The following is a 227,451-nucleotide window of genomic DNA, read 5'->3' as shown; positions in this document are numbered from 1 at the left end:
TCCGCGGCCTGTCCCGGGCAGGCGCCGACGGTTGATCCGCGCACGCCGGGCGATTGCGGTCGGCGCGCCGTGGAGGGCGCTCAGGGCTCGGCGGGGGTCGGTTGATCGGGCTTCGGCCAGGGTCAGTCGAGGGTGGGCGAGGTGGGCGAGGTGGGCGAGGTGATCGAGGCTGCCGGCTGCGTTGTGCGGCTGAGGAGCCGGTCGGTCAGGTCCGCGAGGTCTGACGGGCGCAGGACCTCGCCGTTCGAGCCCGGCAGCGGGACGTGGAGTCGGTCGGTCCAGCGGGTGGGGATGGCGGCCCGGCCGTATCGGGCGCCGGCCAGGGCGCCGGTCACCGCCGCGACGGTGTCGGTGTCGCCACCGAGGTCGATCGCGGCGCGGATAGCGTTCTCGAACGAGGACGTGGTGCGCAGCGCCCAGACCGCCGAGCCGAGGCAGGGCCAGACGGCCCCGTTGAACTCGGTCGCGTGGGTGGGGTGCCAGGCCGCGTCCAGGACGGTGGCATAGCGGTCGTGGTGGTCGGGGTGAACCTCGGCGAGCGTCTCCGCAATCGCGGCCAAGGGGTCGTCGCCGATCAGGGTCGCCCGGAGCAACTCGTGGAAGATCGCGGTGCCTTCCCACGCGGCCCGGTCGCCGTGGGTGAGCGCGGCGATCCGGCGGGCGGCGGCCATGGTGGCCGTGCGGCCGTCGGGCGCGAAGTGCACGGCGGGAGTGGTGGCCCGCATCAGCGAGCCGTTCCCCGCCGCGCGCCCGGTGGTCTGGAAGTGCACGCCGGCCGCGAGGTCCCAGGGCATGCCGTTGGTGAGTACGTCCTCGGTCTGCAGGCCGATGTCCTTGGGCTCGGACCGGGCCCAGCGCTGGAAGCGGGCGAACATGTCGGGCAGGTCCAACCCACCGCGCTCCAGCAGCGAATACGCCACGTGCACGGCCATCTGGGTATCGTCCGTCGCCTCGCCGGCGTCCCACCCGCCACCGCCGCACATCTCGTTCGCGTAGCGTCCCTCGGCGCGCGAACTCCCGGCCGGAGCCTCGGGAAACCGGGTACCGAAGGCCCCGGCCGACCCGAACTCGAAAGGTGCGCCCAACGCATCCCCGACGGCCGACCCGACGACGGCACCGACGGCACGCTCCCTGATGTCCATGGGGGCAGCGTAGGGGCGCGATGTGACCATGCCGCAGGCACCGCCCTGTACGGCGCGGCCTGTGTACGGCACGGCATCGCACGGCAGGGTGCGCGGCACGGCAAGGTGCGGCACCGCGCCGCACGGCACCCGGGGCGCTGCCTCGGCGTGCGACTCGTGCCGGTGCCGTAGTCGACCACTCGGGCACGACGGCAGGCGGTCGGCTACCGGGTCGGCTACCGGGAGCGCAGGACCTGGTAGTTCGGGCCCAGGCAGGTGTGGATTCGGGTGAGGTGGGGCGGGGTCGGGTCGATCAGGTAGCGGTGGGTGGCCTCGGCGAGGAGGGGGAGGTCGACGGAACTGTCGGTGTAGGCGTGGGTGATGGGATCGGTGATGCCGGCTGCGCGGATGCGGGCGACCTTGCGGGGGCCTCGGCAGGCGGGGAGCGGTCGCAGGCCGGCGCGGCTCGGGGTGAGGCGGGAGGCGATCACTTCTACCGAAGTGAGGCCGAGTTCACGGCAGATGGCGGCGGCCAGGGGATCGGCGCACGAGGTCGCGACCACGACGCGGTCGCCGGCGGCGAGATGGGCGCGGGCTCGGGCCAGGGTGATCGCGACCCGATTGCTCTCGATCGTGCGTTCGGCCGCGAAGTCGGCGGCCAAGGCCTCGAATCGTGCTGCGGGCAGGCCGATGGTGGCGAGCCGGAGAACGAGGGCGAAGGCGTGCCGGCGGGTCGCGTGGAGGGTGTACAGCGGGCCGATGATCGGCAGGCACAGCGCCACGGCGACCATGCGCCACCGGGCGCGACGCAGTAGTACGCGGGTGAAGTGGCCGAACGAATCGCCCCTGACGAGGGTGCCGTCGAGATCGAAGACGGCGAGTGGGCGGGGGCCGGGTGGGGTGCGGGTCAAGGGGCGCCTCCTTGCGTGTGGCAGCGGCAACGGCAGCGGCAACGGCAGCGGCAGCGGGAACGGTTGCGGTTGCGGTTGCGGCAATGTGCCAGTGCCAGTGGCAGTGGCAGTGGCAGTGGCAGTGGCAGTGGCAGCGGTTGCGGTTGCGGTTGCGATCGCGAATCTGATTCGAGATCGGGAACGGTGCCGATGCCCGAGCCCTTCGATTACCCGATCCGCCCCTTCCCCGCCACCAGTTGCTTGGCGATGACCGTGCGCAGGATGTCGTTCGTACCTTCGCCGATGCCCATCAGGACGGCGTCGCGGTACAGGCGTTCGACCACGAACTCCTCGGAGTAGCCGTAGCCGCCGTGGATGCGCATGGCTTCGAGGGAGTTCTTGATCGCGACCTCGGAGGCGAACATCTTGGCCATCCCGGTCTCCAGATCGACCCGTTCGCCGCTGTCGGCCCGTACCGCCGCCCAGTACACGAGGAGGCGCGCCGCCTGGAGGTCGGTGGCCATGTCGGCGAGTTTGAGCTGGATCGCCTGGAAGTCGGCGATCGGCTGCCCGAAGGCGTGCCGTTGGCGGCTGTACGCCAGGGCGGCGTCGTATGCGGCCTGCGCGATGCCGACCGAGCGCGCGGCGATGTTGATCCGGCCGGTTTCCAGTGCGCCGAGCGCCTGTTGCAGGCCGCGGCCCTCGACGCCGCCGAGGAGCCGGTCGGCGGGTACGCGGACCGCGTCCAGGCGCAGTTCGCAGCTCTCGGTGCCCTTGTAGCCGAGCTTGGGCAGATCCCGGACCACTTCGAAGCCGGGGTGATCGGTGTCCACGAGCAGGATGCTCATGCCCCGGTGGCGCGGCTCGGCGATGGGGTCGGTCTTGACCAGGACGGGCAGCATTGCGGCGTGCCGAGCGTTGGTGATCCAGGTCTTGGCGCCGGTGACCACGTACGCGTCGCCGTCGCGCCGGGCCGTGGTCCGGATGCCCTGGAGGTCGCTGCCGGCGTCCGGTTCGGTGAGCGCGATGCCGCTGCGGCACTCGCCGGTGGCCATCCCGGGGAGGTAGCGGGCGCGCTGCGCGGGGGTACCGTCGCGGGCGATCAGTGCGCACGCGAGCGAGTGGGTGCCCAGGGTGCCGGCCACGCCCATCCAGCCGCGTGAGATCTCCTCGAAGACCAGTGCGTAGGAGACCTTGTCCAGGGCGAGGCCGCCGTATTCCTCGGGGACGCTGATCCCGAACAGCCCGAGTCCGCGCAGGCCGGCGATGATCTCGGTCGGATGGCGATCGGCGTGCTCCCACTCGATCGCGACGGGGATGATCTCGCGGTCGACGAAGTCGCGCAGCGTCCTGCGGAAGAGTTCCTGGTCGTCGTTGAACGCGAAGTCCATGGCTGCGCTCCCGGTCTGTGGGATGGCGTATGCACGCGCCGAGCGGGGGCGACGGCGCCACCGACCACCGACGCGGCCGCCGGTGGCGGCTGACGGGGTCCTACCCAGCGGGGGACGTGCGCCTTCTCGCCCCGACACCTGAATCCGTCGGGTGGCCCCCGTAATGGTGGACCGGGAGCCGGCGCGGCCCGCCGGACTTGATCCGGCGCGCCTGACCGGGCTTGCCACACCTGCGGGACTCCCGCCTCCCGCCTCCCGCGCCACGAGCCCGCCCGCGCGACCAGGTCTCCCACGTCCCCGGCTCTCCCGCCCCGGCGCTCCGGCCCTCCTGCTCCGGCCCTCTTGCTCCCGGCCCTTCCGCTCCCGCCCTCCTGCCCCCGGCCCTCCCGCGTCCCCATGCGTTCCGCGCCGCTGTCCGCTCGCGTGACCAGGTCCCCGGTGCCGCCGGGTCTACCGCGTCCTCTCGCGTTCCGCACCGCCGGCCGCCTGCGCGACCAGGTCTCCGGTGTTCACGCCTCCCGCGCCGCCGGCCCCCGCGTCCCCATGCCTCGCCGCTCCGCCGGCCCCCGCGTCCCCATGCTTCCCCGCCCCGCCGCCCCCGCGCCCTCATACCTCGCGCCCGTCGGGCATCCCGGCAGGCGGCTGTCGAAGCTGTGGGTCAGGAGGTCGGGGCCTCCTGGGCGGTGAGGAACTCGCCTGCCGGTGTCGCCAGTAGCCGTACGTTCGGGTTGTGGCTGAGCTTGGCGATCTCGGTGTGTCGGGCGTCGGGCAGTGCCGCGGTCGCGGCGCCGGCGGCGGTGCGCAGCAGCGCGTCGCTGCGGCCACCGGACAGGACCAGCACCGGCATCCGGGCGCCGGCCCAGTCGGCCGGGTCGAGCGGCTCCCCGCGCATGTGCTCGGCCATCACCGCCCAGTCGTGCGCGGTGGAGTCGGCCACCGCGGTGAGCTTGGACCACATCGGGGTGATCCGCATCAGGCCCACGAACGGGGCGGGGATACCCATCGCCTTGGTCATGAAGTACCGCACGGTCTTGGTGGGTTGGTCGGTGGCGATCAACCCGTGCAGGGTCGCGGTCAGGTCCGCCGGCGGTACGTGGCGCGTGCGGTCGACGACGAAGGGTGGCTCGAAGGCCACCACGCGGCTGATGCCGGGGATGTGTCCGGAGGCGGCGGCCCGCAGCGCCAACACCGCGCCGGACGACCAGCCGAACAGCGCCGCCGTCCCGCCCTCGGCGGCGACCAGCGCGGCCAGGTCGTCGATCTCGCGCGCCGCGTCGTAGCGCCCGGGGGTGTCATCGCTGTCCCCGCGGCCACGGCGGTCGTAGTTCACCGTGGTCAGCCCGTATTCCTCGGTCAGCAACTCGGCCAACTGCACCATCTTCGGGAACTTCCGGTAGCTGAAGGCACCGCCGACGAGGATCACCGTCCCCCGGCTGTCGCCCGCCGGCTCGTGCCGGTCGTAGACGATCGTGGTGCCGTCGGCGGATGCCACGGTGTGCGTTGTGCTCATGAATGCTGCTCCCATGACTGCTGCTCCCATGTCCTGCGCCGGTGGTGCTCGCTGTTGTCGTGTCCCCTGCGAGCGGCTGTGCTGGGTATGACCGGGCCCGACCCGCAAAGTCATCGCTCCGTCGGGATCGGTTTTCGGGCGCGTGGTGCCGCGCGGGCAAAGGCGGGGGCCCGGGAGGGGACGCGGCGCGCCGGGATGCCGGAAGTCCGGAAGGCCGGAAGGCCGGAAGGCCGGACCTATATTCGACGTATCGGGTACCAAGTGCCCTGAGGCACAAGGGGCTTGGCCGGCCTGCGCGCTGCGTGGATTCGATCCTGCCGTCGGACGGCAGGACCGGCGTGTCTTCGGCAGCCCGCAATTCGCACCGGCCCGGACGCGATCGGGGTGCCTCGGCACGGTGTGGGCCGGCCAAGGTGCCGACCACTGCGGGTGCGTTCAGGCCCGAGCGGGCCGTTCAGGCCCGCGATCGCAGACGCCGCGGCCGTAACGGTGACCGTCCGAAGGGCATGGATCTCCCGGCATGGAAGCCGGGCGGAGCGCCTGGAGTTGCACCTTCCGTAGCGGCATGTGGTCCGGTGGACTCACGTCCCGTCCCACTGAGGAAGGCCCTGTTCATGTATTCGTCCTTCATCCCGCCGCGCCGGGTCAAGATCGGTGACGCGGCGGCCTTCGTCGGCACCACACCGCGGGCGATCCGTCACTACCACGAGATCGGCCTGCTCCCCGAGCCCGAGCGGGGCAGTGACGACCGCCGCCGCTACGGCTACGAAGACATGATCCGGCTACTGTGGATCCGCAAGATGGCCGACGCCGGGATCGCCCTGGACGACATCCGTGACGCCTTCGCCGCCGACACCCATACGGCTTCCGCCGGTGCCGACGGCGACCACGGCATCGCGAGCATCCTGGAACGGCTGGAGGAATCCCTCGTCGCCCGGGAAGCGGAACTGCGGCGGCAACGGACTGCCGTGCAGCGCATGCGCACCGAAGGCAGCAGGATGGGCCTGCTTTCCGACTTCGTCACCAGCCGCCTCGAGAGCCTGCCCGAGGGCTCCCTGCGCCGGGCGGACCTGGACAGCCTGCTGGTCACCGAGCGGATCTTCGGCCCACTCGGTGCGGCCGTCCAGGCCACCCGTTTCATCGCCCTGGCCACCCACCCGGATCTGCGGGCGGACTCCGACCGTATTGATGCCGCCGAGGATGCACTCGATGACACGATCGCTGTCGATGACCCCCGTGTGGCCCAGGTGGCTGCCGAACGGCACGCCTTCGAAAAGGTGCTGCAAGCCGTCATCGAGGACTCCGGCCTGGCGCAGAGCGAGGATGCGCTCTTCGACTCCTGGGACGCTTTGCACCCCGCTACCGCTACCGCTACCGCTGGCGAGGGTGAGGACGAGGACGAGGGTGAGGACGAGGCCGGCCAAAGCTCCGGCAGGGGGCAAGACTCCATGAGCGCATTCGAAGCCATCGGCAAGATGCCCTACGACTTCTCCCCGGCCCGCCTGCGCTGCATGGAATTGGCCGAAGAACTCGCCGCCCAGGAGTCACCCGTGAGCACCGGCGTGGGCGCGGGCCGGAGGCACGGGGCCTGATCGGGCGGGACTCCACCGGGTTCGGCCGGCGTGCGACGGTCAGTATGCGACGGTGAAGCGGGTGCGGCGGTGGCGCGGTTGCTCCGCCTCGTCGATGAGGGCGACAGCGAGGTCCTCGACGGAGATGGCCGAGACGCCGTCGTTGTCGACGAGGAGTTCGTCGGTGCCCAGGCGGAAGGTACCGGTGCGGATGCCGGGCTCCAGGTTGGCCGGCGGGCTCAGGTAGGTCCAGTCGACGTCGGTGTCGGTTCGGAAGACGTCGAGCTGGGCATTGCAGGCCAGGGCGATGCCGCGCCACGCGGTGGGCACGAATCGCGGGTCGTCGACCACCAGGGTGTCGCCGGCGCCCGGCACGGTCAGGCTGCCCGCGCCGCCGACGGTCAGCAGGCGTACCCCCGTGCCGGCCAGTCCGGACAGCAGCGCCTGGGCGGTGTCGGCCAGCGCCCGTTCGTTGCCGTGCGCCGGGCGGGTGGCGCTGATCACCACGTCTCTGCCGGCACCGAGCGCGGCGACGTCCTCGATCCGGGCGGCGTCGCCGACCCGGGCCTCGGCTTCGGGATGCAACTCGGGGAAGCGGGCGGCGTCGCGGACCACGGCGGTGACCTCGTGGCCTCGGGACAGGGCCTCGGAGACGACTCGGCTGCCCACGCTTCCGGCTGCTCCGAACACGGTGATGCGCATGATGGTGTGCTCCTTCGGGATGGTCGATCGGTGGGTCGATCGATGGCTCGATCGATGGGTTGGGCGGCGGGTCGGCCGGCGGTTCGGGCGTGGTTCGGCCGGCGGCTCAACCGTGTGGTTGATTCCTTAGTGCTAAGGGAAAGATACCTCAACGCTAAGATAATTGGAAAGGGGCAGTCGACCCGGATCCGCGGATCGGCTCGGTTAACCTGACGCCGTGGCAGATCACGTCGACCTTGTGCTGGAGCAATGGGGTACGCAGCGCCCCGACCTGGACGCGTCGCCCATGGCGGTACTCGCCCGGCTGTCCCGCGCCGCGCGTCTGGCCGGCGCCGAACTTGCCCGGACGTTCGGCGAACACGGGCTCGACGCCTCGTCGTTCGACGTACTCGCCACGCTGCGCCGGCACCCGCCACCGCATCGGCTGAGCCCCACCGAACTGATGCGGGCCTCCATGGTCACCTCGGGCGCCATCACCCAGCGCCTGGATCGACTGGAGGCGCGCGGCCTGGTGTCCCGCACCACCAGCGCGTCGGACGGCCGCGGTGTCCTGGTTGCCCTCACCGACGAGGGCCGCGACCTGATCGACCGGGTGTTGCCGGCGCACCTGGCCACCGAACGCCGCGTGCTCGCCGCGCTCGGCGTCAAGCAGCGGGCCGCCCTCGCCGACGGGCTCCGCACGCTCCTGGAATCCCTGGGCGACGGCACGGACTGACGACCCGGTACGCCGAGCCCCGCGTGCGACCCCGCGCGGCCGTCCCGGGCGAGGCGTATACGGATCGCGAATGGAACGGTCCTCGAACGGATAGCAGTACGCGCATGGTTCTTCACACGCGTTCCGTGCAGGTCGCAGCGTCCACCGACCGGGTGTACATGCTCTTGTCCGACATGGACAAGCTTCCCGAATACTTCCCTCCGGTGACCGCCGTACGGGCCACCGCGGGCCGCGCGGTGGTGGTGACCGCCGGCGAGGCGGCGCATTCCGTCGCGGCCGAGGTCGACCTGGATCGGGACGGTCCCGGCACCCGGATCGAATGGATCGTGCGCGGTACGCCGTACACCGGCGTCGTGATCGTCCAGGACGGCCCGAGCGACGTGGACAGCATCGTGACCGTCATGGTCGACGACGGCCAGGACCCGCTCGACCTCGGCGCGGTCGAACGCGAGCGCCTCCACGACGCGCGCCAGTTCGGCGGCAAGAAGGGCCGCGAGGCACTGCCCGTGGACGCGCTCACCCGCCACCGCCAGGCCGGCACGGACGCCGACCTGGCCATCGGCGACATCCTCGAACGTGGCCTCGACCACCTCCGCGCCTACGTCGAGACCGGTCGACGACAGGTCTGAAGCCGACCCACGCGCACCCCGACCGACCCGGCTCGCTCCGGTCGTCGCTCGGGGCGCGTTCGTGTTCGGCCCGGCCGGCGGTCGGACCGGCCGGCCGGCGGACCGGATCTGCCGGGCGGGGGCCCGGGTGCGGTGCCGAACTCCTTTGGTGCGCGGGGTGGTTGGCCGCCGGCGCGCGGGGCGGCTCGTGCATCCGAAGTTCTTTCGGTCAATCGGGCAAATCCGCTCATCCCGCTCCGTCGATGCGAGTAGGTTCCGACCAGGAACTCCCGCACGGCGATGCGAGGAAGGACCGGCGATGCCGCTCAACGCCTCCAGCACCTGTACGACCTGCGATCGTGCCCTGGTCGAGGACTTCGGTGTGGACTCCCGCTCGGTGTTCGAATGCCGGATCTGCACGGACGTGTTCTTCCACGAGACATGCACCTCGACCTGTCCCCGATGCGGGACCGACGAGGTGCGAAGGATCTCCGACCGCGTTCTCGTGTTGCGCGAAAGGCAATCCAAGGAGCAGAAGAAGGAGTCGACCACAACCGGCACCAAGACCAAGACCAAGACCGGCCCCGGAAGCGGAACCGCAACCGGACCCGGAAGCGGACCCCCAACCGGGGCGCGAGGGCTCACGACCGCGGAGAAGGAACTCCTGCTCGCACAGGCGGATCCATTGCCTCTCCCGCCCGACGAAGGCGACCTCGGATTCGAGCTCGGGACCGTGGACATCGTGGACACCGCAGACGAGTTCGGTGCTTTCGATCGCAGTTTCCGCTGGGTGCCGCCCGCGCAGGCGACCGGGTACATCGTCCAGCGGATCGACCGCTCCGAGCGGGTCAACCTGGACGACGGCCGGGCCGACACCTCGTTGAGTTCAACGGCGCGGTATTGGGAGGCGTGGCCCGTGGTCGACGGCCTGGTCCGGGCGGCGAACGGGACGACCGTCCTGGCCGGCGGCGCGCACGACTCGTGGGTGGCCCGCGATCTCCCGGAGTGCCGCGGCCGGCACGGGCGCTGGGAAATCACCGGGACCGTGTACTGGCTTCCGGAGGGAACTCCGCTGCCTGCCTCCTTCCGAGTCGGCGGAGTCCGCGCCGCGTCGGATTTCCTTCTCGCGACCGACGAGGATCCGCAACTGACCGACGAATCCCTGATGGTGCACTCGCGCTCGAAGTCCTGGGACGCGCGCACGGTGGCCGCCGCGTGCGAACTACTGGCCAGGTGGGAGGCCGACACCGTCCTCACCGACGGCGTCGCGGAGACCGAGCGCACCCTGATTCGGGACTACCGATTCGCCCCCGCGATCGCCCGCGCGGCGATTCGGTGGGGCCAATCGCAGGGGTACACCTTCGAACCCGAGGTCTCCACGGACGACGAGGACGAGCCCCACCCCGGCCCCGAAGGCGACCCCGAGTCGAGCCGGCCGACAACAAACACGTCCGGGACGAAGACCGACAGCGACCCGAACGGCTGACCGACCACCCAACCGAACAACTCCGCCCCAGCCGCACCCGCCCCATCGTGCTCACCACGCTTGCGCTCGCCATGCCGAGCTCGCCGAGCCGCGGTCGTACTGCCCGCGATCGTCGTACTCACCGCGCTGGTTGGCTGTATTGATGGGCGGGACGGCAGCGCTGTCCTCACGTTCGGGAGGCGTTGAGGTGGCCTTGCAGTCGGAGTGGTCACGGGTTTTGGAGGCGCCGAGTTGCGCTCGAGGATGCCGTCGCCGGTGTCGGTGCCGTGATGGATGATCACCGTCATGGTTGCGACGAGTGCCGAGTACGTGTGGTTCGAAAAGCTGTTCCCCGAGCTTGCCGAGGCATGCTGCATCACGCTCGTCGAAGGGATCGGCCCCGACGAGCTGATCGAACGGCTCGACGGTGCCAGGTTGCCCGCGCTGACCGGGGCCGCGGCGATCACCGACGCCGCGTTCGCGCTGTTGGAGCATTCGAACGACCGGCAGCAACTGCTTGCCATGGCCCGTTTGGGAGCGTGGACGCTGTTGATCGAACCGAACGGCTATTTGGGTGTTACCGAGGACAGGGTTCTGCCGGCCTCGGCGGGGACACGCTGGGTTTCCCACTTCGTGAACATCAACGGCGTCGACTCGTTCCTGTGGGCTGACAACGGTGACCTTCGGTTGGCCTTCGAGCCGACGTTCCCCGAGTCGCGGTGGGGCAGTGAGCCGGACCGGCATCTCGATGCGATGCGCGCGGCAGGCTTCGACTTCGAGCCCGACCCTCCGGATGACCATGTCCCCGCCCGGGCATGTTTCGCTTTCGCCGAGCATCTCACCGGCGTGGTTCCGACGGCCGATGTCTTCCAGGGCACCCTGTTCCAGTGCGGCAGGGCGCCGATTCGTCAGGACCGCGCGTTGCGGTGGTCGTAGGCGCCACCGACGGCAGTGGCCGCGTCCGGCGGCAGGTGGTTCGGCCGCCGCTCGGTCGGGAGCGCCACCGTCCCCGGCAGCGCCACCGTCCCCGGCTCCGTCCGGGCGGGCGGGCAGTCCGGGTTCGTGGTCGGCCTGCACGGCCTCGCGGGCATCCACCGCGACCGCGACCGCGTCCACCACCGCGCCCCGCCGGCCGCCCCGGCCCGGTCCGCACCCGGCCCTGTTTGGGGCCCGCCCTGTTCCGCCGGCTGCCCGGTCGCGCCGCGTCGGCAGCCCAGCCGGCCCCTCCGCCCCGCCGCCCCGAACCCCGGCGCCGGGGCCCGCACTGTTTCGCCGGCCTGCCGCCCCGCCGGCTCGCGGGTCCCGGCCCCCCGCCAGCCGTTTCGCCGGCCCCCGGCCCGCCCCGGGTTGCACGCGCCGTCCCCATAGCGGTTCTCCGCTCAGGGGGTTTTGACGGAGTCTTGACACCACTTCTCGGGGGGCTTAATTTTCTCTCACTCTGAAATATTTTCACTCTGAGAGGTGAACATGGCGGAGACGGCCGATGCCCGGTGGGCCAACCGCTCCAGCCTGCTTGCGGTGTTGTTGGCCGGTGGGCAGCACAGTAGGGCGGGGCTCACCCAGCAGACCGGGCTCAGTGCGGCCACCGTTTCGCGGGTGGTGGAGGGGCTGCTCGACGAGGGCCTGGTTCGAGAGGGCGCCGCGCTCCAGACCGGGCGGCGGGGGCGGCAGGGCGTGGTGATCGAGGTGGCCGCCGAGCGCGGAGTCGCGGTCGGCGTCGATCTGGGCGGTACCACCTGCCGGTTCCTGGCCACCGACCTGCTGGGCCACGCGCCGCGCTACCGCGAGGAGCCCACGCCCCGACACCTGGCGGCCGACGACCTCGCGGACTGGCTCGCCGAACGGGTCCGCGCGCTGTACGCCGACTCGGCCGCGCCCGATGTGCTGCGTGCGGGCGTGATAGGTCTGCCCGGCGCGGTGGCGGCCGACGGGTTGGGCGTGCGTGGCGCGACCAACCTCCCGCAGATCGAGGGCGACCTGTTCACCCGCCGGGTGCGCCGCGCGCTGGAGGGCACCGTCGCCTTCGGCAACGACGCCGATCTGGCCCTGGAGGGCGAGTTGCGGCACGGCGCCGCCCGTACCGCCGACACCGCCGTGATGTTCACCGTCGGCGCGGGCTTCGGCGCCGGGGTGGCCGTGGACCGGCACATGCGGGGCGGACCGAGCGGTCTGGTCGGCGAGTTCGGCTTCCTGCCGGTGGACTCCGACGACCGGACCGTGGAGGAACTGGTGGGCGCCGAGGGCCTGATGCGGGCCGCCCGTGAGGCCGGCCTGGACGTGGCCACCGCCGCCGACCTGTTCGTCGACTCCTCGCCCGGGGCCCGTGCCGTGATCGATCGGTTCGAGCGTGCGCTCGGCGTGGCGTTGATCGCGGTGACGATCGCGTACGAACCCGAACTCGTCGTCCTCGGCGGCCGGGTCTCGGCCTCGATCGACGCGGCGATGACCACTCGCCTGCGTGAACGGGTACGCCGACGATTGCCCGCGTGCCCCGAGCTCGTGCACTCCGAACTGGCCGATCTCGCGGGCGCGCTGGGCGCGGTCTCGCGCGGACTGACCGCACTGCGGGTCCGCTTCGATGTCGCGGCGGACGCGGCGGCAGCGGTCCGGGCCGACCTGGAACTGTCCGCGCTGCTCACCCCGAGCGCCCGCTGACCACTCATCCCCGCCGACCATCCATCCGAGCTGACGGCTCATCCCCGCTGACAGCTCACCCCTGCTGACAGCTCACCCCCGCTGACGGCCACCCGCCACCTCCGGGCAGCGGAACGAACCGCGGCGACCGACCCCATGAGACGAACCGCGAGGACCGCGAAGCGCACCGTGACGAACCACGGGAAGCGCACAGTGACCACTCCGCGAAGCGCACCGTGACGACCCACGGGAAGCACACCGCGACGACGCACCGCGACGACGCACCGCGACGACCCCGCGAAGCGCACCGCAGCCGTCCACCACCCCCGACCCGGCCGGCCACGCGTACCGACGCAGCCGACCGGCCCCGACGCAGATCGCGCCGCCCTGCCGCGCGGCGGCCCGCGCACCTCAGGGGTCCGTCCCACCCCACCGAACCGCCTGGAGTACCACCGATGTCCACCCCACTGCCGTCGAAGGGCGGGTCCCTCCGCCGGAACACGTTGTCCGTGTTCGGTGCCGTCGCCATGTGCATGGCCTTCATGGGCCCCGCCACCAGCGTCGCGTTCAACACGCCGCCCGCCGCGGCGGGAGCCGGGTACGCGCTGCCCCTGGCCATCGTGCTCGCCATGGTGGCCAGCCTCCTGGTCGCCAACACGATCGCCGCGTTCGCCCGCAAGCTGCCGGCCGCCGGCTTCGCCTACACCTACAACAGCCACGGCTTCGGCAAGTCCGGCGGCTTTCTCTCCGGGTGGCTGCTGCTGCTCACCTACGGCATGGTCGGCCCGATGTTGTTCGCCGCGCTCGGCGGTTACAGCCACGACTTCCTGGACAGCCAGTTCGACGTCCGGGTGCCGTGGCAGGTGATGTCGTTGGCGTTCGCTGCCGTGGTGTGGGGCGTCAACTCGCTCGGCGTGTCCAGTTCGGCCAAGACCGCGTTGATCTTCCTGGTCCTGGAGGTCGGCGTACTGCTCGGCCTGGCCGGGGTGATCCTCGGCGACGGGGGCGACTCCGGCCTGTCGGTGGCGCCGTTCGACCCGACCCATTCGATCGACGGCTTCAGCGGCCTGGGCACCGGCATGTTGTGGGGCATCCTGATGTTCATCGGCTTCGAGTCGGTGGCCACCCTGGGTGAGGAGGCGCGCGGCGCCAAGCGCAGCATCCCGCTCGCGCTGTTCACCGCCGTCGCGGTGATCGGCACGTTCTATGTGTTGATGGCCTACTCGACCTCGATCGGCTTCGGCTCCGCGCACGGCTCCCAACTCGCCGAGGACGCCGCGCCGTTGACCACCCTGGTGGACCGCTACTGGGGCGTCACCTGGATCCTCGCGCTGACCGTGATCGTCAGTCAGTTCGCCAACGTCGTCTCCGGCTCGAACGCCGCCGTGCGGGTGCTGTTCTCGATGGGCCGCGAGGGAGTGCTTCCGCGCTTCCTGGGCCGGACCAACGAACGGCACGTGCCGCAGTCGGCGATCACCGCCTACCTGGGCTTCTCGCTCGTCTTCGCGCTGGTGCTGGGCAGCGGCTTCGGCGGCGACCTGGGTCCGCTGGGCGTGTACGGGTTCGCGGGCACCATCCTCGGGCTGGGCATGGTGATCATCTACATCCTGATGAGCATCGCGGTGATCCGCTTCTACCTGCGCGAGCACCGCGGCGAGTTCTCCATGCTGCGGCACGGGATCCTGCCCGGCGCGACCGTGCTGCTGATGTTGCTGCCGATATACGGCCAGCTGTGGCCGGTGCCCGATCACCCGAACAACCTCGTGCCGTACGTGATCGTCGGCTGGATGCTGCTCGGCACCGCGTACCTGGTCTGGGCGCACCGCTCGCGTCCGCAGGTGCTGGCCGCGATGGGTCGCGTGTTCGAGGACGAACCGGGCGCGGACGAACCGGGCGCGGACGACGCGGGCGCGGACGACGCGGGCGCGGACGACGCGGGCGCGGACGACGCGGGCGCGGCGGCTGCGGAATCGGGGGAGGGGGCGATACCCATGCCGCTCGGCCGGACCTGACCCACGCCGGCAACGCCGGCCGAGGTCCCGGCCCCGCCGCCGGCCTCCCGGGATTCGCGCGCCGGCCGACGCCTCCGTCCGCTCGCTCGGCCCGGCCGCATCACCCGCCCTGTCCGCCCCGTCCCCCGCCCCGTCCGCTCGTCTCAAGGAGAGCCTCGCGATGTTCCTCGACCGACTCCTCGCCCACAATCGCCCGTTGATCGAGGCCGTCGTGACGGCACATCAGGAGGGCCGCCTGCTTGCGAATACGTACGTGGCGGACCTGGACACGGTCGCCCGCAACGCCGCCACGATCGCAGAGGCCGCGCGCTCGCGGGGGTTGTCCACGTACGTCATGGCCAAGCAGTACGGGCGCAATCCCGACGTCACCCGCACCGCGATCGACGCCGGGCTCGGTCCGGTGGTCGCGGTGGACACCGCCTGCGTGTCGGCCGCGGTCCGGCACGGCCTGCCGGTCGGGCACGTCGGGCACCTGGTGCAGCCGCATCGGGGCAGCGAGGACTTCGTGGTCGGCGCCGACCCCGAGGTGGTCACCGTCTTCTCGGTGGACGCGGCGCGGCGAATCGGCGCGACGGCGGTACGGCGCGGCGGCGCGCCCGTGTCGGTGCTGCTGCGCGTGCACGATGCCGGGGACCGGTTCTACTTCGGCCACGGCGGCGGCTTCCCGGCCGCCGACGTGGTGGCTGCGGCGCGCGAGGTCGATGCGCTGGAGGGCGTCGCGGTGCACGGCGTGACCACGTTTCCGTGCCTGCTCGCGGATCCGGAGCAGCGACGGATCGTGGCGACGCCCAACCTGGCCACGGTCGTTGCGGCGACGGAGCGGCTGCGGGCGGCCGGATTCGACATCCGTCAGGTGAACGCGCCCGGGACCACGTCCGCGCGTTCGCTGAGGATCGCCGCGGACGCGGGTGCCACGCATGTCGAGCCGGGCAACGCGATCCACGGGACGACTCCGCTGCACGTGTTCTCCGAGGAAGCGCCGGAGCAGCCCGCGATCGTGTACGTGACCGAGGTGTCGCACGTGGACGGGGACGACGCGTACGCGTTCGCCGCCGGGCACTACGTGGACAAGGTTCTGGGCGACTTCCGACTCACCGCGCTGGTGGGCCGGGACGCGGCGACCGCGGTCGAGCGGCAGGTGCAGGTCGATACCGCTCCGGACGGGGCGATCCACTACTACACGGTGCTTCGGGACGCGCGCCGGCTGGGGATTCGGCCGGGTGACACGGTGGTGATGTGCTTCCGGCCGCAGGCGTTCGTGACGCGCGGGCGCACGCAATCGGTGGCCGGGCTGCATGGGACCGATACGGGTGCGGTGGTGTGGGGCGAACGGTACGACGCGGAGGCGCGGGTGGTGGGTGATCCGTCCTGACCGGGCCGATCCGACGGCCGCCGTCTCCCTTGCCCGTGCCCTTCGTGCTTGCCCGACTCGAGGATTGTGACGATCGTGTTCGACTCCGCCGACCTGGTCGACCCGCCGCTGCCGCGCGACTCCCTCGGGATAGTCGCGCTCGACATCGGCGGGACCAAGACGGCCATGGCCGCCATCGATGCGACCGGCACGGTGCTCGCGCAACGACGGGTCGCCACCCGCGAGCCGGGCGAGGACATGGCGCATGCGCTGGATCGACTGCTGCGGTTGGCCCGGGAGCAGGTTGCGGCGGTGACCGGGGACGGGCGGCGCGAGATCGTGGCGGTGGGCCTGGTCTGTCCCGGCACGGTGACCTCGGCCGGGGTGGAGTTGTCGCCGAACCTGCCCGGGATCGAGAACGTGGACGTCCTCGGCCTGGCGCGGCAGGCGTTCGGGGCGGTTCCGGTGGTGGTGGCCAACGACGTCAAGGCGGCGGGGCTGGCCGAGTTGCGCTCGGGCGCGCTGGTGACGGCCGATCCGGGGTTGTTCGTCAATCTGGGTACGGGAGTTGCCGCCGCGCTCACGGTCGGCGGCCGGGTCGTGGGCGGCGGGCGGGGCGTGGCCGGCGAGATCGGGTATTCGCTGGTGCCGGGTCGGCCGGACGAACCGGACCTGGAATCGTTGATCGGCGGCGGCCCGCTCGTGGCCCGTACGCAGTCCCTGTACGCACTTGCCGGCAACGGCCTGCCGCCGGATGCGGCGGCGATTTTGACCTCCGCCGACCCGCGCCTGCGGGCGGTCGCCGAGCATGCCCTCGACGTGCTGGCGGGCCATGTCCTCAACCTGTATCTGGCGCTGGATCCGATGCGGATCGCCTTGGGCGGTGGGCTGATGGCCGTGTCCGAGCGGGTGCTCGACGTGCTGCGGGGTTTCCTGGCGAAGCACGCTCCGGGCCCGGTCGATCCGGGGGAGGTGATCGTGGCGGCCCGCTACATCCACGACGGGGCGCTGCGGGGTGCTGCCGCGCTTGCGTGGGACGTGGCGGGGGGTGAGCGGCCGGGGTGGGCTTTGGTGACGTGATGGTGGGAGGCCGTTTGGGGGTGGGGGTGGGGGTGGGGTGGGGTGGGGTGAGCGTTGGGGTGGGGGTGGGAGTGGGTTCCGGTTTGGGTTCGGGGTCTGGTTCGGGTGCGGTCCGGGTTTGGTGCTCGTCCGCTCCGCGGCCGGGGTTTCGGGGCGCTTCGCGCTTGGTGCTCGGCGCGCTACGCGGCCGGGGTTTGGTGCGCTCGGTGCTTGGTGTTCGCCCGCTGCGCGAATCGGGGGCTTCCGGGGTGGTGGGCGGGGGTCGTCCGCTCCGCGGTCGGGTGTGGCGGGGGCGGGTTTCGCGGTTTGGTTTTCGGTCCTGGTTCGACATCGATCGATGGGATGAATATGACGAACATGGCTTCTTCTGCCCTTCCCGCTCCCGGTGCCGTGATGGCCGCCGAGATGGCCGAACAGCCGGATGTGCTGCGGCGGTTGGTGGGTCGACTGCCCGAACTGGCCTCGGCGATTCGGGGGGCGCTGCCGGTGCCGTTGCACGGGTCGGTGTTGATTGCGCGTGGGTCCTCGGACAATGCGGCGATGTTCGGGCGCTACCTGTACGAGTTGGCTTCCGGGCGGCCGGCCGGTCTGGCCGCGCCCAGCCTGGTGACCAGGTACGACGCGCACACCGACTACACCGGTTACCTGGTCACCGCGTTGAGCCAGTCGGGGCGTACGCCCGAGATCGTCACGGCGGTGCGGGCCGCGCGGGAGCGGGGTGCTCGGGTGGTGGCGGTCACCAATGAGGCGGACAGCGTGCTTGCGGCGGAGGCGCATGTGCTTGCCGCGACCGACGCGGGTACGGAGATCGCGGTGCCGGCCACGAAGACGGTTACGGCGCAGCTTGTGGCCATGGTCGGTATCGCGCTTGCGCTCGGCCCGTTGCCGCCGGCGGTTGCGGATTTGACGGATCTGGCCGGGCTTCCGGATGCGGTGGGCCGGGTGTTGGCCGGTGCCGATGCGTGTGAGGCGTTGGCTGCGGACTGGGCGCACCATGATCGCCTGGTGGTGGCCGGGCGAGGGCTCGGAGGTGCGGTGGCGTTGGAGGGTGCGCTCAAGATCCGGGAGACGTCGGGGGTGTTCGCCGAGGGCATCTCGGTCGCCGATCTGCTGCACGGGCCGATCGCCGCGCTGGGCGATCGGGTGCCGGTGCTGCTGATCGACCTGGGCGGCCCGACCGCACCGGACATCGCCGCCCTGCGCGAGCGGCTGGTCGCCGACGGCATACCGCACGCGATGGTGGCGCCCGAACTGGGCGACCTGCGTACGGAATCCGCCCGCGCGATCGCCACCACCGTGCATCTGCAGGCCCTCGCCCGCGCCTTCGCCCTGCACCGCGGCGCCAATCCGGACGCCCCGATCGGCCTGGCCAAGGTCACCCCGACCACCTGATCGTTCGAGCGCCCCGCCCGGGTCGTGGCCGGCGTTTCGACGCCGGCCACGACAGGGGTCCGCCGGCCGGCACCGGGTGTTCCGGTGGGCGGAGCCGAGCGCGGCGCGACCGCCGAGCGTGCGACTCCGGCCGGGTGGTCCTGCCTGCCCGCAGCCGTCAAGCGGCGTCGAGGGCCGTGGTGATCTTGCGGATCATGTCGGCGACGGCGGGGGCGGGTTCGCCCTTGTGGGTCCGGGCGGCCGCCTCGACGGCGACGACGACGGTGCTGCGGAAGTTGTCGGCCTCGGCCGGGTCCTGCTTCTTCAGCAGGCCCATGGCCGCCGTCAGGGCGGGCAGCACCCGGTCGGCGAGCGCGGCCGTGGACTTGGTGTCCAGGTTCATGCCCTTCGGCTTCTCCGCGAGTACGTGACCGACCGCGCCGGTCGCGGAGAACAGGGCCTTGGAGCCGTCGACGGCGGCGCGGTGGGCCGGTCCGACGGTGGCCATCAGCCAGACGGCGCCGTGCGCGGCGGTCTGGAGGGTGAGCTTGTCCTGGTCGGTGAGGGAGATGGCCATGGTCGTGTGCTCCTTCGAGTCGGTTGCGGGTGCCCGATCGTCGTGGTGACGGTCGATCGGCCCCGCCGTTTCCGTGTGACTTCATCTTGGCACATCTATGGCGCCATGGCGACCCTCAAATGGCGCCACATGTGTCGCCGGGGGTGCCGAAGTTTGGTCAAGGTTCATAACATTGCAGGTCAGAGGGCATTCTTGCCCGGCGCCAACGCGGCCAAGTTTTTGTGAACTCCTGAGCGGCCCGTGCTTCTTCCTGCAAGGTGCGGTTCCCGAGCCGTCTGCACCCGTTCCGCGCGGGCGGGGTGGTCGTCCGGCATCTGCCCCGCGGGGTGGTTCGGCTCGTACGGTGGGGAGATGCGCATTCTGCTGACGTCCGACACGCATCTGCCCCGGCGGGCCAAGGTGCTTCCCGAGCGGTTGCTCGCCGAGTTGTCGGCGGTGGACGTGGTGATCCATGCGGGCGATTGGGTCGACGCCGCCGCGCTGGACCTGTTCGAGGACCGGTCGCGGCGGTTGGTCGGCGTGTACGGCAACAACGACGGGCCCGATCTACGGAGTCGGTTGCCGGAGGTGGCCCGCGTCGAATTGGGCGGGGTGCGGTTCGCCGTCGTGCACGAGACGGGTCCGGCGCAAGGGCGCGAACGGCGGTGCGCCGCGCGGTATCCCGATGCGGACGTGCTGGTGTTCGGGCACAGCCACATCCCGTGGGACACCGTCGCCGACTCCGGCCTGCGCCTGCTCAACCCCGGCTCCCCCACCGATCGACGCAGCCAACCGCACCACACGTACATGACCCTGACCGCCGACGCGGGCGAGATCACCGACGTGGTCCTGCACGACCTGGATTGATGCGCCGCGCGGGGTGCACCGGCGCGCTAGCTTGGAAAAGACATGTGTGCACGCCACTTCCGAGCCTGAGAGGTACTCGCGGTGAGCGGACTCGGGGACAACGTCCGGCGGTATCGACGCGTGGCCGGACTCAGCCAGGAGCAACTGGCCGAGCTGGCCGGCCTTGGCGTGTCGACGGTTGCCAAGGTCGAACAGGGCGGCGACATTCGGATTGCCACTCTGCGCATGCTTGCCCGAGCCCTGGACATACCGACATCGGCGCTCTTCGTGACCTCGGTGCCGCGACCTGTACGCGACGAAGCGGGCACCCGGGTCCAGTTGATCGAGCTGCGGCAGGCGCTCACGCCGCCCATCGGTCTGACCGACACCACGGGGTCGGCCGAACTCACCCCGCAGCGCTTGGCCGCCACCCAGGCTCGGATCGATCGCGTCCACGAGCTTTACCAGGTCGATCGCTACGAATCGATGGCGGACGAACTGCCCGCGATCCTGCGGGCCGTGCCCTCCACCGAAGGACCCGAGGGCGTGAGCGAGGTGCGGGTGGCCGCGCTTCATGCGGCTGGGAAGTACCTCACGCAGGTCCGCCAATACGACCTTGCCTATCACGCGTTCTCGGAGAGCATTCGGGACGCCCGCGCGATGGGGCGGGAGCACCTCGCGGCCACCGGCGTGGCGGGACTGTGCTGGTTGCTTCTACGGCAGGGTCGCTTCGACGAATGCGAACAGTTGGCGTCGGTGACGGCTGACACCATCGAACCCCGTCTGTCGAGGGCCACCGCCGGCGAAGTCGCCGTGTGGGGCGAACTGCTCCAGCGCGTCGCCTCGGCGGCTGTGCGCAACAACAACCCCGACGTGGCCCGAGAAGCGCGCCGAATGGCCGGCACCGCGGCAAGTGCCGTGGGCGTCGAGCACACCGATCGCGGTACCCACTGGGCCACGTTCGGCCCGGTCACGGCTTCCCTCAAGGCACTTGAAGACTTCGCGATCGTAGGTGACCACCGCGCACTGCTCCGGGGAGTCGAACATACGCCGAAGGTTGCCGCCGGGCCGCCTCCGAGTCCGAACACGCAAAATCGACACCGCTTGGACATCGCCTTCGCACATGCGCACGTGGGGGACTACGGCGAGGCGATGACCGAGATGCGGCGCGTCCTGCGGGTAGCCCCGGAATGGGTCCGTCACCAGGGCTTGGCCCGGGATGTGGTCAGATTGATTCTGAAAAAGAGGAAGCGCACCTTGACTACGGACATGCGTGAATTGGCCGATCATCTCGACATTGCGGGCTGACTACCGCGCTTCGAGGTAGATCGTCATGGATCTTGCCGAAACTGGGTCGTAGCCCATCTGGTTCCCGGCATGTCCGCTTTCTACCGTCACGAGCACTGTTTCGTCACAGAGCTCGGGAGCCACCATGACGCCTCTTTCGCCCGCCCGCCTGCTCACCGCCCAATCGCGCCGCGCCTATTCCGCCGCCGAACGCAACGTGGGCGTGGCCCGTCGCGCTGTCGGGCGGATGTTGGAGCACGCCGGAGTGTCGGAGGTCGTCTGCGACGACATCCGTCTGATCGTCACCGAACTCGCGACCAATGCCGTGCGGCATTCGGGCTCGGCCGAGTTCGCCGTCGAGGCGTTCGTGGTCGAGAGCGTGCCCGACCTGGTGCGGCCGAGTGTGATTCTGGTGCGGGTGTCGGATCTCGGCGACATCGGGCGGGAGTACGACTACATCAACCATCCGGCCGGTGAGCGGACCGCGTTGTGTCCTCGCTCGCCGGGAGCCGAGGCCGATTCGGAGCGCGGCCTGTTGCTGGTGGACCGGATCGGGTCGGCCTGGGAAGTGGCCTTCTGCTCAAGGGAGAAGCGGGCGCGATTCCGGTGTGAGGGTTGGATGAACCGGGCGTGCTCCGAGCACGGCTTCTCGGTGGACCACACGACGGTGACCGCCCTGGTGTACGTCGAACGCGCGGCATCCGGTGACTGGGTGCGTCGATCCGGTGGATCGGCGCGACGGTCGGAGGAGTTCGCTGTCGAGGCAACGCAAACGGCCCAAGCGGTTCACCGGTTGGCGCGAAGGTGACTCGGCTCGGTGGTGGGTGGGTTCAGTCCCGCTCCAGTTCCTTCGCCCATGTGGTCGACCAGGTCAGGAGTGGGTCCAGGGCCTCGACGAGGTGGGTGCCGAGGGGCGTGAGTTCGTAGTCGCCGCTCTGGTCCCGGGTGGCGATTCGGGCGTCGACCAGGTCGCGCAGGCGGGTGTTGAGGACGCTGGAGGACATGTCGTCGCAGCGGCGTTGCAGGGCGCGGAAGCCGGCCGGCTCGCGGCTGAGTTCCCAGATCAGGCGCAGGATCCAGCGTCGGCCGAGCAGGTCGAGTGCGGCCATCGACGCGCGTCCGGTGGTCGAACCCCGGACCGGGGCGCCCGGCAGGGGAGTGCCGTGCTCGTCGCCGGTGTCGTCGTCGCCCATGGGTGCGCCACCTTCCTCGTGCGCTTCGCTGCCGCGCCCCGCCCTTGTGCTTCGGATTCGGAAGCAGCATAGTGCTTCTGAAAGAGAAGCATTTGAGGGGCCCAGTCGGCCAGTGCAGGAGTGCGTCCATGTCGCGGATCACGCCGTTGTCGCCGCCCTATGCCGCCGAGACCGAGGCGGCGTTGGCCCGTTGGATGGGGCCGGCCCGCGAACGCGAGCCGCTCGCGTTGTTTCGGGTGCTGGAGCATCACCCCGAACTCGCGTCGCGCATGCGCGTGGTGGGCTCCGGGCTGCTGGTGCACGGCATGCTGCCGGCCGTCGAACGGGAGACGGTGGTGCAGCGGGTGTGTGCCCGGGCCGGTTGCTCGTACGAATGGGGCGTGCATGCCGAGGTGTTCGGCGAGCGGGTCGGCCTGACCCCGCGTCAGCTCCGGGCCACCGTGCACGACGACGCGGGCGCGTGGAGCGAGCGGCAGGCGATCCTGGTGCGGGTGGTCGACGAGCTGCACGACTGTGCCGACCTCGCCGACGCGACGTGGGCCGATCTGCGGGCAGGGTTCGCCGACGCCGAGATCGTGGAGATCCTGGTCCTGGCGGGGTGGTACCGCACGATCGCCTACGTGGCCAATGCGTTGCGCCTGCCGGCGGAGGAGTGGGCGGCGCCGTATCCGGACGCATGAGCGCCCGCGGCGGTCGGCGATGTGCTGCCGTGTGCCGTGGGTCTGCGCGGTGACGCCTTGGGTGCCGGTCGCGGGACGGCCGCCCGCTCGTCGGCCGTTCACGGCGACCCGCGGTGCCCGGACTCGACCTCGGCCAGGAAGCCGGTGATCGCGGCCTCCCATTCCGCCGGGCGTTCGGCGAACGGCAGGTGGCCCGCGTCCAGTTCGAGCACACGCGCGGTGCGCAGGCCGGCTGCGAGGGCGTGGTGGTGGTTCGGCTCGACCAGGCGGTCGCCCGTGGTGGACACGACCAGGACCGGGACGTCGATGGCAGCCAGGTCGGCGCGGACGTCCACGCGCTCGATCAGTTCGGTGTGCTCGGGCGTGCCGGGCGGCGGCGGGGTGTCCGCGCTCGTCCGGAGCGCGTCGGCCAGGTCGTCGGCGGAGAGGGCGGCCAGGGTGGCCGGGCTCAGCGCGAGCGGGGTGACGAATGCGGCGAACGTCGCGCGGTCGCCGGACTCGTACAGCCCGCGCCAGACCCGGGCGACCAGCCGCAGGCGGTGGTCGGCGTGGGCGAACGGCGCGGTGAGGACCAGCGCGGTCACCCGCTCGGGGTGCCGGGTCGCGGCGCGGACGGCGACCGCGCCGCCCAGCGAATAGCCGGAGACCGCGAACGTCTCCAGGCCCTCGGCGACGCCGGCCGCGACCAATTGGTCTGCGAGTTCGTCCAGTTCCAGTGCCGCGGCGGCGCGCGGGGTGTCGCCGGCGCCGGGGAAGTCGACGCCGACCACGGTGTGGCCGGCTGCCAGGCCGGTGAGGATCGGGCCGTAGTTGGCGGCTGTGCCGCCGCCGGCGCCGTGGGCGAGAAGCAGCCCGGGACCCGAGCCCAGGACGGTGCGGGCGTAGGTCGGCGTGGGCAGGGTGGTGGTGGACATGCGGGCTCCCGGGGGCGCTCGATGATTGTATAGCGTTCGCTACAGATCTCACCGTAACAGAGACCGGCGGGTTTCATAGCGAGCGCTATACAATGGCTCCATGTCCGGTACCCCAGGCCGCCCGCGCGGCTTCGACCGCGAGGCCGCGTTGGACCGCGCGGTCCTCGAGTTCTGGCGACACGGCTACGAGGCGACCTCGGTGGCCTCGCTGACCGCCGCGATGGGGATCAAGCCGCCCAGCCTGTACGCGGCCTTCGGCGACAAGCGCAAACTCTTCAGCGAGGCCGTCCGGCGCTACGGGGTCACCTACGGCGCGGTCGCCGGCGACGTGATCGCCGCGGCGCCGGACGCGCGACAGGCGATGGAGCGCGTGCTGCACGCGCTGGCCGAGGCGTACACCGAGCCCGGTCACCCGCCGGGCTGCATGGTGATCACCGCGGCGGTCAACTGCACGTCGGCGGCCGAGGGGGTCAAGGCCGAACTGCGGGCGATTCGCGAGGCATCCAAGGCGGTGATGCGTGCGCGGATCGTCGCCGACACGGCCGCCGGCCGGTTGCCCGCGGACACCGACGCCGACGGCCTCGCCACCTACTACGCGGCGGTGGTCCAGGGCATGTCCACCCAGGCCGTCGACGGCGTCGATCGCGCAACCTTGGAACGTGTCGCCGCGCTCGCGATGCGCTGCTGGCCGGACGGCGCGGCGGCGGTGTAGACGGCCCCCGGCTGCCCGTCCGCGGCGATCGTGGTGGGCGAGCGGGTCGGCCGAGGCGCGGACGGCGTCGAGCGTGGACGCCGTCGCACCGGGCGGCGCGGTGCTCAGGAGACTGTGTCGCCGTCCCTCTCGGTCGCGTCCCGGCGCTCCTGGTCGGCCGGATGCTCCTGGGCGTCCGGCCTAGGCCGAATGTGCTGCCGTCAGGAGGGTTTCCGCGGCGCGGGTGCGGGCGTACAGCACCTCGCGGCCGATGCGGTGGGCGGCGACCAGGCCCGCCGAGCGGAGTGCGGACAGGTGTTGGGAGACGCCGCCGGGGGTGAGGCCGGTGCGGCGGGCCAGGTCCGTGGTCGAGGCGGGTGTGGTGAGTTCGGCCAGGAGGGTCGCTCGGGAGCGGCCCAGGACTCCGGCGAGCGCGTCGGGTGCGGCGGTTCGGGCCGGCGCCCACAGGGTGCCGATGCCGCGTGGGGGATAGCGCAGGGTGGGCTGCCAGCGCCCGTCCAACACCGAGAACACCCGTGGCCACACGAACGCGGACGGCACCAGCAGCAGTCCGCGGCCGTCCAGGGTGCGTCGACCGCGGGCGAAACGGTTTCGTAGCTGGAGCGTGCCCGCGTCCCACGCCACCTGCGGATCCAGGTCGTTGAACAGGCTGCGGGCGCCACCCTCGACCAACCGCCGGGCGCGGAAGAGGATGTCGCCCTCCAGGAAGGTCAGGATCCGCGGCCAGTACGGCGCGAGCGCCAATTCCCAGTACGCCTCGATCGTTTCGGCCAGCCGGCCCAACTCGCGCTCGGGGTCGGCGCGCAGCGCGGCGATCCGCTCCGGCGCGACCTCCGAGCTGGTGCGCAGCAGTTCGAGTGGCGTGGCGCGCAGCGTGGCCAACTCGACGTCCAGCGAGGTCAGTGGGGTGGTCGGCGGTGGGCACAGGAAGCCCGCGAGGGCCCGGGTCGGCACCGGGATCAGCTCGGTGAGCGGCGTCAGGTCCACCTTCGCGGCGGCCAGGCGCGAGCGGACCTGATCCGTCCAGGTGTGGTGGATGCCCTGTTCGTCGGCGCCCTTGAGGATCCGCACACTCGCGATCACCTCCCACAGCGGGGAGATCACGAAGCGGGTGCGGGCCACGTCCTCCGGGGTGAATTCGATCTCGATCATTCACACCTGCGCCGATCCGACCTTCGAGTTCGATACGACCGATGGGCCGGGGATGGCCACGAGTCCGGAACGATCTTCGAGTTCCGGGTGAACTCGAGCATTCAGTCCAGGCTAAATCATTGGGTGCCGCTCGAGGCGACCGGCAGGCTGCCGGGATGAGCCAAGCGCACTCACCCTGGCGTATCGCCGACTTCCGCACGTTGTTCACCGCGGCGGCGCTCAGCGAACTGGGCACCAACATCGGCTATGTCGCCGTCCCGCTGATCGCCGTCGCGGCCCTGGACGCGAGCCCCGGCCAGGTCGGCGCACTCGCCGCGCTCGGCACCGTCGCGTTCCTGCTGATCGGCCTGCCCGTCGGCGCGTGGGTGGACCGGATGCGCCGCCGCCGGGTGATGATGGTCGCCGACCTGGTCCGCGCCGCGCTGATCGGCTCGATCCCGGTGGCCTGGTGGCTGGACGCGCTGACCCTGTCCCAGCTGTACGCCGTGGTCCTGCTCAACGGCTGCGCCACCGTGTTCTTCGACGTCGGTTCGCAAAGCTTCCTGCCGCACCTGGTCGGTCGCGAGGCGCTGGTCTCGGCCAACGCCGCGATGGTCAGCCTGATGGCAGCCGCCAACATCGCCGGCCGCAGTGCGGGCGGCTTCCTGATCCAACTGGTCGCGGCCCCGATCGCGCTGGTGTGTACCGTGGTCGGCTACCTCGCCTCCGGCCTCGGACTGGCCCGGATCCGCGCGGACGGCGCACCGGCCGCGAACGACGGCGCCGGGCGCCGGCTGCGGGCCGAGATCGCCGAGGGACTGCGCCACGTGGGAAGGCGCCGCGAGTTGCGCGCGCTCGCCGGCACGGCGGCGCTGACCAACTTCGGTTCGCAGTTGGTCAACGTGCTGCTGCCGGTGGTGTTCGTTCGGGAACTGGACCTGCCCGCAGGTGCGTTGGGGCTGTACCTGGCGCTCGGCGGGTTCGGCGTCCTGGTCGGCGCACGCTGCGCCGGGCCGATCGCCGGCCGGCTCGGTTTCGGCCGCACGCTGGGTCTGGCCGGACTGTGCCTGGCGCCCGCCGGACTGGTGATCCCGCTGATCGACCGTGGTCCGTGGCTGGTGGTTGCCGGCCTCGGTTGGTTCCTGGCCACCGCCAAGATGGGCATGGACAACGTGCTCGGGGTCAGCCTGCGGCAACGCCTGACGCCCGACGCGCTGCTCGGCCGGATGAACGCGACCTTCCGCTGCCTGCTCACCGGCGCCTCCGCGATCGGCGCGGTGGCCGCGGCGCTGATCGGGCAGTTCGCCGGCGTGCACACCGCGATGTGGGTGGGCGGTGTGTGCCTGTCGCTGGGCTTCGTCCCGGTCTTCTGCTCGCCGGTGCGCAGGCTGCGCGTGCTCCCCGAGGGGCCGACCCCGGCGGTGGCCGCGGCACCACGACCGGAGACGCCGGCCGCGAAGGCGTAGTCGCCGTCCGAGGCACACGCAGCCGGGTGCGCGGGTCGGTTGCGTGATCGATTCGTCTTCTTGTGGGTGTCATGTCCCGGCCATACCGGCGCAACACGCGGTGGCAAGACTGGGGGCATGCCAAAGCTCAGCACACCGGAGATGCCTGTGACCCAAACGAACGACCTGCTCGACCCGAACCACCGGCACGACCGCGAGCGGGGCATCGCGCTCGTGGCGCACGACCGATGCAAGCCGGAGATGCTCGCCTGGGCCCGGACCCACCGCGAGACCCTGGCCCGGCACCGCCTGTACGCGACCGGGACCACCGGCGGCATCCTCGCCGACGAACTCGACCTGGAGATCATCCGATTCCGCAGCGGCCCGCTCGGCGGCGACCAGCAGATCGGATCGCGGATCGCCGAGGGCGCCGTGGACCTGCTGGTGTTCTTCTGGGACCCGCTGAGTCCGCAGCCGCACGAGCCCGACGTACGCGCGTTGTTGCGCCTCGCGGTGCTGGCGGACATCCCGGTGGCCTGCAACCGGGCCACCGCCGACTTCGTGATCACCTCGCCGCTGCTGGCGATGGCGGACGACCCGGATCGCACCGGCTCGCCGATGTTCGCCCCGCTGGCGGCGTAGCGCACTCGCACCCGCCGGCGCGCTCGGCAGGGGAGCCGGCCCGCGGACGGAGGCCGGGCGGATCCGGAGGTCGGGCGGATCCGGAACCGCGAACACCCGGCGCCGGGACGGCCGATTTCGCTCAGGGCCGGGACAGACCCATGCGATAGGCGTAGCGCACCGCGTCGGACCGGTTGCGGGCGTTGATCTTGGCGAAGGCGTTGTTGATGTGCGTCTTCACCGTCGCCTCGCCGATGGACAGCGCGGCGGCGATGTCGGCGTTCTTCAGCCCGTCCGCGATCAGCGTCAGCACCTCCACCTCACGATCGGTGAGCCGATCGGGATGCGCGGTACCGGTCGTGGCCGCCTTCGGGAGCACTGTCGATTCGGGCCGGTCCGTCACGTCGGTCAACCTTTCGATCCTCACCGCACCCATCGCGGTGATTCCGGCCGTGTTTCGGTGAGTTCTGCGCTTTCGGGACGGTTGGTACCGCTCGCGACGTACAACCTACCGGGAGCGGAACGGCCGCGATCCCGATTCGACGACGCCGGGATGTGCGGGCCTCCGTCGGCGCGTCCGTCGACGGAGGCGTGCGCGTGGGGGGTGTGGTCAGTCGGCCGCGGGCGGGGTCGGCTCCCGGCGGGACCAGTGGGTGAGCACCTCGGTGTACGGGTTGACGGGAAGCCAGGAGATCGCGTCCCGGGCACTGCGTTCGTAACCGTCGGCCAGGGCCCGGGCCTCGGCGCCCGCGCCGGTGGTTTCGACCAGCGTGCGCATCCGGGCGAGTGCGGTCTCCGGGTTGCCCTCGTGCAGCAGGGCGTGCCGGATCGCGGCGCGCTGTTCGATGGTGCCGCGTTCGTGGGCGAGCAGCACCGGCAGGGTCGGGCGGTGGTTGCTCACGTCGCTGTCGGCGGGCTTGCCCATCGTGGCGGCGGAAACGTCGTCGTACGGGAGCAGGTCGTCGCGGATCTGGAAGGCCAGGCCGACGTGCCGCCCGAACGTGCCGAGGGCCTCGACCGTCGCGTCGGTCCCGCCGCCGAGGATCGCGCCGACCCGGCAGGACGTGGACAGCAGTGCGCCGGTCTTGTGGCCGGCCATCGAGAGGTAGTCCTCGACCGGGCAGTCCAGGTCGCCGGCGAAGCCGAGTTCGTCGAACACGCCCTGGCACATCGCGGATCCGCCCTCGGCCTGGGCCGCCATCGCGCGGGCGATGCGCTCGCCGGGCACGCCGTGGCGCGCACACTCGGCGAGTGCGCCGAACCAGGCGAAGTACAGGCTGCTGCCCGCGATGATGGCCCGTTCGGGGCCGTAGGCGACGTGTACCGCGGGCCGGCCGCGCCGCTCCTCGTCGGCGTCGACGATGTCGTCGTGCACCAGGCTGCCGGTGTGCACGCACTCCATGCCCACGGCGGCGGGCAGCGCGTGCTCGACCTCGCCGCCGACCGCGAGTGCCGCGTACATCACCAGCGCAGGCCGCAGCAGTTTGCCGGTCGGCAGCAGCGCGTACCGGTGCACCGCGTCCATGCCGTCGGCGTTCTGCGGCCAGCGGCGGGCGAACTCGGCGGCCAGGACGGTCGGTACGTCCACGATCGGCCGATCGCACAACTCGTACGGGGTGGGCGCGACGCTCGTGTGCGCTCGTCCGGTCGATCGACGTTTGTGTGCCGTCGAGGAAACCTGCGGTGTTTCGGTCACAGCTTGCGAACCCCCTGTATTGCCCCCGGAGCGCGGCCCCCGGTGCGCCGAAGCGGTGGGGGGCGACGCATGATGCGGACGCTCGCCGGCGCCCGGATCAACCCAACAGACCCGGGCGGGTCGCCGACAGCCGGGTACGGAAGCATCGCTCCGGCGTGCGCTCACCCGAACGGGAATCCGTGCCTCCACACCCCACCATCGCGTGGTTTCGCGCCGGGGGCGCACGGCTCGCGGGCTGTGCGGACAGGCCGTGTGCACGCGGTGCCGGCGGTAGCCGTTCAGGCTGTCGGCCGACTTCTCGCGGTCGCCGTCCCGGAGCGTGGCCCGCGCCCGTTGCGGCGCGAACAGGCCGCGGAGCGCGACGACACGAGCCCGTTGATCAGCCGATTCGCGCTTCTGCTTCCGCGTATTCGGTCCTATCGGTCGGGTGGGCCGGTTCCTAGACTCCGCATGGGTTCCGTTGTTCGGTTCGCCGTGACCGTAAGACGCCGATGCCGACCCCACCCGCCGCCCGCGCGTCGCGGCCGTCCGCGACCCGAGGCGATCGGGCCATCCGGCGCCCGGACACCGACGACCGCGACGATGCGCCGCCGCGGTCGAGGCGCATCCCGCCGGCGGGCGGCCTGTGGTCGCTCACGTGGCGGACCGGATCCGGTGGTGGTGGGCATCGCGTGAGGCAGCATCGATGGGGGACGAGGTCGAAGGCGATGAGCGCAGGTCGCATGCGGTGGGACGACGCGGGGGACGCGGGCGGCGGCGACACCGGCCCGCGACCGGCGTTGGCCCGACCACGCTGGTGGCCGGCCGACGCCGAACTCGACGCGTCGGGTCCGGCCGCGCCGACGTACGCACCGGCCGAGGCGCGATTCGCGGGCCCATCGGCCATGACCGCAGGGGCGTTTGCCCAGCCGGAGGGACCATCGCCGATTCCGCTCGCGCCGGGTTTCCAGGCGGCCGGACCGCCGCCGACGGAGCTTCCGGCGGGTGGGTCGGGCGAGGCCGGCGGACGACCCCCGTGGTTCTGGTCGACATCGGGACTGCCCGAGACGGGGGCGGAACCCGATCCGGCGTTCGCTGGGGACTGGGCGGGCACACCGGGTGCACCGATCGCCTACGACTGGAAGTCCGAGCAGCCGGAGCCGCAGTCCCGGGTGCGCCTCGTGGTCGCCGGGGTGCTCCTGGTCACCGGCATCACCGTCGCTGCGGTCCTGCTCACCGGCGGGGGCGAGGAGGACACCGCTGCCGACGCGCCACCGTCCTCGGCGCCCCCGGCGACCGCGAGCGTGATCGCTCCCGATCAATTGGCCGCGTATCAACCCCGACAGGTGACCAGACATTCCGCCGACGGACGCATCCAGGTGTCGTGGCAGGCGCCGACACGGACCGACGGGATCGCCGGATACATGGCGATCGCGCAGAGCCCGGCAGGGGCCTACCAGAAGACCGAGTTGCCCGGCGCAGGTGAGACGAGCGTCGTGTTCACCGGCCCGCCGGTGAGCGCCGATTCGTGTGTGGTCGTGGTGACCCTGATCACCGGAGAACCCTCGATGAAACTGGCTCCCGGTGCACCCGTGTGCGCACCGCCGGTGACCGGAACGCCCGTCCCGGGGGCGCCCGGAGCCGGCACTCGGCCGTCCGCTTCGGGCCGTTAGCGCGCAGGCCCGACACGGCGCAGGCCCGACACCGCGCAGCCCGGCCCCGACCCGATCCATCCCGAACAGGCAGCTCGACCGAAGGAGCGTACGTGCCCGACGATTTCGTGGTGCCGGCGTGGCCCGTCGTCTCGATCGAGTTGTCGATCGACGACACGGTTCACGTCGACGGGGAGCGAATCCCGGTTCCGCCCGGTGCGTACCCGCGTGCGGTCGCGCTGGAGAAGGCGGCGGCGACGGCGCGTTCGCTGGGCCGTCCGGTGCGCGCCGAGGCGAGGGAGTCGGACGGTGTGATCTTCCCGCTCGTCGTCGCGCCGGACGGCACGGTCAGTGCGTCGGACAGCCCGCTTCCGCCGCCCTCGAAGCGACGCTCGTTCCTGGGCCGACGCAAGCGCACGCCGCGCCCGGTTCTCGCGCCGAGCCCGGACGCCCGGGAACGGCCATCGGCCGCCCACGGGTCGCCGGGCGCGCGGAGCGGATTGCCCACCGGCGCGGTGGATCCGAGGACGCGAGCGACGCCTGACGGGCCGCACGTCGAGGCGCCCTCCGGGCCGGCGGGCGAGTCGTGGGAACGGCAACCGTCGAATCCGCCGAGCGAAGGCGCCTTCGTCGAGCCGCCGTTCGACCCCGAGGAGCAGGTCGGGCGGGCATCGACGCGGCAGGCACCGGCGGGTCAGGATGCCGAACCGGCCGGGCAGGCACCCTCGTTCGAACCGACGCCGCCCACCCTCGACCGTGCCGAACCGGCCCCCATCCGCCATTCGTGGCAACCGCCGGTTGCCCGGGTGCCCGTCGATGAGGAACCCCCGGCTTTTCCCGAACTGCCCGCGCGCACGGTGCCGGAGCCGCCGGCTGCCACCCACCGGCAAACTCCGACCCCGGCCAGGCCGACTGCCCCGCGGGAGCCCACGCCGTTCCCGGCCCCGGCTCCGGTCGAGCCGACTGCCCCACCCGAGCCCACGCCGGCCCCGGCCGAGCCGACCGCTCTGCCCGAGCCCGCTCCGCCCCCGGCCCCGGCCGAGCCGACTGCCCCACCCGAGCCCACCCCGCCCCCGCCCCCGGCCAAGCCGACCACTCCGCCCGAGCCCACGCCGTTCCCGGCCCCGGCCCCGGTCGAGCCGACTGCCCCGCCCGAGCCCACGCCGCCTCCGCCGGCCTCGGCCCCGGTCGAGCCCACCGCCCCACCCGAGCCCACCCCGCCCCCGCCCCCGGCCAAGCCGACCACTCCGCCCGAGCCCACGCCGTTCCCGGCCCCGGCCCCGGTCGAGCCGACTGCCCCGCCCGAGCCCACGCCGCCTCCGCCGGCCCCGGCCCCGGTCGAGCCCACCCCGCCCCCGCCCCCGGCCAAGCCGATCGCCCCGCCCGAGCCCACTCCGCCCCCGGCCCCGGTCGAGCCCACCGAGGAACAGAAGCGGATCATCGTGGAGATCGCCCGGGCGGTCCGTTCGGGTGCGGGTGACCAGGCCCTGGCCATGGCCGCGTCCCTGGACGCGTCGGTCGACCACGGCGGAGACGAGTACGCGCTGCCGCCCGCGCGCGAGGTGCATGCCTATGTGGCTCTGCTGACCGGTCGGCCGGCCCTCGCGGTGGAGTTGTACGCCGACGCGGCCCTGGCCCGGGGCGCCCACCCCCACGACGCGGCCCGGATGATCGAGAACGCGCACCACTGCTGGTTGCGCGTCGAGGAGGTGGAGGCCGCGTACGACCTGGGCCCGGTCGTTCTGCGGGCCTACTCGACGATCCCCACCGACCCGGGACGCGAAGCCGCGCGGGACCGCATGCGATCCCTGCGCGCCCGATTGGCCGAGTCGTAGCGGAGCAGCAAAGGCACCGGGCAGCGGTGGCCCGCGGGACGCGCGGGCCACCGGCGTGCGCGGGCATCCGGTCCGAACCGGATGTCGGAGCAGGCGGGCCGGGGTTCAGTCGCAGGGGGTTTCCGGACCACGCCGACGAATCACCCAGGTCGCCAGTCCGGCGCCGAGCAGCAGGGCGAGCGGAAGCCCCAGCCAGACCGCGGGACCACCGAAGGCCGCACTCGTACCGGCCGAGTCCCGCTTGCCGCCGGTCGGTTGCGCCGCGGAGCCCGGCGCCGGGCTCCCGCCCGTCGCGACCCCGCCCGGCGCGGCGGTCGACCGGGAGGTCGTCACCGACATCGACGGGTCGGGTACGTACGCGGGCCCGGGTTCCTTGCTGCCGCCGACGGACACGTCGACCGCGAGCGAGCGCTGTTCGCCCTCGCCCTGTACCGCGACCGCGAGGTAGTACCACCCCGGCAGCATGTCGGCGACCTCCTGCTGCCGGTCGCTGCGGTTGAGGTAGCGCACGGGCCGCGTGGCGAACGGGTCCGGACGGCCGGTGAAGATGTGCTCGGTGTCGGACACGGATCCGAACTCGCGGGCCAGTTCCTCGCGTACGGGGTTGTACAGCCGGACCTCCGTCGCGGCGTAACCCCGCCCGCCGCCCACCCGGGCCTGGACGGCCAGGCTCTGACCCCAGTCCAGGCGAACGCGGTAGAAGACCCATTCCCCGAACGCGATGTCGTCGGTGAAGTGGCCGGAGCCGGGCAGCGTGCCGGCGTCGGTGAACGAGCCGCCGCCGAGCACCGGTACGGGAGAACCGCCCGGCTCGGTGTAGCGCGCGATCACGGATTCGGCCGGGCCCGGGTCCGAGACGGCCGGTTCCAGGAAGATGCGCAGTTCCAGCGGGACCGGCGGTCCGGTGCCCCGGCGGGTCACCGAGAACACCTGTCTACCCGGCTTGGCGCAACTGTTGTTGCGGCCGGTCGCGGTCGCTCCCCAATTCAGCGACGCCGTGACGACCTTGATCACCGACTGGGACAACCCGGTGTTCGTCCGGCACGAGGTGCTGCGCTCGTCGATCTGTTTCAGGTCGAGCGCCTCCAGGCCCTTCACCGTGCTGACCGTCGTGCCGGACACGTACACCGTGTACCCCAAGGGCACGTCCACGGCGTAGTACTTGACCTCCTTGTCGGTCATCCGGTCCACGTAGTCGCCCGGAGCGAGTGACACCGCACGGGCGCCGTCGGGCGCGCCGGAGACGGGAGTTCCGGTCGGGTTGTACGTGCGAGGCGCGCGCTGGGCCGGCCACCGGGGTGCCGATTCCGCCGTCGGCCGGTCCCCGGCGAGGCCGTTCGCATCGGCGGCGTATGCGTGCGGGGCCATGCCGAGCAGCGAGACCGCGCCCAGGATGAGTGCCGCCGCACAGGCCGGGAAGGCTCGCTGTTCCATGCCCGGGAATGTAGATCAGGATTGCACTTGCAAACAATGGATTACCGGTGAGTAATAGCCCCTGCGGAGCGTCCGAACCCCTGCGCTAGGGTGACGACGTGCCCACACCGCTAGCGGGTCGTTTCACCCTCGTCGATCCCGTCGGAACCGGAATGTCCGGCACCGTATGGCGGGCTTTCGACCATCGGTTGGGTGGTTACTGCGCCGCCAAACTGGTGCGTCCGGCCGACGCGGGGCTGCTGCTGCGGGTGGTGCGCGAGCAGGGGTTCAGGCTGGAGCACCCGCACGTTTCGTCGCCCTACACGTGGGTCGCCGACGGCGACGTGCTGATCGCGATGGAGTTGTTCGAGGGCGGGTCGCTGGCCTCGCTGATCCGTGATCACGGCGCCCTGCCGCAGGCGTATGCCGGGGCGATTCTCGGCCAACTCCTGGACGCCCTGGAGCATGTGCACGCGGTCGGCCTCGTGCACCGCGACGTCAAGCCGGCGAACGTCCTGCTGGAGGTGACCGGACAGGATCGACCCCGTTGTCTGCTCGGCGACTTCGGCCTGGCCCTGCCGCGCGAGGGCCCCAGGCTCACCGAAGCCGGTCACGTGGTGGGTACTTGGGGCTACCTGCCGCCGGAGGCGTCGACCGGCGCACCGCCGGACGTGCGTCGGGATCTGTACGCGTCGGGCATCCTGGCGTGGCAACTGCTCACCGGCAGCGAGGATCCGCCCGACGGGCCGCCGGACTTCCCCGTCGACGGCGGCCCGTTGTGGGACCTGGTGCGCACGCTGACCGAGCCCGAGCCCGGCGCGCGACCGGCGGACGCCGCGACGGCGGCGGCCCGGCTCCGGGAGATCGCTCCGGGCCTGGGGCCGGTGGCGCCGGCGTCGACCGAGGACGGCGAGCCGATCGAGGTCTTCGACGTGCTGGGTCCGCTGCCGGAGGGTGCCCCGGACGGCCCGGTGCTGCGCGACGTGGAGCGCAGGTCGGACACGTGGCAGGAGAGTCGCCGGCCGAGCCCGCGCGGAGCCTCGTCCGTGGTCCGGGTCGGCGCGCCCGCGCCGGAGTCGGCCGCCCAGCCCCCGCCCGTACCGCCGAACCCACCGGAGTCGGCCGCCGAGCCCCCGCCCCTACCGCCGAACCCACCGGAGCCGGCCGTCGCGCCGTCGACTCCGGTCGCTGCGCCCGAAGCCGAGGCGCCGTCGATCTCGCTGTGGTTGCGCGCGGCGGAGCGAAACGCGGCCGACCCGATTCCCGTATCGGCCACCCCCTTCGAGGCGGCCGAAAATCGCGGCGCGTCCCGGCGGGTGGGACGCCGGGGCACGTGGGTGATCATCGGCGCCGTGCTGGCCGTCGCCGCGGCCACGGCCGCCGTGCTCACCTCCGGCGGTGGTGGTGCGGAGGATCCGGTCGGCCCCGGCCCGACCTCCCCGCCGAGCGCACCGGTTCCCTCGGCGGCCCATGGTGGCGGGTCGAGCGGCAAGGGGACGGTCGATCCGTCCGCGTCCCGGGTGTCCACGGCGGTACCGGAGGAGGTCGTGCCCGGCGGCGCGTGCAATTGGTACGAGGTGTCGGCGGAAGCGCCCGTACCGGGCGGCGGACGCGTGCGTTGCACCTATCGGGAGGACGGGGCGTATCGATGGATACCCATCCCGGCGTCGTGAGTCCGCCGGTGGGTCGGTGTCGGGCCGCACCCGCCCGGCGACCTTCGATTCACCGGGGGATTGCAATTGCAAACGCGCGACTCGCAGTGCATGATTCCACGGTGGCCAAGTCGCAGGAGGACCAGGAAGCCATCGCGCGCAATCAGGCGCGGCAGATGGAGTGGTACGGCGAGCCGCTGCACGACCGTTTCCGGCGGTTGCTGAAACGGCTGGGCGCCTCGCAGATGGAACTGTCGGCGATGCTGGGCCTGTCCGCGCCGATGCTCTCGCAGCTGATGTCCGGTCAGCGGGCCAAGATCGGCAATCCGGCGGTGCTGGCCCGACTCCAGGAGGTGGAGGCGCTCGTCGCCTCGACCGACTTCGACCGCCTGACGGTCGCCGACCGCGAGGCCGCGCTGGAGCGCATCCGCGCACACCAGCCCAGCACCCGCACGGCCCTGCGTCTGAACGGACCCGAGGTGCTGTCCGGGCCGCGCGCGGACCCGGCCGCAGCGGTGCACGCGGTGCTGCGCGCGGTGGCCTCGGCCGCCGAGATCGAGTCCGCGGCCGAACTGCTCGCGAACCGCTACCCGGGCCTGGCCGAGGTGTTGCGGGTGTACGGCAACGGACGTACGTCGGACGCCCGGGAGCACTTCCAGGCCACGGTGGGCCCGCCCACGCTGTAGCCGAGCCGGCCCCCACGCGCGTGCCGGGTACGCCGGTCAGACCGCGGCGCGGGATACCGCCGGCGCCGCCGCGCCGTGGCGCAGGGTGTGCGAGGGCAACTGCCCGTACGTCTCGCGGTACATCGACCCGAAACGGCCCAGGTGACCGAAGCCCCACCGGAGCGCGATGTCGGTGACGGTGTCCCGGGATCGCCCCTCGGCCACGTTCAGCAGATCGGCGTGCGCGCCCGCCAGTCGCACTCGACGCAGATGCCCCACGGGCGTCACACCCAGGTGGATGCGGAACTTCTCCTGGAGCGTGCGCACACTCATCCCGGCTGCCGCTGCGATGGCACCGACCGAGATCGGTTCGCCGGCGTGCTCGGCGCAGTACGTCAGCGCCCGGCGCAGACCGTTCGGTTCGCTCGACCCGGTCTCGGGTCGCGGGCCGGCGCCGTGGGCCGGGGCGCAGGAGAGCAAACCGTGCACGAGGACCTGCTCGAAGTGCCGTGCGGCCGACCGCGAGCCGGCCAGGTGTCCGGTGGCGTCGACCATCGCGCTGAAGTCGCGGGCCAACGAGAGCCATTGCCGGACACCGAGGTCGGTGTTGTCCAGGTACGGACCGAGCGTCGGGGCCTTTCGGTGACCCCCGACGGCTTCCCGGCCGATCGCCCGGTCCAATACCTCGCCGGGGATGCGGACGATCACCACGGAGGTGTCGGGTTCCCAACTCAGTCGGGCCGGCCGGCCGGGGCTCAACACACAGGGGGAGAGCGCACTTTCCACGTCGTCGATGACGACCCGACCCCAGCCGCGGTGCCGGATGGGGATCAGGTGGTCCGCGGAGTTGCCGTCGAAGTACATGTCGGCGCGGACGCCGTAGGCGAGTTCGAGAATGGAAATCTCGCCCTCGTGCAGTATCCGGAAGTTCGCGTCGATCCGCCCACCGGGCACGTGCAGCCGATGCGGACCCAGTCGCGAGGCCACCGCCGCATGCCCGGCGGCCGGGTCGGTCCCCCGGTAGAGCACGCGTCGATGCGCGGTGGCCTCGACCGAGGGAGCGCGCTCGACCGCGGGGCCGGCGGGCCGGCGCGCGACCAGGACGGGGCGGAAGGGGATGGCTGCGGACATGATCTCCCGACTCTTCGCATCGATGGAAGGATTCACGAGGCTGCGGGCGGATTGTGAGGTCGGCCGATATGCACCCGACCATCCCTTTTGCCCACACCGTATAAACGCCTGCTCGATCGCCTCGACATCGGATGTCACGGACCGCGTTCGAATGAACGCTCTTTTGTAGAGTGTCGGTGGATAGGAGGTGCGGCATAAGGTCGAGGACGTTACCCGTCGCTGATAAATTCACGGGTAACTACGCGGGCCGCGCCGGGTCGGCCCCGTGACGGGGAGCTCGATATGCCGAAGATCGATGACCGCAAGCCCTTTCCCACCGAATTGTTGGCCACGCCGGCCATGATTCGAGCCTGCGCCGACCGCGACCTGGGGGCCATATTCCGGCTTGCCCAGGACGACCTCGGATTTACACTGAGTAAATTGGCTCGGCTGTGCGAGATGACGCCCAGCAGGGTGGGCGATTACGTCAAGGGAAGGGCTCAGGTGCGTCAGCAGCACGTCATCGAGCGTGTTTCCGAGGGGTTGCGGATTCCCGGCGAAATGTTGGGCCTGGCCCCCCAGCCGTGGGAGGAGGACCGCGCCGCGGAGGCCGGCGGTCCGGCGGCGGAGCCGGTCCGCGCCGTCGCGGACGATCACCCCGAGTCGATGCCGTGGGACGAGCCGGGAGACACCGCACATCCGTTCGGGGACGCGGTCGAACTCTCCCTGAAGGTGGACATCGAGGTCGGTCGCGAGGGAGACGTGCGGTTGACCTACCGCCAGGTGGTGCTCAACCTCACCGGCCGCCCGCTCACCCGCATGGTCCGGGAGATGTGGTTCGAGCACACCCGGGGTCGATTGACCATCACGCCCACCGACGCCTGCGATCGGCAGATCGCCATCCAGCGGCTGTACGACACCACCGGCCTGAGCAAGTTCGCCTGCCAGATCTCGCCACCGGTGCCGCCGGGGGAGACTACGGTCATCGAATACGTGTGTGAGGGAGGGATGTTCGTGGATTCGACGTACTGGCGTCAGGCCATCGCGCGGCCTACGCGAGACTTCTCCCTGAGCGTGACCCAGCACGGGGTCACCGAGTTCCGCGGGTGCGGTGCGATCGAGCAACATCCGGACGGCTCGGAGAATTCGGTGACCCAGCACACCCGGTGGAGTCTCGACGAGGATCGACTGCACGTGACGTTGTCCAGGCAAGACCTGCACGCCAATCAGTACGTGACCCTGCGTTGGGATGTGGTCCATGACAGTGCGTAACGAGATCGAGGCGGCGATACGCGCCTGGCACCATCTGGAGATCGATCGAGGCGGCGCCCCGATCATCGACTTCGACTTCTTTCCCGAGGCCGAGCCGGTGGCCGCCGCCTGCGATCGGCTGGCGGTGCACGCTCGGCTGAGCGACCTCGCGGCGACGCCCGCGGTGGCCGACGCACCGCGTCTGGCCACCCGGGTGAACGCCGATCTGGCTTATCTGGGCGCCCAGTTGGGGGAGCGGCGGGATCTCGACGAGTACGTCCGCGCGACCCAGGGTTGCGCCGCGGTGGGCTGGTCGGTGGACTACGTCGGCGAGCGCGCGGCCATCGCCCGGGAGCTGCTCGGGGAGCTGGGGATCGGTTGGCACGACGCCACCGATCGGGAGCTGCGGATCGCCGAGGAGCCGTTGTCCGCCGACTCGGTGCCGGCCGAGATACGCGCGGCGACCGCCGACTTCGAACCGGCCGTCCGCAAGGTGACCGAGTCCGAGGCGTCCTACGAGCTGACCATCGAATGCGTCGACGTCGACGCCTACTGGGCCTATTGGCTCGACGGCGCGGGACGCCACGTCCGGCTGCGGCTCAACCCGCGCAACGCGCGCTTCACCCGGGTCGGCGCCCGACAGTTCGCGCTGCACGAGGTGCTGGGTCACGGGCTCCAGGCGGCGAGTTTCGCCCATCGATGCACCAGCGAGGACGTGCCCTGGGTGCGCGTCCTGTCCGTACACGGACCCACGCAGGTGGTCCTGGAGGGGCTTGCCCAGGCACTCCCGTTGTTCGTGGCCCCCGACGACGCGGTGTTGATCGCGCGGGTGCGGCTGGACCACTACCTGCAACTGGTGCGCAGCGAACTGCATCTGGCGATCAACCGGGGCGTGGGGGTGGCCGCGTGCGCGGCCCATGCCCGGGCCCGGGTGCCGTTCTGGACCGACGAGCAGATCGCCGATCTGATCTGCGACCGGGGAGCCAACCCGCTGCTGCGCTCGTACCTGTGGGCGTATCCGGCCGGCTTCGACTGGTTCGTTCGGTTGGCCGAGGAGGCGGGACCGGTGGCCGCCGACGTGCTGCGTGCGGCATACCGGGCGCCGCTGCTCCCCGACGACCTGTACGACCTGTGGGGGGACGGGCCACAGGTGGGCGGGAGCGGGACTCCGCTCGCGCCGCCCGCGCTCACGCAGCGCTGACCGCCCGGCGCGGCCCCGCCGGGGCGGGGCCGCGAAATCCGGGTCGAGTCACCGCGCGATCAGGCGCAGGCCCGCACTTGCGCCATCCGCCTGCGGGCCGCCCGCGCACCGGGAGAATCCGCGATCCCACCGGCCGCGTAGGCGTCCACCACCAATGCGCCCACCGCGTCCGCCACGGCCGAGTCGGGGACCCGCAACCAGGAGAAGTGCGCGTTCGCGGCCATCCGCGCCGGCCAGTCGCCGGGCTCGGCCAATGCGTCACCGAACGCGACCGCCTCGGCGTACAACCGCACCGCCAACTCGGGCCGTCCCATGACCAGCGCGACATATCCGTGAACCTCGCGCATGGCCAGACGCTCCGCCGGATCGGTTGTCGTGGCCGCGCCCGCGTCCAGATCGGCGGCCATCGCCAACGCCCGGGCGCCGTCCCCCGCCTGCACCGCGCCGCGAATCAGGTCCAGCACCAGCCGCTGCTCCCGCCGGGGCGCGGGCAGCCCGTCCGGCAACCGGTCGGGCTCGGTGGCCCGGTCACGGGCCGAGGGCGCAGCGGGCTCGCCGGCGGCACCCGGCGGGGCCCAGGTCGGCCGAGGTGCCATCGACGCGGATTCGGCCGTCGAGGGCGGTTCGACCGGGACGGGCGGCGACGGCGGCCGAAGGGGTACGGGTGCGGGCACCGGCGCCGCGGCCTCCGGCGTGTGGTGACGTCGCCCGAACAGACCGCGCCGTGGCGCCGCCGCCGGTATCGGCGCACCCGCCTCGGCGATGGAGCGGTCCGCGTACACGTTCAACGGAAAGATCGTGCCGTCCGCCTCCACCGCGTGCACCCGCACCGGATGCCCGAGCAGGCGCGCCTGCTCCGCGACGACCGCGAGTGCGGTTCCGCGCGGATCGCCCCCCGGCGGAACCGGAACGGTTTCACCGGCCACGCGTACGGATTGGTCCGCCGAGATCTCGACGGTGATGACGGGCCGGTCGGGTACGAGGCCAGTTGTCATGGGGGGCTCCTCAATATCAGGAATCGGCGCACAAGCGACACGGCGGTGACACGCAGTTGGAAAGCGCTTACGGAATCGACCGGGCTCACGACCGAATGCCAGCGCACCATCGCTCGATCCGGGCGCCTACCGGAAAGGGGGATGCGGAACGGATTTGCAGCATACATTCGGGGGCGTGACACGAACAGCGGCAGTTGTCGACGGGCGCAACATTTCGAGGATAAAATAATCGTTGCGGTGACTTTCGATTCGATGCGGTCGGTGGCATCCCGGTTACTTTCGGGTTTACCGAGTTCGGGTAACCGCAACGACCTTTGCGCGCGCGCCCGAGGCCCGCATGCTGGCGGCAGGTAAGGCACGATCTCGCATCGGCGGAGAGAAAACGCATGAAACTCCCGAACAAGGTCGACGCCCTCGACGAGCTCACGGACGCGATCGAGTTCCTGTCCCCGGCGCGGACGGCGGCGGCCGTCCGACGGCTGGCGGCGGTGTATCCGCACACCGCCCTCCCGGATCTCTACGAGAAACTGGTTGCCGTACGCCGGTGTGCCACGGCCGGGCCTCGGGGCGCGGACCCGGACGATTCGCCGGTCGACCCGTTGACGAAGGCACTCGCGCTCGGCATCCACGGGTGGTCCCGGCACGACCTGGGCGATACCCGCGAGGCGTTGGCGACGACCCAGGCGGGAGTGGTGAGCGCGGTCGTGGACGCGCGCGACCCCAGTGCCGAAGTGTGGCTGCGCGGAGTCCAGTCACTGATCGCCTATCGCGCCGGATGGGTGCACGAGGCGCTGCGCTACGCCCGACTGGGCGCCTCCGTGCACGACCCCGCGGTGGGCACGGCGTCGGTGTGGGTGCATTCCCTCGTCGCGCTGACCCAGGCCACGCTGGGCGACGCGCTCGCCGCGTCGGCCGCGCTGCGCGCCGCCGCCGATGCCCGCGAGTTGTCCCGCCGGGACGAACTGGACGAGATCGGCGGCCTGTTGCACTTCGATCCGGCCAGGCAGAGCACCTATGAGGCGCTGACCCGGGCCTTCATCCCCGGCGCGGAACGTCGGGCGATCGAAGCCGCGGAGAGCGCCCTGAGCGGGTACGAGGCGGCCGCCCCCACCGGTTACTCGCGTTCGGACGAGATGCTCGCCCGGGTCGCCATCGCCCTGGCCTACGCGAGCCTGGACGAGATCGAGGCGACCACCGAGGCGCTGCGTCCGGTGCTGGGACTGGACTCGGCCTGGCGTGTGCACGGACTTCTCTCCCTGCTGATGGTGGTGCACGTACGGCTGCGCCGTCCGATGCGGGCACGCGAGACGCGGGTGCGCGAACTCCAGGAGGAGATCGAGACCTTCTGCCAGATGCCGCTGTCCCTGGACCTGTACACCTGAGCCCGATCGAGCGTCCGAGTCCACCGCGGTGCAGCCATGCGAAGGGGGTCGCGGGTCGATGATCGCGTGCGATCACGACGTCCGCGCGGGGACACCGCGGTCAGCGCGGTACCCGTCCCTTGAGTCGCATTGCCGCGTGCACCCGATCCTGGGCCAACGAAAGCGCGGCCTCGTGCGAGGTGATCCCTCGACGCGCGGCCGCCTCGTGCACGAGCACGGCGTTCTCCCGCAGCTTGGTCGACACCGTCGCGCGGATCGACTCCGGATCGGGGCGAAACGCCGAGTAGCGCGCGTCCATGGCGAACCCGGCGGCCACCACGCCGCCCGCGTTCGCGATGAAGTCGGGCACCACCACGATGCCCCGATCGGCGAGCACCCGCTGGGCGGCCGCGGAGGTGGGCAGATTGGCGCCCTCCACGATCAGTCGGGGGGCGATCGTGCCGGCCGTCGCCTCGTCGATCACGTCCTGGATCGCCGCCGGCACCAACACCTCGGTCGGTACCGACAGTTCGAACCCCAGGGGGTGCACGGTCCCACCCGAGTACTCCTTGATCGCGAGATCGCCGCTGTCCGCGTGCAGGCTCAGCAGCCGGGTCACGTCCAGGCCGTGCGGGTCGTACAACGCGCCGTGCACGGAGGAGACCGCGACCACCGTCGCACCGAGTTCGGCGAAGCGGCGGATCGCGGCCGAGCCGACCGCGCCCAGCCCCTGGACCGCCACCCGCGCGCCCCGGAGCGGCAAGCCGACATGGGTGAGCAACGCGTCGGCGACCTCGGCCACCCCGAACCCGGTGATCCCGAGCCGGTCGTAGGGGACTCCGCCCAGGACCGCATCGGTGCCGACGGCCGTTCCCCGATCGCCCAGTTCGTCCTGGACGATGGCGGCGTCGTCCTCGGTCAACCCCATGTCCAGGCCGAACACGTACTCGCTGGGCACCTCGTTCGAAAGTGCTCGGGCGAACGCCCGCAGCACCGCCTCCTTGTCCGGGCCGGCCGGGTCGTAGACGATCCCGGCCTTGGCCCCGCCATAGAAGAGGTCGACCGCCGCCCATTTCCACGTCATCACCCGGGCCAGTCGGGCCACTTCGGTGGTACTCACGGTCGGGGACATCCGGGTACCGCCTTTACCCATGCCCCGGGCGGTGTTGTCGATCACCAGCACGCCCTTCATCCCGGTTCGGGTGTGTGACACGGAGACGACCTTCTCCGGCCCCCACTGATCCATCAGCGACAGGACATCCGACATGTCGAAGCGCTCCTTCAATCCCGACGATCGATACGGCCACCGTGCTCCAACAGCGTCGTGGCACGCACCGCCGGTTCCTAGAGGCGACAGCCCGAGACCTCGTTCGAGCGAGGCCAAGGAATCCTGATGCTCAACCCCTTGCACTTGCGCACGCTCGTCGAAGTGGTGCGCACCGGATCGTTCGCGCGCGCCGCGCGCCGCACCGGATACACCGCCTCGGCGGTCTCCCAGCAAATCGCCGCATTGGAACGCGCCGTGGGCACCCCGCTGTTCGAACGGGAGGCGCACGGCATCCGGCCGACCGGGACCGCCTTCACGATCGCCGATCGAGCACGCGACGCGATCGCGGTGCTGGACAGCCTGGAGCGCGACATCCGCGACGTGGTGCAAGGCCGCAGCGGCCGACTGAGTCTGGGTACGTTCCCCACCGCGGGTGAACGCATGGTGCCGTACGCCGTGGCCGAGCTGACCCGGCTGCATCCCACCGCCGAGATCCTGTTGGACGAGGCCGAACCGGACGACCTGTTGCCGCAGGTGCAAAGCGGCGACCTGGACCTGGCCCTGGTCTTCGCCTACGACCTGGTGCCGCGGGTGTGGCCGAAGGAGCTGACGGTTCTTCCGCTCGTGGAGGAGACCCTGGCCCTCCTGCTGCCGAAGGGACACCCCGCGCTTCGCGAGGACGGGGTCGACGTCGGCGAACTGGCCGAGGAGCGCTGGGTGGCCACTCGGGCGGGGACGGCCGGCGCCACGAGCCTGTTCCGGGTGTGTGCCGCACATCGGTTCGCGCCCAGGGTCGCCTTCCGCAGCAACGACTACGACGTCGTCCAGGGTCTGGTCGCCGCCGGAGCCGGCGTCGCCATCGTCCCGGGCCTGGCCTATCAGGCCCGGGAAGGCGTGGTCGGCGTGCCGTTGGCGCACACGCCCTCGCATCGCCGGGTGTCCGCGCTGTATCGCACCGCCAATCGCAATCCGCTGCTGACCGCGGCCATGGACGCGTTCGTGTCCGCCGGCCGGGGACTCCAGGACCGCTTCGTGCGGGCGGACGAATCGATTCGCCATGCCCCGGACTCGAACCCCGAACCATCCCGGCGCCACGAGGAGGCGAGCTGACCTCGGGCGGTCACGGTCAAGCGCCAGATCGGCTTGGCCTTCACGTCAGATTCCCGCAGCCTGTGCGGACTTGGCCGAGGCCCGCGCATGGCGCACGCTTGTCGCACCGAGGGGCCCGGTCGTCGCCGGCGGCACCCGGCCACTCGGATCGCGACACGGATTCCTCCTGGAACGATTCTCGCCGTCATTCAGGAATGGAAGGGAACTGAGATGACTTGCTCCACTTCGTCGCCCGGCCGAGGCCGCGGCGGCGGTACCAGAGACGGTTATCGCCACGCCGGGACGCGAACCAGGCCGGGCGCGCACTGCCTGCCCCGACCGGTGGTCCAGCCGTCCGACCACCCGACGTCCGCCCCCGCGGGCCGAGGGAACTGAGCGCCGCGGATCGTTCGGCGGCCGGGCCTTCCCCCTCAATGGCGCGGGGGATGCGCACCCTCCCGGCCATCGCCGACCGATCCGCCGCGCCGGTACCGGTACGGAACCGGGGTTCCATCCCCGCCCGGATCCGTACCCACCATGGCGGCCCGGGTGGATGAGTCGCGCCGTGTCCACCCGGGCCGCCTTGACGGAGCCGAGCCATTCCCGACCGCACCGCACACCGCACGTCCGAACCCGTCACGACGACCGAGCGCCGACCCGTAGCCGGGTCGGCGCTCGGTCGTCGTTTCCGTCGTGTTTTGCCCGACCTCGCCGTTCTCGCCGTCCGCACACCCCCGAGACCGACGCGGCGGGGCCGGGTCCGACCCGAATCCGGCCCCGCCGGTGGCACCCGACGCTGCCGCGGCGGGACGAACAGGATTGCTATCAGCGAGAGTTGTTCGGTCGGCGGCGCACCAGCAGCAGGGCGCCAACGCCGGCGACCAGGACGGCCGCGGAGGCGCCGGCGATGCGGCCGAGGCCGCTGCTCGCGCCGGTCCGGGCCAGGCCGGGTACGTTCGCGGCGGGGGCGGGCGGCCGTTGCTCGTCCGACGGCGTGGCCTCGGGCGTGGTCGTCGGCGGCGCGGTGGTCGGCGCTGCGGTGGTCGGCGGTGCGGTGGTGGGAGCGGCGGTCGTGGGCGGCGCCGTCGTGGGAGCGGCGGTCGTCGGAGGTGCGCTGGTGGGTGGCGTCGTGGTGGGCGGTGCGGTCGTGGGCGGCTTGGTCGTCGGTGGGGCGCACGCCTTGCCGCCGTTCCAACCGGCGATCAGGTCGAGCGGATACTTGGCGTCGGGATAGTGCGGCAGCGGGTTGGCCTTGCCGTCGAAGACCTTGTCGTTGCCGTACAGGTCGATCTGGCCGAAGCAGGGCGGCGCGTGCTTGGAGATGTCGAGTACGGCGCTCTTGTGGTCACGACCGAGGGTCACGGTCTTGGAGCCGAGATAGCGCTGGGTGCCCGAGGTCTTCCAGGTGGGCCCGTCCGCGCTGTAGGCGGCGAGCGAGACCTTGTACGAGCACGACTTGGGTACCTCGCCCACGATGCGCACGCTCACCTTGGTGGCGAGCGCGCCCAGCAGACCCGCCGAGGACCACTTCTTTCCGCCGTCGATCGACCATTCGACGCGGGTCGACCCGCAGGTGTTCTTGGCGTCGTCGGCCGCGTGCGCGGATCCGGCGACCAGGATCGGCCCGACGAGCGCCAGGGCGCCCACCCCCAGGCCGGCGGCGAGCGAACCGATAGGGCTTCGTTGCACTGAAAGGCTCCCCGAACTGGGTGGGATGCGGCGACCCGTCCGATGACGGAGTCCGGCGGGTAGATTCTCGCCGCGTATCGGTGTGCGGCAAGGTCGAGTCGCTGAACCGTCTCGGGTATACGCACCGGTAGCCCCCGTTCTCGGCGACGGCGCCCGCACGGAATCATCGATATCGACCGTATCGGGCCGACCATTTCCGCGGCGCATTCGCGACGGCACGGTGTGTGAGTGGAATTGCATATCCGAGAGCGTGCCGAGAGCGTGCGCGCGTGACGTGATATGCGCGGTCCGTGACCGGCGGAGAACGGCACCCGCCGCATCGCGGCCGGGGAGCTGGGCGCGGGCGGGCGATCGGCCGTCCTGCCCGTCCTTCCCCGGGCGACACCCGGGATGCCGCCGGGCGAGGAGCCTCGTCCGGGCCGAGCGGGGCGGCACGCCGCCGCAGCCCTTCGGCGCCCGGGAGACATTACGAAACAGTCTCGACCGAATTTGCTCACGGTGAATTCCACGCGATCGTGCAGGTAAAAATAGCGAAGCCTATGTTACCCGCAGGTATACCCGAGCTGGATAACGCACTCGACCTTATCCGAGTTCCGCGGGCGGTTGAAAATCCGAGCAATGTGCCTTATCCGGCGCGGGTCATGCTTCGGGCGACACATCGGTCCCGGACGGTCCACCCGACGCATGCCCGCTCCGTGATCGGCCGGACGAACGGGGGCGGTAATGAGCGCGACGTATGTGGAGAAGGGCCAGGTCCTCCACCGGAGCCGGACGAGTTGTCCCGGCCTCGCCGAGGGGCGTCCCGAGCGGGCCACCCCGCTCGCCGACGCCCGCCAGGATCTGTACGGCGACCCGTTTCATCCGGACGCCGACGGCGAGCACGCGGCGGAGCGGCGCGTTCGCGACCTGCTCACCGCACAACGGCTGGCGGCCGGCCCGAACGGGACCCGCGATCTGCTGCGCTGGCTCGCCCATCGCACCGGCGCGCACATGCGCATCGTGGACCGCGAAGGGGCCGTGCAGCACGAGGCGTTCGGGCCCACCGGCCGGCCTGCGACGCGCGACGTGGGCGAACGCGGCGAGACCGGCCACACCTTCGCCCTGGGACCGATGGGCGAGCGGGACGCACCCGAGGGGACACTGCACGTCGTCGGCCGCGCCGCCGCCCTCGACCGCACCGAAGGCCTGCTCGCCGATGCGGTACCCGTGCTCGGTTGGGCCTGGAGCGCAGAGCGAACGGCCGCGGAGCGCGCCCGGATCGCCGAGGCGGGCGCGCGCAGTCGGCAGGCGGTGCTGCGACTGCTGAGCGCCGGTCATACCGCGACGGCCAGGGACGTCGCGCTGGCCATGGGCTCCCCGCTTCCCGACGTGGTGAGCGTGCTCGTGGTCCGGTTCCCCGAAGAGCGACGCCGGGGCATCGAGCGCGCGGTGCAAGGGCTGGCCGGCGCCGGCATCCGATGGGCGCCGGACCTGACCTGGTCCGATTGCCTGGTGTTGCTCATCCCCGTGGAGGGGAGGGCGCCCACGACGTCGGAGTGTCGCGACGCCCGGGAGCAGCGACCCGAGGCGGCTCATCGGGTGGCCGATCGACTGGCCCGGGAGTTCGTCGACGTCCTCGTCGGAGTCGGCGACGCGTTCGCACTCGAATGCACCTCGGTGGCGTACGAGCAGGCCGCCCAGGCGCTGTCGCGAGCTCCGGTCGGTACGGATCGGGTGGTCGCCTTCGGCGAACACGCGACACCGGAGGAGTTGATCGGCCGCGCCGGCGCGGCCTGGGCACGGCGGCGGCTCGCGCCGTTGCGCACGTATCGGCCGACCCGGCGCGCCGATCCGGGGGCCGACGAGTTGACCACCACCCTGGAGACCTGGCTGCGCCTGGGGGGACGGGCCTCCCGCAGGCTGCACGTGCACCGCAACACCTTGATCGCGCGTTTGAAGACCGTGGCCGCGCTCCTGGAGGTGGATCTGGATGCGCTGGCCGTGCGCGCCGAACTGTCCCTGGCGTTGCGGATCCTGGCGCTGCACCCCGGATCGGGGCAGGACGCCGCCGGCCGGCCAGGCGCGGCGGAGGCCGGTTCGGCCGACGAGGCCGAGGAGGCCGTGACCGTCGACGATCTGCTGGCCATGCCCCGGGTTCGGGCCTGGGCCCAGGAACGGGTCGGCCCGCTCGGGTCGCGGTCCCACGACGTGGAGACCCTGCGCACCTGGCTGGACTGCGACGCACGCATCGAGCCGACCGCCGCGGCCCTGGCGATCTCCGCGCCGGGAGTGCGCAAGCGCCTGGTCCGGATCGAGGAACGCCTGGGCACGGGGCTGATCGGTTGTCCCGCCACCCAGGTCGACCTGTGGCTCGCCCTGAAGACGGGCGCACTCGGCGCGATCGACGCACCGACCGAGCGGCACACCGCTGCGCGATCCTGAGCCGGCGCGGGGCGCGGGCCGGTCAAGCCCGTGCCCCGCGGTCGAGATCCACGTGCGCCCGACACCGATCGGCGTTCTCGGCCAACCGGTCCCGCCAGCCGTCTCGATCCACCGGGTGCGAGTCGCACAGGGCGAGTGCGTCGGCGTAGAGCCGGGCCGCCAGTTCCAGTCGGTCGGCCAACACGGCGACGTAGGCGTAGATCTCCTGCGTGGCCACGACGGTGCCGATGTCACCCGACTGTGAGGCTGCCCTCGCCATGGTCTTGGCGACGATCAGCGCCCGGTCCGGCTCGCCCCGGTCCAGCGCGCGCGCCATCACCGCCAGAGCGTGTGCCTGCGCGGCCGTCGGCGAAGGCCCGGCCGGCGGCCCGTCGTCGGTCGGCGGATCGGGCAGCGTCTGCGGTTCGTACACCGGTTGTTCGGACGTCGGCGAAGGTGCGGGTTGTTCGGACGTCGGTGAAGGTGTCGGTGGTTCGTAGGCGGGCGAGCGTCCCGGCTGTTCGTACGCCGGCGAGTGCGCGGGCTGTTCGTACGTCGGCGAGTGTGCCGGTTGCTCGTAGATCGGCGAGTGCGCGGGCTGTTCGTACGTCGGCGAGTGTCCCGGTTGGTCGTAGGTCGGCGAGTGCGCCGGGCCGCCCCGGACCTCGCCGGGCCGCTGCGTGCCCGAGTGCGGACGATCCGGCCTCGGCGATGCCTCGGATCGTCCGCGGCGCAAGCCCCGGCCGCGCCGAGCGGGCTTGGCGGGCACCGGATCCCCGGCCTGGGCGACGTTGCCCTGCGGGTCGACGATCAGCGGGAAGGTCGTGCCGTCCGGCTCGACGGCCTGTACACGTACCGGGCGGCCGAGACTGCGCGCGGTTTCCGCGGCGACCGCCAGGGCCACGTCCCTGGGGTCGCGGCCGGGATCGACCGGGACGGACAGCCCATCGATCTCCAGGGTTCGGTCCGCGCTCAACGTGATCAGGACGACGGGCCACGCGGGGACGGCGGCGTTGTCACTCACCGGAGGCTCCCGGTTCGCTCGGGTCGGCGGAATCGGCGGTCGTCGGCGGCTCGGATCGGGTCGCCGAGGCTCGCGGGCACACCGGGTCCGAGCGGGACATCATCATGCTCGGCGTACCGCTGACGAGTGTCGTGACCACGACGCACGAGTTCGGGCCGACCGGCGCGCCGGCCAACACCGCGGTCAATTCGCCGGCCCGCGGCACCTCGGTCTTCTGCACGGCACCGTCCCGGCTCTGCGCGACGACGAGATACCCGACGATCAGGTCGGTGCGTTGCGGCGGCTTCCAGAAGACCAGCAGCCGCCCCTCGAACGACTTCACCGAGACCCCCTGGGGGCGGTACGGCGCGGCCGCGTCCGGTGCCATCACGGTCGCCGGCACCGGGGCCGCGGTGGTGGGTTGCGCCACGGGTTGCTCCTTGCGGCCGGCGAGGACCAGGATGCAGGCCGAGGCGATCACCATCACGACCAGGCCGGCGATCACGAACACGACCCAGCGCGGACGGCGTTTGGGCGCGGGGAACCAGTCCTCCGCCGACTCGGTCGAGACCTGGCGGAAGTCCCAGCCGAACTTCTCGGCCGGTTCCGGCATCGCCGGCGCCTCGACAGTGGCGCGGGATTCCGGCTCGGTGCCGCCGTCCGATTCGGTGCCGCCGTTCGGTTCGGTCGCAGCGGCCGGTTCCGTGGCGGCGGCCGGCGACGCTTCGGCGGCGGGCATCGGGTGGTGCTGCTCGGCCTTGGGGTCCATCGCCCGCGCCAGCGGCGCGTACGTCATCTCATCCCCGCGCGTGGAGGGTTCTTCCGCCGGCGACGAGGGCTTCTCGCGCTCGGGCTCCGGCTCGCGCGCCGGAGGCGGATTGCGAGGTGGCAAGGGAGGGCCCGAGGGAGGGGCCGGGATCGACGCGGCGTTGTCCGCGTCGGGCACCGACTGCCGCGGCTCGCCGCCGATCGCCTCGACCGCGGGCAGGAACTGCGTGTGGCCTGCGTCCACTTCCGCCGCCGTGACGCCACCCGCGGTTGCGAGCCCCGCCGACCCCGACCCCGCGTCCGCCTCCGCCGGCGGTGTCGGCGCGATGTCGCGGACGTACGGCCACCACCTCGGTTCGTGCAACGCGGGTCCGCTGCCGGACGGGTCGTCCCGGTTCGGGTCCGCCGAGTTCGAGGTGCCGCGTCGGTCGATGGTCACGTCTGAGCTCACTCTCGTCCCCTGTCGGGCGATCGGAATACCAGCGCCACCGAACTCGGGCGCATCCTGTGACCGGCCCGGACGTGCGCGCGGGGCCGCCCGTCGAGTCGCCGGACGGCGCCCGCCACGATCGCCCGATCCCGCCACGCGGCATCCGCGTCCGCCTGGTCGATCGTGCGATCGCCATAGGCGATGTCGTTGACCAGGGCGGCGAGTTCGGGCAGCCGATCGGCCGCCTCGCTCGGCAGTCGGGTCGCCCCGTACTCGGCGACATCGCCGACCGTCAGCGATGCACTCGTGCGCATCCCGGCGCCCACCAGGTCATCGCCGATCTGTCGCCAGGCGCCGATGACCTGCTCCCGCGGTCCTCCCCGGCGACGGCGCCGCCGCCGGGCCAGGACCGGGCCGAGCCAGGCCGACACCAGGTATCCCACGACGCCCACGCCCACGCCCACCGCGGCGTACAACTCCCAGCGGGTGCGCGCCCGGTGCGCGGATCGCGGAGTCTCGGGGTCGGGCGCGGGCCCGGACCGGGACTGACCGGCGATCTCGCGATCCTTCTCCGCTCGGGTGATCGGCTTGGCCGGCGTGCTGTTCGCGGGCGCCTTCTGTTCCGGGGCCTGCTTGCGCGCACCCGTGTCCGTGGCCTGCCCCGGGGTGGGGAAGAAGGGCACCCAGCCGACGCCCTCGAACTCGACCTCCGGCCATGCGAGTACGTCACCGCTGCGCACCTCGCGCACCCCGTTCGCACCCTCGCGTCCGGCCGAGAAGCCGACGACCACTCGGGCGGGCAGGTTGAGCGTGCGCGCCATCACCGCGAAGGCGGTGGCGAATTGCTCCGACGTGCCCTCCTTGGAGGTCTCCAGGAAGAACTGGAGGTTGCGGTACGAGTGTCCGGGGACCGCCGAGATGTCGTAGCGGTGGTTGGCGCGCAACCACTGGGCCAGGCGCAGCGCCTGCTGATAGGGAAACGTGCTGCCCGAGGTGGCCAGGGCGGCCTTCGCCCGGAGCGCCTCCAGGGCCGGGATCGGTCGTCCCGCCGCATCACTTTCGGGCAGGACCGTGTTCGCCGGATCGTGTGCCGCCGGCAGGTACTGCAGGCGGTCCGGATCCAGCGCGGGAAGGCGCGCGTCGATCCGATACCGCGTACCTGAGCGCAGGCCCGAACCACTCGCGATCACGCCGCTGTCCGGATCGACCCGCAACCGCAGATTCGGTGCGTCCACCCCGGTGGGACGATCGCTCGTGGGCAGCCAGATGTCGCCCAGGTCGCGCAGGGTCACGTGATCGACCACCGAGGCCAGGACGGCCGGCCGGCCGTCGGGCGAGTCCGGCACCCGGCCGGCGGTGGCGCGCAGGTCCCGCACCGGATACCAGCTCGACCCGTCGTAGCGATCGAGCACCGTCAGACGCCAGTAGCGGTCGGGCGCACTGGGACCGTCCACGCTGAACATCGGCTGGTCGGGGGACATCAGCCACGCGGAGATGCGATCCAGCGGACTGATGCCGGTCAACCGTTGCGGAGGCGGCGGTTCGACCAGGTCGCGCAGATCGGGAGGACGCCGGTCGCGCGTACCGGGCAGATCGGGACCGAGCAGGCCGGCCACGCACGCCAACGCGACCACGATCGGCGCACCGACCAGCGCCGTACCCATCGCGGGTCGCCGTTGGGGCGCCCGGATCAGCAGCAACAATCCGATGGCACCGATCAGGGCGACCATCACCGCGACATTGGAACCGGGCCCGCCGACGCCCAGCACGACTGGGACCACGACGGCGAGCAGCGCGGGCAGGGCGGGCAGGGACACGGTGGCGGTGCGCAGCGCGAGCTCGGCCGACGCGAAGGCCGCGACCCACACGCACACCGACACCAGGACGAGCAGTTCGCCGTCGGGGGGAGCGGGCAGCACGGTGGTCAGGATCGACTTGGGCGCGTTGACGACGGCGGCGCCGATGTCGCGCACCCCGCCGGGGGTGGGCACCACATATCCCACCGCACGATCGCGGAAGAGCGTCCCGGACACGACGAGCAGCCAGGCCAGCGCGGACAGGACCACCGAGGGCCACAACGGCCTGGTCGCGCGGGCCCGTTCCGCATCGGTCACGAAACGCTTCGGGCCACCGGAGCAGGCGGCCACCACGAGGGTGGGTACGATCGCGGACAGACCCGTGACGAGCAACACCTCGCGGGCTTCGAAGACCCGCCGGAACGCCAGGCCCACGCACAGTGCGGCCAGGGTGGTGGCGACCAACGACCACCCGCGACGGTGAATGCCGGGGCCGCTCATCGCATCGCCTCGCGGTGCCACGCGCGGGCCAGTTCCTCCAGGTCGGTGACCAGCAGCCTGGTCACCTGCGTGGGCAGGGGCAGGGCGGGCGGCGGCGGCCCACCGGGTGCGGCGACCCGGACCAGGATCACCCGATCGAAGCGGCGGGTTACCCGTCCCAGCGCCTCCAGCGCGGAGGCCGACTCGACGCCGGTGACCACCACGAGCGTGTCACTGTCGCGACCTCGCTCCAGGATGTCGAACGTGTCCCGCAACGAGTGCGACGCGTCGGCCTCGACCACCGCGAACAGATCGAGCAGTCGGCCCGAACCGGGTTCGCGATCACGCTCGTTGGTCAGTGGCCCGGCGCCGGTGAATACCCGCAGCGGGAAGTTCTTCCCGGCCACGGCGGCGGCCACCGACGCGGCCACCTCGACCGCCGTCTCGAACGTCTCGGTCGCTGTCGACCACGGCGGCCTGCCGGTGTACGAGCCGGGCGCGGTGTCCAGCACGGTCGTGGTCGCGGGCAGGCTCACGTCGATCATCCGCCGGACCATCATCACCCCGGTACGCGCGGTGGAACGCCAATGCACGCGCCGCAGATCGTCGCCGAGGGTGTACTCGCGCAGCGAGTGGAAGGTCAGCGTCCCGTCCTCGGCCGTGTCCGAAGTGGGCCCTTCCAGATGGTGGGTGCGGCCGGCGGGCAGCACCGGCAACGGGACGGTGCGCGGGCGGACCAACAGGGTCTCGACCGAGCCGTGTTCGCGCGTTCGCCGACTCAGGCCGAACGGGTCGCTGCGCACCAACGACATGGGACCGACCGCGACCGGCCCGCGCACGTGGGTGGGCAACGGGTAGCGGGCACTGACCTCCGCCCCCGGGGGCACCACCGGCAGCGTGGCCGGATAGACCGCCTCGCCGGCGACGTGGTCCTGGGCACGCAGGCCGCGCAGTGGCCGGGTCCCGGTGTTGACGAGCACCACGACCGCGTGCGCGGCATCGCCGCGCGCGACCTTGACGGGTACGACCGTACGTCGGGCCCGGACCGAGGGCCGGGGCGCCGTCCAGGCCAGGGCGAGCGCCACGGCGGCCAGCGCGGCGATCCCGAGCACCCGGGCCTCGCCGTATCCCAGTCCCCAGCCCACTCCACACAGGGCCGCACCCACCGCGAGCATTCCGCGACCGCCGGTGGAGAGCATCAAGCGTGGCCCTTCGTGGCGGTCGGCTGCGGAGCCGGCACCCGATCCAGGATCTCGTCGAGCACGTCGGCGGCCGTGACACCGCCGAGTTCGGCGTCCGGGGCGAGGAGCAGACGGTGCGTCAGGATCGGGCGGGCCAGCACCTTGACGTCCTCGGGCAGGATGTGGCCGCGCTCCTGCGAGGCCGCGCGGACGCGCGCCGCCCGCACCAGGGCGACGCTGCCGCGCGGGCCGGCGCCCAGCCTGGTGTGCGCGCTCTCGCGGGTGGCGCGGGCAAGGCGCACGGCGTAGTCGACGACCGGCCCGGCCGCGCTCACATGGTGGCGGGCGACCTGGACGAACTCCTCGATGTGCCGAGCCGTGGCGATCACCGGAAGACCCTCGACCGTCGCCCCGCCGCCCGCGCCCGAGGCGACCGCGACCTCGGAGGCGAGGTCGGGATAGCCGAGGGTGACGCGCATCAGGAAGCGGTCCAACTGTGCCTCGGGCAACGGGTAGGTCCCGGACATGTCCACCGGGTTCTGCGTCGCGATGACGATGAACGGACGCGGGACCTCGTGGGTGATCCCGTCGACGGTGATCCGGCCCTCCTCCATCACTTCGAGCATCGCCGACTGGGTCTTGGGCGAGGCACGGTTGATCTCGTCGCCGATCACCACGTGGGCGAAGACCGGACCGGGCAGGAATTCGAAGGTGTTCGTCGTCTGGCGGAACATCGACACACCGGTGATGTCGGACGGCAACAGGTCCGGGGTGAACTGGATGCGATGCCACGACGCGTCGATGGAGGCGGAAATGGCCCGGGCCAGGGTGGTCTTCCCGGTGCCGGGCACGTCCTCGACGAGCAGGTGGCCCTCGGCGAACAGGGCGGTCAGTGCGAGGTCCACGACATCGCGCTTGCCGACGACGACCCGTTCGATGTTGTCCCCGAGCGCGCGGAAGCACTCGCGGAACAACCGCAGGGCGTCGCCGGTGTGGAAGCGGGTGGCCTCGGCCGGCGGGTTGCCGTTCACCGAGGTGGCGAGCTGCTGGGTCACGGTGCTCCAGACGGGTGGAACGGCGGGTGGCGGGAGGATGAGGCCCGCCACCCGCGAGTGAACACACGAGGGGTGAAGCCGCGGGACTACTCGCACTCCCAGAGCGAAGGCGAGAACGTGCCCTGGTCGGCCCGGGGGGTTCGGATGTACAGGTCGCTGACGTAACCCGTGGCGTCCTTGCCCGGGCCGGTGTAGACGACCCGGTCCCAGATGGCGCTGCGCACATTGGTGGCGGTGCGAGTCACGTTCTCGCCCTTCACCTGGCACTGCACGGTGATGTTGCCGGTGTAGTTGGCGCCGATCTCACCCCTGCGGGTGGCGGCGTCGATCCGCGGACCGGCGTGGATGCCGATGCCGATCGAGTTGCTGCGGTTGGGGCCGACCTTGTACGTGCGCGGCGGCGGGGTCAGGTCGATCGTCGTGGTGGCGGAGCCACTGCCGGCGGCGTTCTTCGCGGTGATGGTGACCGGATACTTGTTGCTGTTCTTGAGGTCCTTGACGACATACGTGGTCGTGGAGACCGTCACGGGAGCGCGGTTGCCGACCTTGACCTGATAGGTCGTCTTGGCGTCGGTGCCCTTGGGCACGGTCCACTTCAACGTCGCCCCGTGGCCCCCGGTTGCCGGGGCGACCGTGACGCCGGCCGGCTGCGGCGGCTTGACGCACGGTTGGATGGGCTGGGACCAACCCGAGTTCATCGTCTTGCGGCCGGCGTATTCGGCGCTGACGTAGAACTTGTACTCCTTGCCGCACTCACCGCCGGAGACGGTGAACTTCATGGTGCCACCGGGACCGATCGAATCGGGGGTGACGGAGAGTCCGGCCGTCACATTGCCCAGCGTGTAGCGGGTGGGCTTGGCGCCGTCCGAGGGCGTGAAGGTCAGCGTGATCTTGCCCTGGCTCGACGTGGCCTTGGGCGTGCCTGGGGCCTTCATCTCGGGCGGGGTGGTGGACGGCGGTGTGGACGTCGGTGTGGACGGCGTCGTGCTGACGGGGGGTTTGCCGGTGTCGGTCGGGCTCGCGGTACCGGTCGGCCCGCTCGTGGCCGGCGCGCTCCCGGTCGCCGACGCGGTGGGCGTACCGGCCCCGGGCGTGGTCGGCCGCGAGGACGGCGGCTTGGGCACCTCGATCGGATCGTTCGGCGCGGTGTCCGTGGGCAGCGGCACGGGTGCCTGCGGGTCGCCGGTCGCCGACGGTCGAGGGACGGGCTTCGGCGCGTCGTCACCCGGGAACGGCGGGACCGGATCGTCGTCCGGCACGTCCTGCGGGGGCGCCTCGCCGCCGCCCGGCAACTGCTGGTCCTCGGACGGCGGTTGCGTGGGCGGAGCGGTGGTCGGTGGGGCAGTGGTCGCACCGGTTCCCGGTGCCTTGCTCGGGGTCGGGGTCGACTGGTCGCCCGGCACCCCGTCCGCACCCGGTTCGCCGTCCTTGCCGATCCGGTGGATGCGACCCTGCACGTCGACGACGGCCGCCTCCGCGTTGTTCTGGTCGTTGACCCAGAGGAGGCCGTTGTTGACGTACGTCTCCAGCTTCCCCTTGACGCCGGTGACCTTGATCGGCTCCTCGAATTTGGCCTGGACCGTGTTGTAGACGAGCAGCGCGCCCGTGTCGTGGTCCGGCACGTAGACCTTCGCGCCCAGCACCGACGGGCTTCCGTAGGTGTGCTTCCCGGTCTGGATCGGCGTCGCCTGGACGGAGCCGCTGTTGATGTCCACGAGGATCAACGAACCGGTGTCCGAGGCCAGGAAGGGCACGATCGCCCCCTCGTTGACGCCCGGCACCAGGAATTTGTCCGGTGCGCCCTTGGTCGCGTCCGTCGGCAGCTTGAAGGTGCTCGCGACGGCGGTCTGGGACAGGGTCATGGCCTTGCCGGCGCTCACGTCGGTGACCAACACCCGGTCCGCGCCCGATTTCTGCCCGCCCTCGTTCGACGGAGGCGCGGCCTTGACCAGAGTCAACAAGAGCTGGTGCCCGGGCTCGGCGACCTTGATCGGCGCCCCCCGGTCGGAGCCGCGCACCGGTACCACCTCGCCGGTGGCCGACAGCGGCACCCACAGGGTGCCGTCGGCGTCCGCCTGGGTCCTGCCCAGCGGGATCGGCGCCCCCTGGGCGTCCTGGAACACGATCGGCGGGCCGATCGTGGCGAACGAGCCGAGCGCGTTGGCCGCGTCGGTGGTGGGTCGCGGGTCGATGCGCTGCACCTCCCCCTTGCCGGGGGTGATGCGCCACGCGTTCCCGCCGCCGGTGGCGATGTCCTGGTTGGGAGTTCCGTCGGGTGAGCTCTGGGCAACGGTGAGTTGGCGGGGGTCGATCTGGTTGAGCTGCCCGGTCCGCTGATTGAGGACCAGGACGGTCTTGCCGTCCGTACTCACCTGCAAGGTGGTGGGGTCCTGGCCGCCCGGCAGGGTGATCCGGGCATCCACACGCCCGGTCAGACCGTTGACGTGGACGACCAGATTCTTTCCGCCGCTGGGCAGCCACGCGCCGACGTCCGAGAGGTCGGAGTCGGCCCCCGCCGCGCCGATGCCGACGACCACCGAGGCGGCGACGACGGAGACGGCCGCGCCGATCGCGACGATCGCGGTCGGACGGTTGCGGTTCAGGCGCAGGCGGGACAGGCCGGGTATGCGGGACAGCCGGCTTCCGTGCGGCGCGCCGGAGCGCCGCTCGGGATCGGGTTCCTCGGCCGACGACGAGGCCGGCGAGTCGGGCGCGGAGCGCTGGGACATGGGGCTTCTCCCTGGAACACGGACCGGTCCACGATCCTTGGGTGGCGAGTACGCGGCCGAAGCCGGCCGGCGTGAACGTCGACGCGTTCTTCGGATGTTGCGAAAGACGTGCCGACCGGTTCCCGGTGGGACAACCGGCCACGGGTGCGGTGGATGGGGAAGGGGTTCACCTCGATGGCGCGGCGCTCGCGGGCGAACCCGGTGCGGCCGGATACATCGCGATCTCCGCCGCCGCGGTGGTGTCCTCCTCGCTTGGGACGGACAGCGTGAACAACCCCGCGCCCGAGGCGGTGAGCCGGTCCGGGATCGCGGTTCCTGCGGGAAGCGGATCGATCCTGCGCGTGGCCACACGCACGAGCGCGGGCTCCCTGGCGGCCGTCTCCTCCTCACCTTCCCGAGGGACCCGGCCGTCGGCGAGCAACGAGCCGAAGGCGACGCCGTCGTCACCCACCGCGCCGAGTTCGACGCCACGATGGTCGTGGTCGCCGGCCAGGCAGGCCAGGGTGCGTGCGGACAGGTCGAGCGCCAACGAACCCGCCACGACGTAGCGCCCGCCGGGAGAGGCGTCGAAGAGCGAACGCAGCCCCTGCGGGTCGAAGTCCCCACCGCCGGGGGCGGGACATCGTCCGGAGAACTGGACCGCGCCCGAGGCGGGATCGTGCACGGCGTACAGCGTGGGTTGGCCGTCCGGACCGGCCCAGGCGACGAGCATCGCCCCCGGCAGGGTGCCCAACAGCGTGCCGCGGGTGCGCCCGTCGGGACCGATCCGGGAACTGCTCCAACCGCCGACGAGAGCGAATCGGCCCCAGGGGCGGGCCGGTGTCTCGGCGGTCAGCACCCCGGCCGCGATGGTGGAGACGGGCACGTCCCGCACGGTGCAACCGTCGACGGCGTCCTGTTCGCACACCTCCGACCGCCGGGACTCTCCCGCCGGCACGGTGCTGCTCGCACCGGTCGTCGGATTCCACAACGTCGCCGGTCCGACCTCGATGTAGTCCTCCGCGGTGTCTTCCACCCGATCACCCAGGAACAGCACCCCGCCGTCGTCGATCGAGATGCCCGAGCCGCCGAATTCGCCGGGGGTCTCGCGCTCCAGATGTTGCGTCGGCGGCACGGTGTTGCCCGAGGATGCGACCGGGAAGGTGTCCACCACGGTGAGCCGCCGAGAGCGGACGAGGCCGCTTCCAGGGACCACGCCGAAGCGCACCAGGACCGCGAACTCGCCCTGGGCGGTGTTGATCACCCGCAACTGCGGAGCCCGTTCGATCGACAACTTCCGCAGCGGGGCGGACGACCAGACCACGGCGCCCTTGTCCGCGCTGCGGGCGATCAGGACGGTTCCGTTCGGCTTCTGCTTCGCGGCCGTGGGGTCCGCCGTGGACACCGGGGCCGACGCGTTCTCGGCGTCGCCGGGTACGTCGCTCGCCGAGGATTCCGGTTCTGCCCCGAACTCGTCGCTTCCGGCGTACACATCGAGCAGGAAACCCGCGCGCGGCGCGAGCGCGTAGGCGCGGTCGGTCACCTCGTTGCGCCAACCCCGCTTGCCGTCGAAGGTCGGCGGCACCGACAGCGCGGAGGCGGCGACCGGCGGCGCCGCCAGGGGATTGCGCTCCCCGGCCGGGGATTGCCCACCGCCCATCGCCGTGCAGCCGGTTGCCGCGCCGAGGGTCACAAGCATCGAGGCGAGCGTCGACAGCGCCCGGCGGCGTCTCAGGAAACGCCGAGAGGCCAAGGTGTACTCCTGCGCTGTGCTTGATGTCCGAGATCGGCGCCGGAGCGCCGTCGAATTCCCTGCCGACGCTAGGCGGTCGATTTCGGGCCGACAACCTTCGCGGGCCTCGACTGGGCAAGCCGATACCGACGGCGCGCGACCGCTGTGCACGGGCGCACCGCAGGCGGGCATTCCACCCGGTTTCAGTCGATGGCCCGGACCGAGGACACCCGCCACGGCTGAGCAGCCGATGCGCGCTCCAAGGAGACGAACACGGTGGTGGTCACGGCCGGTCCGCGCCAGCCGTCCCGACCCGTGGGCGTGACGGTCAGGCTGAACGCGTGGAAGGCCGAGGTCTCCGTGTCCTCCGGCTTGCCCAGGTCGTCGGCGGGTGCGGCGACCACGGCGGTGACGGATTTGTGCTCGGCCCAGGTCGACCAGGTTTCTCCCGGCGCGGCGACCTGCGGACTCAACCGCAGATTCTCCGCGTACCGCGGCGTCAGGAACGGCGCGGCGCGCTGGGCGGCGTCCCACCGGGTCGCGTCGATGGCGGTGTCCACCGTCCACATCGTCGTCACCACGGCTCGGGCGACGGCGGTCGCGTTGCGCCCGTCGACCTGGTCGGGCGCCGGCAGCGAGGCGGCCGGGGTGCCCGTCCGCCCGACCAGTGCCGGCAACGGCGAGCTGGGAGTCGAGGGTTGCGGGTAGGTCGGGCTCGCCTCGGCCGTCGTGACGGGTCCTCGGGTGGGGGCAGGCTGTCCCGTGGGTCGAGCGTTCTCCCGGCCCCCGCCGTCGCCCAGGCCGCATCCGGCGAGGGTGGCGGCGATCGTCAGCGACGCGAGCACCGCGAGGGGTCCGCGCATCTCAGGCCTGAGCGGTCGTGACGACGGCATAGCGCTGGACCGTCCACACGTCCCGCCGGGAAAATTGGGAGAAGGGGTCCTCCCTGATGACGGTGCCGGTCTTGAGCGCATTGATGGTCATCCCGTTTCCGACGTACAGAGCGGTGTGGTGGGTGGCTCCGGTGCCGATGGAGCCGCCCGGGCTGGTGAAGAAGATGACATCGCCCGGCAGCATCTTGGCCTCCTCGGCCTTGCTCGGCGGGCCGGCCGAGGAGAGGATCCGTTGGCCCACGCGGGCCTGTTCGCCCGCGGTGCGCGGCAGCTTCAACGCCCCGCCGGAGGCTTGGTGGAAGAGATAGCGCACGAAGCCGGAGCAGTCGAAGCCCACGATTCCGGCCCCCTGGGCGAAGCCCTCGCTCGGTCCGGTGAAGGTCCCGCCGCCCCAGGAGTACGGATACTTGCCGATCGACCCTCTGGCGAGGTTGACGGCACGTCCACCGAGAGTCTTGTCGTTGCCCATGTAGACGGCACTCACGGCCTGTGGCGCCGAATACTTGCTCATGATCTTCTTGATCCCGGGGACGTATCCCTCGGTCTCGTCCCACGGCGGAATACCCCGGTAATAGCAGACGGCACCGGGACCCGCGTTGTACGACGCGAGCATCAGGTCGAAGACCTCGCCGCGCATCTCACCGGCCTTCGGCCCGGGCTTGGTGTAGACCTTCCCGTGCATCACCATCACGCACGTGCCGTACTTGCCCGCCTGCATCTTCCGGACCTCACCGGCGAGATGGCAGTCGTAGCGCTCCTGAGCCATGATGTTGGCTCTCGGATCGGTCTGCGGGGCTCCTCCGCCCCACGTCTTCCACGTCCCGGGCATGAATTGGCTCAGACCGACCGCGCCCGCCGGACTCACGATGGACGGCCGCCAGCCGCTCTCCTGGTCGATCTGCGCGGCGACGACCGTGGGGGTCACCTCGGGGCACACCTTTCCGGTCTCCGCCACGAACGACCTGAATTGGGCGGGAACGGCGTTCACGTTGAAGGCGATGTTGGACAGTGGATTCTTCAGCAGGTTGAGCGGATTGGTGGCGGCGATGAGAGCCGTCATCACGACGATGAAGACCAGGAACCCGCCGAAAGGCAGGAGCAGCAGCAGCCCGAGCCTCGATTTCTTTTTCTGCATCGCCTTTCCCCGCCCCCGTGCCTCGACGCCGACCGACCCACCGACTACCGACCGGTCGCCACTCCCTTGGCCACCTTCGCGGCAATGTCCAGGCCCGGCAGGAAATCGCCGAGCTGCACCTGGGCACCGACCACGTCGAGCGTCTGCTCCGCCCTTTGCATCGTCTCCCCGATGAGCTTGTAGAACGCTCCCGCGATGTCGTCGACACCGGTTTCGTCGGCCATGGCCGCCGCCTCTCCTCCTGGATCAGAAACCCATGTTCTTGTTCAGAACCTTGTCCTTGGGATAACCGGTCGGCCGTTCCCGCTCGCCGGCGTCGGCCGCGGTATCCCGCATGTACTCGAAGATCGATGCCTCGACCCGGAATCCGGGGTGGTCCAGCAGCCCCGGAGGAACGGGCGTCAGCGGCAGTGGTGGCAACGGGCTGCTCGAGTGACCGTCCCTGGGGTCGCATACCGCGAACGGGCCGACGTCGGGATCCATCAGGACGCGCAGGTGCGGATCGGCATGATGGGTCCACCAGATCGAAACGCCCAGAGCCGGGTTCCGGCGCAGGTATTCGAAGGCCCGCCACAGGCTGGTCAACCGGGCGACGGCCTCCGGATGAGCCCACCAACTCGGGCACCACACGGCCAACGACCGGTTGAGCCGACGCCGCAACAACGGTGCCAGGTACTCGGCGACGAACACGTCCACCGACGGAAAGAACAGCTTCTCCGGCTCCGGCTCGGGCGCCGGATCGGTCCGCGGCGCCGGCTCGGCCTCGGGCGCGGAGTCGTCCACGTCGCCCCGATAGACGAGCGGTTCGTGTTCGCGAGGATCGCTCATGAGACCTTCTTGAGTGTCATCGGCGCCTGGGCGCTCGGGTCGAACGTGGCGATCGATTGCCGAATCTCCTCGGCGTACTCGGTTTCCCACCAGGGAATCGTGCGGATCAGCGCCGGTTTCGTCCCGCTGAATTGCACGAAGGCACGACCGCGCGGCATCGACGTCAGGTCCGCCACGTCGAGCACGGCCTCGGAGCGCGACGCCTTGTTCACGTTGCTCTCGAAGAAGTCGGTCGACTTGCGGGTGTAACTGGTGGTGCCCGGCTCGAAGATGCCGGAGGCGGCCGAGAGGTCGCCGAGGAATTTGGTGTCCAGGACGCCGCCTCCGTAGACGCGCACGTTGGCCGCGCCCCACAGTTTCGCCATCCCTCCGTCACCCCAAGCCGCGGCCCCCTGGGCCCAGGACTGGAGCATGGTCATCATCACGATGCCGCGTGAACCGAAGTGCGAGTACTTGTCCGGCAGTGCCTTCCACGGGCAGACGTTCGCCGCCTCGTCCAGCACGAAGAGCATCGGGATCGGCAACCGGCCGCCCGGACAGTCCCGTCCGGTGTTCTCGGCCTCCTCGGCGATCGCCGCGGTGAAGGCCGTCACCAGGGGCGCGGCCATCTTGTTCGTCTCTTCGGACAGCATGTAGAGCGTGTCGCCACCGCGGACGAACGCCTTGTAGTCGAAGGCCGGACGGTTCGGCTCGTTCCCCGGTTCGATCCACGCGGTCACCGTCGGCGCGACGAGGAAGGAGACGATCTGGGCGGCCGTGCCGTAGACACCGGCCCGTTGCCGATCCGGCGCGGTGATCACCGAGTCCACCGCGTCCGCCGAGGGGATGTGGCCGTGCTCGCGCAGAATACGCTCGGGGGTGTCGTCGGTGGGGCGGGTGAGCCAGGTGAAGATCTGCGAGATGGGCTTCCCACTGATGGACGCGGCCAGCAACAGATGCGCGATCAGGTCTTCCGCCGCCGGCTCGAAGTATGCGTCGCTGCGCGAGTGGGCGGGTCGGTTGATGGACGAGAACCGGCCCGCCATCTTGACCGCCAGCGTGATGCTGCTGCCCACGTAGGACAGCGGATCCCAGTACCACGTGGGTTTGGCGCCCGCCTGGTTCTGCGGGTCGAACACCCACACCTTGCCGCGCCGGGCCCGCGAGCCGCGTGTCGCGTCGACGATGTCGCGCTTGTTGGAGGTGACGACCACCGCACCGGGCGCCGCGACGATGTTGGGAATTGCCCTCGAGGTCGTCTTCCCGGTACGCGGCCCCCAGATGTCGACGTGCATGTCCTCCCACGAGCCCCACACGTCGACGCCGTGGCGCACGGTCTTGCCGATGTACAGTCCGGGCACTTCGGTCGGATCCAGACCGAACTCGTCCGCCTTCGCCCGCACGCCCTTGGTGGTGGAGGCCCGGAGATCACGGGGCTTGGCCAGGTAGGGAATCGCCCGATCGATGTCGAGCAGGCCGCGTTGGTAGACGATCACGAGGTAGGTCGCGCCGCCGGCCGCCGCGGCCATGACCACGCACAGCGCGACGGCGATGACGGTGGCGCCGGTTCCCGGCCAGGTGTACTTGTCCAGCACCAGTCCGAGCAGGATGACGGGTGGTGGCGGTGGCTTGAGGTCGGTCTCGGCGCGGGTGGCCATGGCGCCGACCCACATCGCCCCGGTGACGGCCATGAGCACGCCCACGACGGCGAGGATCATGTACATGTCGCCGTACGGATTGGGGCCGCGCTTTTTGTTGGTGGAACTCACGTGGAGAACCTCCTTTCTGGCATTCGTGGGGCCTGCCGGCGCCGGAACATCCCTAGATGAGGACGAACTGAGTGATGCTGGATGCGCTGCCGACGATCAGGGTGCCGATGAACACATAGACCACCCCGTGCGCCATCTCCCCGCCGCTGCGGCGCGCGCCGACGAATTGGAAAAGACACCAGAACGCGCTGAAGAAGCAGCCCACCAGGCAGGCCCAGGCCACCCAGCCGGCGCCCTCCATGAGCGGGTCCATCACCTCGGACGGACCCGAGTAGTCCTGGGTGTTGTACGAATTCTTGTCGCCACGGGGTGGTGATTTGATTCCGTTCTGGAACCACGAGTTGTCGCCCAGACACTTGCTCTGCTGTTCGGGCTCCAGGTAGTCGGCCCCCGATGCGTTCTTCAGCATGCAGGGATGGGTGGACAGGTCCTGGAACTTGGACTTGCGGATGTCCGGGCAGCCGGTTTTGTATTTCTCGGGGAGGGCATCGCACGGGTTGTCCCGAATGTTGCTCGGATCCACGTGTCCGGCGGTCTTGTGCTTGTCGTTGAGCAGCCAGTCCTTCAGTTCTTTGCGAACATTGTATTTGCAGAAGTTCGTCAGGTCCGGAACGCCGTCCCGATTGACATACGAAGGACTGCTGGGGCCTCCGTCGCAGCCGCTCACGTCGTTGGAATATTCGCGCGCTGCCTTGCCCGGACAATAGACCTTGAAGACGACGCCCTGGAGATCGCGAGGTATCTGGAGGCAGTTGGCCGGTGGATAATCCGATTCGTCCGCTCCTGCGGGAGTTCCGCCGGTCAGGAAAAAAAGAATCACGGCCGCGACGACCAGCAGAATCCGACCCGGGACCGCGCCCGCCCGCGTTCGACCGAAGCCCGTATCTCGCCTCGTCATGTCACGTCGTCCATTTGCGGTTCGTGTCGTTGATGCGCAGCTCGGACGGCGTGAGCTCGACCTGCACGGGTATACCGGGGCGCCCGCCCACCTTGACCATGAACTTCCCACGCCCGGGAGGAGCCGAGTCGGTGCCCGTCTCGCTGTCCCAGGAGGGGGGAGTGGACCAGTCGGTGATGATCTGCTGCTCGGACTCGGTCATGCTCACGACCTCGGTCAACTGCGGCATCTCCGCGGCCGGCAGACCGCCGCAGATGACCATGCCGGCCCGCTCGACGAAGCCCTTGGCCTTCATCCGGTCCTCTTCGGCGGGTAGCGCCAGCAGGTCCGACATGGTGTGCGTGATCATCGCCATGCCGACGCCGCGTTGGCGGTTGAGTCGGGTCAACGCGTCGACCCGGTCGACCAGCCCGCGTCCGGCGCGCAGGACACGCCACAACTCGTCCAGGATCACGAAGTAGTGCCGCTGCGGCTCCAGTCCGGCGTCGGCCAGGGCCTGGGCGACCGAGATGGCGCCGAACCCGTAGCTCCAGCAGGCCAGCAGGGCCGCGGCCTGAAGTTGGCCCTCGGAGTCGTCGATGCTGCTGACGTCGAAGCACACCGGGCGGTCGTGGTGCATGGCCTCGGTGGTGGGGTGCGCGAAGAGTTCGCCCAGCCGCCCGCCGCCGAGCAGACCGACCAGGGACGCCTCCAGGCCCTCGGTGATGTCCCGGTAGCGGGCGAGATCACCGCGATCCAGTGCCACCGCACGGACCGGGTCGGGCGCGTCCCGCAACAACCGCACCAGATCCGCCATGACCGGGACGCCGTCGTGTCGGTCGTGCAGGACCGTCAGCGCGGCGTTGAGGATGCTCTCCTCGCGGTCCGTCGGCGGGTGCCCGCGCAGGACGGTGACCAGCGAGGCCACCGCGTTCAACCGCCTGCCGTGCGCCTCCGCCAGCAGGGCCTGCCGTGCTTTGAGCGGGAGCCGTGCGGCTGCCTCGGTCACCTCTCCGGGGTCGAGCACGTTGAGATAGCCGCGCCCGCGTCCCAGCGTGATGACCTGACCGTCGAGGGCTTCGATCAGATCCACGTAGTCGGGCTTGAGGTCACCGAAGACGACCGGATTGACGCCGTACCCGGCGAGCCCCAGAGCCTGCCTGCGCACGATCGTGGACTTGCCCAGTCCCGGCTTGCCGAGCACGAATTCACTGGGGTTCAGCAACAGGTTGGCACGCGTGAACCAACTGATCGGGTCGCAGCACACCGTGGCGCCACCGGCCAGGGACCGGCCCAGCGGTACGCCGACGCCGGGCGTGCCCGAGCCCGCGCCGAACGGCCAGAGGCCGCAGACCTGCACCGTCGTGCCCCGCCACTCCGGCGGGGTCTCGACGTACGCGGGTGCGCCCTGACCCCAACCGCGAAAACCCCTGGGCCCCGGCCGTCGAATCTGCGGCCGAGGCTGCTTGCCGGCGGCGTCGGCGGACTGCTTCGCCTTGCGTCCCCAACGTTTGCGCGGCTTGTCGGGCGCGGGCGGTGCCGCGAAGGGCGCCGACGCGCCGAAGGTGGTGTTGTGATCGACCGAAGTGTTGTTCGTCAACGGGCTCGACTCCCTTGTCCGAAGCGCGTGTTCCGGGGATCCGACGGGTTACGCCGCTTCACGCAGAACCTGCGGGAGCTTGAGGTGGTTGGGCAGGACCAGCCCCAACGGGAGCGCCGCCGCGAACGCGGAGGCCTGTGAGCCGTAGACGCGGCGCACGAGAATCCGGGACGAGGCAGTGAGGTTGTCCACCGCGGATGCCGCGAGCTTGATGTCGGCGGCGTCGTTGACGGTGGCGGTGATCAGCATGGCGAACCGCACGAGTCCCGCGCCGGTGGCCTCTTCGCGGGCGGCCTGCTCGGCGGCCTGGACCGCGATCGAGTCGCGGGCATTGGCGACCTTGGACTGCTTCGCCTTGAACATGGCGTCCTTGCGGTCGCGTTCCACCAGTCGAGCCGACGTCGCGGGATCGTGCGGTCGATACAGCAGGGTCACCCGCTTGCGCATGATGTCCGGGTGCGGGGACACCAGTCGGGTCAGCACACTCGAGTACACCTCGCCGCGCGGCGCCTCCGACATCGCCCACGTGACCGAGAAGGCGCTGTCGTGCCGGTAGTGGCCCCACGATTCCTCGGTGGCCGTCGGGCCGGCGTCGTCCCAGCGCAGATCGCTCGTACGCTCGGAACGGGCCTGATCGATGAAGGTGGCCACGCTCGGGTCGTAGGCGACCCGGACCAGTTCGGTCAGCTCCCGACCCGTCATCGGCCGGGCCGGTCCGGCCCCGGTCATCTGCAGGCTGCTGCACAGTCCGGGGAGCCGCATGCCCAGATCGACCGCCATTTCCTCGGCGTTGCGACGTGCCCGTGCTCCTCGCGCGGCCCCCGAGTAGGTGAGTGCCACCCGCGTCGACATCTGGGCCGATCCCTGTCCGTACGCCTCGCTCACTTCCTCCAGCACCTGCTTGGCGAGCGAAGGCGCCTCGGCCACCACGTTGCCGTCGATTTCGCCGCGCAGTCGCTCACCCGTGTCGGGTGCGGCCTCGATCGTGACCGAGGCAGCCACCAGACCCGGCTCGTGGCCGATCTGGGACAACCACAGGCCCCAGTAGGCGACCCACGTGTCCACCTGGTCGGGATCGACGAGGGAGGCGCCGTCGGCGCTGCAGGTGAGGACGACGGTGTGGTGATTGGTCGCGGGGATGGTGACGAGGGCGAACGGTCGGCCGTACGCGTCGTGCGCCTCGAAGAGCTTGGAGGCGGCGGCGAGGCCGGGCAACTTGCAGGTGCCGAGCAGGAGCCGACCTAGCGGGCCCGATCGGTACAGGTGGGCTCCCTGGGCCTTGCCCGCGCTCCACGAGACCCGGGCGGCGGCCCATTGGAAACCGTTGCGACCGTGCTTGTCGCGCATGACCATCGGCAGCAGGGCGAGGGCGATGAGCACGCCCACGACGAGGGCGGCGACGAACGAGATCATCATCACCAGGATGACCAGCAGCAGACCACCGATGCCGGCCACGGTGCCGATGAAGCCGAGGCGACCCAGCCCGGGCGAGATCGGCTTCTGCCAGTTTCCATACGTGCGAACGTCGTGGCTGGTGACGTTACTCATCAGTTGTTGCCCCCTTGGTTCCGGTGTCGCACCAGGTTCGATGCGGCTCCGACGCTCCTCGCGCCGACTGTCAGGACGGCGCCCGCCGCACCGATGTTCGCCGCGTTGGATCCGGCCGCCGGACCGGTCATGGCGAAGACGACCCGGACGGTCGCGGGACCGACCAAGGTGACCAGTGCGAGCACGAACAAGCCGCGGAACTGATCGCTGTAGTCCAGACCCTGGTATCCCGGCGGTGCCCAGAGTCGGGCGCCCGCGACGAAGATGATCATCGATGCGGGCTTCACGAAGATGAACGCGATCAGATACGAGATGTGCCGCTGGAACAGATTTCTGCCGGCCGCGGTCGAGGTGGCCGCGGCGGTCAGTGGGAGTGTCCCGGTCAGCACGATCACGAAGAACAGGCGGGCCGTCATGTAGAAGTACTGGACCATGTTGGACGAGATGATGATCAACGCGGCCAGCAGGAAGAGCACGATGGAATCGAACCCCTCCAGACTCTGCGCGAATCTGTCCGCGGCCTCCTGGAGTGCGCGGTCCGTGTTGGCCGCGCCGTTGGTCTCCGGACTGAGTCCTCGGACGACGATCCAATCGGTGAATCCCTGACAGGCCCGGACGGCGACATTGACCAGGAAGATCGCACTGCCGGTGACCAGGACGAGAGTGATCGTGCCCTTGATGACGTCCTTCACCGAGCTTGCGTCGCGCGTGTAGGCGAGTTTGAAGCCGGCGAATATGACGCAGGCCAGCGCGAGGAAGTAGGTGAACGGGTTCGTGTGCCGGGTCAGGAAGTCGGTGGTGTTCCTGCTGCACGGATACGGTTTCGTGCGGTCCGTGTACTTGCCGGTGCCGTCGTCGCAGTCCGTCTTGTCGGTTTCGCTGATCAAGGGATCCGGTGCCTTGATCCACCACAACAACGTCGTGCGCACCGCGTTCTTGCTCTGATCCCGAATGAACGTGATGGGTTCGTTCAGGAACTTGCTGTCCTCACCTTTCGCGTTCTGCGCGACCACGTTGTTGTCGGGGCAGACCGAGGTCTTCGAGGTGGTGTCGCACGACGGCAGGTCACCGGCGGCCGGCTTCGCGTAGTCGGACCAGGACAGGTGTTGCTGGATGCACAGCGGGCGGGATTGGGGCGGTGCCATTGTGCACGGGTGCTGCTTCTTCTCCAGCATTTGCCGTACCTCGACGCACTTGACCTCGCGCTTCTCGTTGGCCCCGCCGTGCTTTCCGTCCATCAGGACGCACGGGCTCTGCGCTTTCTCGGCACCGTCCAGCATGAAGGATCGGTTCTGGGGCTCCTCCAGTGTTTTGGGCTCGTTGCCGAGACCGCCGGCCGCCTCCAAAGCCTTACCGGTGAGGTTGAGTTCGTTCTTGCGCCATTTATCCAGGTCTTCCTTCGCCTTGGCCGAGTCGCCGCCGATGAGCTGGAAACCGTTCCACGAGCCGGTTTCGTCCTTGGCGGAGGAATCTTCGCCCGGGCAGTAGAAGGTCCACTTCGATCCTGCGGCATTGTCCGGAAACCAGACGCAAGATTTGTCATATTTGTCCACGGCCATGCTGGGGTGGCCGCTTTGCAGGACGAGGAAGGACAGCACGAAGCCGAGGAGCACGGCTGCCCGCGCCGCGATCAAGAATGCCCTGCGTCCGGTCGGGCGGTGGGCGGCCCGAGGCCGCGTGATCCGCCATGTTTTCCGCTCCACGTTTTAAGAGCCCCCCCAGGGAACGAACCCCTCCAGCGAGATCAGGTTTCTTCCTATCGGCGCGTCGGCGCCGTCCGGCTGGAGCTCCAACTTCCAGTCGCCGTGCGTCCAGACGACCGTGTGCACGAACGCCTGCAACTTGCCGTCCGGCGTGCGGCGCGCGATTTCCAGGGAAGCGGATTGGAAGCTGTAGGTGACGAACTTGAAACCGGCGATCTGCGACATGCTCCCGGGCTCCGGTGGTCGCGGGGCGCCACGGGTCAACTCCCGTTCGATGCGCGGAAGCGAATAGGCGTCCGCACTCGGCCCGGGCAGAACCTGCTCGGCGACCACTCGGAGCCAGTTTTCCGCCAAGGCGTACCGGGTGGTGATCTGCGCGACCGCCAACAGGGCGCCGGTGGGGGTCTGTTGGTAGCAGCGGGCCACGTCGCCCTGGGTGACCATGGGCCCGGCCGTCGAAGAGGCCGGCAGCAATACCGTGCGGAACGACTGCCAGGCGACGTCCCGAGGGGGTTGCGTCGGGCGGGTCACATCCGTCACCGGCGTGAAGGGACACTCGTTCGTTTCGGCGGACACGGAGTCCGGGACGGGAGCCAGGGTCACCGGGGCGAGGTTGGGCGCCGTGGAAGGCGGGGCGGATCGGGTCTTTCCGTCGTTGCCCGCCACGGCGAGATAGACGGCACTGAGGACGACGAACAGGATGACAAGTGCGGATGCGATGAAGCCGGGCTGTGTGAAACGGCTGCCTTCATCGTCGTATCCGCTCGATGCCGACTGTTCCTTTCTCAACCAGGCCATGCGCTCTACTCCGGATGGGGCCGCGAATCACGGTGAAAGGAGGACGGATTCGCGGCTCAGGTCACCCAGTTGAAGATGGTGGCCAGACTGCCGGAAACGATCACCGTGAGCATGGCCATGCCGAGTCCGACGAAGGACGCCTGCCCGCCGTCCTTGTGCGCCTTCCAGATCATGCCCGTGCATACCAGGGCGACCAGGAACGAGAAGGCGAGGATTCCGTAGGACACCACACCGGCGACCTTTGCGATGCCGTCGGTCAAACCGTTGTCCGGAGTGAAAGTCTTCGGGTTCGGCACGGACCGGCCGGGCGGCGGCGTCGGCGTCGGCTTGTCTTTTCCATCGGTTGCCCAACCCTGTATTCCGTGAATCGCTGTGAACACAGTAGTTATCACCAGGGGCCTCGGTTTCTCGCAACAACGTGGCTTAGATCTCCGGCCAGTCGGGCCAGCGGCTTCGGGAGTTCGGCGACCGGAGGGGTCTCCCCGAATCTCCACGGTTCGATCCAGGGGACGGCCCAGGTGCGGGGAAAGGCCCCGGCCACCAGCTTCACCAGATCGCGCAATGGTTTGGGCAGGGTGCCGGGCGCGTCGGCGACCGCCACCAGGCCCAGCAACCGGACCTGCGGCACGCCTCCCGAGGCCCACTGCCGGGCGGCCGTCTGTGCCGCCCGCAGACCCGGGACATTGGTGCGGGCGACGAGCAGGACGCTCGCCGAGGTGCCGTCACCGGGGACCGGCCAGTGCCGATCCGCGTCCCGACCGTCGGGGAACGTGGCGCTCAACATGCCGACTCCGGCACCGCCGTGACAGCCCAGCCACCACCACGGCGCCTGTTCGTTCGGGTGAAGGTGCCGAATCGGCAGACCCCCGTCGTGCGGAGGCAGTACCGCCCCGGGCCGAGGCCGAGTCGGCAACATCGTGGGCGGCGGGGCCGGTTGCGGGGCCAAGACCTCGGGCGATTCGGTGACGGTGGCGGTAATCCACGGATTGGTAACCGTCGGCTTGCTCATCGCACCTCCAGCCTCAACTCTTGGATCGGCTTTTTATCGCATGTGGATTTCACGCGACTCCAACGTGCCCGCCGTCCGGGCGGCCGCACGCAGGTGGACGCCACTGCACCTTGGGTGGGTGATATCTCGAACGCGCCGATTATTCGCCCTTGTTCCGGCTCCGGAGACCGGTCCGGTCGCATCGGATTCCTGCGGCAAGAGTACAAGAGCGCAAGCGGCCACCGATTCGGTTTTCCGGTTACACATTGCACTGGCAAAGGGCCGGACAGGCGAATACGAGTTTCGATGTGCACAGTGAATGTGCGCGATGCCATGACCGGAACGCGCCGGCGCGGTCACCGACCGGATGTTTGCAACTGCAACGGCGGTGCGATCGCCCGGCGGTGGACCTGCATGGGGCGGGCGGGGGTTGTAGGGGCACAAGTGGGCCGGTCATACGTACTGTAAGTGAACAATCGGAGCAAACAGGGCATCGGCAGGCGCTCCAAGATTTCTACTAGCGAATCTCTTGTTTGCTACTGCAATTCGATCTACATTCCCGGACATGAGATCCCGAGCACTTCCGGCTTGCGCGGCCGCGGCCCTCACGGTCGCGCTCGGTGCCGCGTCGGCACTGTCCGCCGGGCCGGCCGCCTACGCGACCGAACTCGAAGGACTGGCACCGGTGATGCTGGTGCTGGACGCCTCCGGTTCGATGAACGAGCGGGCCGCGACGGAGACCAGAATCGATGTCGCCAGGAAGGCGATCACGACACTGGTCGACACCGCGCCGGAGGGCTCCCGACTGGGACTGACGGTGTACGGCACCGGGCAGAGCGGATCCACCACCGACCGGGCCGACGGCTGCCGTGACGTCACGGTGGTACAACCCGTCGGCAGTGCCCGCGGACCGGACCTCAAGGCCGCGGTACAGGAGATCCGACCGATGGGCTGGACGCCGATGGGGCCGGCCCTGCGCAAGGCCGCCGCGGCGCTGCCGAACGAAGGCCCGCGCTCGATCGTGCTGGTCTCCGACGGCGAGGACACGTGCGCGCCGCCCGAACCCTGCCAGGTGGCGCGGGAACTCGCCGCTCAAGGCGTGGACATGCGCGTGCACACCGTCGGCTTCGCGGCCGACCCCAAGACCCGCGCCCAGCTCACCTGTATCGCTCGCGCCTCCGGCGGCACCTACGCCGACGCCCCGGACGCGGCCTCGCTGGAGCGCGAACTCACCCGGGTGACACAGCGCGCGCTGCGCAGCTACGAACCGACCGGGATCGCGGTCGACGGCGGCCCGGATCCGGCCCGCGCCGCGGCGCTGGCTCCCGGGAGCTACCTGGACGAGTTGGCCGACAAGGAGGTGAAGTACTACGCCGTGGACGTGCCCGCGGGCTACACCGCCTACGTCTCGGGCACCACCGTCAGCAGGATCAAGGGCCTCGAAGCGCTCGACGTCAAGCAGATCGGGGAGCGCGGTTCCGGCTTCTGCACCTCGGACACCGGCCTCGACCAAAACCTGTCCAAGGTCGTCACGGCTTCCGTGCGCTGGACGGCCTCCGGTACCGGGGCCAACGGATGTGGTCGACCGGGAAAGCAGGTGTTCTCGGTGACCCGCCGCGGTACAGGGCCGCCGGCGCCGCTCGAACTCCAGGTGCTGCTCGAACCGCAGGCCCTGGACCCAGGTCCCGCCGAAGCCGACATCGCGCGATACACCGAGCCGGGCGGCGCGGTGCGACCGGTGGTCGGTGGTGGCTCGTTCGCCTCGGCCACCACCCTGCCCGGTTCCGGCCACTACACCGACACCCTCGCCCCGGGGGAGTGGGCCTTCTACCGGGTCCGCCTCGACTGGGGCCAGAGCCTCGCCTTCCAGACCCGGGTCGGCGGTGGGAAGGAGATCATCGGAGTACAGACCCACTTCTACAATCCCATCCGCGAGCAACTGGCCCAGGACTCTTGGGGCGTGCACGACACCGAGCACATCTTCGCCAAGGGACTGGATCCCTTCGCCACCAGGCCGGTGCGCTTCCGCAATCGCAGCGACCGGCAACAAGAGGTCGCCGACATGCTGCCCGGCTGGTACTACATCGCCGTATCGGCCCAGGGCGAAGGGGAGTTGCGCTCGCTGGCCGTCGACGTGTCGGTGACCGGCAGCAAGGAACCCGGCCCGGTGTACGCGCACGCTTCCGGACCCGCCGGGTCCTCGACCCCGCCGGCGAACGAGTCACCGGCCACGCGCAACCCGATCCGGACCGAACCCAGGCTCACCGACTCGTCCGCGCGGGACGAGAAATCCGCAGCCTACGGCGGCCCGCTGGTCTGGGCCGGACTGCCCGCGGCGATCGTGCTCGGCGCCGGTCTCGCGGCGCTGTTGCTGCGGCGACGATCCTCCCGGAACGCGGGAAACCTGTGAACGCGCGCACCCGAACCGAACCACGAACGCAAAGGACGAGGAGATGACTTCCTCTCTCGACACCGGTCCTGCGGCGACGATCGACCCGAACCCCGCGAACCCGAACCCCACGAACCCGAATCCCATCACGAACGCAAAGGACGAGCAGATGACTTCCTCCCCCATGCCGCACAGCCGAGGCCGAGGCGGCGGTACCCGACGAGGCGGCTTCCGAGCCGTCGGCCCCCGGGCGCCGCGTGGCTCGTACGGTCCGCACCCCGGCTTTGCTCCGGCTCGCGACGACGCGACGTGCTTCGCACGGACGGCCCGGGGCAACTGAGACGCGAAACCGGACGCCGACCCCGACGGGGGTCGGCGTCTTTTCGTCGCCCCCGGCTCAGGCCGACCGCGAGACCATCTCCTCCGGCAGCATCCGGATCAACCAGTCGCGCACCGCCTCGGCCAGCTGCGTCTCCTCGATCCCGCGCCGGTCGAAGATCCGGAACCGCTCCGGGTCGTCCGCCGCGAGCAACCGGAACAGAGCCACCTTCTCCATGAGTTGGCCCGGTTCGGGGTTCTGCTCTCGGTCCTGGTGGCGCAACCGCTCGACGACCGCCTCCGGTTCGTCCATGGTGAGCAGCACCACGTCGGGCAGCGGACGCCACTCGGCGACGGTGGACAGGAAGCGTCGGGCGGCCCAGTGCGCCCGGTCCGAGTCGCCGGGATGACGGGTGACGGCGTCCTCGATCGCCGCGCTGTACACGCCGCGCTGCTCGACGACGGTGCGGCCGGCGGCCAGGAACAGCCGGGTCGATTCGTAGCGATGAGTCTGCATCGCGACCAGCGTCAGGGTCTCGGAAGCGGACCGTCCCCCGCGGATGTACGGCTCGCCCCCGACCGCATCGGCCAGCGCCATCAAGGTGGCGAAGTCCGGTCGGGCGTTCGGCTCGCGAGCCGACCCGACGAAGATCCGCGGAGGAGAGGAGATCGAGCGCAACAGCGCGGAACCGATGTCGTGCGCTTCCAATCCCTCCACTCCCAAAAGCAGGCCGGGGCGACGGGTTCGAGGACCCGCCGGTGTCGTGGATTCGCGTTTGCGTGTTGCCTCTTGAGCATTCTGCGGCATGCCCATATCCTCGCGAACCGCGACGGTGCGACAAAGGCCGCGACGGGCACCGGGGACCGGTAAACACCCGAGTAATAAAGGGAGTTCGCGCCCTCGGCGACGCCTGGGCGGCACGCTCCCACCGGCATCACGCCGAAGACCACCGTGACCGCGGGGCGAGTCACCGCGGCCACGGGGTCGATCGGATCGCGGCCGCCGGCCACTTCGCACCTCACGCCGGGTGGTCCGGCCCACGGCAGGAGGTCCCCGAGGCATCCGGGGCTTGCTTGGACAGCGTCTCCTGAACCGGGCCGGCGGGACCCCGACTGGGCCGGGTACCCGCGGGCTCCCGCCGCACCACCTTGTCGCTCCGGACCATCCGACGGCGTCCGGGCAACGGCGTTCATCGTCGCGAACCGCCGGCCATGTGGGAAAGGACGGCGTGGGTACCACGGTCCGGTAAATGCACTGGTAGCATCCGCGCTCCGGCGATGCTCCGTCGACGCTGCGCCGATCTCTGCCGACGCCTCCGCCGACGCTCTACCGCGTCCGTTCCGAACACCGGCCGTACACCGGCCGCGACCCGGCCCGAGTCCCCTCTACAGACACGAACGCCGGGAGGCGGGCATGCCGCGCCCCCCGCTCGAACACTGCCACCTACCCGCCGGTGGCGGCTTGACGGCGACGCCCGCATACATCCACTGCCGGTCGGCGTGGACTCGCGGCAGTCGGTCCGTGCGCCAGGACGCGACCGGAACCACGCCGGGTTCGATCAGGGTCAGCCCGGCGAACAGCGCGCCCACCTCTCGAGCGGTGCGCGGGAACAGCGGGGTCGCCGACTGCCGGTACGTCGCTGCGGTCGCGCGGGCCGCCTCCGGGCGCAGATCGGCGGCGGCGTGCGAGAGCAGCAGCACACTGCCCGGCTTGGTCGCGGCCATCACCTCGGCCACCGCGGACCAGGGATCGTCGGCGTCCGACAGGTAGTGCAGGACCGCGGTCAGGACCACCGCCACCGGCCGGTCGAAGTCCAACCCGTCTCGCCCGGCGGCCTGTTCCAACAGGGCACCGGGATCGCGAAGGTCCCCGTCGACCACGGACACCCGACCGGGGCGGGCGGACAGCGCCCGGGCATGCGCGAGGACCATCGGATCCCTGTCGACGTACACCGCCCGCGCGTGCTTCGTCCCGAGCAGCGCGCACTCGTAGGTGTCACCGGCCGCCGGGAGACCCACCCCGATGTCCAGGAACTGCCGGATCCCGACCCCGGTCGCGAACGACACCGCATGGCGCAGGAAGGCGCGATTGGCGAGGGCCATCGCGCGGACTTCCGGCGCCAGGGCGAGTACGGTCTCGGCGGTGCCGCGATCGACCGCGAGGTTGTTCTTGCCGCCGAGGTAGTAGTCGTACATGCGGGCGGCATGCGGGAAATCGGTGCGTATTCGCGGCGGTCGTGCCGACGGCACCTGTACCGACAAGTGCTCCTCGGGCAGGCACCCGACGGAGGAGCGGCAGTCCGTGGTCCGCTGGGACATCACCATCATCGACCTTCCCGATTCTCGGGTCGCGGTCCGGCCCGACCATCGGCGCGGACGGCGCGGCACAACTCCTCGCCGCCGAACCGCCGTACGCAGGGCAGGGCACGTGTCTCCTTCGGCATCGGCCATGGGGTTGCCGACCTGCGTTCCGGCAGTGTGCGCGAGCGGACGCCCTTCCGCCAGTCGCCGGAGGGGGGTTGCAGCAACGTTGCAACCACGGCCGCCCACCGGCTCCTTGCCCGTCCCGTGGAAGGGCCGGCACGGAATGCGTGATGCCCCGGTGGATTGGCCACCGGGGCATCACGTGGGCGTGAGGGCCCGAAATGTGTTGTCGTTGTGGGCGTAGGTCGTAGTAGGTAGCCGAAGCCGGTGGTTCGTAGCGGGTGGTTCGTAGCCGGAGGTTCGTCGTTCGCAGCTCCCGGCCCCGTGGTTCGCAGTTGCCGGCTCGTGGTTCGCAGCTCGTGGTTCAGTGCGAGCGCGGCGGGGTGCCGGGCGGGTGCTCCGGGCGGCGGGGGGTTTCGAACGCCTGGGTCACCTCGTGCGATTCGGGTGCCGTGCCCGGGGCGTACGTGGCTTGGTCGGGTCGCCACGTCGTCGAGAGAGGCGGCGTGTCGGGGGGTTCGGGCCGAGGCTGCGCCACCGGGCGGGCGGGTGGCCCCGTGTCGGGGGGTTCGGGGCGCGGTTGCGCGACCGGGCGGGTGTGTGGCGGCGCGGGATCGGACACCGTGGGTCCGGTGGACGGCGACGGGGATGCCGCGGTGGGTGGGTGCGTCGGAGCGGTCGGCGACATGTGCGCGGTCCATGGCGAGGCCGATGGTGCGGGCGCGGTGCCGGCGAACCGGCGGCGCAGCAGGTAACCGAGGCCCGCCGCGAGCAGGAGGGCGAACACCGCGCCGCCCGCCGGCGTACTCCAATCGGAGGCCACCGAGGACGAGTTGCCGCCCGTACCCGCCACCGGCGGCGCGGTACCGCTCGCGAGTGGTTGCGTCGTCCCCGAGGGAGGTGCCTCGGGGACCGTGCCGCCCGTCGGGCGAGGGTCCTCCTCGGGCCCCGCCGGCTGATCCGGACGTTGGACCACGGTGCCCTCGACCGACACCTCCAGCTTCACCGGCACCACGATGCCGCGCTGGGGCCCCTGGGCGCCCGAGATGGACATCTGGATGTAATAGGAGCCGCGCAGCGCGTACTTGTCGTCCTTGAACTCCTTGAACGAGCCTTTGGTGCCGTCGAAGTTCTCGTACTTCTTGCCGTCCCCCACCGTCCATGCACCCGAGGTGGCCTCGAAGTGGGTGGTTCCGGGCAGGATTTGGTTCGTCGGGTTGTCCAGGAGCGGAATGGCCTCGCGCAGCGGGTTGTAGAGATTGAGGACGAACCGGGGACCCTGCTTGTGTGGGAAGTCGGCCGGAATGTCGACGGACCCCTTGATGGAGAGCTTCTGCCCGGGCTGCACGAACACCCGCCAGAAGAGAAAGTCGCCCACGACCATGCTCTCGCGGTGGACCCCCGGTCCGATTTCGCCGGCGCTGTTGAAGGAGAAACCGCTCGGGCCGTCGGCAGCCGCCGCGGGAGCGGCGGCCACCACGCCGACGGCCGGTACGGCCAGGACCGCGGCGACCGCAGCCAGTGCCCTGCCTACGCGCATGACGTCGTTCACGCCTGCCCCCTCTGCCCACGCCGGGAGCCGGCCAGGAACGACCCGAGCGCGCCGCCCAGCAACACGGCGCCGGCAATCAGGCCGACGGTCACCGCGGTGCCGGGTCCGCCGTCGTCGTCCGAGGACGCGGTGACCCGGGCGCGGGTGTCGGTGCCGGGTGCCCCGGAGGGCGGGCCGCTCGCCACGGGTGCCGAGCGCTCGGGTGTGGGGTTGTTCGCGGCGTTCACCGCACCGGGACGCTTGGGATGGCTGATCAGGAGTTCGAGCAGGATCCGGCGCTGCGGATCGACCTCGGCGTTGTGCGAGATGCGCAGGCAGCCGATTCCGTCCGGGGCCCGGGCGGTGCTGTTCGACCCGCCGTTCGCGCCGGTGGTGACGATGTTGTTCGCCTCCAAGGCGACGCCCTCCTTCAGGATCCAGCTCTGGGGTTGGTCCGCGGGACCCGAACGGATGAACAGGTGGGTCAGAAAGGCCGAGTTCTCCCGGTCGTCGCCCGCGCGCATGCGTTCGGAGAAGATCGCGGTGGCGCCGATGGCAAGGTCCTCGTCCGGGTTCTTGCGAATGCGGTACCACAAGTCCCGACTGGTGACGAAGGCGTCGAGGTACTGACCGTCCTCGACCATCGGCGCGTTCGCACAGCCGGTCGTCGCCCCCCGGATGGGTCGGCCGGACGCGTCGTAGGGAGTCCAGGCCCGTCGAAAGAGGCTGGACATGTTGGAGACCAGCGAGTCGGTGTCGTTCGCGTCGGCGTAGACCCCACCGCCGGCGGTGGAGATGCACTTGAGTTGCTCCCGGGCTGCCCCGGAGACGTTGAAGCCGACCGTGTCGACCGTCAACTTCGTACCGCGCGCATTCAACTCCCGGGCCACCTCGCAGGGTTGCGGAGGTGCGCAGGTGTCCTCGCCGTCGGAGACCAGGATGACGTGTCGCTCGCCCTGGGTGCCGAGGTCGTCGGAGGCGGCGCGCAGGGCGTTGCCGATCGGAGTGAAGCCCACGGCGTTCAGGGCGGCGACCCGCTGCCTGGCCGCGGTTTTGGCGCCCTCGCCCATCACCGCGACCGGCACCAGGAGTTGGGTGTCGGCGCAGCCGGCGGCCTTGTCCGCGCCGGGATACGTGGCGCCGTAGACGCGGATGCCCACCTGGGCGTTGGCCGGAGCCGCGTCGATGATGCGGTTCACCGCCTGCTTGGCGGCCTCCAGGCGGGTCTGTCCGCCGGCGTCGTTCTGCTTCATCGAACCGGACAGGTCGAGTACCAACTCCACCTTGGCCGGCACCGCCTCGGCCGGTGGAGCGGGGTCGGCCGCCGCGGCGGACACCGGCCCGTACAGCGCCAGGGTCACCGCGCCCAAGGCGACGGCCGAGCGGGTGCGTAGGTATCGGATCACGAAGTCGATCATGGGATCCAATGCCTCGGATGCCAAGGGGGAGGGCCCATCACGGTTCCCTCACAGCACCATGAGGGACCGGATGGTGCCGAGCCCTGGACGGCGGTCGCCGTTCCGTGCTTCGCTGTCGGCGGTCGACCACCGCCACCCGGCGGCGACTTGCGGGAAGAGGAGCGCCGGGCGGTCTCGTAGGACACGTAAGAGGAACGCCGCCGGGCGGAGGCGTAGGACGCGTAGGACACGCGAGGGGAGCGCCGCCGGGCGGACGCGTAGCGCTCCTGAGAAGAGCGCCGAGCCGGCCGAGTGGAAGGAGCGCCGGGGCGGTCACGTGCCCTTCCGCTCGCGCCTCCCGCGTGCCCGGCGGGGTCCTTGCGACGCCCGTGCCGCCTGCGGACCCGCGCCGGACGACGGGGGACACGACGAGCAGGCTCGCACGGTCGGTCTCGGTCACGGCAGCGTGAACCAAGCCCGAGCCTGTCCGCGGGTCGGCCTCATCCTCGACGTCGCCGTCCGCGATCGATAGCCATATCGCGCACGATCGGCCCCACGGCGTGTACGGGCCCGTGCGCGGGGCGACGAACGGGATGCGTCGTCCCTTTTCGTGACCGTGCGTGATCGAGGCCCAGAACCCGGCGCGCTGAGCGCAAGACTTCCTGGACCCAATGGGACTTGGCAGCGCGGTCACGGGGTCGCAGTCTTGTCCAACGGCCTTGTAGGCCAATGGTTTTCGGGCACCTCGGACCGTCGGCTACAGACTTGCGCGAGCCGTCGGCGCCGGTTGCCGCACCGAACTCGAGCAGTCCCGTTCCACGGGTATGGATCCGGCGCCGCCATCGGACGCGCCGCGCACGACAACCGACGCGATACACATCTCAGGGGGACATATGTCGATTCGGACTGTGGGTGTCGAAGAAGAGTTTCACATCGTCGACCGACGGACGGGGCGGTTGACCCCGGCCGGTACGGAACTGCTCGCCGAGCTTCCGGCGGTTGGTTTCACCGGCGAAGCCAAGGAAGCCTCCATCGAGACCAACAGCGAACCCCATCTCGAACTGGCGGACCTGCGCGCCGACTTGATTCGCTCCCGCACGCTCTTGGCCCAGGCCGCGGAGAAGATCGGCGTCGCGGTGATCGCCTCGGGGACCGCGCCGTCGATGGAACTGACGGACTCGCCACAGGCCGCGGGGGATCGCTATGCCGCGATCAAGCGCGACTACGCGTTGGTGGCGGACGAACAGGTGGTGTGCGGTCTGCATGTGCACGTCGGCGTCGAGGATCGGGACGTGGCCGCCCGGGCGATGTCCTGGATCTCCCCGCACCTGCCCACCCTCCTGGCGCTGTCGGCGAGTTCCCCCTACTGGCTCGGTGTCGACACCGGCTACGCGAGTTGGCGCAACATGCTCTGGCAGCGGTGGCCCTCGGCGGGCCCGGCGGACGACTTCGCCTCGGCCCGAGAGTACGACGACATGTTGGAGGGCATGGTCCGCTCGGGGGTGATCCTCGACCTCGGCATGCACTACCAGGACCTGCGCCTGTCCTCGCACGTACCGACGATCGAGATGCGCATCTGCGACGCCTGTCCCGACGTGGACACCTCCGTCCTGATCGCCCTCCTCTTCCGTGCCCTCGTGCAACGCGGCGTTCGGGCGGCCGAGAACGGAGAACAACCCCGACGGCATTCCCAGGCGTGGTTGCGCGCCGCGACCTGGCGGGCCGCCCGCTCGGGACTGGAAGGGCTTTTGATCGACCCGACGACGATGGCCACCGATTCGGCGCGCGTGGTCGTGTGGCAACTGATCGAGGAACTGATGCCGGACCTGGTCGCCTCCGGCGACCTCGCCTTCGTCCGGACCGTCGCGCGACGGCTGTTGGAAGAGGGCAGCAGCGCCGCCCGGCAACTGCGCCTCAAGGACCCGTCGCCGCGCGCCGCCGTGGAGCTGCTGCGCGCCCAGACCCTTACCTTCGCCGACTTCCCGGGTGCCTTTGCGAAACCCCAAGGCGGCGCAACGCCGAACCCCACGACTGCGGTCCCGACCCGGACCGCCGACTCGTCGACGCTGGTCGCCTAGGCTCGACCCTTTTGTCTTCGACGCGGTCGGCGAAACGGCGCGAGCGCGTGACCCCTCGGCGATCGTCACGACCCGCGTGATCCTTCGGTGACCACCACCGACCCGGTGACCACCACGACCCCACGAAGCAGCGCGCTGGAACCGGTGCCTACCGCCCCCCGCACCGTTTCCAGCGGCTTTTATTTGCTCGGGCCTGCCGTCGGGCGGCCTGCCGACCGGCCGGGCACGACCGTCGGCCTACGACCCCGCCGCGACCGAGCGGCGGTCCAGGGAGTCACCCACGAGATGGTAGATGGCGTTCTGCGCCGCGACATGCTTGTCGACCTCAGCCGGCGTGCGGTCCGTGCCGTCCATACGACCGGTCATCTCGTAGATGAAGTAGCGGTACAGCGATTCGCTGACCCAGCCGTACTTGTCCTCGAACGGCTTGGTGATCGGGTCGGCCGGTTGTATGACCTGGTTGTACACGCCCGCGTCGCTGTCGGCGAGCGTTGCCGCAGCGATCGCGGTGGGCATCTCCAGCACGCCGACGGTGGTCTGGACGTTGTTGGCCTTGTCCACGTACAGCGCCGCGACCGCGCGGGTGCACCCCAACTTCTTGATCAGTTCGGCGGCTTCTCCGGAGGCGATCGGGGCGCAGGTGTCGAGGATCTTCACGCAGGTTCGGGTCAGCGTGCCGCCCGGGTACTTGTACGGGAGCTCGGGGAGGCCGAAGACCTCGTCACCGGTCAGCGGCACGGAGTTGGTCGAGGCCGAGCGCAGGTCGTCCTTGGTGAGCGTGCCCCGGGTCGGCTTCGCGGTCGCGGTGATGGTCGCGCACGGCCTCGGCGTCGGGCCGGTGGAGCCCGTCGGAGCGGCGCCGGGTGAGGTGAGGGTGGAGGCAGACGCAGCGGGTGCGCCGGGCGCGGCCGGAGGTGTCGACGGCCCGGGCGGCCGTGTGCCCGCAGCCGGGGAAAGGGCCCGGGCCCTTTCGTCGTTGCCGCCGCCACACGCGCTGGACGTGGCCAGGACGGCCAATGCGCAGGCGATCACCGCGATACCCCTGACCTGCCCCCGTCGGGCGGCGGCCGGGGACGTGCGGCGGGCGTCGTGCGCATGTTGCGTACCGTGCTCGGACATCGGGACTCGTTTCGCATCACGGCCGCCGTCCGGCGGGCCCGCTGGGGCGGCCGGATCCGGTCGCACCGGCTGACAATCGCGGGAAACCTACCATCGGGTCGCGCAGCAAGATCCACTTCACGGACCGATATCCCGAACTCCGCGCGAATTGGCTGATGCGGAACGCCTGCGGCCGGCCGGCCGGATGCGGGTGGTCGGCGCCGGAGCGTGCGCACTCGCGGGCGGGCGGACGGGCGGATCGGGACGGCGTCGTGGAGGCGGAGGACGCCCGTGTCGTGATGGAACCCCTCGACTCGCCCCAACGCGCGACAGCCGACGCACGCCCCACCCACCGCTCCTCGACTCGCCCCACGCGCGGCAGCCCCTGCTCTGCCGCCCGACGCACGCACGCCGCCTCCGGCACCCTTCGACCGGCCCCAACGCGCGGCAACCCCCGCCCTGCCGCTCCGCGTGCTCAGACCGTCAGTGCCCGTTCCGCGCGTAGTGCCGCCGCGATCTCGACGCAGCGGCGGGTCTGGGTCCGGGCGAGGTCGAAGGAGAGCATCGTCGGGTCTTCCGTGCCGCCGGCAGGTGCGGGTGTGGGCGTGGGCGTGGCGACCGAGCGTTTCGCTTCGCTCGTCGAATCGCCGGGTAGGGGCCGGTAGACGATGCCGAAGCTGCGCATCAGTCCGCCGTGCAACGTACCGGGGGCGGGCGCGGTGACGAACACGCCGAACACCTGATGCTCGGTGCGGCGTTCCCATTCGTCCCGCATCTCGCGCGCGGCCGACGCGGTCGCCGGCGCGGTGGCGGAGTCGGCGAGCCGGCGCAACAGCGCGACGACGTCGCCGTTCCGGGCCGGGGCGCCGAGCACCACGACGTCGGCCCAGGTCAGATCCCGCGTCGTCGCCGGTGGATCGGCCTTCGCGTCGGTCGGTGGCCGGTCCGGCGTCGCCTCGGGCAGCCTGCGCAACCGCACCTCGGCGCCGGTGTTCCAGGCGACCGCCGCCACCGCGTCGGCCAGCGCCCGAACACACTCGGCGGTGTCGTGGTAGATCACTGCGACCTTGATACTCATCCTTCTCGTCTCCTCTGCCGGTACTCCGACGCCCGGCCCGCGTTCGCGGGTCCGGCCCGGGCTCACCTCACGCTATGCGCGGGCGGACCGTGCGGAGCTGCCCGTACACGCCACGAAGAGGACCCCTCGCGCCAGACGGTTCGTCGCCACACGCCACCACCCGTTCCGGTTCGATCGAGCCGGGCCGATCGACCCGGCCGTCCGCCGTCACCCCACCGCCACCTGAATCGCCGTCAGCCGACCCTGCCGACGCAACTCACCCCGCCCGCACGCAACTCGCCCCGCCCGCATGCAGCACCCCCGCCCGGTTGCAGCCCCCGCCCGGCCGCCACCGCCTGACCCACCGGCGCCCGCGGCAGCTTCGAACGATCAGTTCGCCGCCCACCAGATTCTGCGGGGACACCCACAATCCGCGCCTGCCCTTTTTCGCCTCGACCCGCCGGCCGGGCAAGCCCGCACACACCCCGCCCGCGTCGCCGCCGACGACCTCGCCCGGATCCGGCCGCGCAACGACCACGGCCGCACAACGACCACCGCACCGCCGACCGCAGCCCGGAGCCCGCGTCGCAGCCCCCAGCGGCCCCCCAGCGGCCCCCGCGGCTCCCGACAACCCGAGCCGGCCCCGCAGCAGCCCAGCACCAGCCCGGCAGCAGCCCCCAACAGCCCCGCACCCCAGCCCCGGTGGGCTACCGTCACTGTGCCCCGTCCGCCCGCCCCCGCCGCCCCGAACCCCGCCCGACCCGCCCGACCCGTACCCGCACCCAGGAGACCCGATCGATGGCGCTGGACCCGCTGGACAGCCGAATCATCACCGCGCTCATCGACGACGCGCGCTCGACCTACGCCGAGATCGGCACGCGGGTCGGCCTGTCCGCGTCCGCGGTCAAGCGGCGGGTGGATCGGCTGCTCGCCGCCGGCGTGATCACCGGCTTCTCCGCGTCGGTCGAGCCCGCCGCGCTCGGCTGGACCACCGAGGCGTTCGTCGAGCTGTACTGCGTCGGGCGCACCTCGCCGAGCGAGATCGGCAAGGCGCTGGCGAAGTTCCCCGAGGTGGTCTCGGCCAGCACCGTCACCGGCGACGCGGACGCGGTGGTCCACCTGCTCGCGGCCGACGTGCAGCACTTCGAGCGGGTCCTGGAGCGGATCGCCGCCGAGCCGTTCGTGGTGCGCTCGAAGAGCTGTGTCGTGCTTTCCAGGCTGGTCAGGCGCAACGGAACAGCCTGGCAGGGAGTGGAGACGCAATAGATCGGCGTCGGCGCGCAAGATCGACCTCTTGGCCCGATCGCACGCCTGTACGTAGGGTTTGAACTGCCGGTGCAGACCGACCCGGCACCCTCATCCGGCTTTCGTGAGAACGCCACCCGCGTGGGAAACGCCCTCCCCGCGGGCACCCAACCCTGCGCGGGTGCCTCGCCCGAACGCGCCGAGAGATTGCCGAGCCCACATGCGCATGCACCGGTACGATCCCGCTCTCGCCGACCTGGTCTTCGACTACATGCGGGAGCGGCTCGCCCTGGACCCGGTGCCGCTGGACCACCCCGGGCGCAAGGACAAGCTCGACCGCGCGCTGGACGGCCTGATCGGCGCGCACGGCAACGACCCGGGCGAGGTGATGTCGATCTACGCCGACCAACTCGCGCCCGCGGTCATCTCCTGCGACAGCCCGCGCTTCCTGTCCTTCATCCCGGCCGCGCCGACCAAGGCCGCGCTGCTGTTCGACATGGTCGTCTCGTGCGCGTCCCTCCAGGGCATCTCCTGGCTGGAGGCGGCCGGCGCGGTGGCCGCGGAGAACCAGGTGCTGCGCCTGATCGCGGACCTGGCCGGACTGCCCGCGGGCGCCGGCGGCTGCTTCGTCAGCGGCGGCTCGGCGGGCAACCTGTCCGCGCTCGTGGTCGCCCGGGACATGGGCCGGCGACGTACCGGTGCCACCGCCCGGGACCGCCTGCGGATCGCGGTCAGCGACCAGGCGCACTCCTCGATCGGCAACACGCTGCACATCATCGGCATGGAACCGCTCGTGGTGAAGACCACCGACCACCGCCTCACCGGCGAAGCGCTGCGCGCCGCACTGGCCGCCGATCCCGACGCGGACGACGTGGTGGGCGTGGTCGCCACCGCCGGCACCACCAACGCGGGCATCATCGACGACCTGGCCGGGATCGGCGCGGTCGCCCGCGAGCGCGACCTGTGGTTCCACGTGGACGGTGCCTACGGCGGCGCGGGCCTGCTCGCGCCCAGCGTGCGCGCCCGCTACGACGGGATCGAACTGGCCGACTCCTTCGTGGTCGACCCGCACAAGTGGCTGTTCGCGCCGTTCGACTGCGCGGCGCTGGTGTACCGCAACCCGGCCCCGGCCCGCGGCGTGCACACCCAGGACGCGTCCTACCTCGACGTCCTGCACACCGACGCGCCCGAGGAGTGGAACCCGACCGACTACGCCTACCACCTCACCCGGCGGGCCCGCGGTCTGCCGCTGTGGTTCTCGCTCGCGGTGCACGGCACCGACGCGTACACCGAGGCGATCGAGGTCGCGCTCACCCTGGCCCGGGACACCGCGGAGCTGATCCGCGCCACCCCGCACCTGGAACTGATCCGCGACCCGGAGCTGTCCGCCGTGCTGTTCCGCCGCACCGGGTGGAGCGCCGACGACTACCTGAAGTGGTCGCACCGGCTGCTCGCCGGCCAGGTCGGCTTCGTCACGCCAACCGGTTGGGAGGGCGAGACGGTGGCCCGCTTTGCCTTCCTGCATCCGGGTACGACCATGGCTATGGTCGAGGAGATCCTGGCCACGATGGTGTAACGCACTGCGGCCTGCCGCTCGCGCGTTCGGGTTGCCGTGGCCCAGACTGGAACCCGAAGGTCGGCTTCCGGGGGCCGGGCGCCTCACGGGACCCGGGGCTGGAGAGGACAGGCGTGGCGCTGGACGAGTATGCGGACCCGCCGATGACGGTGCCGGAGGTCGACGCCGTGACCGGTGCGGTGGCACGCCTGGTCGGGGCGAACGGCCGCGACCCGCGCGAGGCCGGCGCGTACGCGGTGCTGCAGGGCCTCCTGGACGGCACCCGCGCCGCGGTCGCGGTGATGAGCCCGGGCCTTCGCTACCTCTACGTCAACCCGGCCCTGGCCCGGATGAACGGCATCTCCGCCGAGGAGCACCTGGGCCGGACCATCGGCCAGGTGCTCCCGGACGTGGACGCCCAGGAGGAGATCCTGCGCGCGGTGCTCCGCGACGGCGTGGCCCGCGAGGCCACCTCCACCGGGATCACCCACGCGGGCCCGCCCGACCGCCGCTGGTGGCACGGCGCCTACCACCGCCTGGAGCACGAGGGCGAGGTGGTCGGCCTGGCCGGCGTCATCCTCGAAGTCTCCGAGTCCCGCCGCACCCAGATGGAACTGGACGCGGCCCGCCGCCGGCTGGCCTTCCTGGACGCGGCCGCGACCCGGGTCGGCACCACCCTCGACCTGGTGGAGACCTGCGAGGAACTGGCCGAACTCTTCGTCGCCGAGCTCGGCGACGTGGCCGCGGTGGACGTGTTCGCGGTCGAGGGCGCCAACGGCACCCCGCACGCGCCGCAGGACATGGTGCGGATGTGGCGTGCCGCGCTGTCGCACCGGCCGGGGATGGCCGAGCAGGCCGCGATCCTGCGTCGGCCCGGCGAGAACGTGGACTACCAGCAGGGCTCGATGGTGCCGCGTGCGCTGAGCGAGCGCAGCCCGGTGGTGGTCAACCGGGTCAGCGACGAGGAACTGGCCCGCGAGGTGTCCAGCCCCGACCGGGTCGACGTCTTCCGCTCGGTCGGCCTGCACTCCATCGTGGCGCTGCCGCTGGTGGCCCGGGGCAGCGCGATCGGCATGGTCACCCTGGCCCGGCACGGCGTGGCGCCGGCGTTCTCCACCGAGGACGTGGTGCTGGCCCGCGACCTGGCCCGGCGCGGGGCGATCAGCGTGGACAACGCCCGCCGCTACGCGCACGAGCACGACATCGCACTCGCCCTCCAGCACGCGCTGCTCGCCGCCCCGGACGCACCGCACCCGGACATCGAACTGGCCTCGCGCTACCGGCCCGCGGGCAGCAGCGTCGAGGTCGGTGGCGACTGGTACGACGCGGTCGCGCTCAGCGGCGGTCGCACGCTGCTCGCGGTCGGCGACGTGATGGGACACGGCGTGCAGGCCGCGGTGGAGATGAGCCAGTTCCGGGCGCTGCTGCGGGTGCAGGCGCGCTCCGACCTGGAGCCGCACGAGATCCTGGCCGCGGTGGACCGCACCAGTACCAAGGCGGGCATCGAACGGGTGGCCAGCTGCCTGCTGGTCCTGGTCGACCCGGCGGCGGGCACGGTCACCTTCGCCAGCGCCGGCCACCTGCCGCCGATGCTGGTCGGCCCGGGCGACGCGGCCGAACTCGTCGACGTCCCCGTGGGACCGCCGTTGGGCACCGGGTTCGGCGGCTACACCTCGGTGCGCCGGCGCAGCGAACCCGAGCGGGTCCTGGTGATGTACACCGACGGCCTGATCGAGCGCCGGGGCGAGGACATCGGCGAATCGCTCCAGCGGCTGACCCGGGTCGGGTTGACCGCCGAGACCCCGCTGGTGCGTCTGGTGGACACGCTGATCGCGCGCATGGTCACCGACAAGCCGGAGGACGACATCGCGGTCCTGGCCGCACGCCAACGACCGGCGGGCGGGCCCGGGGCCGCGGGGGCGACGCCGGGTCGGTGATCCGCGCGGTCGTTCGGCTACCGGGCGTCGACGTCGGCCGGGTCTGCACCCCGGCGGTCGGCCGTGCGTCGGCGTGCGGGCGGGAGAGCGGAGATTCCGGACGGCGTGCGAGGTGTGCGCCCGCGCGTGCCCGGCGTGTGTCGTACCCGCTCATCCGGAGCCCACCCGCACGCGGCGCCAGGTGTGTCGGGCGCCTTCGACCTCGCGTCGTCCCCGGGGCTCGGGGTTCGGCGCCACGGGCATGGGTGCGGGCGCGGCCACCAGCCGGCCGGCGATGGTGTCCTCGAAGCGGCGGCGGATCGGCTTCCAACGGGCATCGCGGCGGGCCGCCCGGGCGGTGGCGCGACGCAGCCTGCGGGGTTTGTCGCGGTAGTACCGCCGGGCCCACGGCGAGCCGGGTCGGGCCAGCCGGATCCCCGCGACGATGTTGACGATCGGGATGAACACGCCGATCACGCCGGTGCCGACCTTGCCCTTGGCGAAGGTGATCGCGGCCATCACCACATCGAGCAGCAGCACGATCGACCAGGCCACCAGATCGTCGACGGTGTGGCCGTCCGGCGTCGCGTCGAAGGGCACGAAGCCGCTCGCGGCCAGGCCGACCGCGGCGGTGGCCAACACGGTGGCCTCGATCGAGATCCGGCCCTGCTCGGTCCAGTACACGTCGGACAGGTGCACGATCATCCCGAACTCGTCCAGCACCAGTCCCGCGCCGATCCCGAGCAGCACGCCCGCGATCGACCGGGCGACCAGGTATTCGCCGCTGCCGACCGCGAGGAAGCCGCCGATCAGGGCGAGCACGATGCCGGGCACCACGTGATGGATGTGCACACCGCCGCTGCCGATGTTGTGAAAGGGACCGCGGCCGGCCCGGATCAGGCGGGTGATCGTGCGTGTCACCAGGAAGGTGAGCAGCAGCGACGCGAACGCCAGGCTCATCGGCAGCCGACCTGCGTGGATCATCGGGCCACGCTGCCGGGCGGCCGGTTCCGGTGCTCCGCCATCGGCACCCCTCCTCCGGGTCGGTGCTCCTGTTCCCGGTGCCGCGGCGGACTACGAACGCCGAACAGGTGAACCGGGACGTCTCGGCGGGCGCCGCGGTGACCAAGCGCACGCGGTCTCGTTGGGTGGGACATGATCAAGCGCATCGTCACCGCCACTCTGGCCGGCACCGCCCTCGCCGTGTCCTGCGGCGCCTCCGTCGCCCATGCGCAGGAACCGACGCCGAACACCGGCCGGGTCGCCGGCGTCCCGAGTGCCGTCTACCCGGACGGCCTGAACACCCTGAACACCGTCAACCCGCTCGCGGGCACGCTGCCGCTGTAGGGCCGGTCTTCGATTCCACGCCGAGCACCGCGACACCCGGCATCCGCCCTCTCCCGCAGCAGGCCCCAGGGTCGCGGTCACTCGTCGTCGAGCGCGCGGCGCAGTTCCTCGGCCTCCCGGTTGGCGGCGGCGAGATCCTCCGTCATCCGGCGGGTGCCCTCGGCCACGCCCGCGTCCCAGATGCGTTGCACCAGGGCATTCGCACGATCCTGCGGCAGGTCCGTCTCGCGCATCAGCAACTCGGTCAGCTCGATGATCGGGTGTTTGGGGTGCATGGCCCCAGCAGACCCGGCCCGGGAGCCGGCCGCACCCGGACACGGCCGGTCGGGGGAGTCGCCGAGCCGGGCCGGGACGGGTACCGGCGGCACCGGGGCGGACCCTACGCCCGGAGGTGCTCCCAAGCCTGCGGGTGGGTGGTCAGGTAGCCGGCCAGGTTCTGCGCGGGCCGGCCGGTCAGCATCGGGACCGCGGTGGAGACCTTGGCCATCTCGCCGGTGGCGATCGCCTCGTACGAGGTCACCCAGCCCGCCATCTCCCACGCCGGCGCGTTGTACTGCGCGCGGGAGGCGTAGGCCTGGTCCCGGGACTCCGCGACGTACTCGATCAGCCGCCCGGTGAAGCGGGTCAGCTCGGCCGCCGCCTCCGCGAGGGTGATCGCCTCGGGGCCGGTGAGGTCGTAGGTGAGGTGGTCGTGCGCGTCGCCGCCGAGCAGTACGGCCGCCGCCGCGTCCGCGACGTCGTCGTGCGCCACCGCCGCGACCCGCCCCTGCCCGCCCGGGCCGCGAATGGTCCCGTCGGTGCCGACCATGGCGGGCAGTACGGCCAGGTACAGACTGTCGCGCAGAAACGTGTGCCGCAGCCCGGTGTCCCGGATGTGCTGCTCGGTGTGCCAGTGGTCGCGCGCGAACGTGAACGTCGCATCCGGCGCCGCGCTCTGGAACGACACGTAGACGATCCGCCGGATGCCGACCGCGACCGCGGCGTCCACGGCGCAGATGTGCTCACGGACCCGATCGGCGCTCTCGCGGGCCGAGACCAGGAACAGCGTGTCCGCCCCCTCCAGAGCCCGCCGCATCGCCGCCGCGTCGCCGTACGACGCGGGCGGGGCGTGCACCGCACCGTCGAACTCGGGCAGCCGCGACGGATCCCGGCCCACCAGACGCTGCGCCGTGCCGGCCTCGGCGAGCCGGCGGGCGACCCGGCCGCCGATCTGCCCGCTCGCTCCGGTGACCGCGATGACTGGTCCCATGACGACGTCCTCTCCCGGCCCGAAGGCCCGACGGTCCGGCTGCGCGTTCGACGGCCGCACGGCACCCGCGGCTCGGGCACCGACCCTACTGCCCGGTTGTCCGGCTTTCCTCGAACCGGGCCGGTACGGCGCGCCCTTGCCCGCCTCGGCCGATCCGGGACCCCGGCTTCGCCTCGGCGTTGTGGTCGGGTCAGCGCAGGTCGTCGAGCGGGCCGAGGACCAGGTCCAGCACCGGCCTGGCCCGGTCGACCAAGTCGTTTGCCTGGTCGGGGTATTTCGCGGCGAGGATCACCGCGCAGATCACCACCGGCAACAGGAGCACCCCGCCGACGCCCGAACGCCCGCTGCGCCGGCGCCGCCGATCGGCGGCGGACATCTGCTCCCGGAAGACCGGCCGATCGACGTCGTTCCGGAACGCCCGAGCCTGCTGTGCCGCCTGCATACCCGGATCGATGAGCATCTCGGTTACCCTCCGCCTCGCCCGCGCGATCGCGAGTCGATTCCTGGGACGGGCCGGGCAGTTGCCGTGGTTCGTGGTCTGCGCGGTTGTCACCGCGTCGGTACGATTCCGTGACCCCGCGACCGACGACCGGACGGCATCGTGACCGCAGGCACTACTCGTCCCACCAGCGGTCGCCGCGCTCGCGACGGTTGGCCACGATCACCGCGAAGGGCGGGATCGCCATCGCGACGATGGTCATGCCCGCGGCCGCCGGGAACGACCAGCGGTAGACCACGGTGCCGGCGAGCAGGAACAGCAGCAGGCAGATGCCCATCATCACGAAGTAGCGCTTGCGTCGACGGCGCTGGGACGGAACCGGCCCGGACGGGGTGGCACCTCCTCCACCGGGGCCGCCCGGATCGTTGGTGCTCATCTGTTCACGGTACGTCTTCGGGCCGCCGGGCGGGCCGGTGCGCAGGGCGCGGGCGGCCGGTCCCCGGGAGTTACCCCGAGATGACAATATTGGTATAGACCTTTCGGGCCGGACGGTGTTGACTGGCGCCGAGGCGGGACCGCGGGTCCGTGCCGATCGCCGGAAAGGAATCAGTCGCCATGACGACCGTCTCCCCTCCGTTCGTCGGCGCGCCCGCCGCCTACCTGCGGTGCTATCCCCGTGATCCCTGGGAGATGGCCGCCCATCGCAACGCGCTGACCGCGTATGCGCAGGGCCTGGGGCTGAGCCGGCCGGTGGTGTGTCTGGACAACGGCGTCTCCTCGCGCGAGGAGCAGCCGGAGTTGGAGAACCTGCTGGCCAACGTGATCGCCGGGGTGGTGCGGACGGTGCTGATACCGGGTCCGTGGGTGTTCGCCCTCGATCCGGAACGGGCCCGGGCCACGGCCGAACGCCTGCGCGCCGCCGGCGCCGAGATCATCGACCTCCCGGGCCGCTGGCACGAACGAGACGGCCGCCGCATCGCCCGCTGGTGACCTCCCGACGCCCGGCCCAACCACGACCCCAACGCCGACCACGCCCCGAACCGCAACCGGGGCCGGGATCGGAACGCCAAGTGCGACCCGAACCGCAACCGGGACCGGCATCGCAACGAGAACCGCAGCCGTGTCACCTGAGCACATCCGGCGTGGATCGATGACCTTTCGGCGTGACGACCGATCCGGCGCAACCGCAACCGCAACCGCAACCGCAGTCGCAGCCGAAAGCCCATCGTGAACCGCGACCGTGTCGTTCGAACGCACCCGGTGTCGAGCCCCGAACCGGCTGCCTCGTGCCGTCTCGTGCGTAACGGCCGAGCCGAGTGTCGATCAGCCCGTCCGGCGTTTGAGGACACCGGCCGTAGGCCGGGCCCGACCGGCGGTCACCATCCTGTGGCCGCACGGCCCAGGGCGCCCACGGCTCAGGGCGATGCCGCCGCGCGCACCGTGTGGCTCAGCAGCAGCGCCGTCGTCACCGGTCCCACGCCGCCCGGCACGGGGGTGAGCGCGCCGGCCACCGCCGCCACGGACGTCGCGTCCACGTCACCGACCAGGCCGCCGTCGGCGGTGGGGTTGGTGCCCACGTCGACCACGACCGCGCCGGGCGCGACGTGCTCGGCGGTGATCAGCCCGGGTCGGCCGACCGCGGCGACCAGCACGTCCGCCGTCGAGGTCAGACCGGCCAGGTCCTTGGTTCGCGAGTGGCAGATGGTGACCGTGGCGTTGCGGTCCAGGAGCAGGTGCGCGGCGGGCTTGCCGACCACCGTCGAACGGCCGACCACCGCGACGTGCCGGCCGGCGAGTTCGATGCCGTGGTGATCCAGGATCGCCACCACCGCCTCGGCCGTGGCCGGTGCGAAGGCGGGCAGTCCGGCGGCCAGTCGGCCGAGCGAGAGCGGGTTGGCGCCGTCCACGTCCTTGCCGAAGGCGATCGCGCCGGCCAGGTCCTCCAGGGACGCGCCGGCCGGCAGCGGGGTCTGCAGGATGATCCCGTGCACACCGTCGTCCGCGCCGAGCGCCTCCAACGTGCCGCGGATCGCCTCCACGGTCGCCTCCGCGCCCAGGTCGACCACATCGCACGTGATGCCGACCTTCGCGCAGGCACCGGCGATCGAACGCACGTACCACGCACTGGACTCGTCGGCCGTGGCCACCACGACCGCGAGGGTGACCGGGGAGCCCGCCTCGGCGAGCAGCGCGGCCCGGGTGGCCGTCTCGGCGCGGATCGCGGCGGCGAGGTCCTTGCCGGAGAGCACGGTCGCGGTCATCGGACGATCTCCTTGCGCACGGCCGCGGTGATCTGATCGGCGCGCGTGGCGAGGCCGTCCACCCGTGTGGCCTGCGCGGTGAGTTCGATGCGAGCCTGCTCGTCCCGGATCCCGCCGAGGTTGATCTCGATGTTCACCCGCGCGGTGGTCGCCGCCGCCCGCGCCGCCTCGGCCGCCGCGGCCACGTCGGTGATCACGTTGGGATTGCCGATCGGCAGCAGCTTTTCGGCCAGTTCGATGCACGCGGCGGCCACCACGAGCACCTCGGCCGGCGGCTTGGCCGCGCCGACCAGTGCGGCGGCGATCGTGGCCGAGCGCACGGCCTTGGCCTCCCCGGTGTCCCGGGGCAGCTTGTACGCCTCGGTCACCGCGGTGAACGCGGCCGCGTCCTCTTCGGCCAACCGCAGTGCCACCGCCCGCAGTTCGTCGGTGAGCGCGATCACCTCGGCGATCGAGGAGGCGTGCTCGGCGTACTTGTCGCCGGTGGTGTACCGGGCGACCATCCCCAACAGCGCGGCCGCCTGTGCCGCGTGCAGCGCGGCGGCGGCCCCGCCCCCCGGCGCCGGTACCCGGTCGGCGAGGCGGTCCAGGTATTCGCTGATCTTCTCGTCGCGCATCGCGCTCGTCCTTCGCTCGGTGGGGGCTACCGCACGTTCGGAAATCCTCGCACGGAGCACCGCGAAGCCTGGAATCCGCCGGGAGGGAGTCGCGTGCCGGCCGAGAACCGGTCGTCCGGGTCGGGCAGGCCACTACAGTCGGCGGCATGACGCTTGCGCATGACAAGGACGGTGCCGGGCCGGTCGTGGTGTTGTTGCACGCGTCGGTCTGCGACCGGCGGATGTGGGATCCCCAATGGTCCGTGCTGGTCGATGCCGGGTACCGGGTCGTGCGGCCGGACCTGTCCGGCTTCGGACGCACGCCGCCCACCACCGACCCGCGGCGCGACGCGGACGACGTGCTCGACCTGCTCGACGCGCTCGGGATCGCCCGCGCGACCCTGGTCGGCGCGTCCCACGGCGGCACCGTGGCGCTGGAACTCGCCGCCCGCCGACCCGATCGGGTCGACTCGCTCGTGCTGCTGTGCGCCGGCCGCCCGGGCCACAACCCGTCCCCGGCACTGCGCGCGATCGAGGCCCGCGAGCGGGCACTCCTGGCGGCCGGCGACGTGGCCGGGGCGGTGGAGTTCGTGTTGGACACCCGATTGGGGCCCGCGGCGGACGCGCTGACCCGCTATCAGGTGGGCGTGATGCAGCGCGACGTCTTCGACCAACGGCTCGCCGCCGACTCCCGGTCGGCCCCGCCGGTGCCCGACGTCGACGTCGACCCGGCCGCGATCACCGCGCCGTGCCTGGTCGTCTCCGGCGCGCACGACCTGGCGGACTTCCGCCGGATCGCCGCCGAGTTGTCCGGGGCGCTGCCGAACGCGCGGCACGTCGAACTGCCCTGGGCCGGCCACCTGCCCTCGGTCGAGCAACCGCGCGAAACGACCGCACTCCTGGTCGCCCACCTTGCGGAGCACCGGGCGCGTGGCGATGAACGGGCCGAGCCCGGTGCGGACGTGCGGGCGACGACGAGCGTTCAGGCCGGGGAGTTCGCCGCGGGGTGATCCGCGCGGCGATAGACGCACCACACGATCGCGGTCGCGTTGTCCCGGCCGCCCGCCTCCAGGGTCGCGGCGAGCAGCCGGGGGACGATCTCGGTGGGCGCCTCGGGAGCGGCCAACAGGGCGCCGAGCGGGCGGTAGTCGATCTGTTCGGCGACGCCGTCGGTGCACAGCAGGTACACATCACCCGGCCGCAGGCTCACGTTCAGCACGTCGGGCTCGGGGCGACCGGGATGTCCGACGTAGCGGCTGAGCCGATAGCGCGCGGCGGCGGCCTGTGCCGAGTCGGCCGGGTACCAGCCGTACAGCGCGCCCAGCCACGCCTCGGTGTGATCGACCGTCAGCAGGTCCAACTGCCCGGCCCGCAGCCGATATGCGCGCGAGTCGCCGATCTGGACCAGCCACGCGGCGGCCTCGTCGGACCCGGGCGGGACGTCGGGTTCGGCGAGCAGCGCGGTGAGTGTGCATCCGGTGAAGCCGGTCAGGCCCGCGGCCTCGGCCAGCACCAGATCCTGGATGCCGGCCACGCTCGCGCGCAGCGCCGCCGGACCGGCCCCGGGTCCCTCGGTCGAGGCCCGGCGGATCGCGGTGGTGAATTCGCTCATCGTGATCCGCCCGGCCGCCGTGCTGCCGGGTCCGTCGCCCATGCCGTCGGCGACCGCGGCCAGCCGCAGGTCCGGCTCCAGGGCGAGCACGTCGAAGTTGGCCCGATACCTGTTGCCCACCACGGTGCCCGCCGCCGCGCGTACCCGCACCGGCCCCACCGCGAAGTCCGCCGCGACCGTGCTCCCCGTGTCCTGCCGGTGTCGTCCGAACATCGGCGCCCCCTTCGCTCCGTTGGCGTACCCGCGGCACGCTATCGGGCGATCAGAGCACTGTGCGGAAGTGTGTGGTCAGTCGACCCCGGTCGTCGAGCACGTGGAACGCCAGCGCGGGCGGCAGCTTCGCGTCGACGAACGGAGAGTCGTCGTCGGCCCGTTCCCACGGCAGGTTGATCGTGGACACCACGCCGGGTGCCACGATCAGCGGCTTGCCGGCGAACGTGGTGGCCGCCGGGGTGTGCGCGTGCCCGCACAGCAGACCCGCCACGTTGGGGCGCCCGGCGACCACGTCGGCCAGCCGCTCGGCGCCGAACTGGCGGATCCGGTCGATCTCCGGGCTGCCCAACTCCACCGGCGGGTGGTGGAAGGCCACGAACACCGGTGTGGTGGACGGGGTTTCGTCCAGCACGTCGGTCAACCAGGACAGCGTCTCGTCGGCCAGCAGGCCGTCCGCGCGGCCCGGGACGGACGAGTCGCACAGCGCGAACACCGCGCCGCCGGCCGTGTGGTGCACCCGGTTGATCGGCTCGTCCGCCGCGGGTTCGTCGAACAGTCCCACCCGGAACGGCCCGCGGACGTCGTGGTTGCCGGGCAGGATCAGCACCGGGTGCCGCGACACCAACAGGGCCCGCGCCTCGTCGTATTCGGCGGCCAGGCCGTTGTCCACGATGTCGCCGGTGACGAGCACCGCGTCCAGGTCGTGGGGGAGCGCGTTCAGGTGGGCCATGGCCGCCCGGGTGCGCTCGGCCGCGTGCGGGCCGCCGTCGAGGTGGGTGTCACTGAGGTGCGCGAACACGATCATGCGGGAGTCCTTGCGGGAGGCGGATGCGGTGGTTCCGGTGTAGCGGGCCGCGATGAAGGCGACGCTACGCGGGTCACCGGACCATCGTTAAGATCCAGTGAAATGTTCGAGGACCGGTCCGGTTTCCCGGTCGACGCGATCGACCTGCACGTCGAGGTGGACACCGCGAAGGGTCGCCGCGTCGGCTTGGAGCGCGCGCTGCGGGCGGCGGTACGGGCCGGGCGGCCGGCGCCGGGTACGCCGCTGCCGTCCACGCGCGGGCCGGCCGGCGTCGAGGAGTTGGCGGCGGTGCCGCGCTGAGTCACGGGCGCGCGCTCAGGTCGGGTGGATCACCCGGAAGTACAGGTGCGTGACCCGCCGGCCCTCGATCACCCGGGTCGCCGCCAACTCGACCGGGGTGTCGGTGAGATGGTCGAAGAAGCGGATGCCCGCGCCCAACAACACCGGAACCAGGTCGACCACGATCTCGTCGACCAGGCCCGCGTTCAGGCACTGGCGCACGATGTCCGCGCCGCCCACTCCCACCGACAGGTCGCCCGCCACCGTCCGGGCCTGCGCGACGGCGTCCCGCACGCCGGTGGTGACGAACGTGAACGGCGCGTGCGGATGCGCGGCGACCCAGCCGTGGGGTATGTGGTGGGTCACCACGAACACCGGCACGCCGATCGGATGGCTGCCGCCCCACCCGTCGGTGTGATTGAACAGCCGGCGTCCGGTCACGACCGCCCCCGTGTCGACGAACAGCTCGCGCAGGTGCCGGGCACTGGCCTCCGAGGTGCGGAACGTCATCCCGCCGCCCGGCGCGGGCGTCTCCACGTTCCCGTTCGAGTACCACCCGAACAGGTGCGCCACGTCGTCCGACGGGTCGGCGATGAACCCGTCCAGCGACATCGTCTTCTCGGCCCTCACGGTTGCCATCCGGCTGCCCTCCTCGACGGTGGCCCGGCCGGCGCCGGCGGTACGGGCCGGGGCCCGCCCTTCCAGTCTCGGTGAGGTGGACCGGGACCGCGTCCGAAACCCGTCGGCGCGGCCCACCCGCGGCCGGAGTCCGGCGGTTTTCTGGAACGGCCACGGCGAATGGTGACCGATTGTATCGTCACGACTACCATCCGATCGGTGAAAGAGGCCCCATGTCGGACATCCCCCGAATGCCGGACGACGCCGAACGTTTCCCCGGGGCCGGATCCCTCTCCTGGCACTATCTGGGCCAATGGCGCCTGCTGACCACCATCGGTCGGGCGATCGTGCTGGAGACCGCGCATCCGGTGGTCGGCGCCGGTGTGGTGGAGTTCTCCACCTACCGGCGGCATCCGTGGCGCCGGGTCGAGCAGACCCTGCTCAGCGTCCAACGACTGCTCTACCAGGACCGGGCGGACCGCGAGCGCGAGGCGGCCCGGCTGCGCCGGCTGCACGGGCACATCAACGGCGTGGATTCGGACGGCCGGACGTACTCGGCGCTCGACCCCGAGGCGCAGGCGTGGGTGCACCTGACCGTGTTCGACGCGATGGTGCTGATGTGCGAACTCGGCGGTGATCCACTCGACGACGAGCGGCAGGCCGAGCTGTACGCGGAATGGCTGCTGGTGGGGCTCCAGTTGGGGGTGCCGGCGAGCGAGATGCCGGGCACGGTGCCGGAATTCCGGGTCTGGTTCGACGAGATCGTGCGCGAGAGGCTGGTGGCCGGACACGGCGTCGAACAACTCCTGGACGCGCTCGGTCGGCTGCCCGCGCCGGCGCGGTTGTCCTTCGTCCCGGAGGCGGTGTGGTCGGCCGGGTGCGCGGTGCTGGGCACCGCGATCCGCACCGCGGTGGCGACCACCCTGCCGCCCGACTACCGGGAGCGGCTCGGCGAGCGCGGCCGGGTGCCGTTCGGCGCCCGCACCGTGGTCTCGCTCGCGTGTCGGACCGCCGCCGTGGCAAGCGACCTGCTGCCGACGAGGTGGGTGTACATGCCGCTCGCGGCGACCTATATCGCGGCCAAGCGGGAGGCCGGGCGCGGGCTGCGCCGATTCGGCCCGCGCGATCGCTCGGCCGACCCGGCCACGCAACTCGCCGACCTGTTCGTGCGGATCCTGGACCAGACCGGCGACGGGGTGTTGTCCTGGCCCGATCTGGCCGCCCTCGCCCGGGTGTTCAGCGATCGACTGGACCTGGCCGCGGTGGACGAGGAGGTCATGTACGCGGCCTTTCACGCGTGGTGGGACGAGTTGCGCGCGACGGTGGACGCGAACGGGGACGGCGTGGTCGACGCCGACGAGTACCGGGTGCTCGCCGAGGCCGCGCCGGGCGCCGCGATGGCCGCGTTGATGGTCCGGGTGGCCGCCGCGGTGGACCGGGACGGGGACGGTCGCATCGATCAGGCCGACTACGCGCGGCTGCTCGGTCCGGACAGTGCGGACACGCATCGGATCGGGTGGCTGCATGCGATGGACGCGGACGGCGACGGGGTGGTCACCGTCGAGGAGTTCGCCGAGGCACTGCGGGAAAGCGTGCTGGGCCGGGCCCGTTCGGACACGCTCGAATATGTGCTCGGCCGGGCCTGAGCGGCCCGGCCGAGGTGTGCCGGCGACCGGCGCGGCCCGGTGGGGATGCGGAGGTGCGGTGGCGGGTGCGCCGTTTTGCCGGATGGGTCGGATGGGTCGGATGGGGCCCGACCCGGGCGATGCGGTCCGGGTCGGGTGGATCGGGGTGGGTCGGGCGCGTTGCGTGCGTTGGGTAGGTCGGGTCGCGGTCAGGCCGGGCGGGAACGGATCCGTGCGCCGGCGGCGCGGTCCGACAGCGCCCGGGCGGCCGCGTTCGACCGGTATCCAGGCCTCGATGTGGGAGCTGCACAACATCAACGAGGGCCGGGTGGCCAACCGGTCGAGTACATCGAGATGCGTCGCAAGGTCGGCGGCGCGCCGTGGTCGGCGGACCTGGTCGAGTACGCCGTGGGGCTGGAGGTGCCGGAGGAGGTGGCGGGTACCCGCCCGCTGCGGGTGCTCAAGGACGCCTTCTCGGACGGCGTGCATCTGCGCAACGACCTGTTCTCCTACCAGCGCGAGACCACCGACGAGGGCGAACTCAACAACGGTGTGCTGGTGATGGAGCGGTTCTTCGGCCAGGGTCCGCAGGAGGCCGCGAACATCGTCGACAACGTGCTCACCTCCCGGCTCCAGCAGTTCGAGCACACCGCGGTCACCGAACTGCCGCGCCTGTTCGAGGAATACGGCCTGGATCCGCTCGCCCGGGCCCGGGTCCCGGGCTACGCGCAGGGGTTGACCGACTGGCAGAGCGGCGGCCACGAGTGGCACCTGCGCTCCAGCCGGTACATGAACGACGCGACCGCCGGCGGCGCGACGCCGACGGGCGCCGGCGGGTGGTTCGCGCCCGGGCCGACCGGCCCGGGCACCTCGGCGGCCGACCTCGTACGCGCCCTGTCCCGGGGGGCGGGCAGCCCGGTCCGGGCACGATCGTTCTCGTTCCGGCCCGGGGAGCCGGTCGGCCCGATTCCGCTGCCCGCCTTCCACCTGCCGTATCCGGTGCGCACCAACCCGCACCTGGACCACTCCCGCCGCGAGGTCCTGGCGTGGTCCGAGCGCATGGGTTGCCTGGATCCGATCCCGGGTCGGCCCGGACCCGCACTGTGGCAGCGGGACGAACTCGACGGCTTCGACTTCGCGCTGTGCGCGGCGGGCATGCACCCGGACGCCGAAGCCGAGGAACTCGACATCACCGCACAGTGGTTGACCTGGGGCACCTACGCCGACGACTTCACGCCCAGGTTCTTCAACCTGACCGGCGACGCGGCCGGGCTGCGGCGCTGCACCAGGGGGTGACGGGCCCGGGGGCGGCCTTCCGGTTGTGTCCGGTTCGTATTCGAATGCGGTCCGGCTCGCGACGTGCCTGGAGGACGACGTCCGGGCCGAGGCGATCGACGCCTCGGGTGTGGACCTGTCCCGCCTGGACCCGATCGACCCGGGCCTGCTCGCCGGGGTGATCTGGTCCCGAACGACGGTGTGGCCGGGCTGTCTCGTGTCGGTCCCGCGGGCCCGGTCCAATCGGGTCGCGGCGGGGTGTACCGGGTGCGGCGGGTGTACGACACGCGGGACGGGTGAGCCACCCGAACCGCCCGCGAAGCTGCGGCGGTTCAGTCGGCTCTCACGAACCCTTCGGGAACGCCCGGCAGGGTCACGGCGGCGGGGCGCGGCGGGGCCGGCCCTGGTCGGCCGCACGAACTCCTCGGGCTCCTCGAACGGGCCCTCGGGGCCGGGTGTCACGTGGTCCAGTGGGTGGGGCGGGTGAGGGTCGGCGGGAGGATGGTGTGGGAGTCGCCCTTGGCGGCGTCGAGTTGGGACTGGATGAGGTAGAGGGCGTCGGTGAGGTCCGCACCGCGCAGGTCCGCGTCGCGGAAGTCGGCGCCGATCACGTCGGCGAGCCGCAGGTTTGCACCGCGCAGGTCGGCGCCGATCAGGTACGCCCCGCGCAGGTTCGCGCCGCGCAGGTCGGCCCCTTTGAGCCGGGCGCCGATCAGGTCCGCACCTCGGTAATCCTTCTTCTTGCCCCCGACACCCGCCCGGACCAGTTCGCCGGCCCGCAGCAGCAGCGGGTTGAGTTGTTGCCGCAACGCTGCGATGTCGATCCGGAGCAACTCGGCGGGCTCGCCGAGGGTGAGCCGCTCGGTGTCCGCGTAGGCGGCCCGCAGCTCGGCCCGGATCGGGCGCGCCGCTGCCGGTATCTGTGCCTCGTGCAGATACCGGAGCAGTTCGTGCAGGTCCCGCATGACCGGGAAGACCCGGAACATCTGCTTCGCGGTGTGCGGTGCCCGACGCCAGTCCTGCCCCGCGTAGGTGACCTGGGCGACCTTTTGCCCCGCCCCGAAGCAGTCGTAGACCGTGCAGCCGGAGAAGCCGATGTCCCGCAGGCGGGTGTGCACGCCGCAGCCGAAGTCGTCCGAGCGCAGATTGGGGCAGGCGCGGCCGGCGGGCTTGTCGATGGCGAAGTCCGCCGAGGCGGCGAAGGCGGGCGCGACACAGCACAGCGCGAAGCAGTTCGCGCAGTCGGCGCGCAGGCTGTCGGCTCGTTCGTCGACGAGGCCCGGGTCCCGGCCGGGTGCGGAGGATTCGCGCTGGTCGGACACGGTATGGGGACTCCTGCCGGATCGGGGATGCCGCGAGCCGCCGCTCGGACGCGCACTCGGGTGATCTCCCATTGTCGCCGATCGCATCCCGGCCCCGCGCCGGGGCGGGCCGCCGGCGCCGGCCGCCCTGCCTGGCGACCACCGGGCGGGCGATGCCGACCGGCGACGCCGACTTCGCCCGTTCGTGCCTGCGCGGGCCCGGGGTCGGTGGCGGTCGGCGGCCCGGCTCAGTGGGACGCGGCGTCGCGCAGGCCGGTGAGGAAGGTGCGCGGGGCGGGTTGCGGCGGGGCCGAGGTGCGGACCGCCGCAGAGACCCTGCGGGTGGGCTCGGGGTTGCGGATCCGACGGACGACGATCGTGGATCGACGCCCGTCCAGGGCCGATTCGGGGATCAGCGCGATGCCCGACCGAAGGTCCGGCCGGCGGCGCCGGTTGGCGGAGGGGATTCCGGCGTGCGCGGTACGGCGGGTCGGGGCGGGTCAGGTCGCCTTGGCCGGGGTCCAGGTGCCGGGGCGGACGACGACGGCCGTGGTGTGGATCGGCGGGCTGTGCCGGAAGCGCAGGGTGAACGGGACGATCTGACCGGGGGTGAGCCTGGGAGGGGTCCCCAGCATGATGTTGGCGCCGCTCGCGGTCATGCCCAGGAGGCCGTCGGCCGGAATCGGCAGGGACTCGGTCATCCACATCCGGCCTGCGTAGCCGGTGTAGGTGTGGAAGCTGAATCCCACGTCGGTGCTGATCGGGGTGCTGACCGAGACGAGTTCGTCGTCGGCGGCACCGGAGTTGCGGATGGTGAAGTAGGCGGAGGTCGCGTCGGCGTTGGTGGCCAGGTGCACGCGGCCGTCGCTGATCGCAAGCTTCGGGGCGCTGCCGGCTTGTCCGCCGGCCGTCCAGGCGGTGAGCAGGGTCAGTGCGAGGGCGGCTGCCACGAGGGGGCCCGTGACCGTCTCCAGCAGGGCGAGGGGCTTCACGTCTGATCCTGGTTCGTGTCGTCGGAGTGGCGGTCGGAGCGGGAATCGGCGCCGCGGTCGGCGCGGGGGGCGGCGCTGTGACCCGGTCGGGGGGCGGTGTCGCGGTCGGTGTGCTGCTCGGGACGCCGGTCGGTGCGGAACCGGGTCAGTCGCAGGCTGTTGCCCACCACCGCCAGCGAACTGACCGACATCGCCGCCGCGGCCGACATCGGGTTGAGCAGGCCGGTCATCGCGATCGGGATCAGCACCACGTTGTAGCCGAATGCCCAGCCGAGGTTGGCCCGGATGGTGCCGGTCGTGCGCCGGGAGAGCCGGATCGCGTCGGCGAGCGCGGTCAGGTCGTCGCCGACCAGCGTGACGTCCGCTGCGCCGATCGCCGCGGCCGTACCACCACCCATCCCGATGCCCAGGTCCGCCTCGCCCAGCGCGATGGTGTCGTTGATGCCGTCGCCGACCACCGCGATCGCCCGGCCGGGCTGGTCCTGGCGCAGGCCCCGGACCAGTTCGGCCTTGTCGTGCGGATCCAACTCGCTCAGTACCTCGTCGATGCCCACCGCGTCGGCGATCGCGCGGGCCGGGCCCGGACGGTCGCCGGTGGCCAGGACCACCGTGATGCCGAGCCGGCCCAGCGCCCGGATCGCGCCGGCCGCCTCCGGCCGCACCGCGTCGCCCAGCACCAACACCCCCGCGGGCGTGCCGTTCACCGTGGCGAGTACGGCGGTGTCCCCGGCCGCATCCGCCTCGGACAGCGCCGCCCGCAGGTTGGCCGGCAACGACGTCACGTCCTCGGCGCCCGGTCGCAGCACCGCCACCCGCGCGCCCTCCACCAGGCCGCGTACCCCGGTGCCCGGTTCGGCCGTGAAGTCGGCCACCGGCGGCAACGCGCCGAACCGCTCGGTCGCGGCCCGGGCCACGGCCCGACCGATGGGATGCGCGGACGCGGCCTCGACCGCGCCGACCAGGGACAACAGTTCACCCGGAGCCACGCCGGGGGCCGGCTCGTGGCGCAGCAGGCTCATGCCGCCCGTGGTCAGCGTGCCCGTCTTGTCCACCACGATGGTGCCCACTCGGCGCAGCCGTTCCAGGGCGGCGGGTTCGCGGATCAGTACGCCCATTCGGGCTCCGCGGCCGGTCGCGGCCAGGATCGCGGTGGGCGTGGCCAGGCCCAGTGCGCAGGGGCAGGCGACCACCAACACGGCCATCGTCGCCCCGGCCGCGGCCTGCGGATCACCGCCCGCGCCGAGCCAGAACCCCAGCACGGTCACCGCCGTCGCCAGCACGGACGGCACGAACACGCCCGCGATGCGATCGGCCAGGCGCTGTGCGCCGGTCTTGCCGGCCTGGGCCTCCTCGACCGCGGCGGTGATCCGGGCGAGCCGGGTGTCCGCGCCGACCGCGGTGGCGCGTGCGGTGAACCGGCCGCCCTCGTTGACGCTTCCGCCGGGAACCGGGTCCGCCGGGCCGACCTCCATCGGCCGGCTCTCCCCGGTCAGGTGGGACACGTCCAACGCGGAGCGGCCCTCGACCACGACCCCGTCCGCCGGGACCCGGTCGCCCGGACGCACCACGAACACCTGACCGACCGTCAAGGACGCGGTCGGCACGGTCACCTCGACATCCCGGCCGCCCCGGCCCGGGTGCAGTACCGCCGCCTCGTCCGGGACCAGCGCGGCCAACTCGCGCACCGCCGATCCGGTGCGACGCCGCGCCCGCTCCTCCAGCCGACGGCCGAACAGGACGAACAGGGGTACGGCCACCGCGACTTCGAGATACGAGTGGGCCTCGGCGTCGGTCCCGGAGGAGACCAGGCTGAACGCCATCCGCATCCCGGGTTCGCCCGCGCCGCCCACGAACAGCGCCCACAGGGACCATCCGAACGCGGCGAGCACACCCAGGCTGACCAGGGTGTCCATGGTCGCGCCCGCGTAGCGCAGCCCGTGCAGGGCCCGCCGGTGGAAGGGCCACGCACCCCAGGTCGCCACCGGCGCCGCCAGCATCAGGCACAACCACTGCCAGTTGGTGAACTGCCAGGCGGGCACCATGGACAACACCAGGACCGGGATCGCGAGCGCGGCGGTCAGCAGCAGGTCCCGTCGGCCGTGGTCCGCCTCCTCGGCGCCGGCCGGTCGGGCCGCGGCGGGCGTCGCCGTCGCCAGGGTCGCCGAGAAGCCGGCCTCGGTGACCGCCGCCAGCAGGGCCACCACGGGCACCGACGCGGGGTGCACCACCCGCGCCCGGCCGGTGGCCAAGTTGACCGTCGCGCTGACCCCGTCCAGTCGGGCCAACCGCCGTTCGATGCGATTCACGCAGGCGCCGCAGGTCATCCCGGACACGGTGACGTCGGTGGTGAGCAGTGCCGCCGAGGTGGTCACAGCGCACCTCCGCCGCGCGGGAGGGCGGGCGCCACGCGGGTGGGTGCGCCGAGGGCGAGAGCGGGCGCCACGCCTGCCGGTTCGCCGAGTCCCATCCGGCCGTGTCCGCCGCCGCCCTCCTCGCCCATCGGTACCGGTGCTCGGGGCGGACCCGGCTTGCGCAGATCGGGCGCCACGGGTCCGGCCTGGCGGCCGACCGCGAACGCGACCACGAACAACAGCAGGAGCAGGCCGAAGAAGGCGAGCACGGTACGGGCAGCCGAGGTCGAGCGGGTCGGTCCCGAGGTCCCGTCGGCGGCGGCACGCGCGGCGGCGGCACGCAACGACAGGGGCCAGGGGCGGTTCCGGGCGTCGGGTCCGCCGGCGAACACGGGCATGAATCGGGCTCCAGGGGTCGAACGGCGGGACGAGGATTGCACGGGGGTCGGGCGCGGGGGTCGGGCGCGGGGTCGGGCGCGCGGGCATCCCGGTAGTCGGGCGGCGGTGATCTCCGGTTCCCTGCCGGCCGGGATTCCCGCAGGGGGGCGGGAATTGGGGGAATTGGCTGAATTACCCGTGGTGGGCGGCTATGTCATGGATTGCCGGGGAACGAACCGGGAACGGACCGGGATTGCTTGGGAATGAACCCGGAACGGGCCTGGATCGCCGGGGAACGGACCCGGAACGGGCCTGACCCGAAAACGCGTTCGGGCGTGGTTCGGGTTTGATCGGGTCCGGCGTGGCGTGGTCTGTCTCGGGCGCTCGTGGGCTTTGTTCGGAGCCGTCCGGGTCCATTCGCGCGCGGTCCGGGTGCGATCGGGTGCGACCGGGCGCGGTGGGGGCGCGGTTGGGGCGTGGGTGACGACGTGCCTCGGGCGTGGTTGCGCGTGGTTGCGCGTGGTTCGGGAGGGATTTCGGAGAAATTCGGGAAGTGGCCGGGCACCCGAAGGTTCCGGTGGGGTCGGCGGATGGGAACATGACGTCACCATGCCTGCCCGGTCCGTGCTTCGAGCCGTTCGCGCCGCGATGTTCGCGTTGATCTGCGTGCTGCTCGCGTTGTTCGGGCACACGTTGATGTCCGATGCGCCGGTGCACTGGGCCGCGCCCGTCGGCGCCGGCGTCGGGATCGGCATCTTGGCCTGGGCCGTGGCCGATCGAGAGCGCGGCCTCGGCGTGATCACCGGCGCGGTACTGGCCGCCCAGGCCGGTCTGCACACGTTGTTCACGCTGGCCCGCCAACCGGTTCCCGAACCGACCGGCGCGGCCCGCTTCCGCGACCAGTGGCTTCAGGTCCTGCTGTGCAACGACGACCGACCCGGCGATGCGCCGAGCCGGTCGGTCGCCGAACTCCTGATCCGGATGCGGCTGGACCCGAACCTGGCCGGACAATCGCCGGAGGCGGCCGGCTTCGGACGCGCGCCGTCCGGTACGCACCACATGGCCGCTGCCGGCGGGATGAACCACGACGGCGCATTGATGGGGATCCTGGGCCACGGCGCCGGCGGCATGTTCGCCGCACACGTGCTGGCCGCGATCGGCTGCGGTGTGTGGCTGCGGCATGGTGAGAAGGCCGTCTTCCGGCTGCTGCGCGTGCTCGCCACGATGGCGGGCACCATGGTCCTCGCCCTGGTGGGCGCCTGGACGGCGCCGGTCGCCACCCGACTGCCGGGGATGCCCCGCGCGCGCGATCGCGGCGAACGGGCCATCTCCAAGTGGGTCTGCCGCCCGCTGCCGGGCCGCGGGCCGCCCGTCGCGCTCTTCGCCTGAGCCGTCCACCCGACCCGCGTGCGTCCGCACGACCCGGTCGCGTTCGCCCCGCCCTCGGCGCGGTGACCGGGTCCGGGGCCGTGTCGCGAGTGCGTGTTCGCGACTGCCTGCCCGTGCGTACTCGTTCGTGACCGTCGCACGACGCAGGGCCGCGCCCGCGAGGGGCGTTCGGTCCGTGTCGGCGCCGCGCCCGCGAGTGCGAGTGCCGCGCCCGTGATCGTGGTCGTGTGCCCGTACATCGGGCCACGTTCGCGCCGAGCAGCCGCGACCGAGCACAGCGCAGGTCGCGACGCCGACCCGGAACGCATCCGCGGCGCCGTCGGTGGACCCCGGCGTACCCGCCACCCGAGGAGCGCCCACCGCGCCGACTCGCCCGTCGCCGGGTCCCGACCCGACATCGCGCCGAGCGCGTCGGTCGTGTGCCCAGGCGCAGTCGGGTGATCCGCGCACCGCCGTCGAGATCGAGCCTGCGGCTTTCGTGCCGCACTCGGCTCCGGCGGGCGTCCCGCCCACCAGCTCGGCATCGATCCGCCTCGGGCCGATCGATCGCCGCCCGCATGACGAGGACGTAAGACGTGACTTCACTGCACCCCCCTTCCGACCACCCGGTACACCGGGCCGACCATCCGCCGGTCTGCGACCGACACCGCGCGCATCGTGCGCACCGCGCCCACCCGACCCGGGTCGGGCCGGCGACGCGGGACGACCGCACGCCGCCCACGGATCGGGCCGCGAGAACCCTCGCGCCGATCGACCACGGACCCGCGACGACGCACCCGGCCGGGCGACCTTCGACCTCGGACCGGTTCGCGTCCTCGAACGGGTCCGCGTCCTCGGACGGGTTCGCGTCCTCGGACCGGTTCGCGTCCTCGAACGGGTCCGCGTCCTCGGACCGGTTCGCGTCCTCGGACGGGTTCGCGTCCTCGGACGGGTTCGCGTCCTCGGACCGGTTCGCGTCCTCGGACGGGTCCGCGTCCTCGAACGGGTCCGCGTCCTCGAACCGTTCCGCATGCTCGAAGCGCTCTACGCGCTGCGTTCAGGGTGTGGGGGTATCCAATGCATGACCTCGATCTGACCGCGCGGGCCCTGGCGGGCGCGGCCGGCGACCCGGACGCCGTGGACGACTTCGTCCGGGGCACGCATCGCGACGTGTGGCGCTTCGTCGCCTATCTGACCGACGTACAGAGCGCGGACGACCTCACCCAGGAGACGTATCTGCGCGCCTGGACGGCCCTTCCCCGTTTCACCGGGGCGTCCTCGGTCCGCACCTGGCTGTTGTCGATTGCCCGTCGCACGGTCGTCGACCGCTATCGCGCGGCGGCGGCCCGGCCGCGCACCGCCGCGGTCGAGGACTGGATCGAAGTCGCCGAGCGCCGCCAGGACATCTCCCGTCCGGGCTTCGAGGAGGGGCTCGCCCTGGACGACCTGTTCGGCGCGTTGCACCCGGCCCGACGGGAGGCGTTCGTGCTGACCCAGGTGCTGGACTTCGGCTACGCCGAGGCCGCCACCATCGCGGGCTGCCCGATCGGTACGGTCCGGTCCCGCGTGGCCAGGGCCCGAAGCGACCTGATCACCCTGCTGCGCGATGCCGAGGCCGGCGCCCGGGAGGTGTCGGACCACCGACCGGTCGCCGCCACCCGTCGAGCCGGCTGAACCCACCCGCCTCGGGCGAGGGCCCCGTCTCGCGCCCTCGCCCTCGCCCGAGGCGGCTACGCGCTTGCGCCACCGGCTCGGGCAACCGGGTGGGTCACGCCTTGTGATCGGCGAGGGAGTACGACGCGGCGGCGACGGTGCCGGCCACTGCGAGTACCGAGGGCCAGGCGCCGATCTTCTTCGCGAGGGGGTGGGAGGCCCCGAACGCGATCGTGTACAGCCCGGTCAGTGCCGCAGCGGTGGGCGTCCCGGCCTGCTCGCGCCACTCCTTGGCGGCGAACACGCCGGCCGCGGCGAGTACCACTCCGCCCAGCGGGCGCTTCTTCGTGAAGCGGGCAACGGCGTAGCCGCCGACCAGACCGCCCGCGGCGACGGCGGCGGTGGGGATGCGGGCCATGGGAGACACTCCTCGGATCGACGTGCAAACCTCGCCTGATCGACCCGCCACGAGGTGACCCCGCCACGCGGATCGACCGGCACCCCACGAACCTAACGCCCCCGAATCCACTGCCTCCGGGCAGGGAGCCGTGTGCCTTCGCTTCCGGTCGACTCGACTCCAAGCGGTCCGACTCGACTCCAAGCAAGCCGCTCGCACCGAACCGGCTCTGAGGTCGAGCAGCCGCGAGACATGCACACGGGCCAACGAAGCCGCGCTCGCACCCACTGGACCGGAAGTGCGATGGCGAGCGCCTCGCCTCGCCAAGGATCCACAAGACGTCACCGCGACACCGACGGCGGCGATGCAACCAGGCCCACCACGTTCGCCGCGACACCCCTGCCCGGCCGCCCCGGCCCCTCCTCGCATGCCCCGTCCCGCGCCCGGCCACCTCGCGGCCACCCCCACGCCCGGCCACCCCTACGCCCGGCCACCCCTACGCCCGGCCACCCCCACGCCCGGCCACCCCGCGCCCGGCCACCCCGCGCGGGCCCGCACCGCGCGTGTTGTCGGTGTGGGCCGGTAGGGTGCGGCGGTTGGCGGGTCTGTCGGTTGTGGGTGATTCGTCCGTATCGGATGCGTCGGGAGGAGGTCGGTCGTGGATCGGGTCGGGTGCGGTGTGTCGGCCGGCGGCGTGCGGTTGCGGGCATGGTGAGGTCGGTTCCGCCTCGGGTGGCGATGGCGCCCGACGCGTACGGGCACGGAGGTCGGCTCCAGCCGTTGCGCGATGACGGCGAGCCACTGGGGCCTGCCACGCAGGTCGGCGACCTGGTCGCGGCGATCGCCGATTTCGAGGCCGCACCCGTGCCGCCGAGATGGGTCTGGGCCTCGACGGAGAGCGCGTACGCACCATTGCTGCCCACCCGGGTCGCGCGCTGCCACGACCTCGCGCTGGTCGAGTCGTTGTTGCTCGCGCACGAGGGCCGGTTCGGCGAGCCGCGTTCGCTCGGCGCGGCCTGGGCCCGGCTCAAGGGCCTGCCCGTACCGAACGACCTGCCGATCGGCGCCGCCGACGCGCAGGACAGCCTGTTCGTCCCCGACCGGCAACGGCTGCCCGCCGGCGCCGACGCGCTCGATGCCGTGGTCGCGGTACACGCCGACCAGTTGCGCCGGATCGAGGCGATCGAGGATCCGGCCCGCCGCTCGCGCTTCCGGCTGCTGGTCGCCGCGGAGTCGGCGGGTGGCCTGGTCGCGGCCGAGATGGCCGCCGACGGTCTGCCCTGGCGGGTCGAGGTGCACGATGCGCTGCTCACCGAACTGCTCGGCGCGCGACCCCGGGTGTCCGGGACGCCGCCGCAGCGACTCGCCGACCTGGCCGAGCAGTTGCGCGCCGCGCTGGGTGGACGGCCGTTCAACCCGGATTCGCACACCCAGGTGATCAAGGCGTTCGCCGACCAGGGCATCCGGCTCACCTCGACCCGCACGTGGTACCTGCGCGATCTCGGCCACCCGGCCGCCGACCTGCTGATCAAGTACAAGGAACTGGCCCGCCTGCACGCCGCGCACGGCTGGGCCTGGCAGGACACCTGGGTGCGCGGCGGTCGGTTCCGCCCCGAGTACGTGGTCGGCGGCGTGGTCACCGGCCGCTGGGCCGGACGCGGCGGCGGTGCGTTGCAGATCCCGCGGGTGCTGCGCGGCGCGGTCGTGGCCGACCCGGGCCGGCGGCTGGTGGTCGCCGACGCGGCCCAGCTCGAACCACGCATCCTGGCCGCGATGTCCCAGGACGCCGGCCTGGCCCGTTCCGCCGCCGCCGGCGACCTGTACGAGGCGTTGGCCAAGGCCGCCTTCCAGGGCGACCGGGCCAAGGCCAAGCTGGGCCTGCTCGGCGCGATGTACGGGCAGACCAGCGGCGACATCGGGCCGCTGCTGGCCACGTTGCGGCGGCAGTACCCGGACGCGATGGGCTACGTCGAGGCCGCGGCGCGCACCGGCGAGGAGGGTGGCATCGTGCGCTCGCGGCTGGGCCGGACCTGCCCGCCGCCGTCCTCGGAATGGCTGGACCTGGCCGAGGGTGGCACGAACGAACCGTCAGGTGACCGCGGCGACCGCGGCGGCGACGATGCCGGCGTCCGGTCGGCCCGTGCCCGAGGCCGCTTCACCCGCAACTTCGTCATCCAGGCCAGCGCGGCGGACTGGGCCCTGGCCCTGCTCGCCGCGCTCCGACGCCGACTCGCCGCGTACGACGCGGCGCCGTCGGGGCGTCCGCACCTGGTCTTCTTCCAGCACGACGAGATCATCGTGCACAGCCCGGCCGACCTCACAGACGCGGTGTCCGCCGCGATCGTCGAGGCCGCGGCCGAGGCCCGCACGCTGGTGTTCGGCGATACACCGGTGCTGCTGCCGCTGATCCCGACGGTGGTGAACACGTACGCGGAGGCCAAGTAGAAAGACGCCCGGGCCGACGCGGTCCGAGGGCTCGGCCTGCGGTCGCACGCGACGGCCGAAGTCGCCATGGGCGTGGCAGGCTTCGGTACCGGAGCCGCCGTCGATGCCGTTCGGGTCTGGATCGGGGCGGACCGGCACTTCCTGTGCCACCCCGTGGCCGGCGGTCGCCGGCGAGACGGTCGGCTCGGACGGCGTGGCCCGCTCGCCCGTCGACTGGGATCCGGCCATGCCGGCACTGCTTCGTACGAGCGCCGTGCTGCACCGCAGACCGCTGTTCGACCGGGACCCGCTGCCCTGTGGAGTACCGCGCACCACCTTGATCGGCGAGGCCGCATATCCGATGCTGCGGCATCAGGCGCAGGGCGCATGCCAGGCCATCGAGGATGCCGTGGTTCTCGCGACGCTGCCGGCCCACGCTGAACTCCTCGGCGTGGGCGAGGCGTTGCGTCGGTACGCCGAGCATCGGGCGGCACGCGTACAGCGCGAGTCCCGCGAGTATGGCGTTTTGATGCACCCGCCGGTGGGTGTCGAACTCCTGGCGGATCTGGGCCCCGAGGGTCTGCTCGATCTGGTGGCCGAGATCCGGACACACTCGTCGCGCTCTGACTGCTGGAGCGGCAGGCCGGACGCTACGCCAACACCCTCCACACGGGCCACTTCCTGGGCCGCGCCAAGCCCACCTACATCGGCGACGGCCTCGACATGGTCGGCGAGCGCCTGTACGGGTTCCGGGGTCGGCTCACCGAGGCGCTGCGCACCGGCGAGCCGCAGAACGAGGCCGGCTCGGAGGGTGCCGAAGCGAATCCGTTCGCGTGCATCCACCAGGACCCGTAACGGCGGCGGCAGTTCCAGCGCGCGATGTCGCAATCGTCTCGGCCGAGGATGCTTGCACTGGCCGAGCGCTTCCCGTGGGCCGACTACACCCGGATGGCGGACATCGGCCGTGGCGACGGCGAACTATTGTGCCGGCTCGCGACCCGGCACCCGCACCTGACCGGCATCGGCTTCGATCTGCCCGACAGCGCGGACGCGTTCGCGGAACGTGTCGGTGCGGCGGAGGTGCTCGGACGGATCGGCTTCCGATCGGGCGACTTCTTCACCGATCCGCTGCCGACCGCCGAGGTGCCGGTGTACAGGCACGTGCTGCACGACTGGGACGCGGCCGGGAACGCCTGCTGTTGGCCATGGCCTTCGCCGCGCTGGTCCCGTTCGAATCGTTCCTCGACGACGATCGACGGGAGAACGTATCCGGTCTGCTGCTGGGCCTGTTGGCAGAGGCGGGCTTCCAAGCTCCCGGGTCGAACCCCTGGCCGGTGCGGAGTCCATGGTGGTGGGCATGAAGTGAGGTGTCGGATCCGGGTGCTCGGTCCGCAGGGATGGTGGTCCGGCACGTCGCCGCCGGGCAGATCTCGACCTCGCCTGCTACGACGCCGCGGTGATCTCGCCCGTACCCCACCCGACCCGGCCGCCGCCTCCGTCCCGTGTGCCTCGCGCCGCTCCACCCGCGCCGTCGCGTTCCCGCCGGGCGTGTGCCGGGGCGTTCGGTTGTTCAGGTTGGTTCTGTGAGGTTGGTGACGAAGGTGCGGAAGGCGGTGCGGTAGGTGGTGGGGGTGGTGCCGGTCAGGCGTTGGAAGTGGTGGCGGAGGTTGGCGGGGGTGCCGAGGCCGGTGAGTGTGGCGATTCGTTCCACCGGGTCCTCGGTGCGTTCGAGGAGCCATTGGGCGCGTTGGATTCGGGTGCGCAGCAGGTACTGGAGTGGGGTGAGCCCGGTTTCGGCGCGGAAGCGACGGGTCAGGTTGCGTACGCCCAGGCCCGCGTGGGCGGCGATGTCGTCCAGCGTCAGCGGGTGCCGGAGGTTGGCCTCCATCCACCTGGTAGTGGGGGCGATGCTGCTGCCGGGCGGGGTGTAGGCGCTGCATGCCGCGTTTGTCGTGGAATGGCCCGCGAGGTCGGCGGTCGGGTCGTGGAGTTGCAGGAACAGTTGGCGCTCCGTCTCGATGGCCACTGCCAGGCCGTGGTCCAAGGTGATCAGATCGAGGCAGAGATCCACGCCCCCGAGGACGCCGGCGGCGCTGTGGAAGGGGCCGTCCGCGACCACCGAGCCCTCGGGGTCGACCTGGATCCGCGGGTGACGACGGGCCAGTTCCGCGGTGTTCCGGCGACTGGTCGCAGCGCGGCGGCCGTCGAGCAGACCGGTGGCCGCGAGCGTGAACGTCCCGGTGCCTACCGCACCGATCCGGCAGCCGCGCGCGGCGGCGGCACGAAGGGCGGCGACGATTTCCGGCGACGGGTCGTCCCGGAAACGGTCGTGTCCCGGCAGCAGCACCGTGTCCGAGTCGTCCAGGCTCGCCAATCCGTCCAGTCCCCAGGGGGTCTCGATGCGGAAGGATGCGAGGCCGCCCGTCGCCTCGAAGCCCGGAGCGGTGCAGATTCGCACGTCGTAGGCGACCGGCGGGTGATGCCGGGCGGCGGTGCCGAACGCGAGTCCGGGCGCGGTGAGCTGGTGCCCCGGGACCCCGTCGAGGACGAGGACGGCGATCACTGGCATGTCCGGAATCTAGCCGAGGATGACATCGGAACGGCTGTTTCCGTCCGTGGCGCGGCGCGGAGGATGGTTGGGACGAGGACGGCGGCGGACGAGGACGCACGCGGGAGGACGTCCGGCCCCGCGCCCGAAGAGCCGAGAACCGCGCCGGTGGCCCCCGTTCCGGGCCATCGGCGCGGTCCGCGGTCCGGCCCGGGACCGGCCCGGGACCGACCCGACGCGACCGACCCGACGCGATCCGGCCCGGGACCGACCCGGCCCGGCCCGACCCGATCCGGCCCGGGACCGACCCGGCCCGACCCGATCCGGCCTGGGACCGACTCGGCCCGGCCGACCCGACCCGGCCGGGCCGACTCGACCCGGCCCGGCCGTCCGGCCCCTGGCCCGGCGCGGTCGGCTCGTCCCAAGCGACCGCCGCACTCGGCCCCGCCCGAATCGACCGCCGCACTCGACCCCCGCCGCAACCAACCAACCCACCCACCCGCTGACCCGCCAACCGCCTCACCAACCAACCCACCCACCCGCGCGGCGGCGCGGCCCCGGCCTGATCCCCAACATGCCCTCCCGGCACCCCCCGGCCCGGCCTGATCCCCCGACGCGCCGCCCCCTTCACCGCCGCACCGGCGGATTCGAGGCTCGGCGGCGCTAGATTCCAGGTATGTCAGTGATCGCCGTCCTCGCCCTCGACGGGGTCCCGGGGCATCAACTCACCACCCCCGGCCTGGTGTTCGGGGCCGCCTGCCGCGACCACCCGGGCGTGGCGTACGAACTCAGGCTGTGCGGGGCGCCCGGCCTGCGGGCCACCGGTGCCCCGACCCCGCTGCGGATCGCCACGCCGTTCGGCCTCGACGGCCTCGCGGACGCGGACCTCGTACTGGTTCCCGGGCACGACGGCCATCGCGACGAGCCGCCGGCCGGCGTCCCGGCCGCGTTGCGTGCGGCGGCGGCGCGCGGGAGCCGAATCGCCGCCGTCGGCACCGGGACGTTCACCCTCGCCGCGTCCGGACTCCTCGACGGACGCCGCGCCACGACCGGATGGCGGTACCTGGAGGAACTGGCGGACCGGTATCCCCGAATCGAGGTGGACCCGCTCGGCACGGTGGTCGAGGACGGGCCGTTCCTGACGACGGCGGGCGTCTTCGGCGGCCTGGACCTCTGCCTGTACGTGCTGGGCAGCGACCACGGCCGGCGCGTGGCCGACGAGACCGGCCGCGAACTGATCACCCCGCTGCACACCTACGCCGACGACGTCCGGGACACCATCGACCGGGAAGTCACCGAAAGCGTGGGCCTCGAACCCACCCTGCGCTGGCTGGAAGCCAACCTGCACCACCCGCTGACCCTGGCCGACATCGCGGGCCACGCGCGGACCAGCGTCAGCAGCATCACCCGCCGCTTCCACGCCCACACCGGTCTCAGCCCGCTCCAGTACCTGCTTCGCGCCCGCCTCCACGAGGCCCGACGCCTGCTGACCGAAACGGACGTCCCGATCGAGCGCATCGCGGCCCGCACCGGATTCACCTCACCGGCCGCCCTGCGCCGGCACTTCCGCACCCTCACCGGCACCACCCCGCGCGCCTACCGCCGAGCGCATCGCGGCTAGTACCGCACGATCACCGACTACTGCCGACGCACCCACCACCGCCGACGCACCCACCACCACCCGACGCACCCACCACCGCCGACGCACCCACCACCTCCAAGTCACCCACCCGGCAAGGCACGGGGCAGGCGTCGGCTCATGCGCCCGGGATGTCCAGCGCGGTGCCGTACAGGCGACCGACGGCCAGTCGGATCACCACCCGGCGCTCCGCGACGGCGCCGGCGAAGAAGGTCGCCTCGTCGGCCGGGCGGAACTCGGCCGGGACCATGGCGAGCAGTTCGCGGCCCGTGGCGTCGCCGGGGACCGTGGTCGGCTCGGTGACCTCGGCGTCCCCCTCGGCGACCGCGAACGACCATACGTTGCCGCCCGACACGTGCAGCGCGGCGTTGGCGTTGCGCCGGACGTGGTGCGGCTTGGCGCGGTCGGCGGTGGTGGAGAAGCGGATCACCCGGGCGGCCGGATCCCAGGCGAACAGCATGTTGGACAGGTGCGGCCGACCGTCCCGCTTGATCGTCGCGAGCGTGCCGATGCGTTCGCGGGCCAGGATCTCCAGCACCTCGTCCTCGGTCAGCGGTCGGGGCGGGGGACCGGCCGGGGCTTCCTCGGCGGGGCCCGAGCCATCCGCGGGACCCGCGACACCCGCCTGATCCACGGGACCCACCGGACCTGCGGCACCTGCGACGCCCGCCTGATCCGCAGGATCCACGGGACCTGCAGGACCCGTCACGCCGGCTTCGTTCCGCGGGGTTTCGATGGCGTTCATGGTCTCTCGTCCTCACGCTCGGTGGTTGCTTCGTTGTTCGCTGAGCCGATTCTTTGTGACCATGGCGGTTCGCGTAAGGAGGCACCTTGACGTTCCGCAGTAACCACGATGTACCCGTCCAGGTCACAGAGGTTCCGGCCGCCGAAGATGCCGCGGAGGGCGACCGGGATCGGGAGCCCGAAGCCGACCCGAACCGGGTCACCTGGGCGAATGCGTGTCAGGTGGTCGGCACGCTCGACCACGTCGCGGGCAAATGGAGCATCGGCATCCTGGTGTCGGTCGCGGAGGGCCCGATCCGGTTCACCGAGTTGGAACGCGCCGTACCGGGGATCAGCCGACGCGTGCTCACCCTGAACCTGCGCCGACTGGAGCGCGACGGGCTGCTCACGCGCACCGTGTACCCGACCGTGCCGCCGAAGGTCGAGTACACGCTCACCGTCGTGGCGCGCGAGCTGACCGCGTCGCTCACCGGCCTGGTCCGCTGGGCCGAGCGACACGGCCCGACCATCGAGGCGGCCCGGCAGGTGTACGACCGGGAGCAGGCTGGGCAGGAGTAGCAGGGTCGAGGCGGCCGGGTGTGGCCGTCGGGTGGGCCGGCGCACCGGGTGTCGAGCGGACGAGCGGAACGAAACGAGGAGTTCGATGAACAGCGCGGAGCTACTGGTCGACGGGTTCGGCCGGGTGCGCGAGGTGGTGCACGAGGTGGTCGAGGGCCTGACCCCGGAGCAATCGGCCGAGCGGCTCGACGACGACGCGAATTCGATCGCCTGGCTGATCTGGCATCTGACCCGGGTCCAGGACGACCACGTCTCGGACGTCGCGGGCCTGGAACAGGTGTGGACGGCGCAGGACTGGCACGGCCGATTCGAACTGCCCTTCCCGGTCCGGGCGATCGGATACGGGCACGACACCAAGGCGGTGGCCGCCGTACGGGTGGCCTCGACGACACTGCTGACCGACTACTACGACGCGGTCCACGAGCAGACCATCTCCTTCGTACGCGGATTGTCGGCCGCCGACCTGGATCGGGTGGTGGACGAGGCCTGGACGCCGGCGGTGACCCTGGGCGTGCGGCTGGTCAGCGTGATCGCCGACGACCTCCAGCACGCGGGGCAGGCGGCGTTCATCCGGGGCATCCTGCTGCGCCGGTAGTGGGCGAAGCCGAGGCGAGCGAGGCCGGGAGGCATCGGCGTTCCGCCCCGGTCGGGCGTGTCCGCAGGGCGCATCCGCTCGCGATCCTGCTTCCACTTCAGCCTCCATTCCCGCGCTGACTCCCGCTCCGCCCGCACCCTCGCACCCCCGCACCCCCGTTCCGTGTTCCGCCGGCGAAAGGACGCCCCTCTCCATGAGCCCCGAATCCGCCTCGCACTCTCCGCTGGCACACGGTCCGGATTCCCCGGCCGCCGCCCTGTTCGATGCCGTCGGCGCCGGTTACGAGACCGCCTTTGCGGATTTGCCCGAGCAACAGGCCGCGTTGGACTGGCTGATCGCCGAACTCGGGCCCGGCTCGAAGGTGCTCGACATCGGGTCCGGGACCGGCCGCCCGACCGCCGAACGACTGGTGGCGGCCGGGCATCGGGTCACCGGCATCGACGTCTCGGCGACCATGGTCGAGCTGGCCCGGGAACGGGTGGCGGGTGCCACGTTCGAGCAGTTGGACGCACGTGATCTGGTCGACGACGACGGCGCGTGGGACGCGGTGTGTGCGTTCTTTTCGTTCCTTCAGCTGCCCAGGGCCGATCTGGACGCCCAACTCGACCGGCTCGGCGCGCGCCTTGCGCCCGGCGGCCTGCTCGCGTTCGCGACCGTGCCGGCCGAGGCGGACGGCGTGGAGATCGAATGGCTGGGCCACCGTGCGCGGGTGACCAGCCACGGTACCGAGGAACTGCTCGTGCGGTTGCGCGCGGCGGGCCTGGAGATCGTCCACCACGGGGTCAGCGTGTTCCAGCCGAACCACCCTACGGCCGGCCCCGAGGAGCAACTCTTCGTACACGCCCGCAAATCCGTGCTCGGCTGAGTAGGCCGCCACCCGCGCAGGCCGCGGCGGACCGGCTTCGCGACCACATGCGCAGTGGGCAGTGGGACCGGCTCCGCCCCCACCCGCGCAAGCCCGCAGGACCGGCTCCGCGCGCCCACACGCGCAGTCCGCATTGAGGCCGGCTCCGCGCCCACACGCGCAAGTCCGCCGTCGGCCGGCCGCCCGGTCCGCCGAGCGCTCCTCGACGGCCGCGAGTCGGCACCGGTCCGCATGGGCCGGCGCGGCGGTTCGCCCGGGCCGACCCGGGCCGGTCGTCGTTGCGTGGCAGGGGCTCGATAACGTGGTCCGCGAAGCGGAATGCCGTACTCGTCCGGCCCCGCGTGCCTTGTCCGTTCACCTCGCCTCGTTCGGAATCCTGTGATGACCATGACCGAACCCGAGGATCCGAGGGGCAGTGGCCGCCCCGACGGTGCGCACGATGCCGAGGCCGGCGCCGCCCGGTCGGGCCGGCTCGCGCCGCCCGAGTGGCTCACCCTGACGCTGCGAGCCAACCCCGGCCCGATGCCGAAGGCGGCTGCGGTGCGCGCCGCGATCGGTATCGCGGCGCCGCTCGCGGTCGGCGTGGCCGTCGGGGACAGCGCGTCCGGCGCGTTGGTGGCCATCGGTGCGCTCGGCGCGGTGTTCGGGGACACCGCCGATGCCTACCGGCTGCGCGTGCTCAACATCGCCGTACCGCAGATCGTCGGTGCGATCGGACTCGCACTCGGCAGTTGGCAGTTCGGACACGGTTGGTCCGCCGTCGCGATGTTGACGGCGGTCGCCCTGGTCGCCGGGATGATCAGCACGATCGGTGCGGTGGCCTCCGCGTCCGGCCTGAACCTGCTGCTGATGGCGGTGATCGGGGCGGGCCTGCCGATGCCGTCGCCGTGGTGGCGGGCGCCGATGTTGACCCTGCTGGGGACCGGGTTGGTGCTGGTGATGGCGCTGCTCGCATGGCCTGCGCGCGCACGCATTCCCGAACGGGTTGCGGTGGCCGACGCCTACGACGCCACCGCGGACATGTTGGCCGCGGCCGGCACCGCGGACTGGGAGACGGCTCGGGCCGAGGTGACGCTGTCCCTCAACCACGCGTACGACCTGCTGCTCGGCCGACGAGCGGTGGCCCCCGGGCGCAGTCGTGGCATGTCTCGCCTGGTGGCGCTGTTGAATTCGGTCGGTCTGCTGGTCGAGGCGGCCACCGCGGTACACGCCGAGGACCGGTCGGTGGGCGAGATCGAGGTGGCCACGGTGCGCGAGATCGCGGCGGGGATCCGCGCGGGTACGGTGCCCGCCGGCGCGCTGCCGCCGGCGGCGGTGACCGACCCGGCCGACCGCGCGGTCGCCGCCGCGATCGCGCACGCACGGGAGACGCTCGCCGGTGCCTACCGCGCCGCCGATCGGGTCGGCCGGCCCGGCGCGTTGCCCGAGCGGGTGGCCGCCGGCGCGCGCGACCTGCTGGTGTCGGCGGAGTCCTGGCGGTACGGGCTGCGGCTGACGTTGTGCATCGGGGTGGCCCAGGCGCTGGTGTCCACGGTGGACGTACCGCGCTCGTACTGGGTACCGCTGACCGTCACCTTCGTGCTCAAGCCCGACTTCGGCTCGGTCTTCTCCCGGGCGCTGCTGCGTGCGTTGGGCACCGCGGCGGGGCTGGTGGTCGCGGGGGTGATCCTGGAGTTCGTGCCGCGCGGCGGCTGGGAGGTGCCGGTCGTGCTCGTGCTCGCGGCGGCGCTGCCGATACTCTCCCGGCGCGGCTACGGCTATCAGACCGCGGTGATCACTCCGCTGATCCTGATCCTGTCGGACCTGCTCGGGCACCAGGGTGTCGGGCTGCTGGCGCCGCGTCTGGTGGACAGCCTGATCGGCTGCGCGATCGTGTTGGTCGCGGGCTATGTGTTGTGGCCGGAGAGCTGGCACACCCGGGTGGGGGCCCGGTTGGCCACCGCGGTCGAGGACACCGCGCGCTACATCGAGTGCGCCTTCGACGAGCAGAGCGATCAGGCCGCGCGGGCCCGGACCCGGCGGCGGATCTATCGGGATCTTTCCGACGTGCGTACCGAGTTCCAGCGTGCGCTGGGCGAGCCGCCGCCGGCCGGTGCCCGGGCCGCGGCGTGGTGGCCGCTGATCGTCGCGGTCGAGCGGGTGATCGACACCGGCACCGCGGCGGCGGTACGCACCGCGCACGGCGCGCCGCCGCCCTCGCCGGAGGCGGCCGCGCACATGGCCGCCGAACTGCGTGCGCTGGCGGCCTCGATGCGCACCGGCGAGTCGGCCGCCCGACCGGTGCGGCCGGCCGTCGCCGAGGATCCGCACGACGCACTCACCGACGTGCGCCGGGAGGTGCGCTCGGCCCGGACGATGCTGGACGGGCCGGCGGGGCCGGGGGAGGGGCAGGGCTCGACGGGGGCGACGGACGGGGCCCGGTCCTGACCGGCGCCGTGCTCGCTCGGCGTGAACCGCATGCGGAGCCGGTGCGGCGCCGGGCTCCGATTCGACCTGCGCAGATCCGTCGAACCCGGAGAAGGGGCATCGGGACATCGACACACTCGTCAACTTGTGGTTGACGAACCTAGATCGTCAACCTACGGTTGACGCATGGAGAATCCCGTGCGCATGACGAATCCGGTTCGGCTCGACGACCTGATCGAGACCATCAAGAAGACCCATTCCGACGCCCTCCACCAACTGTCCGACGCGGTGATCGTCTCGGACCACCTCGGCGAACTGGCCGACCACCTGATCGGGCACTTCGTGGACCAGGCACGCCGATCGGGGGCGTCCTGGAAGGACATCGGTACGAGCATGGGCGTGACCAAGCAGGCGGCACAGAAGCGCTTCGTCGCGAAGGGGTCCGGCGAGGCCGACCTCGATCCCAGTCAGGGCTTCGGCCGCTTCACCGACCGGGCCCGCAACGTGGTGATGGCGGCGCAGAACGAGGCCCGCGCGGCCGGCCACGCCGAGATCGGGCCGGCGCACCTGGTGCTGGGGCTGCTGGCGGAGCCCCAGGGGCTCGCCGTACGGGCCGTCGTCGCCCAGGGGGTGACCCCGGAGGCTGTGCGGGAGGCGGTGCTCGCCGTATTGCCCGCGCCGAGCGGCGACGTGCTGCCCGACCTGATCCCGTACGACTCGTCGGCGCGCAAGGTCCTGGAACTCACCTTCCGTGAGGCTCTGCGACTCGGCCACAACTACGTGGGCACCGAGCACCTCCTGCTCGCCCTGCTGGAGTTGGAGGACGGCACGGGGGTGCTCACCGGCCTGGGGATCGACAAGGCCGCCACCGACGAGTACCTCGTGGCCGAACTGGCCGCGATCATGGCGGAGCGCAAGCAACAGCCCTGACGTCGCCCGTCCCGGCGCTTCGGCCGGCAACTCCCGCCCGGCGTCGCCCGATGCGATCGGGGCGGCCGCTCAGACGCGTTCGAGTGCGCGGTGCGGCGGCGGGGGGAGTTCGACGCCGATCGGGTCGCCGGGGCGGAGGTCGCCGCCGGTTCGTACGACGGCCATGATGCCCGCCTTGCGGACGACCTTGCCTGCTTCGTCGCGGCCGACGACGGCCTTGAGCAGGCCGTTTCGGAAGGCGTTGATCTGGGGGCACGGGTTGCGCAGGCCGGTCACCTCGACCACCGCTTCGGCGCCCAGGTGCAGCAGGGTTCCGGTGGGGAGGCCGAGCAGGTCGATGCCGCGGGTGGTGACGTTCTCACCCAGTTCGCCCGCCGCGACGGTGAAGCCGGCGACGGCCAGTTCCTCGTGCAGTTCGGCGTGGATCAGGTGGACCTGGCGCAGGTTGGGTCGCGTGGGGTCGACGGCGACGCGGGAGCGGTGCTGCACGGTGACGCCGAGGTGCGCGTCACCCTCGACGCCGAGCCCGGCGAGCAGGCGGATACTGCCCTGGTTCGGCTTTGTGAACAGATGCTCCGAGCTTCGACTCACCGCCGTCACCGTACCGTTCACGACCACCCACCACTCCATGGTATCGATTCGATACTCACTACCCTATGGCATCGCCACCGTCCGGATCGGGCCCGGTGCGCGAGAAGCGGCGAGTGCCGAATGGGGTCCGACCGCAGAATGCTTTTCAGGGAATCCGGCGCGAGGGTCGGGCGCGGGGCCGCCCGCCGGCACGTCGGCGGGCAACGGGCCTGGTGGGACGCCCGATCGGCGGATGAAAGGGGCTCCGCGGACCGAGAATCCCAGTCCCGATGACGTCGAGTGACAAAGATTACAGGTGCCGTTTCGCTGACGAATACGGCGATTTGTCGCCCCGATCGTGCCGTGCATGCGGCCATCGCGTGGACCCCCTTCCGCGCCTCCACCGATTCGGCGAAACGTCGTGCCGGGCGATAGGCATGGGGCACTTCCCCCGCTGCGCCGACCGGTTCCCGGTCTCGGGCGGGGTGCCCAACGGGACCCGGTCCCGTCGATGCGTCCGTGGAGGATCCCGATGCCTGCCCGCAGCCCCCGTGAACTGGCCCAACTGCCGTACGCACACCGGCTCGTGGCCTTCGACGGCGATCTCGACCGGGACGGCGACCACGAGTTCGCGCACTTCGACGGCGATGCGTTCGCGGAGGTGGAGGCCGGCGGGTCCGCCTTCACCTCGTCGGCCTTCTCGACGGTGACGTTCACCGGAGGCCGGTATCGACGTTCCCGCTTCGACGACGTGTGGCTGCACAGCGTGCGCGTCGTGGGGGCCGACCTCGTGGAGACGTCCTGGATGGACACCGAATTCGCCGCCTGCGTGCTGGCCGGGATCGAGGCATTCGGCGCCACGATGCGGCGAGTGGTCTTCCACCACTGCAAGTTCGACTCGGTCAACCTGCGCAAGACCAAGCTTCGGGAGGTCGCCTTCGTGGACTGCCTGCTGCGCGACCTGGACCTGGCCGGCGCGACGCTGACCGACGTGTCCTTCCCGGGTTCGACCCTGGAGCGGATCCGGCTCGACAACGCGCGGCTGAGCCGGGTCGACCTGCGCGAGGCGGGCGCCCTGGACATCGCCTCCGGGCTCGACGCCCTGCGCGGCGCGACCATCGACAGCGCCCAACTCCTGGACCTGGCCCCGGCCCTCGCCCACCTCCTCGGCCTGATCGTCGAGGACCGCTGACCCCGCGCGACCGGCACCCGTTGTACGGACCACCGCGCGCTCGGCCGAGTCGACCGGCGACCGGATCGTCGTGTCGGGGACGGCGGGCGTCGACGATGATTATCGTTGGCAGCCCCGACCGCCCCGCAGGCGGTGCGACCTGTGAGGATGTGCGCTTGTGGGGGAGCCGACAGTGGGCGGGACGCAGGGCCCGGACCGGACGGATGCCGAGCAGGACCCGGCGGCCGACTCCGGCCTGCCGCTGCATCCGCGCGGCATCGTCGACCTGCGCGGGCGCGAGCGCGGGCCCGCCGTGTTGGGCTATCCGACCGGTGCCGTCGTGGTGGTCTCCGGGTTGCCCGGCAGCGGCAAGAGCACGCTGCTCGACCGCTGGTCCCGATCGGCGACGGTGATCGACCCGCGCACGGCGCACGTCGAGTATCAGGCCCGGATGCCCCGATGGTTGCCGTACGCGGTGTACCGCCCGTGGGTGCGGCTGCAACACGTGCGGCGGCTGCGCGCGCACGTGCGCGACGGGGGACCGGTACTGGTGCACGACTGCGGCAGTCGGCCGTGGATGCGCCGCTGGTTGGCCCGCTCCGCCGGCAGGCAGCGCCGCGAACTGCACCTGGTACTGCTCGCGGTGGACGCGGCCGACGCGTTGGCCGGCCAGGAGAAGCGCGGGCGCTGGGTTCCCGGACGGGTCTTCGACCGACACCGGCGCGGCCTCGCCCAATTGTTGCTGGCGCTGTCCGTACAGGGCGGTGCGGTGGTGCCGGAGGCGGCCTCCGTCGTACTGCTCGACCGCACCCTGCGCGAACACGTCGTCGCCCTGGAGTTCGGCCCGGGTCGGGCCCCGCGTTCGCTGCCGCAGCCGCTGCCGGAGCCCACCGAACCGCCGCCGATCCTGCCCACCGGCCCCACCGCGCGCCTGATCGCCCGACGCGACCCGCGCACGCCCGAACCGACGCCTTGACGGTCCCGCGCACGCCCGAACCGACGCCTTGACGGTCCCGCGCCCGCCCGGGCCGGCGCCGCGGCCCGGGCGGGCACGCTCACCTGCACGCCGGCCAGGCGCACCCGGTGGATCCGGCTCGTCGCGTACGGCATGACCACGCCGCTCACCGCGCCAACAGGTGCAGGTGCCGGTGCATGTCGCCGACCTCGATCACCGCGAGGGTGCTCACCGCCGCCGCACCCACCCGCTCGGCCCGACGCACCTTCGCCTGCGCCCGCCGCGCGCGCCACGCGGACTGCCGCACCCGGACCCGCTCGGCGTCGGCGAGGATCTCGCGCTCACGTGCCTTGAACAACTCGTACTCGACCATGACCGGCTCCCGTTCTCCCGAGCCGGTGGTCCCGGCCCGTGATCACAGCCTCACGGCCCAGTGGGCCCCCCGACATCGGGCGGATGCCGCATCCCTCCGAACAGTTCCGGCCGGCGGGTGCCTAAGTGCGCCCGGGTATCCCTAGGCATGGCCCGGCGATCCCTAGGCATCCTTGCGAACGCTCCCGGACATCGCCGGCAACGGCGGGTGAGCCGAGGTCCCGTGCAGGCGTCCGCGTACCGGCGGAGCGGGTCGGCCCACCCTTTCGGTCCGCCCCGGTTGTGCCGCCTCGTCCGCCCGTCGAGCGTGGAGGGATACGGCACATCGCAACGAAGGGTCGGTTCATGTCGCAGGAGCACGTCGTCGCGGTGAATCCGATCTTCGCCCGTCCCGGCGAGGCCGTCGCCGTCGAGCGTTACCGGATGCCGATCGGCGAGATGTTGCCGGAGACCGCCTATCGGATCGTGCACGACGAGATGATGCTCGACGGGAACGCCCGGCAGAATCTGGCCACGTTCGTCGGCACCTGGATGGACGACCACGCGGCCCGGCTGTACGCCGAGTCGGTCGACAAGAACATGATCGACAAGGACGAGTACCCGCACACCGCGACCGTCGAGGACCGCTGCTGGAAGATGCTGGCCGAACTGTGGAACGCGCCCGACCCGCAGCACACGATCGGCACCTCCACGATCGGCTCGTCCGAGGCCTGCATGCTCGCCGGGCTCGCCTTCAAGCGCCGCTGGCAGCACGCCCGCCGCGCGGCGGGCAAGCCCACCGACCGGCCGAACCTGGTGATGAGCTCGGCCGTCCAGGTGGTGTGGGAGAAGTTCTGCAACTACTGGGACGTCGAGGCCCGCCTGGTGCCGATCAGCGAGGAGCATCGCACGCTGGACGGCCACGACCTGGACGCCTACGTGGACGAGAACACGATCGGCGTGGTCGCGATCATGGGCGTCACCTACACCGGCGACTACGAGCCGGTGGGCGAGATCGCCCGGGCCCTGGACAAGATCCAGCGCGACACCGGATTGGATGTGCCGATCCACGTCGACGGCGCCTCCGGCGCGATGATCGCGCCCTTCCTGCACTCCGACCTGGAGTGGGACTTCCGGTTGGAGCGGGTGCACTCGATCAACACGTCGGGGCACAAGTACGGGTTGGTCTACCCGGGCCTGGGCTGGGTGGTGTGGCGCAGCGCGGACCTGCTTCCGGAGGACCTGATCTTCCGGGTCAGCTACCTCGGCGGCGTCACCCCGAGCCTGGCGCTGAACTTCTCCCGTCCCGGCGCACAGGTTCTGCTCCAGTACTACCAATTCCTGCGCCTGGGCCGCAGCGGCTACCACGCCGTGCAGCAGTCCTCCCAGGACGTGGCCCATCGGCTCGCCGCCGGGATCGACGCGATGGACGCGTTCGAACTGTGGAGCGACGGCTCGGACATCCCGGTGTTCGCGTGGCGGCTCAAGGCCGGTCACACCGAGAACTGGAACCTGTACGACCTGTCCGACCGGCTGCGGATGAAGGGCTGGCAGGTGCCGGCCTATCCGATGCCCGACAACCTCGCCGACGTGACCGTGCAGCGGATCGTGGTCCGCAACGGCCTCGGCATGGACCTGGCCCGCGACCTCCTCGACGACATCGACGAGGAGGTCGCCTTCCTGGACCGCCTCACCGGCCCGATGCCGACCGAGGGCCGGGCACCGGGCTTCCACCACTGAGCCCACCGGGCCTCCTCCACGAGGACCCCGGTCGGGTACGCGGCACCGACGCCGCCGGCCCCGGGCGGGTCAATCCGTCGACGGTTGCCAGGTCGGCGGCCGGCCGGCCAGGGCCACCACCCGGTCGAGCAGCGGGGCGTCGCCCGGTACCGGTACCGGGGGGTCGAACAGGCCCTGCTCGTCGGGAGAGTCCTCGGCATCCGGCAACGGGGTCAGGAACGCCAGCGACGTTTCCAGGTTCGCCGGGTTCACCGTGTAATCCCGGCCCAGGGCGCGGGCCAGATCCCAACCGTGCAGCACGAGTTCGTTGTGGGCGACCAGCCCCATCACCTCGGCCGGCAGGGTCACCCCACCGGCTCGGGTGATGCCCTGCCACGCGCTCGGCTCGTGCCAGCCGGCCACCAACTCGTCCAGCTGCCGGGGCAGGATCATCCGCCAGTCCGGATCCAGCGGGGGCATCGGGCCGCCGGGGGCGGTGTCGGTCAGCGGGCCGAACTCCTTGCGCCCCGCGGCGCGGAACGCGGCGGTCAGGCCGACCAGGTGGGAGAGCAGATCGCGGACCGTGTAGTCCGTACACGGGGTCGGATCGTCGAGCCGGGAGTCGTCGAGCCCGGCCACGAGTCCGGCGATGGCCGCGGCGGGCGGTTGCAGGTCCGGTGTCATGGGGTGACTCCTTGTGCGTCGTCGTTCGAGTCCATGAAGGGTGGACCGGAGCGGCCGGGAAAACTCATCGCGACTACCCGACCCCGACGGCGCGCATGCCGGACGCGGTCTCGGCCGGGCGCGTCGGCCGTACCCCCGTACCGGCCGGCGCGCCCGGGTCCATTCACCGCGCGACGTGCTCCGCGCGGTTCACCGGGCGACGTGCTCCGCACGGTAGGTGATCAGCCGTACGGCCGGCGCCGAGACGACCTGGACGACTCCGGTACCGGGGATGTCGAGGTGTGCGAAACCGCCCTCGATGGCGACCCGGGCGGCCGGCACCGACCCGGTGGGTGTGCCGTCCGCGCCGATCACCGAGTAGTGGTCGACGAGTTCGACGGACGCGTCGTGCCAGGTGCGAGTCATGCCTGTTGCTCCGATCGTGGTCGTGCTTCCGGCCGGGGCGGCGCCTCGGCCGTGGGTCGTACCTCCGGTCGTGCGCGCGACGGCGTTCGCGGCCGCGCCCGGGACCGTCTCCGTGGCTCCGGTCATGCGCGCACCTCCGGGAAGTCCAGCTCCGGGCGGGCGAGGTGGTTGTAGTAGTTGGACAGCGTGTTCAGGGCGATGTGCGCGACGATCTCGGCCTGCTCGGCGTCGGTGACGCCGGCCGCGCGGGCCGCCGCCCGGTCCGCGTCGGAGACCCGGCCGCGGGTGCGCACGACGGCGCGGGCCAGGCCCAGGATCGCGTCGGTGTGCGGGTCCGCGTCGTGCCCGTCGCGGGTGGCCAGGAGTTGTTCCTCGGTCAGCCCGATCAGGCCACCGCGCAGCGAGTGCGCGCTGACGCAGTAGGTGCACTCGTTCTCCTGCGCGATCAGCAAAGCGAGTTGCTCGCGCAGGCGCGGGCGCAGGACACCCCGGGTGAGGTGGTCGCGCATCGCGAGGTAGCCCTCCAGGGCGGCCGGGCCGCTCGCGAGCGCCGCGTACAGGTTCGGCACCCGGCCGAGCTGCTTGGCGACCCGGGCGAGGAGTTCCTCGGTGTCGGCCGTTTCGGGCCCCTCGGGCTTGGTGTGGTCGGCTGCCGGAGCGCCGGCCGGGGTGGGTGTGGACGACATGCGGGCCCCCGTGGGTCTGGAGCGGATCAGAAACGGTACCGATCGGTGCCGTTTTGCAGACGGTACTGATCAGTACCGTTTTTGGTCAAGGGGAGTTAGGATCCGAACGTGCCTGTCAAAGCCCGAGACCGTCTGCTCGCCACCGCCGAGGAACTCTTCTACGCGGAGGGGATCCGCGCCGTCGGCATCGAACGCATCCTGGCCGAGTCGGGCGTCGGCCGCGCGTCGTTGTATCGGCACTTCCCGAGCAAGGACGACCTCGTGGTCGCCGTCCTGGAGGCTCGCGACCGGCGCTGGCGGAGTTGGCTCGCGGAGCGGGTCGAGGCGCTGGGCGGCCACCCGCTCGCCGTCTTCGACGCACTGGCCGAGCGGTTCGCGCACAACGACTACCGGGGCTGCGCGTTCATCAACACGATGGTCGAGTCCGCCGACCCGGACAGTCCCGCGCACCGGGTCGCGGCGGCTCACAAGGAAAGCGTGGTCGCCTACCTCGAACAACTCCTGAGCACCGCCGAGGTGGCCGAACCCGCCCTACAGGCACGGCAGTTCGCCCTCCTGATGGACGGCGCCATCGTCACCGCGCTGCGCGAGCGCACCCCCGCCCCGGCCGCCCGGGCCCGCCGGCTGGCGGAAACCCTCCTCGCGGCCGGCGACCCCGGGCACTGAGCTTTCCGCGCCGTGCCCGCGCCCGTGCGTGTGTTTCCGTGGCCGTGCTTCGCGCGCGGCACCGTCTGTCGGCGCCGCGCCGCGTGCCTTGCTACCGCTCGCCCGCGTCGTCCGTGTCGCCCGCGTCGGGGGCGACCGCGGCCAGGTCGGCGACCGTGCCGGACATGATGGTGCGCAGGTGGCGGGTGATGTGCTCGATGGGCCAGTCCCACCAGGCCAGTTCGAGCAGGCGGGCGATGTCCGCCGGTTCGTACCGGGCGCGGATCGGGCGGGCCGGGTTGCCGCCGACGATGGTGTAGTCGGGGACGTCGTCCACCACCACCGCGCCGGAGGCGACGATCGCGCCGTTGCCGATCCGGACACCGGGCATCACGGTGGACCGATAGCCGAACCACACGTCGTTGCCGACCACCGTGTCCCCGCGACCCGGAAGCCCGGTGATCAGGTCGAAGTGCTCGGCCCAGGATCCGCCCATGATCGGGAACGGAAAGGTCGAGGGCCCGTCCATGCGATGGTTGGCCCCGTTCATGATGAACCGGACGCCCTCGCCCAACGCGCAGAACCGGCCGATCACCAGCCGCTCCGGGCCGTAGTGGTAGAGCACGTTGCGGGTCTCGAACGCGGTGGGATCGTCCGGGTCGTCGTAGTACGAGAATTCGCCGACGTCGATCAGCGGCGAGGTCACCAGCGGCTTGAGCAGGACCACGCGCGACTGCCCCGGCATCGGATGCAGCAGGGTGGGGTCGGCGGGCGGCAAGGCATCCACGGGGGCGTACTCCAGGGATCTCGCGGGGTTTTGCGGGACGTTGCTCGGTGAGTCGGATCGGGCGGGTCGGATCGGGTGGGTCGGCAGGTCGCCGGGTCGCCGGGTCGCCGGGTCGGCGGGTCGGCGGATCGACGGGGCTTCGGGGCGTCGGCCGGAACGGAGGTCGGATTTCCCGGTTTCGGCCGTTGCCAACCCCCGACGCCGGCCGGTCGTCCTGCCCCCGGCACTGCGGGCTATTCGTAGCGGTACTTGAGCGAGTCGGCCTCCGCCTGCCGGATGTCCTCGATGGTCAACCCGGGCATCCGCAGTTGGGCCAGGGTCACCTCGGCCGAACTCGGCTGCGCGTCGGCGGGCAGCCAACCCTCCGGCTTCCAGGCCGAACTGCGCAGCAGGGCCTTGGGGCAGTGCGGGTAGACCTCGTCCAGCTCGACCACGAGGGCGCTCACCGGCGGCTTGCCCACGGCGGTCAACCGCGTCAGCAACTCGGGTCGCGCGGACACGCATGCGCGGCCGTTGGCGCGCAGCGTCGTGGTCCGGCCCGGGATCACGAACAGCAGCCCGACCCGGCCGGTCTCCAGCACATTGCGCAGCGTGTCCAGGCGCTTGTTGCCGGTGGCGTCGGGGATGGCCAGGGTGCGGTCGTCCAGCACGGTGACGAAGCCGGCCGGCCCGCCGCGCGGGGTCACGTCGCAGCGGCCCTGCGCGTCCGCGCTGGCCACGAAGACCAGCGACGCGCAGCCGACCAGCGCCCGGGTCTTCTCGGTGAGTCGGTCCATCTCCTTGGCGGCCGCCGCCGCGCCGGGTTGTTCGTAGAGTTCGCGCAGCCCCGTGAGGTCGGTTATCGCGTCCGCCCGCAATGCGTCGAACAGACCGGTGCCGACGTGGCCGTCGGTGTCGCCGGCACTGCCCGAGGCGCCATTTTCCGTGCTCGTGGTCATGCAGCCACCCTAGGAGACACCTTGATCGCCAACGAAGACCAGGCCCGCCCGCACCCGACATCGGCGGCGGTACGGATCGCGGCCGACGGCGTCGGGATGCGGTTGCGCGGCCCGGCGGGCCCGGACGCAGTGCGCGCCGCCCGCGGGATCGCCGGCCGCGTTCGAGCCGTAGGGTCGGGCCATGCGTGACGATCTCGACCTCACCGTGCCCGTGCCGGCCGACGTGCGCCGGGTGGTCTCGCTCGTCCCCTCGCTCACCGAGGCGGTCGCGGCGAGTGCGCCCGGTCTGCTGGTCGGTGCCACCGACTGGTGCTCGCATCCCGCCGAACTGGACGTGGTCCGGGTCCGCGGCACCAAGAATCCCGACCTGGACAAGATCCGTGCGCTCGCCCCGGACCTGGTCCTGGCCAACGAGGAGGAGAACCGCGCCGTCGATCTGGCCGCGCTGCGTGCGGCCGGAATCGCCGTCTGGGTGACCCGGGTTCGCGGTCTGGACGAGGCGTTCACGGCGTTGGAGCGCATGCTCGTGCACGGTTGCCGGCTGCCCGCCCCGCCCTGGCTGGACCGGTGCCGGGCCGCACGGGCCGCGGTACCGCCGGCTCGACCGCGGCGCGCGATCATCCCGGTGTGGCGCCGACCGTGGATGGCGGCCGGCCGGGACACCTTCGCCGCCGATGTGCTCTCCCGGTTCGCCGTCGAGAACGTGCTCGCGACGCACGCGGAGCGCTGGCCCAAGCTATCCCTGGACGAACTCCTGGCCACCGAACCGGACTTGGTGGTCCTACCGGACGAGCCCTACGCATTCGGCGCCGAGGACGGCCCCGAGGCGTTCCCGGACATCCCGACCGCGCTCGTCAGCGGACGCCACCTCACCTGGTACGGCCCATCCCTCGCCGAGGCCCCCACAGTGCTGGGCGCGCAACTGGGCCTCTGACCACACCCGGATCGGCACGGGCCCGTGCGCCCATGGGTGCACGGGCGGGAGAACCTTCGAACAAGGCAAAGGGCCCCGTGCCACACATGGCACCGAGCTCTGCTCAGCGGGCCGACCACAGCTTTGCGGAGCACGGCCACCCGCCGGCCACCCCACCCCGAAAAGGGCGGGCGCTTTGACGCGCATCGGCGATGGCCGAAACACGCCCGTCCCGGTTCAACGGGCGACCCGAGCAAACGTCACGCTCAGTTGAACGAGACCCGGCAGGGCACCCCCTGCCTCATCGCCCGGGCCAATCCGTTCCCTCTCGCGCTCAGGGCCCTACACAGGTCCGGAGGACGGCGAGAGCACGCGATCCACGAGCCCGTCGAGCCGCTCGTCGAAGACCTTCCGCGCATCGGGGGTGAGCGTCGCGAGCGCCACCAGCGTCGTCACCGCGACGTCCACCAGTTCCTTCCGCACGTCATCCCACGAGTGCGACGCGCCCTTGCGGGGGTTCGCGGCGAGAGCGCCATGCAGGGCCTCGGAGACCTCCCCGTACTCCTCGCCGATCTTGAGTACGCGCAGCAGCGTGCGTTCCCGCTCGGTCTGCTCGCCGGCGTTCTCGTCCAGCCAGTCACGAAGCCGGTCGATCTGCTTCCAGGTGTTCGCGTTCATTTACTTCTCCCACGGTCGTACAGGTGTCAGAGCAGGGCGGCCACGGGCTCCTCGGCCCGCGTCGGGTCGGTCACCGACAGCGGCACCGATGCGGTGACGGCCGGCTGCACCGTCAGCGCCGAGTGGCCGGTCAGCCGGCCCGGGCCGTTGCGTGGCTCGTGGACGTACGAGCAGCCGAGCAGCGCGCCGCCCAGGCCGGCCGAGACGTGCGCATGGTCGTAGCGGTATGCGTCATTTTGTGCATCGCGAACCCGGTCATCGCTCGTGAACGACACCTCGGCGAGCTTCGTCACCGGCATGCCCTGCGCGGACAGCAGGACCATCCGGGCCCGCCGCCGGGTCACCACCGATCCGGTGCCCCTGCGGATGATCCGCAGAAGCCGCCTGCCTTCGTCATCGTCGATCTCACGGACACGTACTCGTTCTGCCGCCCGCACAGCCTCACGGCAACACGTCGCACGGAACAGGACCCGAGCGGCGCGTCACATCACGACAGGGCAAACGTTGCCTGATACGGCACCGGACCGGCGCGCGGGTGAGCGGGGCGACGCGTTCACGGAGATCGGCGCACAGGGTGATGTGCCGGTACGGCGTAGTGGCGTCGAAGAACTCGCTCAAGCGTTGCCGAACGCGACGCGAGTGCGGGCCCGTCGCGGCCTCGACGGCAGCGTGGCCCGGCACACACGCCTGCTCGACATCGCCCTGGCGCAGTCGGACCTTGGCGACGTCGGCGGGAGTGCCCTGTACGTCGGCGCGTCCCCGATTCCTCGCGGGTTGCAGTAGACCGACCCGCCCAGGGTCTCGGTCAGCGGGGCGGGGTACTTCTCCGGGCCGGGCCGCTCGGTCGCCGCGTGCGCGAAGTCGGCCGGGATGTCCACTGTCGCGAAGTGAAGGCCCGGACGCAGCCAGTCCGCCCCGCCCCGGCCTGACGCCGGCGGCTCCGACCCGGTCACCCGATCTGCAACGAGTCTGCGGGCACCCGCCGTCGTCCTCGGGTGCCCGATGCCGCCCTCAGTCGAGTTCGCGAGGCCCGTACAGGGCCGCCTCGGCCCCGGTGGCCAGGGCCCAGTAGCGGTCGCCGTAGGACCAGTGCCACCACTCGGTCGCGTAGTTGACCAGGCCGGCGGCGGTCAGCGCGGCGCCGAGCACGTCGCGGTTGGCCCGGGCGGTTGCGGTGATGTTCTCGGCGCCGGTGTAGCACGCGCCGTCGCTTTCCTCGGGACTGGCGTTCATCGGAGTGCCGAGGTCGAGTTCGCGTCCGTCCGGGCCCACCAGGGTCAGATCGACCGCCGCTCCGGCGCTGTGCGGGGCGATGTCGGGCGGCGAGACGTAGCGGCTGGCCGCGACGTGGATCCGGTCGGCGGACCAGTCCGGGTTGGCGGCCCGCAGCTCGGCCGCGTACTCCTCGAAGTAGAGCCGTTGCAGGGACGGCGGCCGATATCCCTCGACGAACAGCAGTCGCAGCCCGTGCGGCAGCGCCGCCTGGGCCTTGATCAACCGGTCGAGCACCCCCACGCGCAGGAACGCGAAAGCGGCGGCGTGCTCCTCCTGCCGCGGGTCCACCGGCAGCGAGCCGTCCAGGCGGACGTCCACGAGCGGCTCGTCGCAGTCCCGCACCGGGATGGCGGCCACGCGCGGATCGGACATCAAGATGATCTGGTGCATGCGGTGATCATCTCGCGTCGGCCACGGCGTACTTGAGCGCGGTCCGGTCGTCGCGCGTGCCCGGCGACCGTTCGGTTCACGGGCACGGCGGCGCAGAGCCGGCATGATCGGTCGATGGACCACGTGGACGCGGTGCCCGAGGCGGAGTTGCTGCGCGCGGCCGGTCGGGGTGACCAAGCGGCGTTCGAGCGGTTGGTGGCGGGATACCGGCGCGAGTTGTCCGCGTACTGCTATCGCATGCTCGGTTCGGTACAGGACACCGAGGAGGCGGTGCAGGCATCGCTGCTCGCCGCGCGGCGCGGCCCGACCGGCTTCGAGGGCCGCGCCGCGCTGCGCACGTGGTTGTACCGGATCGCGACCGATGTGTGCCTGCAATCGAGTACCCGCCGACCCCGCCGGCTGCTGTCCCCGGACCACGGCCCGGCTCGTCGGGACACCGCCCGGCTCGGTGAACCGGTGCCCGGGCCGATCTGGCTGGAGCCGTGGCCGGACGAGGAACCGGCCGGGGGCGACCTCGACGCGGATCCCGCCGCCCGGCATCTGCGGCGCGAGAGCGTGGAGTTGGCCTTCGTCGCGGCGCTCCAGTCGCTGCCCGCGGCGCAGCGCGCGGTGCTGATCCTGCGTGAGGTGCAGGAGTTCTCGGTGTGGGAGGTGGCCGACATCCTGGACAGCACGCCGGCCGTGGTCGAGGGTGCGCTCCAGCGGGGCCGGAGGACGGTCGGTCGGCGGTTGCCGGCCACATCGCAGCAGGACGAGGCGGCGCTGCTCGGCGAGACCGGCCGGCGTGCGGCGGTGGCCGCGTTCGGCTCGGCGTGGGAGCGTGCCGACGTGCCGGCCCTGCTCGAACTGCTCGCCGCGGACGCGCGCTTCACCATGGCGCCGTTGCCCGCGTGGTTCGACGGGCGTGAGGACGTCGGCCGGTTCTTCGCCGAGCGGGTGTTCGCCGCCCGGTGGCGGCTGAAGCCGTTCCCGGCGAACGGACAGCCCGGGTTCGCGTGCTACACCCGCGAGCCGGGTGCCGACTCGTTTTGGCTCGCCGCGGTCAACGTACTGACCCTCAGGGGCGGCCGGATCGCCGAGATCACCGGCTTCCTCGACCCCGACCTGCACCGGCGCCTGGGCCTGGCGACGCACTGGCCGGAAGGCGAGGACGGCTCCGACGTGTGGAACTGATCCGGCGCATCGCCGCGGCGACGCGCGGGATTTCCGGTTCGGGTTCGAGTCGACTCGAAGGCGGACGGTGATCCCGCCACGCGGCGCGCGCGAGCCGTCCGGCCGACACCCGCCCACCATCGAACCCGGGAGACGCTGCGGTGCTGCGGCGCCGTTGGCGGCGCTGTCGGGGGCCGGCGTACGGCGTGGCTGGTGTTGCCGGTGTTGTCGGTGGGTGCGCCGGGCCGGGTGCACGGCGTGGCCGGTGTTGTCGGTGTGGCGGGCGCGGTGGGTGCAGGGGGTGTGCAGGCTGCGGGGGAGGGGGCGGGCATGGCGGTATGCCGTTGCCTCGGCATGCCGCGTACGGGCGTCGATTTCTCCGGCGTGGCGCCGGCCCGGCGGCCGTGCGCCTCGGGGGTGGGGGCGGGCACAATGGTGATATGTCCAACCTTGCGCAGGATGAGATTTCTTGGCTCGCGGCGGGCGATGTCGGTGACGTCGGTGACGTCCGCGGCGACGACGGTGCAGCGACGGAGCCGATGCCGGCGGGCCACCGCGCCGGGCGCGAACTCCCCTTGCGGTGGCGGTTGGACTGGGTGACCGGACCCTGGGCGGCGGCCGACCGTTCGGCGCCGCCGGGCGGTGCCTCCCCGCCTGCCGGGGGTACGGACGCCTCCGGGCCTGCCGGTGGTGTGGAAGGCTTCTCGCGTGGCGGGGGTGCGGATGTCGGCGTTCCGGAGGCCGCGCCGGGGGTTCGCGCGCTGGTTCCCGAGCAGCCCATCGGCGAGCCGCTGATCGGGCATGACGGACGTGTGGACGCGGTGACCACGGCACTGGTCGGCGGCCGTCCGGTCGTGGTCGCGGGTACCGCCGGGTGGGGTGCGACGGTGCGGGTGTTCGATCTCGACGGTGGGCACCAGCTGTGCCGGCCCCTGGTCGGCCGGACCGCCTGGGTGGGCGCGGCACGGGCCGTCGTGGCCGGCCGTCCGGTCGCGGTGACCGGCGACGCGGCCGGCGTACGGGTATGGGATCCGGCCACCGGCCTGCCGGTGGGCGAACCGCTGAGCGCCGCGGTGTGGGCGGTGGCGACGGCGGTGCTGGACGGGCGCCCGGTCGTCGTGGCCGGTGCCGAGTCCGGTCCCGACGCCGGATGCGAGAACGCGGTACGGGTCTTCGACCTGGCCACCGGGACCGAGTTCGGCGCACCCCTGGTTGGGCACGCGTGCGTGGTCACGGGCGTGGCCACGGCCGTCGTCCGGGGCCGTCCGGTCGCCGTGACCGGCAGCTGGGATGCGGCACGGGTATGGGACCTGACCACGCGCGAGCCGATCGGCGAACCCCTGGCCGAGCGCGTGTGTGCCGTGGCCACCGGATTGCTCGACGGCCGTCCGGTCGCGGTTATCGGCGGCTCCACCGGCGCCCCCGACGAGCGCGGCACGGTACGCGTATGGGACCTGACCACCCGCACCCCACTCGGCCCCTGCCTACTCTTCCCGCTACCCGTACACGCCCTGGCCGTAGCCCCGGGCAGTCGCCTGGTGGTCGCCTTCGGCTGTGAACTGGCCACTTTGCACCACACCTGAGCCCCGCTGGTCGTGTCCCCGGGCAGCCGCCCGGTGGTCGCCTTCGGCCGCGAGCCGGCCACCTTGCCGCACACCCGAGTCCCCGCAGGCGGCCGATCGACATCCGGAGCGGTCGCTGCGTCGAGACGACCCGGCCGCCGAAAGCAGGAAGGCAGCGGGCGGGATTTCTGCCGGGATGTGGTGAAGACGGTCGTCGGGTCGTCGGGCCACCGTGGCCGTGGTGGGTCGGCGTCGGCGATCCGGCAGGTGGGTGCGCACACGCACACACCCCGCCGGCTGCTCGGGCGCCGTGACGGGGACGGGGGTGCGGACGTGCGGAATCGGCCATGGACATGGGTGTGCGGCCTTGCGGTGCTCGCGCTGGTCGGCAGCGGCGCGGCGGGGTGTTCGACGGGGCGGGGCGGCCCGGCGGTGATCGAGGTGGATGCGCCGGTGGCCCTGGCGGATCAGCCGGTGCACGTTCGGATCGACGGACTGGCACCGGGTGAACGGGTCACCGTCGGCGCGCAGGCGATCGACGCGTGGGGCGGAGAGTGGCGCGCACAGGCCCGCTTCCGGGCGGACGCACACGGCCGGGTGGACCTGGACACGGCCGTGCCGACGTCCGGTACGTACCGACACGCCGACGGCATGGGCCTGTTCTGGTCGATGGACCCACCGGCCGGCCATCCCGAACGGACGTTCTTCCTGCCGGCCGACGCGCCCCGCAGCAGCTACCGGGTCGTCCTGACGGCCACGGCGTCCGGACGAGTGCTCGCCCCCCGCACGCTTACCCGCGTCTGGTCGGGAACCGGGGTGACGAGCAGGGAGCTCACCCTCGCGGCGGACGGGGTCTCCGGCGTCCTGTTCCTCCCGCCCCCCGGCACACCGCGCCATCCGGCCGTGCTCGTGTTCGGCGGCACCGAGGGCGGAAACGTCCTGACGAGCAGCGCGGCTCTGCTCGCCTCGCACGGTTATCCGGCCCTGGCACTCGGCTACTTCGCCCTTCCCGGCCTTCCGGACGGCCTGGAGCGCATCCCCCTGGAGTACTTCCGCACGGCCGGCCGCCTGCTTGCCGCGCAGCCGGGCGTGGACGCCGATCACCTGATGGTGATGGGCCACTCACGCGGCGCCGAGGCGGCCCTGCTGTCGGCCGGAGACCACCCGGATGTCTTTCGCGGCGCGATCGTCTACGCTCCGTCGGCCCACGTCGGCCCCGGATTCCCGAACAGCACCCACCCGGCCTGGACCCGGGAGGGCAAACCCGTCGCCCAAACGACCATTCCGCTCGATCGAGTCGGCGGCCCCATCCTGGCCATCGCCGGCGCGGACGACCAACTCTGGCCCGCACCCGCCGCCGTGCGCCGACTCGCCGTCGAACTCCGCAGCGTGCACACCGTCCCTCCGCACCGCGAGCTGATCCTTCCCGACGCCGGGCACGCTGTCGGCTCCCCCTCCTACCTGGCGGCCGGTACCTGGCTGCGCCACCCGGTGACCGGCGTCGAGTTGTACCTCGGTGGCACCAGGGCCGGCAACGCCGCGGCCCAGCAGGAAGGTTGGTCGCAGGTCCTGGCCCTGCTCGCATCGCTCACCCGCTGAACGGGCCGCGCACGCGCCACCGGACCCACCCCCCGGCACCCGGTGGCTCGGACGGGGAAGTGGGCCGTCGCACGCGTCGATGCCCGGGTGGTCACCGGATCCGCAGCACCAGCTTCCCGGTGTTGGCGCCGGAGAACAACCGCAGCAGCGTCTGCGGAAATGCCGTCACGTCGCCCTCGACCACGTCCTCGCGCGAGCGCAACCGCCCGTCCGCGAGCCACCCGGCCAACTCGGCGCTCGCCTCGGCGTAACGATCGACGTAGTCGAATACCACCATGCCGGTCATCGACGCCCGATTCACCAGTAGCGACAGGTAGTTCGCCGGCCCCGGGCCCGGTTCGGTGTTGTTGTACTGCGAGATCGCGCCGCAGATCACCACGCGTGCACCTCGAGCCAGCCGAGTCAGCGCGGCGTCCAGGATCTCGCCGCCGACATTGTCGAAGTACACGTGCACGCCGTCCGGGCAGTGTTTGCGCAGCGCGGCCTTGACGTCCTCGTTCTTGTAGTCGATGGCCGCGTCGAAGCCGAACTCCTCGACCAGGAGCCGGCACTTGTCCGGGCCGCCCGCGATGCCGACGGTCCGACAACCCTTGAGCCGGGCGAGTTGCCCGACCACGCTGCCCACCGCGCCGGCCGCGCCGGACACCAGCACGGTCTGTCCCGGTTGTGGGTTGCCGATGTCGAACAGGCCGAAGTACGCGGTCAGTCCGGTGATCCCGAGGGCACCCAGGTAGGTGGACAACGGCGCCGCGGCCGGATCCACCCGGTGCACACCGGCCCCGTCCGAGTCGGCGTACTCTTGCACACCGAACGGGCCGTACACGTGCTCCCCGACCGCGAAGTCCGGGTGCCGGGAGGCGATCACCCGGCCGATCCCGCCGGCGCGCATCACCTCGCCGATCCGCACCGGTGGGATGTACGAGCGCACGTCGTTCATCCAGCCGCGCATCGCCGGATCGAGCGAGATGTGCGAGACCTCCACCAGCAGTCGGCCGTCCGCCGGTTCGTGCACGGGTTCGTCGACCAGGTCCCAGTCGGTGGGCTTGGGCAGACCGAACGGGCGTGCGGCCAGTCGGATCTGCCGGTTGGTCGGGTCGGCGGGCAGAGCCCCGTCGGCGGGCGTGGTCATACGCAACGCAACTCCTTCTTCATGATCTTGCCGGAGGGGCCCTTGGGCAGTTCGTCCAGGATCCGCACGACGCGCGGATACTTGTACGCGGCCATGCGTTCCCTGCAGTACGCGATGATCTCGTCCGGGTCGGCCGTCTCGCCGGAACGCAGCGCCACAACCGCGACGACCTCCTCGCCGAGCCGCTCGTCCGGTCTGCCGACCACGGCGGCCTCGGCGATCGCCGGGTGGGTGTACAGCACTTCCTCCACCTCGCGGGGGTAGACGTTGTAGCCGCCCCGGATCACCAGGTCCTTCTTGCGGTCCACCACGAACAGGAAGCCGTCCTCGTCCAGGTAGCCGAGGTCGCCGGTGTGGAACCAGCCGTTGCGAAACGCCTCGGCGGTGGCGTCGGGGGCGTTGCGGTAGCGGGTGATGATGTTGTGCCCGCGCAGCAGGATTTCGCCCACGTGCTCGGCGCCGGGCGGCAGCGGCACGTCGTCCGGGTCCGCGACGCGCAGTTCCACGCCCCAGATCGGCTTGCCCACGGACAACACCCGCCGGTCGTCGGCGCTGCGGTTGAACGTCGCGGTGCTCGCGCTCTCGGAGAGGCCGTAGCCCTCCAGGATCACTATGCCGAACGCCTTCTCGAACTCGCGGATCACCTCGCCGGGCATCGACGCCCCGCCCGAACTGCCCACCCGCAGCCGGGACAGGTCGCGCCCCGTGCGGTCGGCGGCCAGCAGCGCGACGTACATCGTGGGCACGCCCACGATCACGCTCACCCGGTCCCGGACCATCTGGTCGAGCACGCTCTGCGCCTCGAACCGCAGCACCAGGGACACGGTTCCGCCGTAACGCACGCTCACGTTCAACACACTGGACAGGCCGTAGACGTGGAACAGCGGCAGCGCGCCGAGCGAGACGTCGCCGGCCAGCACGTCGAACAGCTCGCCCGAGGTGGTGCAGTTCAAGTACAGCTGGAGGTGCGTGAGTTCGGCGCCCTTGGGGCGGCCGGTGGTGCCGCTGGTGTACAGCAGGACCGCGGTGTCGTCGCCCGACGTCGGCTCGATGTCGCCGCGGATCAACTCGGCCCGATCCGGCGGGCCTTCCGGCAGCAACAGGCCGAATGCGAGGGTGCCTTGCGGCACCGGGCCGTCCTCGGCCAGGGTGACCACGTACACCGTGGTGCCGGATACGGCCGCCGCCGCGCCGAGCGCCTCGGCGGCGAACACGTCGAAGGCGATCAGCGTGCGTGCGCCGGAGTCGGTGAGGTGGTACGCGATCTCGGTCGCCTTGAGCAGCGGGCTCAGCGGCATCAGCGTGACGCCCGCCTTGAGCGCGCCGAAGTAGGCCACCACGAATTCGGGCACGTTGGGCAGGCATATCGCCAGCACGTCGTGCCGGCCGAGTCCGTTCGCCCGCAGCCCGCGGGCGAACCGGCTGCTGAGGTCGTCGAGTTCGCGATAGGTGATCGGCCTGCCCTGGTAGATCAGACATGCCGTGTCGGGGGTCGCGAGGCGGGACTCGCGCAGCATGACGGCGAGGTTGAAGCTCACACGTGATCCTTACCTGTCAAGGTGCCGGAGGCGGCCGGACGTCGGGGCACGTCCGGCCGGGGTGCTTGGGCCTGTCCTGTCCGCACTCCCGCGTCGCGGTGCTCGGCGCGGATCGAGGACAGGCCCTACGGGACGAGCAGGGAACCGGGGTGCTACGGGACGAGCAGGGAGAGGGTGTCCGCGACGCACGCCGGCTTGGCGACGCCCTCGATCTCGACGGTGTGCCGCACCGTCAGCCGCACGCCCTGCGCGGTCTCGACCGCGTCGATCAGCACGGCGTGGTTGCGCACCCGGGCGCCGGCCGGGACCGGGGCGGGGAAGCGCACCTTGTCCGAGCCGTAGTTGACGCCCATCCGCACGCCGCGCACGGTGAACAGGTCGGCGGCCAGCGCCGGGATCAGCGACAGGGTCAGATAGCCGTGCGCGATGGTGCCGCCGAACGGCCCGGCCTTGGCCCGCTCGACGTCCACGTGGATCCACTGGTGGTCGCCGGTGGCTCGGGCGAACGTGTCGATCCGCTCCTGATCGACGATCAACCAAGCGCTGGTGCCGAGCGGTTCGCCCCGGGCGGCGAACACCTCGGGGATGTTCTCGAAGACGCGCATGGTGCTCCTTCGTGGTGGCGCCGGCGGGATCCGGGGGCGGGTGTACCGCCCCCGGGCCGGGTCAGGCGGGCAGGTCGACCAGCTGCGCGAGGATCGCGCGGTGCCGGTCGGGAGTGCCGAACGCGAGCGCGTCGGCCTTGGCGCGCTTGAGGTACAGGTGCGCATGGTGTTCCCAGGTGAAGCCGATACCGCCGTGCAGTTGCACGCATTCCTCCGCGGCGCGCACCGCGATCTCCGAGCAGTGCGCCTGCGCGAGGGCGACCGCGACCGCGGTGTCCGGGTCGTCGGCGGCCACGCAGGCGGCGGCGTGGCGGGCTACCGCGCGGGCCTGGGTGATCGACACCCACAGCGCGGCGAGGCGGTGCTTGGGCCCCTGGAACGAGCCCACCGGACGGCCGAATTGGTTGCGGGTCTTCATGTAGGCGACGGTGCTCTCCAGGCAGTACTCGGCGACGCCGAGCTGCTCGGACGCCAACAGCGCCGCCCCGGTGGCGAGCGCGGTCGCCACCGCCGCCTCGGCCTGCCCGCCGCGCGCCAGCACGGTGCCGATCGCGCCGGTGAGCACGAGGTCGGTCAGCGGCCGGGTCAGGTCGAGCGAGACCACCGGGCGTCGGTCGACGGCGTGTTGCGCGGCGTCGACCGCGTAGAGCACGGGTCCGTCCGCGGTGTCGGCCGGCACGACGAGCACGTCGGCGGTGCCGGCGTCCACGACCGAGGTCACCGTGCCGGTCAGCACGTCGCCGTCGGCGCGCACCGGGTACGGCACCCGCACGCCGGGAACGGAGGCGAAGGAGAGCGCCAGGGTCGCACTGCGCCGGCCGCCGGCCAGGTCGGCGAGCAGCGCGCCGGCCTGCACCACCCCCAACGCGGCGGTCGCGAGCACCGCGCTGCCCAGGAACGGGGTCGGCGCGACCGAGCGGCCCAACTCCTCCATGACCACGGCCGTTTCGCGCCAGGAGGCGCCGCTGCCGCCGTGGGCGTCGTCGATCGCGAGCCCGGCCGCGCCGATCTGCTCGGTCAGCACGCGCCACAGCTTCGGGTCGTACGGCTCGTTCGTCTCGATCCGCGCGAGCAGCCCGGCCAGGGGCACCCGTTCGGTGAGCAGGTCCCGGACGCCGGACCGCAGTTCGCTCTCGTCCTCGGTGTAGAGGAGGTGCTCGGTGACGCTCATCGGGGCAGGTCCTTCCACGCGGCGTCCTTGTCCACCCGAGGCTCCGCGGGCAGCCCCAGGACGCGCTCGGCGATCACGTTGAGCAGGATCTCCGAGGTGCCGCCCTCGATCGAGTTGCCCTTGGCGCGCAGGTAGCGGTAGCCGGGGGAGCGGGTGGTGAAATCCACCGACGCCGGGCGGCGCATGGTCCATTCGTCGTGCCGCAGGCCCTGTTCGGCCAACAGATCCAGTTCCAGGCCGGAGATCTCCTGGTTGAGCCGGGCGAACGCGAGCTTGGCCGCCGATCCCTCGGGGCCGGGTTCGCCCGCCGCCGTTTGCAGGTGCAGCCGTGCCGAGGTCAGCCGGGCCGCCTCGGCCTCCACCCACAGTCGGATCAGCCGGTCGTGCAGCCCGGCGGTGCGCAGATCCGGGCGCTTGCGCCAGGTGTCGGCGACGATGCCGATCATGCCGCCCTCGCGCGGTCCGGTGCCGCCGCCGATCGCGACGCGTTCGTTCATCAAGGTGGTGCGGGCCACGCTCCACCCGTCGCCGATCGCGCCCAGGCGGTGGGCGTCGGGGATGCGCACACCCGTGAGGAAGACCTCGTTGAACTCGGCCTCGCCGGTGGCCTGGCGCAGCGGTCGCACCTCGACGCCGGGGGCGGTCATGTCGCAGACGAAGTAGGTCATCCCACGGTGCTTGGGCAGTTCGGGGTGGGTGCGGGTGACCAGGATGGCCCAGCGTGCCTCGTGCGCCATCGACGTCCAGACCTTCTGGCCGTCCACCACCCACTCGTCTCCGTCGCGCACGGCGCGGGTGCCCAGCGCGGCGAGGTCGGAGCCCGCGCCGGGTTCGCTGAACAACTGGCACCACACCTCCTCACCGGTCCACAACGGCCGCAGCCAGCGCGCGCGTTGCTCCGCGGTGCCGTACGCGAGCACGGTCGGCGCGGCCATGCCCAGCCCGATGCCGATCCGCCCCGGGTCGTTGGACGGCGCACCGGCGGCGGCGAACCGCGCGTCCACGGCGGCCTGGAGCGCGCGCGGCGCACCGAGCCCGCCCAGGCCCACCGGGTAGTGCACCCAGGCCAGTCCGGCGTCGAAGCGCGCCCGCAGGTAGCCGAGCGCGTCGTCGGTGTCCGGATGGGCGGCGATGAACTCGCGCACCCTGTCGTCGATTTCGGCGGAGGTCAGCACAGCGGGCCGCCGGCGACGTAGATCACCTGGCCGGACACGAAGCCCGCGCCCTCGCTCGCCAGGAACGCGATGGTGTTCGCGACGTCCTCGGGCCGGCCGACCCGGCGGACCGGGATCTGCTCGGCGGCGGCCTGCTGGAAGGCCTCGAACTCCATGCCGACTCGGGCCGCGGTGGCGGCGGTCATGTCGGTGACGATGAACCCCGGTGCCACCGCGTTCGCGGTCACGCCGAACTTGCCCAGCTCGAACGCCAGCGTCTTGGTGAAGCCTTGCAGGCCGGCCTTGGCCGCCGAGTAGTTCGCCTGGCCGCGATTGCCCAGCGCGGACGAGCTGGAGAGGTTGACGATCCGGCCGTAGCCCGCCGCGGTCATGTGCGCCTGGACCGCGCGGCTCATCAGGAACGCGCCGCGCAGGTGCACGTCGATGACCGTGTCCCAGTCGCCGTCGGACATCTTGAACAGCAGGTTGTCGCGGATCACGCCCGCGTTGTTGACGAGCACGGTCGGCGCACCGAGCGTGTCGGCCACGCGCGCGACGGCGGCGTCGACCTGCTCGCCGACGGTGACGTCCGCGCCGACGGCCAGCGCGCTGCCGCCGGCCGCGACGATCGCGGCCACGGTGTCGGCGCAGACGGCCTCGTCCAGGTCGAGTACGGCCACGGCCATGCCCTCGGCGGCGAGCCGGCGCGCGGTGGCGGCACCGATGCCACGGGCGGCGCCGGTCACGATCGCCACGCGCGCTGTGGTCGCGGTCGCGGGAGTGTTCTCGGTCATGGGTGCTGGATCCTCCGGGTCGTCACTGGTCACGAGGTCGGCCTGGCGAATACCGCGGCCAGCCGTCCGAGCCCCGGCGTTCGAGGATGGGACCCGCGCGTCCGGTCGATGAGGTGCCGACCGGTCGGTATGCACATGCGTCGGAAGCGGCGGAGCGGGATTCGTGCTGCGCCTGTCACGGTACCGACCGGTCGGTATCAAGGCTAGACCGCAACGCGAACTCGTTCGGGTGGTCACCGCGACGTACGCCCTGCCGAACCGGAACGGAACGCCGCGAAACGGCTCCGCGCCGGTGTGGATCGGCTCGGCGATGTCGCGTGGCGGCGGGGATGTGGTTCGAGCGGGGTCGGTTGCGCGATGCCGCGCGGCGGCCGGGAGCGTGGTCGAGCGGATCGGTTCCGCGATGCCGCACGGTGTCGGGGGTCGTGGTCGAGCGGACGCGGGGCCGTGGTCGAGCGGATCGGTTCCGCGATGTCGCGTGGCGGCCGGGGCTCGTCCTTGCTTCCGCCCTCGGCCGAGCCGGCGCTACCCCGGCAACCCGTCGGCCGGGATCGCCGTTTCCCGACCCGGCACCATCAGCGCCGCATCGTCGGTGAGCCGGCCGCCGCCGTGCGTCAACAACGCTCGTTGCAGCCGGCCCAGCAGATCGGACGCGGACAGGCCCGGCTCGGCGTGCCGGGCGACCCACTCGCGCAGCGGAAAGAACCGACCCTGTGCGTCCCGGGCCTCGGTGGTGCCGTCCGTGTACAGCAGCAGCAACTCGTCCGGCGCCATCATGGCACTGACCTGGGCACTGCCCACCCCGGCCGCGGCGGCGGCCCGGCTGCCGGTCCCGTACAGCTTCGCCGCCGGCATCACCGCGCAACTCCTGACGCCGAACAGCTCGCCGCCCGGTGCCAACGACTTCGACTGCCGGCCGAGCAGCGCGCATCCGCGCCCGGTGGTGCTGCTGCACGGGACGCTCGGCAACATGACGGACAGTTGGCAGGCACTGTCCCCGCTGCTCAAGAACAACGGCTACTGCGTCTTCGCGTTGAACTACGGCGGCGAACCCGGCGGGTTGTTCCAGGGCTACGGCGACATTCCCACCAGTGCGGCCCAACTGGGCGCCTTCGTCGATCGAGTCCGCGCGGCCACCGGCGTGGACCGGGTCGACCTGGTCGGACACTCGCAGGGCGGTGGCGCGCCGCCGCGGTACTACCGCCAAGTGCTCGGCGGCGCGGCCAAGGTGCACGACCTGGTCGGTCTGGCCCCCGGCAGTCACGGTGCGTCCCTGGAGGGCATCCTGAACCTGCTCGGCGCCTTCCCCGGCGGCCGGGACGCCTTCGAGCACCTGTGCCCGGCCTGCGCCCAGCAGGACATCGACTCACCGTTCATGCGTGCGCTCAACGCCCTCCCGGACACCGTGCCGGGCGTGCGCTACACGATGATCGCAAGCCGCTACGACGAGGTGATCGTGCCCTACACGCTCGGCTTCCTGACCGGTCCGGACGTGCGCAACGTCACCGTCCAGGACCACTGCGGCCCGGACTTCTCCGACCACCTGGCGATCATCTACGACCGGGTCGCCCTGAACGAGGTGCTCCGCGCGCTCGACCCCGGCCGAACCGACCGAGTCTGCGCACTGTCCCTGCCGGTGCTCGGCGGCTGACTTCTCGCTTACCGCCGTGCCCCCGTGCTCTCGTCCCCCGTACCGCCGCGCTCCCGTCCCCGTCCCCCGTCCCCCGTCCGCCGTACTTCCGGTTCCACCGCCTGCCGCGCCGCCGGACACGTTCGGCGGCGCGGCGGAATGCGTTCGCCCTTGCGGGAGTTGCGGTTTCCGGCAAGCCGAACTCGAACCTGGGGGTACCCCTGATGCGCGCTCTCGTCGTCGACCACGCCGTGCCCGGTCGACTCAGGATCGACACCGTGGCCGATCCGGTTCCCGAACCCGATCAGGTCCTGGTGCGGATCGCCGCGATCTCGCTGAACTTCGGCGAGTTGCCCAGGGCCGACGGCGACACCCCGAACGGCACGATTCCCGGCTGGGACGCGGCGGGCGTGGTCGAGCGGCCGGCCGCCTCCGGACGCGGCCCGCGGGTGGGCGAACGGGTGGTCACCTTCGACTGGCGCGGCGGCTGGGCCGAACTGCGCGCCGTACACGTGAACGAACTGGCCGTCCTGCCCGACGAGGTCACCTTCGAACAGGCCGCGACGCTACCGGTCGCGGCGGTCACCGCGCTGCGGGCGCTGCGCCGGGCCGAGGTCGTGCCGGGCACCCGTGTCGGGGTCACCGGCGCGGCGGGCGGAGTGGGCACGTTCGCGGTGCAACTCGCCCACCTCGCAGGCGCGCACGTGAGCGCGTTCGTCGGCAGCCCGGAGCGCGGCGAGGGCCTGTCCGGCTACGGCGCGGACCGAGTGCTCACCGCCCCGGCCGAGTTGGACGCGCCGTTGGACGTCGTCCTGGACAACGTCGGCGGTCCACTACTGACCGACCTGCTGGGCCGGCTCGCACCGGGCGGGCGGGTGATTGCGATCGGCGCCGCGTCCGGCGAGCGGGCGGACTTCTCCTCGTACAGCCTGATCGGCCCCGAGACCTCGATCATCGGCTTCAAGCGCGGCGGCGACTCGGCGGCGGATCTGGCGTACGTGGCCCACCTGGTTGCGAGCGGACTGCTGCACGCGCCCGTCGACTGGCAGGCCGACTGGACCGGGGTCGGCGAGGCCACCACCCTCCTGCTCGGCCGCCGGATCCGGGGCAAGGCGGTCCTGACTGTGAGCTGAAGTCCTGGGCGGGCGACGGGAGTTCGATGCCGGGGCTTCAGTGGGTGATGGCTGGTTAGGTCGGACCCGGTAGCTCCGGATCCCTGGGACCGGTCCTGGCCTGCCCCGGCCCCGGACCTCGGCCGGGTGGCGCCCAGGTCGGCAGTGTCCTCGATGGCCGCCGGCCGGGCGTATCGCGAGCGCCGCGCGCGGGTGCTGCGCCCGCTGACGCAGGCGGGCGCGCGGGGGCCGCGCGGAGCCGGGCCGCGATCTCGCGGGCGGCGCCTCGTGGTTGCCCGCCTCGCGGGTGGGCGCCTCGCGGCCGGGCGCCCGGCCGCCGCCGGCATCGCAGCCGCCGGCCCGGTTGCCGGACGCCTGTCCGACCGACCGCCGGTCGGGCCGCGTCCGTGGGCCTCTCGGCCTGTGGGGCCGTTGCCCGTTGGCCCATGGGCCCGTTGCCCCGTCGGGCCAGGCTTCGCTTCGAGGCCGTCAGCCCGTCGGTTCCAATCCCGGTTCCAGCGGGTTGTCCAGCAGGCGGGCGAAGGCCAACTCGGCGGCGCCGTACAGCGGGGCGTCGTCGCCGAGTGCGGCCGTGCGCAGCTTGAGGTGTTCGCGGGTGACCGCCAGCGAGGTCCGGTTGAGCCGACTGCGCACCTGCGCCGCGGTGGCCAGGTACACCTCGCGCAGCGTCCCGCCGAACACCACCATCTGCGGGTTGAGGATGTTGACCAGATTGGCCACGCCGAGCCCGAGCCAGTCGCCGACCCGGCGCAGCCCCTCCTCCGCGTCCTGATCGCCGCGGGCGGCCGAGTCGGCCAGCCCGCCGATCGCGTGCTTGGCGGTGCCGCGGGTGAGCGCGAACTCGCCGATCTCGGTCTCCCAGCACCCGCGCGACCCGCACCGACACGGCCGGCCGTCCGGGTTGACCACCATGTGCCCGACCTCGCCCGCGAATCCGTCGCCGCCGGTCACCGGCCGCCCGGCGGACAGGATGCCGCCGCCGATGCACACGTCGCCGTGCAGGTAGATCACGTCGTCGCAGCCCACCGCCGCGCCCCGGGTGTGCTCGGCGACCACGCCCAGGTCGGCGTCGTTGCCGACCATGACCACCGTCCCGATTGCCCTCGACAGCCGCTCGCCCAGCGGCTCATCGCGCCAATCCGGGGTGTGCCCCTCGGGAATCGTGCCGTCCGAGCCGCGCACCATCGCACACACCGCGACCCCGGCACCCACACACACGCCGTCGCGCGGCGCGCTCAGCCGCATCTGCGCGACGAACCCGCCGAGCGCCTCGGCCACCTCCTTGGGCGAGAACCCGCTGCCCGGACGCTGTATTTCCCGGCGATCCAGGATCACCCCACCGAGCCCGACCCGGGCCGCGACCACCCGGTCCACGCCGATCGTGAACGCGTACACGTACACCCGCTGCGACTGCGCCCGGACCACGAGCGAGGGCCGGCCGCGCCCGCCGCCGGAGGTGTCCCGCGGGGCCTCCTCCACGACCAGGCCCGCCGCCGCCAGGTCGGCGGTGAGCGCGCCGATGGTGCTGCGGTTGAGCCCCATGCCCGCGGTCAACTGGGCGCGTGAGGTGGGGCCGAGCACGTGCACGTGGCGAAGCAGCGCCCCCAGGTTCTGCCTGCGGATGTCCTCCTGGGTGGGCGCTGCGCGCATCGGGCTGCGGACCCTGCCTTTCTCATCCGTGGCGTCGATCGAGGGGGAGGGCGGCGTCACCGCAGCCCGGCGGCTTCGGCCCGCCGCCGTGACAGGGCGTCGACCCCGGCGGCGAGGAGCAGCACGACGCCGGTCACAACGTACTTGACGCCGGCGCTGTACCCCATGAGCCCCATGCCGTTGTCGATCACCGCGACCACGGCGCCGCCCAGCACGGCGTCCAACACCCGGCCCTTGCCGCCGAACAGGCTGGTGCCGCCGATCACCGCGGCGCCCACGGCGTACAACAGCACGTTGCTGCCACCGGTGTTGGAGTCCACCGAGTTGGCCCGCGAGGCGGCGATGATGCCGCCGATGGCGGCCATCGTGGAGCAGATCACGAATGCCGAGATCCGCACCCGGTCCACGTTGATCCCGGCCCGGCGGGCGGCCTCGCGGTTGCCGCCGACCGCGTACAGGCTCAGCCCGTACGGCGTGCGGCGCAGCACGAACGTGCCGATCAGGAGCAGCACCACCAGGACCGGCACCACGATCGGCACGCCGCGCAGCGAGGAGATCACCACGTTGCGGCTGCGCTCCTGGTTGAGCACGTACACCGCGACGCCGACCAGGACCGCCAGCGCGCCCACCCGGATACCGGTGATCGCGATCGGTTCGGCGCTCAGCCCGCGGCGCATGCGGTTGCGATTGCGGCGCAGTTGCAGCGCCGCGTAGCCGCCCACCGTGGCGACGGCCAGCAGCCAGCCGACGATCGGCGCGAGGTTGCGGTTGGAGATGGCCAGGATGGTGGAGTCGCGCACCGGCACGTTGGTGCCGCCCTTGACCAGGAGCAGCGACACGCCCTGGAAGGCCAGGAACGCGCCCAGGGTGACCACGAAGGAGGGGATGCCGACCTTGGCCACCAGTACGCCCAGCACCAGGCCGATCACCGCGCCGACGACCAGGGCGGCGAGTACGCCCGCGTACCAGGGCCAGCCGTGTTCGGTCAGCAGCACGGCGAGCACGGCGGCACACACGCCGCTGGCGAAGCCCGCGGACAGGTCGATCTCGCCGAGTACCAGGACGAAGATCAATCCCATCGCGATCACGGTGACCGCGGCGCCCTGGGTGAACAGGTTGGCGAAGTTGCCCGCGCTCAGGAACCGCGGACGCATGATCGCGAAGACCGTGCACAGCACCACCAGACCGAGCACGGCGGGCATCGCGCCGGTGTCGCCGCCGCGCAGTCGGGCGACGTAGTCCTTGATGTGCGTGACCACCGGCGACTCCGGCGCATCGGAGTCGCTCTTGTCGGCGAGAGGCAGGACGCTGCTCGTCATCGGTTGACTCCGTTTCGACCCGCGCCGGGACCGAGTGCCTCGGTCTGCCCCGACGTGATGAGTTCGACGATCTGGGAATGGGTGATCTCGCTGGTGCTGACCTGCGCGGCGGTGCGGCCCAGGTAGAGCACCGCGATCCGGTCGGCGACCGCGAACACGTCGTTCATGTTGTGCGAGATGAGGACGACGGCCAGGCCGTTGTCGGCCAGGCGGCGCACCAGTTCGAGCACCTGCGCGGTCTGCGAGACGCCCAGCGCGGCGGTGGGTTCGTCCAGGACGACGACCTTGCTGTTCCACAACACCGCCTTGGCGATCGCCACGGTCTGGCGCTGGCCGCCGGAGAGGCTGGACACGCGTTGGCGGATCGAGGAGACGGTGCGTACGGACAGGCCGGCCAGGGTCTCCTCGGCGATCTGTTCCATGCTGTCCTCGTCCAGCACCCAGCCGCGCCGGCGCTCGCGGCCGAGGAACATGTTCTGCACGATGTCGAGGTTGTCGCACAGGGCGAGGTCCTGGTAGACGATCTCGACGCCCAGATCGGACGCGTCGCGGGGGCTGTTGACGGTGACCGGCGCACCGTCGAAGAAGTACTCGCCGGAGTCGGCGGTGTGGATGCCGCCGATGCACTTGACCAGGGTCGACTTGCCGGCGCCGTTGTCGCCGACGAGCGCGGTCACCTGGCCCTCGTACACGGACAGGTCCACGTCGCGCAGGACGTGTACGGCACCGAAGCTCTTGTTGATGCCGCGCAGTTCGAGCACGGGATCGGACGCGGGCGGCGGGGCGGGGGTGGGGGACAGGGCCACTGTGCGGGCTCCTCGCGTGGGGTGGCGGCAGGGTACGCGCCGGCCGGAACCGACGCTCGTGGGTGTCGAGCGTCGGTTCCGGCGCAACTGCGCGGTCCGGGTGGCTGGTTCCGGGGGAGTGGGTTGGGGGGTGGTTGCGCGGGAGTGGCTTCGGGGGGGTGCGCGGGAGTGGGTTCGGAGGGTTGGTTGCGCGGGAGTGGGTTCGGGAGGTTCGTTTCCGGGAGGTGGCTTCGGGAGGTTGGGTGCGGGAGATTGGTGTCGGGGCGGCTGGTTCCGGGTGGTTTGTTTCCGGGGGCCGGCTCCGGGTGGCCGGCTCCGGGGGACTGGTTCCGGGTGGCCGGCTCCGGAAGGTCGGTTCCGGAAGGCTGGTTTTCGGTTGGCTAGTTGATGCCGAACTCGGTGCACTTGGCGGCGTAGGCGCCGGTGCACAGGGTGTCCTTGGTGACGTAGCCGTCGGTGACCACGTCCTTGACGTTCTCCTTGTAGATGGCCACGGGCTCCAGGAGCACGGAGGGCACGTCGCGCTTGCCCTCGGGGTCGCGGACGGTGGCGGGCACGGCCGGCTTCTGGCCCTTGGCGAGCGCGACGGCCAGCCCGGAGACCGCGTCGGCCTCCTTCTTGATCGCCTTGTAGACGGTCATGCACTGGTCGCCGACCAGGATGTTCTGCAGCGCGGTGGTCTCCGCGTCCTGCCCGGTGACGGGGACCTTGCCGTTGAGCTTCTGCTTCTTCAGGATCGAGATCGCGGCGTTGCCCAAGCCGTCGTTGGCCGCCACGACGCCGGATATGTTCGGCGACTGGGTGAGCATCTGCTCGAACATGTTGGCGCCCTCGGTGTTGTTCCAGTCCGGGACGGCCTGGTCCGGGCCCTTGATGTACTCGCCCGAGTCGAACTTCGGCTTGAGCACCGCGTCATAGCCCTGCTTGAGCAGCGTCGCGTTGTTGTCGGTGGCCGAGCCGTTGAGCATCGCGACGGTGGGCTTCTGCGCCTTCGCGGCGGACAGGCACTTCTCGAGGCCCTGCCCCATCAGGGTGCCGACCTTCACGTTGTCGAAGCTGACGTAGTACTGCGCGCTGCCGCCGAGGGTCAGCCGGTCGTAGTCGATGGTCGCGACGCCCTGGGACTTGGCCTTGTCCAGAACGGCCTTTCCGGTGCCGCTGTCCAGGTTGACGATGATCAGGACGGTCGCGCCGTTGGTGATCATCTGGTCGGCCAGCGTCTGGAACTGGGACTTGTCGCCCTGCGCGTTCTGGATGTCGTAGTCGACGCCGGCGGCCTTGAACGCGTCGGTGAGGTACTTGCGGTCGTTGGTCTCCCACCGGCCCGACGTCTTGCTGTCGGGCAGGATCACGCCGATCTTCGCCTTCTTGCCACCGCCGTTGGTGGAGCCGGACGATCCGGTGCCGGAATCGTCCGAGCAGGCGGAGAGGGTGCCGGCGGCCAGTACGGCGCAGGCGGAGACGGACACGAGGAACCTCTTGCGCATGGTGGATCCCTTCGGGCACGCGCCGGTGGAGCCGGCGGGGGGACGTGGAGACGTGGAGACGTCGTCGTCGTGGGGGTGGTGCGGCGTCGGGGGGCGGCGGGGTGTGGCGTTGGGGGGTGTGGCTGGGCTGTGCGGCGTGCGGCGTGCGGTGTAGCGGTGTGCGGCCTGCGGCGCGGGGGTGCGGGGGTGCGGGGGTGCCGGGTGCGCGGACGGGGCGGGGGTACGACAGGGGGATCTGCAACAGGTGAAGGCGGTGTCGCCTTAAATGTTGTGGGCGACAACGTAATAGGCCGGCGGGGTGTCCGCCAGACCCCGGAAGCCCTGAGAAATGCCGGCTTCGGTAACGGTTGGGAAACGCAGGTGAACCAAAAACCGGTTGTTAGCCATGAAGATCTTCAAGAATCAACACCAAGCGGCCGGTTTGGCGCTGAACGGCTTCGGATCGCGAACCCGGGTGAGTGGGGCTGGGTCGCAGATTAAGTTCCGAGCCGCAACTTAGGTGGTTGGTGGGAGGGTTGGGGTGAGCCGGGCGGACGGCGTGGGCGTCGGCGGCAACCTTTTCGGGCACGGGCGGCCTGGTCGGGTGGTGGCGTTCGTGCCGCGCTGTTCGCGTTCGAGAGCACCGCTCTCGTTTCGGCCGGGCGCTCTTGCTCCGACCCTGCGCTCTGGCCGCGGCCGGCAGGTGCTCGCGTCTCGGAGCGGTGCTCTCGTCCTGGTGGAGACGCCTTGCCTCGGGCGCGCGGTCGCGGTCCCGGTTGCGGGCGGAGGCGGAGGCGGAGGCGGAGGCGGAGGCGGAGGCGGGGGCGGGGCGCGCGGGCGCGGTCGTGGCCCGTGGTTTCGGTCTCGTGCTCTGGTTTTGGCCGGGTGTTCGCGTCGTGGAGCGGTGCTCTCGTTTCGGTGGAGGGGCTGTTCCTGCGGTACCCGCGTCCGGCCAGTGTCCGCGTTTCGGAGCAGTGCTCTCGTTTCGGTCGGGAGGTCTCGGCTCGGTCTCGCGTTCTGGCCTTTGGCTAGGCGCTCGCGCCCTGGAGCGGTGCTCTCGTTTCGGCCGCGTGCTCTTGTCCCGGAGCAGTGTCCTGGGTTGGTTTGGTGCTCACGCTTCGGAGCAGTGCTCTCGTTTCGTTGAGGGGTCGTCTCGCTCCTCGCGTGGCTGGCCTTGGCGAGGTGCTCGCCTCCCGGGAGCAGTGCTCTCGTTTCCGTGGAGGGCCTTGTATTGCCCTCGTGTTCAGGCGTGGCCAGGTGTTCGCGTCGTGGAGCAGTGCTCTCGTTTCGGCCGAGTGCTCTTGTCCCGGAGTCGTGTCCTGGCCTTGGTTTGCTCGAGCAATGCTCAAGACCTGTGGATCAGTGTCGGGAGGCACACGAAGGGCGTACCTTCCCGAATGATCCTGTGATGGTCATCGAGTAGGCCGACGTTGGCGCGTCGGTCGGGAAGGCACGCCCGCGCTCACGGTAGTCAATGCTGAGGGTTCCACGCCAAGCGGCTCCCTCATCGACGAGATCGTCCGAGAGGGTGCCCGGCGGGTGCCGGCCGCCGCGGTGGAAGCAGAAGTCAACAGCTATATAGCCGAGTTGGCCGACCAGCGGGACGACAACGGTCGCCGCCTGGTGGTGCGCAACGGCTACCACCAGCCACGGAAGGTCACCACGGCCGCCGGTGCCGTGGAGGTCAGGGCCCCGCGCGTCAATGACAAGCGGGTCGATGAGACGACCAGGGAGCGCAAGCGCTTTTCCTCGGCGATCCTGCCGCCGTGGGCCAGGAAGTCACCGAAGATCAGCGAGGTTTTGCCGCTGCTCTACCTGCACGGCCTGTCGTCGGGCGACTTCGTGCCCGGGCTGGAGCAGTTCCTCGGCGCGTCGGCCGGCCTCTCACCGGCCACGATCATCCCGGCTGACCACCCAGTGGCAGGCCGACCACAAGGGGTTCAGCGAGCGTGACCTGTCAACCACGGACTATGTCTACGTGTGGGCCGACGGCATCCACTTGCGCATCCGCTTGGACGAGGCCAAGGCCGCCGTGCTGGTGCTGATGGGAGTGCGAGCGGACGGCACCAAGGAACTGATCGCGATGACGGACGGCTACCGCGAATCATCCGAGTTCTGGGCGAACCTGCTCCGGGACTGCGCCCGCCGGGGCAGGCGCGCTCCCGTCCTCGCCGTCGGCGACGGCGCGCTTGGCTTCTGGAACGCGATCAACGAGGTCTTCCCTGAAACCCGCCATCAGCGATGCCGGGTCCACAAAACGGCCAATGTCCTCGACACCTTTCCCAAGTCGGCCCAACCAGCGGCGAAGAAGGCTATCCAGGAGATCTACAACGCCGAGGACCGCGACCACGCGGCCAAGGCTCTCAAGGCGTTCGCCCGGCAGTACGGCGCGAAGTTCCCCGTCGACGACAAGGCCGTCAAGAAGATTGAGGACGAGCTGCCGGCCTTCTACGACTTTCCTGCCGAGCACTGGATCCACCTGCGGACCACGAACCCGATTGAGTCGACCTTCGCGACCGTCCGGCTGCGGACAAAGGTCACCAAGGGTACCGGCTCCCGCGCGGCCGCCCTGGCAACGGTCTTCAAGCTGGTCGAATCCGCTCAGGCCCGCCGGCGGGCCGTCAACGCCCCGCATTTGGTGTCGCTGGTGCGGGCCGGGGCCGTCTTCGTCGACGGCCGACTCGTTGAACGTGCCGCAGAACAAGTCGCATGACCGATCACATCACGAGGGACAACGACACCCATGACAACCATCGACAAAATCGCATGGCTTCGGCTCGAAGCCGGGAAGATCCTCAGTACTCGCTCCCGAGGCAAGGAGGTCTACTACCTTCCCGGCGGCAAACGCGAGCCTGGCGAGAGCGACATCCAAACCCTGGTCCGCGAGATCGGCGAAGAACTCACCGTCGCCATCGCGCCCAACACCGCCGTCCACACCGGTACTTTCGAAGCCCAGGCACACGGACACGCCACGGGGATCGTGGTCCGCATGACCTGCTACACCGCCGACTACCGGGGCACGCTCGAACCCAGCAGCGAGGTCGAAGAACTCATCTGGCTCACCTACGCCGACCGCGAGCGGGTATCCCCGGTCGACCAACTGATCTTCGACCACCTACACCAGTCCGGCCGGCTCCTCTGAACCCGCTGCTTGATCGAAGCGTCAGCCACAACTCTTGACAATTCCTCGGTTTGCTCACGCTTCGGAGCAGTGCTCTCGTTTCGTTGAGAGTTGCCTCGCTCCTCGCGCGGCTGGCCTTGGCGAGGTGCTCGCGTCCCGGAGCGGTGCTCTCGTTTCGGTTGGGTGCTCTAGGCCGTTGATTCCGTGTCTTCACCGTTGGGGCAGAGGAATGTGATTCCGACCGTTGGCGCGTCGAAGTCGATCCATCACCGCTTGCCGAATGCCTCGACCCGGTGCTGCCGAAGGTCTTGCGGCGGGTCCCCGAGGGGTGGTCAGCGCGGTGGGCGGCGGCGAAGGAGACGGGGGAAGAGGCGGGGGCGGCGCGGCCGGCGGTTGTGATTACGGCGGTCCGGGGCGCTCGGGTGGGTGGGTGCGTCGTGATGCGGTCGCCACGGGTCGTCGGGGGATCGCATCGGCACCTTGCGCTGCGCCTGGACCTGGATCTCGATGTGGGCGTCGTTCGCGGTGCCGTGCAGCGCCTCGTCGTAGGACGCCATGGCTGCGCGGATGGCCGCGCCGGCGACACCTCGACGGCGCACATGGGCGGCCATCCACGCACAACAGCCCAGCGTCGTGGCGAGGCAACCGGCGACCAGCAGGAATCCCAGGAATCCACCCATGGCGTCGAGATTACGCGCGTCGGAGCCCCGCCCGCAGTGTTGCCGCCGGTGGTGAAGTCGATCGGTAGGGATGTCGGCGGTGATGTCGAGAGGCGGGGTTCGGCTTCGACCCTCGGGCAACCGGAACCGCCCGAATGTCAGAGGAGAACGCCGATGAACACCACGATGCACTCGGCCTCGGCCGATCGTTTGGCCACCGCTCGGGAATCGGGGGCGGTGTGGATGGTGAGCGTGGCCGCGGGGGCGGCCGCCGCGATCGGCACGGAGGTGTACGGGTTGCTCGCACGGGGCCTCGGCGTGACGATGCGGGCCGGCAACGTCGGGGCGGCGACGGCGGACCCGATCACCGTCGGGATGTTCGCGATGGGCACGGCCGTGGGCCTGTCCATCGGGACGGTATTGGCCGTACTCGTTGCCCGCTTCGCGGCCCGCCCGGCGCGGACTTACCTGGTGGCCACGGTCGTGTTGACCGCGCTGTCCATGGCCGGCCCGCTGTTGGCCGGTGACACGCCGGCCTCGACCAAGGCGATGTTGTGTGGTGCGCACCTGGTGGCCGCGGCGATCGTCGTCCCGGTGGTGACGCGCAGGCTCGCGAGCGCCCCGGGTCGTGGTGCTCGCGGCTGACCGCGCCGGGGAGGGGGCGGCCATGGTGCCGGAGGCGAGGGAGGCGAGGGAGGCGAGGGAGGCGATGGAGGGGAGGGGGGCGGCCATGGTGCCGGAGGCGAGGGAGGCGATGGCGTCGGCCGGATCGGGATCCTCGGCGAGGTCGCGGATCCCGATTCGGTGGGCCGTTGTCGATGCGAAAGTGCTTCGCGGGCCCCGGGAGTCGGCGGGGCTTCCGGGTCCGCCTCGCCGCTGGCGGGCCGGTCGTGACAGCCGGATCGGTCGCGGCGTTCGTGGCCCGGCGGCGATGGGCTATGCGGGCGACGGGAGTTCGGTACCCAAGGCTGAGGTACGCCCCGCCGCGCCCCGTCGTTCCGCCCCGCGTCGCCCCGCTGCCGCGACGCTCCCCGCCACCCCGCCGTGCCCGGTTGGCTGGGCGGTGCTTGCGCGTGTGCCGTGCGTTGTGCGCGGCTTCGTGGTCGAACTTGCTTTGGTGTGTGGGGGGTTACTTGTCGAAGCCGGCGAAGTAGCCGGCTGCCATGTCCTTGTCGCCGTGGCCCTGTGCGGAGGCGCGGCGGAAGCGCTCGGCGCCGGCGGCGACGACGTCCATGTGGATGCCCGCGTGGTCGGCGGCCTGAAGCACCAGTCGGGCGTCCTTCTCCGCGTTGTCCACCGAGAAGCTGGTGGTGTAGTCGTCGGAGAGGATGGCGGCGGACTTGAGTTGGAAGTACGCGTTGTCCATCGGGCCGCCGCCGACCACTTCGAGGAACAGTTGCGGGTCCACGTCCAGTCCCTTGGCGAGGGCCAGGGCCTCGCCGACGCCGTGGGTCAGCGCCAGGACCCAGGTGTTGAGGACGAGCTTGAGGCGGGTGGCCGCGCCGGAGGTTCCGTCCTCGCCGACCCACAGGGTGCGCCGACCGATCGTGTCGAACAGCGGCTGGACGACCTCGCGGCTCGTCGGCGCGCCTGCCGCCAGTACGACCAACTGTCCCTGTTCGGCGGGCCCTCGGGTGCCCTGCACCGGGGCGTCCACGAGAAGCAGCCCGTGTTCGCGGGCGAACGCGGCCAGTTCGTCCAGGGCGTCGATGCCGACCGTGCTGATCTGTACCCATACCGCGCCGGCGCGCAGCCCCGGTACCGCGGCCCGCATCGCGTCCAGTACCCGAGGGCCGTCGTTGAGCACGGTTACCACGATGTCCGCACCGGAGACCGCATCGGCCGGTGTGTCGGCTGCGGTCACGCCGTCGGCGGTCAGGGCTGCGGCCTTGGCGGGCGTACGGTTCCAGGCCCGCACCGCGAAGTCGTTCCGGGACAGGTTGCGGGCGATCGCGGCGCCGATGATGCCGGTGCCCAGCACGGCGACGGTGGGGTGAACCGGGTTTGGCTGGGCGGTGGGCGGGGTGTTCGTCATGGGTGCGCTCTCCGTCAGGGGGTGGTTCGAAAATCTTCGTACCCCGGTACCGTAGACACCCACGGCATGCGCCGGCAACCGTGGATCGAGGCAAGGAGCGGATGCGGGATGCCCGTCCAGATGCACCACCCATCGCTCGACGAGGTGTCGCTGAGCGCGGTCTTCGCCGCGCTGTCCGACGACCACCGGCGCGGCGTGGTCGTCGCGCTGGCCGCGGACCCGACCAGCGAGCAGCCGTGTTCGGTGTTCCCGGTGCCCGGCACCAAGTCCACGCGCTCGTACCACTGGAAGGTGCTGCGCGAGGCGGGCCTGATCATCCAACGCAACACCGGCACCGGCATGATGCTGCGCCTTCGCGAACCCGAGTTCGAACAACGCTTCCCCGGCCTCCTCGCCAACCTCCTTCACCTTGAGGGCCGCCCACGATCCCGCGAAGACGGCACGAACGAGAACGAGAACGAGAACGAGGACGGCCTGCCCGACCGCTGATGCGCGAGGCGCCAGAGGGCCGAGGCTCGACGCCTCACCCGACTCTCCGCGTCCCCCGATTCGACCCTCGCCGACACGACATGCGCCGCCGCCGGCTCAGCACACCGCTCAACACGCCACGCCGGCGGCCCAGCGCCCGCCCCGGTAGGTCTCTTCGTACTCACCCCACCACGCACTGCGCTCTTCACGCTCCACGCTCGATGCCATGCGCCATGCGCCGACTCCCGCAGCGCCTGGCGCCGCCCGTTCCGAACCCCGCTCCGTCCGTCCTTTCCGCGCCTCACCCACGCTCACCCGGTCCCGGCTCCCCGTACGGCCTGTCACGCACGCCGTCGCCCCGTCGTCCGTCACCCCCCGCCCCGTCCCACCCGCCAGGTTCCGAGCCCCGCCCCGTGCCCGGCTCCGGCCTGCCGGCTTGGCTGGTGGGTGATCAGCGGATGGTGTCGCGGACGAGGACGGGTTCGGTACCCATCCGGCAGCGAGCAGCCGCCGGAGCGGGTCGGTCGGAGGCGAGTGAGGCGGTCGCGTGGTGGGTCTCGGCGTTGGCATCGTGCGGCCGGGAAATGGGTCTCGGCGTAGGCATCGTGGCGTTCGTGCCGCTCTTCACGCGTCATGGCCCGACCGGGGCGGCCGTCGTGTTCGACGAGGTCGTAAAGCGGTGGACAACCTTCCGGTACTGGGCGAGCATCTCCGCGGTGAACAACGAACTTCTCTCCACCCCCAAACGCGTCCGCTTCGTCGAGCTCGGCGCAAAAGCGCTGCGGGCGCTCGCCGACGGCGACCTCGCCGGCGGCAGCGCCGAGGCCGGGGTCGCCCTTGACGAACACTTCGTCTGCGACCGGGCCCGCTGGATCTTCGGTTATCGCGCCGACCAGCTCGCGAAGGACCCGTCTGCCGCGCCCTGGATCACGCGGGCCGCGGTGTCCGAGCCGGACGGCGTCGTCGTGGGCGATGCCGGGTTCCACGGGCCGCCGGACGAGGCCGGCGTGGTCGAGGTCGGCTACACCGTCGTGCCGGGGTACCGCCGCCAGGGCTATGCCCGCGCCATGCTGGCGGCGCTGCTCGACAGGGCCGCCGCCGAACCCGGTGTCACGACCGTGCGGGCCACGATCGGCGCCGACAACAGCGCCTCCCTGGCCACCATCGCGGGCTTCGGCTTCACGCGCGTCGGCGAGAAGGGGAACGACCGCGACGGACTCGCGTTCGTCTTCGAGGTCCCGGCAGACGCGACTCGTCGGGCGGAGTAGCCAACGAGTCAAGTAGCCGAGGAGGCCGAGCAGCCGACGAGTCGGGTAACCGGGGAGGCCGAGTGGCCGAGGAGTCGGGTAACCGAGTAACCGAGGAGCCAGGGAAGCCGAGTCGCCGAGGAGCCAAAAAGCTCCGGGCCGCGACGTGCGAAGGACCGCTCGGGTGGGGTGAGTTGTGAATGCGTTCAAGGCCGCTGCAGCCTCTTCAGCCTCTTGGATGCCCGCACGGGATGCTCGGTGACTCCGTGCAGGCGAAGGGGAGCGGGCGCGAGGACGATCACGACGATTCTGTGACTGGTCGAGATGGTTGTCACTTGGTCGAGATGGCTGTCACCGGCGCCAGTTCGCCAGCCTGCCATCTGTGCTCCGGCTACCCGGCCACACCATCATGCTGCGATGGCCCACGACATAGTGTTCTTCCTCGCTCCCGACGACGAGATTGCCGCTCCGACGCACCCGACGGGACCCGGCAGGGCCTTCGAGTCGGTGACCTGCCGATTCATTGAGACGCACAGTGCCATAGCCGAGTGGGACAGGTTCTTCTCGGAGCCCTCCGCGGACCTCCCGGCGCCCGAACTCTCCCACGGGTGGTGGCCGGAGTGGGTCACCGGCCCCTTCAACTGAACTGGTGACATCTGTCTCGACCAGGCACAGATTCGTGCCCGCTCGACACCCCAATACCGCGTGCGACGACCCGAGTTCGGCGGAATCCGTCGAGGTCGTCAGGTGGCGGAAGGCGATGCCTCGTAGGCGAGCCGCGTGCGCTCGCCTACGAGGCGGTCTCTCACCAGGGCGACGTGTGACCCGGATCGGCTTATCCGGTCGGCCCGTTCACCTTGCCGCGCCACCACCCGGCCGCCGAACCGCCACCGTGTCCGGGCGGTCAGCCCGGGTGCGGGCGGTGGCGGCGAGTCAGGGTCGGGCGGCGAGGGCCTCGACCTCGAACAGCACGTCGGGCGTGGCCAGGCTCGCGACACCGATGAGGGTTTGCGTGGGCGGTTTCGTACCCCAGCCCTCCTGTACGGCCCCGGCGATCGGCCCCAGCTTGCTGACGTCGTGGTTCACCACATACGTCCTGAGCTGGACGACGTGACCGAGGTCGAGCCCATGGGCGGCAAGAGCGGTGCCGATGTTGCGGAACGTCTGCTTCACCTGCTCGGCGAAGTCGTTCGAGACGACCGCGCCGTCCGGGCCCGATCCGTACTGACCCGCGACAAGCACCAGTTCGGTACCTGCGGGGACGGTGGCGGTGTGGCTGTAGCCGAACGGGACCGGGTCGTGCAGACCGTCCGGGTTGACGATGGCGTGTGCCATGTGGATCACCTCTCGTGTGCGATGGGGCTTTGCCGCGCTGGTAAGCCTCGCAACGAATCACGACATCCTGTGTCGTGTATTCCCGTAGAGTTTTCGGATGCGCGCCGATCGGTTGGTATCGCTGGTACTGCTGCTGCGGCAGCACGGTCGGCTGTCCGCGGCCGAGCTGGCCCGTGAGTTGGAGGTATCCACCCGCACCGTGCTGCGCGACGTAGAGGCGCTGTCCGCAGCCGGTGTTCCGGTCTACGCCGAACGCGGTCGGCACGGCGGTTTTGCTTTGCTGCCCGGTTTCCGGACCGAACTCACCGGACTGAACCACGACGAGGCACTTGCCCTGCTGGTCGCCGGATCGCGGCGCGGCGCGCAGGCATTCGGACTCGGTACGGCGCTCGCTTCGGCCATGCGCAAGGTGGTCGACGCGCTACCCGAGAGCTATCGGGCCACCGCGGCCGGTGCGGCTCAGCGATTGCTCATCGACCCGGAAATCGACCTCCTCGCGCGTCGGCCGGCGGTCGAGGAGGTGCCCGACGCGATAGTGGCCGAGGTCCGGCGCGCGGTGTTCGCCGGACACAAGCTGCGCATTCGCTACGCGGCTGTGGACCAGACCCCGAAGTGGCGCACGGTGGACCCGATCGGCCTGGTGACCGTACGCGAACAGGGGTACTTGCTGGCCACCCGATCCGGGGCGGACCGCACCTACCGGCTGTCCCGGGTCTTGGCCGCCGAGGAACTCGCCGTACCGGCACAGCGACCGGACCGGGTCGATCTGGACCGGGCCTGGCAGGAACGCAGCACGCAGTTTCGGACCGGCGGCGACCAAGTCACCGTGCTGGTACGGGTGGACCCGGCGCGGCGGCAGGACCTGGTGGGCACCGCGTTGGCCGTCCGCACCGAAGTAGCCGATGCGGACGGGCGGTTGCGGCTGGAGGTGACGTTCCAAGATCCGAGGCACGCCGAATGGGCGCTGTGGCACCTCGCCACGAGCGCGGAGGCCCTGGCCCCGGAATGGTTGCGCAACTCCCTGCGCAACCGCGCTGCCGCGATGGCCACTTGCTACGGAGAATCCTCCTGAGACGCCTTCTGCGGAACCCCGCGACCACGGCGGGCTTCGGAAACGGGACGCCGGATTCATCGACCGGTTCGGTCGGGCGGTGCTCCGCATCGCCGCCGGCCGGAAGGGCCACCCGAACCACCGGGCCGGCCGCGTCGGCGCTGCCTGCCCCGGAAGGCGATTACACCTGAGCATCCGGCGGCCCACCGGGGGCCGTGCGAGCCCCGTAGACCCCGTGCGTGGTCCCGCGGCGTCCCGCGTCTTCCCGCGTCGGGTTGCGTGTTGCGGGGCGGGCCGGCCTGCGGGGTTTGGTGAGTGGGGTCTCTGGCCTCCTGTGGGTGGCGGGGGTAGCATCGCAGAATGAATTGCTTAATCGTGTCAGCGCCGGAGTAGCTCGTCGCGCAATGCGCTGCGGTGTCGGAGCGGCTTCCCGCACGGTACGCGGTATGCCGCGGCCTCACGGAGCACCTTCCCGCGCGGTACGCCGCCGTTTCGGGGCACCCTCCCGCGCGGTACGCCCCTGCTCGATCGCCCCGAGCAGGCGCAGCGTGCCGACAGCAGGCGGAGACGTGCCACGAGCAGGCGCGGGTGCGCTCCGAGCGGGCGAGAGGCGTCCCCGAGGCAGGCGCAGCGTCGCGCTAGCACGCGTAGCGCGCGGGCTTCGGCACCGTGTCGGTCCATTCGGCCCGGAGCGAACGGCGTTCCGTCGACGTCCGCCGCACGGATATGGTCCGAATATGGGTGAATCGAGTGGTGTATCGAGCACGGTCGAGATCGACGGGGTCCGCCTGGCGTACGACGTGTGGGGTGCGCCGCAGGCCCCGCCGCTGGTGCTGTTGCACGCACTCGGCGAGGGCGCCGCGCATTGGGCGCGGATAGCCGAGTCGCTGGCCGAGGAGTGGCGGGTGTACGCGGTCGATCTGCGTGGGCACGGGCGCAGCGATTGGCCCGGCGACTACTCCGTCGAACTGATGCGGGACGACCTGGTCGGCTTCCTCGACGCACTCGGCCTCGATCGGGTCGATCTGATCGGGCACTCGCTGGGTGGCATGGTCGCGTACGTCTTCGCGCAGGAACATCCGGATCGGGTGGGCCGGTTGGTGCTGGAGGACGTCTCCGTCCCGTTGCCGCGCGACCCGAATCCGCCGACCCGGCCCGAGGGCGAACTCGACTTCGACTGGGACATGGTCGTGGCCCTGCGCAAGCAGGTCGATACCCCCGATCCCGTGTGGTGGGAGCGTCTGGCTCGGATCACCGCCCCCACCCTCGTCGTTGCCGGCGGCTCGGCGAGCCATATTCCGCAGGACCGCGTCACCGAATGGACCCGCCGCCTTCCCGACGCCCGGGTGGTCACCATCCCGGCCGGCCACCTGATCCACGCCGCCGAGCCCCAAGCCTTCACCGAGGTGACCCGGGCCTTCCTGCGCACACCCGCCGGCCCCACCCGCCACCACTCGCCACGCTGATCGGCGCACCGGGGCGCAGGCGGCGGTCGGGCGTGGCGATGCCGGCACTTGCCGCGAAGGCGCTTGCCGATCTCGGCGAGTTACGCGCCGAAGCGTAGGGTTTCGCCGGTTTCCAGCACCGTCTTGAGGTTGGACAGGATCATTGGCCAGCCCTCGCGGATGCTCTTGAGCATTTCGGAATCCGGTGCGAAGCCGTCGTGCAGGACACGCAGCGCGACCACCTCGCCCAGCGGTACCAGGTCGAAGGAGACCCGCGAGATCGGCTCACGGCGGTGTTCGGCGAGTTCTTCCGGGCTCCAGCCGAACATCTCGCCGATCTCGGGCTCGTAGTTGTGCCACGTGTAGGCCAGTCGACGCGGTGGCTCGGCCGCCAGGACCACCTGACCGGCGTCCCGTGGTGCCGTCCGCGGTGACATCGACCAGCGGACCGGCGAGCCGACCTGCCAGTCCGATTCCGGTCCCGAGCCGTCGAAGTAGCGGTTGATCTCGGCCCGTTCGGTCAGCGCGCGCCACAACTCCTCGGGCGTGGTGCGGATGTACATGACATACGTGAACTGCGTGTCGGACACAGGGTTTCTCCCAAGAGGGGCGGCATGGCACGCGGGCGCGACCGATGCCCGGGATCGCCTTCATTTCACTATCCGCCGAATCGGCCCGACAGTCCGGCACCGCGCGCACGCCACGCCGAAGGTCCCCACAGAACCACGGCGACGTGGTCCGATCGGCCGATCGCACACCCTGTGGCAGGGCGGGCACCCGTCCCGCCGGCATACCCCTACGGACAATCCGAACGATCCGTACCCGGGAGCGGGCCCGGGTCACCCTCCTCGGCTTCCTTACCCATCGGGTCGAGCATCGGTGCCGACGTCGGTGCCAATGCCGGTGCGGCCCCCGGCTCCGGCCCCGGCCCCGGCTTCGGCACTCGTTCCGGTACCAGTGCCGCCGCCGGTTCCGGCGCCGGTTCCGGCGCCAGTTCCGGCACCAGCTCCAGGGCCATCGACACCGAGTCCACGTAGCGGCCGTCGAGCAGGAACTCACCCCGGGCGATGCCCTCGACGATGTATCCGCCCTTCTCGTACAGCCGCCACGCGTGCGAGTTGGTCCCCAGTACGTGCAGCGTGATCCGTCGTGCGTTGCGGCGGACGGCCTCGGCGCGGGCGGCGGACAGCAGCAGGGTGCCGATGCCGCGGCCCTGGTGGGCGGGATCCACCGCGAAGCCGTTGATGTATTGGACATGCGCACTGGCGGCCATCCGCGATGGGCGTATCTTGACGAAGCCGCGTACCGCCGACCCCTCGTGCGCCACCAGCACGTTCGCCGGCGGGGTGTCGGGGTCGAAGAACGGGCACGCCGGCGGACGGGGCGGCGTCGGGGTGACCCGCAGACTCCAGGTGTCGTGGTCGATCCGGGCCAGTGCGGGTTCATCCGCGGGTAAGGCGGCGCGTATCCCGGTGCCAGTGCCAGTGCCAGTGCCAGTGCCGGTGCCGGTTCCAGTGCCGGGCCGGGGCCGGGATGCGTCGTCGGTGTCCCGAGTGTCTTGATGCATGCGCCCAGGGTGATCGGCGTGCGCTCGCCCCGGCAAGGCACTTTCTCGGATTCGGACCACGTGGCGCCCGCGAGTCGCCCCGCCGCCGCCCCGGCCGCCGGACCGCCCGCCGAGGAAGCCCGGCTCGTCCGCCCCGCCACCCCCCGATCCATCGGCCACGAGGGGGCAGGATGCCTCCGGAGAGGTATGCCGGGCCCGGGTCGCGGTGCGACCGATGGCCGATGTGCGGCACCGGACGCGGAACCAGGATCGGGACATGACCCGATCCTCGCCGACCTCGAAGGTCGCGCTGCCCGCGTTCGTTCTCGCCCTCGCCCTCGTGTCGGCCCTGCCGACCGCCGTTGCGCCCCCCGCCGCCGCGGCTTCCGCACCCGCAGCCTCCATCGACTTCATCCCGGCCGAGGCCGAGGCCGACGCCCCAACGCCCGCCGGCCGGACCTCGCTGCCCCATCCCACCGGCTCATTCGCCGTCGGTCGGGAGTCCCTGCATCTCGTCGACCGGGCCCGGCGGGACCCGTGGGTGCCGCAGGCCGGTGCGCGCGAGCTGATGGTCGGCATGTACTACCCCGCCCAGCCCGGCACCGGCACGGGTGCGTCCGCGCCGTATGCCACCGTCGAGGAGGCCCGCCTGCTGCTCACGGACCGGGGGCTGGGCGACCTCTTCCCCGCCGAGACGCTCGCCGCCACCGGAACCGACGTCAAGGTCGGTGCCCGACCCGCGCGTGGCCGGTTTCCGCTCGTGCTGCTGTCCCCGGGATTCGGCGTCTCCGCGTACACGCTCACCGGTCTGGCCGAGGAACTCGCAAGCCGGGGCTACGTGGTGGCCGCCGTCGACCACGCGTACGAGTCGGTGGGAACCGCCTTTCCGGGCGGCCGGATGCTCACCTGCGTCGCGTGCGAAAAGGTCCGGACCGAGGAGGACCTGGCCGCGGTCACCGCGGGTCGGGCCGAGGACGCGTCCTTCGTGCTGGATCGGCTCACCGGATCGCGGCCGACCTGGCGGCACGCCGTGGCCCTGATCGACCGGAGCCGAATCGCCATGGCCGGCCACTCGATCGGCGGCGCGAGCGCGGCGGCGGCGATGGCGGCCGACCCCCGAATCCGGGCGGGCGTCGACATCGACGGTGCGTTCCACTCGGCGGTGCCCGAAACCGGCCTGCGCGGACGTCCGTTCATGATGCTCGGCACCGACGACGACACCCACCGGCCGGGAGGCGTGGATCGCAGTTGGGACGAGGCGTGGGGTCGACTCGACGGCTGGAAAAGGTGGTTGACGGTGGTCGGCGCGAATCACTACAGCTTCACCGACGTCCCGACCTTCCTCGACCAACTCGGCCTACCGGGAGGGGAGTTGCCGGCCACCCTCGCAGGACGCCGCGGATTGCACCTGACCCGCGCCTACGTCGGAGCGTTCCTCGACCTCCACCTGAAGTGCATCCCTCAGCCCCTGCTGACCGGTGCGGCACCGGCCAACCCGGAGGTCAGGTTCAACAATCCGGTTCGGTGACCTCCGCGGCCTTACCGCGTACCGACAGTGATCACGTCGGCCGTTCCCTGGAGGCAGTGCCCACCGAACAGGTCACCCGCTGAACAGGTGAAGACATACGAAGGCAACAGCCGAAGACGAAGACATGCAAAGGCAAGCAACGGAGGCAAGCAGGGCAAACAGGGCAAGCAACGGAGGCACGCAAACGGAGACCGGCAAACGGAGGCACGCAAACGGAGACTGGCACGGCGACACACAAAAACGCGCCCGTCAGGCCCGGTAACCGAACCGACGAACGCGCGCCAAGGACCTACGAGGTGGGCTCCCTGCGCCGGCATTGTCCGGATCAGGTGCTAGGGGTCGCGTTCCGATCCAACTTCGACCTTCACGCCTCTCAGCCCGACCGCCCGACCTTGGCTTGAGCCTAAGCTCCCTTCTCCAAGGCCAACCACTGGTAGCCGAACTCCCTCGCTCGCCCCGTAGGCCACTAACCACCATACTCCGGTGCAAAAGCCCCGGCAAGGGTCGGCTCGATATGTGAAACGTGGTTGGCGTCCCGAGGCTGGTGGGCTTCGGGACGCCAATTGTGGTCGGTGGGCCGCGTGATGGCTGCGCACGAGTTCGGCCGGCCCGCGGCCGGCCCGGCCGTCCACGAGGGTGGCCCGGCGGCGTCGCGTGGCCGCCGCCGGGCTCGGGAGGCACCGGCCGAAAGGGGGTCGACCGATGCCGGCAGGTGGGTTCAGCCGGTGCTTCTCAGTGGTTCGGCGGTCGCCTCGGCCGTTGCCCCGACTCTTGGTTCAACCGTTTGTTGGTTCAACCGTTGGTTCAACCGTTGGTTCGGCCGCCGGTTCGGCCATTGCCTCGGCACTTCGCTCAACCCGTAAAGTTCTTGAAGAGATTGGTGAATTCGTACGGGGCCTGGCTGATGCTGCTGCACGTCGGTGAGACGCCGCCGCCCGGGCAGGAGCCGTTGTCCCGGCCCACCGACCAGAACGCCAGCCGGCCGATGTGGTTGGTGTTCGCCCACGTGACCAGCTTGCTCGCGTCCGATTGGACGAAGATCTTGCCGTTGTAGTTGCGGCCGATCATCGGGGTCACCGCGAGCATGCCCTTGAGTTCGGCGTCCGACTTGGCGGGCCAGATCTCCTTCATCTGACGCAGCGTCGATTCGGCGGCAGTGATCACCGCGTCACCCCACACCGGGCGCGAGGTGCCGAACTCCATCGCCATCGGATTGACGATGTCGACCCGAACGCCGTTGTCCCGGGCGTTCTTGAGCAGGTCCACGCCCAGGGACGGGGTCAGCCCGTAGTCGTCGCCCTGCACCATCAGGGTGAAGCTGACGGTGGTGGCGGGTCGGTCCCGTTGCACCTTGGCCAACGCCTTGTTCATGGTGTCGATCGGGATGGACGCCTCGATGTCGATGTCGAGGTGTTTGATGCCGAGGGTGTCGATCACCTTGGTGTACGCGGCGGCGAGTGCGTTGACGCTGCCGCAGGACGCCTCCAGGTACGGGCCTGCCGCGCCGCCGAAGGCGACCACGACATCACCACCCTGGGCGCGAAGTGCGTTGATCTGGTTGACGATGCGCGGTTCGTCGAGCGCGATCGTACCGCCCCACTTGGGATCGCAGCCGCTGTTGCTGCCCAGGACGAAGGCGAGCGTGAACAGCTTCTGGCCGGTGGCCGCGGCGACATCGGTCAGGGTCGGGGTGGGTGCGGTGATGTCGATGTACGGGACGCTGCGCACCGATCCCGGTGGGGGATTGCCGCCGCCCGTCGTGGTGGTGGCGATCAGTTCGGGAGTGAACGGGGACACGTTGCCCGCCGGGTCCTTCGCGCGCACCTTGACCGGGTATCCGGTGCCGGGGGTGAGTCCGGACAGTGTCACGCTCGGGCCGGCGCTGGTCGCGGTGGGTGCGCCGTCGACGTAGACGTCGTAACCCGCGACCCGGTCGTCGTCCGTGGACGCGGTCCAGGACAGGGTCAGCGCGGTCGGGCCGGCGTTGGCCACGCGCAGGTCGGTGGGCGCGCTGGGCGCGGTCGTGTCGGGGCCGGCCGGTCCGACACACGGGTTGCCGTTGAGCTTGCAGTTGCCGGGAGTTCCGGTGCCTGCGCCGAGGAAGCCGAAGGTGGCCGAGGCGCCGGGGGCGAGGGTGCCGTTGTACTCGCGGTTGGTGAAGACGTAGTGGCCGCCGCTCGATCCGGTCTGCAAGGCATCCCAGTACGAGCCGACGGTGGTGCCGGCGGGCAGGTCGAACTCGACCCGCCACGCGGTGAGTGTGGTGGTGCCCTGGTTGCGGATCGTGTACTGCCCGGTGAAGCCGGAACCCCAGTCGGACGCCTTGGCGAAGGTCGCCTCGGGGGTCGCGGCGTGCGCGGAGCCGGCGGGCAGGACGACCAGTGCGAGCGGTGCGGCGACGGTCGCGGCCAGGACGCGGGCGAGTGCGCGCAGCGGCCGGCGGGTGGGCCGGGGCGAGGCGCTTGGCGAGGAACGGCGGTCGTGGGAGGGCGAGTTGCGGCGAAGTGCGGGGAACGCAGAGATCATCGAGCCGGCTCCTGGACACGTCTGGGACACGAGTCGGGGGACGAGAGCGGTGCTGGACATGCCGTGCGCACGCCGCCGGTTGGCGTGCACCACCGCTCGCGGCCGGGCGGTGGGGCAGTCGGTGCGGGGGTACCCGGTGCCGGGAAGCGTCGGGTGTCGGGCGCTTGGTGGGTGGTTCTCGGTGGGGGTTGGTTCGGCGGTGCTCAGTGGTGCTCGGCGGGGGTTGGTCCGGCGGTGCTCAGTGGTGCTCGGCGGGCGTTGGTTCGGCGGTGCTCAGTGGTTCTGGCCGGCGCTGGTCCGCCAGTGCTCGGGTGGTTCTCGGTGGCGCCCATCTTCCGGTGTTCGGGTGGTTCACGTCGGCGCCGATCTTCCCGGCGCCGATGTCCGAAAAGCCGGACGATCGCCGTCCGCACCGCGCCGACGAGCGTCCTTGCACGGACAATGGTCTATACCAACCGTGTTCCCGTCCATAGTGCGCGAGCACTTTTCGGGGTCGCCCGGCAAGTATTGGCAAGGCGGCCTCCGATCGCGGAAAATTTTTCCGCGCCACAATGACGACACAACTGACGGTCAGTCAGAAATAGAGTCGCGCAGGCCATCCCGACTTTTCGGCGTCGTTCACGACGCCTCGGTTGGGGAGTAATGACGGTCCAACCGCGCGATGCAATCGGAAAGACCGGCTCCGCGCTCTTGCGCGACCGGACGAGCGCGGCGACTCTGAGTACCGCCGCACCATTGGTCTATACCTGTCCCCCGGACCGCAGGCGGCGGCGTTCGTACGCCGGAACACCCGGATCCGTCGCGGCCATCGCGGATCCCCGTCCCACCTGTGCCGACTCGCCCCAGCCGTGCCGACTCACCCCGTCCGCGCCGACCGTCCCATCCGCGCCGATCCGCCCCATCCGGGGGCTCCCCGCACGGGGGAGCTGCCGTACGAGGCCCCCGCACGTCCCCGATATCGGCAATTCCCTTACCCGGAGGGCTTCATGAAGTCTCGCCGCAAGGTCGCGGCGTTCGCCGCGGCCTGCTGTCTGACGCCCCTGACGATCGCCGCGCTCGCCACCGGAACGGCGCAGGCACACGGCACCTTGAGCAATCCGCTCAGCCGCACCGGCACGTGTCGCGCCGAGAATCCGGAGAACCCCACGTCCGCCGCGTGCAAGGCGGCTGTCGCGATCGGCGGCACGCAGCCCGTGTACGACTGGAACGAGGTCAACCTCGCGGACGTTGCCGGCCGGCATCGTCAAGTGATCCCGGACGGCAAGTTGTGCAGTGCCGGGCGGGACAAGTACAAGGGCTTCGACCAGGCGCGCGCCGACTGGCCGGCGACCGCGGTCTCCGCGGGCAGTACCTTCAACTTCCTGTTCCGGGCCACCTCACCGCACCGCGGCACGTTCGAGTTCTACGTGACCCGGGACGGATACGACCCCACGGTGCCGCTGAAGTGGTCGGATCTGGAGCCCACTCCGTTCCTGACCCAGACCGACCCGCCCTTGGACAACGTGTCGTTCGTGATGAACGGGCGAATGCCCGCCGGCAAGACCGGTCGGCACCTGATCTACGTCGTCTACCAACGCACCGACAGCCCCGAGGCGTTCTACTCGTGCTCGGACGTGGTCTTCGGCGCCGCCGCCGCGCGGGTGAACCCGGCCACCGCGCCGCTGGCACGCGAGACCGGCGCGCCGTACATCGAACCCGCCGGGCACCACCACGAGACCATCAACGAGGCGCCGGCCGCGGCAGCCGTACCGGACACCGGCCCCGCCGGCGTTCCGCGCGCGGCGACCATCGGCGCGGCGGGCGCGGGTGCGCTGATCATCCTCGGGGGCGGCGCCGTGATGTCGACCAACCGGCGCCGAGAGGCCCGTGCCCGGCGCTGATCCCGCGCCCGGCACCCCACAGATGCCACCTCCGGTCCGGACGAAGCCGACGGGCCCGACCAACCCGACGACCGCCGCCGGGCCGGAGGTGGGCCATTCCCCGCCAGACCGCTCCGCCGCTCCGCCGCTTGCCCTCTCACTGCCTCATCGTCTCGCCGCCTCACCTCCTCGCCGCCTCGCCCCCCGCCGCAGCTCCAAGGCGAGGCCCGAGTCACCGCGAAGCGGCGGGCACACCCCCCGTCCCGCACCGCCTTCCCGTCTCGCACCGCCTTCCCGTCCCACCGAATGCGGGAGTACCCATGCGACGACCAAGTCCGCTCCGTACCCTGGCGACCGTGCTGACCACCGCAGCCGCCTCGTTGGGGCTCGTGTTGTCCGCCGGCGGCGCGGCGCAGGCCGCCCCGCAGGCCGCCCCGGAGGCGGCTCCGCAGGCCACGCTCACGCAGGCCGCGGCCACTCCGATGCCGGCCCACGTGTTCGCGCCGTACTTCGAGGCGTGGACCGGAGAGAGCCCGGCGACGTTGTCCGCGCAGTCCGGCGCGAAGTACCTGACCATGGCCTTCATCCAGACCCCGAGCAAGGGGTCCTGCACGCCGTACTGGTCCGGGGACACCGGGATGCCGATCTCCCAGTCCACGTTCGGGGCGGACATCGCCACGATCCGCGCGGCCGGCGGCGATGTGATCCCGTCGTTCGGCGGCTATACCGCGGACAACACCGGTACCGAGATCGCGGACAGCTGCACCAACGTCAACTCGATCGCCGCCGCGATCCAGAACGTCGTCTCGACCTACGACGTCAGCCGGATCGACCTCGACATCGAGGACAACTCGCTCACCAACCCGGCCGGCATCGACCGTCGCAACAAGGCGATCAAGCAGGTACAGGCATGGGCGGCGAGCACCGGCCGGCCACTGCAGATCCAGTACACGCTGCCCACCACGACGCAGGGCCTGGCCCAGAGCGGCCTGGCCGTGTTGCAGAACGCGGTCTCCAACGGGACCAGGGTCGACGTGGTCAACATCATGACGTTCGACTACTACGACAACCAGCCGCACCAGATGGCCAACGACACCAAGACGGCCGCGACCGGCCTGAAGAACCAGCTCGCGCAGCTGTATCCGAACAAGACCCAGGCCGAACTGTGGGCCATGGTCGGGGTCACCGAGATGCCCGGCGTGGACGACTTCGGCCCGGCCGAGACGTTCACCACCGCCGACGCGGTCACCGTCTACAACTGGGCCAAGACGCAAGGCATCGGCACTCTGTCGATGTGGGCCCTCCAGCGCGACAACGGCTCCTGTCCGGGCGGCGGGGCGGCCGACAACTGCTCCGGAATCCCGCAGGACACCTGGTACTTCACGCACACCTTCGCGCCGTTCACCAGCGGCGGAGGACCGGTCACCAACGACTTCTCGCTCGCGTTGAACCCCGGATCCGGGTCCGTTGCCAAGGGCGCCGCCACCTCGGCGACGATCAACACCGCCGTCACCGCGGGTACCGCACAGAACGTCGCGTTGACGGTGACCGGTGCGCCCGCCGGGGTGGCCGCCACGGTCAGCCCGACCTCGGTGACCGCGGGCGGATCGGCGACCCTGAACATCGCCGCCTCCACGTCCGCGACGCCGGGCACCTACCCGCTGACCGTCACCGGCACCGGCCCGTCGGCCACGCACACCGCGACCTACACGCTCACCGTCACCTCCGGACCGGTCACCGACGACTTCTCCATCCAGGTCGTCCCGGCGTCGGGCACCATCGCCCAGGGCGGCAGCGCGTCGGCGCAGGTCGGCACCGCAGTCACCGCGGGCGCGACCCAGAACGTCGCGTTGACGGTGACCGGTGCGCCCAACGGGGTCGCCGCCACGGTCAGCCCGACCTCGGTGACCGCGGGCGTGTCGGCGACGCTCACCGTCAGCGCCTCCGCGACCGCCACGCCCGGCACCTACACGCTCACCGTCGCCGGCGTCGGCCCGTCGGCGTCGCACAGCGCGGTGTACAACCTCACCGTGACCGGCGGGCCCGGTGGCGGCCTGCTCAACGCCGACCTGGAGAGCGGCGCACTCAGCCCGTGGACCTGCCAGCCGGGCGGTGCGGTGGTCACCTCCGTCGCGCACGGCGGCACCCACGCCATCGAGGCCGCGGTCGGCGCGGCACAGACCGGCGAATGCCGGCAGACCCTGCAACTGGCCCCGAACTCCTCCCACACGCTCACCGGTTGGGTCCGTGGCAACTACGCCTACCTGGGCGTCAGCGGCGGCGCCACCGCGAGCACATGGGCGTCGCCCGGGGCCGCGTGGACCAAGCTGACCATCCCGTTCACGGTCGGCGCCTCCGGCTCGGTGACGGTCTACCTGCACGGTTGGTACGCCCAAGGCTCGGTCTTCGGGGACGACTTCGCGATCAGCTGAGACCGGACAGCCGAGGCGGGCCGCGCGGATCCCACCGGATCCCGCCGGATTTGCCGGGATAAATCCCCCGGGATAAATCCCCCGGGATGGATCCCACCCGATCCCACCGGATCCACGCGGCCCGCCCCGAACGCTCCGCCGATCGCCCAGGAACGCCGGACGTCGGCTCGCGACCCCACCGCGAGCCGGCGGCCGGTTGCCCACGTGCGCACACTGTCCCGCCCGCCGCCGCGGAGCGAACCTGATCGGCCTTCGTCACAACCGCCCGCCCGCCACCCGCCCGCCGGCCGGTCGTCGGCCGTTCGCCCGCGGTCGCCAAGCCGTGCGCCTCCGCCGCAGCCGACGCAGCCGACACAGCCGCTGCGGGCGAGGGAGGTGGGCAGCTGCGGAGGCGGGCTTCGGGTGAACGGAGCGCCTTGGTTTGCCAGTTCGTGACGGAGTGTGCGAAGTCGCCGACGGCGGGTATCGAACGGTTTAGCGTGACCGCTGATCGAGCGCCGGCCGCATCGTCCGAGAACCGCCAGGGGGCCGACATGGCACGGGATTTCCGCAGAAACAGCAGGCCGGGTAGGCCCGACGGACCAGTCGGGAGGGGCCGATGAGCTCACCCACCCAGCTTCGACCGGCGGTCCCGCTGCATCGGCTGGACGTCCCCGCGCCGAGCATTCTGCCGTTCGCGATCGGCTCGTTCGACACGATCGGACCGATGTCCCGGGCCGACTTCCCCCATCGGCACACCTTCTACGAGATCGTCTTCGTGACCGGTGGGCGCGGTACGCACGTGGTCGATCTGGCGCCGAGAACGGTCAATCCGCCGCACCTGTTCTTCGTCGTGCCGGGCCAGGTGCACTTCTGGCACCGCATGCAGGGACTCACCGGCTGGGTCGTCCTGTTCAACGACGACTTCCTGTTCGCCCACCCCGAGGATCGGGACACGATCCGCGAACTGGCCGGGTATCCGCGGCTGCGGCCCACGCCCGACGCGGCGCCGGGACTTGCCGGGGTGGTGGCGGAGATGCGCCGCGAATACGCCGAGCAGGGCGAGGGGTTCATTCCGGTCCTGCAGGCATACCTGCATGTGCTGATCCTGCGTGCGGCCCGACTCGCGGCCCAGGACGGCCCGGACGCCGAGCCGGAACCTGACCCGGGTCCCACCGCCGTCATCGCGCAGCGCTTCGCCCGGCTCCTGGACGGGCCGGTGGACCCGGATCCCCTGGAGCGTACGGTCGGTGCGTACGCCGCCCAACTGGGCGTCTCGGTGGGGCATCTCAACCACGCGGTGAAGAGTGCCACCGGCCGTACGCCCGGCCAGATCATCCGCCAGACCCAGGTGGTCGAGGCCAAACGGCTGCTGGCGGGCAGTGATCTGACGGTGCGTCAGGTGGCCGATCGGGTGGGTTTCGCGGACCCCGCGTACTTCTGCCGGTTCTTCCGCCGGGAGACCGGGAGCACCCCCGGCGAGTACCGCCGGGAGATCAACGCGAAGCACCACGAGAGCCTTGCTTTGTCCATCGACGCGCCCGATCGCCGCGCATAGGTTCAGACCAATCGCGAGTGGGCCGGATCGATTCGCCTCGACCCGGCCCACCCGTCCCCTCGCCGAGAAGAGGTCGCTGTGGACACCGACAACACCGATCAGGACGAGCCCGTCCGGCGCGGCATCACCCGCAAGAACCTGCTCAAGGCGGCCCTGGTGGCCGCACCTCTACCGCTGCTCATCGGCGGTGTACCCGCGTTGGCCCGGGCGCAGCGCGACCAGGGTCACACCCTGGAGCCGACGCCGTTCTGCCACGACGGCGACGAGCCGACGATCGACCAGACCGAGGGCCCGTACTTCAAGCCCAACTCGCCCGAGCGCTCGGTGCTCACCGGCGCGGGCACGCTGCTCACCGTGTCGGGGTACGTGTTCGGTCGGCAGTGTCAGCCGCTGGCCAACGTGCTGCTCGACTTCTGGCAGGCGGACACCAACGGCAACTACGACAACGTCGGCTACACCTTCCGGGGCCACCAGTACACCAACGCCCAGGGCGCCTACAAGCTCACCACGGTCGTGCCCGGCCTGTACCCGGGCCGCACCCGGCACCTGCACATGAAGGTCCAGGCGCCCAACCGCGGCATCCTCACCACGCAGACGTACTTCCCGGGCGAGCCGCGCAACAACACCGACACGATCTTCGACCCCCGCTTGTTGATGACGGTTCGCACCGTGGGCAACGGCAAGGAGGCGTCCTTCGACTTCGTGCTGAACGTCAACGGCGTACCGCCGACGACCACGCCGCCGACGAGCGAGCCCCCCACCAACCCGCCGGGCGGCACCTGGCGCGTGGGCACCAACTACGCGGCCGGGGCCACGGCGAGCTACGGCGGCCAGAACTACCGCTGCCTGCAGGGCCACACGGCACAACCGGGCTGGGAGCCGCCCAACGTGCCGGCTCTGTGGCAGCGGGTCTGATCGACCAACCTCGGGGGGAGGCGAGTCGATCACGGGCCCCGGCGGCGCCACCCGCCGGGGCCCGACGCATGCGCGCGGCCGGCCACCGGCGCGGCCGGCCACCGGCGCGGCCGATCCCGGGGTGATCGATCGAGTCGATCGACGCCGATCCGGGGTCGGCCTTCGCCGCCGCACTCGGCTCCGCCGAACACGTACGTCGAAGGCGTCCGGAGCCGGGGGCGGGGCGCTGCCGGGCTCGCGCCGACGCTGCTGCCTCGCTGCCCCGTTGCACGTGCTCCCGTGCCGGTTGCCGCGTGCGCTCCCGGGCTCGCGCCGACGCTGCTGCCTCGCTGCCCCGTTGCACGTGCTCCCGTGCCGGTTGCCGCGTGCGCTCGCCGATTCGGCGGCCCGGCTACTCCGGGTGTGCGCCGGCGCGATGCAGAACCAAGGCGGCCTCGGGGGGTTGCCAGGCCGGGTCCAGGCGGGCGATGGTGACGAATGTGTCCAGGAGCAGCATCACCAGCAGGTGATGCACCTCCTCGCGTTCCAGTTCCCGGCGGGCGAGCCAGTCCAGGGTGACCCCCTCGACGCAGTACAGCCAACCGACCAGCGCGGCACGGGCGATCGGCGACAGGTCGGCGCGGCCGTAGGCGCCTTCGGCGAGCGAGGTGAGCATCTCCTCGCGGACGCGTTCGCGGATGGTGAGCACGTCGGTGTCGAAGCCGACGCCACCGCTGACCACTGTGCGGTAGGCGGCCTGGTTGCCCTGCGCGAAGCGCAAATAGCCGTCGAGCACGTTGCGCAGCCGGTCCGCGGCCGGTTGGTCCGCGTCGCTGCGGGCCCGGGCGACCAGGTCGGCGACCGAGTCCTCGATCACCGCGAGGTAGAAGCCGCGCTTGTTCCGGAAGTAGTAGTAGAGCAGGCCCTTGGCGACGTTGGCCCGGGCCGCGATCTCGTCCACGGACAACGCGTCGTAGGACGTGTCCGCAAACAATTGTCTTCCGATGGACACGAGTTCGGCCCTGCGCGCCTGCGAGCGTTCGGACTCGGGCGGGGTCCGGCGGCCCTCCCGGCGGGATCGTTGACTTTGATTCAAATCGACGCCTAGTCTCGGTCGCGGCAAGGTACGTGCACGGTTGGCAACAACGTGGCGGGGGCATCGCGCCCCGCGTGCCACGTCCACGGCAAGAGTACCGGCGCAGCCCTCGGGCGGATCGGGGATCTCCATCCCGGTCGCCCACTTCGAGACGAGACGCCCGCATCGTGGTGTCCTTTTCGCTCCACGGCACCCGCATCGTCGACGGTCTCGTTCGCTCCACGGCATCTCCATCAGCGCGACCGATTCCGACGAGGACGGACTCGACATGGATTTTGGATCGTGGCCGGACCGGGCCTCGCCTTCCGCCTTCCTGGCGGCGGCGCTTCCGATTTTGATCGCGGTATCCGTGTTCGGCGGGCCGAGCGCCGAGCGAGCGCGCGCCGAGCGAGCCGGCGCCGAGCAAACCCGCACCGAGCGTGTTCGCCCCACGTCGGCGAGGGCCGCGGCCGCCGCGCCGGCGCCGGGTGTACGGGCCAACGCGAAGCCCGTGGAGATCACCGCGAGCGTGTTCGCGCCGAGCGGCTTCGCGCTGGCGGGGGTGACCACCATCGACACCGCCGCCGGTCCGCGCAAGGTGCTGGTCCTGACCATGAACTCGGCGCACCTGAAGGACTATTCCTTCACCACGGCGGACGCCGCCGGCAATGTCCGGTTGACCACCCGCAGTCTGGATCTGGTGGGCAACGTGCGGATCTACCTGACCCGGCTGCACGGCTGCATCGAGGGCCTGCTCTGCCTCGACTTCGCCCCCGACGCGCTGCCGCTGCCGCCGATCATCCCGCCGTTCGTGTTCATGACCGACGTGCGTGCCCAACAGGCCTTCGTACACGCGGACAAGCTGAGCACCGACATCGTGCTCAAGCCGTTCTGATCGCCGTCCCGCAGAGCGGACGCGGGAGACGGACGACCGGAGTATTGACTTTTATTCAACACTCCCTACTGTGGGGTAACAAGAGTCCTTCCGACGAAGGAGCACCGCCATGTCCTCGGCTCCCCCCGCCGCAGCGGTCCCGCGGATCGTTCGGCGCTCGACCCGAACTCCTGTCAAGGGGCCGGTAGTTCGTGCCGACGAGCACCGCGACTTGGCGCTCGACCCGCGCGACGTGCGATTCGACTGGTCGCGCCTGCCGATGCACTGGGTGCCGGGGGAGCCCATGGCCACGCACACCATGAACGTGTTGCACCTGCTGCTGCCCGAGGGCGAACGCTGGTTCGTGCGCACGTTCCAGGAGGCGCTGCCGCTGATCACCGACGAGCGGCTGCGCGAGGACGTGATCGGCTTCATCGGTCAGGAGTCCGTGCACGCCGAGGCCCACCAGGGCGTGCTGGACCTGCTGCTCGCCAAGGGCCTGGACCCGGCGCCCTTCGTGCGCCAGGTCGAGTGGCTCTTCCATCGTGTGCTCGGCGCCCGGGACGACCTCTCCGGCGCGGCCGGCCGCGAGCACCTGATCGAGCGGGTCGCGATCATCGCCGCGATCGAGCACTTCACCGCGTTCCTCGGCGACTGGGTGCTGAACGCACCCGGCCTGGACCGGGCCGAGGCGGATCCGGTGATGCTCGACCTGCTGCGCTGGCACGGCGCCGAGGAGGTGGAACACCGCAGCGTGGCCTACGACCTGCTCGTGCACCTGGATCCCGGCTATCTGCGCCGGATGCGCACGATGGCGGTCACCGGGCCGGTGCTGACCTGGCTGTGGGTGCGCGGGGTGCGCTTCCTGATGCTCGCCGACCCCGAGTCGACGGACCGGAGCGAGCCGACCTGGCGGGCGTACGTACAGGCGTCGCGGCGCGGGCTGTTGCCCGGACTGACCGGAGCCGTCCGATCCGCCGCGCGCTACGTCAAGCCGCGCTACCACCCCACCCAGGAGGGTTCCACGAGCCAGGCCGTCGCATACCTGGCCCGCTCGCCCGCTGCCCGAGCCGCGGCCCGGTGAGCCCACCACCGGCCGCCGCCATCCGCACCGGACGCCGAGGATGCCGAGGATGCCGAGGATGCCCATGAGCCCGTCCACACCGCCGACTTCCGCGATATCGCCGCCGACCACCGCGCCGCCGGATCTGTACGGCCGCGAGCGCGGCGACCGGATGATGCGCGCGCTGACCGTGCTCGGCCGGCTGCACACCGAGGCGGTGGCCCATCGGGGACGACGCCGAGCCCGCGCCGCCGGGCCGCTCGACCCCGGGCGGCCCGGACCGCTCGAACTCGTGGTCCGCGAAAGGGTCGTCGAGGCCGAGGACGTGCTCTCGCTGCGGTTGAGCGCACCGGCCGGCGGCCGACTGCCCGGCTGGCAACCCGGCGCCCACCTGCTCCTGGAACTGCCCTCCGGACGCCGTCGCCACTACTCGCTGTGCGGCGACCCGCAGGACCGCTACACCTACCGGATCGCGGTCCGCCGACTGGCCGCGGGCGGCGGCGGATCGGTGGAGATGCACGACGCCCTGCCGGTCGGCGCGACGCTGCGCACGGCGGGACCGCGCAACGCGTTCCCGTTCGCCGCCGAACCGGCCGTGCTGTTCCTGGCCGGCGGCATCGGCATCACCCCGATTCTGCCGATGGTGCGCCAGGCCGCCCGATCCGGTCTGGACTGGCGGCTGATCCACCTCGGGCGCACCCGTGCGTCACTGCCGTTCGGGCTCGAACTGGACGAACTCGACGGCTCGGGAGAGCGGTTCGAGGTGCGCGCGGACGACGAGGAAGGGCCGCCCGATTGCGCGGAGCTGCTCGGGCGCGCACCTGCCGGGGCCGCGGTGTACTGCTGCGGACCCGCGCCGATGTTGGCCGGGATCCGGGCGGCGATCGACGCGAGTCCGGCCGACGGGCTGCACTTCGAGCGGTTCGCGCCGCCGCCCGTGCTCGACGGGCACGCCTTCGAACTGCGGTTGGGCCGCAGCGGGATCGACCTCTCGGTGCCGGCCGATCGATCCGCCCTGGACGTGCTGCGCGAGGCCCGGCCGGATATCGCCTACTCGTGCCGACAGGGGTTCTGCGGGGTGTGCCGGGTCCGAGTGTCGGCCGGTGCCGTCGAGCATCGCGATCTGCGGCTGACCGACCACGAGCGGGCGGCGGGGGCGATGTTGGTGTGCGTGTCGCGGGCCGCAGCGGGCGAGCGGCTCGTGCTGGACCTCTGATCGGCCGGGCGCGGCCGCGAACGGCCGCCGCCCACCCACTCGGTGTCGTCCGACTCGGTGTCGTCCGACTCGGTGTCATCCCACCCCCACGAAGGCGGAGTTCATGAGCACACGGCTACAGGTTCCGGCGGTGCGGCCGCCCCGGGGGATCCCGGCGTTCGCCTTCGACGAGGTGGACCTGGATCGTTTCCGCGACGTCCAACGGCTGGCGTACCGGTGCGCCGAACGCGTCGCGGCTTGGATCGAACCGGGCGTGACGGAGCGTCAGGCCGCCGCGCGGCTGCGCCGGGAGCTGGTGGCGGAGGGTGTCCAGGACTTCTTCCACATCCCGTTCGCGTGGTTCGGCGACCGCACCGCGTTCCGCAACTTCCGCACCCCGCTCCAGTTCTTCGCCACCGGCCGGGTACTCACCGAGGGCATGCCGTACGTGCTGGACTGTGCGCCGATCGTGGACGGGTACACCGCCGACATCGGCTACGCCGGCAAGGTCGGCGAGAACGCGGTGTGGGATCGCCTCGTCGCCGACCTCGGCGCCTACCGCGACCTGATCCTGCGCGAGGTCAAGGCGCGCAGACCGCTCGACGAGGTGTACCGCGCGGTGGACGAGCTGATCGTCGAACACGGCTACGACAACCGGCATCGGGTCTATCCCGGCCGGGTGATCGGCCATCAGGTCACCCGGGTGGCGCTGCGCGGGCCGGTCGGGGTGAATGTCCTGGGCTTCGGCGTGCGCACGTTGCGCACCCTGGGTCGGGAGCTGATCGGGGAGCGACTGCACGGGCGTTCGCCGCTCTGGGCGAATGGCCGAGCCTCGCGGCACGCGCCGACGCCGGGGTTGTGGGCGGTCGAGCCGCATATCGCGCTGCGCGGAGTGGGCGCCAAATTCGAGGAGTTGCTGGTGGTCACCGACGACGACGCGTTCTGGCTGGACGACGACGTGCCGCACGTGCACCGGGCGCGTGCGGCGGCCGCCCGATGACGGCGCCGGCCGCGACGCCCGCCAAGCGCGTCGTGGACGTGGTCGAGGGGCTGCCCACCCGCACGGTGGTCTCCGGCGGGGTCTCCCTCGCGGTGTACGAACAGGGCCGGGAGGACGGTCCGTTGGTGCTGCTGGTGCACGGCTATCCGGACACCCATCGGGTCTGGGACGAGGTGGCCGCGGACCTGGAGCGCGACCACCGGGTGGTTCGCTACGACGTTCGCGGGGCGGGGGCCTCGGGCGCGCCCGGGAGCCGGTACGGCTACCGGCTCGAACAGCTGGCCGCCGACCTGTTCGCGGTGTTGGCCGCGGTCGCCCCGGACCGAGCCGCGCACGTGCTGGCCCACGACTGGGGCTCGATCCAGGCCTGGGAGGCGGTCACCGACCGGGCCGGTCCGCGCCGCATCGCCTCGTACACCTCGATCTCCGGACCGTGCCTGGACCACGTCGGACACTGGGCCCGCAGCCGGTTCGCCCGGCCCACCCCCCGACACGTGCGTCAACTCGCGGCGCAGTGCGTGCGCTCGTGGTACATCACCGCGTTCCACCTGCCGGTGCTGGCGCCGGCGACCTGGAAGCTGGGCCTGGCCGCGAACTGGGGCCGGGTGCTGGAGCGGGCGGAGGGGATCCGGCCGCGCGCCGGCCATCCGCAACCCACCCTCGGTGACGACGCGGTGCGCGGAATCGCGCTCTACCGGGCCAACATGCTGCCCCGGATGTTGCTGCCGGGCCGACGCGAAACCACGGTGCCGGTACAGCTGATCACCCTCGCCGGCGACCGCTACGTCGGCGCGGCGCTGTCCGAGGGCCTGGAGCGCTGGGTACCCGGACTCTGGCGGCGATCCATCGCCGCCGGCCACTGGTCCGCCCTGTTGGAGAAGGGACCGACCGTGGCCGGGATGACCCGCGAGTTCGTCGAGCACATCGAGCACGGCACCACGACACCGGCCCTGGATCTGGCCCGGCAACCCGAACGCCCGCTCGGCAAGGACCCGTTCATGGGTCGGCTGGCGCTGATCACCGGCGCGGGCGGCGGGATCGGGCGGGCCACCGCGGTCGCGTTCGCCGAGCAGGGCGCGGACCTGGTGCTGTGCGACGTGAACCGCACCGCCGTCGAGCGCACGGCCGAACTGGCCCGACTGTACGGGCGAACCGCGCACGCGTATCGCGTGGACGTGGCCGACGGCGCGGCCATGGACACCTTCGCGGCGCAGGTCGCCCACACCCACGGCGTCCCGGACATCGTGGTCAACAACGCGGGCGTCGGCCACTCGGGCACGTTCCTGGCCACGACCGCCGCCGAGTGGAAGCGGGTCCTGGACGTCAACCTGTGGGGGGTCATCCACGGCTGCCGCGCGTTCGGCACGTTGATGGCCGAGTGCGGCACCGGAGGTCACATCGTCAATCTCGCCTCGGCGGCGGCCTACACGCCATCCAGGCAACTGGCCGCCTATGCGACGAGCAAGGCCGCGGTGGCGATGTTGTCCGACTGTCTGCGTGCCGAACTCGCCGGGTCCGGCGTCCGGGTGAGCACGATCTGCCCGGGCATCGTGAACACCGGCATCACCCGCACCACCACCTTCTCCGCCACGGACGACATCGAGCAGAACGCCCGCCGCGAGCGCTTCTCCCGACTCTACGCAAGGCGCAACTACCCCCCGGAAAAGGTCGCCGACCACATCGTCGACGCCATCCGCCGACACCGCCCGGTGGTCCCGGTCACGCCCGAGGCGAAGCTGGGCCGACTGCTGAGCCGCCTGTCTCCCGCAACCATGCGAGCCCTGGCCCGGATCGGGACGGGCTGACCCGGGTCGCCTCCACCCGCCCGACTCGAAAACCTGCGCCGTCCGCCCGGTACGCGCGGGAGCGGACCTCGGCGGCGGTGGTCGGGGACAACCCCCGCCGCCGAAGCCCGAGAGGCCCGGGTGCTGCTTCTGGTTCGGGGCGTTCGGGTGGTGGGGTCGGGGTCAGCTGCGTGGGTGTGCCTCGGGAAGCTTCGGCGCCGCCGAAGCCTTGGTGGTTCGGCTGTCGGGCAGGAGGGTCGTGGCCAAGGCCGCGAGCATCAGGGCTGTGCTCACCCAGAGGGGCGCGCGGTAGCCGAGGTCGGCGTCGATGGCCAGGCCGCCGAGCCAGGGGCCGAGGGCGGCGCCTACGTTGAAGGCGGCCGTGGCGGCGGCCCCGGCCAGTGCGGAGGTGGGCGGGGCGAGGCGAAGTACCCGGGCGATCAGGGCCGTTCCGGTGCCGAACGCGAGCATTCCCTGGATCGGGACGAGCACGAGCAGCGCGGCCGGGCGGTCGGCGGTCAGGGCGAGTGCGGCCCATCCCGTGGCCAGGGCCGCCGATCCGACGGTGATCAGTGTGTTCGGGCGGGTGTCGACGATCCGACCCGCGATGGTGACGCCGACGAACGAGCCCACCCCGAACAGTGCGAGGGTGAGCGGCACCCAGCCGTCACCGAGGCCGCCGACCTCGGTGACGATGGGTTCGAGGTAGGCGAAGGAACCGAAGGTGGCGCCTTGCACGAGGGCGCTCAGCAGCAGCGTGCGCAGCAGCGACGGCGTGGCGAGGGCCCGCAGTTCCCGACCAGCGCTGATGCCGCCAGCGCCGCTCACCCCGCCTGCGCCTCCTGCGCCGCCCGCCTCGGTCGGCTCGGTTGCCCCGTTCGGCACCGTCCGGGCGATCGCGAAGACGGCCGGCAGCGACACCAGGGCCACCGCCCAGAACGCCGCCCGCCACCCCCACCAACCGCCGAGCACGGCACCCGCGGGCACACCCACCACGCACGCGAGGGTGACGCCACCGACCACCACGGAGGTGGCCCGGGCCCGTCGTTCGGGCCCGACCAGGTCGATCGCGGTGACCAGGGCGACCGCCCAGAACCCGGCGTTGGCCAGGGCGCCGAGCACGCGGGTGGCCAGCAGGATCGGGTAGTTCGGGGTGAGTGCGCCGACCACGTGCACGGCGACGAACACACCCAGGAAGAACAACAGCGCCCGCCGACGCGGCCGGTTCCGGCTCAGCAGCGCCATCGCGGGCGCGCCGATCACCATCCCGATCGCGAACGCCGAGGTCAGCAACCCGGCGGTGGGGACGGACACATGCAGGTCGGCGGCGATGTCCGAGAGCAGGCCGGACAACATGAACTCCGAAGTGCCCTGGGCGAAGACCGCGAGCCCGAGCACGTAGACAGCAAATGGCATGACGAAACCCCATGGACGTGCGATGGATCCGGCATGGATCCGACTGGGCAGGGGTGGGCCGCACACGCACGTTCCACGCAGCACGCCGGGAAGCCGCCCAGGATGCCGGAACGAAGGGGCGCAGGCCCACGCTTCGCGATTCCGGTGCTGCCGGTGGCCAGGCCGAGCCCGAACACGCCCCTGGCCTGATCAGGCCGGGCGGCTCGCTTTCATCGGCTCGTCAACGAGAGATCGGCCACCGCAATACCGGCGGCCGGCCTCTGTCCGATTCTGGGCTGGACACGCCCGAAAACCTACCAGCCGCTCCCTCCACCCCTCCACCCGATTTCCGGACCGGCAATCCGCCCCGACCTCGATGCCGCGGGTACCGGGGCCGGGTGGTTGCCGGCGTGTCATCCCAGCGACGTATGCGCTCACCCGTAGGGCGCACGGGCGTCGAGGTGAGGTTCGGCCGTGCGGCGATCGTCGGGGCTCGGGTTGCCGGCTAGCGTTGAGGGCGGATCGGGCGTCCGCCCGACGGCCCTTCGTTCGGAGGCGCCGAAGCACCGGAGCCACGGAGACGGCAGCGATGATCAAAGCCGACGCACTCACCAAGCGTTACGGGTCCAAGACCGCCGTCGACCGGCTGACCTTCACCGTCCGTCCCGGCGTCGTCACCGGCTTTCTGGGCCCCAACGGCGCGGGCAAGTCCACCACCATGCGGATGATCCTGGGCCTGGACCACCCCAGCTCGGGCACGGTCACCGTCAACGGCCGCCGCTACGCCGACCACCCCGCCCCGCTGCACGAGGTCGGCGCGCTGCTGGAGGCGAAGGCGGTGCACACCGGGCGCTCCGCGTACAACCACCTGCTGTCCATGGCCGCCACCACCGGAATCCGCACCCGGCGGGTGCGCGAGGTGATCGAGATGGTCGGCCTGGACGAGGTGGCCCGCAAGCGGGTCGGCGGCTTCTCGCTGGGCATGGGCCAGCGGTTGGGCATCGCCACCGCGCTGCTGGGCGACCCGGCCACGCTGGTGCTGGACGAGCCGGTGAACGGGCTCGACCCCGAGGGTGTCCTGTGGATCCGGACCCTGCTCAAGTCGCTCGCCGCCGAGGGCCGCACGGTCTTCCTGTCCTCGCACCTGATGAGCGAGATGGCGCTGACCGCGGAGCACCTGATCGTGGTCGGTCGGGGTCGGCTGATCGCCGACACCTCGGTCGCGGACTTCATCCACGGCGCCGCGCCCGACCAGGTCCGGGTGCGCACACCGGACGCCGATCGGCTGCGCGCGTTGCTGTTCGGCCCCGAGGTGCGGGTCACCGGCCGCGAGCGCGACGTCCTGGAGGTCACCGGGGTGTCCAGCGACGACATCGGCCGGCTTGCGTCGGCCCACGGCATCACCCTGTTCGAACTGGTCCCGCAGCAGGCTTCGCTGGAGGAGGCGTTCATGGAATCGACCCGCGACGCGGTCGAGTACCGAGTATCCGAGGACGAGCCGGGACCGGTGCGGGCGGCCCGTGCCGACCGCCGGCGAAACGGCGAGGTCGCCTGATGTCGACCGGTACCGTCGCCACCGGCACCACCGGCCCCCGGTTCACCTCCCGGGCGGCCGACCGCGGCCGGGTCACCTTCGTCCGGGTGCTCCACGCCGAGTGGATCAAGCTGCGCAGTCTGCGCTCGACCTTCTGGGTGCTGGTGACCGCGGTGTTCCTGGTGATTTCGCTGGGCCTGCTGGTGTGCGTGGGCACGGTCAACCGCTGGCCGGACATGAGCGCCGGCGAGCGGGCCCGGTTCTCCGCGCCGAACGCGAGCCTGACCGGCCTCTACCTGGCCCAACTGGCCATCGGTGTGCTCGGTGTCCTGGTGGTCAGCGGCGAGTACGCCACCGGCTCGATCCGGGCCACCATGGCGGCGGTGCCGCACCGACTGCCGGTGTTGTGGGCCAAGACCGCGGTGTTCGGGGCGGTCACCTTCGTCCTGATGCTCGGCACCTGCCTGGTCGCGTTCCTGAGCGGACAGGCGGTGTTGGCCAAAGAGCACATCGACGTCTCGCTCGCCGATCCGGGCGTGCCGCGCGTGGTCGTGGGCGTCGCGCTCTACCTTGCCCTCACCGGCGTCCTGGCGATCGGCATCGGCGCGATCGTGCGGCACGCCGCCGGCGGCATCGCGATCGTGTTCGGGCTGCTGCTGGTACTGCCCGAGGTGGTCCGCGCGCTGCCGTCCGACTGGCAGGACCGCATCACCAAGTACCTGCCCAGCGAAGCCGGTCAGGCGCTCGGCCGATGGCATCCCAGTGAGGGCGCACTGTCCCCGGGAGCCGGCATCACGGTGTTCGTGCTGTACGCCGCGGTGACGCTCGCGGTGGCGGCGGTGTTGCTCCGGAGGCGTGACGCGTGAACACGCTGCTTCGACGGTACGGCGGCGAGCACGGGCTCGCCGCCGTACCGGCACGTGTGGTGGCCTTCACCCGCAGCCATCCGATCTGGGCCGACACCACCCTCGCGGTGGCCGTGCTGCTGTTGTTCGAGGTCGGGAACCTGCTGCGGTCGTCCGGCTGGGTGCTGATCGGGGCGGCGTTGACGCTGCCGCTCGCGCTGCGCCGCCGGGCCCCGGTCGCGGTGTTCGCGGTGATCGCGGGCGTGGCCCTGGGCCAGTGGGTGATCGACGCGCGGACCGGCGCGGACGCGAGCCTGCTGATCGCGCTGTACACCGTGGCCGCGAGTTGCGACCGGCGCCGGACAGTGTACGCGCTCGCCGTGGTCGAGACGGGCATCGTGCTGGCCGTCGCGCGCTGGACCGTCGACGGATACCGGTTCGGCGCCTTCGTCGGGCTCAGCGCGATGGCCCTGACCGCGGCGGTGCTCGGCGCCAACCTGCGCACCCGGCGGCGCTACCTGGTCGCCCTGGAGGAACGTGCCCAACGCCTGGAACGCGACCAGGAGCAGCAGGCCGAGCTTGCGGTGGCGGCCGAACGCTCGCGGATCGCCCGGGAGATGCACGACATCGTCACGCACAACCTGTCGGTGATGGTGGCTCTCGCGGATGCCGCCGCGATGACGGTGCACAGCAAGCCGGAGCGCTCCGCCGCGGCGATGGAGCAGGTTTCCGGTACCGGTCGGCAGGCGCTCACCGAGATGCGCCGCTTCCTGGGTGTGCTGCACGAGGACGAGCCCGACGCCGCCCGGCACCCGCAGCCGGACCTGGCCCGGCTGGGCGCGCTCGCCGAGCAGGTGCGCGCGGCGGGCCTGCCGACCACGCTCACCGTGCAGGGCGACACCCGCAACGTGCCGCCCGGTGCGCAGTTGGCCGTGTACCGGCTCGCTCAGGAGGCGCTGACCAACACCCTCAAGCACGCCCAGCCCGGTGCGAACGCGCGGATCCGGGTCTCCAGTTCGGCCGATCGATTGGAACTGAGCGTGATCGACGACGGCCGCCCGCGCCCGAGCGCCATCGGCGAACGGGACGAACCGCGCGGTGGACGAGGACTTGCCGGCATGCGGGAGCGGGCCGCCGTCTACGGTGGCGATGTGGAGGCCGGGCCGTTGCCCGGGGGCGGCTGGCGAGTGTCGGCGCTGTTGCACCTGACCGATCCGGGAGGATCCTGACGTGGCCATCGACGTATTGGTGGTGGACGACCAGCCGTTGTTGCGCATGGCGTTCACGATGGTCCTGGACGCCCAGGACGACATGACCCTGGCCGGTGAGGCCGACTGCGGCGAGGAGGCGGTCCGGCTGGCCGAGCGGCTGCGCCCGGACGTGGTGCTGATGGACGTGCGGATGCCCGGCATGGACGGCATCGAGGCGACCCGGCTGATCAGCGAGCGCTGCCCGGAGACCAAGGTGCTCATCCTGACCACGTTCGACCTGGACGAGTACGCCTTCGCCGGACTGCGCGCGGGCGCCTCCGGTTTCCTGCTCAAGAACGCGCTGCCCGCCGAACTCCTGGGCGCGATCCGCTCGGTGGCGGCGGGCGATGCGGTGGTCGCACCGCGGATCACCCGCCGGCTGTTGGAGACCTTCGCGCACCGCCTGCCGCACCACGACGTCACACCCGGCGCGGAGGACCCGCGGCTCGCCCAGTTGACCGAGCGCGAACGCGGCGTGCTGATCGAGGTCGCACGCGGCCTGTCCAACGCCGAGATCGCCGCGCGCCTGCACCTGTCGGACGCCACGATCAAGACGCATGTGAGCCGGGTGCTGGCCAAACTCGGCGTCCGCGACCGGGTGCAGGCGGTGGTGGTCGCCTATGAGAGCCGCCTGGTGCAGCCGTTGTGAGCCCCCGGCGCCGCGACGGGTCGGTACGTCCCGACCCCTCGCGGCGCCGGCGGATTCCACGCCGCCGGGCCCGACCCGGCCCCGGTCGGGCTCGGCGGCCCGGCTCAGTGCAGCGTGCCGCCGGTGGCCGGGGTGCGGCCCGCCTTCATCACCACGGCCAGCACCACGCACACCACGCCGGCGGCGGCCACCGCCCAGAATCCGATCGTCCAGCCCTCGTCGGTGTACACCTGCGGGATGTCGAACGTCTGCGCGGGCGCCCCGGGTTGGGCGACGGTGGAGACCCGGTAGGTGTGCGCGGACAGGATCGCGGTCAGGATCGCCGTACCCACCGCGCTGCCGAACGACTGGGTCAGCGCCAGCATGCTCGCGCCGATGCCCTGCTGCTCCTGCGGCACCGCCTCGATCACCAGGTTGTTGGCGCAGGCGTAGTACACGCCGAACGCGAGCCCGTAGACGATGCCGATGATCAGCAGCACGCCCCACGAGCCGTGGAACATCGCGTACAGCGCCATCGACAGCGTCATCACCGCCAGACACGCGATGTACGGGCGACGCAGCCCCACCCTGGTGGCCCACTGGCCGGCCGCCGGTCCGGTGAGCATGCCCGGGATGGACTGCCACGTGGTGAGGTGCACGGCCAGCGCCATCAGGCTGAAGCCGAGCGCATAGCCGATGTCGCCCTGGAAGATCAGCCCTTGGCGCATCGTGTCCACCGGGATGCCGGCCTTGGCGGCGAAGCCGGCGATGGTGCCCTCCTTGACCACCTTCTCGTCGATCTGGGCCATGTAGGACACGGCGTAGAACTGCACGCCGATGATCATGTTGGCGAACAGGCCGATGGCCAGAACGATGGACACCCGGGGTGCGCGCAGCAGTTTCGGATCCATGATCGGGTCGGCGGCGCGGTGCTCCCAGATGTAGAAGGCGATCAGCAGGGCGATGCCGAGGACCAGGTAGATCCAGGCGGTGAACCGGCTCCAGCCCCACTGTTGCCCGTTGCTGAGGTAGATCAGGGCGAGGGCGACGCCCGCGCCGATCAGTACCGAGCCGAGCCAGTCCAGCCGCTGACGCGTCCTCAGTTTCGACTCGGGGACCACGAGCCAGAAGATCGGGATCAGCACGAGCATGTAGATCATCAGGAACCAGAACAGCGACCGCCAACTCCAGTGGTCGGTCAGCCAACCGCTGAGCAGCGGTGCGGTCAGTGCGGACACGCCGAATCCGGTGGCGATCACGCCGATTGCCATCGGCACCATCCGGCGCGGCATCAGGTCACGGATCAGTCCGGCGGCCACCGCCGCCATCGCGAACGCGACCGCCTGGAGGCCGCGGCCGACCAGGAACATCGCCCACGAGTGGGTCAGCGCACACAGGATCGAACCGGCCAGGAACGAGACGCTGCACGCGAGCAGGATCAGCTTCTTGCCGTACAGGTCGGCGAGTTTGCCGATGATCGGCGTGGTGGCGCCGCCGACCAGGCCGAGGATGATGATCATCCAGCCGATGTTGTTGCCGGCCGACGGGAAGTCCAGGCCGATCTTTTGTACGGCGGTGCCGATCATCGTGTACTGGAGCGGTACCACCTCGGAGAACAGCACGATCACGCCGAGCACCGAGAAGATCCGGAGCTTGGACGCGCCTTCGAGTCGGCCCGGGTCGGCGCCGCCGGCGGGTGCGGACTGGGGCGGCTGCTCCGGGGGCGGGGTGCTGTCGATGGTCTCGGTCACGCGATTACCTCCCGAACACGGCGTCGCCCGACGGCGGCGCGCTCGGTGATGGCCGGTGCGGCCTGGCGGATGGCGTACGGCATACGGATCGGAACCGGATGCTCCGCTTCCGAGTCGTTCACGTCGAGATCGACCGGCGACTGTTCCCCGGCCGACTCGACACGTGCTGACCTGCGTCTACGACAACCAACGGGTCCATCGGAAGGCGCGCCGGCCCGAGCCCGAGGCCGGGCGAAGCCCGATGGATCAGGCTCCGGTTCGGCGCCTGGTGCACCTTGGCACGAACCGGCCCAGCTGTGAAGCCATCATGACCAACATGGTCATGATGGCTTCGACTCCCACCCGAACGACTACACACGGTGACCCGAACCGGGACCTTCCCGACCCCGGGACGCCGCCCCGGACGCGCCCGGGCGTGGGTGAATCCCCGCGGCGCGGTGCTCCGTTGCGGTGGGATCGCCGGAACCGGCCCGGTACGGGCGGGCGTCGACGGGTGGAATCGGGCGCGGTTAGCATCGCAGGGCTGTCTCGATGCATCCGCGCGTGCGTCCTGCGGGGCGACGCCGAGCCACGGAGAACGCCATGTTGAAGACCTTCGCCGACCTCTCCACGCCGTTGGTGGCGGATGCGTGTGTGCGACACGGTGTGCCGCTTCGGGTCGCGCCGCCGGGGATCGGCGCCGTGCTGCCCGGGCAGCGCATCGCCGGTCGGGTGTTGCCGGTTCGGCACTACGGCAGCGTGGACGTGTTCCTGGAGGCGTTCGGTGCGGCCGAGCCGGACGACGTGTTGGTGATCGACAACGGCGGTCGGACCGACGAGGCGTGCGTCGGCGACCTGGCCGTCCTGGAGGCCGAGGCGGCGGGGGTGGCGGCGCTGGTGGTGTGGGGGTTGCACCGCGACACACCGGAACTGGTGGAGATCGGCCTGCCGGTGTTCAGCTACGGCAGTTTCCCGCCCGGCCCGACGCGGTTGGACGAGCGCGAGCCCGAGGCGCTGACCACAGCCCGGTTCGGACCGCACCTGCTGAGCACCGACGACCTGGTCTTCGGCGACGCGGACGGCGTGTTGTTCCTGGCCGCCGATCGGGCCGACGAGGTGCTCGCGACGGCCCACCGCATCCGCGACACCGAGCGCGAACAGGCCCGCCGGATCCGGGCCGGCGAGACGCTGCGCCGACAGACCACCTTCGACGACTACCTGGCCCGCCGCGCGACCGACCCGACGTACACGTTCCGCCGCCACCTGCGCAGCACCGGCGGCGCGATCGAGGAGTAGCCCGCCGGCGGCCGAACGGCGTTGCCGAGCACACCGACCGGGCCGCCGACGGGACCCGGCGCAGCCGACCGCCGACCGCGTCGACCGACCCGCCGTGCCGGGGTCAGGGCGCGGGCGGGTGGTCCGGCGGCTCGGGGGCGCGCGCGAGCGCCAGGACCAGGGCGTCGTCGGCGAGCCGCAGCAGGCCGACGTGCCGCATCAGGTCGTCGCCCAACCGTTCCACCGCCACGACCGGATCGGCGACGGCCGGACGCGCCTCGCAGAACAGTGCCCGGATCCGGTCGACCAGCGGATAGTGCCGGCCGGCCACGTCCCGCGCGTCCGCGAACCCGTCGGTCATCAACAGCAGCAGATCGCCCTCGTGAAACGGCACCACCCAGGGGCGCGGTGGCGCCGGATCCAGGTCGCCCAGACCCAACGGCACGCCGGGATCGGGGGGTTCGAGCACGTGCACGGCGCCGTCCGCCCGGATCGCCACCGGCTCCTCGTGCCCGCGATGGGTGAAGGCCACGTGTTCGGGGCGGACTTCGACCAGGAGCGCGGTGACGAACCGGTCCGCGGGCGCGTTCCGGCTCACGCTGGTGTCGATGCGGTCCGCCACGGTGCTCAGTTCGGGTTCGTCGTACGCGGCCTCGCGAAACGCGCCGATGGTGATCGCGGCCGTGCGGACCGCGCCCAGGCCCTTGCCGAGCACATCGCCGATGATCAGCCGCACCCCGAACGGCGTGTCCAGCGCGATGTAGAGGTCACCGCCGAGTTCGGCCTCCTCGGCCACCGCGAAGTAGCGCACGGCCAGGCGCAGGCCGCCCAGTTCGTCGCTCGGCGGCAGCAGGATCGCCCGCTGTGCGGCGACGGCCACCTCGGAGACGGCGACCAGGGCCCGTTCGCGACGGATGCGGGCGGCGGACAGGTACATGGCCAGCGCGGTCGCCATGACGTACATCCAGGTACTGACGTGGAAGAGGTCGTTGTACGCGGGGCCAAGGTAGCCGTCCCGCGAGGCCAACCAGTAGCGCAGGGGCAGCGAGATGCCGCCGATGACGAGGATCGCCGGGGGCGGTGCGGTGGCGGCGGCCAGGGTCGGCGCCAGGAGGAGGAACGGGTAGTAGACCGCCGAGGATCCGGTCGCCAGATCCACTGCCGTGACGACGACGAGAATGGCTACGGGCAGCCCGACCTGCCGGACCAGCGACCGGGTCGCCGCCCCGAGCCCACGCTGCGGTGCCAGGTTGCTCATTGTTGCGTCCATGATCGTGGGGAAGGCGGCGACGGGTCGGTGCGCGGCACCCGCCGAACAGGTGAAGCCGCCCGAACGCCCGCCGGGCGCCGCGGAGCCGCCGGCCCCGGGCCGCCGATTGCCGTGCCCGGGGGCGCTCCGTCGGCGCGACGTGCGTCATCCGAGCGGAACGCACGGGCCGCCGGGGTGTTCGTCGGTGGGCGACTACCCGGGCTGGGGTGCGCTCCGGATGATCGCGAAGGGAGCGCCGAAGGGGTCGGCCAACCAGCCGAGACGGCCGACCTCCGGGACGTCGGTGGCGGGCATGAGCACCGAGCCGCCGTGGCCCTGGGCCCGCTGCACGACATCGTCGGGGTCGGCGACCTCGAAGTACGCGATCCAGTGCGGATCCTGGCCGTTCGGGTCCGGCACGATGCCGCCGAAGGAGGCGTCCTGGGGGTCGCCCTCGGCCGTGGACAACACGGTGTAGGTCATCCCGGGCATCTGGAACTCCTGCGAACGCCAGCCGAACAGCCCGCCGTAGAAGGTGAGCGCCGTGTCCAACTCCACGCCGTGCAACTCGACCCAGGCCAGTGAGGTGGGCTCGCCCAGCAGCTCCGAGCCCCGGAAGGTACCGGGCTGCCAGACGGCGAAATCGGCGCCGGCCGGGTCGGTCAGCGGGGACATCCGACCCATCTCCATGACATCGAACGGCTCCACTCGAACCGTGCCGCCGCTCTTCTTGACGGCCGCGGCGGTCGCGTCGGCGTCGGGGGTCTCGAAGTACACCGTCCAGGCGGACGAGGCACCCTCCTCGGTGAGCGGACCGAGCCCGGCGATGGTCTTGCCCTCCTGCTGGAAGAGCCCGTAACCGCCGGCGTCGGGTCCGGCGGACTGGAAGTCCCATTCGAAGACGGCACGGTAGAAGTCGGCCGCCGCGGCGGTGTCGGGGCTGCCGAGGTCCAGCCAGTTCGGCGAACCCTTCACAAAGTCGGTGCTGAGCACGTCGCTCCTTCGCCGGGTCGATTCCGACCCAAATGACATATGTCGCTCTGACTTGTCCAGTCTGACTCCGGGAACCGGCGCCGGGCCGGCAAGCGCGCGGCGCCGGCCCGGGGGTGTCGCCGTTCCTGCGCCGTACGAGTGATGCGATCGCTCAAAGCGGTGCCAGGCCGTCGAAGATCTCGTGCAGGACGCGGTCGTCGCGGGTCGCGTCGGTCGCGGGGGCGGGCGCGTGCTCGGTGACGCCCAACCCCGCCACCGTGAACTCCGCGGCCAGTGCCCGCAACGCCGCGCCCAATCTCATTTGCAGGGCGGGCGTGGGCTGTCCAGGGCATTGGCGCAATGTTTGCCCCGGGTGCCGTTTGCCTCGGGCGTCGCCCTCAGGGGATGACCGTGACCGGCCAACGGGCGGAGCGGACCAGGCGGATCGCGAGCGAGCCGATCAGCCGGTGGCCGAAGCGTTCGGAGGCGCCGACCACGACCGCGTCGGCGCGCACCTCGTCGGCGACCTCGGCGATCTCGTGCGCGACGTCGCCGCGCGACTCGACGAAGCGGTGTCGCACCCGCAGTTCGTCGGCCCGGTGGGCGATGTAGCCCGCGATGTCGCGCACCGCGTCCTCGTGCGCTTGCTCCATCACCTCGGCGCCCTCGGGTGTGGTGGCGGCGAGCCCGAGGGGAGCACGGACGTACACCACGACCAACTCCGCGCCGCCGCGCCGGGCCTGGCCCAGGGCGTAGTCGGCGGCGCGGAGCGAGGTTCGGGAGCCGTCGACGCCGACCAGTACGGCCCGTGGCCCGTCCGTACCGAGTTCGAACGTCGGCGGCGGGGCGGGGCTGGTCACGAGGGCTCCTCGGGAAGTGCGGCGGGTCGCTCGATCGACCTTCTAGTCGGAGTCGGTGCCCTTGCGGTGCTCGACCACCGAGTCCGGGCCCGGCGACATGATCGATTCGTGCCCGTCGGCGGCGCGTACCCGATACGGCGGAGTGCCGTCGGGGCCGAGGACCTCGATGATCTCCACGAAGTGGTCCTGTCGGCCGACGACTCGGCCGTGGATGAGAAGGCGATCGCCCTTGGTGGCGTGCATGCGGCCTGGCTCCTCTGGGTGGGTGGCGTGCTACGAGACCCCGAGTATTCGAATGGTAACAGGATGATCACTTTGGGTGAGTGGAGGTGAGGGGGGTTGGAGGTCGGGCCGACCCGGCGACCGACGGGCGCAGGCCGTCCGCCCCCGCCGCCGGAAGGGGCGGTTCGGGGGCGGACGGCCGGGGTCTGTGCCGGGCCGAGCGGGCCCGGGAGGGAGGGGTCAGTGAGCCGCGGGGGCGGGGATGCGGCTCGGGGCGGGGGAGCCGGTCGTGAGCGTGGTCGCCGGGGCCGCGGGGCGCTCGCGGAGCAGCAGGGCGGCGGTCAGCGCGACCAGGGCGGCGGTGAGGCCGTGGATGCCGAGGGCCTTGGCGGTCGAGCCCTCGTTGCTCAGCACGATCACCATGTCGCCGGCGGGGATGAAGGACATGGCGAGCAGCGCCCAGCCCAGCGCTCGCCGGTGGCCGGTCAGCAGGAGCGCGAAGAGGATCAGCCCGCTGCCCAGATCCCGTACGCCCTTGACCGCCAGGAATGCGGTGCCCTCGTGCTCCGGCCAACTCGGCAGGCCGAACCCGGACGCGGTCGACTGCGGGGCGACCAGGTAGGCGATGCCGATGTACATGATGAACAGGCCGCCGAGTGCGGCCAGGGTGGTGGTGAGGTTCCTGACGTTCATGGTGGTCTCCCGTGAGGCGATGGTCCGGGTCGAGCGGTTCGTGAGCGAACCGTCGGTCCGGGAGGCGGTCTTCGTCGTCCTGGAAGAACTCTCGCCGGGGAGTCCTGGAAGTCTCATGGAAGCGACTTGGAGCCCGGTCCGCTGCGGCCCGGCGGGTTGACCGAGAAAGTGATTAGGGGCCATACTAAATGTTGTGGAACATGAACCGATGGCTGAGGACACCCCCACGCTCGACCAGGCGGCGTACCAGATCCGGCGCTACGGGCTCGATGTCGACCCGCAGGCCGTACTGGTCGCGGTGCGTCTGATGGCGGCCGGGGCGCGGCTCGGCCAGGCGGTCGAGGTGCACTTCTCCCGGTTCGGTCTGTCCGCCGGGCGCTACCGGCTGCTGGCCGCGTTGGAGGACGCCGACGGGGAGATGTCCCCTTCGGGGCTGGCGGACGTCCTCGGTGTGTCCAGGGCCACCGTGACGGGACTGATCGGCGGTTTGGAGCGGGAGGGTCTGGTGCTGCGCCGACCGTCCGCCGAGGACGGCCGCTCGGCCGTGGTGGTGCTGACCGCCCGGGGTGCGCGCAGGATGCGCGAGTTGGCCCCGGAGCACTTCGGTCGATTGCAGGAGATGGTGGGCGCGCTCGATCCCGAGGAGCGCACCGTCTTCCTGGACCTGCTCGGCCGGCTCGTCCGCGGGATCCCGGCGTTGACGCGCGAGCGTTCGGCGCACGAGGAGTAGTTCCGCACCATCCGTTCCCGTCGCCGCCTCCTCGGCGGCACGTCGCGTCCGTGCGGGGTGCCGCCGGGGCGGCGTTCGCTCGACCATATAATTAGGGAGCTAACTAGATGGCAAAAACGGAGGCCGGAAACCGCATGGGACGAGGCCGTTCGTCCGCCGGGGGCTCCGGCCCGCCGGCGTTCACGCTGTGGCGGGAGGTGCTCGTGGCGTACCTGGCTCCCGCACTCATGGCCGGTGCCGGCGGGGTGGCCACCGGGCAGCCGGATCCGGTCGTCGCGGCCTGCACCTCGATCGCGGGCACCTCGGCGATCGTGGCCGCGCTCGTCGGCGGCCGGCTGCGCCGGGTCGGTGTTCGACGCACCTGGCTGACCTCGATGCCGCGCGTGGTCCCGACCCTGGTCCTGGCGACCGTGGTCACCGCACTGGCGGCCCTGATCGGCTGGATCGTCGCCGGCCACATACCCGAAGGCATCCTCCCGCACCACGGCCCGTGGCCCGAGCGCCTCCGCCTCGATCTGCCGCTCTCGGCGGCCCTGGCCACCACCATCGTCACGTGGCGCTGGCGCGGGGCGATGCGGGAGCGACGACCGGCCGCATAGGCCGTGATGGCCGCACAGTCCGGATCGCCCGAGCGAGCGGATCCGGCCCCAGCACCACTCACCGGAAAGACAGGACAGGACCCTCATGATCGTCGTCATGGGCGCCACCGGCGCCACCGGAAGTGCCCTCCTGCACCGCCTCGTCACCCTGGGCATACCGAGCCGGGCGCTCACCCGCGACCCCGAACGGTTGCGGGCCGGCCTGGACGACGCGGCGCGTCGCCTGGTCGATGTCCGAGCCGCCGACGCGGGCGACCCGTCGTCGCTGCACGCCGCCTTCCACGGCGCGCGCCGACTGTTCCTCGCGATGGCCAACAGCCCCGCGCAACAGGAACAGGAGCGGTGCGCCATCCGGGTGGCCGCCGCCGTCGGCATCGAACACATCGTCAAACTCTCCGCCCCGGCCGCGACGGCGGACTCCCCGGTTGCGATCTCCCGATGGCACCACGCCATCGAGCAGACCCTCCGAGAGAGCGGTGTGCCGCACACGGTGCTGCGCCCGTACGCGTTCATGCAGAAGTTGTCGACGCTCGCGCCGATGATCGCGGCGCAGAGCGTCGTGCACGGGACGATGGGGGACGCGGCCTGCAACTACGTCGACTGTCGCGACATCGGCGACGTGGCCGCCGAGGTGCTGATCCGACCGGAACTCCGCGGGCGTACGTACACGCTCACCGGGAGTCGAACCTTCACCCACCCGCAACTGGTCGAGCTGCTGGGGCGCCTCCTCGGCCGGCCGATCCGCTACGTCGACCTGTCGCCCGAGGCCATGCGGCACAACCTGATCGAACGCGGCGGCCTGCCGGACTGGCTCGCCGCCCACGTGGTGGAGATCCGGCAACTGGCGGCGAACCGGCCGGAGGAGCCCACCGACACGGTCGCGCGCCTGCTCGGCAAGCCGCCCCGCACCTTGGCGGCCTACCTCGACGAGAACATCGGGCTCTTTCGCTGAGCGCGGTGCGTCGGGGTGCAGGACACCGCGACCGCACCGGCTGCGCACGCGCCCGACTCGACCTCACCCGGCTCGCTCATGCGGGCCGGCTCGGTGGCAGGGCGTGCAGGGTTCCGACGCCCACCATCGAGACCGTGCCGGCGACGGTGACCCGCTCCACGTGCTCGGGAGAACCGTGCGCGGTGATCCGCAGGCTGCTGGGACGATCGACGAACCGGCCTTGGGCGAGCCCGAGTTCCACTCCGTCGCGGGTTCGGCCGTGGCGCAGCAGGTAGGCCGCGACGCATCCGGCCGCGCTGCCGGTGGCCACGTCCTCCAGGAGGCCGTCGTTGTTCCAGTGCCGGCCCTCCGGTGCGTGCGCGTCCAGCACGTAGGCGAACCGGGCGCCGAGCGTGGCGAGGAGGGCCTCGAAGTCCGGATGTGCGATCCGGGCCCGGCCGAGCGGGCCGGTGCCGTCGACCGGGACGATCAGGTAGCGCAGGCCCGTGGAGACCACTTCCACCGGCAGCGTCGGGTCCAAGTCGGTCTCGTCCAGGCCCAGGGCCTGGGCGATCTCCGCCCGCCGTGCCAGGGCCGGTGCGGGGGCCCACTCCGGCCGGCCCTGGTCCAGCAGGGCCGACACGCGGCCGTCGGCATCGGCCCGGGTGCTCACCGGGACGGTCCGCTCCGGCAGGGCGATCGTCCAGTGGCGCTGCTCGTCGACGGCGGCGCCCGACCCGGCGTGCAGGACGGCGGCCGCGCCGAGGACCGGGTGCCCGGCGAACGCGAGTTCCTCGAACAGGTCGAACACCCGGGCCTGCACCGCGTCGCCGCTGCTCGAGGTGGTGACGAAGATCGTCTCGAAGTGCCGCAGCTCCTGGGTGATCCGGAGCATCTGCGCGGCGTCCAGGGTCGGCGGATCGACGAAGACCGCGAGGCTGTTGCCGGTGTAGGGGCGGTCGGCGAAGACGTCGACGTGGTGGTAGTCGATGGCGGTCGAAGGCATACCGCCGAGCGTATGGGCACCCCGGGACGAAGGGAATCTTGATATTTCCATGCCCGACATGATCGGTTATGCGGAAGGATCGATCGTGATCGCGCGGACCGGGCACATCGAGGCGGCGGTGCGTACGTGTGCGGCGTATGCGTCCGAGGGGTTCGCGTCGTGGACCAGGTAGTCGTCCTCGTCGAAGGAGAAGACGTCGGGCGCGGCGAAGACGCACTGGCCGTGGCTCTGGCACAGCTTCATGTCCACGGTGATGTGCATGAGGCAACTCCCTTGGCGGGTACGGTGGGTCAGGAGACGGGCGGGTTGAAGCGGGAGTAGTTCGGCGCACTCCAGCGCAGGGGGACGGCGTCGGCGATCTCCACCACGCCGGTGACGGTGAACTCGACCAGGCGCTGGGCGCCCGGCACCCGGGCGATCTCGTCCTCGTCCCAGAGGGTGCGGGCCGCGCCGGTCAGGTGCAGGGTCGAGCCGGTGTCCCAGCCGGGCACCAACAACCCGGCGGCCGGGTGGAGTTCCAGGTTTCCCAGGGTGAGGAACATGGCGTTGCCGACGTAGTCCGGCCAGCGCAGTACGTTCGGGGACAACACCTGGACGAAGCCCGGATTGCCTCCGCGGTGCGATGCGTCGGTGTTGCCGGACCCGTCCGAACTGGCCACGAAGAACGTGTCGGTGGCCCGCAGGGTCTGCTGTTGCGCCGGCGTCAGTGCGGTACCCCGGGTGTCTCCCGGTGCCGGGGTGGACCCCGACTCGGCGAGGAAGCGGAAGTCGCGTTTCTGGATGTACTTGGGGCAGTTGGAGATCACCTGGTCGAGATCGACGCGCAGGCCGCCGGTCGCCGGCGTGGAGCGGCCGTTGATCCGCATCCTGCGTCGCGAGGTCGGCTCGATGGCGATCATGCCGACCGCGGCCGGTCCGGCGAGCACTTCGGCGAGCGGGTCCTCGGCGAGCGGCAGTGCGTCGACGAGGAGGGTACGCGGGTCGGGGACGCGCAGGAAGCCGGGGTCGCCGACCAGTTGCGAGGACCAGATCCGACCCGCGGCGTCGGTGCCGCCGACAATGATCATGGGTTGCTCGGTGAGGAATGCCGCGGCAACCGGTGGGATGGACTCCCCGATGCCGCCGAGTGCGAACGACGCCTGACGGGTCAGGTCGGCGCGGTCCTGCACCGCGCGTTCCCCGCGGTGATATCGAGTTGCCACGGCATTCCCTCCGAAGGTGGTCGTGCGGGTCACGCCGGCCGGGCCGGCGCCGTGTGGGTGGGGGTCGGGATTGCGGGTCGAGAGCGTGTGGGGAACGGGCTGTCCGCCGGGGTCTCCGCAGGCCGGGGTCTAGAAGAAGCCGCAGGTCGGGGCGCCGGCGGTGGGCGCGTCCGCCGGGTCGGCGCCGGAGGGGGCGTAGATCTCCAGGCGGATGCCGTCGGGGTCGGCGAAGAAGATCCCGCCGGAGGTCCCGTGCTCGCCGTGCGGCACCACTCCCTCGTAGCCGAAGCGCGCGTCGAGCCCACGCAGGACCTGCTCGGCGGCCTTGACCTCGTCGATGGTCTCCACCTGGAAGGACAGGTGGTGCAGGCCCGGACGATCGACCGGGAAGCCACCCTCGCTCTGCTGCCACAGGGTGACCAGGAGCCTGCCGTCCCGGCCGAGGAAGGCGAACCGGCGGTTCGCCTCGTTGCCCTCGGCCACCACCTCGAATCCGAATACAGCCCGGTAGAAGGCCACGGAGTGGTCCAGATCGGTCACGTTCAGTCCGACGTGGCCGGTCTGAAGTGTCTTGAGATTGCTCATCGTTGCTCCTGGGTGCTGGGTGCTGGGTGCTGGGCGTGATGATCGAAACGGCGGTGGTACGTGCGGCGTGGGCACATGCCGGCGGCTCGAAAGCCGATGCCTCCGTCGCTTGATCTAATGATTGCATATATGTTCACCCATTAGAAAGTAGTAGTCGTCCGCATGCGTGATCCGGTCCGGACACGGCTCCGCCCCGGACGGCCGGGCCGTCCGGGGCGGGCTGTTCGTCGTCGGGTGAGCTCAGCGGCCCAGCTGGGTGTAGGTCTTGAACGTGTACAGGCCGTCCAGGGTCACCGAGTTCGAGTCGGCGGGCGAGGGCAGTGCGTTGCGGTGGTTGAGGACCGCGCCGAGCGGGCCGCAGTTCGTGGCGGCGGGGATCGCGACGGTGTTGTCCCACAACGTGCCCTTGAGGATGGGCGGGTCCTTGGACACCCATTCGTTGGGACCCTTGCGCATCATGGTCAGCCGGATCGGGTGCTCTTCGGTGCCGATCGAACAGCCCTGCGGCAGCAGGGGACCGCTCAACGCGAGGGTCACATCCAGGCCGCCGGCGGCGGTGCCGTGGGAGAGGAAGTCGAACCAACCGCCGTACCTGGTCTCGACGTTCACGCCCAACACCGGTGCCCGCTCGGGCAGTCCGGGGATGCCGAGCAGGCCGCCGGTCGCCGGGCTCGGCGTCGCGTGCATCGCGCCGAACACCTGTCCGGTCGAGCCGTCGGGCAGCGGGCCCTCGGCATGGGTGATGGTCATCGGGCGGAGCGGGACGGTGAGCCCGCCGAGTCGCATCTCCCCGGTGGAGACGTGCACTTCGCAGCGCCACTTGTCCGGGTCCGCGTTGGCCGGCAGTGCGGGGCAGTCGGTGAAGTCGAAGCCGGGCAGTGGTGCGGCGGCCGGGGTCGAGGCGGTGCGGGCTGCCGGCCGACCATCCGCCAGGGCCGGTGCGGTGCACAGTCCCACGGCGCCGAGCGCGAGGCTGGCGCATGCGGCGGCCCTGGCCAACTTGCGGTTTCTGCTGCGGTCCACGGTGATCGTCCCTTGCCTCGGGTGCATGACTGACTTCCCCCGAAGGTAGGGAAGTTCGCCCGCGGGCAGTATCCGGCGACCCCCAGAGCCGGCGCTGGTGCAGGCCCCCGCCCCGGTGTGGTGCCTGCCGGCGGAGCGAGCAGGGCGGGTGGGGGTGGATCGGTGGGTGATTCAGGCCAGTTGCTTGTAGTAGAAGCTGCAGTCCCGCAGCGCGCCGGTCGGGTCGGCCGCGTATCGCGGGACCACGCCGTAGCGGGTCCAGCCGGCCGCGCGGTAGAGGTGGTCCGCCGTGCTCTCGGTCTCGGTGTCGAGCAGCAAAAGGGTGGCGCCCGCCCGGGCGGCGGCCCGTTCGGCGGTCGCGAGCAGGGCCCGGCCCAGGCCGCGACCGCGCGCGTCGCGGTGCACCATGAGCTTGACCACCTCGGCGCGGTGCCGGCCGTTGGGCTTGCGCTCCAGGGCCAGACTCACGGTGCCGGCGACGCCGTCCGCGCCGCGGGCGACCCACACATGCAGGCTGCCGTCGGCGACGGCCGACTCCCGTTCGTGCCACCACCTCGCCGCCTCGGTCGCGTCGAACGGCGCCACGAAGCCGAGCGAGGAGCCGTCGGCGACGACGTCCGCGAGGAGGCCGGCCAGGCCCGGCACGCTGCTTCGGAAGTCTTCGGGGGTCAGCCGGGTGACGGTGTGCATCGAGGTCTCCATTACGGCAGCACGATCAGCAGGGCGTAGCGGACCGGATCCGGGCCGGGGCAGCGCAGGCGCGAGCGGCCCCACAGCCGAAGGCGCAGACAGTCCCCGGCGCGCACCTCGTGCACGCGACCGTCCGCGGTCATCTCCAGGACACCCTCCAGCACCCAGATGTGCTGCTCCAGCCCCGGCACGGGCGGTCCGTCGTAGGAGATGTCCGCGCCGGCCCGCAGGACACCCTCGACCACCTCGCCGCGCAGTCCCGGATGCGGCGGCGACACCGAGCGCCGGGTGAAGCCCGAGGCGCGGTCCACCCACACCTCCTGCCGGTCGGCCCGTACCAACTGCGAGGGCTCCGACTCCACTTCGGCGAGCAACTGCGACATGGTCCGTCCGTAGACCGCGCACAACCGGCCGAGCAGGGCCGCCGTCGGGCTGATCTCGCCGCGCTCCAACCGGGACAGCGTGGATCGACTCACATCCGCGCGGTGCGCCAACTCGTCCAACGACCACCCACGCTCCGCCCGAAGCCCGGCCAGCCGCCCGGCCAACCGAGCCTCCACCTCCTCGGGAGTGCCGCCCCCGGGCGTTGCCTCGCCGTGGGCACCCGGGCTTCTCGGATCAGAGGTGTTTCTCATATCAGAGAGGATATCCCGAATACGAGATGCGCCGAAAGGGGCACGGCGGAGCGCCCGGGCTCACCCCATGCCCCCGTGCCCTGTGCCCTGTACCCCCGTGCCCGGGTGCGCGGTCAGCGCCCCCGGTGTCGGCCCCGGGCCGCGGGCACCGAAGCCGGGGCGGACCTGCCTCGCGCGGGCTTGCCGTGGTCGGCTGCGGCCAGGATCGCCGCCAGGCCGGTGGTCACCGGGACCGAGGCGACCAGGCCGATGCTGCCCACCAGGGTGCGGGCGATCTCCTCGGCGACGATCTCGCTGGTGGCCACGTCCAGGACGTCCCGACGGGCGATGGAGAACAGCAACATCAGCGGCAACGCCGCGCCCGCATAGGCCAGGACGAGGGTGTTGACCGTGGACGCGATGTGGTCGCGGCCGATCCGGATGCCGGCTCGGTAGAGCCGACGGGCCGTCATGGTCGGGTCGGCCTGCTTGAGTTCCCACACCGCCGAGGTCTGGGTGACGGTCACGTCGTCGAGCACGCCCAGCGATCCGATGATGAACCCGGCCAACAGCAGGCCGTGCAGCTCGATGTCCGGATACAGCGCGTGGACCAGGCCGGTCTCGTCGGAGGTGTTGCCGGTCAGGTGCGCCCACCCGATGAAAAGCGACCCGAGCACGCCGATCAGGGACAACGACACGAGCGTGCCGACCACGGCGACCGAGGTGCGTGCGGACGGGCCGTGGCACAGGTACAGCGCCACGAACATGATCGCGCTGCCGCCGACGACCGCGACCAGGAGCGGATCGGAACCCTGCAGGATGGCGGGCAGGATGAAGAACGACAACACCGCGAAGCTGATCGCGAGCGCGATCAGCGCGGTCAGTCCGCGCAGTCGGCCCACCACGATCACCGCGACCGCGAACAGGCCCGCGAGCAGCAACATCGGCGGGCCGCGCCGGACGTCGATCACCGAATACCGCAGGTCCTCCGGGGCGCCGGGGGAGTACGCGAGCACGACGCCCTGCCCGACCGAGAACCGGCGCAGTTCACCGGGACGGACCAACTGGGAGATCCGCCGGCCCTTGTCCGCGCCGGAGGTGACCTCGATCGTGGCCCGGTGGCACTCGGCGGGCGCCGCCGCGGAGCCCGGTGCGCCGGGTGCGCCGGAGGCGCCGAGCGAGGGCGGCGGCCAGGGGATACCGCCGGGGTCGTCGGGCCGGGTGGTGCCGCCGTTCGATCCGGGTGGGTCGTCCCCGCCGGGTTGCCCGTCCGCACCGGAGGTCCCGTTGCCGCCGGGTGTGCTGCCGGCGTCGGGTGGGCCGGCCGGGCCGCCGAAGACCTCGGCGTCCGCCTGCGCGCACGGCAACTCCTCGACCCGGGTGACCCGTCCGTCCCGGGTCTCCTGGTCGAAGCCGACTCCGGTACGCGGGTGCGCCGGCGTGCCGCCCGGCCACAGCACCACCAGGCCCACCACCACGGCCGCCGCGAACGGGATCAGGACGGCGGCCACCAGGCGCCGCAGCCGGGCCGACGCGGGCGACGGCGGCCCGTGCGCGTGGCTGTGACCGGGTACGTGGCCGCCATGCCCGGCCGCGTGGTGTGCGTGGCCCGGCGCGGGATCGGATGTGCCGGGGACCTCGTCCGTAGCGCCCTGATCCGCCCGTGTCCTGCCCATGGCCCAGCCCCTCCCGATCCGGTCGACGCGTTCCGGCGGACCTCGGCGGAAGCGTATCGGGCCGAGGCCCCCGCCCCGCGGGCGCTCGCGGGGATCGGCGCGCGCCGGAGGGCTCGCGGCACCGGCGCAAGCAACTTGCGGTGGATCGCCCCCGGGGCGCAAGATTCTTGCCTGCCGGTCCGGTGCATGGCCTGGCGTTTTGCGTGGCAACGCCGAAGAGTGGAGCGTCGAGCATGGCCGAGATCGACAGCATCGACCACACCATCCTGCGCATGCTGCGCGAGGACGGACGGCGGACCTTCTCCGAGATGGCGGGCCAGATCGGCCTGTCCGTCGCGGCGGTCAAGCGCCGGGTGGACCGGATGCGCGAGGAGGGCGTGATCACCGGCTTCACCGTCCAGATCGACCACGCCAAACTGGGCTGGGGCGTCGAGGCGTTCACCGAACTGCGCTACCCGGGCAGCATGCCGGTCGGCGAGATCGTGCGCACCGCGTCGGACACACCCGAGGTGCAGGCGGTCTACACGATCGCGGGCGACCCCGACGCGCTGATCCACGTCCGCGTCCGCGACATCACCCACCTGCAACAGGTGATCGACCACCTCCGCCGCAACGGCAACGTCACGGGCACCAAAACCCTCATGGTCCTGGGCTCCTGGACCAAGGAGAGGTGACCCGCCCGGCCCGCGCCTTCGCCGCCGCCTCGCACGATGTCGCGGCCGGGATATTCGCTTGAGGCGGTACCTAGGCTTTGCGTATGAGTGAACGTACCTTTCGGATCACCGTCCGGGGCGCCTTCGACGGCCTGAGTGACGAGCAGCGGGCGGCGTTGGCGGCCGAGGCGGCCGAGCACGACGTCTTGCAGGCCGCCTTCACGGCGGAGGGGCACCTGACCTACGACGTGGCCGCGCGGCCCTTCTTCACCTTTCGTTTCCTGGACTCCGGGGAGGCGGAGGAGGACATCGTGCCGGCGACCGCCCGGGCGGTCGCCGGAGCCGAGGCGTGGCTGACCGAGCGGGGCTACGGCTACAAGAACCTCAAGGCCCAGGCCGAGGACCTCTCCCAGGCGGCCCTGTCCAAGCGCCAACGGCGGGCCCGCGCGGCCGGTTAGGGTCTGTCTTCAATCCCGCGTCGTGGTGCTCGGCGCGGGATTGAAGACAGACCCTAGGGCCGGCCTCCGCCGGTCGCATCGTTTGCGGTGCGCGGCGCGAAGGCGAACGACTCCCGAACGGCCCAGTCGCCGTCGTCGTCGCAGACCACCAGGTCGAGTCGGTCGACCCGGGTGGGCAGCGGCAGACGGCTCGTCACCTCCTGCGCCAGGGCCCGCAGTTCGTCGGGGCCCTGGCCCAGCGCGACGGTCAGGTGCGGACCGACGTCGTCGGCGCCGTCCAGATACGCGCCGCCGTAGGGGAGGTAGTCCGGCCAGCGGCCGGTCACCGCCTCGATCAGGCGCAGCACGGGCTCGGCCGGATCGGGTGCCAGCCACAACCCCCGATGGAATTGGCCGACCCGGTTGAAGACCAGGTCCAGCGCGGGCTGTGCGGCGGCGATGTCGGCGAGCGCCGCGAGGTCCGCGGGGCCGATGTCTGCGGGCGGGAGCCACGGGTAGAGCACCGTGACGTGTGCGGGGATCCCGTCGGCGGTGCGCGGGTCGTAGCGTTCGCGCCAGGGCTCGACGACCTGTTCGACGTCGGGGACCAGCAATACCAGGGCACTCGCCGCGTTCCGTTCGGCCATGCCCGCAGTGTACGGTCCGTCACCGGGTATACCGGCCGATCGTCGGATCGCCGCCGGAGTGTTGCGACCGGCGGGGCGGGGCGAGGTGTCCGGGTGGGTTCGAGGCGCCCGTTCCGGGGGCACTCGTCCGGGCATGGCTGTGTTGAGAACCTTCGCGCGTCCCATGCTCGCCTCGATCTACGTGCTCCAGGGCTACGACGCCGTGGTGCGTCCGGACCGGGTGGTGCCGGCCGCGGAACCCGTGGTGCGCCGCATCGCCGGATGGGTGCCGGTGGTGCCGGCCGACATTCGCACGGCGGTACGGGTGAACGGCGGCGTGCAGTTGGTCGCCGGCACCCTGCTCGCGCTCGGCCGGGTGCCGCGCCTGTCCGCGCTTGCGCTCGCGGTCACGCTGGTGCCGACCACGCTCGCCGGGCATCGGTTCTGGGCGGCCGAGACCGAGCAGGAGCGTGCCGGGCAGCGCATTCACTTCCTCAAGAACGTGTCGATGTTCGGCGGTCTGCTGATCGCCGCCGCGGACACCGGCGGCAAACCCTCCCTCGCCTGGCGCACCCGCCACGGGGCGCACGCGCTGCGCCACGACTCGACCCTGGCGCGCCGAACCGCCGAGGCGACCACGGCCTCGACCGGCGCGGCTCACCGGCTTGCCGACCTGGTGCCCGGCCACTGACCCGGGAGCGCCCGTGCCCCCGGCGGGTCGGCGGCGCAGCACGTGGTTGCTTCCGCGGCGTTGCCGGGAACCGATACCGGCCGGCGTCCATCGAAGCGGCGTGACTTCGACGGATGACGGGGGCGTCCCCGAAACGCCAGGTGCCATGGATGACGGGGATGTGCCCGCAGCGGAACGCGCGAGGGATGACGGGGGCGTGCGTGCGTCCGAACGGGCCATCGGGCCGGTCCCGCCGGGCCGGGCAGGCGGAGCAGGAGACCCGGGCCGGCGCCGCCGGGCCGTGGTCCGGGCCGTGCTCGCCGCCGGGACGCCGGTCGTGCTCGCGGCGGCGGTGCTGTGCGTCTGGCAACCGTGGACCGACGACGCGGACCGAGCGCACGCGGGGCCGACCCTGGCTCCGGCGAGCCGGCTCTATCCGGTGCTTCCCGACCCTTTCGGCGACCGCTACGACGGCGGGCTGTCCACCCGGCTGATCCGACAGCGGCAGGCATTTCGGCAGAGCGTGGCCGATGTGCTGCAACGACACCTGCCGCCGGGAGCGACGGTGGCCATCAGCGAACTCTCGTTCGGCGACTACCGAATCACCGTCGCCGGCAAGGAGTACCGGGTCGTGTTGTACATCGACCCGAGCCGGACGGGCGGACGACCGCCGGAGGGAGCGGTCCCGATGGCCGGCGAACTCGGCCCGCGGCTCAGCGCGGACACGTACGCCCCCGGGTGCAAGCCTCCGTCCGCCCGACCCGCCGGTTCCGGCTGCGTCGACGGGGCGCTGCCCGACGGCGAGTTCGCCGCCGTCCACTTTCCCGAGCGGACCGACCTCCCGGTCGCCGACCCGGGAAGGGGCGGCCCGTCCTCGTCCTTCCGGTACCGGAACGGCACGGTCGCCCTCGGGATCCTCGCGCACGAGCCGTCCCGCACGGTCGCTCCGATCACCGGCGAGCAGTGGCTCGGGCTGGTGACCGACCCCTCCTTCGTGGAACTCGTCGACTACTGGCGCGCGCATCCCGAGCTGAAGGGTCACGGCTGGTAGGGGGCGGCCGAGACGGGGCGCCCGGTTGCCGAGCAGCCCCGTCCCGTCCTGTCCCTGCGCTTGGTCCTGCCCGTCGTGCTCGACCGGCACCGGTCGACGCGGGTGGTCCCGGGGTCCGCGCTTCCGCGCTTCCGCGTCTCTCGGCCTCGCGGCCGTGTCGGTGTCGGTGTCGGTGTCGGTGTCAGAGCAGGGTGCGGGCGTCGCCGGCGATCAACCGGGCGCGATCCGCCGGGATGGTACGCCCGGCCTGGTTGTCCGCCCACCGGGCGAGCGCGTCGTACTGGTCGTGGGCCAGCATGGTGGTGAGCGTGGCGATCGCGTTGCGGTCCGCGGCGGAGGTCAGGATCAGGTGCGCCAGGCCGGTCCTGGACGCGGTGATGGTGAAGCCGGCCTCGACCGCCGTACTGCCGCCCGGGCCCCTGGCCTCGGCGCGCAGCGTGTGGGCGCCGAGCGGCAGCGTGCCGGAGTCGATCGGCGCGCCGGGCGGCAACTCCCGTCCGTCCAGGGTGAGTCGAACCGTCTCGGTGCCCGTGGTGTGCAGCGCGGGCACCGGGTTGCTCGCGCGCTCCACCCGGGCGCCGGGGGCGGGCGCGAGTATCTTGACCGTCGGTGCGGCGGGCGACACGGGCGGGCCGATCTGTCGCCATGCGGCGATCCAGCCGGCCAGTTCGGCGGGGCGGTTGGTGATGAACGCGTCCACGCCGCCCGCGTCCAGGGTCTTCCAGCCGGCCGCGTCGTCCACCGTCCACGCCATCACGGCGACGCCGGCCCGATGCAGGTCGGCGACCAGGCCGGGGCGGGTGGCCAGGGCGGCGGCCGAGGGGTTGTAGGCCCTGAGGTCGAGCTGCCGGGCGAGGGCGACCGGGTCCGCGTCCAGCGTGCTGCGGAGCAGGCCGAGCGGGAGGTCGGGTGCCACCTCGCGGGTGAACACGAGCGCGTCCACCTCGAAGCTCTGTACGAAGACCCGTCCGCTCATCCCGGTGTCCCGGATGTCCTTGACGATCCGGGCGACCTCGTCCCTGGTGTGCCTGCCCTTGATCTCCAGGAGCAGGTTGCCGCCGCGCGTGCGCAGGTCGTCGAGTTGGGCGCGCAACGTCGGCACCCGGGCCCCGGTGTGCAGCGGGGAGAACCACGAACCGGCGTCCAGGCCCGCGAGTTGAGCGGCCGTCAGGTCGCGGATGCGGCCCTTGCCGTCGGTGGTCCGATCCACCGTGTCGTCGTGCAGGATGTGCGGGATGCCGTCTTTGCTGGGCTGGACGTCGTTCTCGATCCAGTCGGTGCCGGCCCGGCGGGCGGTCTCGTCCGAGACGAGCGTGTTCTCCGGCGCGGCCGAGGAGGCGCCGCGGTGGGCGATCACGGTCGGCGGGGCTCCGGGCGCGCGCAGGTAGGCGTTCGCCTCCGGGGCCAGTCGGGTGATCCGGACGTCGTCGAAGGAGACCCGTGCACCGTTGACGAGCAGCGCCTGTGCGCCGTCGGTGGACCGCTGGAGCCGGGTGGTGCGCAGCGCCTCGCGGCCGTCCACCATCAGGCGGGCCCGGCTCCCGTGCACCTCGACCGCGACCCGCACGTCCCGACCGGTCCCGGCGGCGGTGGGCGCGGAGCCGGTGTCGGTCACGTTCCAGGTATTGGCGGTCGTGCGCTGGGCGAACTCCAGGCCGTTGGCCGCGGTGGTACCCGTACGCATGGTTGCGATCGACCACGGGGTCGTTCCCGCGGTGGGCACGTCCAGGCCGAAGGCGGTCCAGCGGGCGCTGTCGGCGGCGCTCTCGAAGCGGACCACCGCCTCGAAGCGGAAGTCCGCCAGGTGCCGGCCGAAGGTGATCCGGCTCTGTTGGCCGGAGTTCGCCGACGTGCCGACCAATCGGCCGTTCTGCACCTGCCAATCGCCCTCGACGGCCCGCCACCCCTCGGGGAGCGCGGAGCCGGCGAAGTCCTCCGACACCACCACGTCGCCGGCGGTCGGTGCGGCGGCGGGTTCGGCGGCCGCGAGTGAGACGTCGATCAGGCCGGCGCCGGCGCCGATGCCGAGAGTTGCGACCAGGGCGCCGGCCCGGAGTCGGGAGCGATGCCGCCGAGGCAGCCGGAACGGAGACGAAGACGTTCGCGAGAACATGGTCGAAACGGTAGGAAGCGCGAACGAACCCCCGAACACACGAGGGCGAAGCTCTGCTCAACGGTTGGATACGGGCGAGCGTCGCCGGACGGATCGCCGCGCACGCGAGCATCGCCGAGAGCGTTTCCCCACCCGCGCCCGTTGCCGCACCCGTGGCGGGACGGGGCGCGCCGGGCAGGGGAGGGTCGGCGGGGGCGGATCATCTGGGCGGCGGAGAGCGCGTATTCGGCTCCGGGATCCGGCGTGCACCAAGCGCGGTGCAAGCCCGGGGCGGTACTTCTTGAGCAACGTGACCACGGACTGACGGGCCGACGCGACATTTCGACGGATCGGCCGACCGCCGACCGGCCGAAGGGCCGACGGCCGGCCCAAGGTTCCCCGGACCGGCCGCCGGCCCGACAGACCCGCCGCCCGAGTGATCGGGCAGCACCACCCGGCGATCGACCGCCGAGCCACCGAGCACACCCGGCCGCGCCCGCGAGGTGTCGCGGCCGGTCCGCCGCAACCGTTCGGGTGCCTCGCAGTCGTCGGCACGCCGGCCCCGCCCGGCCGCGACGGCTGCTTTCAGCCAACCCGAAGTAGTGAGGGGCAGATGCTAGGCACAGTCAACGCTTTCCTCCACGATCTCTCCGGGAGCACATCGTCTGCGCCGCCGACCACGAATCGGCATCAGGACACCTCAGGAGAGTCGATGAGTCCAACCGCTTTCCCAGCACTGGATCCGGCCGCATCCCTGGCCGCTCTGGTCGATACCCGGATCGATCACTCGCCCGGCTCGATCGCCTTGATCGCCGGCGAACACCGGCTCTCCTACCAGGAGTTGGGGGCGCAGGCCGACCTGGTCGGGGCGCGCCTGGCGGCGGCCGGGGTGCGGCACGGCGATCTGGTCGGCGTCTGCCTGCCGCGTACCCCGCACCTGCTCGCGACGCTGATCGCCGTGCTGCGTGCGGGTGCCGCGTACGTCCCGCTGGATCCGGAGTACCCGCGCGAGCGCCTGGAGTGGGTGATCGGCGACGCACAGGCTCCCGTCGTGGTCACCGACCGCGCGCACGAGCACCTGCTCGCCGGCGCGACGGCCACCCTCGTGTACGTCGACGCCGAGCCGCCCGCGGGCACGCGGCCGGCCCGTGCGCGCACCGGCCCGGACGATCTCGCCTACGTGCTGTACACCTCCGGCTCCACCGGCCGGCCCAAGGGTGTGCGGGTGACCCACCGGGGAGTCACCGCGATGCTGCGCTGGGCGGCCGACACCTACCGGCCGGACCAGGCCCGGGGAGTGCTGTTCGCCACCTCCGTGTGCTTCGACATCTCGGTCTTCGAGATGTTCTTCCCGCTCGCCGTCGGCTGCACGGTGGTCCTGGTGGAGAACGTGCTCGCGCTCGCGGACGCGCCCGCCCGGGACGAGGTCACCCTGATCAACACCGTGCCCAGTGCGATGGCCGCGCTGTTACGCGGACCCGGACTGCCGCGCGCGGTGCGCACGATCAACCTGGTGGGCGAGGCGCTCTCGCGTCGGGTCGCGGACCAGGTGTACGCGTGTCCGCAGATCGAGCGGTTGTACAACCTGTACGGGCCGACCGAGGACACCGTGTACTCCACCTGGGCGGTGGTGGATCGCACCGACCGGGCCGAGCCGCTGATCGGTATACCCCTGCCCGGCACCACCGTGCACGTACACGACGAACACGGCGAACTCGCCGCGCCCGGCGAAGTCGGCGAGCTCTACCTCGCGGGCGAGGGCCTCGCGCAGGGCTATCACGGGCGCCCCGACCTGACCGCCGAGCGGTTCGTCACGGTGGCGGGGGAGCGCCGGTACCGCACCGGTGACCTGGTCCGCCGCCGGCCCGACGGCGCGCTGGAGTATCACGGGCGCGTGGACCACCAGGTCAAGCTGCGCGGGTTCCGGATCGAACTGGGCGAGATCGAGGCGGTGTTGACCGGCCACCCGGGCGTGCAGGCCGCCGCCGTGGTGCTGCGCGAGGATGCGGCGGGGCCCTATCTGGCGGCGTTCGTGCAGGGCGCCGACCGGATTCCCGAACCCACTCCGGCCGAGTTGCGCGCGCACTGCCTGACCCGGGTTCCGACCTACATGGTGCCCGACGCGGTGACCGTGCTGCCCGACCTGCCGCTCACCCTCAACGGCAAGATCGACCGCAACGCGCTGCCCGCCGCGGCCCGATCCCGGCTTCGGGACGTCGAGTTCGTCGCGCCGCGGACGCCGACCGAGACCCGGATCACCGAAATCTTCCGCGACGTGCTCGACGCGTCCCGGATCGGCGTGCACGACCCGTTCCTGGACTCGGGCGGCAACTCGCTGCTCGCCGTGGGCCTGCTGGCCCGGATCGAGCGGGCCTGCGGGGTGCGGATCCCGCTCGACGCGTTCTTCGCCGGCCCCACGCCGGCCGCCGTGGCCGAGCGGGTGGATAGGGCGGAGCATTCCACCGCCGCCCCGATGGTCGAACCACCGCACCGCACCCTGAACGGGCCCGCGCTGGTGGGTACCGTGCAACGCGAGTACGCGATGCACGAACTGGTCATGTCGGGCAGCGGGTTGTACAACGTGCCGCTGCGGATCCGGGCCACCGGCGCCCTGGACGTGACCGCGCTGGGCCGGGCGCTGGGCGAGGTGGTGCGCCGACACGAGGTGCTGCGCACGGCGCTGCTGCACCGGACCGGCGAGTGGGCGGCCGAGATCCGCCCGCCCTACCCGGTCGAGGTGCCGATGCTCGACCTGCCCGCCGCGGACGGCGATGAGGACGCGCACGAGGAACGCCTGGATGCCGTGCTGCGCGCCGAGGCGATGCGGCCGCTGGACCGGGCCGAGGGCCGACTGCTGCGCGCCCTGGTGGTGCGGGTCCGCCCGGACCGGCACGAACTGCTGCTCACCGTGCACCACATCGCGATGGACGGCTGGTCGATCGGCCTGCTGCTGCGCGACCTGGCCTGCGCGTACCAGGGGCTGCCACTCGCCGAACCGACCCTGCAATACCGCGACGTGGCCGCATGGGAGCGGCGCTACGCGGACGCTCAACACGAGGAGGCGCAGCGCTGGGCCGGTCGGCTCAAGAGCCTGGGAGGCGAGCAGCACCTGCCCGGCGACCGCGACCACCCCGACCCGTTCGACCCGAGCGGAGCCCGCCTGGCCCGCCGTCTGGATCCCGAACTCCTGCGCGCCGCCGAGGAATGGGCGGCGGGCGAAGGCGCCAGCCTGTACATGACCCTGCTCGCCGCGCTCGGCACGCTAGTGCACCGCGTCACCGGCCGCACCGATCAGGCGGTGCTGACCCCGTTCGCGGTCCGCCCGATGCCCGAACTGGAGGAGGTGGTCGGACCGTTGCTCAACACCGTGCCGCTGCGCTTTCGGATCGAGGGCACCGACACGTTCCGTGAGGTGGTGCACCGGCTGCGTCCGGTGGTGTTCGATGCGCTCGATCACTGCGCACTGCCCTACCTGGAGCAGCTGCGCCTCGCGGGGGTGACCGGCGCGGAATCCTCGACCCCGGTGTCGCAGATGTTGCTCGCGGTCCAGAACCACCCGGGCGCCTCGGTCGAACTTCCGGGACTGAAACTGGAGTTCCTGAACGAGGTGTGCAACGGAGGGGCCAAGACCGACCTGTCGATGTTCCTCGAGTTCCCGGCCTCCGGACCGTTGTTGTCCGTGGAGTACCGCACCGGACGCTACGACCCGGCCTCGATCGAGACGATCATCGACCATCTGATGGCCGTGTTGGCCGAGGTGCTGGCGGCGCCGGACCGAGCGATCGCGGAAACGAACATGCTCGATCCGGCCGAACGCGAACGCCTGATCCAGGCGGACAACCCGGCCCCGACCGCGCGGCCCGACCTGGGTCTGGCCGATCTCGTCGCGGCGCAGATCGCCCGCACCCCGCACCGGATCGCCGTCTCGGCCGACTCCGGCACCCTCACCTACGCCGAACTCGACGCGACCGCAAACCGATTGGCCCATGCCCTACGCGCCCGCGGTGCCGAACGCGGCACCCTCGTGGCGATCGCGATGCCCCGCTCCCACCTGCTGCCCGCAGCCCTGCTGGGCGTCCTGCGCACCGGCGCCGCCTACCTGCCCATCGACACCGAGCAACCGATCGTCCGCAACCGGGCGCTGCTCGACGACGCCAAGGTCACCCTGATCGTCGGAGAGCGGGCGCACGCGGCCGGCACCCCGCTCCTGGCCGATCCCGGTTACGAAGTGGTCCTGGTGGACGGTCCGGAGGTCGCCGCCGCCTCCTCGGCGGCGCTGTCCGGACGGGCCGAGAGCGAGGATCCGGCCTACCTGATCCACACCTCCGGCTCCACCGGCCGGCCCAAGGCGGTGGTCGTACCGCACCGGGCGATCGTCAACTTCCTGCTCTCGATGGCCGACCGGCCCGGACTCGGCCCGGCCGACACGATGGCCGCCGTCACCACGCTCACGTTCGACATCGCCGCGCTGGAACTGTGGTTGCCGTTGGTGGTCGGCGCCCGGGTCGAGATCGCCTCCCGGGAGACCGCCGGCGACGGTCGCAGGCTCGCCGAGTGGCTCGCTCGCCGCGAGGTGACGGTGTGCCAGGCCACCCCGGCCACGTGGCGCATGCTGCTCGACGCGAACTGGCCGGGCCGGCCCGACCTGGTGGCGCTCTGCGGCGGCGAGGCACTGACCGGAGACCTGGCCGGTGGCCTGCTCGACCGCTGTGCGCGGGTATGGAACATGTACGGCCCCACCGAGACCACCGTCTGGTCCACCGTCCTGCGTGTGGAACGCACGCATGCCGCGCGGCGTGTGGTTCCGCTCGGCACGCCGATCGCCAACACCCGGGTGTACGTGCTGGATGCGGCCGGGCGGCCCGCGCCGATCAACGCGCCCGGCGAGTTGTGCATCGCCGGCGCCGGAGTCGCGCTGGGCTACCTCGGTCGGGCCGAACAGACCGCCGAGCGCTTCGTCCGCGACCCGCTGGGCCCGCCCGGCGCACTGATGTACCGCACCGGCGACCTCGCCTGCCGCCGACGCGACGGCACGCTCGAATACCACGGCCGCGCCGACCACCAGGTCAAGCTGCGCGGCTTCCGGATCGAACTCGGCGAGATCGAGGCCGGATTGACCGCGCTCCCGGGCGTCACCGGCGCGGTCGCGCGACTGTGGCAGGGACCGGCCGGCCCGACCCTGGTCGGCTACGTCGTCACCGAGGCCGCGTTCGACGCCGCGGACCTGAGCGCCGCGCTCGCCGAACGGTTGCCCCGGCACCTGGTTCCGGGCGTACTGGTCCCGCTCGACGCGCTGCCGCTGACCCCGGCGGGCAAGATCGACCGGGCCGCCCTGCCCGAACCCCGACCCGGCGGCAGCGGCGCCCCGCCCGAGGGCGACTGCGAGGAGATCCTGGCCGAGATCTGGCACGAGCTGCTCGGCCCGCACCGGATCGGCCGCGACGACGGATTCCTCGCGCTGGGCGGCAATTCACTGCTCGCGCTGCGCCTGATGGCCGTGGTGAGCGAACGCTTCGAGATCGATTTCCCGCTGCGCGTGGTCTTCGAGGCCCCGACGCTGGCCGCGATGGCCCGGCGGATCGAGGACATCCTGCTCGGCGAACTCGACCAGCCCGGCGGCTTCGACGGGCTCGGCGTGCCCGCAGGGCCCGCCGCCTTCGGTGCCCCGAGCCCGTCGAGCAACCACACCGGCCACGCCATCGCCGACACCTCGACCGACCTGGACGCGAGATGACCGACTCCGAGGAGATCCTGACCACCCGCCCCGAGCCCGACCCGGAGCAGGCCCGCCGCGAGCTGCTCCGCCGCCGACTGGCCCGGGCCCGCGTGGCGACACCCCGCACCGACCTGATGCCCAGGCCCGCGGACGTGCCCGCGCCGCTGTCGGCGGCGCAGCGCCGGATGTGGTTCCTCGCCCAGTACGAACCCGACGGTGCCGCCTACAACATGCCGCTCGTGCTGCGCCTGACCGGTCGGCCGGACGAGGGCGCGCTGGTGGCCGCGCTGACCGACGTGGTCGCCCGGCACGAGGTGCTCCGCACGGTGTACCCCAGCGTGGACGGGCACGTGCTGCCGACCGTGCACGACATCGAGCAGTTCCGGGTGTCCGTGCTCGACCGGCCCGAGTCGGACGTGCCCGGGCTGCTCGCCGCCGAGGCCCGCCGCCCGTTCGACCTCGCCGGCGAACTGCCGATCCGGGTGACGCTGTTGCGTTCGGCCGAGCGGTACGTGCTGAGCGTGGTGCTGCACCACATCGCGGCCGATGCGTGGTCGGTGGGTGTGCTGTTCCGGGACCTGGCCGCCGCGTACACCGCGCGATGCGCCGGCCATCCGCCCGAACTGCCACCGCTGCCGGTGCAGTACGCGGACTTCGCGTACCGGCAGCAGACCACGCTCGCGGCCGAACTCGACCGGCAGACGGCCTGGTGGCTGGCCCGGCTGCGGGGCGCGTCGGGCACGGTGACCGTGCCGGAGGATCGCCCGCGTCCGGCCGTCGCGGACACCCGCGGCGAGCGGATCCAGGTCGCCTTCGGGGCGGAGCGCTCGCGGGGGATCCGGGCACTGGCCGAACGCACCGGCGGCACCACGTACATGGTGCTGCTGACCGCCCTGCAGATCGTGCTGGGCCGGTACAACGGGACCACGGACGTCACGGTGGGCAGCCCGGTCGCCGGGCGCACGCACAGCAGCACGGACGCCCTACTGGGCTGCTTCGTGAACACGTTGGCGATGCGGACCGACCTGTCCGGCGAGCCGACCGTGCGGGAGTTGCTGGGTCGGGTGCGGGAGCACACCCTGGCCGCGTTCGCGCGGCAGGAACTCCCGTTCGACCGGCTGATCGACGCCCTCGGTCCGGACCGGGAACTCGCCTACACGCCGCTGTTCCAGGTCCTGCTGAACGTGCACAACCAGGCGCCCGCCCGTCCCGTGCTGCCCGGCGTCGAGGTCGAGTGGTGCGACACGCACACCGGCGCCGCCAAGTTCGACCTGGCGATCGCCGTGCTGGACACCGGGCCGGGCGACCAGCTGGTCGCCGACCTGGTCTGGCGCAGCGTGCTCTACGACGAGGCGACCATCCGGCGGGTGTTCGGCCACCTGACCACCGTGTTGGACGCGATGATCGCCGACCCGGACCGGCCGGTGGACGACCTGCCGCTGCTGACGGCCGTCGAGGAACGCCGACTCGCCGGGTGGAACGACACCGCACGGGAGTGGGACACCGACGGCACGCTGCACGCCCTGATCGAGGAGCAGGCCCGGCGCACCCCGGACGCACCCGCCGTGCGTGGCGCCGACGGGGAGCTGAGCTACGCGGAACTCGACGCGCGGGCGGAGGTGTTGGCGCACCGGCTGCGAGGCTCGGGGGTCGGCCCGGATCGGGTCGTCGGGCTGTTCGTGGAGCGTTCGAGCACGCTGATCGTGGGCATGCTCGGCATCCTCAAGGCCAGCGGCGCCTATCTGCCGCTGGATCCGCTGTATCCGGACGAGAGGGTGCGGGCGTTGCTGGGCGCGGCCGATGCGGTCGCCGTGGTCACGACCGAGGACCTACGGGCCCGCGTGGCCGGTTCGGTGCCGATCGTGCCGGCCGAGGCGCGGCCCGCGCGGTCGGTGGGCGATGGGCAGGGGGTCGCGGACCACGAGGCGGCCGGCCTGCCCGGCTCGGCAACGCCGCCCACCCCGGCCGACCCGCCCACCCCGGCCGACCCGGCCACACCGGGTGACCCAGCCGCCCCAGCCGGCTCGGTCGCGGAGGCGGGGCCCGGGAACCTCTGCTACGTGTTGTTCACGTCCGGCTCCACCGGCACGCCCAAGGCGGTAGCCGTCGAGCACCGCAACTACCGCAACTACCTGGCCGGTCTGCGCGAGCGGGTGGGCCCGGGGCGGGCGGCCGACGGGCGGCCGTGGAACTGGGCGCTGGTCTCCACGTTCGCCGCCGACCTGGGCACCACCAATGTGTTCGGCGCGCTCACCGGCGGCGGTTGCCTGCATCTGTTGACCCGGGACCAGGCTACCGATCCGGACGCGTTCGCCCGGTACCTGAGCGCCCATCGCATCGACGCGATGAAGCTGGTGCCCAGCCACCTGGAGGGGCTGGCCGCGCTCGGCGATCGGCTCGCCGAGGTGCTTCCGCGCGAGCTGCTGATCTGCGCGGGCGAACCGCTGCGCGCCGATCTGGTGAACCGGATCCGGGCGGCCCGGCCGGAATTGACCCTGCACAACCACTACGGGCCGACCGAGACCACCGTCTCGATGCTCGGCGCACCGGTGACCGGCGTGCCGGCCGGGGCGTCGAGTGCGCCGCTGGGACTGCCGTTCGGCAACGTGGGCGCGCACGTGGTGGACGGGCGCGGGCGGGTGTTGCCGGTGGGCGTGCCGGGCGAGTTGTACGTGACCGGGGCCGGGCTGGCCCGCGGCTATCTGGGTCGGCGGGAGACGACCGCGGAGCGCTTCGTCGAGTGGGCCGGGCGGCGCGCGTATCGCACCGGGGACCTGGTCCGGCGTCGTCCGGACGGCCTGATCGAGTTCCTCGGCCGGACCGATCACCAGGTCAAGATCCGCGGCTTCCGGGTCGAGGTCGGCGAGGTCGAGGCCGAACTGGCCGCGCGGCCCGGGGTTCGCGAGGCGATCGTGGTGGCCCGCGGCGAGGGTGCCGCACGCAAACTGGTCGGCTATGTGGTCGCCGACCCGAGCGCCGCGGTGGACGGCGCCGCGATCCGGGCCGCCACCCGGGCCCGGCTGCCCGACTACATGGTGCCCTCGGCCGTGCTCGTACTGGACGCACTGCCGCTGACCGACGCGGGCAAGGTGGACCGGGCGGCGCTGCCGGCGCCCGAACTCGCACCGGTCGATACCGGCCACGTCGAGCCCGAAACCGCGACCGAGGCGGCGGTGGCCGCGGCGTTCGCCGAGGTGTTGGGCACGACCGGGGTCGGTGCGGCGGACGACTTCTTCGCGCTGGGCGGCGACAGTTTCTCCGCCGTCCGCGCGGTCCGCACGATCGGTCGCGGCCTGTCCATCATCGACCTGTTCCAACGGCCCACCGTGCACGAACTCGCCGCCCTGCTCGACGAACGTGCCGCCGACCCGGACCCGGCCGAGCGCCCGCGCACGCTGCTGCACCGCCTCACCAGGGACGCCGGGCCGACCACGCTGACCCTGGTCTGCGTGCCGTACGGCGGCGGCAGCCCGATCACCTTCCAGCCGCTGGCCGACGCCCTGCCGCCCGAACATGACCTGTACGCGGTGGAGTTGCCCGGACACGACCCCAGTCGGCCCGAGGACGAGCCCGAGTCGCTGGAGCTGCTCGCCGATCGGCTGACCGCGCAGATCACCGAGCGGATCAGCGGTCCGATCCTGCTCTACGGGCACTGCCTGGGCGGTGCGCTGGCGACCGCGCTGGCCGGGCGGTTGGAGGCGGCCGGCGCCGAACTGCGCGGCGTCGCGCTGGGCGGGACCTTCCCGGCCGCGCGACTGCCGGGCCGGTTCGCCGAGTGGATGGCCAGGCGGCTGCCCGGAGACCGGCTGCTCTCCGACCGTGCCTACCTCGACTACCTGCGCGCGATGGGCGGCTTCACCGACGTCTACGACGAGGCCGAACAGCGGTTCCTGATCCGGGCGCTGCGGCATGACGTGCGCCAGGCCGAGGACTTCTACACGCGCGCCTACGGTGCGGAGCGGCCCGCGCCGGTGGCCGCGCCGATCCTGTGCGTGGTGGGCGAAAAGGACCGGGCGACGCTGCTGTACGAGGAACGCTACGCCGAATGGGAGCACTTCGGCCCGCGGGTCGAGCTGGCGGTGATCCCGCGCGCCGGGCACTACTTCCTCAAGCATCAGGCCGTGGAACTGGCCCGGGTGCTGAGCCGTTGGTCGGCGGGTCCGACACCGGCGGCCGAGCGGCCGAGCGCGCGACCGGCCTCGGCCCGGCCGAACCTGGCCACCTTCGCGAAGGTGGCGGGCGGGCAGTTCGTGTCGATGATCGGCACCGCGCTGTCCACGTTCGCGCTCGGGGTGTGGGTCTATCTCCGGACCGGCTCGGCCTTCGACTTCGCGATGATCTCGGTCGCGGCGGTGCTGCCCGCGGTGTTGTTGTTGCCGATCGCGGGTGCGGTCGCGGACCGGGTGGACCGGCGGCGGATCATGATCGCCACCGATACCGTGGCCGCCGCCGCGATGTTGTCGCTGGGCGTGCTGTTGTGGACCGACCACCTGCACCTGTGGCATGTGTACGTGGTGGCGTGCGTCGGCTCGATCTGCAACGCGTTCCAACGGCCCGCCTACATCGCGGCGATCGCCCAGCTGGTGCCCAAACGTTATCTGGGTCAGGCCAACGGATTGGCCCAACTGGGCACCGGATCCGGTGACATGCTCGCCGCGTTGGCCGGCGGCGTGCTGGTGGCGGCGGTCGGATTGCACGGCGTGGTGTTGTTCGACATGGCCACGTTCCTGATCGGGGTGACCGTACTGCTGCGAGTGCGCTTCCCGGACGCCCTGTTCGAAAAGCGCGAGGAGCCGCTGCTGCGCGAAGTGGTCACCGGCTGGCGGTACATCGTGCGCCGGCGTGGGCTGGTGGCGATGGTGGTCTTCTTCGTGGTGTTCAACTACCTCTTCGCGGTGGCCACCGTGCTGGTCACCCCGATGGTGCTGGCCGACGGCTCGGCGGTGACGCTGGGCGTGGTCACCGCGTTCGGCGGGGTCGGTGCGGTGCTGGGCGCGCTGGTGATGGCGCTGTGGGGTGGGACCGCCCGGCGGGCCACCGGCATGATCGGCTTCACCTCGGTGGTCGGCCTGGCCGCGGTGTTCGCGGGCAGTCGGCCCGAACCGGTGTTCGTCGCGCTCGGGTTGTTCGTGTTGTGGGCGGCGCTGATGATCCTGAACTCGCACTGGATGGCCCTGATCCAGACCAAGGTCGGGATGGAGTTGCAGGGGCGGGTGTTGGCCACCAATCAGATGTTGGCGATGTCGATGATGCCGCTGGGGTTCGTGACCGCCGGACCGCTCGCGGACCGGGTGTTCGAGCCGCTGCTGCGTCCCGACGGCGCGCTCGCCGGTTCGGTGGGCGTGGTGCTGGGCACCGGACCCGGGCGCGGCACCGGCCTGTTGCTGGTCCTGGTCGGTCTGACACTGGGCGTCTGGGGCCTGGTGGGGCTGTCGTATCGGCCGCTGAGCCGGATGGAGGACGCGCTGCCGGACGCGATCCCGGACGTGGAGATCGGTGACAAGGACACGATCCAGGCGGAGGCGGACCGGCAGTTGACCCGCGCGGGTGAGGTGGGCGGGCCGGCGACCTGACCAGGGGTGCACGCACGGTGCGGGCGCGGCGGGTGGGGCCGCGCCCGCACCGTGCGTGGTCGGCCGGTCCGGGCCGGCCCGGCCGACCGCGAGCGGCGCCCCGTGCCGGGCCCGCGAGCGGCGGCGACCGGCTGTCGGACCGACAGTGCCGAGCGGGGCGCGCATGTGCGCAATCGCGACCCCTCGACGGCGAATGATCCCCGGACGTCCTGTTCGCGAGCACCGACGGTGTGGGACCGACAGTGCCGAGCGGGGCGCGCACGTGCGCAATCGCGACCCCCTCGACGGCGAACGTCCCCCGGACGTCCTGTTCGCGAGCACCGACGCGGTCCGCGAGGTTCAGGGCCGCGGACCCGGGTCCACCTCCAGGGTCGTCGTCAGCGGTAGGTCGGCGCTGGAGGCGCCCACGCGCAGGGTGTAGCGGCCCGGTTCGGTCTCGCGGCGGCCGGCTTCCGCGGACCAGTGTTCGAAGGCGCGGGCCGGGATCGGCAGGTGGACGGTGACCTCGGCGCCGGCGGGTGCGCTCGCCCACGTGTAGCCGGCCAGCCACAACGCGGGCCGCTCCACGGTGCCCTCGGCGCGGCTCAGGTACGCCTGGAGCAGCTGCCGGCCCGCCCGCGGGCCGGTGTTGCGCATCGTCACCCGGGCCACGAAGTCGGTGCCGGAGGCGGCCGTTTCGATCCCGACGTGCTCCCACGTGGTCCACCCCAGGCCGTGGCCGAACGGATAGGCCGGCGTCGCGCCCGCCCGGGCCCAGCCGCGATAGCCGATGTGGATGCCCTCGGCGTAGTCGAGCCGGCCCGCGATCGGCGTGGTGGACAACACCGCCGGATCGTCCTCGTATTCGGGCCAGGTCATCGGCAACCGGCCGCCCGGCTCGCTGCGCCCGAGCAGTACGTCGGCCAGCGCCGCGCCGAACTCCTGGCCGGGAAACCACGCGACCAGGATCGCCGCGACATCCTCCCGCCACGGCAGCAGCACGGGGGAGCCGCTGTTGACCACCACCACCGTGTTCGGGTTGACCGCCGCGACCCGGCGGACCAACTCGTCCTGCCGGCCCGGCAGGGACAGGTGCGAGCGGTCGCGGCCCTCGCTGTCGCTCTCCTCGGTGCTGCCCACCACGACCACGGCGACCTCGGCGTCGGCGGCGACCGCGACGGCATGCGCAAGGTCCGCGTCCTCGTGCACCGGCGGCGGATCCACGCCGAGCACGAACCCGGTCCCGGGACGCTCCCCGGCGAACTCGTGGCGCAGGTGCAGCTCGACCTCCCGACCGGCGGTCAGGTCCAGTACAGCCCAGCGCTCGGGCGGGGTGAGGATGCCGCCGAGCGGATCCTCGGTCACCAGGTCGTCGTCCACGAGCGGGACATCGTCCGCGAGCAGCCGGAAGCGGCCCACGCCGGCCACCCCGATCCGGTGCGGCCCGTCCGCGCGGACCCGGAGCACGCCGACCGCCTCGATCGCCACGGCCCGAGCCACTATCGGGTCGTCGAGCCACAACAGCCGTCCGCCGCCCCGAAGTTCCTCGTGCAGCAGCTCGCCGCCCGGGCCGATGAAGCGCACCCGCAGGCCGGGCTCGCCGGATTTGGGATCGTGCACGTCGGCGCCGGTGACCGCGGGCAGCCGATGCCGGATGCGCGCGCCGACGGCATGGGTGACCGCCACGTCGGGCCCCAGCGCCGCGCGCAACCCGGCCAGCGGGCTGATCGCGTACGGCGGGACGACCGTGGCACTGCCGCCGCCCTGGATGCGCGGGGTGTCGGCATTGGGACCGAGCACCGCGACCCGGCGGAGCGTTTCCGGCGCCAGTGGCAGTGCCGTCCCGGTGTCGCGCAGCAGCACCATGCCCGCCGCGGCCGACTCGCGCAGCAGCGCGGCGGGATCCGGCACCGGTCGCGCGGGCGCGGGCGGCGGTGCGATCGCGGCGAGCGCGCCGACGCGAGCCGCGAGCAGCAACAGCCGGCGCACCTTGCGCTCCACCGCCTCCTCCGCGACCAGGCCCGCGTGTACCGCGGCCACCAGCGCCGCGCCCCACGGCCGGTCCGGCCCCGGACCCGGCATCGCCAGGTCCAGTTCGGCGCGCCCGGCGCCCTCGGTGGAGCGGGTCGCGAACCAGTCCGAGACGACCAGCCCGTCGAAGCCCCACTCGGTGCGCAACGGCGTTTCCAGCAGTGGACTTTCGGTCATGGTGATGCCGTTCACGCTGTTGTAGGCGGCCATCAGCGCCCAGACTCCGCCGGCGCGGACGATCTCCTCGAACGGTGCGAGGTGGATCTCGTGCAGGGTGCGCTCGCACATCCGCACGTCGACCGAGTACCGCTCGGTCTCCGAGTCGTTGGCGGTGAAGTGCTTGACGGTGGCCGCCACGCCGCCGGCCTGGATGCCGCGTACCAGCGCCGCGCCGATCCGACCGGACAGGAGCGGCTCCTCCGAGTAACACTCGAAGTGGCGGCCGGCGTATGGGCTGCGCTGGAGGTTGACGGTCGGGCCGAGTACGACGTCCACGTGTTTGCGGCGCGCCTCGATCGCGAGCAGGCCGCCGAGCCGCTCGACCAGTTCCTCGTCCCAGGACGCGGCGAGCGCGGTCGGGCAGGGCAGCGACGCGGACGGCTCGCGCTCGTCGAAGCGCTCGCCCCGCACGCCCGCCGGACCGTCGCACAGCACCATCTCGCGCAGCCCGATGGCGGGTTCGGCGGCGGTTCGCCAGAATCCCCACCCGGTGAGCAGGCGGACCCTGGCTTCGAGATCGAGGCGGGCCAGGGCCGCGTCGACGAGTTCACCGGTGCGGGCGTCCGGTGCCCTCGGGCTGTACGTGGGAGTGGGTGTGGGCGTCGGGACGAGTGTGGGCGTAGGGGTGGTTTCCGGCGACTCGAAGGCGCCGGACGGCTCTTCGGCCGAGGACGGGGGAAGGGTGCGGTCATCATGACCGTTGGCCTGCGACACGCGGGGCACACTACATTCAATACATTCCAGGTGGAATGCTTTCACGAGGGGAGCCGGACGGATGTCGGATCGCACGGGGGCACGGGGCCCGTACGCGCGAGGTGTCGCGCGGCGGCAGGAGATCGTGCACGCGGCGCTGGAGGTGTTCGCCACGCGCGGGTACGACGCGGTCTCGCTGCGCGAGATCGCCGCCCAGGTGGGCCTGTCGCATACCGGCCTGCGGCACCACTTCGCCTCGAAGGAGGACCTGCTCACCGCGGTGCTGCGCTACAAGGACGAACTGACCCTGACCCCGGACGAGCCGGTGGACGTCTCCGGCATCGCCTGGGTGCGGGCCAGCCGGGACGTGGTCGCGCTCAACGCCCGGCAACCGCTGCTGATCCGGCTGTTCGCGACGTTGTCGGTACAGGCCACCGATCCCGCGCATCCTGCCCACGCGTACTTCGTCGAGCGCTACCGGATCGCGCGCGAGATCGCCGCCGGGCACCTCGCGCAGGCCCGGGACGACGGCGACATCGCCGCCGACGTGGACGCCGAGCACTGCGCCGAGCTGATGCTGGCCGCGATGGACGGCCTCCAGGTGCAGTGGCTGCTCGAACCCGACCGGGTGGACATGGTGGCCGCCTACGGCCAGTTCCTGGACCGCTTCCTGGCCGTGCTCGCCGTCCCGCTGCCCGAGGGCGGCGGAACGGCGAAGCGGTGACCGGGAGGCGGGCCCCCGTCGGTGCGGCGGGCAGGAGGTGCGTCCCGGTCAGTGCGTCCCGTGAAAGGTGAGCCCCCGCCGGTCGGTTCGGCGGATGTCGTGTCGGCCGGCGGGGTAGGACCGGCCGGCGTGCACGAACGGCACCGGGCTGTGCACGCTCAGCAGCGTTGGCGTCACCGTCACCTCGATCGGGCCCGCCGGGCAGGGCACCGCGCCCGAGGCCCGGGTCAGGTCGCCGAGCGCGGGTTCGATCCGGGCCACCGCGAAGCCCGGTTCGGCCGGCTCGACGCCGAGCACGCGCGTCATCAGATCGCGGGTGGGCGTGGCGGACCAGCCGTGGCTGATCGTGCCGCCGTACCAGGTCTCGCTCCACGAGGTGTCGCTGCGCGCGAGCAGCGCCGCCCAGTCCAGGCACAGGCCGGCGATCAGATCGGCCCGGCCCGCCCGGGCCAGCGCGTCGTGCACCACGTAGCGGAAGAACGGCTGGGCGCGCACCACTTGGCGGCCGGTGTCCCACCACGGCTCGGGCGGACCGGCCCGCAGGTGTGCGCCGCCGACCTCGGTGTCCGAGCCCGGTTCGGCGGGCCCGTCCGGGGCGCTGAAGGCGGCGTGTACGAGGTCCTTCTCGGTGGTGAGCACCTCCACCAGCCGCTCGATCCGTTCGGCCGGCACCAGACCGCCCACGATCGCCGCCGCCTGGCCGTGCTGGGACGCCATCGGGCGGCGCTCGCCGCCCGCGATCGAGTCGGCGTAGCGCTCCCGTTCCGGATCCCACAGACGTTCGAAGCCCGCGGCGAGCCGGGCATGCGCGGCACGCGCCCACTGCGCCCGGCCTCGATCGCCGAGCCAGTCCGCCAGTTCGGCGAATTCCAGCAGCGCCCGGCCCCACAGGCCGCACAGCGCCGCCGAGATGCCCTCGGT

195 protein-coding genes and 4 pseudogenes (1 of these 199 only partly in view) are annotated in these 227,451 nt (G+C 71.7%); 93 read left to right on the top strand and 106 right to left on the bottom strand.

Features of this window, described 5'->3' with window-relative positions; all coding sequences use genetic code 11:
- Positions 1 to 122: 122 nt before the first annotated feature.
- The 4 genes from ACZOOI_RS37590 to ACZOOI_RS37575 all read right to left on the bottom strand — a co-directional run bounded on the left by ACZOOI_RS37590 (position 123) and on the right by ACZOOI_RS37575 (position 4,912).
- Positions 123 to 1,142, bottom strand: coding sequence for an ADP-ribosylglycohydrolase family protein (locus ACZOOI_RS37590; protein WP_465284053.1), 1,020 nt, complete (start codon positions 1,140 to 1,142; stop codon positions 123 to 125).
- Positions 1,143 to 1,357: 215 nt separating this feature from the next.
- Positions 1,358 to 2,032: a haloacid dehalogenase-like hydrolase gene (locus ACZOOI_RS37585; protein WP_465284052.1), complete on the bottom strand. Its 675-nt coding sequence runs from the start codon at positions 2,030 to 2,032 to the stop codon at positions 1,358 to 1,360.
- A gap of 206 nt (positions 2,033 to 2,238) precedes the next feature.
- Positions 2,239 to 3,402, bottom strand: coding sequence for an acyl-CoA dehydrogenase family protein (locus ACZOOI_RS37580; RefSeq protein WP_465284051.1), 1,164 nt, complete (start codon positions 3,400 to 3,402; stop codon positions 2,239 to 2,241).
- A 658-nt stretch (positions 3,403 to 4,060) separates the two neighbouring features.
- Positions 4,061 to 4,912 (bottom strand): alpha/beta hydrolase, encoded by an 852-nt coding sequence (locus ACZOOI_RS37575; RefSeq protein WP_465284050.1) that lies wholly within the window; start codon positions 4,910 to 4,912, stop codon positions 4,061 to 4,063.
- 614 nt (positions 4,913 to 5,526) lie between these two features.
- Between ACZOOI_RS37575 and ACZOOI_RS37570 the strand changes: the two genes are divergently transcribed.
- Positions 5,527 to 6,504, top strand: a complete 978-nt coding sequence (locus tag ACZOOI_RS37570) for a MerR family transcriptional regulator (RefSeq protein ID WP_465284049.1) — start codon at positions 5,527 to 5,529, stop codon at positions 6,502 to 6,504.
- 39 nt (positions 6,505 to 6,543) lie between these two features.
- Here ACZOOI_RS37570 and ACZOOI_RS37565 read toward each other — a convergent pair whose 3' ends face one another.
- Entirely contained in the window at positions 6,544 to 7,185 is a 642-nt protein-coding gene (locus ACZOOI_RS37565; RefSeq protein WP_465284048.1) for an NAD(P)-dependent oxidoreductase, read from the bottom strand.
- Between the two features lie 217 nt (positions 7,186 to 7,402).
- Here ACZOOI_RS37565 and ACZOOI_RS37560 point away from each other — a divergent pair, with 217 nt between their 5' ends.
- From ACZOOI_RS37560 to ACZOOI_RS37520, 9 genes are all read left to right on the top strand, one after another.
- On the top strand, positions 7,403 to 7,900 hold the full coding sequence (locus ACZOOI_RS37560) for a MarR family winged helix-turn-helix transcriptional regulator (protein WP_465284047.1): 498 nt from the start codon (positions 7,403 to 7,405) through the stop codon (positions 7,898 to 7,900).
- A gap of 104 nt (positions 7,901 to 8,004) precedes the next feature.
- Positions 8,005 to 8,529, top strand: coding sequence for an SRPBCC family protein (locus ACZOOI_RS37555; RefSeq protein WP_465284046.1), 525 nt, complete (start codon positions 8,005 to 8,007; stop codon positions 8,527 to 8,529).
- Between the two features lie 298 nt (positions 8,530 to 8,827).
- Positions 8,828 to 9,994: a hypothetical protein gene (locus tag ACZOOI_RS37550; protein WP_465284045.1), complete on the top strand. Its 1,167-nt coding sequence runs from the start codon at positions 8,828 to 8,830 to the stop codon at positions 9,992 to 9,994.
- Positions 9,995 to 10,267: 273 nt separating this feature from the next.
- Complete coding sequence (locus ACZOOI_RS37545) at positions 10,268 to 10,909, top strand: DUF6461 domain-containing protein (protein ID WP_465284044.1); 642 nt, start codon at positions 10,268 to 10,270, stop codon at positions 10,907 to 10,909.
- 531 nt (positions 10,910 to 11,440) lie between these two features.
- Positions 11,441 to 12,628, top strand: coding sequence for an ROK family transcriptional regulator (locus ACZOOI_RS37540; RefSeq protein WP_465284043.1), 1,188 nt, complete (start codon positions 11,441 to 11,443; stop codon positions 12,626 to 12,628).
- Between the two features lie 434 nt (positions 12,629 to 13,062).
- Entirely contained in the window at positions 13,063 to 14,619 is a 1,557-nt protein-coding gene (locus ACZOOI_RS37535) for an APC family permease (protein ID WP_465284042.1), read from the top strand.
- 160 nt (positions 14,620 to 14,779) lie between these two features.
- Positions 14,780 to 15,991 (top strand): alanine racemase, encoded by a 1,212-nt coding sequence (locus ACZOOI_RS37530; protein ID WP_465284041.1) that lies wholly within the window; start codon positions 14,780 to 14,782, stop codon positions 15,989 to 15,991.
- Between the two features lie 75 nt (positions 15,992 to 16,066).
- Positions 16,067 to 17,050 carry an ROK family protein gene (locus ACZOOI_RS37525; protein ID WP_465284040.1) on the top strand — a complete coding sequence of 328 codons (984 nt, stop codon included), beginning with the start codon at positions 16,067 to 16,069 and terminating at the stop codon, positions 17,048 to 17,050.
- Positions 17,051 to 17,407: 357 nt separating this feature from the next.
- A complete protein-coding gene (locus ACZOOI_RS37520; protein WP_465284039.1) occupies positions 17,408 to 18,442 on the top strand; it encodes an SIS domain-containing protein in 1,035 nt (344 codons plus the stop codon).
- Between the two features lie 157 nt (positions 18,443 to 18,599).
- Here ACZOOI_RS37520 and ACZOOI_RS37515 read toward each other — a convergent pair whose 3' ends face one another.
- Positions 18,600 to 18,998 carry a hypothetical protein gene (locus tag ACZOOI_RS37515; protein ID WP_465284038.1) on the bottom strand — a complete coding sequence of 133 codons (399 nt, stop codon included), beginning with the start codon at positions 18,996 to 18,998 and terminating at the stop codon, positions 18,600 to 18,602.
- A 351-nt stretch (positions 18,999 to 19,349) separates the two neighbouring features.
- On the opposite strand from ACZOOI_RS37515, the gene ACZOOI_RS37510 reads away from it, so the two are divergent.
- From ACZOOI_RS37510 to ACZOOI_RS37500, 3 genes are all read left to right on the top strand, one after another.
- On the top strand, positions 19,350 to 19,844 hold the full coding sequence (locus tag ACZOOI_RS37510; RefSeq protein WP_465284037.1) for a metallophosphoesterase family protein: 495 nt from the start codon (positions 19,350 to 19,352) through the stop codon (positions 19,842 to 19,844).
- A gap of 81 nt (positions 19,845 to 19,925) precedes the next feature.
- The gene (locus ACZOOI_RS37505) at positions 19,926 to 21,131 is read left to right on the top strand and encodes a helix-turn-helix domain-containing protein (protein WP_465284036.1); all 1,206 of its coding nucleotides are present in this window, start codon (positions 19,926 to 19,928) and stop codon (positions 21,129 to 21,131) included.
- A 124-nt stretch (positions 21,132 to 21,255) separates the two neighbouring features.
- A complete protein-coding gene (locus tag ACZOOI_RS37500; RefSeq protein ID WP_465284035.1) occupies positions 21,256 to 21,918 on the top strand; it encodes an ATP-binding protein in 663 nt (220 codons plus the stop codon).
- Positions 21,919 to 21,940: 22 nt separating this feature from the next.
- Here ACZOOI_RS37500 and ACZOOI_RS37495 read toward each other — a convergent pair whose 3' ends face one another.
- Positions 21,941 to 22,303, bottom strand: a complete 363-nt coding sequence (locus tag ACZOOI_RS37495; protein WP_465284034.1) for a winged helix-turn-helix transcriptional regulator — start codon at positions 22,301 to 22,303, stop codon at positions 21,941 to 21,943.
- 128 nt (positions 22,304 to 22,431) lie between these two features.
- Here ACZOOI_RS37495 and ACZOOI_RS37490 point away from each other — a divergent pair, with 128 nt between their 5' ends.
- Entirely contained in the window at positions 22,432 to 22,983 is a 552-nt protein-coding gene (locus tag ACZOOI_RS37490) for a carboxymuconolactone decarboxylase family protein (protein ID WP_465284033.1), read from the top strand.
- A 98-nt stretch (positions 22,984 to 23,081) separates the two neighbouring features.
- Here the strand turns inward: ACZOOI_RS37490 and ACZOOI_RS37485 are convergent, their stop codons facing one another.
- Positions 23,082 to 23,897 (bottom strand): alpha/beta fold hydrolase, encoded by an 816-nt coding sequence (locus ACZOOI_RS37485; protein ID WP_465284032.1) that lies wholly within the window; start codon positions 23,895 to 23,897, stop codon positions 23,082 to 23,084.
- A 100-nt stretch (positions 23,898 to 23,997) separates the two neighbouring features.
- On the opposite strand from ACZOOI_RS37485, the gene ACZOOI_RS37480 reads away from it, so the two are divergent.
- Complete coding sequence (locus ACZOOI_RS37480) at positions 23,998 to 24,609, top strand: TetR/AcrR family transcriptional regulator (RefSeq protein ID WP_465284031.1); 612 nt, start codon at positions 23,998 to 24,000, stop codon at positions 24,607 to 24,609.
- 180 nt (positions 24,610 to 24,789) lie between these two features.
- On the opposite strand, the gene ACZOOI_RS37475 is transcribed toward ACZOOI_RS37480, so the two are convergent.
- Entirely contained in the window at positions 24,790 to 25,761 is a 972-nt protein-coding gene (locus ACZOOI_RS37475) for an ArsR/SmtB family transcription factor (protein ID WP_465284030.1), read from the bottom strand.
- Between the two features lie 155 nt (positions 25,762 to 25,916).
- Between ACZOOI_RS37475 and ACZOOI_RS37470 the strand changes: the two genes are divergently transcribed.
- Both ACZOOI_RS37470 and ACZOOI_RS37465 read left to right on the top strand, forming a co-directional pair.
- Entirely contained in the window at positions 25,917 to 27,206 is a 1,290-nt protein-coding gene (locus ACZOOI_RS37470) for an MFS transporter (protein ID WP_465284029.1), read from the top strand.
- A 147-nt stretch (positions 27,207 to 27,353) separates the two neighbouring features.
- Complete coding sequence (locus ACZOOI_RS37465) at positions 27,354 to 27,827, top strand: methylglyoxal synthase (RefSeq protein ID WP_465284028.1); 474 nt, start codon at positions 27,354 to 27,356, stop codon at positions 27,825 to 27,827.
- Between the two features lie 121 nt (positions 27,828 to 27,948).
- Here the strand turns inward: ACZOOI_RS37465 and ACZOOI_RS37460 are convergent, their stop codons facing one another.
- Both ACZOOI_RS37460 and ACZOOI_RS37455 read right to left on the bottom strand, forming a co-directional pair.
- The gene (locus ACZOOI_RS37460; RefSeq protein WP_465284122.1) at positions 27,949 to 28,209 is read right to left on the bottom strand and encodes a response regulator transcription factor; all 261 of its coding nucleotides are present in this window, start codon (positions 28,207 to 28,209) and stop codon (positions 27,949 to 27,951) included.
- A 207-nt stretch (positions 28,210 to 28,416) separates the two neighbouring features.
- Entirely contained in the window at positions 28,417 to 29,502 is a 1,086-nt protein-coding gene (locus ACZOOI_RS37455) for a polyprenyl synthetase family protein (protein WP_465284027.1), read from the bottom strand.
- A 707-nt stretch (positions 29,503 to 30,209) separates the two neighbouring features.
- Here ACZOOI_RS37455 and ACZOOI_RS37450 point away from each other — a divergent pair.
- Positions 30,210 to 31,154, top strand: coding sequence for a hypothetical protein (locus tag ACZOOI_RS37450; protein ID WP_465284026.1), 945 nt, complete (start codon positions 30,210 to 30,212; stop codon positions 31,152 to 31,154).
- Between the two features lie 92 nt (positions 31,155 to 31,246).
- Positions 31,247 to 32,968 (top strand): hypothetical protein, encoded by a 1,722-nt coding sequence (locus ACZOOI_RS37445; protein ID WP_465284025.1) that lies wholly within the window; start codon positions 31,247 to 31,249, stop codon positions 32,966 to 32,968.
- Between the two features lie 105 nt (positions 32,969 to 33,073).
- Here ACZOOI_RS37445 and ACZOOI_RS37440 read toward each other — a convergent pair whose 3' ends face one another.
- Entirely contained in the window at positions 33,074 to 34,402 is a 1,329-nt protein-coding gene (locus ACZOOI_RS37440) for a hypothetical protein (protein WP_465284024.1), read from the bottom strand.
- Between the two features lie 98 nt (positions 34,403 to 34,500).
- Between ACZOOI_RS37440 and ACZOOI_RS37435 the strand changes: the two genes are divergently transcribed.
- Positions 34,501 to 36,054, top strand: a complete 1,554-nt coding sequence (locus ACZOOI_RS37435; RefSeq protein WP_465284023.1) for a protein kinase domain-containing protein — start codon at positions 34,501 to 34,503, stop codon at positions 36,052 to 36,054.
- A 101-nt stretch (positions 36,055 to 36,155) separates the two neighbouring features.
- Positions 36,156 to 36,719, top strand: coding sequence for a helix-turn-helix domain-containing protein (locus ACZOOI_RS37430; protein WP_465284022.1), 564 nt, complete (start codon positions 36,156 to 36,158; stop codon positions 36,717 to 36,719).
- A 36-nt stretch (positions 36,720 to 36,755) separates the two neighbouring features.
- On the opposite strand, the gene ACZOOI_RS37425 is transcribed toward ACZOOI_RS37430, so the two are convergent.
- Complete coding sequence (locus tag ACZOOI_RS37425; protein ID WP_465284021.1) at positions 36,756 to 37,829, bottom strand: AraC family transcriptional regulator; 1,074 nt, start codon at positions 37,827 to 37,829, stop codon at positions 36,756 to 36,758.
- 282 nt (positions 37,830 to 38,111) lie between these two features.
- Here ACZOOI_RS37425 and ACZOOI_RS37420 point away from each other — a divergent pair, with 282 nt between their 5' ends.
- Together ACZOOI_RS37420 and ACZOOI_RS37415 are read left to right on the top strand one after the other, a co-directional pair.
- Positions 38,112 to 39,080, top strand: a complete 969-nt coding sequence (locus ACZOOI_RS37420) for a helix-turn-helix domain-containing protein (RefSeq protein WP_465284020.1) — start codon at positions 38,112 to 38,114, stop codon at positions 39,078 to 39,080.
- A complete protein-coding gene (locus ACZOOI_RS37415) occupies positions 39,067 to 40,260 on the top strand; it encodes a hypothetical protein (protein ID WP_465284019.1) in 1,194 nt (397 codons plus the stop codon). Before ACZOOI_RS37420 ends, ACZOOI_RS37415 begins: the two co-directional genes overlap by 14 nt.
- Before the next feature lie 59 nt (positions 40,261 to 40,319).
- Here ACZOOI_RS37415 and ACZOOI_RS37410 read toward each other — a convergent pair whose 3' ends face one another.
- Positions 40,320 to 41,255 (bottom strand): hypothetical protein, encoded by a 936-nt coding sequence (locus tag ACZOOI_RS37410; protein WP_465284018.1) that lies wholly within the window; start codon positions 41,253 to 41,255, stop codon positions 40,320 to 40,322.
- A 386-nt stretch (positions 41,256 to 41,641) separates the two neighbouring features.
- Between ACZOOI_RS37410 and ACZOOI_RS37405 the strand changes: the two genes are divergently transcribed.
- Positions 41,642 to 42,637, top strand: coding sequence for a hypothetical protein (locus tag ACZOOI_RS37405; protein WP_465284017.1), 996 nt, complete (start codon positions 41,642 to 41,644; stop codon positions 42,635 to 42,637).
- A gap of 100 nt (positions 42,638 to 42,737) precedes the next feature.
- Here ACZOOI_RS37405 and ACZOOI_RS37400 read toward each other — a convergent pair whose 3' ends face one another.
- Complete coding sequence (locus tag ACZOOI_RS37400; protein WP_465284016.1) at positions 42,738 to 43,883, bottom strand: Glu/Leu/Phe/Val family dehydrogenase; 1,146 nt, start codon at positions 43,881 to 43,883, stop codon at positions 42,738 to 42,740.
- Between the two features lie 126 nt (positions 43,884 to 44,009).
- Here ACZOOI_RS37400 and ACZOOI_RS37395 point away from each other — a divergent pair, with 126 nt between their 5' ends.
- Positions 44,010 to 44,993: a LysR family transcriptional regulator gene (locus tag ACZOOI_RS37395; RefSeq protein WP_396005903.1), complete on the top strand. Its 984-nt coding sequence runs from the start codon at positions 44,010 to 44,012 to the stop codon at positions 44,991 to 44,993.
- An 804-nt stretch (positions 44,994 to 45,797) separates the two neighbouring features.
- Here the strand turns inward: ACZOOI_RS37395 and ACZOOI_RS37390 are convergent.
- On the bottom strand, positions 45,798 to 46,661 hold the full coding sequence (locus ACZOOI_RS37390) for an LAETG motif-containing sortase-dependent surface protein (protein ID WP_465284015.1): 864 nt from the start codon (positions 46,659 to 46,661) through the stop codon (positions 45,798 to 45,800).
- 723 nt (positions 46,662 to 47,384) lie between these two features.
- Between ACZOOI_RS37390 and ACZOOI_RS37385 the strand changes: the two genes are divergently transcribed.
- On the top strand, positions 47,385 to 49,082 hold the full coding sequence (locus tag ACZOOI_RS37385; RefSeq protein WP_465284014.1) for a helix-turn-helix domain-containing protein: 1,698 nt from the start codon (positions 47,385 to 47,387) through the stop codon (positions 49,080 to 49,082).
- A gap of 22 nt (positions 49,083 to 49,104) precedes the next feature.
- Here ACZOOI_RS37385 and ACZOOI_RS37380 read toward each other — a convergent pair whose 3' ends face one another.
- The 19 genes from ACZOOI_RS37380 to ACZOOI_RS37290 form a co-directional block, all read right to left on the bottom strand.
- On the bottom strand, positions 49,105 to 50,085 hold the full coding sequence (locus tag ACZOOI_RS37380) for a hypothetical protein (protein WP_465284013.1): 981 nt from the start codon (positions 50,083 to 50,085) through the stop codon (positions 49,105 to 49,107).
- Entirely contained in the window at positions 50,078 to 51,271 is a 1,194-nt protein-coding gene (locus tag ACZOOI_RS37375; RefSeq protein WP_465284012.1) for a hypothetical protein, read from the bottom strand. The genes ACZOOI_RS37380 and ACZOOI_RS37375 overlap by 8 nt, the downstream gene beginning before the upstream one ends.
- Before the next feature lie 8 nt (positions 51,272 to 51,279).
- Entirely contained in the window at positions 51,280 to 53,559 is a 2,280-nt protein-coding gene (locus tag ACZOOI_RS37370) for a transglutaminase TgpA family protein (RefSeq protein WP_465284011.1), read from the bottom strand.
- Positions 53,556 to 54,737 (bottom strand): DUF58 domain-containing protein, encoded by a 1,182-nt coding sequence (locus ACZOOI_RS37365; protein WP_465284010.1) that lies wholly within the window; start codon positions 54,735 to 54,737, stop codon positions 53,556 to 53,558. The genes ACZOOI_RS37370 and ACZOOI_RS37365 overlap by 4 nt, the downstream gene beginning before the upstream one ends.
- Positions 54,737 to 55,774 (bottom strand): AAA family ATPase, encoded by a 1,038-nt coding sequence (locus ACZOOI_RS37360; RefSeq protein ID WP_391584249.1) that lies wholly within the window; start codon positions 55,772 to 55,774, stop codon positions 54,737 to 54,739. The genes ACZOOI_RS37365 and ACZOOI_RS37360 overlap by 1 nt, the downstream gene beginning before the upstream one ends.
- An 86-nt stretch (positions 55,775 to 55,860) precedes the next feature.
- Entirely contained in the window at positions 55,861 to 58,503 is a 2,643-nt protein-coding gene (locus ACZOOI_RS37355; protein ID WP_465284009.1) for a fibronectin type III domain-containing protein, read from the bottom strand.
- A gap of 166 nt (positions 58,504 to 58,669) precedes the next feature.
- Positions 58,670 to 60,181 carry a hypothetical protein gene (locus tag ACZOOI_RS37350; RefSeq protein ID WP_465284008.1) on the bottom strand — a complete coding sequence of 504 codons (1,512 nt, stop codon included), beginning with the start codon at positions 60,179 to 60,181 and terminating at the stop codon, positions 58,670 to 58,672.
- Positions 60,182 to 60,417: 236 nt separating this feature from the next.
- A complete protein-coding gene (locus tag ACZOOI_RS37345) occupies positions 60,418 to 61,077 on the bottom strand; it encodes a hypothetical protein (protein WP_465284007.1) in 660 nt (219 codons plus the stop codon).
- A gap of 1 nt (position 61,078) precedes the next feature.
- Complete coding sequence (locus ACZOOI_RS37340; RefSeq protein WP_465284006.1) at positions 61,079 to 62,242, bottom strand: lytic transglycosylase domain-containing protein; 1,164 nt, start codon at positions 62,240 to 62,242, stop codon at positions 61,079 to 61,081.
- Between the two features lie 44 nt (positions 62,243 to 62,286).
- Positions 62,287 to 62,466, bottom strand: a complete 180-nt coding sequence (locus ACZOOI_RS37335) for a hypothetical protein (protein ID WP_465284005.1) — start codon at positions 62,464 to 62,466, stop codon at positions 62,287 to 62,289.
- 22 nt (positions 62,467 to 62,488) lie between these two features.
- Positions 62,489 to 63,070, bottom strand: a complete 582-nt coding sequence (locus tag ACZOOI_RS37330; protein WP_465284004.1) for a DUF4913 domain-containing protein — start codon at positions 63,068 to 63,070, stop codon at positions 62,489 to 62,491.
- On the bottom strand, positions 63,067 to 64,818 hold the full coding sequence (locus ACZOOI_RS37325) for a type IV secretory system conjugative DNA transfer family protein (RefSeq protein ID WP_465284003.1): 1,752 nt from the start codon (positions 64,816 to 64,818) through the stop codon (positions 63,067 to 63,069). Before ACZOOI_RS37325 ends, ACZOOI_RS37330 begins: the two co-directional genes overlap by 4 nt.
- Before the next feature lie 52 nt (positions 64,819 to 64,870).
- Positions 64,871 to 65,716, bottom strand: a complete 846-nt coding sequence (locus ACZOOI_RS37320) for a hypothetical protein (RefSeq protein WP_465284002.1) — start codon at positions 65,714 to 65,716, stop codon at positions 64,871 to 64,873.
- A gap of 1 nt (position 65,717) precedes the next feature.
- Positions 65,718 to 67,295, bottom strand: coding sequence for an ATP/GTP-binding protein (locus tag ACZOOI_RS37315; RefSeq protein ID WP_465284001.1), 1,578 nt, complete (start codon positions 67,293 to 67,295; stop codon positions 65,718 to 65,720).
- A gap of 48 nt (positions 67,296 to 67,343) precedes the next feature.
- Positions 67,344 to 68,843, bottom strand: a complete 1,500-nt coding sequence (locus ACZOOI_RS37310; protein WP_391584239.1) for an SCO6880 family protein — start codon at positions 68,841 to 68,843, stop codon at positions 67,344 to 67,346.
- Complete coding sequence (locus ACZOOI_RS37305; protein ID WP_391584238.1) at positions 68,843 to 70,477, bottom strand: hypothetical protein; 1,635 nt, start codon at positions 70,475 to 70,477, stop codon at positions 68,843 to 68,845. The genes ACZOOI_RS37310 and ACZOOI_RS37305 overlap by 1 nt, the downstream gene beginning before the upstream one ends.
- Before the next feature lie 72 nt (positions 70,478 to 70,549).
- Positions 70,550 to 71,344: a DUF8175 domain-containg protein gene (locus tag ACZOOI_RS37300; protein WP_391584237.1), complete on the bottom strand. Its 795-nt coding sequence runs from the start codon at positions 71,342 to 71,344 to the stop codon at positions 70,550 to 70,552.
- A 56-nt stretch (positions 71,345 to 71,400) separates the two neighbouring features.
- Entirely contained in the window at positions 71,401 to 71,604 is a 204-nt protein-coding gene (locus tag ACZOOI_RS37295; protein ID WP_465284000.1) for a hypothetical protein, read from the bottom strand.
- 128 nt (positions 71,605 to 71,732) lie between these two features.
- Positions 71,733 to 72,260 (bottom strand): DUF6668 family protein, encoded by a 528-nt coding sequence (locus ACZOOI_RS37290; RefSeq protein WP_465284121.1) that lies wholly within the window; start codon positions 72,258 to 72,260, stop codon positions 71,733 to 71,735.
- A 637-nt stretch (positions 72,261 to 72,897) separates the two neighbouring features.
- Between ACZOOI_RS37290 and ACZOOI_RS37285 the strand changes: the two genes are divergently transcribed.
- Positions 72,898 to 74,742, top strand: a complete 1,845-nt coding sequence (locus ACZOOI_RS37285; RefSeq protein WP_465283999.1) for a vWA domain-containing protein — start codon at positions 72,898 to 72,900, stop codon at positions 74,740 to 74,742.
- Between the two features lie 376 nt (positions 74,743 to 75,118).
- Here ACZOOI_RS37285 and ACZOOI_RS37280 read toward each other — a convergent pair whose 3' ends face one another.
- The 4 genes from ACZOOI_RS37280 to ACZOOI_RS37265 form a co-directional block, all read right to left on the bottom strand.
- Complete coding sequence (locus tag ACZOOI_RS37280) at positions 75,119 to 75,748, bottom strand: hypothetical protein (protein WP_465283998.1); 630 nt, start codon at positions 75,746 to 75,748, stop codon at positions 75,119 to 75,121.
- A gap of 677 nt (positions 75,749 to 76,425) precedes the next feature.
- Positions 76,426 to 77,358: an SAM-dependent methyltransferase gene (locus ACZOOI_RS37275; RefSeq protein WP_465283997.1), complete on the bottom strand. Its 933-nt coding sequence runs from the start codon at positions 77,356 to 77,358 to the stop codon at positions 76,426 to 76,428.
- 469 nt (positions 77,359 to 77,827) lie between these two features.
- Positions 77,828 to 79,015 (bottom strand): hypothetical protein, encoded by a 1,188-nt coding sequence (locus ACZOOI_RS37270; RefSeq protein ID WP_465283996.1) that lies wholly within the window; start codon positions 79,013 to 79,015, stop codon positions 77,828 to 77,830.
- Complete coding sequence (locus tag ACZOOI_RS37265; RefSeq protein WP_465283995.1) at positions 79,012 to 80,412, bottom strand: vWA domain-containing protein; 1,401 nt, start codon at positions 80,410 to 80,412, stop codon at positions 79,012 to 79,014. Before ACZOOI_RS37265 ends, ACZOOI_RS37270 begins: the two co-directional genes overlap by 4 nt.
- A gap of 803 nt (positions 80,413 to 81,215) precedes the next feature.
- Here ACZOOI_RS37265 and ACZOOI_RS37260 point away from each other — a divergent pair.
- Positions 81,216 to 82,469: a carboxylate-amine ligase gene (locus ACZOOI_RS37260; RefSeq protein WP_465283994.1), complete on the top strand. Its 1,254-nt coding sequence runs from the start codon at positions 81,216 to 81,218 to the stop codon at positions 82,467 to 82,469.
- 237 nt (positions 82,470 to 82,706) lie between these two features.
- Here the strand turns inward: ACZOOI_RS37260 and ACZOOI_RS37255 are convergent, their stop codons facing one another.
- Entirely contained in the window at positions 82,707 to 83,588 is an 882-nt protein-coding gene (locus tag ACZOOI_RS37255) for a hypothetical protein (protein WP_465283993.1), read from the bottom strand.
- A gap of 454 nt (positions 83,589 to 84,042) precedes the next feature.
- Positions 84,043 to 84,645 carry a flavodoxin family protein gene (locus ACZOOI_RS37250; protein WP_465283992.1) on the bottom strand — a complete coding sequence of 201 codons (603 nt, stop codon included), beginning with the start codon at positions 84,643 to 84,645 and terminating at the stop codon, positions 84,043 to 84,045.
- A 777-nt stretch (positions 84,646 to 85,422) separates the two neighbouring features.
- On the opposite strand from ACZOOI_RS37250, the gene ACZOOI_RS37245 reads away from it, so the two are divergent.
- The 3 genes from ACZOOI_RS37245 to ACZOOI_RS37235 all read left to right on the top strand — a co-directional run bounded on the left by ACZOOI_RS37245 (position 85,423) and on the right by ACZOOI_RS37235 (position 89,361).
- Positions 85,423 to 85,890, top strand: coding sequence for an Lrp/AsnC family transcriptional regulator (locus tag ACZOOI_RS37245; RefSeq protein WP_391584227.1), 468 nt, complete (start codon positions 85,423 to 85,425; stop codon positions 85,888 to 85,890).
- A 199-nt stretch (positions 85,891 to 86,089) separates the two neighbouring features.
- Positions 86,090 to 87,445, top strand: a complete 1,356-nt coding sequence (locus ACZOOI_RS37240) for a pyridoxal phosphate-dependent decarboxylase family protein (protein ID WP_465283991.1) — start codon at positions 86,090 to 86,092, stop codon at positions 87,443 to 87,445.
- A gap of 113 nt (positions 87,446 to 87,558) precedes the next feature.
- Positions 87,559 to 89,361, top strand: a complete 1,803-nt coding sequence (locus ACZOOI_RS37235) for a SpoIIE family protein phosphatase (protein WP_465283990.1) — start codon at positions 87,559 to 87,561, stop codon at positions 89,359 to 89,361.
- 150 nt (positions 89,362 to 89,511) lie between these two features.
- Here ACZOOI_RS37235 and ACZOOI_RS37230 read toward each other — a convergent pair whose 3' ends face one another.
- Positions 89,512 to 90,324, bottom strand: coding sequence for a hypothetical protein (locus tag ACZOOI_RS37230; RefSeq protein ID WP_465283989.1), 813 nt, complete (start codon positions 90,322 to 90,324; stop codon positions 89,512 to 89,514).
- A gap of 171 nt (positions 90,325 to 90,495) precedes the next feature.
- Here ACZOOI_RS37230 and ACZOOI_RS37225 point away from each other — a divergent pair, with 171 nt between their 5' ends.
- Positions 90,496 to 90,687: a hypothetical protein gene (locus ACZOOI_RS37225; protein WP_465283988.1), complete on the top strand. Its 192-nt coding sequence runs from the start codon at positions 90,496 to 90,498 to the stop codon at positions 90,685 to 90,687.
- Between the two features lie 77 nt (positions 90,688 to 90,764).
- Here the strand turns inward: ACZOOI_RS37225 and ACZOOI_RS37220 are convergent, their stop codons facing one another.
- The 4 genes from ACZOOI_RS37220 to ACZOOI_RS37205 all read right to left on the bottom strand — a co-directional run bounded on the left by ACZOOI_RS37220 (position 90,765) and on the right by ACZOOI_RS37205 (position 92,811).
- On the bottom strand, positions 90,765 to 90,962 hold the full coding sequence (locus ACZOOI_RS37220) for a hypothetical protein (protein ID WP_391584222.1): 198 nt from the start codon (positions 90,960 to 90,962) through the stop codon (positions 90,765 to 90,767).
- Positions 90,963 to 91,066: 104 nt separating this feature from the next.
- A complete protein-coding gene (locus tag ACZOOI_RS37215; protein WP_465283987.1) occupies positions 91,067 to 91,936 on the bottom strand; it encodes an NAD(P)H-binding protein in 870 nt (289 codons plus the stop codon).
- A 190-nt stretch (positions 91,937 to 92,126) separates the two neighbouring features.
- Positions 92,127 to 92,396 (bottom strand): hypothetical protein, encoded by a 270-nt coding sequence (locus tag ACZOOI_RS37210; protein ID WP_465283986.1) that lies wholly within the window; start codon positions 92,394 to 92,396, stop codon positions 92,127 to 92,129.
- A gap of 154 nt (positions 92,397 to 92,550) precedes the next feature.
- Entirely contained in the window at positions 92,551 to 92,811 is a 261-nt protein-coding gene (locus tag ACZOOI_RS37205; RefSeq protein ID WP_391584219.1) for a DUF3099 domain-containing protein, read from the bottom strand.
- Positions 92,812 to 92,990: 179 nt separating this feature from the next.
- Here ACZOOI_RS37205 and ACZOOI_RS37200 point away from each other — a divergent pair, with 179 nt between their 5' ends.
- Positions 92,991 to 93,365, top strand: a complete 375-nt coding sequence (locus ACZOOI_RS37200) for a hypothetical protein (RefSeq protein ID WP_465283985.1) — start codon at positions 92,991 to 92,993, stop codon at positions 93,363 to 93,365.
- Positions 93,366 to 93,790: 425 nt separating this feature from the next.
- Here the strand turns inward: ACZOOI_RS37200 and ACZOOI_RS37195 are convergent, their stop codons facing one another.
- Positions 93,791 to 94,636: a bifunctional 5,10-methylenetetrahydrofolate dehydrogenase/5,10-methenyltetrahydrofolate cyclohydrolase gene (locus ACZOOI_RS37195; RefSeq protein WP_465283984.1), complete on the bottom strand. Its 846-nt coding sequence runs from the start codon at positions 94,634 to 94,636 to the stop codon at positions 93,791 to 93,793.
- Positions 94,633 to 95,253 (bottom strand): cyclodeaminase/cyclohydrolase family protein, encoded by a 621-nt coding sequence (locus ACZOOI_RS37190; protein WP_465283983.1) that lies wholly within the window; start codon positions 95,251 to 95,253, stop codon positions 94,633 to 94,635. Before ACZOOI_RS37190 ends, ACZOOI_RS37195 begins: the two co-directional genes overlap by 4 nt.
- Before the next feature lie 146 nt (positions 95,254 to 95,399).
- Between ACZOOI_RS37190 and ACZOOI_RS37185 the strand changes: the two genes are divergently transcribed.
- Complete coding sequence (locus ACZOOI_RS37185) at positions 95,400 to 96,242, top strand: alpha/beta fold hydrolase (protein WP_465283982.1); 843 nt, start codon at positions 95,400 to 95,402, stop codon at positions 96,240 to 96,242.
- On the opposite strand, the gene ACZOOI_RS37180 is transcribed toward ACZOOI_RS37185, so the two are convergent.
- Together ACZOOI_RS37180 and ACZOOI_RS37175 are read right to left on the bottom strand one after the other, a co-directional pair.
- The gene (locus tag ACZOOI_RS37180) at positions 96,215 to 97,057 is read right to left on the bottom strand and encodes a PP2C family protein-serine/threonine phosphatase (RefSeq protein ID WP_465283981.1); all 843 of its coding nucleotides are present in this window, start codon (positions 97,055 to 97,057) and stop codon (positions 96,215 to 96,217) included. The two genes, ACZOOI_RS37185 and ACZOOI_RS37180, sit on opposite strands and share 28 nt — an antisense overlap.
- Before the next feature lie 49 nt (positions 97,058 to 97,106).
- On the bottom strand, positions 97,107 to 97,862 hold the full coding sequence (locus tag ACZOOI_RS37175) for a metallophosphoesterase (RefSeq protein ID WP_465283980.1): 756 nt from the start codon (positions 97,860 to 97,862) through the stop codon (positions 97,107 to 97,109).
- Between the two features lie 102 nt (positions 97,863 to 97,964).
- Here ACZOOI_RS37175 and ACZOOI_RS37170 point away from each other — a divergent pair, with 102 nt between their 5' ends.
- Entirely contained in the window at positions 97,965 to 98,162 is a 198-nt protein-coding gene (locus tag ACZOOI_RS37170; RefSeq protein ID WP_465283979.1) for a hypothetical protein, read from the top strand.
- A gap of 15 nt (positions 98,163 to 98,177) precedes the next feature.
- Here ACZOOI_RS37170 and ACZOOI_RS37165 read toward each other — a convergent pair whose 3' ends face one another.
- Entirely contained in the window at positions 98,178 to 98,780 is a 603-nt protein-coding gene (locus ACZOOI_RS37165; protein ID WP_465283978.1) for a dihydrofolate reductase family protein, read from the bottom strand.
- Between the two features lie 212 nt (positions 98,781 to 98,992).
- On the opposite strand from ACZOOI_RS37165, the gene ACZOOI_RS37160 reads away from it, so the two are divergent.
- Together ACZOOI_RS37160 and ACZOOI_RS37155 are read left to right on the top strand one after the other, a co-directional pair.
- Positions 98,993 to 100,405 carry an oxygenase MpaB family protein gene (locus tag ACZOOI_RS37160; RefSeq protein ID WP_465283977.1) on the top strand — a complete coding sequence of 471 codons (1,413 nt, stop codon included), beginning with the start codon at positions 98,993 to 98,995 and terminating at the stop codon, positions 100,403 to 100,405.
- 333 nt (positions 100,406 to 100,738) lie between these two features.
- On the top strand, positions 100,739 to 101,680 hold the full coding sequence (locus tag ACZOOI_RS37155; RefSeq protein WP_465283976.1) for a terpene synthase family protein: 942 nt from the start codon (positions 100,739 to 100,741) through the stop codon (positions 101,678 to 101,680).
- A gap of 437 nt (positions 101,681 to 102,117) precedes the next feature.
- On the opposite strand, the gene ACZOOI_RS37150 is transcribed toward ACZOOI_RS37155, so the two are convergent.
- From ACZOOI_RS37150 to ACZOOI_RS37135, 4 genes are all read right to left on the bottom strand, one after another.
- Positions 102,118 to 102,981 carry a pentapeptide repeat-containing protein gene (locus tag ACZOOI_RS37150; RefSeq protein WP_465283975.1) on the bottom strand — a complete coding sequence of 288 codons (864 nt, stop codon included), beginning with the start codon at positions 102,979 to 102,981 and terminating at the stop codon, positions 102,118 to 102,120.
- A 479-nt stretch (positions 102,982 to 103,460) separates the two neighbouring features.
- A complete protein-coding gene (locus tag ACZOOI_RS37145; RefSeq protein WP_465283974.1) occupies positions 103,461 to 103,952 on the bottom strand; it encodes a copper chaperone PCu(A)C in 492 nt (163 codons plus the stop codon).
- Complete coding sequence (locus ACZOOI_RS37140) at positions 103,949 to 106,276, bottom strand: heavy metal translocating P-type ATPase (RefSeq protein ID WP_465284120.1); 2,328 nt, start codon at positions 106,274 to 106,276, stop codon at positions 103,949 to 103,951. Before ACZOOI_RS37140 ends, ACZOOI_RS37145 begins: the two co-directional genes overlap by 4 nt.
- 44 nt (positions 106,277 to 106,320) lie before the next feature.
- Complete coding sequence (locus tag ACZOOI_RS37135) at positions 106,321 to 106,701, bottom strand: hypothetical protein (RefSeq protein WP_465283973.1); 381 nt, start codon at positions 106,699 to 106,701, stop codon at positions 106,321 to 106,323.
- Between the two features lie 604 nt (positions 106,702 to 107,305).
- Between ACZOOI_RS37135 and ACZOOI_RS37130 the strand changes: the two genes are divergently transcribed.
- Positions 107,306 to 108,070 (top strand): hypothetical protein, encoded by a 765-nt coding sequence (locus ACZOOI_RS37130; protein ID WP_465283972.1) that lies wholly within the window; start codon positions 107,306 to 107,308, stop codon positions 108,068 to 108,070.
- A gap of 1,056 nt (positions 108,071 to 109,126) precedes the next feature.
- Positions 109,127 to 109,723, top strand: coding sequence for a sigma-70 family RNA polymerase sigma factor (locus ACZOOI_RS37125; RefSeq protein WP_465283971.1), 597 nt, complete (start codon positions 109,127 to 109,129; stop codon positions 109,721 to 109,723).
- A gap of 94 nt (positions 109,724 to 109,817) precedes the next feature.
- Here ACZOOI_RS37125 and ACZOOI_RS37120 read toward each other — a convergent pair whose 3' ends face one another.
- Entirely contained in the window at positions 109,818 to 110,120 is a 303-nt protein-coding gene (locus ACZOOI_RS37120; RefSeq protein WP_465283970.1) for a hypothetical protein, read from the bottom strand.
- A gap of 687 nt (positions 110,121 to 110,807) precedes the next feature.
- On the opposite strand from ACZOOI_RS37120, the gene ACZOOI_RS37115 reads away from it, so the two are divergent.
- The 4 genes and pseudogenes from ACZOOI_RS37115 (at position 110,808) to ACZOOI_RS37100 (ending at position 113,884) form a co-directional block, all read left to right on the top strand.
- Positions 110,808 to 112,544, top strand: coding sequence for a bifunctional 3'-5' exonuclease/DNA polymerase (locus ACZOOI_RS37115; RefSeq protein WP_465283969.1), 1,737 nt, complete (start codon positions 110,808 to 110,810; stop codon positions 112,542 to 112,544).
- A gap of 702 nt (positions 112,545 to 113,246) precedes the next feature.
- Complete coding sequence (locus ACZOOI_RS37110; protein ID WP_465283968.1) at positions 113,247 to 113,378, top strand: hypothetical protein; 132 nt, start codon at positions 113,247 to 113,249, stop codon at positions 113,376 to 113,378.
- Positions 113,379 to 113,393: 15 nt separating this feature from the next.
- Positions 113,394 to 113,693, top strand: a pseudogene (locus ACZOOI_RS37105) (methyltransferase); the annotation flags it as partial.
- Between the two features lie 35 nt (positions 113,694 to 113,728).
- Entirely contained in the window at positions 113,729 to 113,884 is a 156-nt protein-coding gene (locus tag ACZOOI_RS37100; RefSeq protein WP_465283967.1) for a hypothetical protein, read from the top strand.
- 209 nt (positions 113,885 to 114,093) lie between these two features.
- Here the strand turns inward: ACZOOI_RS37100 and ACZOOI_RS37095 are convergent, their stop codons facing one another.
- Entirely contained in the window at positions 114,094 to 115,092 is a 999-nt protein-coding gene (locus ACZOOI_RS37095) for a GlxA family transcriptional regulator (RefSeq protein WP_465283966.1), read from the bottom strand.
- Positions 115,093 to 115,747: 655 nt separating this feature from the next.
- Between ACZOOI_RS37095 and ACZOOI_RS37090 the strand changes: the two genes are divergently transcribed.
- Complete coding sequence (locus tag ACZOOI_RS37090; RefSeq protein ID WP_465283965.1) at positions 115,748 to 116,692, top strand: GlxA family transcriptional regulator; 945 nt, start codon at positions 115,748 to 115,750, stop codon at positions 116,690 to 116,692.
- Between the two features lie 136 nt (positions 116,693 to 116,828).
- On the opposite strand, the gene ACZOOI_RS37085 is transcribed toward ACZOOI_RS37090, so the two are convergent.
- Positions 116,829 to 117,263: a TIGR03618 family F420-dependent PPOX class oxidoreductase gene (locus ACZOOI_RS37085; RefSeq protein WP_465284119.1), complete on the bottom strand. Its 435-nt coding sequence runs from the start codon at positions 117,261 to 117,263 to the stop codon at positions 116,829 to 116,831.
- Positions 117,264 to 117,676: 413 nt separating this feature from the next.
- On the opposite strand from ACZOOI_RS37085, the gene ACZOOI_RS37080 reads away from it, so the two are divergent.
- From ACZOOI_RS37080 to ACZOOI_RS37060, 5 genes are all read left to right on the top strand, one after another.
- Entirely contained in the window at positions 117,677 to 118,012 is a 336-nt protein-coding gene (locus ACZOOI_RS37080; protein WP_465284118.1) for a winged helix-turn-helix transcriptional regulator, read from the top strand.
- A gap of 85 nt (positions 118,013 to 118,097) precedes the next feature.
- The gene (locus tag ACZOOI_RS37075; RefSeq protein WP_465283964.1) at positions 118,098 to 118,607 is read left to right on the top strand and encodes a mycothiol transferase; all 510 of its coding nucleotides are present in this window, start codon (positions 118,098 to 118,100) and stop codon (positions 118,605 to 118,607) included.
- Positions 118,608 to 118,800: 193 nt separating this feature from the next.
- On the top strand, positions 118,801 to 119,472 hold the full coding sequence (locus ACZOOI_RS37070; protein WP_465283963.1) for a class I SAM-dependent DNA methyltransferase: 672 nt from the start codon (positions 118,801 to 118,803) through the stop codon (positions 119,470 to 119,472).
- A gap of 381 nt (positions 119,473 to 119,853) precedes the next feature.
- Positions 119,854 to 121,899 (top strand): FUSC family protein, encoded by a 2,046-nt coding sequence (locus ACZOOI_RS37065; RefSeq protein WP_465283962.1) that lies wholly within the window; start codon positions 119,854 to 119,856, stop codon positions 121,897 to 121,899.
- Between the two features lie 165 nt (positions 121,900 to 122,064).
- A complete protein-coding gene (locus ACZOOI_RS37060; RefSeq protein ID WP_465283961.1) occupies positions 122,065 to 122,808 on the top strand; it encodes a Clp protease N-terminal domain-containing protein in 744 nt (247 codons plus the stop codon).
- Positions 122,809 to 122,877: 69 nt separating this feature from the next.
- On the opposite strand, the gene ACZOOI_RS37055 is transcribed toward ACZOOI_RS37060, so the two are convergent.
- The gene (locus ACZOOI_RS37055) at positions 122,878 to 123,438 is read right to left on the bottom strand and encodes an MOSC domain-containing protein (RefSeq protein ID WP_465283960.1); all 561 of its coding nucleotides are present in this window, start codon (positions 123,436 to 123,438) and stop codon (positions 122,878 to 122,880) included.
- 472 nt (positions 123,439 to 123,910) lie between these two features.
- On the opposite strand from ACZOOI_RS37055, the gene ACZOOI_RS37050 reads away from it, so the two are divergent.
- Positions 123,911 to 124,570, top strand: a complete 660-nt coding sequence (locus tag ACZOOI_RS37050; protein WP_465283959.1) for a pentapeptide repeat-containing protein — start codon at positions 123,911 to 123,913, stop codon at positions 124,568 to 124,570.
- Between the two features lie 172 nt (positions 124,571 to 124,742).
- Complete coding sequence (locus ACZOOI_RS37045) at positions 124,743 to 125,525, top strand: AAA family ATPase (protein WP_465283958.1); 783 nt, start codon at positions 124,743 to 124,745, stop codon at positions 125,523 to 125,525.
- Positions 125,526 to 125,670: 145 nt separating this feature from the next.
- On the opposite strand, the gene ACZOOI_RS37040 is transcribed toward ACZOOI_RS37045, so the two are convergent.
- On the bottom strand, positions 125,671 to 125,877 hold the full coding sequence (locus tag ACZOOI_RS37040; protein ID WP_465283957.1) for a hypothetical protein: 207 nt from the start codon (positions 125,875 to 125,877) through the stop codon (positions 125,671 to 125,673).
- Between the two features lie 344 nt (positions 125,878 to 126,221).
- Between ACZOOI_RS37040 and ACZOOI_RS37035 the strand changes: the two genes are divergently transcribed.
- Complete coding sequence (locus ACZOOI_RS37035) at positions 126,222 to 127,595, top strand: glutamate decarboxylase (protein ID WP_465283956.1); 1,374 nt, start codon at positions 126,222 to 126,224, stop codon at positions 127,593 to 127,595.
- A 69-nt stretch (positions 127,596 to 127,664) separates the two neighbouring features.
- On the opposite strand, the gene ACZOOI_RS37030 is transcribed toward ACZOOI_RS37035, so the two are convergent.
- The 3 genes from ACZOOI_RS37030 to ACZOOI_RS37020 form a co-directional block, all read right to left on the bottom strand.
- On the bottom strand, positions 127,665 to 128,258 hold the full coding sequence (locus ACZOOI_RS37030) for a TIGR03086 family metal-binding protein (protein WP_465283955.1): 594 nt from the start codon (positions 128,256 to 128,258) through the stop codon (positions 127,665 to 127,667).
- 189 nt (positions 128,259 to 128,447) lie between these two features.
- The gene (locus tag ACZOOI_RS37025; RefSeq protein ID WP_465283954.1) at positions 128,448 to 128,789 is read right to left on the bottom strand and encodes a hypothetical protein; all 342 of its coding nucleotides are present in this window, start codon (positions 128,787 to 128,789) and stop codon (positions 128,448 to 128,450) included.
- A complete protein-coding gene (locus ACZOOI_RS37020; RefSeq protein ID WP_465283953.1) occupies positions 128,786 to 129,349 on the bottom strand; it encodes a carboxymuconolactone decarboxylase family protein in 564 nt (187 codons plus the stop codon). Before ACZOOI_RS37020 ends, ACZOOI_RS37025 begins: the two co-directional genes overlap by 4 nt.
- Before the next feature lie 108 nt (positions 129,350 to 129,457).
- On the opposite strand from ACZOOI_RS37020, the gene ACZOOI_RS37015 reads away from it, so the two are divergent.
- Complete coding sequence (locus tag ACZOOI_RS37015) at positions 129,458 to 130,015, top strand: TetR/AcrR family transcriptional regulator (protein WP_465283952.1); 558 nt, start codon at positions 129,458 to 129,460, stop codon at positions 130,013 to 130,015.
- 91 nt (positions 130,016 to 130,106) lie between these two features.
- On the opposite strand, the gene ACZOOI_RS37010 is transcribed toward ACZOOI_RS37015, so the two are convergent.
- Positions 130,107 to 130,739: a CatB-related O-acetyltransferase gene (locus tag ACZOOI_RS37010; RefSeq protein ID WP_465284117.1), complete on the bottom strand. Its 633-nt coding sequence runs from the start codon at positions 130,737 to 130,739 to the stop codon at positions 130,107 to 130,109.
- Positions 130,740 to 131,014: 275 nt separating this feature from the next.
- Positions 131,015 to 131,719, bottom strand: coding sequence for an MSMEG_1061 family FMN-dependent PPOX-type flavoprotein (locus tag ACZOOI_RS37005; RefSeq protein ID WP_465283951.1), 705 nt, complete (start codon positions 131,717 to 131,719; stop codon positions 131,015 to 131,017).
- 181 nt (positions 131,720 to 131,900) lie between these two features.
- Between ACZOOI_RS37005 and ACZOOI_RS37000 the strand changes: the two genes are divergently transcribed.
- Positions 131,901 to 132,653, top strand: a complete 753-nt coding sequence (locus ACZOOI_RS37000) for a helical backbone metal receptor (protein ID WP_465283950.1) — start codon at positions 131,901 to 131,903, stop codon at positions 132,651 to 132,653.
- A 321-nt stretch (positions 132,654 to 132,974) separates the two neighbouring features.
- Here ACZOOI_RS37000 and ACZOOI_RS36995 read toward each other — a convergent pair whose 3' ends face one another.
- A complete protein-coding gene (locus tag ACZOOI_RS36995) occupies positions 132,975 to 133,310 on the bottom strand; it encodes a MazG-like family protein (RefSeq protein ID WP_465283949.1) in 336 nt (111 codons plus the stop codon).
- 242 nt (positions 133,311 to 133,552) lie between these two features.
- Positions 133,553 to 133,747, bottom strand: a pseudogene (locus tag ACZOOI_RS36990) (IS630 family transposase); the annotation flags it as partial.
- A gap of 67 nt (positions 133,748 to 133,814) precedes the next feature.
- Between ACZOOI_RS36990 and ACZOOI_RS36985 the strand changes: the two are divergent.
- Positions 133,815 to 134,093 (top strand): hypothetical protein, encoded by a 279-nt coding sequence (locus ACZOOI_RS36985; protein ID WP_465283948.1) that lies wholly within the window; start codon positions 133,815 to 133,817, stop codon positions 134,091 to 134,093.
- A 228-nt stretch (positions 134,094 to 134,321) separates the two neighbouring features.
- On the opposite strand, the gene ACZOOI_RS36980 is transcribed toward ACZOOI_RS36985, so the two are convergent.
- Positions 134,322 to 134,975, bottom strand: a complete 654-nt coding sequence (locus ACZOOI_RS36980) for a M15 family metallopeptidase (RefSeq protein ID WP_465283947.1) — start codon at positions 134,973 to 134,975, stop codon at positions 134,322 to 134,324.
- A gap of 114 nt (positions 134,976 to 135,089) precedes the next feature.
- Between ACZOOI_RS36980 and ACZOOI_RS36975 the strand changes: the two genes are divergently transcribed.
- The 3 genes from ACZOOI_RS36975 to ACZOOI_RS36965 all read left to right on the top strand — a co-directional run bounded on the left by ACZOOI_RS36975 (position 135,090) and on the right by ACZOOI_RS36965 (position 139,288).
- Positions 135,090 to 136,148: an RNA polymerase subunit sigma-70 gene (locus tag ACZOOI_RS36975; protein WP_465283946.1), complete on the top strand. Its 1,059-nt coding sequence runs from the start codon at positions 135,090 to 135,092 to the stop codon at positions 136,146 to 136,148.
- Between the two features lie 419 nt (positions 136,149 to 136,567).
- On the top strand, positions 136,568 to 137,710 hold the full coding sequence (locus ACZOOI_RS36970) for a WD40 repeat domain-containing protein (RefSeq protein WP_465283945.1): 1,143 nt from the start codon (positions 136,568 to 136,570) through the stop codon (positions 137,708 to 137,710).
- A 312-nt stretch (positions 137,711 to 138,022) separates the two neighbouring features.
- The gene (locus ACZOOI_RS36965) at positions 138,023 to 139,288 is read left to right on the top strand and encodes an acyl-CoA thioesterase/BAAT N-terminal domain-containing protein (protein ID WP_465283944.1); all 1,266 of its coding nucleotides are present in this window, start codon (positions 138,023 to 138,025) and stop codon (positions 139,286 to 139,288) included.
- Between the two features lie 91 nt (positions 139,289 to 139,379).
- On the opposite strand, the gene ACZOOI_RS36960 is transcribed toward ACZOOI_RS36965, so the two are convergent.
- The 7 genes from ACZOOI_RS36960 to ACZOOI_RS36930 all read right to left on the bottom strand — a co-directional run bounded on the left by ACZOOI_RS36960 (position 139,380) and on the right by ACZOOI_RS36930 (position 146,456).
- Positions 139,380 to 140,417, bottom strand: coding sequence for an NADP-dependent oxidoreductase (locus ACZOOI_RS36960; RefSeq protein ID WP_465283943.1), 1,038 nt, complete (start codon positions 140,415 to 140,417; stop codon positions 139,380 to 139,382).
- Entirely contained in the window at positions 140,414 to 141,955 is a 1,542-nt protein-coding gene (locus ACZOOI_RS36955; RefSeq protein WP_465283942.1) for a long-chain-fatty-acid--CoA ligase, read from the bottom strand. The genes ACZOOI_RS36960 and ACZOOI_RS36955 overlap by 4 nt, the downstream gene beginning before the upstream one ends.
- 152 nt (positions 141,956 to 142,107) lie before the next feature.
- A complete protein-coding gene (locus tag ACZOOI_RS36950) occupies positions 142,108 to 142,560 on the bottom strand; it encodes a MaoC family dehydratase (RefSeq protein WP_465283941.1) in 453 nt (150 codons plus the stop codon).
- A gap of 61 nt (positions 142,561 to 142,621) precedes the next feature.
- The gene (locus ACZOOI_RS36945) at positions 142,622 to 143,731 is read right to left on the bottom strand and encodes an acyl-CoA dehydrogenase family protein (protein WP_465283940.1); all 1,110 of its coding nucleotides are present in this window, start codon (positions 143,729 to 143,731) and stop codon (positions 142,622 to 142,624) included.
- The gene (locus ACZOOI_RS36940; RefSeq protein ID WP_465283939.1) at positions 143,728 to 144,906 is read right to left on the bottom strand and encodes an acyl-CoA dehydrogenase family protein; all 1,179 of its coding nucleotides are present in this window, start codon (positions 144,904 to 144,906) and stop codon (positions 143,728 to 143,730) included. Before ACZOOI_RS36940 ends, ACZOOI_RS36945 begins: the two co-directional genes overlap by 4 nt.
- Positions 144,900 to 145,679 carry an SDR family oxidoreductase gene (locus tag ACZOOI_RS36935; protein WP_465283938.1) on the bottom strand — a complete coding sequence of 260 codons (780 nt, stop codon included), beginning with the start codon at positions 145,677 to 145,679 and terminating at the stop codon, positions 144,900 to 144,902. Before ACZOOI_RS36935 ends, ACZOOI_RS36940 begins: the two co-directional genes overlap by 7 nt.
- Positions 145,680 to 146,204: 525 nt before the next feature.
- Entirely contained in the window at positions 146,205 to 146,456 is a 252-nt protein-coding gene (locus ACZOOI_RS36930) for a SpoIIE family protein phosphatase (RefSeq protein ID WP_465283937.1), read from the bottom strand.
- Between ACZOOI_RS36930 and ACZOOI_RS36925 the strand changes: the two genes are divergently transcribed.
- Together ACZOOI_RS36925 and ACZOOI_RS36920 are read left to right on the top strand one after the other, a co-directional pair.
- Positions 146,455 to 147,330, top strand: coding sequence for an alpha/beta fold hydrolase (locus tag ACZOOI_RS36925; RefSeq protein ID WP_465283936.1), 876 nt, complete (start codon positions 146,455 to 146,457; stop codon positions 147,328 to 147,330). The genes ACZOOI_RS36930 and ACZOOI_RS36925 overlap by 2 nt on opposite strands.
- 203 nt (positions 147,331 to 147,533) lie before the next feature.
- Positions 147,534 to 148,442, top strand: coding sequence for a zinc-binding dehydrogenase (locus tag ACZOOI_RS36920; RefSeq protein WP_465283935.1), 909 nt, complete (start codon positions 147,534 to 147,536; stop codon positions 148,440 to 148,442).
- Between the two features lie 468 nt (positions 148,443 to 148,910).
- Here the strand turns inward: ACZOOI_RS36920 and ACZOOI_RS36915 are convergent, their stop codons facing one another.
- From ACZOOI_RS36915 to ACZOOI_RS36900, 4 genes are all read right to left on the bottom strand, one after another.
- Positions 148,911 to 150,092, bottom strand: a complete 1,182-nt coding sequence (locus ACZOOI_RS36915; RefSeq protein WP_465283934.1) for an ROK family protein — start codon at positions 150,090 to 150,092, stop codon at positions 148,911 to 148,913.
- A 56-nt stretch (positions 150,093 to 150,148) separates the two neighbouring features.
- A complete protein-coding gene (locus tag ACZOOI_RS36910) occupies positions 150,149 to 151,411 on the bottom strand; it encodes a sugar ABC transporter permease (RefSeq protein WP_465283933.1) in 1,263 nt (420 codons plus the stop codon).
- Complete coding sequence (locus ACZOOI_RS36905) at positions 151,408 to 152,217, bottom strand: ATP-binding cassette domain-containing protein (protein ID WP_360321792.1); 810 nt, start codon at positions 152,215 to 152,217, stop codon at positions 151,408 to 151,410. The genes ACZOOI_RS36910 and ACZOOI_RS36905 overlap by 4 nt, the downstream gene beginning before the upstream one ends.
- A gap of 380 nt (positions 152,218 to 152,597) precedes the next feature.
- The gene (locus tag ACZOOI_RS36900) at positions 152,598 to 153,704 is read right to left on the bottom strand and encodes a sugar ABC transporter substrate-binding protein (protein ID WP_465283932.1); all 1,107 of its coding nucleotides are present in this window, start codon (positions 153,702 to 153,704) and stop codon (positions 152,598 to 152,600) included.
- A gap of 1,485 nt (positions 153,705 to 155,189) precedes the next feature.
- Here ACZOOI_RS36900 and ACZOOI_RS36895 point away from each other — a divergent pair.
- Positions 155,190 to 156,396: pseudogene (locus tag ACZOOI_RS36895) on the top strand (IS256 family transposase).
- Positions 156,397 to 156,426: 30 nt separating this feature from the next.
- Positions 156,427 to 156,825 carry an NUDIX hydrolase gene (locus ACZOOI_RS36890; protein ID WP_465283931.1) on the top strand — a complete coding sequence of 133 codons (399 nt, stop codon included), beginning with the start codon at positions 156,427 to 156,429 and terminating at the stop codon, positions 156,823 to 156,825.
- 311 nt (positions 156,826 to 157,136) lie between these two features.
- Here the strand turns inward: ACZOOI_RS36890 and ACZOOI_RS36885 are convergent, their stop codons facing one another.
- On the bottom strand, positions 157,137 to 157,484 hold the full coding sequence (locus tag ACZOOI_RS36885) for a hypothetical protein (protein ID WP_465283930.1): 348 nt from the start codon (positions 157,482 to 157,484) through the stop codon (positions 157,137 to 157,139).
- 153 nt (positions 157,485 to 157,637) lie between these two features.
- On the opposite strand from ACZOOI_RS36885, the gene ACZOOI_RS36880 reads away from it, so the two are divergent.
- The gene (locus tag ACZOOI_RS36880; protein WP_465283929.1) at positions 157,638 to 158,108 is read left to right on the top strand and encodes a DUF6069 family protein; all 471 of its coding nucleotides are present in this window, start codon (positions 157,638 to 157,640) and stop codon (positions 158,106 to 158,108) included.
- Positions 158,109 to 158,592: 484 nt separating this feature from the next.
- Here ACZOOI_RS36880 and ACZOOI_RS36875 read toward each other — a convergent pair whose 3' ends face one another.
- The gene (locus ACZOOI_RS36875) at positions 158,593 to 159,498 is read right to left on the bottom strand and encodes an NAD(P)-dependent oxidoreductase (RefSeq protein WP_465283928.1); all 906 of its coding nucleotides are present in this window, start codon (positions 159,496 to 159,498) and stop codon (positions 158,593 to 158,595) included.
- Positions 159,499 to 159,606: 108 nt separating this feature from the next.
- Here ACZOOI_RS36875 and ACZOOI_RS36870 point away from each other — a divergent pair, with 108 nt between their 5' ends.
- The 3 genes from ACZOOI_RS36870 (at position 159,607) to ACZOOI_RS36860 (ending at position 161,858) form a co-directional block, all read left to right on the top strand.
- Entirely contained in the window at positions 159,607 to 159,987 is a 381-nt protein-coding gene (locus ACZOOI_RS36870) for an ArsR/SmtB family transcription factor (protein ID WP_465283927.1), read from the top strand.
- 584 nt (positions 159,988 to 160,571) lie between these two features.
- Positions 160,572 to 161,234 (top strand): GNAT family N-acetyltransferase, encoded by a 663-nt coding sequence (locus ACZOOI_RS36865; protein ID WP_465283926.1) that lies wholly within the window; start codon positions 160,572 to 160,574, stop codon positions 161,232 to 161,234.
- A 396-nt stretch (positions 161,235 to 161,630) separates the two neighbouring features.
- Complete coding sequence (locus tag ACZOOI_RS36860; protein WP_465283925.1) at positions 161,631 to 161,858, top strand: hypothetical protein; 228 nt, start codon at positions 161,631 to 161,633, stop codon at positions 161,856 to 161,858.
- A gap of 288 nt (positions 161,859 to 162,146) precedes the next feature.
- On the opposite strand, the gene ACZOOI_RS36855 is transcribed toward ACZOOI_RS36860, so the two are convergent.
- Positions 162,147 to 162,548, bottom strand: a complete 402-nt coding sequence (locus ACZOOI_RS36855; RefSeq protein ID WP_465283924.1) for a RidA family protein — start codon at positions 162,546 to 162,548, stop codon at positions 162,147 to 162,149.
- Between the two features lie 97 nt (positions 162,549 to 162,645).
- On the opposite strand from ACZOOI_RS36855, the gene ACZOOI_RS36850 reads away from it, so the two are divergent.
- Positions 162,646 to 163,620, top strand: a complete 975-nt coding sequence (locus ACZOOI_RS36850) for a helix-turn-helix transcriptional regulator (RefSeq protein WP_465283923.1) — start codon at positions 162,646 to 162,648, stop codon at positions 163,618 to 163,620.
- Positions 163,621 to 164,336: 716 nt separating this feature from the next.
- Positions 164,337 to 165,065, top strand: a complete 729-nt coding sequence (locus ACZOOI_RS36845; protein WP_465283922.1) for an alpha/beta fold hydrolase — start codon at positions 164,337 to 164,339, stop codon at positions 165,063 to 165,065.
- An 80-nt stretch (positions 165,066 to 165,145) separates the two neighbouring features.
- On the opposite strand, the gene ACZOOI_RS36840 is transcribed toward ACZOOI_RS36845, so the two are convergent.
- Together ACZOOI_RS36840 and ACZOOI_RS36835 are read right to left on the bottom strand one after the other, a co-directional pair.
- Positions 165,146 to 165,634 carry an SRPBCC family protein gene (locus ACZOOI_RS36840; protein WP_465283921.1) on the bottom strand — a complete coding sequence of 163 codons (489 nt, stop codon included), beginning with the start codon at positions 165,632 to 165,634 and terminating at the stop codon, positions 165,146 to 165,148.
- A 206-nt stretch (positions 165,635 to 165,840) separates the two neighbouring features.
- Positions 165,841 to 166,611 carry a GNAT family N-acetyltransferase gene (locus ACZOOI_RS36835; RefSeq protein ID WP_465283920.1) on the bottom strand — a complete coding sequence of 257 codons (771 nt, stop codon included), beginning with the start codon at positions 166,609 to 166,611 and terminating at the stop codon, positions 165,841 to 165,843.
- 256 nt (positions 166,612 to 166,867) lie between these two features.
- Between ACZOOI_RS36835 and ACZOOI_RS36830 the strand changes: the two genes are divergently transcribed.
- Entirely contained in the window at positions 166,868 to 168,118 is a 1,251-nt protein-coding gene (locus ACZOOI_RS36830) for an alpha/beta hydrolase family protein (RefSeq protein ID WP_465283919.1), read from the top strand.
- 852 nt (positions 168,119 to 168,970) lie between these two features.
- On the opposite strand, the gene ACZOOI_RS36825 is transcribed toward ACZOOI_RS36830, so the two are convergent.
- The gene (locus tag ACZOOI_RS36825) at positions 168,971 to 170,644 is read right to left on the bottom strand and encodes a cellulose binding domain-containing protein (protein WP_465283918.1); all 1,674 of its coding nucleotides are present in this window, start codon (positions 170,642 to 170,644) and stop codon (positions 168,971 to 168,973) included.
- Between the two features lie 986 nt (positions 170,645 to 171,630).
- On the opposite strand from ACZOOI_RS36825, the gene ACZOOI_RS36820 reads away from it, so the two are divergent.
- The 4 genes and pseudogenes from ACZOOI_RS36820 to ACZOOI_RS36805 all read left to right on the top strand — a co-directional run bounded on the left by ACZOOI_RS36820 (position 171,631) and on the right by ACZOOI_RS36805 (position 177,387).
- Positions 171,631 to 172,524 (top strand): lytic polysaccharide monooxygenase auxiliary activity family 9 protein, encoded by an 894-nt coding sequence (locus tag ACZOOI_RS36820; protein ID WP_465283917.1) that lies wholly within the window; start codon positions 171,631 to 171,633, stop codon positions 172,522 to 172,524.
- A gap of 299 nt (positions 172,525 to 172,823) precedes the next feature.
- Positions 172,824 to 174,317: pseudogene (locus ACZOOI_RS36815) on the top strand (glycosyl hydrolase family 18 protein); the annotation flags it as partial.
- A 1,216-nt stretch (positions 174,318 to 175,533) separates the two neighbouring features.
- The gene (locus tag ACZOOI_RS36810) at positions 175,534 to 176,472 is read left to right on the top strand and encodes a helix-turn-helix transcriptional regulator (protein WP_465283916.1); all 939 of its coding nucleotides are present in this window, start codon (positions 175,534 to 175,536) and stop codon (positions 176,470 to 176,472) included.
- A 78-nt stretch (positions 176,473 to 176,550) separates the two neighbouring features.
- Positions 176,551 to 177,387 carry a dioxygenase family protein gene (locus ACZOOI_RS36805; protein WP_465283915.1) on the top strand — a complete coding sequence of 279 codons (837 nt, stop codon included), beginning with the start codon at positions 176,551 to 176,553 and terminating at the stop codon, positions 177,385 to 177,387.
- 391 nt (positions 177,388 to 177,778) lie between these two features.
- Here the strand turns inward: ACZOOI_RS36805 and ACZOOI_RS36800 are convergent, their stop codons facing one another.
- Positions 177,779 to 178,378 (bottom strand): TetR/AcrR family transcriptional regulator, encoded by a 600-nt coding sequence (locus tag ACZOOI_RS36800; protein ID WP_465283914.1) that lies wholly within the window; start codon positions 178,376 to 178,378, stop codon positions 177,779 to 177,781.
- A 352-nt stretch (positions 178,379 to 178,730) separates the two neighbouring features.
- Here ACZOOI_RS36800 and ACZOOI_RS36795 point away from each other — a divergent pair, with 352 nt between their 5' ends.
- From ACZOOI_RS36795 to ACZOOI_RS36775, 5 genes are all read left to right on the top strand, one after another.
- Complete coding sequence (locus ACZOOI_RS36795) at positions 178,731 to 179,336, top strand: hypothetical protein (RefSeq protein ID WP_465283913.1); 606 nt, start codon at positions 178,731 to 178,733, stop codon at positions 179,334 to 179,336.
- Between the two features lie 109 nt (positions 179,337 to 179,445).
- Complete coding sequence (locus ACZOOI_RS36790) at positions 179,446 to 180,399, top strand: metal-dependent hydrolase (protein WP_465283912.1); 954 nt, start codon at positions 179,446 to 179,448, stop codon at positions 180,397 to 180,399.
- A gap of 64 nt (positions 180,400 to 180,463) precedes the next feature.
- A complete protein-coding gene (locus tag ACZOOI_RS36785) occupies positions 180,464 to 181,594 on the top strand; it encodes a PDR/VanB family oxidoreductase (RefSeq protein ID WP_465283911.1) in 1,131 nt (376 codons plus the stop codon).
- 103 nt (positions 181,595 to 181,697) lie between these two features.
- Complete coding sequence (locus tag ACZOOI_RS36780; protein ID WP_465283910.1) at positions 181,698 to 182,573, top strand: M24 family metallopeptidase; 876 nt, start codon at positions 181,698 to 181,700, stop codon at positions 182,571 to 182,573.
- Positions 182,570 to 184,378, top strand: a complete 1,809-nt coding sequence (locus ACZOOI_RS36775) for an SDR family oxidoreductase (RefSeq protein ID WP_465283909.1) — start codon at positions 182,570 to 182,572, stop codon at positions 184,376 to 184,378. Before ACZOOI_RS36780 ends, ACZOOI_RS36775 begins: the two co-directional genes overlap by 4 nt.
- 162 nt (positions 184,379 to 184,540) lie before the next feature.
- Here the strand turns inward: ACZOOI_RS36775 and ACZOOI_RS36770 are convergent, their stop codons facing one another.
- A complete protein-coding gene (locus ACZOOI_RS36770; protein WP_465283908.1) occupies positions 184,541 to 185,773 on the bottom strand; it encodes a Cmx/CmrA family chloramphenicol efflux MFS transporter in 1,233 nt (410 codons plus the stop codon).
- A gap of 568 nt (positions 185,774 to 186,341) precedes the next feature.
- Between ACZOOI_RS36770 and ACZOOI_RS36765 the strand changes: the two genes are divergently transcribed.
- Genes ACZOOI_RS36765 through ACZOOI_RS36750 form a run of 4 tightly spaced genes read left to right on the top strand, consistent with a single transcriptional unit; the run spans position 186,342 to position 190,030 of the window.
- Positions 186,342 to 187,307: an ABC transporter ATP-binding protein gene (locus ACZOOI_RS36765; RefSeq protein ID WP_465283907.1), complete on the top strand. Its 966-nt coding sequence runs from the start codon at positions 186,342 to 186,344 to the stop codon at positions 187,305 to 187,307.
- Positions 187,307 to 188,152: an ABC transporter permease gene (locus ACZOOI_RS36760; protein WP_465283906.1), complete on the top strand. Its 846-nt coding sequence runs from the start codon at positions 187,307 to 187,309 to the stop codon at positions 188,150 to 188,152. The genes ACZOOI_RS36765 and ACZOOI_RS36760 overlap by 1 nt, the downstream gene beginning before the upstream one ends.
- Positions 188,149 to 189,360, top strand: a complete 1,212-nt coding sequence (locus ACZOOI_RS36755; protein WP_465283905.1) for a sensor histidine kinase — start codon at positions 188,149 to 188,151, stop codon at positions 189,358 to 189,360. The genes ACZOOI_RS36760 and ACZOOI_RS36755 overlap by 4 nt, the downstream gene beginning before the upstream one ends.
- Position 189,361: 1 nt before the next feature.
- Entirely contained in the window at positions 189,362 to 190,030 is a 669-nt protein-coding gene (locus ACZOOI_RS36750; protein ID WP_020552163.1) for a response regulator, read from the top strand.
- A gap of 104 nt (positions 190,031 to 190,134) precedes the next feature.
- On the opposite strand, the gene ACZOOI_RS36745 is transcribed toward ACZOOI_RS36750, so the two are convergent.
- On the bottom strand, positions 190,135 to 191,760 hold the full coding sequence (locus ACZOOI_RS36745) for an MFS transporter (RefSeq protein ID WP_465283904.1): 1,626 nt from the start codon (positions 191,758 to 191,760) through the stop codon (positions 190,135 to 190,137).
- 582 nt (positions 191,761 to 192,342) lie between these two features.
- Here ACZOOI_RS36745 and ACZOOI_RS36740 point away from each other — a divergent pair.
- Positions 192,343 to 193,035, top strand: a complete 693-nt coding sequence (locus ACZOOI_RS36740) for an RraA family protein (protein ID WP_465283903.1) — start codon at positions 192,343 to 192,345, stop codon at positions 193,033 to 193,035.
- A gap of 103 nt (positions 193,036 to 193,138) precedes the next feature.
- Here the strand turns inward: ACZOOI_RS36740 and ACZOOI_RS36735 are convergent, their stop codons facing one another.
- The 6 genes from ACZOOI_RS36735 to ACZOOI_RS36710 form a co-directional block, all read right to left on the bottom strand.
- Complete coding sequence (locus tag ACZOOI_RS36735) at positions 193,139 to 194,272, bottom strand: PP2C family protein-serine/threonine phosphatase (RefSeq protein WP_465283902.1); 1,134 nt, start codon at positions 194,270 to 194,272, stop codon at positions 193,139 to 193,141.
- 204 nt (positions 194,273 to 194,476) lie between these two features.
- Positions 194,477 to 195,256: a VOC family protein gene (locus ACZOOI_RS36730; RefSeq protein WP_465283901.1), complete on the bottom strand. Its 780-nt coding sequence runs from the start codon at positions 195,254 to 195,256 to the stop codon at positions 194,477 to 194,479.
- 151 nt (positions 195,257 to 195,407) lie between these two features.
- Positions 195,408 to 195,557, bottom strand: coding sequence for a hypothetical protein (locus tag ACZOOI_RS36725; RefSeq protein WP_465283900.1), 150 nt, complete (start codon positions 195,555 to 195,557; stop codon positions 195,408 to 195,410).
- 76 nt (positions 195,558 to 195,633) lie between these two features.
- Positions 195,634 to 196,095 carry a universal stress protein gene (locus tag ACZOOI_RS36720; protein ID WP_465283899.1) on the bottom strand — a complete coding sequence of 154 codons (462 nt, stop codon included), beginning with the start codon at positions 196,093 to 196,095 and terminating at the stop codon, positions 195,634 to 195,636.
- Between the two features lie 42 nt (positions 196,096 to 196,137).
- On the bottom strand, positions 196,138 to 196,338 hold the full coding sequence (locus tag ACZOOI_RS36715) for a DUF1918 domain-containing protein (protein WP_465283898.1): 201 nt from the start codon (positions 196,336 to 196,338) through the stop codon (positions 196,138 to 196,140).
- Positions 196,339 to 196,557: 219 nt separating this feature from the next.
- A complete protein-coding gene (locus tag ACZOOI_RS36710) occupies positions 196,558 to 197,010 on the bottom strand; it encodes a DUF4267 domain-containing protein (RefSeq protein ID WP_465283897.1) in 453 nt (150 codons plus the stop codon).
- A 208-nt stretch (positions 197,011 to 197,218) separates the two neighbouring features.
- Here ACZOOI_RS36710 and ACZOOI_RS36705 point away from each other — a divergent pair, with 208 nt between their 5' ends.
- From ACZOOI_RS36705 to ACZOOI_RS36695, 3 genes are all read left to right on the top strand, one after another.
- Positions 197,219 to 197,740 (top strand): MarR family winged helix-turn-helix transcriptional regulator, encoded by a 522-nt coding sequence (locus tag ACZOOI_RS36705; RefSeq protein ID WP_465283896.1) that lies wholly within the window; start codon positions 197,219 to 197,221, stop codon positions 197,738 to 197,740.
- A 107-nt stretch (positions 197,741 to 197,847) separates the two neighbouring features.
- Positions 197,848 to 198,339, top strand: coding sequence for a hypothetical protein (locus ACZOOI_RS36700; RefSeq protein WP_465283895.1), 492 nt, complete (start codon positions 197,848 to 197,850; stop codon positions 198,337 to 198,339).
- 85 nt (positions 198,340 to 198,424) lie between these two features.
- Positions 198,425 to 199,291 (top strand): NmrA family NAD(P)-binding protein, encoded by an 867-nt coding sequence (locus tag ACZOOI_RS36695; protein WP_465283894.1) that lies wholly within the window; start codon positions 198,425 to 198,427, stop codon positions 199,289 to 199,291.
- Between the two features lie 76 nt (positions 199,292 to 199,367).
- Here ACZOOI_RS36695 and ACZOOI_RS36690 read toward each other — a convergent pair whose 3' ends face one another.
- The 8 genes from ACZOOI_RS36690 to ACZOOI_RS36655 form a co-directional block, all read right to left on the bottom strand.
- The gene (locus tag ACZOOI_RS36690) at positions 199,368 to 200,276 is read right to left on the bottom strand and encodes a PhzF family phenazine biosynthesis protein (protein WP_465283893.1); all 909 of its coding nucleotides are present in this window, start codon (positions 200,274 to 200,276) and stop codon (positions 199,368 to 199,370) included.
- A 66-nt stretch (positions 200,277 to 200,342) separates the two neighbouring features.
- Positions 200,343 to 200,537 (bottom strand): ferredoxin, encoded by a 195-nt coding sequence (locus ACZOOI_RS36685; RefSeq protein WP_465283892.1) that lies wholly within the window; start codon positions 200,535 to 200,537, stop codon positions 200,343 to 200,345.
- A 29-nt stretch (positions 200,538 to 200,566) separates the two neighbouring features.
- On the bottom strand, positions 200,567 to 201,478 hold the full coding sequence (locus tag ACZOOI_RS36680) for a pyridoxamine 5'-phosphate oxidase family protein (RefSeq protein ID WP_465283891.1): 912 nt from the start codon (positions 201,476 to 201,478) through the stop codon (positions 200,567 to 200,569).
- A gap of 129 nt (positions 201,479 to 201,607) precedes the next feature.
- Positions 201,608 to 202,063 carry a VOC family protein gene (locus ACZOOI_RS36675; RefSeq protein WP_465283890.1) on the bottom strand — a complete coding sequence of 152 codons (456 nt, stop codon included), beginning with the start codon at positions 202,061 to 202,063 and terminating at the stop codon, positions 201,608 to 201,610.
- Positions 202,064 to 202,303: 240 nt separating this feature from the next.
- Positions 202,304 to 203,086 (bottom strand): hypothetical protein, encoded by a 783-nt coding sequence (locus tag ACZOOI_RS36670; protein ID WP_465283889.1) that lies wholly within the window; start codon positions 203,084 to 203,086, stop codon positions 202,304 to 202,306.
- Between the two features lie 171 nt (positions 203,087 to 203,257).
- Positions 203,258 to 203,776 (bottom strand): GNAT family N-acetyltransferase, encoded by a 519-nt coding sequence (locus ACZOOI_RS36665; RefSeq protein WP_465283888.1) that lies wholly within the window; start codon positions 203,774 to 203,776, stop codon positions 203,258 to 203,260.
- A gap of 11 nt (positions 203,777 to 203,787) precedes the next feature.
- On the bottom strand, positions 203,788 to 204,411 hold the full coding sequence (locus ACZOOI_RS36660) for a helix-turn-helix domain-containing protein (protein ID WP_465283887.1): 624 nt from the start codon (positions 204,409 to 204,411) through the stop codon (positions 203,788 to 203,790).
- A gap of 113 nt (positions 204,412 to 204,524) precedes the next feature.
- Positions 204,525 to 206,066 (bottom strand): YibE/F family protein, encoded by a 1,542-nt coding sequence (locus ACZOOI_RS36655; protein ID WP_465283886.1) that lies wholly within the window; start codon positions 206,064 to 206,066, stop codon positions 204,525 to 204,527.
- 233 nt (positions 206,067 to 206,299) lie between these two features.
- Here ACZOOI_RS36655 and ACZOOI_RS36650 point away from each other — a divergent pair, with 233 nt between their 5' ends.
- Positions 206,300 to 206,740: an Lrp/AsnC family transcriptional regulator gene (locus tag ACZOOI_RS36650; RefSeq protein WP_465283885.1), complete on the top strand. Its 441-nt coding sequence runs from the start codon at positions 206,300 to 206,302 to the stop codon at positions 206,738 to 206,740.
- Between the two features lie 83 nt (positions 206,741 to 206,823).
- Complete coding sequence (locus ACZOOI_RS36645; RefSeq protein WP_465283884.1) at positions 206,824 to 207,177, top strand: DUF6204 family protein; 354 nt, start codon at positions 206,824 to 206,826, stop codon at positions 207,175 to 207,177.
- A 53-nt stretch (positions 207,178 to 207,230) separates the two neighbouring features.
- Here ACZOOI_RS36645 and ACZOOI_RS36640 read toward each other — a convergent pair whose 3' ends face one another.
- Complete coding sequence (locus ACZOOI_RS36640; protein WP_465283883.1) at positions 207,231 to 207,803, bottom strand: 2'-5' RNA ligase family protein; 573 nt, start codon at positions 207,801 to 207,803, stop codon at positions 207,231 to 207,233.
- 133 nt (positions 207,804 to 207,936) lie between these two features.
- Between ACZOOI_RS36640 and ACZOOI_RS36635 the strand changes: the two genes are divergently transcribed.
- Both ACZOOI_RS36635 and ACZOOI_RS36630 read left to right on the top strand, forming a co-directional pair.
- Positions 207,937 to 208,473 carry a DoxX family protein gene (locus tag ACZOOI_RS36635; protein ID WP_465283882.1) on the top strand — a complete coding sequence of 179 codons (537 nt, stop codon included), beginning with the start codon at positions 207,937 to 207,939 and terminating at the stop codon, positions 208,471 to 208,473.
- A 196-nt stretch (positions 208,474 to 208,669) separates the two neighbouring features.
- Positions 208,670 to 209,503: a hypothetical protein gene (locus ACZOOI_RS36630; protein ID WP_465283881.1), complete on the top strand. Its 834-nt coding sequence runs from the start codon at positions 208,670 to 208,672 to the stop codon at positions 209,501 to 209,503.
- 181 nt (positions 209,504 to 209,684) lie between these two features.
- Here ACZOOI_RS36630 and ACZOOI_RS36625 read toward each other — a convergent pair whose 3' ends face one another.
- Positions 209,685 to 211,616 (bottom strand): glycerophosphodiester phosphodiesterase, encoded by a 1,932-nt coding sequence (locus tag ACZOOI_RS36625; RefSeq protein ID WP_465283880.1) that lies wholly within the window; start codon positions 211,614 to 211,616, stop codon positions 209,685 to 209,687.
- A 691-nt stretch (positions 211,617 to 212,307) separates the two neighbouring features.
- On the opposite strand from ACZOOI_RS36625, the gene ACZOOI_RS36620 reads away from it, so the two are divergent.
- Together ACZOOI_RS36620 and ACZOOI_RS36615 are read left to right on the top strand one after the other, a co-directional pair.
- On the top strand, positions 212,308 to 217,329 hold the full coding sequence (locus tag ACZOOI_RS36620; protein WP_465283879.1) for an amino acid adenylation domain-containing protein: 5,022 nt from the start codon (positions 212,308 to 212,310) through the stop codon (positions 217,327 to 217,329).
- Positions 217,326 to 222,884, top strand: coding sequence for a non-ribosomal peptide synthetase/MFS transporter (locus ACZOOI_RS36615; protein ID WP_465283878.1), 5,559 nt, complete (start codon positions 217,326 to 217,328; stop codon positions 222,882 to 222,884). Before ACZOOI_RS36620 ends, ACZOOI_RS36615 begins: the two co-directional genes overlap by 4 nt.
- Before the next feature lie 339 nt (positions 222,885 to 223,223).
- Here the strand turns inward: ACZOOI_RS36615 and ACZOOI_RS36610 are convergent, their stop codons facing one another.
- On the bottom strand, positions 223,224 to 225,827 hold the full coding sequence (locus ACZOOI_RS36610; RefSeq protein WP_465283877.1) for a beta-glucosidase: 2,604 nt from the start codon (positions 225,825 to 225,827) through the stop codon (positions 223,224 to 223,226).
- 61 nt (positions 225,828 to 225,888) lie between these two features.
- Between ACZOOI_RS36610 and ACZOOI_RS36605 the strand changes: the two genes are divergently transcribed.
- Positions 225,889 to 226,530 carry a TetR family transcriptional regulator gene (locus ACZOOI_RS36605; RefSeq protein WP_391584114.1) on the top strand — a complete coding sequence of 214 codons (642 nt, stop codon included), beginning with the start codon at positions 225,889 to 225,891 and terminating at the stop codon, positions 226,528 to 226,530.
- A 48-nt stretch (positions 226,531 to 226,578) separates the two neighbouring features.
- Here ACZOOI_RS36605 and ACZOOI_RS36600 read toward each other — a convergent pair whose 3' ends face one another.
- A protein-coding gene (locus ACZOOI_RS36600; RefSeq protein ID WP_465283876.1) for an alpha-L-rhamnosidase-related protein crosses the window boundary here: on the bottom strand, positions 226,579 to 227,451 show its 3' end. It continues 1,452 nt past the right edge of the window; only the last 873 of its 2,325 coding nucleotides appear in the window; its start codon lies off the right edge, out of view; it ends in the stop codon at positions 226,579 to 226,581.

The organism is Embleya sp. L77 (assembly GCF_055557415.1).
This window is presented reverse-complemented; position numbering and strand designations above follow the sequence as displayed.

Excerpts from the sequence above, each read along its gene's own strand:
- ACZOOI_RS37570 (WP_465284049.1), top strand. The coding sequence starts at position 5,527 with ATGTATTCGTCCTTCATCCCGCCGCGCCGGGTCAAGATCGGTGACGCG.
- ACZOOI_RS37260 (WP_465283994.1), top strand. The coding sequence starts at position 81,216 with ATGGATCCGGCGCCGCCATCGGACGCGCCGCGCACGACAACCGACGCG.
- ACZOOI_RS36605 (WP_391584114.1), top strand. The coding sequence starts at position 225,889 with ATGTCGGATCGCACGGGGGCACGGGGCCCGTACGCGCGAGGTGTCGCG.
- ACZOOI_RS37355 (WP_465284009.1), bottom strand. The coding sequence starts at position 58,503 with ATGTCCCAGCGCTCCGCGCCCGACTCGCCGGCCTCGTCGTCGGCCGAG.
- ACZOOI_RS37515 (WP_465284038.1), bottom strand. The coding sequence starts at position 18,998 with ATGGCCATCTCCCTCACCGACCAGGACAAGCTCACCCTCCAGACCGCC.
- ACZOOI_RS37485 (WP_465284032.1), bottom strand. The coding sequence starts at position 23,897 with ATGTCCACCACCACCCTGCCCACGCCGACCTACGCCCGCACCGTCCTG.
- ACZOOI_RS36620 (WP_465283879.1), top strand. The coding sequence starts at position 212,308 with ATGAGTCCAACCGCTTTCCCAGCACTGGATCCGGCCGCATCCCTGGCC.
- ACZOOI_RS36925 (WP_465283936.1), top strand. The coding sequence starts at position 146,455 with ATGGCACTGACCTGGGCACTGCCCACCCCGGCCGCGGCGGCGGCCCGG.
- ACZOOI_RS37135 (WP_465283973.1), bottom strand. The coding sequence starts at position 106,701 with ATGCCCGTGTTCGCCGGCGGACCCGACGCCCGGAACCGCCCCTGGCCC.
- ACZOOI_RS37420 (WP_465284020.1), top strand. The coding sequence starts at position 38,112 with ATGCCGAAGATCGATGACCGCAAGCCCTTTCCCACCGAATTGTTGGCC.
- ACZOOI_RS36870 (WP_465283927.1), top strand. The coding sequence starts at position 159,607 with ATGCCCGTCCAGATGCACCACCCATCGCTCGACGAGGTGTCGCTGAGC.
- ACZOOI_RS37100 (WP_465283967.1), top strand. The coding sequence starts at position 113,729 with ATGGCCTTCGCCGCGCTGGTCCCGTTCGAATCGTTCCTCGACGACGAT.
- ACZOOI_RS37385 (WP_465284014.1), top strand. The coding sequence starts at position 47,385 with ATGAGCGCGACGTATGTGGAGAAGGGCCAGGTCCTCCACCGGAGCCGG.
- ACZOOI_RS36810 (WP_465283916.1), top strand. The coding sequence starts at position 175,534 with ATGAGCTCACCCACCCAGCTTCGACCGGCGGTCCCGCTGCATCGGCTG.
- ACZOOI_RS37530 (WP_465284041.1), top strand. The coding sequence starts at position 14,780 with ATGTTCCTCGACCGACTCCTCGCCCACAATCGCCCGTTGATCGAGGCC.
- ACZOOI_RS36825 (WP_465283918.1), bottom strand. The coding sequence starts at position 170,644 with ATGATCTCTGCGTTCCCCGCACTTCGCCGCAACTCGCCCTCCCACGAC.
- ACZOOI_RS37480 (WP_465284031.1), top strand. The coding sequence starts at position 23,998 with ATGTCCGGTACCCCAGGCCGCCCGCGCGGCTTCGACCGCGAGGCCGCG.
- ACZOOI_RS36830 (WP_465283919.1), top strand. The coding sequence starts at position 166,868 with ATGACCCGATCCTCGCCGACCTCGAAGGTCGCGCTGCCCGCGTTCGTT.
- ACZOOI_RS37535 (WP_465284042.1), top strand. The coding sequence starts at position 13,063 with ATGTCCACCCCACTGCCGTCGAAGGGCGGGTCCCTCCGCCGGAACACG.
- ACZOOI_RS37170 (WP_465283979.1), top strand. The coding sequence starts at position 97,965 with ATGTTCGAGGACCGGTCCGGTTTCCCGGTCGACGCGATCGACCTGCAC.
- ACZOOI_RS36890 (WP_465283931.1), top strand. The coding sequence starts at position 156,427 with ATGACAACCATCGACAAAATCGCATGGCTTCGGCTCGAAGCCGGGAAG.
- ACZOOI_RS37060 (WP_465283961.1), top strand. The coding sequence starts at position 122,065 with ATGGAGAATCCCGTGCGCATGACGAATCCGGTTCGGCTCGACGACCTG.
- ACZOOI_RS37475 (WP_465284030.1), bottom strand. The coding sequence starts at position 25,761 with ATGATCGAGATCGAATTCACCCCGGAGGACGTGGCCCGCACCCGCTTC.
- ACZOOI_RS37035 (WP_465283956.1), top strand. The coding sequence starts at position 126,222 with ATGTCGCAGGAGCACGTCGTCGCGGTGAATCCGATCTTCGCCCGTCCC.
- ACZOOI_RS36650 (WP_465283885.1), top strand. The coding sequence starts at position 206,300 with ATGGCCGAGATCGACAGCATCGACCACACCATCCTGCGCATGCTGCGC.
- ACZOOI_RS36735 (WP_465283902.1), bottom strand. The coding sequence starts at position 194,272 with ATGAGCAACCTGGCACCGCAGCGTGGGCTCGGGGCGGCGACCCGGTCG.
- ACZOOI_RS37025 (WP_465283954.1), bottom strand. The coding sequence starts at position 128,789 with ATGACCGGAGCCACGGAGACGGTCCCGGGCGCGGCCGCGAACGCCGTC.
- ACZOOI_RS36910 (WP_465283933.1), bottom strand. The coding sequence starts at position 151,411 with ATGACGAGCAGCGTCCTGCCTCTCGCCGACAAGAGCGACTCCGATGCG.
- ACZOOI_RS36875 (WP_465283928.1), bottom strand. The coding sequence starts at position 159,498 with ATGACGAACACCCCGCCCACCGCCCAGCCAAACCCGGTTCACCCCACC.
- ACZOOI_RS36960 (WP_465283943.1), bottom strand. The coding sequence starts at position 140,417 with ATGACCACGCCCGCCGACGGGGCTCTGCCCGCCGACCCGACCAACCGG.
- ACZOOI_RS36835 (WP_465283920.1), bottom strand. The coding sequence starts at position 166,611 with ATGCATCAAGACACTCGGGACACCGACGACGCATCCCGGCCCCGGCCC.
- ACZOOI_RS36695 (WP_465283894.1), top strand. The coding sequence starts at position 198,425 with ATGATCGTCGTCATGGGCGCCACCGGCGCCACCGGAAGTGCCCTCCTG.
- ACZOOI_RS37140 (WP_465284120.1), bottom strand. The coding sequence starts at position 106,276 with ATGACCTGCGGCGCCTGCGTGAATCGCATCGAACGGCGGTTGGCCCGA.
- ACZOOI_RS37440 (WP_465284024.1), bottom strand. The coding sequence starts at position 34,402 with ATGGAACAGCGAGCCTTCCCGGCCTGTGCGGCGGCACTCATCCTGGGC.
- ACZOOI_RS37335 (WP_465284005.1), bottom strand. The coding sequence starts at position 62,466 with ATGGCCGACGAAACCGGTGTCGACGACATCGCGGGAGCGTTCTACAAG.
- ACZOOI_RS36660 (WP_465283887.1), bottom strand. The coding sequence starts at position 204,411 with ATGAGAAACACCTCTGATCCGAGAAGCCCGGGTGCCCACGGCGAGGCA.
- ACZOOI_RS37405 (WP_465284017.1), top strand. The coding sequence starts at position 41,642 with ATGAAACTCCCGAACAAGGTCGACGCCCTCGACGAGCTCACGGACGCG.
- ACZOOI_RS37400 (WP_465284016.1), bottom strand. The coding sequence starts at position 43,883 with ATGTCGGATGTCCTGTCGCTGATGGATCAGTGGGGGCCGGAGAAGGTC.
- ACZOOI_RS37350 (WP_465284008.1), bottom strand. The coding sequence starts at position 60,181 with ATGCTTGTGACCCTCGGCGCGGCAACCGGCTGCACGGCGATGGGCGGT.
- ACZOOI_RS37175 (WP_465283980.1), bottom strand. The coding sequence starts at position 97,862 with ATGATCGTGTTCGCGCACCTCAGTGACACCCACCTCGACGGCGGCCCG.
- ACZOOI_RS37230 (WP_465283989.1), bottom strand. The coding sequence starts at position 90,324 with ATGATCCACGCAGGTCGGCTGCCGATGAGCCTGGCGTTCGCGTCGCTG.
- ACZOOI_RS37075 (WP_465283964.1), top strand. The coding sequence starts at position 118,098 with ATGAACAGCGCGGAGCTACTGGTCGACGGGTTCGGCCGGGTGCGCGAG.
- ACZOOI_RS37155 (WP_465283976.1), top strand. The coding sequence starts at position 100,739 with ATGCGTCGCAAGGTCGGCGGCGCGCCGTGGTCGGCGGACCTGGTCGAG.
- ACZOOI_RS36685 (WP_465283892.1), bottom strand. The coding sequence starts at position 200,537 with ATGCACATCACCGTGGACATGAAGCTGTGCCAGAGCCACGGCCAGTGC.
- ACZOOI_RS37185 (WP_465283982.1), top strand. The coding sequence starts at position 95,400 with ATGACGCTTGCGCATGACAAGGACGGTGCCGGGCCGGTCGTGGTGTTG.
- ACZOOI_RS37290 (WP_465284121.1), bottom strand. The coding sequence starts at position 72,260 with ATGTTGCCGACTCGGCCTCGGCCCGGGGCGGTACTGCCTCCGCACGAC.
- ACZOOI_RS36675 (WP_465283890.1), bottom strand. The coding sequence starts at position 202,063 with ATGAGCAATCTCAAGACACTTCAGACCGGCCACGTCGGACTGAACGTG.
- ACZOOI_RS36760 (WP_465283906.1), top strand. The coding sequence starts at position 187,307 with ATGTCGACCGGTACCGTCGCCACCGGCACCACCGGCCCCCGGTTCACC.
- ACZOOI_RS37495 (WP_465284034.1), bottom strand. The coding sequence starts at position 22,303 with ATGGGCGACGACGACACCGGCGACGAGCACGGCACTCCCCTGCCGGGC.
- ACZOOI_RS37010 (WP_465284117.1), bottom strand. The coding sequence starts at position 130,739 with ATGCCGGGGCAGTCGCGCGTGGTCCTGCTCAAGCCGCTGGTGACCTCG.
- ACZOOI_RS37500 (WP_465284035.1), top strand. The coding sequence starts at position 21,256 with ATGACGCCTCTTTCGCCCGCCCGCCTGCTCACCGCCCAATCGCGCCGC.
- ACZOOI_RS37055 (WP_465283960.1), bottom strand. The coding sequence starts at position 123,438 with ATGGAGTGGTGGGTGGTCGTGAACGGTACGGTGACGGCGGTGAGTCGA.
- ACZOOI_RS36970 (WP_465283945.1), top strand. The coding sequence starts at position 136,568 with ATGTCCAACCTTGCGCAGGATGAGATTTCTTGGCTCGCGGCGGGCGAT.
- ACZOOI_RS36640 (WP_465283883.1), bottom strand. The coding sequence starts at position 207,803 with ATGGCCGAACGGAACGCGGCGAGTGCCCTGGTATTGCTGGTCCCCGAC.
- ACZOOI_RS36655 (WP_465283886.1), bottom strand. The coding sequence starts at position 206,066 with ATGGGCAGGACACGGGCGGATCAGGGCGCTACGGACGAGGTCCCCGGC.
- ACZOOI_RS37220 (WP_391584222.1), bottom strand. The coding sequence starts at position 90,962 with ATGCACCCCAAACACCCGATCATCGAGCTGACCGAGTTGCTGATGCGC.
- ACZOOI_RS36765 (WP_465283907.1), top strand. The coding sequence starts at position 186,342 with ATGATCAAAGCCGACGCACTCACCAAGCGTTACGGGTCCAAGACCGCC.
- ACZOOI_RS36850 (WP_465283923.1), top strand. The coding sequence starts at position 162,646 with ATGCGCGCCGATCGGTTGGTATCGCTGGTACTGCTGCTGCGGCAGCAC.
- ACZOOI_RS37520 (WP_465284039.1), top strand. The coding sequence starts at position 17,408 with ATGGCTTCTTCTGCCCTTCCCGCTCCCGGTGCCGTGATGGCCGCCGAG.
- ACZOOI_RS36900 (WP_465283932.1), bottom strand. The coding sequence starts at position 153,704 with ATGCGCAAGAGGTTCCTCGTGTCCGTCTCCGCCTGCGCCGTACTGGCC.
- ACZOOI_RS36935 (WP_465283938.1), bottom strand. The coding sequence starts at position 145,679 with ATGACCGAGAACACTCCCGCGACCGCGACCACAGCGCGCGTGGCGATC.
- ACZOOI_RS37215 (WP_465283987.1), bottom strand. The coding sequence starts at position 91,936 with ATGGGACCAGTCATCGCGGTCACCGGAGCGAGCGGGCAGATCGGCGGC.
- ACZOOI_RS36975 (WP_465283946.1), top strand. The coding sequence starts at position 135,090 with ATGGACCACGTGGACGCGGTGCCCGAGGCGGAGTTGCTGCGCGCGGCC.
- ACZOOI_RS36625 (WP_465283880.1), bottom strand. The coding sequence starts at position 211,616 with ATGTTCTCGCGAACGTCTTCGTCTCCGTTCCGGCTGCCTCGGCGGCAT.
- ACZOOI_RS36700 (WP_465283895.1), top strand. The coding sequence starts at position 197,848 with ATGGCAAAAACGGAGGCCGGAAACCGCATGGGACGAGGCCGTTCGTCC.
- ACZOOI_RS36860 (WP_465283925.1), top strand. The coding sequence starts at position 161,631 with ATGGCCCACGACATAGTGTTCTTCCTCGCTCCCGACGACGAGATTGCC.
- ACZOOI_RS37320 (WP_465284002.1), bottom strand. The coding sequence starts at position 65,716 with ATGACGAGGCGAGATACGGGCTTCGGTCGAACGCGGGCGGGCGCGGTC.
- ACZOOI_RS36715 (WP_465283898.1), bottom strand. The coding sequence starts at position 196,338 with ATGCACGCCACCAAGGGCGATCGCCTTCTCATCCACGGCCGAGTCGTC.
- ACZOOI_RS36980 (WP_465283947.1), bottom strand. The coding sequence starts at position 134,975 with ATGCACCAGATCATCTTGATGTCCGATCCGCGCGTGGCCGCCATCCCG.
- ACZOOI_RS37285 (WP_465283999.1), top strand. The coding sequence starts at position 72,898 with ATGAGATCCCGAGCACTTCCGGCTTGCGCGGCCGCGGCCCTCACGGTC.
- ACZOOI_RS37255 (WP_465283993.1), bottom strand. The coding sequence starts at position 83,588 with ATGTCCGAGCACGGTACGCAACATGCGCACGACGCCCGCCGCACGTCC.
- ACZOOI_RS37245 (WP_391584227.1), top strand. The coding sequence starts at position 85,423 with ATGGCGCTGGACCCGCTGGACAGCCGAATCATCACCGCGCTCATCGAC.
- ACZOOI_RS36795 (WP_465283913.1), top strand. The coding sequence starts at position 178,731 with ATGGATTTTGGATCGTGGCCGGACCGGGCCTCGCCTTCCGCCTTCCTG.
- ACZOOI_RS37040 (WP_465283957.1), bottom strand. The coding sequence starts at position 125,877 with ATGGTCGAGTACGAGTTGTTCAAGGCACGTGAGCGCGAGATCCTCGCC.
- ACZOOI_RS37330 (WP_465284004.1), bottom strand. The coding sequence starts at position 63,070 with ATGAGCGATCCTCGCGAACACGAACCGCTCGTCTATCGGGGCGACGTG.
- ACZOOI_RS37545 (WP_465284044.1), top strand. The coding sequence starts at position 10,268 with ATGATCACCGTCATGGTTGCGACGAGTGCCGAGTACGTGTGGTTCGAA.
- ACZOOI_RS37425 (WP_465284021.1), bottom strand. The coding sequence starts at position 37,829 with ATGTCCGCAGCCATCCCCTTCCGCCCCGTCCTGGTCGCGCGCCGGCCC.
- ACZOOI_RS37365 (WP_465284010.1), bottom strand. The coding sequence starts at position 54,737 with ATGCTCTCCACCGGCGGTCGCGGAATGCTCGCGGTGGGTGCGGCCCTG.
- ACZOOI_RS37030 (WP_465283955.1), bottom strand. The coding sequence starts at position 128,258 with ATGACACCGGACCTGCAACCGCCCGCCGCGGCCATCGCCGGACTCGTG.
- ACZOOI_RS36705 (WP_465283896.1), top strand. The coding sequence starts at position 197,219 with ATGGCTGAGGACACCCCCACGCTCGACCAGGCGGCGTACCAGATCCGG.
- ACZOOI_RS37110 (WP_465283968.1), top strand. The coding sequence starts at position 113,247 with ATGGTCGGCGAGCGCCTGTACGGGTTCCGGGGTCGGCTCACCGAGGCG.
- ACZOOI_RS37370 (WP_465284011.1), bottom strand. The coding sequence starts at position 53,559 with ATGAGCGGCCCCGGCATTCACCGTCGCGGGTGGTCGTTGGTCGCCACC.
- ACZOOI_RS36775 (WP_465283909.1), top strand. The coding sequence starts at position 182,570 with ATGACGGCGCCGGCCGCGACGCCCGCCAAGCGCGTCGTGGACGTGGTC.
- ACZOOI_RS37470 (WP_465284029.1), top strand. The coding sequence starts at position 25,917 with ATGAGCCAAGCGCACTCACCCTGGCGTATCGCCGACTTCCGCACGTTG.
- ACZOOI_RS37240 (WP_465283991.1), top strand. The coding sequence starts at position 86,090 with ATGCGCATGCACCGGTACGATCCCGCTCTCGCCGACCTGGTCTTCGAC.
- ACZOOI_RS36780 (WP_465283910.1), top strand. The coding sequence starts at position 181,698 with ATGAGCACACGGCTACAGGTTCCGGCGGTGCGGCCGCCCCGGGGGATC.
- ACZOOI_RS37340 (WP_465284006.1), bottom strand. The coding sequence starts at position 62,242 with ATGCAGAAAAAGAAATCGAGGCTCGGGCTGCTGCTGCTCCTGCCTTTC.
- ACZOOI_RS36945 (WP_465283940.1), bottom strand. The coding sequence starts at position 143,731 with ATGAGCGTCACCGAGCACCTCCTCTACACCGAGGACGAGAGCGAACTG.
- ACZOOI_RS37195 (WP_465283984.1), bottom strand. The coding sequence starts at position 94,636 with ATGACCGCGACCGTGCTCTCCGGCAAGGACCTCGCCGCCGCGATCCGC.
- ACZOOI_RS37345 (WP_465284007.1), bottom strand. The coding sequence starts at position 61,077 with ATGCGCGGACCCCTCGCGGTGCTCGCGTCGCTGACGATCGCCGCCACC.
- ACZOOI_RS37190 (WP_465283983.1), bottom strand. The coding sequence starts at position 95,253 with ATGCGCGACGAGAAGATCAGCGAATACCTGGACCGCCTCGCCGACCGG.
- ACZOOI_RS36790 (WP_465283912.1), top strand. The coding sequence starts at position 179,446 with ATGTCCTCGGCTCCCCCCGCCGCAGCGGTCCCGCGGATCGTTCGGCGC.
- ACZOOI_RS36845 (WP_465283922.1), top strand. The coding sequence starts at position 164,337 with ATGGGTGAATCGAGTGGTGTATCGAGCACGGTCGAGATCGACGGGGTC.
- ACZOOI_RS37565 (WP_465284048.1), bottom strand. The coding sequence starts at position 7,185 with ATGCGCATCACCGTGTTCGGAGCAGCCGGAAGCGTGGGCAGCCGAGTC.
- ACZOOI_RS36710 (WP_465283897.1), bottom strand. The coding sequence starts at position 197,010 with ATGAACGTCAGGAACCTCACCACCACCCTGGCCGCACTCGGCGGCCTG.
- ACZOOI_RS37450 (WP_465284026.1), top strand. The coding sequence starts at position 30,210 with ATGAGCGCAGGTCGCATGCGGTGGGACGACGCGGGGGACGCGGGCGGC.
- ACZOOI_RS37065 (WP_465283962.1), top strand. The coding sequence starts at position 119,854 with ATGACCATGACCGAACCCGAGGATCCGAGGGGCAGTGGCCGCCCCGAC.
- ACZOOI_RS37090 (WP_465283965.1), top strand. The coding sequence starts at position 115,748 with ATGTCAGTGATCGCCGTCCTCGCCCTCGACGGGGTCCCGGGGCATCAA.
- ACZOOI_RS36770 (WP_465283908.1), bottom strand. The coding sequence starts at position 185,773 with ATGCCATTTGCTGTCTACGTGCTCGGGCTCGCGGTCTTCGCCCAGGGC.
- ACZOOI_RS37555 (WP_465284046.1), top strand. The coding sequence starts at position 8,005 with ATGGTTCTTCACACGCGTTCCGTGCAGGTCGCAGCGTCCACCGACCGG.
- ACZOOI_RS36690 (WP_465283893.1), bottom strand. The coding sequence starts at position 200,276 with ATGCCTTCGACCGCCATCGACTACCACCACGTCGACGTCTTCGCCGAC.
- ACZOOI_RS37410 (WP_465284018.1), bottom strand. The coding sequence starts at position 41,255 with ATGACAACTGGCCTCGTACCCGACCGGCCCGTCATCACCGTCGAGATC.
- ACZOOI_RS36635 (WP_465283882.1), top strand. The coding sequence starts at position 207,937 with ATGGCTGTGTTGAGAACCTTCGCGCGTCCCATGCTCGCCTCGATCTAC.
- ACZOOI_RS36820 (WP_465283917.1), top strand. The coding sequence starts at position 171,631 with ATGAAGTCTCGCCGCAAGGTCGCGGCGTTCGCCGCGGCCTGCTGTCTG.
- ACZOOI_RS37250 (WP_465283992.1), bottom strand. The coding sequence starts at position 84,645 with ATGAGTATCAAGGTCGCAGTGATCTACCACGACACCGCCGAGTGTGTT.
- ACZOOI_RS36885 (WP_465283930.1), bottom strand. The coding sequence starts at position 157,484 with ATGGGTGGATTCCTGGGATTCCTGCTGGTCGCCGGTTGCCTCGCCACG.
- ACZOOI_RS37395 (WP_396005903.1), top strand. The coding sequence starts at position 44,010 with ATGCTCAACCCCTTGCACTTGCGCACGCTCGTCGAAGTGGTGCGCACC.
- ACZOOI_RS37200 (WP_465283985.1), top strand. The coding sequence starts at position 92,991 with ATGACGACCGTCTCCCCTCCGTTCGTCGGCGCGCCCGCCGCCTACCTG.
- ACZOOI_RS37575 (WP_465284050.1), bottom strand. The coding sequence starts at position 4,912 with ATGAGCACAACGCACACCGTGGCATCCGCCGACGGCACCACGATCGTC.
- ACZOOI_RS37005 (WP_465283951.1), bottom strand. The coding sequence starts at position 131,719 with ATGACCACGAGCACGGAAAATGGCGCCTCGGGCAGTGCCGGCGACACC.
- ACZOOI_RS37550 (WP_465284045.1), top strand. The coding sequence starts at position 8,828 with ATGCCGCTCAACGCCTCCAGCACCTGTACGACCTGCGATCGTGCCCTG.
- ACZOOI_RS37095 (WP_465283966.1), bottom strand. The coding sequence starts at position 115,092 with ATGCCAGTGATCGCCGTCCTCGTCCTCGACGGGGTCCCGGGGCACCAG.
- ACZOOI_RS36995 (WP_465283949.1), bottom strand. The coding sequence starts at position 133,310 with ATGAACGCGAACACCTGGAAGCAGATCGACCGGCTTCGTGACTGGCTG.
- ACZOOI_RS36740 (WP_465283903.1), top strand. The coding sequence starts at position 192,343 with ATGTTGAAGACCTTCGCCGACCTCTCCACGCCGTTGGTGGCGGATGCG.
- ACZOOI_RS36930 (WP_465283937.1), bottom strand. The coding sequence starts at position 146,456 with ATGATGGCGCCGGACGAGTTGCTGCTGCTGTACACGGACGGCACCACC.
- ACZOOI_RS36855 (WP_465283924.1), bottom strand. The coding sequence starts at position 162,548 with ATGGCACACGCCATCGTCAACCCGGACGGTCTGCACGACCCGGTCCCG.
- ACZOOI_RS36785 (WP_465283911.1), top strand. The coding sequence starts at position 180,464 with ATGAGCCCGTCCACACCGCCGACTTCCGCGATATCGCCGCCGACCACC.
- ACZOOI_RS36920 (WP_465283935.1), top strand. The coding sequence starts at position 147,534 with ATGCGCGCTCTCGTCGTCGACCACGCCGTGCCCGGTCGACTCAGGATC.
- ACZOOI_RS36915 (WP_465283934.1), bottom strand. The coding sequence starts at position 150,092 with ATGCGCGCAGCGCCCACCCAGGAGGACATCCGCAGGCAGAACCTGGGG.
- ACZOOI_RS36880 (WP_465283929.1), top strand. The coding sequence starts at position 157,638 with ATGAACACCACGATGCACTCGGCCTCGGCCGATCGTTTGGCCACCGCT.
- ACZOOI_RS37265 (WP_465283995.1), bottom strand. The coding sequence starts at position 80,412 with ATGATCGACTTCGTGATCCGATACCTACGCACCCGCTCGGCCGTCGCC.
- ACZOOI_RS37210 (WP_465283986.1), bottom strand. The coding sequence starts at position 92,396 with ATGCTCATCGATCCGGGTATGCAGGCGGCACAGCAGGCTCGGGCGTTC.
- ACZOOI_RS37275 (WP_465283997.1), bottom strand. The coding sequence starts at position 77,358 with ATGTCCCAGCGGACCACGGACTGCCGCTCCTCCGTCGGGTGCCTGCCC.
- ACZOOI_RS37510 (WP_465284037.1), top strand. The coding sequence starts at position 19,350 with ATGCGCATTCTGCTGACGTCCGACACGCATCTGCCCCGGCGGGCCAAG.
- ACZOOI_RS37300 (WP_391584237.1), bottom strand. The coding sequence starts at position 71,344 with ATGGCCTGGTTGAGAAAGGAACAGTCGGCATCGAGCGGATACGACGAT.
- ACZOOI_RS37160 (WP_465283977.1), top strand. The coding sequence starts at position 98,993 with ATGTCGGACATCCCCCGAATGCCGGACGACGCCGAACGTTTCCCCGGG.
- ACZOOI_RS37590 (WP_465284053.1), bottom strand. The coding sequence starts at position 1,142 with ATGGACATCAGGGAGCGTGCCGTCGGTGCCGTCGTCGGGTCGGCCGTC.
- ACZOOI_RS36645 (WP_465283884.1), top strand. The coding sequence starts at position 206,824 with ATGAGTGAACGTACCTTTCGGATCACCGTCCGGGGCGCCTTCGACGGC.
- ACZOOI_RS37490 (WP_465284033.1), top strand. The coding sequence starts at position 22,432 with ATGTCGCGGATCACGCCGTTGTCGCCGCCCTATGCCGCCGAGACCGAG.
- ACZOOI_RS37225 (WP_465283988.1), top strand. The coding sequence starts at position 90,496 with ATGATCAAGCGCATCGTCACCGCCACTCTGGCCGGCACCGCCCTCGCC.
- ACZOOI_RS37580 (WP_465284051.1), bottom strand. The coding sequence starts at position 3,402 with ATGGACTTCGCGTTCAACGACGACCAGGAACTCTTCCGCAGGACGCTG.
- ACZOOI_RS36615 (WP_465283878.1), top strand. The coding sequence starts at position 217,326 with ATGACCGACTCCGAGGAGATCCTGACCACCCGCCCCGAGCCCGACCCG.
- ACZOOI_RS36665 (WP_465283888.1), bottom strand. The coding sequence starts at position 203,776 with ATGCACACCGTCACCCGGCTGACCCCCGAAGACTTCCGAAGCAGCGTG.
- ACZOOI_RS37050 (WP_465283959.1), top strand. The coding sequence starts at position 123,911 with ATGCCTGCCCGCAGCCCCCGTGAACTGGCCCAACTGCCGTACGCACAC.
- ACZOOI_RS37540 (WP_465284043.1), top strand. The coding sequence starts at position 11,441 with ATGGCGGAGACGGCCGATGCCCGGTGGGCCAACCGCTCCAGCCTGCTT.
- ACZOOI_RS37205 (WP_391584219.1), bottom strand. The coding sequence starts at position 92,811 with ATGAGCACCAACGATCCGGGCGGCCCCGGTGGAGGAGGTGCCACCCCG.
- ACZOOI_RS37180 (WP_465283981.1), bottom strand. The coding sequence starts at position 97,057 with ATGTTCGGACGACACCGGCAGGACACGGGGAGCACGGTCGCGGCGGAC.
- ACZOOI_RS36950 (WP_465283941.1), bottom strand. The coding sequence starts at position 142,560 with ATGCGCGTCTTCGAGAACATCCCCGAGGTGTTCGCCGCCCGGGGCGAA.
- ACZOOI_RS37020 (WP_465283953.1), bottom strand. The coding sequence starts at position 129,349 with ATGTCGTCCACACCCACCCCGGCCGGCGCTCCGGCAGCCGACCACACC.
- ACZOOI_RS36725 (WP_465283900.1), bottom strand. The coding sequence starts at position 195,557 with ATGAGATTGGGCGCGGCGTTGCGGGCACTGGCCGCGGAGTTCACGGTG.
- ACZOOI_RS37310 (WP_391584239.1), bottom strand. The coding sequence starts at position 68,843 with ATGAGTAACGTCACCAGCCACGACGTTCGCACGTATGGAAACTGGCAG.
- ACZOOI_RS37070 (WP_465283963.1), top strand. The coding sequence starts at position 118,801 with ATGAGCCCCGAATCCGCCTCGCACTCTCCGCTGGCACACGGTCCGGAT.
- ACZOOI_RS37000 (WP_465283950.1), top strand. The coding sequence starts at position 131,901 with ATGCGTGACGATCTCGACCTCACCGTGCCCGTGCCGGCCGACGTGCGC.
- ACZOOI_RS37415 (WP_465284019.1), top strand. The coding sequence starts at position 39,067 with ATGACAGTGCGTAACGAGATCGAGGCGGCGATACGCGCCTGGCACCAT.
- ACZOOI_RS37120 (WP_465283970.1), bottom strand. The coding sequence starts at position 110,120 with ATGGCCCGCATCCCCACCGCCGCCGTCGCCGCGGGCGGTCTGGTCGGC.
- ACZOOI_RS37165 (WP_465283978.1), bottom strand. The coding sequence starts at position 98,780 with ATGGCAACCGTGAGGGCCGAGAAGACGATGTCGCTGGACGGGTTCATC.
- ACZOOI_RS37115 (WP_465283969.1), top strand. The coding sequence starts at position 110,808 with ATGGTGAGGTCGGTTCCGCCTCGGGTGGCGATGGCGCCCGACGCGTAC.
- ACZOOI_RS37125 (WP_465283971.1), top strand. The coding sequence starts at position 109,127 with ATGCATGACCTCGATCTGACCGCGCGGGCCCTGGCGGGCGCGGCCGGC.